Annotated in this window: 156 protein-coding genes, 2 tRNA genes, 2 rRNA genes, 1 other RNA gene, 2 pseudogenes, 1 riboswitch and 1 other annotated feature (1 of these 165 cut by a window edge); of the genes and pseudogenes, 50 read left to right on the top strand and 113 right to left on the bottom strand. The window is 51.6% G+C overall.

Translation table 11 applies throughout. From position 1 onward, the window contains the following. Nucleotides 1–334: 334 nt before the first annotated feature. The 16 genes from KXU80_RS19855 to rpoE form a co-directional block, all read right to left on the bottom strand. Nucleotides 335–598, bottom strand: a complete 264-nt coding sequence (locus tag KXU80_RS19855) for a pro-sigmaK processing inhibitor BofA family protein (protein ID WP_219834911.1) — start codon at nt 596–598, stop codon at nt 335–337. Further along, nucleotides 595–870, bottom strand: coding sequence for a YaaL family protein (locus KXU80_RS19850; RefSeq protein ID WP_219834910.1), 276 nt, complete (start codon nt 868–870; stop codon nt 595–597). Before KXU80_RS19850 ends, KXU80_RS19855 begins: the two co-directional genes overlap by 4 nt. 188 nt (nt 871–1,058) lie before the next feature. After that, the gene (gene recR / locus KXU80_RS19845; protein WP_219834909.1) at nt 1,059–1,658 is read right to left on the bottom strand and encodes a recombination mediator RecR; all 600 of its coding nucleotides are present in this window, start codon (nt 1,656–1,658) and stop codon (nt 1,059–1,061) included. Between the two features lie 28 nt (nt 1,659–1,686). Beyond that, nucleotides 1,687–1,998 (bottom strand): YbaB/EbfC family nucleoid-associated protein, encoded by a 312-nt coding sequence (locus KXU80_RS19840; protein WP_219834908.1) that lies wholly within the window; start codon nt 1,996–1,998, stop codon nt 1,687–1,689. Nucleotides 1,999–2,044: 46 nt separating this feature from the next. After that, nucleotides 2,045–3,832 (bottom strand): DNA polymerase III subunit gamma/tau, encoded by a 1,788-nt coding sequence (gene dnaX, locus KXU80_RS19835; RefSeq protein WP_219834907.1) that lies wholly within the window; start codon nt 3,830–3,832, stop codon nt 2,045–2,047. Nucleotides 3,833–3,938: 106 nt separating this feature from the next. Then, a complete protein-coding gene (locus KXU80_RS19830) occupies nt 3,939–5,276 on the bottom strand; it encodes an ATP-binding protein (protein ID WP_258171079.1) in 1,338 nt (445 codons plus the stop codon). 257 nt (nt 5,277–5,533) lie between these two features. Further along, nucleotides 5,534–5,798: signal recognition particle sRNA large type (gene ffs, locus KXU80_RS19825), an RNA gene on the bottom strand. A gap of 63 nt (nt 5,799–5,861) precedes the next feature. Next, complete coding sequence (locus KXU80_RS19820; protein ID WP_219834906.1) at nt 5,862–6,248, bottom strand: hypothetical protein; 387 nt, start codon at nt 6,246–6,248, stop codon at nt 5,862–5,864. A gap of 83 nt (nt 6,249–6,331) precedes the next feature. After that, entirely contained in the window at nt 6,332–6,529 is a 198-nt protein-coding gene (rpmE, locus tag KXU80_RS19815; RefSeq protein ID WP_091225099.1) for a 50S ribosomal protein L31, read from the bottom strand. Nucleotides 6,530–6,643: 114 nt separating this feature from the next. Next, nucleotides 6,644–7,903, bottom strand: coding sequence for a radical SAM family protein (locus KXU80_RS19810; protein WP_219834905.1), 1,260 nt, complete (start codon nt 7,901–7,903; stop codon nt 6,644–6,646). 39 nt (nt 7,904–7,942) lie between these two features. Beyond that, complete coding sequence (gene rho, locus KXU80_RS19805) at nt 7,943–9,310, bottom strand: transcription termination factor Rho (RefSeq protein ID WP_219834904.1); 1,368 nt, start codon at nt 9,308–9,310, stop codon at nt 7,943–7,945. A gap of 200 nt (nt 9,311–9,510) precedes the next feature. Next, the gene (locus KXU80_RS19800) at nt 9,511–10,758 is read right to left on the bottom strand and encodes a UDP-N-acetylglucosamine 1-carboxyvinyltransferase (protein ID WP_219834903.1); all 1,248 of its coding nucleotides are present in this window, start codon (nt 10,756–10,758) and stop codon (nt 9,511–9,513) included. Nucleotides 10,759–10,929: 171 nt separating this feature from the next. Beyond that, nucleotides 10,930–11,784: a class II fructose-1,6-bisphosphate aldolase gene (gene fba, locus KXU80_RS19795; protein ID WP_219834902.1), complete on the bottom strand. Its 855-nt coding sequence runs from the start codon at nt 11,782–11,784 to the stop codon at nt 10,930–10,932. A 245-nt stretch (nt 11,785–12,029) separates the two neighbouring features. Continuing rightward, the gene (locus KXU80_RS19790; protein WP_219834901.1) at nt 12,030–12,428 is read right to left on the bottom strand and encodes a response regulator; all 399 of its coding nucleotides are present in this window, start codon (nt 12,426–12,428) and stop codon (nt 12,030–12,032) included. A 132-nt stretch (nt 12,429–12,560) separates the two neighbouring features. Next, complete coding sequence (locus KXU80_RS19785) at nt 12,561–14,168, bottom strand: CTP synthase (RefSeq protein WP_219834900.1); 1,608 nt, start codon at nt 14,166–14,168, stop codon at nt 12,561–12,563. Between the two features lie 241 nt (nt 14,169–14,409). Continuing rightward, nucleotides 14,410–14,985 carry a DNA-directed RNA polymerase subunit delta gene (rpoE, locus tag KXU80_RS19780; protein WP_219834899.1) on the bottom strand — a complete coding sequence of 192 codons (576 nt, stop codon included), beginning with the start codon at nt 14,983–14,985 and terminating at the stop codon, nt 14,410–14,412. 350 nt (nt 14,986–15,335) lie between these two features. Here rpoE and KXU80_RS19775 point away from each other — a divergent pair, with 350 nt between their 5' ends. Next, nucleotides 15,336–16,472, top strand: a complete 1,137-nt coding sequence (locus KXU80_RS19775; protein WP_258171078.1) for a S8 family peptidase — start codon at nt 15,336–15,338, stop codon at nt 16,470–16,472. A gap of 65 nt (nt 16,473–16,537) precedes the next feature. On the opposite strand, the gene argS (KXU80_RS19770) is transcribed toward KXU80_RS19775, so the two are convergent. The 7 genes from argS (KXU80_RS19770) to speE form a co-directional block, all read right to left on the bottom strand. Next, nucleotides 16,538–18,217, bottom strand: a complete 1,680-nt coding sequence (gene argS, locus KXU80_RS19770; RefSeq protein ID WP_219834897.1) for an arginine--tRNA ligase — start codon at nt 18,215–18,217, stop codon at nt 16,538–16,540. A 55-nt stretch (nt 18,218–18,272) separates the two neighbouring features. Continuing rightward, nucleotides 18,273–18,725, bottom strand: a complete 453-nt coding sequence (locus tag KXU80_RS19765) for a YwiB family protein (RefSeq protein WP_219834896.1) — start codon at nt 18,723–18,725, stop codon at nt 18,273–18,275. Between the two features lie 77 nt (nt 18,726–18,802). After that, complete coding sequence (gene argS / locus KXU80_RS19760; protein WP_374987796.1) at nt 18,803–20,524, bottom strand: arginine--tRNA ligase; 1,722 nt, start codon at nt 20,522–20,524, stop codon at nt 18,803–18,805. A gap of 94 nt (nt 20,525–20,618) precedes the next feature. Beyond that, nucleotides 20,619–20,940, bottom strand: a binding site (T-box leader). Between the two features lie 52 nt (nt 20,941–20,992). Next, nucleotides 20,993–21,496 carry a DNA-deoxyinosine glycosylase gene (locus KXU80_RS19755; RefSeq protein ID WP_258171077.1) on the bottom strand — a complete coding sequence of 168 codons (504 nt, stop codon included), beginning with the start codon at nt 21,494–21,496 and terminating at the stop codon, nt 20,993–20,995. A gap of 121 nt (nt 21,497–21,617) precedes the next feature. Then, complete coding sequence (locus tag KXU80_RS19750) at nt 21,618–21,869, bottom strand: DUF7667 family protein (RefSeq protein WP_219834893.1); 252 nt, start codon at nt 21,867–21,869, stop codon at nt 21,618–21,620. Nucleotides 21,870–22,124: 255 nt separating this feature from the next. Beyond that, nucleotides 22,125–22,994, bottom strand: coding sequence for an agmatinase (gene speB / locus KXU80_RS19745; protein WP_219834892.1), 870 nt, complete (start codon nt 22,992–22,994; stop codon nt 22,125–22,127). A 20-nt stretch (nt 22,995–23,014) separates the two neighbouring features. After that, the gene (gene speE / locus KXU80_RS19740) at nt 23,015–23,842 is read right to left on the bottom strand and encodes a polyamine aminopropyltransferase (RefSeq protein WP_219834891.1); all 828 of its coding nucleotides are present in this window, start codon (nt 23,840–23,842) and stop codon (nt 23,015–23,017) included. A gap of 212 nt (nt 23,843–24,054) precedes the next feature. Here speE and KXU80_RS19735 point away from each other — a divergent pair, with 212 nt between their 5' ends. Beyond that, the gene (locus KXU80_RS19735) at nt 24,055–26,157 is read left to right on the top strand and encodes a transglycosylase domain-containing protein (RefSeq protein ID WP_219834890.1); all 2,103 of its coding nucleotides are present in this window, start codon (nt 24,055–24,057) and stop codon (nt 26,155–26,157) included. Between the two features lie 179 nt (nt 26,158–26,336). Here KXU80_RS19735 and KXU80_RS19730 read toward each other — a convergent pair whose 3' ends face one another. Next, complete coding sequence (locus KXU80_RS19730) at nt 26,337–26,861, bottom strand: YwhD family protein (RefSeq protein ID WP_258171076.1); 525 nt, start codon at nt 26,859–26,861, stop codon at nt 26,337–26,339. A 185-nt stretch (nt 26,862–27,046) separates the two neighbouring features. Here KXU80_RS19730 and KXU80_RS19725 point away from each other — a divergent pair, with 185 nt between their 5' ends. The 3 genes from KXU80_RS19725 (at nt 27,047) to KXU80_RS19715 (ending at nt 30,824) form a co-directional block, all read left to right on the top strand. Further along, a complete protein-coding gene (locus KXU80_RS19725; protein ID WP_219834888.1) occupies nt 27,047–29,050 on the top strand; it encodes a M1 family metallopeptidase in 2,004 nt (667 codons plus the stop codon). Nucleotides 29,051–29,077: 27 nt separating this feature from the next. After that, a complete protein-coding gene (locus tag KXU80_RS19720; protein ID WP_219834887.1) occupies nt 29,078–29,896 on the top strand; it encodes a hypothetical protein in 819 nt (272 codons plus the stop codon). Nucleotides 29,897–30,162: 266 nt separating this feature from the next. Next, nucleotides 30,163–30,323, top strand: a riboswitch (cyclic di-AMP (ydaO/yuaA leader). Nucleotides 30,324–30,326: 3 nt separating this feature from the next. Then, nucleotides 30,327–30,824, top strand: coding sequence for a C40 family peptidase (locus tag KXU80_RS19715; RefSeq protein WP_258171075.1), 498 nt, complete (start codon nt 30,327–30,329; stop codon nt 30,822–30,824). 136 nt (nt 30,825–30,960) lie between these two features. Here the strand turns inward: KXU80_RS19715 and KXU80_RS19710 are convergent, their stop codons facing one another. Continuing rightward, entirely contained in the window at nt 30,961–31,380 is a 420-nt protein-coding gene (locus KXU80_RS19710) for a hypothetical protein (RefSeq protein ID WP_219834886.1), read from the bottom strand. 206 nt (nt 31,381–31,586) lie between these two features. Here KXU80_RS19710 and KXU80_RS19705 point away from each other — a divergent pair, with 206 nt between their 5' ends. The 3 genes from KXU80_RS19705 to KXU80_RS19695 all read left to right on the top strand — a co-directional run bounded on the left by KXU80_RS19705 (nt 31,587) and on the right by KXU80_RS19695 (nt 38,811). After that, nucleotides 31,587–36,158 (top strand): DEAD/DEAH box helicase, encoded by a 4,572-nt coding sequence (locus KXU80_RS19705; protein ID WP_219834885.1) that lies wholly within the window; start codon nt 31,587–31,589, stop codon nt 36,156–36,158. A 410-nt stretch (nt 36,159–36,568) separates the two neighbouring features. After that, on the top strand, nt 36,569–37,798 hold the full coding sequence (locus KXU80_RS19700; protein ID WP_258171074.1) for an MFS transporter: 1,230 nt from the start codon (nt 36,569–36,571) through the stop codon (nt 37,796–37,798). Between the two features lie 14 nt (nt 37,799–37,812). After that, nucleotides 37,813–38,811 carry an acetylxylan esterase gene (locus KXU80_RS19695; protein WP_219834884.1) on the top strand — a complete coding sequence of 333 codons (999 nt, stop codon included), beginning with the start codon at nt 37,813–37,815 and terminating at the stop codon, nt 38,809–38,811. A 32-nt stretch (nt 38,812–38,843) separates the two neighbouring features. Here the strand turns inward: KXU80_RS19695 and KXU80_RS19690 are convergent, their stop codons facing one another. Continuing rightward, on the bottom strand, nt 38,844–39,782 hold the full coding sequence (locus KXU80_RS19690) for an alpha/beta fold hydrolase (RefSeq protein WP_219834883.1): 939 nt from the start codon (nt 39,780–39,782) through the stop codon (nt 38,844–38,846). Nucleotides 39,783–40,266: 484 nt separating this feature from the next. Between KXU80_RS19690 and KXU80_RS19685 the strand changes: the two genes are divergently transcribed. Continuing rightward, nucleotides 40,267–40,767, top strand: a complete 501-nt coding sequence (locus tag KXU80_RS19685) for a DUF5946 family protein (protein ID WP_219834882.1) — start codon at nt 40,267–40,269, stop codon at nt 40,765–40,767. Between the two features lie 181 nt (nt 40,768–40,948). Here the strand turns inward: KXU80_RS19685 and KXU80_RS19680 are convergent, their stop codons facing one another. Further along, nucleotides 40,949–42,235, bottom strand: coding sequence for an MFS transporter (locus KXU80_RS19680; protein WP_219834881.1), 1,287 nt, complete (start codon nt 42,233–42,235; stop codon nt 40,949–40,951). A gap of 169 nt (nt 42,236–42,404) precedes the next feature. Further along, nucleotides 42,405–43,385, bottom strand: a complete 981-nt coding sequence (locus tag KXU80_RS19675; RefSeq protein ID WP_374987713.1) for an MBL fold metallo-hydrolase — start codon at nt 43,383–43,385, stop codon at nt 42,405–42,407. Nucleotides 43,386–43,583: 198 nt separating this feature from the next. Between KXU80_RS19675 and KXU80_RS19670 the strand changes: the two genes are divergently transcribed. Beyond that, complete coding sequence (locus tag KXU80_RS19670) at nt 43,584–44,357, top strand: exodeoxyribonuclease III (protein WP_219834880.1); 774 nt, start codon at nt 43,584–43,586, stop codon at nt 44,355–44,357. Nucleotides 44,358–44,365: 8 nt separating this feature from the next. Here KXU80_RS19670 and KXU80_RS19665 read toward each other — a convergent pair whose 3' ends face one another. The 6 genes from KXU80_RS19665 to KXU80_RS19640 form a co-directional block, all read right to left on the bottom strand. Next, on the bottom strand, nt 44,366–45,058 hold the full coding sequence (locus tag KXU80_RS19665; protein ID WP_219834879.1) for a phosphatase PAP2 family protein: 693 nt from the start codon (nt 45,056–45,058) through the stop codon (nt 44,366–44,368). A 96-nt stretch (nt 45,059–45,154) separates the two neighbouring features. Further along, the gene (locus KXU80_RS19660; RefSeq protein ID WP_258171073.1) at nt 45,155–47,191 is read right to left on the bottom strand and encodes a YveK family protein; all 2,037 of its coding nucleotides are present in this window, start codon (nt 47,189–47,191) and stop codon (nt 45,155–45,157) included. Between the two features lie 112 nt (nt 47,192–47,303). Beyond that, nucleotides 47,304–48,299 (bottom strand): endo-1,4-beta-xylanase, encoded by a 996-nt coding sequence (locus KXU80_RS19655; protein WP_258171072.1) that lies wholly within the window; start codon nt 48,297–48,299, stop codon nt 47,304–47,306. 144 nt (nt 48,300–48,443) lie between these two features. Continuing rightward, on the bottom strand, nt 48,444–49,544 hold the full coding sequence (locus tag KXU80_RS19650; protein WP_219834877.1) for an endo-1,4-beta-xylanase: 1,101 nt from the start codon (nt 49,542–49,544) through the stop codon (nt 48,444–48,446). Between the two features lie 178 nt (nt 49,545–49,722). Beyond that, nucleotides 49,723–50,613, bottom strand: a complete 891-nt coding sequence (gene galU, locus KXU80_RS19645; protein ID WP_308858107.1) for a UTP--glucose-1-phosphate uridylyltransferase GalU — start codon at nt 50,611–50,613, stop codon at nt 49,723–49,725. A 22-nt stretch (nt 50,614–50,635) separates the two neighbouring features. Next, on the bottom strand, nt 50,636–52,027 hold the full coding sequence (locus tag KXU80_RS19640) for a sugar transferase (protein ID WP_219834876.1): 1,392 nt from the start codon (nt 52,025–52,027) through the stop codon (nt 50,636–50,638). Between the two features lie 292 nt (nt 52,028–52,319). Here KXU80_RS19640 and KXU80_RS19635 point away from each other — a divergent pair, with 292 nt between their 5' ends. The 9 genes from KXU80_RS19635 (at nt 52,320) to KXU80_RS19595 (ending at nt 61,939) form a co-directional block, all read left to right on the top strand. After that, nucleotides 52,320–53,363, top strand: a complete 1,044-nt coding sequence (locus KXU80_RS19635; protein ID WP_219834875.1) for a polysaccharide deacetylase family protein — start codon at nt 52,320–52,322, stop codon at nt 53,361–53,363. Nucleotides 53,364–53,365: 2 nt separating this feature from the next. Then, the gene (locus KXU80_RS19630; RefSeq protein WP_219834874.1) at nt 53,366–54,634 is read left to right on the top strand and encodes an oligosaccharide flippase family protein; all 1,269 of its coding nucleotides are present in this window, start codon (nt 53,366–53,368) and stop codon (nt 54,632–54,634) included. 22 nt (nt 54,635–54,656) lie between these two features. Next, the gene (locus KXU80_RS19625; RefSeq protein ID WP_219834873.1) at nt 54,657–55,769 is read left to right on the top strand and encodes a glycosyltransferase; all 1,113 of its coding nucleotides are present in this window, start codon (nt 54,657–54,659) and stop codon (nt 55,767–55,769) included. A 228-nt stretch (nt 55,770–55,997) separates the two neighbouring features. Continuing rightward, nucleotides 55,998–57,074, top strand: a complete 1,077-nt coding sequence (locus KXU80_RS19620) for a glycosyltransferase family 4 protein (RefSeq protein WP_219834872.1) — start codon at nt 55,998–56,000, stop codon at nt 57,072–57,074. Nucleotides 57,075–57,110: 36 nt separating this feature from the next. Next, entirely contained in the window at nt 57,111–58,997 is a 1,887-nt protein-coding gene (gene asnB / locus KXU80_RS19615) for an asparagine synthase (glutamine-hydrolyzing) (protein ID WP_219834871.1), read from the top strand. Beyond that, a complete protein-coding gene (gene pssD, locus KXU80_RS19610; protein ID WP_219834870.1) occupies nt 58,994–59,452 on the top strand; it encodes a PssD/Cps14F family polysaccharide biosynthesis glycosyltransferase in 459 nt (152 codons plus the stop codon). Before asnB ends, pssD begins: the two co-directional genes overlap by 4 nt. Beyond that, nucleotides 59,449–59,934 carry a PssE/Cps14G family polysaccharide biosynthesis glycosyltransferase gene (gene pssE, locus KXU80_RS19605; RefSeq protein WP_219834869.1) on the top strand — a complete coding sequence of 162 codons (486 nt, stop codon included), beginning with the start codon at nt 59,449–59,451 and terminating at the stop codon, nt 59,932–59,934. The genes pssD and pssE overlap by 4 nt, the downstream gene beginning before the upstream one ends. A 21-nt stretch (nt 59,935–59,955) precedes the next feature. Continuing rightward, nucleotides 59,956–61,275 carry a UDP-glucose dehydrogenase family protein gene (locus KXU80_RS19600; protein ID WP_219834868.1) on the top strand — a complete coding sequence of 440 codons (1,320 nt, stop codon included), beginning with the start codon at nt 59,956–59,958 and terminating at the stop codon, nt 61,273–61,275. Nucleotides 61,276–61,315: 40 nt separating this feature from the next. After that, the gene (locus KXU80_RS19595) at nt 61,316–61,939 is read left to right on the top strand and encodes a YveK family protein (protein ID WP_219834867.1); all 624 of its coding nucleotides are present in this window, start codon (nt 61,316–61,318) and stop codon (nt 61,937–61,939) included. 90 nt (nt 61,940–62,029) lie between these two features. Here the strand turns inward: KXU80_RS19595 and KXU80_RS19590 are convergent, their stop codons facing one another. The 13 genes and pseudogenes from KXU80_RS19590 to aroC all read right to left on the bottom strand — a co-directional run bounded on the left by KXU80_RS19590 (nt 62,030) and on the right by aroC (nt 72,463). After that, entirely contained in the window at nt 62,030–63,778 is a 1,749-nt protein-coding gene (locus KXU80_RS19590) for a cyclic nucleotide-binding domain-containing protein (protein ID WP_219834866.1), read from the bottom strand. Between the two features lie 99 nt (nt 63,779–63,877). Then, nucleotides 63,878–64,597 carry an HD domain-containing protein gene (locus KXU80_RS19585; RefSeq protein ID WP_219834865.1) on the bottom strand — a complete coding sequence of 240 codons (720 nt, stop codon included), beginning with the start codon at nt 64,595–64,597 and terminating at the stop codon, nt 63,878–63,880. Then, nucleotides 64,594–65,106 carry a CYTH domain-containing protein gene (locus tag KXU80_RS19580; RefSeq protein WP_219834864.1) on the bottom strand — a complete coding sequence of 171 codons (513 nt, stop codon included), beginning with the start codon at nt 65,104–65,106 and terminating at the stop codon, nt 64,594–64,596. Before KXU80_RS19580 ends, KXU80_RS19585 begins: the two co-directional genes overlap by 4 nt. A gap of 109 nt (nt 65,107–65,215) precedes the next feature. Next, nucleotides 65,216–66,292: an acyltransferase family protein gene (locus tag KXU80_RS19575; protein ID WP_219834863.1), complete on the bottom strand. Its 1,077-nt coding sequence runs from the start codon at nt 66,290–66,292 to the stop codon at nt 65,216–65,218. A 282-nt stretch (nt 66,293–66,574) separates the two neighbouring features. Beyond that, on the bottom strand, nt 66,575–67,237 hold the full coding sequence (locus tag KXU80_RS19570; RefSeq protein ID WP_219834862.1) for a hypothetical protein: 663 nt from the start codon (nt 67,235–67,237) through the stop codon (nt 66,575–66,577). A 95-nt stretch (nt 67,238–67,332) separates the two neighbouring features. Beyond that, nucleotides 67,333–67,728, bottom strand: coding sequence for an ankyrin repeat domain-containing protein (locus KXU80_RS19565; RefSeq protein ID WP_258171071.1), 396 nt, complete (start codon nt 67,726–67,728; stop codon nt 67,333–67,335). Nucleotides 67,729–67,764: 36 nt separating this feature from the next. Continuing rightward, nucleotides 67,765–68,622: an ankyrin repeat domain-containing protein gene (locus KXU80_RS19560; protein WP_219834861.1), complete on the bottom strand. Its 858-nt coding sequence runs from the start codon at nt 68,620–68,622 to the stop codon at nt 67,765–67,767. A gap of 211 nt (nt 68,623–68,833) precedes the next feature. After that, nucleotides 68,834–69,265, bottom strand: coding sequence for a universal stress protein (locus tag KXU80_RS19555; RefSeq protein ID WP_219834860.1), 432 nt, complete (start codon nt 69,263–69,265; stop codon nt 68,834–68,836). Between the two features lie 245 nt (nt 69,266–69,510). Further along, the gene (locus tag KXU80_RS19550; RefSeq protein WP_219834859.1) at nt 69,511–70,149 is read right to left on the bottom strand and encodes a DUF2306 domain-containing protein; all 639 of its coding nucleotides are present in this window, start codon (nt 70,147–70,149) and stop codon (nt 69,511–69,513) included. A 100-nt stretch (nt 70,150–70,249) separates the two neighbouring features. Beyond that, nucleotides 70,250–70,528 (bottom strand): DUF2277 domain-containing protein, encoded by a 279-nt coding sequence (locus KXU80_RS19545; protein ID WP_219834858.1) that lies wholly within the window; start codon nt 70,526–70,528, stop codon nt 70,250–70,252. A gap of 223 nt (nt 70,529–70,751) precedes the next feature. Beyond that, nucleotides 70,752–70,922: an LPXTG cell wall anchor domain-containing protein gene (locus tag KXU80_RS28140; protein ID WP_258171070.1), complete on the bottom strand. Its 171-nt coding sequence runs from the start codon at nt 70,920–70,922 to the stop codon at nt 70,752–70,754. 80 nt (nt 70,923–71,002) lie between these two features. Then, nucleotides 71,003–71,230, bottom strand: a pseudogene (locus KXU80_RS28495) (collagen binding domain-containing protein); the annotation flags it as partial. A 174-nt stretch (nt 71,231–71,404) separates the two neighbouring features. Continuing rightward, the gene (gene aroC / locus KXU80_RS19535) at nt 71,405–72,463 is read right to left on the bottom strand and encodes a chorismate synthase (RefSeq protein ID WP_219834857.1); all 1,059 of its coding nucleotides are present in this window, start codon (nt 72,461–72,463) and stop codon (nt 71,405–71,407) included. Nucleotides 72,464–72,581: 118 nt separating this feature from the next. On the opposite strand from aroC, the gene KXU80_RS19530 reads away from it, so the two are divergent. Beyond that, nucleotides 72,582–73,496 (top strand): LysR family transcriptional regulator, encoded by a 915-nt coding sequence (locus KXU80_RS19530; RefSeq protein WP_258171069.1) that lies wholly within the window; start codon nt 72,582–72,584, stop codon nt 73,494–73,496. A gap of 170 nt (nt 73,497–73,666) precedes the next feature. Here the strand turns inward: KXU80_RS19530 and KXU80_RS19525 are convergent, their stop codons facing one another. Together KXU80_RS19525 and KXU80_RS19520 are read right to left on the bottom strand one after the other, a co-directional pair. Then, the gene (locus tag KXU80_RS19525) at nt 73,667–74,290 is read right to left on the bottom strand and encodes an acyl-CoA-like ligand-binding transcription factor (RefSeq protein WP_219834856.1); all 624 of its coding nucleotides are present in this window, start codon (nt 74,288–74,290) and stop codon (nt 73,667–73,669) included. A gap of 37 nt (nt 74,291–74,327) precedes the next feature. Next, nucleotides 74,328–75,878 (bottom strand): MDR family MFS transporter, encoded by a 1,551-nt coding sequence (locus KXU80_RS19520; RefSeq protein ID WP_258171068.1) that lies wholly within the window; start codon nt 75,876–75,878, stop codon nt 74,328–74,330. A 299-nt stretch (nt 75,879–76,177) separates the two neighbouring features. Between KXU80_RS19520 and KXU80_RS19515 the strand changes: the two genes are divergently transcribed. Beyond that, nucleotides 76,178–77,020, top strand: a complete 843-nt coding sequence (locus KXU80_RS19515) for a pentapeptide repeat-containing protein (protein ID WP_219834855.1) — start codon at nt 76,178–76,180, stop codon at nt 77,018–77,020. A gap of 89 nt (nt 77,021–77,109) precedes the next feature. Here KXU80_RS19515 and KXU80_RS19510 read toward each other — a convergent pair whose 3' ends face one another. The 3 genes from KXU80_RS19510 to KXU80_RS19500 all read right to left on the bottom strand — a co-directional run bounded on the left by KXU80_RS19510 (nt 77,110) and on the right by KXU80_RS19500 (nt 78,860). Continuing rightward, the gene (locus KXU80_RS19510; RefSeq protein ID WP_219834854.1) at nt 77,110–77,568 is read right to left on the bottom strand and encodes a VOC family protein; all 459 of its coding nucleotides are present in this window, start codon (nt 77,566–77,568) and stop codon (nt 77,110–77,112) included. Between the two features lie 81 nt (nt 77,569–77,649). Further along, nucleotides 77,650–78,309, bottom strand: coding sequence for an RNA polymerase sigma factor (locus tag KXU80_RS19505; protein WP_258171067.1), 660 nt, complete (start codon nt 78,307–78,309; stop codon nt 77,650–77,652). A gap of 155 nt (nt 78,310–78,464) precedes the next feature. After that, nucleotides 78,465–78,860, bottom strand: a complete 396-nt coding sequence (locus KXU80_RS19500) for a VOC family protein (RefSeq protein WP_219834853.1) — start codon at nt 78,858–78,860, stop codon at nt 78,465–78,467. 209 nt (nt 78,861–79,069) lie between these two features. Here KXU80_RS19500 and KXU80_RS19495 point away from each other — a divergent pair, with 209 nt between their 5' ends. The 3 genes from KXU80_RS19495 (at nt 79,070) to KXU80_RS19485 (ending at nt 81,951) form a co-directional block, all read left to right on the top strand. Next, nucleotides 79,070–80,017: an aldo/keto reductase family protein gene (locus tag KXU80_RS19495; protein ID WP_219834852.1), complete on the top strand. Its 948-nt coding sequence runs from the start codon at nt 79,070–79,072 to the stop codon at nt 80,015–80,017. Between the two features lie 42 nt (nt 80,018–80,059). After that, entirely contained in the window at nt 80,060–80,905 is an 846-nt protein-coding gene (locus KXU80_RS19490) for an NAD-dependent epimerase/dehydratase family protein (protein ID WP_219834851.1), read from the top strand. Between the two features lie 74 nt (nt 80,906–80,979). After that, a complete protein-coding gene (locus KXU80_RS19485) occupies nt 80,980–81,951 on the top strand; it encodes an aldo/keto reductase (RefSeq protein ID WP_219834850.1) in 972 nt (323 codons plus the stop codon). A gap of 171 nt (nt 81,952–82,122) precedes the next feature. Here the strand turns inward: KXU80_RS19485 and KXU80_RS19480 are convergent, their stop codons facing one another. The 9 genes from KXU80_RS19480 to KXU80_RS19440 all read right to left on the bottom strand — a co-directional run bounded on the left by KXU80_RS19480 (nt 82,123) and on the right by KXU80_RS19440 (nt 90,555). Beyond that, the gene (locus tag KXU80_RS19480; protein WP_219834849.1) at nt 82,123–82,743 is read right to left on the bottom strand and encodes a hypothetical protein; all 621 of its coding nucleotides are present in this window, start codon (nt 82,741–82,743) and stop codon (nt 82,123–82,125) included. A 16-nt stretch (nt 82,744–82,759) separates the two neighbouring features. Further along, the gene (locus KXU80_RS19475; protein WP_219834848.1) at nt 82,760–83,425 is read right to left on the bottom strand and encodes a M50 family metallopeptidase; all 666 of its coding nucleotides are present in this window, start codon (nt 83,423–83,425) and stop codon (nt 82,760–82,762) included. Nucleotides 83,426–83,606: 181 nt separating this feature from the next. Beyond that, nucleotides 83,607–84,530 (bottom strand): helix-turn-helix domain-containing protein, encoded by a 924-nt coding sequence (locus KXU80_RS19470; protein WP_258171476.1) that lies wholly within the window; start codon nt 84,528–84,530, stop codon nt 83,607–83,609. Nucleotides 84,531–84,930: 400 nt separating this feature from the next. Further along, nucleotides 84,931–85,320 carry a hypothetical protein gene (locus KXU80_RS19465; protein WP_258171475.1) on the bottom strand — a complete coding sequence of 130 codons (390 nt, stop codon included), beginning with the start codon at nt 85,318–85,320 and terminating at the stop codon, nt 84,931–84,933. Nucleotides 85,321–85,378: 58 nt separating this feature from the next. After that, entirely contained in the window at nt 85,379–85,726 is a 348-nt protein-coding gene (locus KXU80_RS19460) for an ASCH domain-containing protein (protein WP_219834845.1), read from the bottom strand. Nucleotides 85,727–85,806: 80 nt separating this feature from the next. Next, on the bottom strand, nt 85,807–87,378 hold the full coding sequence (locus KXU80_RS19455; RefSeq protein WP_219834844.1) for an ABC-F family ATP-binding cassette domain-containing protein: 1,572 nt from the start codon (nt 87,376–87,378) through the stop codon (nt 85,807–85,809). A gap of 325 nt (nt 87,379–87,703) precedes the next feature. Next, a complete protein-coding gene (locus KXU80_RS19450; protein ID WP_219834843.1) occupies nt 87,704–88,498 on the bottom strand; it encodes an ABC transporter ATP-binding protein in 795 nt (264 codons plus the stop codon). Between the two features lie 13 nt (nt 88,499–88,511). Then, a complete protein-coding gene (locus KXU80_RS19445; protein WP_219834842.1) occupies nt 88,512–89,558 on the bottom strand; it encodes a FecCD family ABC transporter permease in 1,047 nt (348 codons plus the stop codon). A gap of 1 nt (nt 89,559) precedes the next feature. Continuing rightward, the gene (locus KXU80_RS19440; RefSeq protein ID WP_219834841.1) at nt 89,560–90,555 is read right to left on the bottom strand and encodes a FecCD family ABC transporter permease; all 996 of its coding nucleotides are present in this window, start codon (nt 90,553–90,555) and stop codon (nt 89,560–89,562) included. Nucleotides 90,556–90,755: 200 nt separating this feature from the next. Between KXU80_RS19440 and KXU80_RS19435 the strand changes: the two genes are divergently transcribed. Beyond that, nucleotides 90,756–91,754, top strand: a complete 999-nt coding sequence (locus KXU80_RS19435; protein WP_219834840.1) for an ABC transporter substrate-binding protein — start codon at nt 90,756–90,758, stop codon at nt 91,752–91,754. A 49-nt stretch (nt 91,755–91,803) separates the two neighbouring features. Next, nucleotides 91,804–91,926 (top strand): hypothetical protein, encoded by a 123-nt coding sequence (locus tag KXU80_RS28135; protein ID WP_258171066.1) that lies wholly within the window; start codon nt 91,804–91,806, stop codon nt 91,924–91,926. A gap of 28 nt (nt 91,927–91,954) precedes the next feature. Here KXU80_RS28135 and KXU80_RS19430 read toward each other — a convergent pair whose 3' ends face one another. After that, nucleotides 91,955–93,115, bottom strand: coding sequence for a stalk domain-containing protein (locus tag KXU80_RS19430; RefSeq protein WP_219834839.1), 1,161 nt, complete (start codon nt 93,113–93,115; stop codon nt 91,955–91,957). Nucleotides 93,116–93,294: 179 nt separating this feature from the next. Here KXU80_RS19430 and KXU80_RS19425 point away from each other — a divergent pair, with 179 nt between their 5' ends. Next, nucleotides 93,295–94,230 (top strand): phosphotransferase family protein, encoded by a 936-nt coding sequence (locus tag KXU80_RS19425; protein WP_219834838.1) that lies wholly within the window; start codon nt 93,295–93,297, stop codon nt 94,228–94,230. 92 nt (nt 94,231–94,322) lie between these two features. Then, on the top strand, nt 94,323–95,753 hold the full coding sequence (locus KXU80_RS19420) for a cytochrome P450 (RefSeq protein WP_219834837.1): 1,431 nt from the start codon (nt 94,323–94,325) through the stop codon (nt 95,751–95,753). A 10-nt stretch (nt 95,754–95,763) separates the two neighbouring features. Here the strand turns inward: KXU80_RS19420 and KXU80_RS19415 are convergent, their stop codons facing one another. Further along, nucleotides 95,764–96,093: an antibiotic biosynthesis monooxygenase gene (locus tag KXU80_RS19415; protein WP_219834836.1), complete on the bottom strand. Its 330-nt coding sequence runs from the start codon at nt 96,091–96,093 to the stop codon at nt 95,764–95,766. 21 nt (nt 96,094–96,114) lie between these two features. Then, on the bottom strand, nt 96,115–97,074 hold the full coding sequence (locus KXU80_RS19410) for a D-2-hydroxyacid dehydrogenase (protein ID WP_219834835.1): 960 nt from the start codon (nt 97,072–97,074) through the stop codon (nt 96,115–96,117). 147 nt (nt 97,075–97,221) lie between these two features. On the opposite strand from KXU80_RS19410, the gene KXU80_RS19405 reads away from it, so the two are divergent. From KXU80_RS19405 to KXU80_RS19385, 5 genes are all read left to right on the top strand, one after another. Continuing rightward, on the top strand, nt 97,222–98,586 hold the full coding sequence (locus tag KXU80_RS19405; protein ID WP_219834834.1) for a hypothetical protein: 1,365 nt from the start codon (nt 97,222–97,224) through the stop codon (nt 98,584–98,586). 163 nt (nt 98,587–98,749) lie between these two features. Continuing rightward, entirely contained in the window at nt 98,750–99,073 is a 324-nt protein-coding gene (locus KXU80_RS19400) for a 2Fe-2S iron-sulfur cluster-binding protein (RefSeq protein ID WP_219834833.1), read from the top strand. A gap of 158 nt (nt 99,074–99,231) precedes the next feature. Then, nucleotides 99,232–99,558 carry a hypothetical protein gene (locus KXU80_RS19395; RefSeq protein WP_219834832.1) on the top strand — a complete coding sequence of 109 codons (327 nt, stop codon included), beginning with the start codon at nt 99,232–99,234 and terminating at the stop codon, nt 99,556–99,558. A 48-nt stretch (nt 99,559–99,606) separates the two neighbouring features. Then, nucleotides 99,607–99,888, top strand: coding sequence for a transporter (locus tag KXU80_RS19390; RefSeq protein WP_258171474.1), 282 nt, complete (start codon nt 99,607–99,609; stop codon nt 99,886–99,888). Between the two features lie 336 nt (nt 99,889–100,224). Next, on the top strand, nt 100,225–102,876 hold the full coding sequence (locus KXU80_RS19385; protein ID WP_219834830.1) for an NPCBM/NEW2 domain-containing protein: 2,652 nt from the start codon (nt 100,225–100,227) through the stop codon (nt 102,874–102,876). Nucleotides 102,877–102,955: 79 nt separating this feature from the next. On the opposite strand, the gene KXU80_RS19380 is transcribed toward KXU80_RS19385, so the two are convergent. The 5 genes from KXU80_RS19380 to KXU80_RS19360 all read right to left on the bottom strand — a co-directional run bounded on the left by KXU80_RS19380 (nt 102,956) and on the right by KXU80_RS19360 (nt 106,445). Continuing rightward, the gene (locus KXU80_RS19380; RefSeq protein WP_219834829.1) at nt 102,956–103,399 is read right to left on the bottom strand and encodes an SRPBCC family protein; all 444 of its coding nucleotides are present in this window, start codon (nt 103,397–103,399) and stop codon (nt 102,956–102,958) included. A 21-nt stretch (nt 103,400–103,420) separates the two neighbouring features. Then, nucleotides 103,421–103,903 carry a MerR family transcriptional regulator gene (locus KXU80_RS19375; protein WP_219834828.1) on the bottom strand — a complete coding sequence of 161 codons (483 nt, stop codon included), beginning with the start codon at nt 103,901–103,903 and terminating at the stop codon, nt 103,421–103,423. 161 nt (nt 103,904–104,064) lie between these two features. After that, complete coding sequence (locus KXU80_RS19370) at nt 104,065–104,346, bottom strand: YbjQ family protein (protein ID WP_219834827.1); 282 nt, start codon at nt 104,344–104,346, stop codon at nt 104,065–104,067. A gap of 95 nt (nt 104,347–104,441) precedes the next feature. Beyond that, nucleotides 104,442–105,209 carry a YheC/YheD family protein gene (locus tag KXU80_RS19365; protein WP_219834826.1) on the bottom strand — a complete coding sequence of 256 codons (768 nt, stop codon included), beginning with the start codon at nt 105,207–105,209 and terminating at the stop codon, nt 104,442–104,444. Nucleotides 105,210–105,515: 306 nt separating this feature from the next. Continuing rightward, nucleotides 105,516–106,445, bottom strand: a complete 930-nt coding sequence (locus KXU80_RS19360; protein WP_219834825.1) for a DMT family transporter — start codon at nt 106,443–106,445, stop codon at nt 105,516–105,518. 169 nt (nt 106,446–106,614) lie between these two features. Between KXU80_RS19360 and KXU80_RS19355 the strand changes: the two genes are divergently transcribed. Beyond that, the gene (locus KXU80_RS19355) at nt 106,615–107,001 is read left to right on the top strand and encodes a DUF6864 domain-containing function (protein ID WP_219834824.1); all 387 of its coding nucleotides are present in this window, start codon (nt 106,615–106,617) and stop codon (nt 106,999–107,001) included. 1 nt (nt 107,002) lies between these two features. Continuing rightward, nucleotides 107,003–107,323, top strand: coding sequence for a hypothetical protein (locus KXU80_RS19350; protein ID WP_219834823.1), 321 nt, complete (start codon nt 107,003–107,005; stop codon nt 107,321–107,323). 29 nt (nt 107,324–107,352) lie between these two features. On the opposite strand, the gene KXU80_RS19345 is transcribed toward KXU80_RS19350, so the two are convergent. Both KXU80_RS19345 and KXU80_RS19340 read right to left on the bottom strand, forming a co-directional pair. Then, on the bottom strand, nt 107,353–107,937 hold the full coding sequence (locus KXU80_RS19345) for a hypothetical protein (protein WP_219834822.1): 585 nt from the start codon (nt 107,935–107,937) through the stop codon (nt 107,353–107,355). A 61-nt stretch (nt 107,938–107,998) separates the two neighbouring features. Further along, nucleotides 107,999–108,151 carry a hypothetical protein gene (locus tag KXU80_RS19340; RefSeq protein ID WP_219834821.1) on the bottom strand — a complete coding sequence of 51 codons (153 nt, stop codon included), beginning with the start codon at nt 108,149–108,151 and terminating at the stop codon, nt 107,999–108,001. A 183-nt stretch (nt 108,152–108,334) separates the two neighbouring features. On the opposite strand from KXU80_RS19340, the gene KXU80_RS19335 reads away from it, so the two are divergent. Next, nucleotides 108,335–109,222 carry a collagen-like protein gene (locus KXU80_RS19335; RefSeq protein ID WP_219834820.1) on the top strand — a complete coding sequence of 296 codons (888 nt, stop codon included), beginning with the start codon at nt 108,335–108,337 and terminating at the stop codon, nt 109,220–109,222. A 6-nt stretch (nt 109,223–109,228) separates the two neighbouring features. Here KXU80_RS19335 and KXU80_RS19330 read toward each other — a convergent pair whose 3' ends face one another. The 7 genes from KXU80_RS19330 to KXU80_RS19300 all read right to left on the bottom strand — a co-directional run bounded on the left by KXU80_RS19330 (nt 109,229) and on the right by KXU80_RS19300 (nt 118,434). Next, entirely contained in the window at nt 109,229–109,864 is a 636-nt protein-coding gene (locus KXU80_RS19330; RefSeq protein ID WP_258171065.1) for a 2OG-Fe(II) oxygenase, read from the bottom strand. A gap of 321 nt (nt 109,865–110,185) precedes the next feature. Then, nucleotides 110,186–110,422: a hypothetical protein gene (locus KXU80_RS19325; RefSeq protein ID WP_219834818.1), complete on the bottom strand. Its 237-nt coding sequence runs from the start codon at nt 110,420–110,422 to the stop codon at nt 110,186–110,188. Beyond that, nucleotides 110,419–110,601, bottom strand: coding sequence for a hypothetical protein (locus tag KXU80_RS19320; RefSeq protein ID WP_219834817.1), 183 nt, complete (start codon nt 110,599–110,601; stop codon nt 110,419–110,421). Before KXU80_RS19320 ends, KXU80_RS19325 begins: the two co-directional genes overlap by 4 nt. A gap of 140 nt (nt 110,602–110,741) precedes the next feature. Then, on the bottom strand, nt 110,742–111,446 hold the full coding sequence (locus tag KXU80_RS19315; protein WP_219834816.1) for a DKNYY domain-containing protein: 705 nt from the start codon (nt 111,444–111,446) through the stop codon (nt 110,742–110,744). A gap of 63 nt (nt 111,447–111,509) precedes the next feature. Further along, nucleotides 111,510–112,229 carry a hypothetical protein gene (locus KXU80_RS19310; protein WP_219834815.1) on the bottom strand — a complete coding sequence of 240 codons (720 nt, stop codon included), beginning with the start codon at nt 112,227–112,229 and terminating at the stop codon, nt 111,510–111,512. A gap of 260 nt (nt 112,230–112,489) precedes the next feature. Further along, complete coding sequence (locus tag KXU80_RS19305) at nt 112,490–114,229, bottom strand: ABC-F family ATP-binding cassette domain-containing protein (protein WP_219834814.1); 1,740 nt, start codon at nt 114,227–114,229, stop codon at nt 112,490–112,492. Nucleotides 114,230–114,672: 443 nt separating this feature from the next. Then, nucleotides 114,673–118,434: a hypothetical protein gene (locus KXU80_RS19300; protein ID WP_219834813.1), complete on the bottom strand. Its 3,762-nt coding sequence runs from the start codon at nt 118,432–118,434 to the stop codon at nt 114,673–114,675. 511 nt (nt 118,435–118,945) lie between these two features. On the opposite strand from KXU80_RS19300, the gene KXU80_RS19295 reads away from it, so the two are divergent. Both KXU80_RS19295 and KXU80_RS19290 read left to right on the top strand, forming a co-directional pair. Next, entirely contained in the window at nt 118,946–119,623 is a 678-nt protein-coding gene (locus KXU80_RS19295; protein ID WP_219834812.1) for a helix-turn-helix domain-containing protein, read from the top strand. A 20-nt stretch (nt 119,624–119,643) separates the two neighbouring features. Further along, a pseudogene (locus tag KXU80_RS19290) lies at nt 119,644–120,501 on the top strand (IS3 family transposase); the annotation flags it as partial. Nucleotides 120,502–120,582: 81 nt separating this feature from the next. On the opposite strand, the gene KXU80_RS19285 reads toward KXU80_RS19290, so the two are convergent. Then, nucleotides 120,583–121,437, bottom strand: coding sequence for a sulfurtransferase (locus tag KXU80_RS19285; protein ID WP_219834811.1), 855 nt, complete (start codon nt 121,435–121,437; stop codon nt 120,583–120,585). Nucleotides 121,438–121,628: 191 nt separating this feature from the next. Between KXU80_RS19285 and KXU80_RS19280 the strand changes: the two genes are divergently transcribed. The 3 genes from KXU80_RS19280 to KXU80_RS19270 all read left to right on the top strand — a co-directional run bounded on the left by KXU80_RS19280 (nt 121,629) and on the right by KXU80_RS19270 (nt 123,522). Then, entirely contained in the window at nt 121,629–122,495 is an 867-nt protein-coding gene (locus KXU80_RS19280) for a hypothetical protein (protein ID WP_219834810.1), read from the top strand. Nucleotides 122,496–122,712: 217 nt separating this feature from the next. Continuing rightward, entirely contained in the window at nt 122,713–123,228 is a 516-nt protein-coding gene (locus tag KXU80_RS19275; protein WP_219834809.1) for a GNAT family N-acetyltransferase, read from the top strand. A 90-nt stretch (nt 123,229–123,318) separates the two neighbouring features. Next, nucleotides 123,319–123,522: a DUF378 domain-containing protein gene (locus tag KXU80_RS19270; protein ID WP_219834808.1), complete on the top strand. Its 204-nt coding sequence runs from the start codon at nt 123,319–123,321 to the stop codon at nt 123,520–123,522. Nucleotides 123,523–123,596: 74 nt separating this feature from the next. Here the strand turns inward: KXU80_RS19270 and KXU80_RS19265 are convergent, their stop codons facing one another. The 3 genes from KXU80_RS19265 to KXU80_RS19255 form a co-directional block, all read right to left on the bottom strand. Beyond that, complete coding sequence (locus KXU80_RS19265; RefSeq protein ID WP_258171064.1) at nt 123,597–124,814, bottom strand: EAL domain-containing protein; 1,218 nt, start codon at nt 124,812–124,814, stop codon at nt 123,597–123,599. A 128-nt stretch (nt 124,815–124,942) separates the two neighbouring features. After that, on the bottom strand, nt 124,943–125,257 hold the full coding sequence (locus KXU80_RS19260; RefSeq protein WP_258171063.1) for a 4a-hydroxytetrahydrobiopterin dehydratase: 315 nt from the start codon (nt 125,255–125,257) through the stop codon (nt 124,943–124,945). A 21-nt stretch (nt 125,258–125,278) separates the two neighbouring features. Then, complete coding sequence (locus tag KXU80_RS19255; RefSeq protein ID WP_219834806.1) at nt 125,279–125,572, bottom strand: hypothetical protein; 294 nt, start codon at nt 125,570–125,572, stop codon at nt 125,279–125,281. A gap of 273 nt (nt 125,573–125,845) precedes the next feature. Here KXU80_RS19255 and motA point away from each other — a divergent pair, with 273 nt between their 5' ends. Together motA and motB are read left to right on the top strand one after the other, a co-directional pair. After that, nucleotides 125,846–126,646 carry a flagellar motor stator protein MotA gene (gene motA, locus KXU80_RS19250; protein ID WP_219834805.1) on the top strand — a complete coding sequence of 267 codons (801 nt, stop codon included), beginning with the start codon at nt 125,846–125,848 and terminating at the stop codon, nt 126,644–126,646. Continuing rightward, a complete protein-coding gene (gene motB, locus KXU80_RS19245; protein ID WP_219834804.1) occupies nt 126,630–127,442 on the top strand; it encodes a flagellar motor protein MotB in 813 nt (270 codons plus the stop codon). Before motA ends, motB begins: the two co-directional genes overlap by 17 nt. A gap of 114 nt (nt 127,443–127,556) precedes the next feature. Here the strand turns inward: motB and KXU80_RS19240 are convergent, their stop codons facing one another. The 6 genes from KXU80_RS19240 to KXU80_RS19215 form a co-directional block, all read right to left on the bottom strand. After that, nucleotides 127,557–128,219 (bottom strand): aspartate/glutamate racemase family protein, encoded by a 663-nt coding sequence (locus tag KXU80_RS19240; protein ID WP_258171062.1) that lies wholly within the window; start codon nt 128,217–128,219, stop codon nt 127,557–127,559. 83 nt (nt 128,220–128,302) lie between these two features. Beyond that, complete coding sequence (locus KXU80_RS19235; RefSeq protein WP_219834802.1) at nt 128,303–129,802, bottom strand: Mur ligase family protein; 1,500 nt, start codon at nt 129,800–129,802, stop codon at nt 128,303–128,305. 58 nt (nt 129,803–129,860) lie between these two features. Next, nucleotides 129,861–131,045: a carboxylate--amine ligase gene (locus tag KXU80_RS19230; protein ID WP_219834801.1), complete on the bottom strand. Its 1,185-nt coding sequence runs from the start codon at nt 131,043–131,045 to the stop codon at nt 129,861–129,863. A 251-nt stretch (nt 131,046–131,296) separates the two neighbouring features. Further along, a complete protein-coding gene (gene rluF / locus KXU80_RS19225) occupies nt 131,297–131,992 on the bottom strand; it encodes a 23S rRNA pseudouridine(2604) synthase RluF (protein ID WP_219834800.1) in 696 nt (231 codons plus the stop codon). Between the two features lie 41 nt (nt 131,993–132,033). Next, nucleotides 132,034–132,732, bottom strand: coding sequence for an NAD(P)H-binding protein (locus KXU80_RS19220; RefSeq protein ID WP_219834799.1), 699 nt, complete (start codon nt 132,730–132,732; stop codon nt 132,034–132,036). A 54-nt stretch (nt 132,733–132,786) separates the two neighbouring features. Further along, nucleotides 132,787–135,042 carry a sensor histidine kinase gene (locus tag KXU80_RS19215; protein WP_258171061.1) on the bottom strand — a complete coding sequence of 752 codons (2,256 nt, stop codon included), beginning with the start codon at nt 135,040–135,042 and terminating at the stop codon, nt 132,787–132,789. Between the two features lie 368 nt (nt 135,043–135,410). Between KXU80_RS19215 and tadA the strand changes: the two genes are divergently transcribed. Further along, nucleotides 135,411–135,890: a tRNA adenosine(34) deaminase TadA gene (tadA, locus tag KXU80_RS19210; protein ID WP_219834798.1), complete on the top strand. Its 480-nt coding sequence runs from the start codon at nt 135,411–135,413 to the stop codon at nt 135,888–135,890. Here tadA and KXU80_RS19205 read toward each other — a convergent pair. Further along, nucleotides 135,873–136,070: an aspartyl-phosphate phosphatase Spo0E family protein gene (locus KXU80_RS19205; protein WP_219834797.1), complete on the bottom strand. Its 198-nt coding sequence runs from the start codon at nt 136,068–136,070 to the stop codon at nt 135,873–135,875. The two genes, tadA and KXU80_RS19205, sit on opposite strands and share 18 nt — an antisense overlap. Nucleotides 136,071–136,382: 312 nt before the next feature. Between KXU80_RS19205 and KXU80_RS19200 the strand changes: the two genes are divergently transcribed. Continuing rightward, nucleotides 136,383–136,459: transfer RNA gene (locus tag KXU80_RS19200), tRNA-Arg, on the top strand. Between the two features lie 233 nt (nt 136,460–136,692). Then, a complete protein-coding gene (locus tag KXU80_RS19195) occupies nt 136,693–137,442 on the top strand; it encodes an SDR family oxidoreductase (protein WP_219834796.1) in 750 nt (249 codons plus the stop codon). Nucleotides 137,443–137,501: 59 nt separating this feature from the next. Here the strand turns inward: KXU80_RS19195 and KXU80_RS19190 are convergent, their stop codons facing one another. Further along, a complete protein-coding gene (locus tag KXU80_RS19190; protein WP_219834795.1) occupies nt 137,502–139,682 on the bottom strand; it encodes a right-handed parallel beta-helix repeat-containing protein in 2,181 nt (726 codons plus the stop codon). Nucleotides 139,683–139,969: 287 nt separating this feature from the next. Continuing rightward, nucleotides 139,970–140,464 (bottom strand): Rrf2 family transcriptional regulator, encoded by a 495-nt coding sequence (locus KXU80_RS19185; protein WP_219834794.1) that lies wholly within the window; start codon nt 140,462–140,464, stop codon nt 139,970–139,972. A gap of 191 nt (nt 140,465–140,655) precedes the next feature. Here KXU80_RS19185 and KXU80_RS19180 point away from each other — a divergent pair, with 191 nt between their 5' ends. Next, the gene (locus KXU80_RS19180; RefSeq protein ID WP_219834793.1) at nt 140,656–141,303 is read left to right on the top strand and encodes an FMN-dependent NADH-azoreductase; all 648 of its coding nucleotides are present in this window, start codon (nt 140,656–140,658) and stop codon (nt 141,301–141,303) included. Between the two features lie 90 nt (nt 141,304–141,393). Here KXU80_RS19180 and KXU80_RS19175 read toward each other — a convergent pair whose 3' ends face one another. The 8 genes from KXU80_RS19175 to KXU80_RS19140 form a co-directional block, all read right to left on the bottom strand. Next, entirely contained in the window at nt 141,394–142,422 is a 1,029-nt protein-coding gene (locus tag KXU80_RS19175) for a hypothetical protein (RefSeq protein WP_219834792.1), read from the bottom strand. 152 nt (nt 142,423–142,574) lie between these two features. Beyond that, nucleotides 142,575–142,730 carry a small acid-soluble spore protein P gene (locus tag KXU80_RS19170; RefSeq protein WP_219834791.1) on the bottom strand — a complete coding sequence of 52 codons (156 nt, stop codon included), beginning with the start codon at nt 142,728–142,730 and terminating at the stop codon, nt 142,575–142,577. 29 nt (nt 142,731–142,759) lie between these two features. Then, nucleotides 142,760–142,936 (bottom strand): hypothetical protein, encoded by a 177-nt coding sequence (locus KXU80_RS19165; RefSeq protein ID WP_219834790.1) that lies wholly within the window; start codon nt 142,934–142,936, stop codon nt 142,760–142,762. 50 nt (nt 142,937–142,986) lie between these two features. Next, the gene (locus KXU80_RS19160) at nt 142,987–143,334 is read right to left on the bottom strand and encodes a hypothetical protein (RefSeq protein ID WP_219834789.1); all 348 of its coding nucleotides are present in this window, start codon (nt 143,332–143,334) and stop codon (nt 142,987–142,989) included. A gap of 329 nt (nt 143,335–143,663) precedes the next feature. After that, nucleotides 143,664–144,074, bottom strand: a complete 411-nt coding sequence (locus KXU80_RS19155) for a hypothetical protein (RefSeq protein ID WP_219834788.1) — start codon at nt 144,072–144,074, stop codon at nt 143,664–143,666. Further along, nucleotides 144,067–144,750 (bottom strand): DUF8453 domain-containing protein, encoded by a 684-nt coding sequence (locus KXU80_RS19150; RefSeq protein ID WP_219834787.1) that lies wholly within the window; start codon nt 144,748–144,750, stop codon nt 144,067–144,069. Before KXU80_RS19150 ends, KXU80_RS19155 begins: the two co-directional genes overlap by 8 nt. Nucleotides 144,751–145,014: 264 nt before the next feature. Further along, nucleotides 145,015–146,247 carry a HEPN domain-containing protein gene (locus KXU80_RS19145; protein ID WP_219834786.1) on the bottom strand — a complete coding sequence of 411 codons (1,233 nt, stop codon included), beginning with the start codon at nt 146,245–146,247 and terminating at the stop codon, nt 145,015–145,017. 142 nt (nt 146,248–146,389) lie between these two features. Next, entirely contained in the window at nt 146,390–147,004 is a 615-nt protein-coding gene (locus KXU80_RS19140) for a recombinase family protein (protein ID WP_219834785.1), read from the bottom strand. A gap of 220 nt (nt 147,005–147,224) precedes the next feature. Here KXU80_RS19140 and KXU80_RS19135 point away from each other — a divergent pair, with 220 nt between their 5' ends. After that, on the top strand, nt 147,225–147,482 hold the full coding sequence (locus KXU80_RS19135; protein WP_219834784.1) for a hypothetical protein: 258 nt from the start codon (nt 147,225–147,227) through the stop codon (nt 147,480–147,482). A gap of 160 nt (nt 147,483–147,642) precedes the next feature. Here the strand turns inward: KXU80_RS19135 and KXU80_RS19130 are convergent, their stop codons facing one another. From KXU80_RS19130 to KXU80_RS19120, 3 genes are all read right to left on the bottom strand, one after another. Then, nucleotides 147,643–150,672 (bottom strand): hypothetical protein, encoded by a 3,030-nt coding sequence (locus KXU80_RS19130; protein ID WP_219834783.1) that lies wholly within the window; start codon nt 150,670–150,672, stop codon nt 147,643–147,645. Nucleotides 150,673–150,750: 78 nt separating this feature from the next. Beyond that, nucleotides 150,751–150,894 carry a helix-turn-helix domain-containing protein gene (locus tag KXU80_RS28490; protein ID WP_374987795.1) on the bottom strand — a complete coding sequence of 48 codons (144 nt, stop codon included), beginning with the start codon at nt 150,892–150,894 and terminating at the stop codon, nt 150,751–150,753. 215 nt (nt 150,895–151,109) lie between these two features. Next, on the bottom strand, nt 151,110–152,207 hold the full coding sequence (locus KXU80_RS19120) for a hypothetical protein (protein ID WP_219834781.1): 1,098 nt from the start codon (nt 152,205–152,207) through the stop codon (nt 151,110–151,112). Nucleotides 152,208–153,014: 807 nt separating this feature from the next. Here KXU80_RS19120 and KXU80_RS19115 point away from each other — a divergent pair. Both KXU80_RS19115 and KXU80_RS19110 read left to right on the top strand, forming a co-directional pair. Beyond that, a complete protein-coding gene (locus KXU80_RS19115) occupies nt 153,015–153,647 on the top strand; it encodes a hypothetical protein (RefSeq protein ID WP_219834780.1) in 633 nt (210 codons plus the stop codon). Nucleotides 153,648–154,044: 397 nt separating this feature from the next. Then, nucleotides 154,045–154,656, top strand: a complete 612-nt coding sequence (locus KXU80_RS19110) for a DnaA N-terminal domain-containing protein (protein WP_219834779.1) — start codon at nt 154,045–154,047, stop codon at nt 154,654–154,656. A 143-nt stretch (nt 154,657–154,799) separates the two neighbouring features. Here KXU80_RS19110 and KXU80_RS19105 read toward each other — a convergent pair whose 3' ends face one another. The 11 genes from KXU80_RS19105 to KXU80_RS19055 form a co-directional block, all read right to left on the bottom strand. Continuing rightward, nucleotides 154,800–155,480: a hypothetical protein gene (locus tag KXU80_RS19105; RefSeq protein ID WP_219834778.1), complete on the bottom strand. Its 681-nt coding sequence runs from the start codon at nt 155,478–155,480 to the stop codon at nt 154,800–154,802. 670 nt (nt 155,481–156,150) lie between these two features. Then, on the bottom strand, nt 156,151–157,212 hold the full coding sequence (locus KXU80_RS19100; RefSeq protein WP_219834777.1) for a tyrosine-type recombinase/integrase: 1,062 nt from the start codon (nt 157,210–157,212) through the stop codon (nt 156,151–156,153). Nucleotides 157,213–157,348: 136 nt separating this feature from the next. Continuing rightward, a tRNA-Ser gene (locus KXU80_RS19095) sits at nt 157,349–157,437 on the bottom strand. 107 nt (nt 157,438–157,544) lie between these two features. After that, nucleotides 157,545–158,825, bottom strand: a complete 1,281-nt coding sequence (gene serS / locus KXU80_RS19090) for a serine--tRNA ligase (protein ID WP_219834776.1) — start codon at nt 158,823–158,825, stop codon at nt 157,545–157,547. Between the two features lie 155 nt (nt 158,826–158,980). After that, nucleotides 158,981–159,565, bottom strand: coding sequence for a pyridoxal 5'-phosphate synthase glutaminase subunit PdxT (pdxT, locus tag KXU80_RS19085; RefSeq protein ID WP_219834775.1), 585 nt, complete (start codon nt 159,563–159,565; stop codon nt 158,981–158,983). Nucleotides 159,566–159,587: 22 nt separating this feature from the next. Continuing rightward, on the bottom strand, nt 159,588–160,472 hold the full coding sequence (pdxS, locus tag KXU80_RS19080) for a pyridoxal 5'-phosphate synthase lyase subunit PdxS (RefSeq protein WP_219839118.1): 885 nt from the start codon (nt 160,470–160,472) through the stop codon (nt 159,588–159,590). Between the two features lie 199 nt (nt 160,473–160,671). Next, a complete protein-coding gene (locus tag KXU80_RS19075; RefSeq protein WP_258171060.1) occupies nt 160,672–161,961 on the bottom strand; it encodes a D-alanyl-D-alanine carboxypeptidase family protein in 1,290 nt (429 codons plus the stop codon). Between the two features lie 159 nt (nt 161,962–162,120). Then, a complete protein-coding gene (gene guaB, locus KXU80_RS19070; protein ID WP_219834774.1) occupies nt 162,121–163,578 on the bottom strand; it encodes an IMP dehydrogenase in 1,458 nt (485 codons plus the stop codon). A 145-nt stretch (nt 163,579–163,723) separates the two neighbouring features. Then, entirely contained in the window at nt 163,724–164,803 is a 1,080-nt protein-coding gene (locus tag KXU80_RS19065) for a putative glycoside hydrolase (RefSeq protein WP_219834773.1), read from the bottom strand. A gap of 388 nt (nt 164,804–165,191) precedes the next feature. Beyond that, nucleotides 165,192–165,308, bottom strand: a 5S ribosomal RNA gene (gene rrf / locus KXU80_RS19060). A 123-nt stretch (nt 165,309–165,431) separates the two neighbouring features. After that, a 23S ribosomal RNA gene (locus KXU80_RS19055) occupies nt 165,432–167,500 on the bottom strand (it continues 859 nt past the right edge of the window).

Raw genomic sequence — 167,500 nt, 5'->3', positions numbered from 1 at the left:
CCCAGTTTCAGAATGGCTTGTTAGCTCATCGCTGACTTACCCGATGAAACTTGCGTCACCACCAAAGTGGTTTCGGTCGCTTCACCGTATTTAAATCTGTATGACAGATCGCTCATTGTTCAGTTTTCAAGGAACAAATTTTTTTAATCTCATTCGCCCATGTCTCAGCGGCGACTTGATTAATATATCACATTCGTCTACTTAAATGCAAGCACTTTTTTATTTGTCTTCACAAAATCAAAAGCACTCGTGTGACGCGAAAATTAATTTACCACATCTTCACTATACAGGTCAAGCATTAAAAAACAATTTGATTGCGTGATATATTTTACAGCTAGAACAATGTGGTTTGGAGTCCTAACACGAGCGCGATTCCGGGTACGCCAAGCAGCACGACCGTCCCAATGGTTGTTGGGTTCATGGGCACTTCATAGCCCGATATAAGCCCAGAGTAATTAAGCAGGTACAATACTGCCGCTGCCGCAATCAAATGCAGCGTGAATCTCTTCACCCACTGAAAGGTAAGCCGATTACGGAACGCAACTACAATTAATAACAGGGATGATACAATAAGCGAAATCATCCAAATGCTTTTCAATACACTTCTCCTCCTTTCAGGAGCGTCCATTTCAAGGGCATTCGCTTCGCCTTTCGAATCAGCATTTCATAACGTTTCTCGGCTGCGGCCATCGCAAAGATCGCATAATCAATTTGATCGTCCCCCATTGCGTATTCAAAGAATCGCTGCGCATTCTCCCATTCCTGCTTAGCCGTCTTGATTTCCGCTAGCAGCTCGAGCTGCTCCTGCTGCTCGCTTCTTTGCTTTTTTAGATCAGCCGTCCGTTTTCTCGTATTCAACCACTTCCACATGTCACTCCAACCTCCCGCTTGTCCGTCATTTCTTATGCTGCCTACAAGCTGCATGTACAAATGCACATAGTTGAATGTATGACGAAGCAGTGGAAATAGAACAAGCCAGTCCCCGAGCGCTTTCCTTGCAAGCAACAAAAAGCCCTGTAAGAGTCATCTCTCACAGGGCTTGGAAAGCCGCTATACGATTAATTTAACTCTCTGCGGCCTTCAAGTGCTTTGGACAAGGTTACCTCATCCGCATATTCCAGGTCTCCGCCAACCGGTAGTCCATGGGCAATACGGGTGACTTTGATGCCGAACGGTTTAACGAGCCGTGATAAGTACATCGCCGTCGCTTCACCTTCAATGTTCGGATTCGTCGCCAGAATCATCTCTTGAACGGTCTCGTCACTCAGGCGGCGAAGCAGCTCGGCAATTCTGATTTCATCCGGACCAATGCCTTCAATGGGTGAAATAGCGCCTTGAAGGACGTGGTATTGTCCTTGAAATTCTTTGGTACGCTCCATCGCTACAAGGTCCTTGGATTCTTGAACAACGCAGATGACGGATTGGTCCCTGCTTTTGTCCTGACAGATCCGGCATGGATCCGTGTCGGTAATATTGCAGCAGACGGAGCAGTAATGAAGATTGCGTTTGACGCTGACAAGCGCCTTAGCAAAATCGATGACATCGTCTTCCTTCATTTTGAGCGTATGAAAGGCCAGCCTGGCCGCTGTCTTCGGACCGATGCCAGGCAGTCGGCTAAAGGCGTCTATAAGTTTGGCTATCGGTTCGGGATAATACAAAGCGCAGCTCCTCTACTCTTTAAACAATCTAGAACAGGCCTGGGATTTTCATGCCGCCCGTAAATTTGCCCATATCTTTGTTTGCCAGCTCGTCGGCTTTGTTCAGCGCATCGTTAATCGCCGTCATGACGAGATCCTGCAGCATTTCGATATCTTCCGGGTCTACCGCTTCCGGTTTGATGATGATGCTTTGAACATTCTTGTGACCATTCACCTGAACAGTTACAACACCGCCGCCAGCAGATCCTTCAATTGTCTTCGTGCCGAGCTCTTCTTGGGCTTTAAGCATTTGCTCCTGCATCTTCTTTACTTGCTTCATCATTTGGTTCATGTTATTCATTGATATCGTCACTCCTTAAGTGTAGTTGAGTTACATGTATTCGCCGTTACTTGTCTTCCACGACAACCAGATCTTCCCCGAAGAGCTTCACGGCCTCTTCCACCCATTCCGGTTCCGGAGGGGCACCGCCTGACTCATCCTGCTGCAGCATGAGCAGTTCTCCCGCCGGAGCAGGTCCGTTCTCGGTTGCCGTCTGCCATTCCTTCAGCATAACCGTCGCAAGCCGGATCGGCCGACCGAACGCCTCGTTCAATACATGCTCAATTACATCGCGGTTCGCGGGCTTCTCTGTCGTCTCGCGATGGATAGAATTCTTGAACGCCACGAGGATCGTGTTGTCCGCGGCTGCAACGGGGTCTCCATTCACAAACCATGCATGCGTGGAAATATTATGACCTTTCACGCGCTGCAGGATGTCGGCCCACTTCATGCGAACTTGGCCTGTGGCCTGACTGTCCGCGGCTGCAAGGAATGGATCCAGTTTAACGCGTGCAATTGAACCGCCCCCGCTGGCCGATCCGCTCTTCGCGCCAAAGCTGGAGCTTTTGGCTCCACGGGAAGAGCTTCCTTGTTCGCTGCTTGCGGAAGCGCTGCCGCCGTCCGGCCTTACACCGGTCTGGAGCAGCTGTTCAATCTTGCGTTCCAGTGCATCGATTCGCTGCTGCAGACGCTGCACCTCACCGCTTGCGGCTTCGTTCCCCGGCGCCTGCGCTGTGCTTTTTGACTCCGTTGCCGGCAAGCTGCCGTTCTCCTGCAGGGTGCATACTTTCATAAGGGCGACTTCTAATATCGTTTGCGGCAGTGCCGAGTGCCTGATCTCCAGCTGGTATTGATTCAGCACGTCAATCATCCGAAATAACAGCTCCGAGCTGAACGCGGCTGCCATCTGCCGGTATTTGTCCTGATCGACGATACGCTCCGTTGACGCCTTCCCCTGCGGCGCCAGCTTCAGCACCAGCAAATCGCGGAAATAATAGACCAGGTTCTCCAGGCATTTATCCGCGCTTTTGCCTGCTTGCATCAAGCCTTCGACGAGCGGCATAATCGCGCCTGCATCCCTGTCTCGAACCGCTTCCGCCAGCTGCTCGAACTGTTCGGCGGCTAGCCCGCCGGTAACGTCCACGGCTGCGTTAAGCGTGATATGCGCACCGCCGTAAGCAGAGACCTGCTCCAGCAGACTGATTGCATCCCGCATGCCGCCGTCCGACAGCCTTGCAATGTAGGCAAGCGCATCCTCTTCGGCTGAAATGCCTTCTTCCGTACAAATCTGACGAAGACGATTCGTCTGTTCCGGAAGAGACACTTGCCGGAAATCAAAACGCTGACAGCGGGAGATAATTGTCGCAGGCAGCTTATGCGGTTCCGTTGTAGCCAGAATGAAAATCACATGTGCAGGGGGCTCTTCCAGTGTCTTGAGCAGCGCATTAAATGCCTCTGATGTCAGCATGTGGACTTCATCTATAATATACACTTTAAAGCGAACTTCTGACGGGGCATACCGCACTTTATCCCGGATATCCCGAATCTCATCGATCCCTCGGTTGGATGCGGCATCGATCTCAACCACATCCATGATAGTGCCGGCCGTAATGCCGCGGCAAGCGTCACAAACGTTGCAAGGCTCAGGTGATGGGCCGCTTTCGCAGTTGATTGCTTTCGCCAACACTTTCGCCGTTGTTGTTTTCCCCGTGCCTCTGGGCCCGTTGAATAAATACGCATGCGACACCCGCTGCTCGCGGATCGCATTTTGAAGCGTTTGAATAATATGCTGCTGGCCGACCATGTCCTGGAACGTCTGCGGACGCCAAGCACGGTATAAGGCGATATGTGACATCGTGTCCGTTCCTCTCCGACTGCTGCCCGTGCATCCCGGTATGTACCGGTTGTCCTTCCATTATACACGATGCCGCCGGTCAAAAAAACCGTTCTTCATGCGTTTATCAGCACGGCAGCACGACAGTGAACAGAGCGCCCTTTTCTCTAGCTGCTGCTTTAATTGTACCGCCAAAATCATGCAGAATCCGCTGGCAGACCGACAAGCCTAAACCTGTACCGTTCTGCTTCGTCGTCACGAAAGGGTCGAAGATTTTATCGACCAAATGAGGCGGGATCCCCGGACCCGTATCCTCGATTTCAATGAAGAGCTGCGGCGGTTTGGTACTCTGATCTGCATATCCCCGAACGCTTAACGTCCCACCTTCCGTCATCGCCTCGATCCCGTTCTTGCACAAATTCAGAAAAACCTGCTTCAGCAGCTCTCCATCAGCCATCACCCGCGGCAGCTCCAGCCCTTCATCCCATTGTATCGATACGTTGTGCAGCAGCGCCTCCGACGAAACGACCGGCATAATGCCGCGAAGCACGTCGCCGACCTGAATCCAGCTGGTCACGGCTTCCTTGGGTTTGCTGAGCAGCAGAAACTCACCTACTAGATGGTTAATTCGGTCGAGCTCATTCAGCATGATTTCGGTATATCCTTTTTCTTTGCGCATACCGTTCTCGTCCATCGTCTTGCGGAACATTTGGAGAAATCCCCTTATTGCCGTGAGCGGATTGCGAATCTCATGCGCGGCTCCAGCTGCAATTTGCCCGATCATGGCGAGCCTGTCGCTTCGCTGTACCTGCGTTTCGAGCGATCTTAAGTTCGTGACGTCCTTGAATATGATATACGCGCCTTCCTTGACAAATCTGTCGCTGTGCAGCAGGCCCACATCCATCAGCAGTTCAGTCTGCTTCTCCCCATGACGCCAAGTCATCGGATAATTGCGAACGTGCTCGCCGCTCAAAAGCGCATTGCAGATTAGCTTGTATTCGTTCATGGAATCCGCGAAAAACGCAGACAGCGGCTCGTTGACGACCGATGACTTAGTTACACCAAGAAGCTGGCAGGCGAGCGGACTTATTTCCAAGATGTGCAGTGACTCCGCATGCAGCAAAATAACACCGATATGCTGGTCCCTAAGCATGGTTTCGCCAAAACGTTCGATGAGATTGCCATCTTGCGCTTGATCTTGGTTGTATAAAAAAAGCACGCATCGGAGGCCTTGTTCCGTTTGGGCAATCATCGGCTTTGCCGCTGTGCACATGCTGCTGCCGTCAGCCTTGCGGATTCGGAACGAGGTCGTATCCTGATTCGCTTGCAGCAAGCTGCCCGCCAGCGCCGGAATAAATGGCTCAGGCCCGCCCTTAAACAGCTCACTGTCTGTCAGCATTGTCATTCTGTTGTGCAATACGTTCGACTCCGTGTATCCCGTATGCTTGAGAAACTGTGCATTCATATGTACGATTCTCGCTGCTTCATCCAACACAACTATCATTTTGCTTGAAAAACGGCTGCAATAGCTTTCAAGCGTTCGGAGGCTAAGGTGAACGACTGAGTCAAAAGGCAATTCGTACATGCATGATCCCCTTTTCGTGAGTCCAGTTCTATTTCTTTCGTCCAGAAAAGTTGATAATCCTGCCAGAAACACAAAAAAACATCCTGCATGACTCGATAAGAGTCAATTCGGATGTCATCTCTGTAAATAAAGTAGGACCGTGCACCTAACCTCGATTTAAGCGACATGAGCGGAACGCGCACTCCCAGCTCGGGTCAAGCACTCCTCCGGCACATGAACTAACTTGCTTATGGCTGCTTCCTTCCGGACCTGACCCGTTCACAAGCGTCCATTGCGGAGGACCCAACCGTCAACACTGTTTATGCACACCAGCCTCACACTGCAAAAACCTACGATAGGAATTCAACCTCGCTACAGCGGATTGCGAGTTACAGGGCACCGCTACCTCCCCATCTAGCACGGCAGAGATAAGTATAGCTTGTTCTCCCCCAAAGTGCAACTGCCGATTACCGGAAGCTGATCCACTTAGGGGGTTGTCTTCACATGAACCGTGTAACGCGGCATGTTGTAGCGCAGCACAGCGATCGCCTTCTGCCTAATCTGAACCGCGTCGAAGCCCGGCCTAGCCTTAATGGTTACGTACATATTAGGACCTTGGAACATCATCGACACTTTATCGATGCCCTGTACTTGCTTCAACTGGCGCTGCGCAAATTTGCCGTCGCTAACGTAATTGAGGAAAGACCCGTTGCGATTCGGAAGATGCGGATTGCTGTTGGATAGTCCCATATAACCGTCATGACCATAGGAATCGGCGTTATAATTATTCGTTGCATCCTTATGGCCGCAGCCTGCAAGCGAGATGGCGGCGGCGAGCGCCAATGTTCCGATCATTACGCGTTTCTTGGACATAAAAAAACCTCCCTTTAACCATTAGGATGGCTGGGGGAGGTTCTTGTATTCTGCTAATTTCCGGAAAAAACGGACTAATGAAATTAGATTCCGTATTTTTTCTTGAATTTGTCGACGCGGCCGCCGGCATCCAGGAACTTCTGCTTACCCGTGAAGAATGGGTGACATGCGGAGCAAATCTCTACGCGCAGGTTCTGTTTAATCGAACCAGACTCAAAGCTGTTGCCGCAAGCGCAAGTTACTGTCGTGACGTGGTATGTCGGATGAATACCTTGTTTCATCTCGTTCACCTCTTTCTGCCCTGGATCAACATGCGGACCCAGAGTTTAATAATACAATGACGATTATAACAGGTGATTTCCGATTAAGCAATGGAATTGTAGGCCAAGCCATTCTTACAGCTGCTGCCTCACCGGTGCCGGGGGCACATGCGTGTACGAACCGATGACAACATCCGGGAGCTCGTCCGCGAAAATCTCCAGCATTTGCTTCATGCCGTAAATCTCACCCTTCGCCTTCGGAATCAGCTCCAAATAGCTCTCGGGATCGATATTAAGGTTGCGCATTTGGATCAGCTTTAATCCCGTCCGTTTCACAAAGCCGAGCATCGCTTCGATCTCCTCTTCCCGATCCGTGACGCCAGGGAAAATTAAATAGTTGATCGACGTATAAACGCCCTTGTCCGAAGCGTACCGAATCGACTTCTCGACATTCGCAAGCGAATAGCCCCTTGGCTTGTAGTACGCATTGTAGTGCTCATCGAGCGCGCTGATGGTGCTGACGCGCATTAAGTTTAGGCCTGCATCGACGATGCCGCGAATATGGTCGGTCAGACCGGCATTGGTATTGATATTGATATATCCGAGCGACGTACGGCTTCGCACTTCGCGCATGGCATCGATAATAATTCTTGCCTGCGTGGAGGGCTCGCCTTCGCAGCCTTGTCCGAAGCTGATGATGGAATCCGGCGCGTTCAAATGCTCCATCATCACATCAACGATTTCTTGGACTTGCGGCTTAAAGTTCATGCGCGTTTGCGGCGCCACAAAGCCGCTGTCGTCCGGCTGTTCAGAAATGCAGCCGTAACAGCCCGCATTGCAGGAGAAAGATACCGGAACGGCGCCTTCCCAGCGCTGCAGGAACGTATTGGAGGCCGTCAGGCATTCGTAGCCGAGCGCACAGTTCGACAGGTGCTGGTAAAGACGGTTCTCCGGGTATTTGGCAAGCAGGCGTTCAACGCCGACGTTAAGCTCCTGCGGATCGCAATTGAGTGGATTCCACCGCTCCGGATCATCGGTCTTCTGCGCAGCAACGTAGAAGCCGCCATCCTTCCAAACGACAGCGGAGTAGCCAAACAGCGGAAGCTTGTGCGACTTGTCCGTCTTCATATAGCCCGGAATGCACAAGCGGGTATAGCCTTGCGGCAATAATGCACCGACAGCCTGGACATTGCCCGGCAGCGGACGCATTTCACCTGATGCGGTATGAATACCGATCGGCCGCGTATGCGGCAAGCCGACCATGGTTGCGCCGTCCGGAAGAGGAATCAGTTCATCCTCCATCAGTTCAACAACCATATCGCCGCTGCGGCCAAGCGCCGTCCAATCGGGATGATCAAACAAGTTGCCTTGTTCATCTGCATAAACAAGATTCATGGTGTACCTCCTTAAAGCAAACCTGACTGCTATTTCCTATTACGTGGTTGACGTGGAACGTGCTGCAGGACGTCTGGAGGCACTGCCCCCTGAGCCCGTGCTTCCGCTCGTGCTGCTTCCTGTATTCGGTCTGCCTCTAGGCGCCGGCGGCGGTGTAACCCCGGACGTATCCAAGGAGGCAAGGAACTCTTCGTTGTTCTTCGTATCCGCAAGCTTCTTCAAGAAGCCGTCAATGAATTCGATGGAATCATTCATATTCTTCCGAATCGCCCATACTTTATCAAGCTCTTCTTTGGTCAGCAGCATCTCTTCGCGGCGCGTCCCGGAACGGCGGATATCCAATGCCGGGAAAATACGGCGGTCCGCAAGTTTCCGGTCCAAGTGCAGCTCCATATTGCCCGTTCCTTTAAATTCTTCATAAATGATGTCGTCCATGCGCGAGCCTGTGTCGATCAAGGCTGTCGCCAAAATCGTCAGGCTTCCACCCTCTTCCACGTTCCGAGCCGAACCAAAGAAGCGTTTCGGACGGTGGAATGCCGCAGGATCGATACCGCCGCTCAGCGTGCGGCCGGATGCCGGCACGACAAGGTTGTATGCGCGCGCAAGGCGAGTAATGCTGTCCAGCAGAATGACGACATCCTTCTTGTGCTCTACAAGCCGAAGCGCCCGTTCCAATACAAGCTCCGCCACTTTGATATGGTTCTCCGGCAATTCGTCGAACGTCGAAGCCACTACCTCGCCTTTCACGGAACGCGACATATCCGTCACTTCCTCCGGACGCTCGTCGATCAGCAGCACAAAGAGCTCAATCTCGGGATTATTCGTAGAAATGCTGTTGGCGATTTCCTTGATCAGCAGCGTCTTCCCTGCCTTGGGAGGCGCAACGATCAGTCCGCGCTGGCCTAAGCCGACGGGTGCGAGCAAATCCATAATACGCGTTGAAAGTTTAGGCTGGGCGGTTTCGAGAACGAGTTTCTTCTCGGGATAGAGAGGAGTCAGGGCTGGAAAATGAAGTCGTTCCGCAGCGTGTTCGGGGCTTTCTCCGTTGACGGCATTCACTTGAAGCAGTCCGAAAAATCTTTCGTTTTCTTTAGGAGCCCGGCACTTGCCGGATACTAAATCACCAGTGCGAAGATCAAACTTGCGGATTTGTGAGGCTGAAATGTAGATATCTTCGGGGCTTGGCAAATAGTTGATGGGACGCAGAAACCCAAAGCCTTCCGGTAAAATTTCAAGTACGCCCTGCATAAACATTAGACCGCTTTGTTCAGCTTGTGCTCGTAAAATCGCGAAAATCAATTCTCTCTTCTTCAATTGGCCATAGCCCTGAATCTGGTGCTGTTTGGCCAGCTTATAAAGCTCTGTGAGCTTCATGACTTCAAGATCTGTGATCTGAAGTTCAGACATAATATCACCACTTCTTATCAAGGTTCAAGAAGAACCGGCTGTCGCCGTCCTTATGGCGGTGCAAGTTGCTTCCCCTGGAAATATAATCAAACATTCGAAGGAGACCGTCCCCCTAGTCTTGCATAAAAGGACAAGCTTCTTCCATCATTGCCGGAATCGGCCTACTCTATTCCGGGCCGATTCTATGATTATAAAATCTACTATTCGCGCCAAACATCGGCGCCGAGCATGCGCAAATTCTCAACCAGGTTGTCATACCCCCGGTCGATATATTCAACGCCGGTAATTTCCGTTACGCCTTCTTCCACCGTCAGCGCCGCTACGACGAGTGCGGCACCTGCGCGAAGATCGGCCGCACGGACCTTCGCTGCGTTAAGCGGCCCGCCTTCAATAATCGCCGAGCGCCCTTCTACGCGAATATTCGCGCCCATTCGCGTCAATTCCGGCACATGCTTAAACCGGCTGCTGTAGACGTAATCGCTCAGAATGCTGACGCCGGTCGTTTGCGTAAGCAGGCTTGTCATCGGAGACTGCAGGTCCGTGGCGAATCCGGGGTAAACGAGAGCTTTTACGTCAATCGCTTCATATTGGGGCTGTCCGACGATGCGAATCGACTCATCCATTTCGTAAACATGAACGCCCATCTCCTGAAGCTTCGCCGTCATCGCTTCCAAGTGCTTCGGTATGACATTGTCAATTAGTACGTCGCCGCGCGTTGCCGCTGCAGCAATCATATACGTACCCGCTTGAATCCGGTCGGGAATGATGGAATGCCGGCAGCCGTGCATCCGCTCTACGCCTTCAATTCGGATCGTTTCCGTTCCGGCTCCTTTAATCTTCGCGCCCATGGCGTTAAGGAGCGTAGCTACATCTATAATTTCAGGCTCTTTTGCCGCGTTTTCGATGATTGTGGAGCCTTTGGCTCTTGAAGCCGCCAGCATGATATTAATCGTTGCCCCTACACTGACAACGTCCAGATAAATTTTGGCGCCGCGCAGCTCCTCCGCCACGATGCGAATGGAACCATGATCATTGGAAACCGTCGCACCAAGCGCTTCAAATCCTTTTATATGCTGATCAATCGGGCGAGGCTCGAAGTTGCAGCCCCCAGGCATTCCAATAGTCGCTTCACCGAAGCGTCCAAGCATAGCGCCCATCAAATAATAGGACGCACGAAGCAGTTTCACCTTACCATTAGGCATCGGAATGGACTTCATAGCGGAAGGGTCAATAACAATCGACTCGCCGCTCCACTCGACTACCCCGCCAAGCTCTTCTAGAATTTCACTGTATACGGCAACATCGCTCAGATGCGGCAAATTGTCCAGCGTTACCGTAGATTCGGCCAAAATAGCTGCGGGCAGCAGCGCAACCGCACTATTCTTCGCACCGCTGATTTGCACAGTGCCGCGCAGCGGACGTCCGCCGCGAATCATCAACTTTTCCATACCTATTCGTTATCCTCCCATCCGGTGTGAGCAAAGGAGCAAACAGCCCGAAGGCCCATAATGCCACAAAGCAAGCGCTCCATCTTTCAAACGATCTTGAAGGACGGGGCGCCTGCTTCTCATCTGCGCTTTACGCGGCTGTTTAATTCCTTTGACTATCGGAAGTTAAGCTTAAGCTTGGTTGCTGCTGCCGAACAAACGGATTTTCTCTTGTACTACGGCTTGCATAGCTGCGCGTGCAGGAACCAGGTATTTACGCGGATCGTAAACGGAGTCGCTGGCCGCAAGCACTTCACGAATCGTTTTCGTCATAGCAACTTGGTTCTCTGTGTTCACGTTGATTTTACCCACGCCTGCTGCAACGGACAAACGGATTGCTTCGTCCGGTACGCCGGAACCGCCGTGCAATACGACAGGAACTGGAATAGCGTCGGTTACTTTTTGAATAATATCATAATGGATTTTAGGCTCGCCTTTATACATACCGTGAGCCGTACCTACTGCGATTGCCAGGCAGTCTACGCCTGTTTCTTCGTAGAAACGGATCGCCTCTTCAGGTTTTGCAAGAGAAGCATTCTCTTCGTCAACGCTGATGTCATCCTCAACGCCGCCGATTGTGCCAAGCTCGCCTTCAACGGATACGCCCATCGCATGAGCTGCTTTTACGACTTCTTTCGTAATCGCGATGTTCTCTTCGAGCGAGTAGTGGGAACCGTCAAACATAACGGACGAGAAACCCGCACGGATACATTTCATTGCAACTTCAAAGCTGCTGCCGTGGTCCAGGTGAAGCGCGATCGGCAGACCGGATTTCTTCGCAGCCGCTTGAGCGATTGCAACAGTATACTCGATCCCCATATATTTCAGGGCGCCTTCAGATACGCCGAAAATAAACGGCGATTTCTCTGCGATTGCAGCGTCTGTGATCGCTTGCGCGAACTCCAGGTTGTTCATGTTGAATTGGCCTACCGCAAATTTGCCTGCTTTGGCTTTCGGCAGGAATTCATTCATTGAAACGAGTGGCATAGTTCTCTACTCCTCCTAAAGTGGTATGGGGTCGCTGTGGGCTCCATACGTTGTCTTTGATCTATGCGACGCTTCGAACACCACTTCTGCAGGCTGCAGACAACTGGTTTGGAAGACATGCGCCTGACTTATCTTGCATCACGCCTCTGATATCGCACCAAATGATTATACCACAATCAGGTTTCGATTTGTACAAGTCTTGCCAGAGTCACGGCGCTGGACACAAAAAAAAGCGGGACCCTTTACTAGGATCCCACCGCATACCATCCGCCTGATTCTCCGCCGCGCAGCTGTTGATTCACGGCCATCCGCATCTCGTCGATGTCGAATGGTTTCGTGAAATGCATGAGCGCGCCGTGATCAGTCGCTTCTTTTATCATGTCAAGTTCACCGTAAGCGGTCATCATGATGACTTTAATCTCTTTGTTGATCGCCTTGACATGCTTCAAAATTTCAAGACCGTCCATGCCTGGAATCTTCATATCAAGCAGAACCAGGTCAGGCGATTCATTCTTCACGATTTCCAGTGCAAGCTTGCCGTTCGGCGCCTGAAACGTGATGTACCCTTCGCTGCTGAACACTTCCATCAGCAAAATACGGATACCATTCTGATCATCGACTATCAAGACTTTCTTGTTTTCCAACTGAAACCCTCCCAGGAATGCACGACAGTCAAATCGTCTCGATTGGATTAGAATTCCATAATCGTTAATGATTTCGTGCTAAGGCACTCATTTTCCTGCTCCGTTGGAAAAAAACTTTGACTAATTGAAGTCTTACTTACCTTCTGCTGCCTGCAGCGCCGCGCGGACAAATCCGCGGAACAGCGGCTGCGGACGATTCGGACGCGATGTGAACTCCGGATGGAATTGAACGGCAAGGAACCACGGATGCTCCGGATGCTCCACCATTTCAACAAGACGGCCGTCCGGCGACGTGCCCGTAATACGCAGACCCGCGGATTCGATCGTCTCGCGGTATTCGTTATTGAATTCGTACCGGTGACGGTGACGCTCGTACACAAGCTCATCGCCATATTCACGCGCAGCCAGCGATCCCGGCGTTAATTTGCAAGGGTACAAGCCGAGGCGCATCGTGCCGCCCATATCTTCGATATCCTTCTGCTCAGGCAGCAGGTCGATGACTGGGTAAGGCGTGAGCGGGTTGATCTCGGAGCTGTTCGCATCCTTCAGCCCCGTTACGTGACGGGCGTATTCGATCACGGCCACTTGCATGCCGAGACAGATGCCGAAGAACGGAACGTTGTGCTCGCGCGCATGGCGGATCGCAGTGATCTTGCCTTCGATTCCGCGGTCTCCGAAACCGCCCGGAACCAGAATGCCGTTAACGCCCTGCAATTTATCAGCCACGTTCTGCTCGGTCAACTCTTCCGCGTTTACCCAGCGGATCTTCACGTCTGCATCCGCATCGAAACCGGCATGGCTTAAGGATTCGACGATACTGAGGTATGCATCATGAAGCGCGACGTACTTTCCTACGATCGCTATTTCAGTCGTGCGGCTAAGCTGCTTCACGCGGCGCACAAGGTCTTCCCAAGCCGTCATATCCGGCGGCGTCGTGGTCAGCTTCAAATGGTTGACGACGATCTCGTCAAGCCCTTCCGCCTGCAGGTTCAGCGGTACTTCGTACAGCGTGGAAGCATCGCGGCACTCGATAACTGCGTTCGCATCGATGTCGCAGAACAGCGCGATCTTGCGCTTCATGTCTTCGGCAAGCGGATATTCCGTACGGCAAACGATGACGTTCGGCTGAATGCCGATGCTGCGAAGCTCCTTCACACTGTGCTGCGTCGGCTTGGTCTTCACCTCGCCGGCTGCTTTAATATATGGAATGAGGGTAACGTGGATGTACATGACATTCTCGCGCCCGATATCGCTCTTAATCTGACGAATCGCTTCCAGGAAAGGAAGACTCTCGATATCGCCCACGGTTCCGCCGATCTCGGTGATGACGACATCGGAGCCGGTTTCTTTGCCGGCGCGGAATACGCGGTCCTTGATTTCGTTCGTAATATGCGGGATAACTTGCACGGTACCGCCTAAGTATTCGCCGCGGCGCTCTTTGGTAATAACCGTCGAATAGATTTTCCCTGTCGTAACATTGCTATTCTTCGAGAGATTGATGTCGATGAAACGCTCATAGTGGCCCAAATCCAAATCCGTTTCCGCGCCGTCGTCGGTGACGAACACTTCGCCGTGCTGATAAGGACTCATCGTTCCCGGGTCAACGTTAATGTAAGGATCGAATTTCTGAATGGTCACTTTAAGACCGCGGTTCTTGAGCAAACGCCCGAGCGAAGCTGCCGTGATGCCTTTGCCAAGCGACGAAACAACACCGCCTGTTACGAAAATGTATTTAGTCACTGATGATACCCTCCACGCCTGTATGGTTATTATATAGGTTCTCCCAATTTCCGAAGAAAAACGGCCCATAAAAAAGAAAAAAGTGACACCCGTATACAAACGGGGCACTTTCTAATTTGGCTTATACTTATGTCCGAACTTGAAGCCCAAACAATAGTTTACTCCGCGGCTAGGCTGCCTGTCAAGGCATGATGAAGCGGCATTTGCCGTACTTCGGCGATGCGTGCCGCGGCGTTCTTATTTACTTGTCAGCCTCAGCGTCGTCATCCTCGAAATCTTCTTCTTCGTCCTCGGCGTCGTCGGCTTCTTCTCCGTCAACTTCGCCTTCTATGCCGTCTTCTTCGATTTCTTCGTCGTCGATAACGACCTCTTCGTCAACTTCCTCTTCCGCTTCCGCTTCGTCGAAAATCTCTTGGTCTTCATCATAGGAATCGAAATCGTCATCTTCCGACGCGTAGGTTTCTTCTTCTTCGTCCGTATAGACGTCGTCGTCGTCTTCTTCGTCGTTAATAATCCGCGAACGCTTCGCGTTGCCGACTGGATCCTCGTTGCGCTCAACCGGATACCAGCGCTTCAATCCCCACATATTGCTTCCGACGCACGCGAAACGTCCGTCGATGTTGATTTCTGTATATACTTGCGCAATCACTTGGTTGATTTGTTCTTGGGACAAGCCCCGAATTTTTGCAATTTCCATCATGATGTCACGATAGTAAAACGGCGTATTCGCCGCCTTAAGCAATTCAAATGCCAGGTCGACCATCGGCATTTCCTTCAAGCGCTCTGGATCGATCTTCAAGACGATCTCGCTGCTCATTTCGGACACTTCCTCTCATGTCAAACTGCCAGCCGGATGCAGGCAATCCATTATCAAATTATAGTAAAACCTATTTCTTCTCAAAAAGCAAGCGCTCCCTCATCCGGGCAGACAAAAAGAAAAAGCGGAGGACGACCCTCCGCTCTGACTGTATCCTTCCGGCCGTGGCGATTACCGCCGCTTCCGGGTATAAGAGCCGGGGAACGGCTCTTGGTTTATATTATGTGCACCCGCGGCGAATGACACGGTTTGGCGCCTAATTATGTTAAAAAAGGCAAGTTGCTTATACAGCTTGTTGCGCGAATTCATACAATACTTCAGCATGATTCGCCATGGAGGGGAAGCCAAATTTGGACAGATCTGCAATTCTCCGCCTCTTGCACAACGCGCTGTCACTCGCCGCACCGGTCGAAAAGCGGCGAATTGTCCGATTTCAGCAGCAGAGCGATTACGAACGCTTCCTTCTCGAGTGGTCGAACTTCGAAAAACCGGACGAAGGCAGATTCGATGCCATTCGCCATTTACCCTCCATAAAAGCTTTCTCCCTGCCTGTATCCAATCAACTGCTGGCAGCCGCCCCCTGCGAGGGACTATGGATCGAAAACGATCCTCACGTCTCCGTCCACGCTTCCGTGCATAAGCCGGCAGCGCGGGAGAGGGGCATCCCCTGGGGCGTGCAGGAAATCAAAGCCCCGCTGGCCTGGAGCACCACGACAGGGCACCGGGTCAAGATCGGCGTCATCGATACCGGCGTCGATTTCAGCCATCCCGATCTGAAACAATCGCTCGGGCGGGGCATCAACCTGCTCAGCCGCGGCACGCTGCCGCATGACGACAACGGCCACGGCACGCATATCGCCGGCACGATCGCCGCCGCCAACCAGGTGCACGGCATGATTGGCGTTGCGCCGCGTGCGACCGTGTATCCCGTCAAAGCCTTCGATCAGAACGGCAGCGCCTTCGTATCCGATATTGTACTCGGCATCGACTGGTGCGTGCGGAACAACATGGATATCGTCAACATGAGCTTCGGCATGAAAACGCGCAGCAAATCGCTGCTTACCGCCGTGACGAACGCATTCAATGCCGGCGTTATTATCGTGGCATCCTCCGGCAACGACGGGAAACGCAAATCCATCGATTACCCTGCCCGGTATCCGCAGACGATAGCGGTTGGCGCGACGAACCGTGTTCGCCGCATTGCACCGTTCAGCAACCGCGGGCTTCATATCGACGTGTATGCACCTGGCGATAAGATCCTATCCTCTTGGCTGCGCGGCAAATATAACGAAATGAGCGGCACGTCCATGGCCACCTCGCATGTCAGCGGCGCCATTGCACTGCTGCTCGCATACCGGCCCGGGCTGACTCCGACGGAAATCAAGGCCGTCGTCAAACGGTCCATGCTGCCCCTAAGGGGCACGAAAGCCCCCCGGCTGACCGGGGAGCTTGATGTGATGCGTATGCTGCAAGCCGGGGAACGGTAGCTCCCGGCTTGTTTAATGTTTGGGTTAAGCAGCCGCCCGTATGTTGGAGGCGATTGGCGTAAGTGCTACATGCGCTCCGGCGCGGAGACGCCGACGAGCCGCAGCACGTTGGCGATCGCAATCCTTGCGGCGCCGAGCAGCGCGAAGCGCGCCTGGGTTTGCGCCGCATCCTCGGTGATGACACGGTCGGCGCGGTAGTAGCTGTGGAACAACGATGCCAGCTCATATACATAGCGAATCAAGCGGTGCGGCGCATACTGCGCCGCGGCTTCCGCGATTTCCTGCGGCAGCTCGCCGATTTTGCGGAGCAAATCGAACTCATGCTCCGAGGTCAGCTTGCTGAGATCGATTTCCGCAAGCGGCAGCACTGTTATTCCCTGCTCCTCCGCCTGGCGGAAGATGCTGCAGATCCGTGCATGTGCGTACTGGACGTAGAACACCGGATTCTCGTTAGAAGTCGAGATCGCGAGATCCATATCGAAATCCAGATGGGAATCCATACTGCGCATGCTGAAGAAGTAACGGATGGCGTCGATGCCGACCTCTTCCATGAGATCCTCCATCGTGACCGCTTTACCGGTCCGTTTGGACATTTTGACCTTCTCGCCGTTCTGGAACAAGCTGACCATTTGCGCAATAAGCACGACCAGCTTCTGCGGATCGTTGCCAAGCGCCTCCATCGCCGCTTTCACGCGGGGAATGTAGCCGTGATGGTCGGCGCCCCAGATGTTGATCATTTTGTCGAAGCCCCGGCCAAATTTGTCGCGGTGGTAGGCGATGTCCGGCGTCAAATACGTGTACGAGCCGTCATTCTTCACGAGAACGCGGTTCTTGTCGTCGCCGTAAGCCATCGTGTTCAGCCATGTTGCGCCTTCTTCCTCATAGACTTGGCCGCGCTCGCGAAGCGCGGCAAGCGCCTGCTCCACTTGGCCGGTCTGATAGAGCGAAGTTTCGCTGTACCAAACGTCGAACGCTACGCGGAACTCGCCGAGATCGCGCTTGATCTTGTTCAGCTCCCGCTCCAGGCCGTAATCGCGGAAGAAAGTGAAACGCTCCTCCTCGGGCAGCGAGAGCAGGCGGTCGCCTTCGGAAGCCGCCAGCGCCTTGGCGAAGCCAACGATATCCTCGCCGTGGTAGCCGTCCTCCGGCATCTCGGCTTCTAGTCCCAGCGCCTGCTTGTAGCGCGCTTCGATCGACAACGCCAAATTCGCTACCTGCTTGCCGGCGTCATTAATATAGTATTCGCGGGTAACCTTGTAGCCCGCGAAATCGAGCACGTTGCAGAGCACGTCGCCTACAGCCGCGCCGCGCGCGTGACCAAGGTGCAGGCTGCCCGTCGGGTTCGCGCTGACGAATTCGACTTGAACGGTCTGTCCCTCACCGACGCCGATACGTCCATAATCGGCGCCCTGCTCAGCCGCTTGGCCGATGACCGGGTACAGATAGCCGCGGTCAATGCGGAAGTTGATAAAGCCGGGACCGGCGATTTCCGCACTTTGGATGGAGGCCTTGGCCGTATCCAGATGCGCGATAATCGCTTCCGCGATCTGACGCGGATTCTTCTTCGCCAGCTTGGTCAGCTGCATCGCCGCATTCGTCGCGAGATCGCCGTGCGCCTTCTCCTTCGGCACTTCCAGCACGAATACCGGAAGCTCCTCGCGCGCAGCAAGACCTGCCGCCACGACCGCATCAGCGAGCGCGTCTTTCACTTGCTGGTGAAGCTGTTCAATCACATTGAGTTTCATAACCAATCATTTCCTCCTGATTCTAGTAAGCCTATTCGTAGGCATGGTCTTTCATTTACGCTTCTTCCGCCCGAAGCCGGATCACGAATTCCCCTGTCGGCTCGTCGTCGACGAGCAGCCGGTAATGCCACTCCAGCAGCATCGGCAAATGCGGGAGCAGCGGCTCTTCAATCGGCTCTGCCTTCGCCATATCGCCGAACTGCGCCCAGAGCAGGCTCGTCTCGGTCTCCAAATAAAAGGAAGCATGCTGGGATGCATACTGCCCGCCCCGCCGGACGCCTGCCGCGAAAATTTGCTGGGATTCCACGTCGCCGCGCCGCGTGACGCTCAGCTCGCCGTCACGCCAGCGAACCAGCGTCCGCACCTCGCTGCCGCCCTCTTCGAGCTCCTCATACTTGAGGTAGACTGTACTGCCCTTGCGGTACCACTCACCGCTGAATACGTTCTTCTCCACTTCGCCGTCAATATTGCTCTCGAGCGTAATCTTTACTTTAGCTTTATCATTCATGAATTACGGTCTCCCGTCACCTTCATACTCCTGTCCTCACTATATACAGGTGCCGTATCAATTTCAATGCACGACCGTCAAATTTGGGTCGGCGTCCGCAGGCCAAGCAGCGAAAGCCCTGAACGGAGCACGCCCGCCACGGCTGCGGCAAGCAGCAGCTTCGCATCCGTCTCTTCCTTATTGTCCGTAATGATCCGTTCCTGATGATAGAAACGGTTGAAGCGCTTGGACGCATCCAGGAGGAACCGCGCAACGACGGCTGGCTCGTTCTGACGCAGCGCCTCCAGCACCGCTTCGGGGTACGAGGCAAGCTGCTTGAGAGACTCCCATGCCGCCGCGCCGGCCAGATAGTGCTGCAGCGAAGCCGTGTCCACCGCGCCGGAGAGGCTGCGCGACTCCGCTTCGGCCAAGGAAAGTCCGCCGCGTTCCAGGAGCTTGAACGCCCTGGCCGCCGTATATTGCACGTACGGACCGGTCTCCCCTTCGAAACGAAGCGCCTCATCCAGCGAGAAGTCCACCTCCAGCATCCGGTTATGCTTCAAATCACCGAATACGATCGCCCCGATACCGACAGCCTCCGCCGTGTCCTGCGCGCTTTCCAGATCGGGATTCTTCTCCGCGATAATGGCCGCTGCCTTGGAGACGGCTTCATCGAGCACCTCGTCGAGGAAAATAACCTGCCCTCTGCGGGTCGACATTTTGCGTCCTTCGAATTTCATAAGCCCGAAGGCGACATGCCGGCACTGCGCGGCGCTCTCCTCGTCCATACGCGACAGCACGGCGAATACTTGCTGAAAATGCAGCCTCTGTTCGCCGCCGACCACGTACAACAGCAGGTCTCCGCCCATTTCGTTCCTGCGGTAGAGTGCAGTGGCCAAATCGCGTGTCGGATAGATCGTCGTGCCATCTGATTTGAGAATTAGACATGGCGGCAGCCCTTCCTCCTCCAACCGAACCACCTGCGCGCCGTCGCTCTCCACTAGCAGCCGGTCCGCCTTCAGCAGGTCGACAACAGCACCCATCTTATCATTATAGAAGCTTTCACCCAGCGTGTAGTCGAACTCCACGCCGAGACGGGCGTAGACGCGGTCAAACTCTTCCATGCTGAACGAAACGAAATACTGCCACAAGCGCTTCGCTTCCGCGTCCCCGTTCTCGAGCTTCCAGAACCAGCGGCGCGCGTTCTCTTCCAGGGAGGGATCCTGCTCCGCTTCCTCATGGAAACGAACGTAAAGCTGGAGGCTTTCCCGGATTGGCGCTGCTTTCAGTTTCTCCTCGTCGCCCCAGCGCGCGTATGCCTCCATCAGCTTGCCGAACTGTGTCCCCCAGTCGCCGATATGGTTCACCGTCACGACGTCATAACCCTGCGAGCGATAAATATTGGCTAGCGCATTGCCGATCATCGTGGAACGCAGATGCCCCACGCCGAACGGCTTCGCGATATTGGGGGAGGACATATCCATGATGACGCGCGTACCCGCACCTTGCTGCGAATAGCCAAAATCGGGGAGCAGCACGGGCGATAGCAGCTTAGGCGCCCAAGTCTCGCGCTGGAAGAACAGATTCAGATACGCCCCCTTGGCTTCCGCGCGGATGGCGCCGCCGCCGGCGGTTACGGCTGCGGCGAGCTCCTCGGCTATCGCTGCCGGTGCGCGTTTGAGCGTGCGCGCGAGCGTAAAGCAAGGAAACGCGGCATCGCCGAGCTCAGGATTCGGCGGGATCTCCAGCAGCGAAGCAATTTCCTCATGCGGCATGGCCAAATGGTCTGTTAGCTGTACCGCCGCCCATTGCAATAACAGGTTCATCCCTTTCACCTCCGTATAAATTCAAAGAAACGGCAGATACAACCGAGACAATTTCTTCGAAATAAACAAGAAAACCCCCGTCTCTAATGAAAGAGACGGAGGTTGATTTCCGCGGTACCACTCTTCTGGCTCATTCACCGCATCGTTCTGCCCGGGTATCCGCTGCCGCTAAAATGCGGACAACGGCGACGGTTAGACGCGCGTGATAAGCCTCTCGAACACGATAACGGCGTGACCGGATCGACCTAAAGCGGATCATCGGAGGAAGGCTGCATAACCATTCACCGTATGGCCGTGTTCGGGCGATCAACTCCCGGGTCCGCTTCCCTTGCACCGCTGCGCCGGCTTTCACCAACCCGGCTCGCTGCTGGCAGCTCAATGCAAGCTACTGTCCCGTTCATCGTATGTGGCTGTTATTTCCCCTATTATATGCGACCTCACCCAAATTGCAAAGGGCAAATCTCACTTCAAATACGGAAGCAGCACCCGCCAAGCTTCGATCCGGTCAGCCGTCGTCCGCATGAATTTGGTCGGTATGGGGCTCGTGGAAGGAAGCTTCAGCTTCGCAAGCGCCGCGAACTCCGGACGGCCGCCAAAATATTTCTTGAACGTGTCGTGCGACTTCGTTCCGTTGAACGCCAGGCAGCGCAGCCCCGGGTAAGCCGCAAGCAAGCCCGGAAAATCATTGGGCGATTCCGCGCGGATATTGGCATCCAAGCTGCCCTCCCGCTCGCAGGATGCAATAACATCCCATAAGGCAAATCCCTGCTCTGCCGCAAATGCCAGCCTCGCCTCGTAAGCCTCGTCCGGTTCCCGGCCGAATAGACCGTACAGCACGCGCCAAAGATGATTGCGCGGATTCCCGTAATATTGGTTCAAGGCCAGAGATGCTTCGCCCGGCATGCTGCCGAGAACCAGCACCTTGGCCCGCTCGTCGATGATCGGTGGAAATGAGTGAACACGCATGGCTTCCTCCTCCTTCATGCTTCGAGCTTAAACGGAAGCAGGCGCTCGCGCAATCTGCAATGGGCAAAGCACGCCGGCAGCAAGCTTGTCCGCCCGAGAAATGGACAGCGCAATGCTGCAGCTACAGCTGGGGCGAGCCCGGTGGAAGTCCGCTCAGCTTCTCCAGTCTGCGGCAAATTTCATGCTGCCACTCCACGTCTCCAATCATGGATGCGGCCAGCGAAAGGTTGTGCAAATTGGCGATTTGTCTAATATGCATCGCATTCACCGCCAGGCAATGCTCGAAATCCGCTTGCTCTTCTCCCGTCAGACGGCGGCCTCCGCGAATCGTCCACAGCTCTGCCAGCCGTTCATGTATCGGCAAAATCGTCATGCCTCGTGCCTCCCTCAATCGTCTCACACTAGTAGCCAGTATGACCAAAAAAGAAAGCTTCCAAGCGCCGAGACCTCGACTTTCCGCAGGGCCGGGACAACTTTTTCGGAAAATCGCCGCTCTACTCCTAGTTTACAGCGAGAGGCTTCACTTGGTATCTTGACCGTGAAAATAGAGTAAATCCGGCTGCCGGCAAAAAAACGACAAAAAAACGCCGCCATCGTGCATCATGCACAATGACGGCGTTATCGCTCATTACTTAATAAAACCGAGCAGCATTTCGCGGATGACCTTCGCCGCGACGATCTGCGTTTGTTCCGTCGGGTCGTAGGCAGGCGCGACTTCAACAAGATCGCAGCCGATAACATTGACGCCGGAACGCGCGATCGCGTGAACCGCATCGATCAATTCCTTCGACGTGATGCCGCCGGCTTCCGCCGTGCCCGTGCCCGGCGCAGCGGACGGATCCAGGACGTCGATATCGATCGTCAGGTAAACCGGACGGCCAGCCAGCTCAGGCAGCACCTTCTTCAGCGGCTCCAGCACCTCGAACGGGTGGAAATTGATGTTCTCGCGGGCAAACTGCCACTCTTCGCGGGAACCTGAGCGGATGCCGAACTGGTACACGTTCTTGCCGCCGATCAGGTTAGCTGCTTTGCGCAGAGGCGTCGAGTGCGAGAGCGGCTCGCCTTCGTACGATTCACGCAGGTCCGCATGAGCGTCAAAATGGATGATCGCCATGTCCGGATATTTCTTGTATACCTCTTGGAAAATCGGCCACGAGCAGAGATGCTCGCCGCCAAGGCCGACAGGCATCTTGCCGTCCGCCAGCACACCGCCTACGAATTCGCCGATAATGTCGAGCGAGCGCGCCGCGTTGCCGAATGGCAGCAGCAGATCGCCTGCGTCGAAATAATCGATGTCTTCTAGGCTGCGGTCAAGATAAGGGCTGTATTCTTCCAGGCCGATCGACACCTCGCGGATGCGCGGCGGGCCGAAGCGCGAGCCCGGACGGAACGATACGGTAAAGTCCATCGGCATGCCGTAGATGACCGCTTTAGACTTGTTGTAGTCTTCCGAGCTCAGGATAAACACGTTGCCGGAATATTTTTGGTCGAGTTTCATGATGATTTACGCTCCCTCTCTTACTTCACGAGATCTTCAACAAATTTCGGCAGAACAAATGCCGCTTTGTGCAGACGCGGGGAGTAATATTTGGTGTCGATTTCAGGAATGCTGGACTCTTCTACAAGAAGCGGATCGTACTTCTTGCTGCCCATCGTGAAGGTCCAGAGGCCGCTTGGGTACGTCGGAACGTTCGCCCAGAATACGCGCACGATCGGGAATACTTCCTTCACGTCACGGTTGACGCTCGAGATCAGATCCGGCGTGAACCATGGATTGTCCGTTTGCGCGACGAAGATGCCGTCTTCCTTCAGCGCATCATAGATGCCTTGGTAGAAGCCGCGTGTAAACAGGTTGACTGCCGGGCCGACAGGCTCCGTGGAATCTACCATAACGACGTCGTATTCGTTCTTGTGATCATGGATATGCATGAAGCCGTCGTTCACGATGACTTCGACGCGCGGGTCGTCGAGGCCGCACGCGATGTTCGGCAAATATTTCTTCGAATATTCGATAACCTTGCCGTCGATATCGACAAGCACGGCTTTCTCCACGTTCGGGTGCTTCAGGATTTCGCGGATTACGCCGCCGTCGCCGCCGCCGACCACAAGCACTTTGCGCGGGTTTGGATGCGTGTAGAGCACGGGATGCGCCACCATTTCATGGTAAACGAACTCATCCTTGTCAGTCGTCATGACCATGCCGTCCAAGACAAGCATCGTACCAAATTCCTCGGTTTCGATCATATCGAGCTTCTGGAACTCCGTTTGCTCGCTTACGTAGGTTTCCTTCACTTTCGCCGTAATGCCGTAAGACGGCGTTTGTTTCTCCGTGTACCACAATTCCATGGGTTAATCCCTGCTTTCTTCTATGTATGGTGCTGCTATTGATCATAGGGCCAAATGTGTCAATCTGTATTATAAGTTAACGAGGGGAAAAAGCAACCTTTTGCCATTCCTACACAAAAATTTCATACCTGCCATCGGCCGTCTTGAATAGGTGTCTCCAATGTTTTCCATACTAAGAGGATACTCTAGGTTTCAGTAAGGAGACATCTGAGATGAGACGATTTCGTATCACGCCGGGCGGCGGCAAGCTCCGGCTGCCAATTACGCTGCGAGCCGAGCGGTGGACGCCGCTGCTGCGCCGCTTGCGCAAGGGGTTATTCTATGCGGGCTGCGCGCTGCTTGTGCTGTTTATGGCAGCCTTCGGCTTCCTCTATTATTTGCGAGTGCAGGCGCTCCCTGCTTCCTCCATCAGCCAGACGTCGCAGATGCTCGACTTGCAGGGCCATGTCATCGATACGTTTCACGCCGGGGAGAACCGGCAGTCCGTGCCACTTAAGGACATCTCGCCTTACCTCGTGGAGGCGACGCTTGCGATAGAGGATCAGCGGTTCTACGATCATCTGGGTTTCGATATGAAAGGGATGGCCCGCGCCGCGGTCGTCAACTTCACGCATTTCTCCCGCGAGCAGGGTGCAAGCACGCTGACCCAGCAGCTGGCGCGAAACCTGTATTTGACGCATGAGCGGACGTGGTCAAGGAAGTTCAAGGAAGCGATGTATACGATCCAGCTGGAGATGCATTACTCCAAGGACGAGATTCTCTCCCTGTATCTCAATCAAATCTACTACGGCCACGGCGCATACGGCGCGGAAGCGGCGTCGGAGCTCTATTACGGTAAGCACGCCTCCGAGCTGACGCTCGCGGAAAGCGCGATGCTAGCAGGCATTCCGAAGGGGCCCAAATATTACTCTCCGTATATGGATATGAAAAACGCCAAAGACCGGCAGCGGACCATTCTGCAGACGATGGCGGATCAAGGCATTATCCAGCAGAACGATGCCGAAGCCGCCGGCGCCGAAATGCTGAGCTTCGTCCCGCTCGGAACAAGCAAGCAAACCGGGATCGCACCGTATTTCCGGGACTACGTCCGGTATATGGCTGTCGATAAGCTCGGCATCGACGAAGGGATGCTGAGCGAAGGCGGCATCCGCATCTACACGACGCTGGACCCCGAAGCGCAGCGGGCCGCGGAGGCGGCCGTCGCCGCAGGGATTCCCGAGCAATCGGAGCAGCAGGCCGCGCTCGTCTCGCTCGATCCGCGCACGGGCTACATTAAAGCCATGGTCGGCGGCCGCGACTACAAGACCAATCAATTCAACCGCGTGTTCGCTGATACGCGGCAGCCCGGCTCGTCCTTCAAGCCGTTTCTCTACTTGACGGCACTGCAGGAGGGTGTCATGACGCCGGTCTCGCAGTTCAAGAGCGCGCCGACCGTCTTCACCTACGATGACGGCCGCAAGACGTACGCGCCAAGTAACTACAACGACAAATACACGAATGGGCTTATCGATATGCGGCAGGCCATTGCGACGTCCGACAATATCTATGCGGTCAATTCCATTATGAAGGTCGGCCCCGAGAAGGTCATCGACATGGCGAGAAAGCTCGGCATCGACAGTCCGATGAAGCCGGTCCCGTCGCTCGCGCTCGGGACGTTCCCGGTCAGCCCGTTCGAGATGGCTTCCGCGTTCGGGACGTTCGCGAACGGCGGCGTGCGCGTGGAGCCGACGGCAATCCTGCGCATCGAGGACAGCAAGGGCGAAGTGCTCTATGAAGCGAAGCCGGCCGCAATTCCGGTCGTCGACGCCGCACATGCCTATGTGCTGACGAGCCTTATGGAGAGCGTGTTCGAGACGGGCGGCACGGGCAGCCGCGTGTCCGCCATGATCAAGCGGCCTGTCGCGGGCAAGACCGGCACGACCGCGACAGACGCCTGGCTCGTCGGCTATACGCCGGAGCTGGCAACGGCCGTGTGGGTCGGCTACGACAAAGGGCGGAAGCTCACGCCCGCGGAAGCCCACCGCGCAGCGCCGATCTTCGCCGACTATACGGAGAAGGCGCTCTCGGCGGTCCCGCCGAAGATCTTCCCGCTGCCGGACGGCGTCGTCTCCGTCTATATCGATCCCGAGAGCGGCAAGCTCGCAGGGAAGACCTGCCCTGCCCGCCGGCTGGAAACCTTCGTCAGCGGCACGCAGCCGGTAGAGGTCTGCGGCGTGCACGGCGATACGGCCGCGTCCGCAAGCGGCGACAGCGACGCGAAGGCCGCGCAGTCGAAGAGCTGGTGGAAGCAGCTCAAGCGCTGGTGGTCGAACTAGCGAAATCGGCGCGGACCGGGATCGGCTCGCTTCCGATTGCGAATGAGCGCGTTCCGCCCATCATGATGCTAGAGCCGATTGGTATTACTATATGAAGCGTCACCCGCGTGCAAAGCAAAGAAGCTGCCTCGCCGTCTCCAGCAGGAGATCGGCAAGGCAGCTTCTTTGCTTACCCACGCTTATACGTTCAGCGCATCCTTCAATTTATCCGACGAACGGTCCCACCACTCCGCGTTGTGCTTCACCAGCAGCGCCTTGAGCGCCGCCTTCTCTTCCGCACCCAGCTCATCCAGCACGAACCGGCGTTTGATCGCGTAGTCGAGATTGTTCACGTGCTGCGCGAGAATTTTCCAGCCTCTGCGTGCTTCCGTGTCGATCAGCATCGGGCAGGCTGTCGCCCCCGCATAGAACGAGCCTTCCTCATTGCGGTCAACCGCTACCCATACGATCCAGCATGAACGGCCATTCGGCACGTCTTCCTTGTTCACGCTAAACTTGATACCCTTCTCGATCTTGCTCTTGGCATGCATCGCGCCTACATCGATATAAGCTTCGCCCTGGTCGATGATGACGCAGGCGACGTCGCTCAAATCAATCGTCCCCGCACCAAAGCCCTTATGTTCCTTATTGCTCACCACGTTCAGAGAGAGAGACTTCCGTTCTTTCTTCTCCGGCGGCTGCTGTTCATTATTTTGTTCGCTCACGTGACCGATCAACTCCCTGTCCCAAGCCTTCGAAAATAGAGGGAAGAAACTTGCCAAAACCGCCAATATACGGTTTTTGCCGGCTCTTCCTACCTGTCCATACTTTAATTCCATTTTAGCTAATAATCTCGGAAAAGCAAACATATACATGCTTTAGATGCTTGTCAACGGGAGGGAATCTTTCTATGAATCCACGTCACGCCAAACGTTTTCTGCTCTTCGCCCTCGTCGCCGTGCTGCTCGGCGTAACGGCGCGGCAAGGGTTCGGGAATGCCTGGGTCTCGCAATATACGTATGCTTCCGCGCCAGCGACGCCGGACACCGCGCCTAAGCCGCCGGCCGTTCAACCGGCCGCTCCCGAGCCCGACAGCGTCATGCAGCCCAAGCCGGTAGCGCTCAGCAAGCGCGTCACCGAGTATCACATCGACGTGCAGCTGCAGGAAAGCACGCATATGCTGACCGGCGAGCAAACCGTCACTTGGATAAACCCGGGGAAGCAGCAGGTGTCCGAAATGTATTTTCACCTGTACCCGAACGCTTTCCGCTCCAAAAGCACGACGTTCATGCGTGAATCCGGCGGTCAATTGCGGGAAGACAGGGCGACCTCGGACAGCACCGGCTACATGAACCTGCTGACGCTGGAGACGACGGAGGGCTACAGCCTGCTGCCGCGCCTTCATTTTGTACAACCCGACGACGGCAACCCGAACGATCTCACGCTGGCCAAGCTCAGGCTGCCAAGCCCCGTCGCACCGGGCAAAAGCGTCACGCTGCGCATGAAGTTCGAGGTCAAGCTGCCCGAGGTATTCGCACGCATGGGGTATTCCGGGAACTTCGTCATGGCGGGCCAGTGGTTTCCGAAGCTGTGCGTCTATGAGACGGCCGGCACCCGCGGCCGGGCGACGGAAGGCTGGAACGTGCATCAATATCACGGCAACTCCGAGTTTTACAGCGATTTCGGCATCTACAGCGTGAACATCAACGTGCCCGCGGCGTATAAAGTGGCGGCGACCGGCTTCCAGACGAAAGCCTCCATCGTATCGGAAGGCCGCAAAACGTATCCATTCTATGCCGACGACGTGCATGATTTCGGTTGGTCGGCCTCGCCGGATTTCGTCTACTCGGAGGAGCCCTTCTCGACCGAGAGCATTCCGGGCGTCCGCATCAAGCTGTACCTGGACCCGCTCCATGCCAAATACAAGGATCGCTACATGCACGCTGCCAAATCGGCGCTTGCGAAATACGCGCAGTGGTACGGCGCTTATCCGTATTCCACGCTCTCCGTGGTCGTACCGCCCAAGGGCGGCAACGGCGCGGGCGGCATGGAGTATCCGACGCTCATCACCGCCTTCTCCGCCGAGAACGACAATCCCGGCTACGACCTGGAGCGCACCGTCGTGCACGAGATCGGCCATCAATACTGGTACGGCATGATCGCCTCCAACGAGTTCGAGGAAGCTTGGCTGGACGAAGGCTTCACCTCTTATGCAGAGGATAAGGTCATGGAGAGCGAATACGGCGTATCGCCGAACCTGCCCGTGGAAGCCAGCTACATGACCGACCCCGCACCTCTGAAGCAGCTGTCCTGGTCCTATCACAGCAACAATCACTACGCGGAAAATGTGTACATGCGCGCCAAGCTGGTACTGGTCGGCATCGAGAAGCAGGTCGGCGATGCGACAATGCGCAAAATCATGCGGACCTACTTCCAGAAGTATAAATTCAAGCATCCCTCCACCGCGGACTTCCAGCGTGTTGTCGAATTGGTCACGAAGACGAAATGGAACGACTACTTCAGCCACTTCGTGTACGGCGACGCCATGTCGGACTATTCGGTCGCCTCCATCCATGTGACGCCTGTCAAGCAGGATGGCCAAACCCAGTACGAATCCGTCGTGCTGATCAAGAAAACCGGCGGCAGCTTCGGACCTGTCTCTATTCTGTTCCACTTCGCCGACGGGACGGTCATGCCGAAGGTGTGGGACGGACAGGAAGCCCATATCCAGTACAAAATCGTGCACAGCGCCAAGCTGCTCTGGGCGGCAGTGGATCCGCAGAACGACAACGTGCTCGACAATAAGCATATCAATAATTTCATGAAAGCCGAGATCGAGGAGAAAACCCGCACGCGCTGGAGCGTCGGCGCCGCGAAGCTGATCGAGAGCATCCTCTCCTCGCTCGCCTGGTAACGCACATGCCCAAAGGAGGTGATTAGGTTGCGCAAGCATATGAAGCAAGGCTGGCGGCTGACGATGAAGCACTTCTATATCATTATCATGCTGTTTCTGTACGAGCTCATTTGGGGCTTCTTCCTCTACCGTACAGTCGAAGGCATTGCCGTTCCGCTGCTGAAGCGGTTCCCGGACGCCTATGAAGGAAGCAGCAGCGCCGTTTCGCTGTTCATGACGGAATCACAATTTCAGCTGCTGAAGACGGATCTGGTCCAGCCTTATGCGTGGCTCTTCTGCGGCCTGCTTGCGGGAAGGATGCTCCTGACGCCGTTTCTGAACGCGGGATTGTTCCATTCCCTGCATCATGCGACGGATGAGCAAGGCACCAAGTTTCTGAGCGGTATTCGAAAATCATGGAAGCCGGTCGCCCTGCTCTACCTGCTGGAAACCACGCTCGCGCTTCTACCGGCTGTGTGGCTCCTGCCGCAGGCGCTGAAGCTGTTCCTTGCCAGCGGAACACTCGTGGAATTCGCGAAGGCAGCCGCGCCCTGGGCGGGTGCTTGGCTGTTGTGGGCGGTGCTTCTACATCTGTTATTCCTCGCGATGCAGTTCGGCGTCGTCTCGCAAAGCGGCCCGCTCCGCGCCTTGTGGAGCAGCGTCGTCAACTTCCTTCCTTTCGCCGGCGTGTCGCTCTTCATGTGGGGGATCGGCGCGCTGCTCAGCATGACGATCGCCTCCGTATCCATGATCTGGGCGGGTCTGCTCGCACTCATTCTGCATCAAGGCTACCAGCTGCTGCGAACAATCATGAAGGTGTGGACGGCGGCCGCCCAGTACGACGTCTGGCAGTCCAAGCAAACCTAGCCTATGAACGGCCGCCCGGCCATTCCATTTCGGAATGACCGGGCGGCCGTTCATTTTGTCGCAAATTCCGCATCCAAGATGAGACAATCTTTGCGCCTGTCGCCCGCTGCCTTTAAGCATGGAAAACGGCGCCAATTTCTCTCGGAAACGGCGCCCCTATACGAATCTGAGAACAAAAAGGTTTCACTCTAATAATTTTAATTTGTGAACAAATCGTGAAGTCGGAAGGAGAACCGACAAAATGGACGAATAAGTAGCCGTAAGAAATGAAAATTTTGCCGAATTCCCTAACGGGAAACGGGGGAACCATTCTGGGTGAATTGATCCCGACAGCCGCACGAAAGCGTTTCGCGGCTGCCAGAGGGTATCATAGGGAGCCTTCAACCGAACCCCACAGCTAACCTCGTAGGCACCGGAAGGAGTTTCTCTCTTGAAGAAGCTTTCTGCACTAGTGATCGGACTTGCCATGCTGTTCATTTTCCAAGCCGGCAGCGTTTACGCCGACTCCAAAATGGACGGGGTTATCCAAGATCTGATCGGAACACCTTATGTGTACACCGGCACGACGACGAAAGGGTTTGATTGCTCCGGATTCACGATGTACGTGTTCAAGAAACTCGGCATCGACATTCCGCACGCATCCCGTTCGCAGGCGCAGCTGGGCAAGAAAATCGCCAAGGGTGATCTACTCCCTGGAGACCTCGTATTCTTCAATACGACAGGCAACGGCATCTCGCATGTTGGCATTTATGTTGGAGACGGCAAGTTTGCACATTCCTCCTCCAGCAAAGGTGTCACGATCAGCGGCTTGAACGATTCCTACTTCGGAAAACGTTATGTCACTGCCCGCCGCGTGATGAGCCCGGAAACGTATGAGAAATACGCTAACGATCCATCCGACGAACCAGGCGATAACGATTCAGATTAAAGCATTGCTGCAACAGGCATGAATTTCACGAATATCAGAGCGCTTCTGATATTGCAGGCAAAGCCGCCGTTGTTTGTCCTTAGGACAAGCAGCCGCGGCTTTATTTGTCTATTCCGCAGACGGGCGGCCGCACCACTCAGACCCGTTCATAGCGTACCCACCAGAAGGTCGGGCCGAGCTGGACATCCAAGCCCTTGGCGTGCGGCCCGAACAAATTATGCAGCTCGACCGGTGTGTCACAGCCTTCGCCGCGGCGGTCGACCATGACAACAGTCGCTCCGGCGTCCAGCCGGTCATGCCAGGAGGCAAGAAAGGCTGTGCGTTCCTCCCGAGAAAGCTCGCCCAGGCAGAAGCAAGCAAGTCCTGCTTCGAATTTCTCCGCTACAGCATGAAGCTCCTTCTGCTTGACTGCCACCGAGACGGGCGTCGCCAGCCTTGGCGTCCGCGGCCCCGTTACTCTGAGCACACGTCTGCCCGCCAGCGTATCTTCCAGCGCGTACTCCAGCTTTCTCCACTCTGTGAAGCGTTTCTCCAGACTGTCCCGCCATTTTGCCATTTTACCGATACCTCCCGATGTTCCTTACGCTGACCGACGTAAGGTTAACATTATGTTTATGCTTCGCAGCCTGCCAACTGACCACAAATCTGCTCCTTAGGCTTGTCCCGTGTCTAAAGAGGAATGAAAAGACAAATGATGAATACTAGGTTAATAGGTTAGATGACGGTATGATTTTGCATGCCGGATAAAGGAGCTGCCGCCTCATGTCCTCATCCTCTCCCGCGCTTGCGGGATTCCATACCACGCTTGCCGCCTGGTTCGGTCATTCGTTCGGTGAACCGACGCCCGTTCAGGAGGAAGCATGGGCTGCCATTGCGGACGGCCGGCATACGCTGATCGCTGCGCCAACCGGCTCCGGCAAGACGCTTGCCGCCCTGCTGCCTTGTCTCAGCCGCCTCGCTATCGCCAAAAACAATGCTCATGGCCGCGGGACGAGCTGGCTGCCCGGCGTGCGTATTCTGTATATTACCCCCTTGAAGGCGCTGAATAACGATATTCAGCATCATTTACTCGGATTTATGGAGCAAATCGAGCCGTTCGGACTTCGGGAAGGGGCGGAAGCCTGGCCGATAATCCGCTCCGCCGTCCGTACGGGCGACACGCCTTCAAGCGAGCGGGCACGCATGGCTAACCGGCCGCCGGATGTACTAGTCACGACGCCGGAGTCGCTCTACCTGCTGCTTACTTCGGATAAGGGCCGCCAGATGCTGCGGAACGTGGAGTCGGTCATCGTCGACGAAATTCACAGCCTGGCCGGCGATAAGCGCGGGGCACATCTGTCACTCTCACTCGAGCGGCTGTCCGCGCTGACGGTCTTTCCCGTGCAGCGCATCGGCGTCTCGGCGACGCAGAAGCCCCTGGAGCGGGTCGCTAGGTTCCTGGGCGGCTGGGAGCCGGACGATGCCCGAAACAAGCTGAAGCCGGGCGAGCAGGCTGCAGGCGAGATCCACCCGCTCGGCTACGCGCCGCGGGCGGTCGTCATCGTCGAGAGCGCGATGACCAAAGCTGTTCAAGTCCGCGTAACGATGCCGGACCTAAACCAGCCCGTCCGCACGCGCGACGGCGTGTGGCAGCCGATCATCGAGCGGATCATGGCGCTGATGGAGGGCGCCCGCTCCGTGCTGCTGTTCGTCAACAGCCGCCGGCTGTGCGAGCGGCTCGTGCTTCGGCTTAATGAGCACGCCGGCCAGGAGTTTGCGCGGGCGCATCACGGCAGCCTGGCGCGGGAGCGGCGTCTTGAGGTCGAGCGCATGCTGAAGGCAGGCGAGCTCCGCTGCCTCGTTGCGACCTCATCGCTGGAGCTTGGCATTGACGTGGGCCACGTCGACCTCGTCATTCAGGTCGACTCGCCCAAAGCCGCCGCCGCGGGCATTCAGCGGATCGGCCGCGCCGGGCATGCCGTCGGCGATGTCAGCCGCGGCTATATCGTGGCGCGTCAGCGCAGCGAGCTGCCGGAGGCAGCCGTGCTGTGCCGCAATATTTCGCGGCGGGACATCGAAGCCATTACGCTGCCCCACGAGCCGCTCGACGTGCTGTCGCAGCATGTGGTTTCTATAACGGCGGCTGCGGACATTGGCGTGGACGCACTGCACAGCCTTATTTTGCAAAGCGAGTGTTACCGGTCCTTTCCGCGCGAGCGACTGGAGGCGGCGCTTAAGGTGCTGTCCGGCTTCTACCCTTTCGCCCGCCCGCTCATCGATTGGGACAGGACCGCGGACATGATTCGCAAGCGCGCCAACACGGCCATGGCCTCTGTCACGGGCGCCGGCACCATTCCCCAGAGCTCCGCATACCCCATCCACCATGCCGACAGCCGCACCCATCTCGGCGAGCTGGATGAGGAGTATATCGCGGAAAGCAGAGTTGGTGATGTTTTCCAGCTAGGGACGAGCTCCTGGATGATCAGCAGCATCGAGAACGACCGCGTGCACGTGAAGGAAGCGCCAAACCGGTTCAGCGAGATCCCGTTCTGGCGCGCGGAGACGAACAGCCGAAGCGTGGAAGTGGGGGTTCAGCTCGGCGCCTTCCTCGAGCAGCTGTCCGTCCGGCTGAACCTCGGGGGCGGGGGCGATTCCGATTCGGAAGCCGACCGGGCGCGCGAGGACGCGGCGGCGGTCTGGCTGGATGCGGAGTATGGACTGGACCATCATGCGGCTTCCGAGCTGATCGATCTCATCCGGGCGCAGCACCGGGCGACCTTGCTGCCAACCGAGCGGCGAATTGTCATCGAGCATTACCGCGACTTGATGAATCAAACGCGCATTATTATTCACAATCCCTTCGGGCGGCGCATCAACCGCACCTGGCTGCTGGCGATCCAGCGGCAGTTTCAGCGCCTGCTCCCCTATTCGATATACGGCAACGCAAAGGACAACGGGATCGAGCTGGTCGTGACGGACTGGGACGCCTCTTGGCTGCAAACGCTCTGGCAAATCAACGCCTCAAGCGTGGAACCGCTGCTGACGGAAGCCATTACAGGTTCTCCGCTGCTTGCTATCGCCTTCCGGCGGATCGCGGAGACGTCCCTGCTGCTGTCTCGCAGCTTCACGCGCACCCCGATGTGGCAGAAGCGGCTGCGCAGCGAAGAGCTGCTCAAGCAGGCGCTGCCGTATGCGGCACATTTCCCTTACCTTCAAGAGGCTATGCGGGAATGCCTGCACGGCTACCTGGACACGAACGGATTGAAAAAGCTGCTCTCGGCGGTCACGGCCGGGGAGATCGAGGTATCGGTCGCTGCATCCAAGGCGCCCTCGCCCTTCGCGGTGCAGTTCATCGCGGACTACGCGAACACGATGCTGTACGAGGGCGACGGGCTGAGCGAGGCCACGCAGCTGCAGCTGCTCAGCGTCAGCAAGACGCTTGCGGGCCAGCTGTTCGGGGAAGACGCCGTACAGCGGGCGGTGAATCCCGCCGTCGCAAGGGAAGAGCAAGCGCGGCTCGCAGCCGGGCAGCTCATTCCGGCGAATGCCGAGGAGCTGTATACGCTGCTGAAGCGGCGCGGCGATATGACGGCGGAGGAGCTGGCCGGCATTGCCGGTCCGGACGCGCCGTCGTGGTTGTCCGCGCTGCACGCCGGCGGCCGAGCCGCGGAGCTGCGCTTCGGGGACGCGGCGCGATGGATCTGCGCGGAAGAAACTGAGCTGTATGCGGAATTTCCGCGCAGCGAGCGCGCGATCGCCTTCATCGCCGGACGGTTCGCGGATAACCGGCTGTCCTTCACGGAGGATGAGCTGCGGGAGCGGTATCCGCAGCTCTCCGCCGATGATGCCGCGCATGCCGCGGACGTCCTGCTGGCCTTGGACCGAACGGAGCATGCGCCATTCGCGGACGAACGGGAGCGGATCTGGACAAGCCGCGGCGTCGCCAGGCGGCTCGTCCGGCTCACGATGGAGCAGGCGCGCAAAGGAGCCGAAGCTATCGATCCGGTACGCTGGCTCGCGCAGATGTCCTTGCTGCAGCATGCCTTATCCGGCTCGCAGCTGAGCGGCATCGACGGGCTCCGCCTCGTCATCGAGCGGCTGCAGGGCTTCTTCCTGCCCGCCTCGTACTGGGAGTCGCTGATCTTCCCTGCACGGGTAACAGGCTATCGCAAGGAGGACTTGGACCTGCTCTGCGCCTCCGGCGAGGTGATCTGGATCGGCCGCAAGGTCGACGCCGAGAAGGAGGGCCGCATTGCCTTCTTCCTCTCGGAGGTGAAGGCGCTCTATGCGCCTGTTATGAAAGCCGCTGCAGATACGGCGGCATCGGCTCCGAGCAGGCACCCGCAGCTGCTGGCCCTGCTGCGCGAAGGCGGCGCGAGCTTCCTTACGAAGCTGAGCCGCGGTTACGGCAAGGTGCCGTCCGAGCTGCTGGGCGAACTGCTCGACTTGGTCTGGGAGGGCGCCGTCTCGAACGACCAGTTCGCCCCGCTGCGTCTGCAGCTGGCGACCAAGGGCAAACAGCTCGCCCGCACAGGCTCCGGTCTCGGGCGATGGTATTGGACGGGCTCACTCGCGGATGCAGGCGATGAGCCTGCCCGTTCAGAAGAGCGCGCTGCGGCTTCGCAGGCGGGCGCCCAGGGCGAAAGCCTGCCGGGCGGGCGTCAGCTGGACGCCCAAGCGCTGCGCGCCGTCAGTTCCGACCTATCGGCATCGGCGCTGCACTGGACGCAGCATCTGCTGGACAGCTGCGGCATCGTTTCGAAGGAGCTGGTGCAGCAGCTGTCGCCCTTCAGCTGGGACGAGCTGCTGCCCGTGCTCAAGCAGCTGGAACAGTGGGGCGTCGTCACGAGAGGCCTCCTCGTGGAGGGCGCGGGGTCATTGCAGTTTGCAAGGCGCGAAGATATAGAGGCCGTCCGTCAGCCGCTGCCCGGACAGGATAACGATGCCATCACGGTTCTGTCCGCGACGGACCCGGCCAACCCGTTCGGTCTTGCAGCCGATTGGCCATCGACGGGCAGCGGCCTAGGCTTCGCGCGCAAAAGCGGCAACTACCTGGTGCTGCAGCATGGCAAGTGGCGCTACTGGCTGGAGAACAACGGCCGCCATATCGTTGATTTGACACCGTCTCTTAAGCAGCCGGATATGTTGGAAAACGTGAAGCCTAGCGATGAAGCGATTCCCGCGTTGCGGAACATCTTCCGCACGCTGCTTCGCCAGCAGAAGCTGAGTAAGATCAAAATCGACCGCTGGAATGGCGCGCCCGTCGCGGAATCGCCTGCAGCCGATATGCTGCGGGCGCTCGGCGCAGAGCGCGACAACCGCTCGCTCGTGATTTGGCCGAGCGATTTGCGGTAATGCCGACCGGCGGGCAGCGTTGAAATGACGTATTAGCCTTGCCTTGCCTGAATAGCAAATCTCTTACCCTGCCGTCCAGCCCTGCTGGACGGCTCTATCGCATTCGCAGCAGCTGTTTCCCGATTGATTCCCTCGATGATTTCTGAGTAGATTTCCAATCAATTCGCCCCACCGCCCGTGCCCCGCCTACTGCTCAGCCTTGCTGCCTGCATGTTCGGTTCAAAGGGCGGTCCAAGTTGAATTCAACCGTCTCGAAGGGCATGCCTTTCATATCGCCTATGCCGCGCTTTCCCTTCTTTCCCGCATCCTTTTCGGATGATTTCACCCTTGCCGGATGCATGATTTCCACCTACTTCCCGCTTTCCTTTTGTGTTATGGTGGGAGGAGTCTATCATGTGAGGAGTCATCGAATGTCCAGACTTATTGTTTTGGGCTGCATCGCCTACTTGGTTACGGGATTCGGCCAATTGGTCATCGGCTCTGTCATGGAGCCCATGGTCCACGCTTACGGCATTCATTACGGGGACGGTGGGCAGCTGGTCATGCACCAATTCCTCGGCGGCATGTTCGGCATTCTGTGCGCTCCGTGGCTGATGAACAAACACGGTAAAAAATTCGTGCTCTTGCTGGCGATCGGCCTTATCGTCGCTGCCGAATTTCTGTACACGCTGCTGCCGCCTTGGCGCGTTATGCTTACCATCGCCCCGTTCGCCGGCGTCGGGCTCGGCATGACGGAAGCGGTGGTCGGCTCGTTCATCATCAGCGCTTCCGGCGAAAAAGCCAATACCGCCATGAGCCGCGTGGAAACGTTCTTCGGCGTTGGCGCGCTGCTCATTCCGTTCGCGGGCGCCGCGCTGATCGAGGCGGGCGTATGGAAGCTGTCGTTCGGCATCGTGAGCCTGCTCGCTGCCGCTACCTTCCTGCTGTGGCTGATTAAATGGCCGGACGTGCTGAATCAGGCAGAGCAGCCTGTCCAGCCCGCTCATTCGCACGGCGCTCGAAGCGGCACTATGCCAGCGCAGCGCGATTATCGCCGGCGCAACAGGTTGATTCTGACTGCATGTGCTTTATTCTTCGTTATTTACGTCGGTCTTGAAATGAGCTACGTGCATTACCTCCCTTCCCTGCTCGTCATCAGCAACGGCATGACGGAGTCTTCCGCTACGCTCACGCTCAGCATATTCTGGGGCGCCATGGTTCTCGGGCGTCTGATATCCGGTCAGCTGGCCGACCGGATCGGCGGAGCTATGTACCTGCTCATCACCTGCTTGACAGCATCGGTGCTCTTTACGCTGATGACGTTCATGACAGGCACCGTGCCTGCCCTCATTCTCATCTTCCTCGTCGGCGTGATGATGTCCGGCATGTTCGCCATCGCGCTCGTCTTCGCCAACCGCGCCGTGCCTGGCGTGACCGAGTTAACGACAAGCCTGCTCATGGCCTGCGGCGGCATCGGCGGCGCGCTCCTGCCTAAAGCAGCGGGGTGGTTCCTCGATGCGTACGGGCCGGGTCCGACCCGCTGGCTGTTTGCCGGTATCACGTTTGCCCTGCTCCTTGTCATGCTGTGGGCCTCGATTGCCGCGCGCCAAGCCGGCCGCGGCGCTGTCCTAGCAGCCGAGGAGCATGCCCATTCGCTCTAAATGAAGGAGGTTTCATGTTGGAGCATGCTATCACACGCCGTAAAGGCGAACTGGAGCACTATAACGCTCCTCTGACGATGGATCCCGCTGAGCTCGATGCTTTCTGGTCTGATGTGCTGCAGGCTTATGCGGCAAAGCCGCTGGATGTTCGGCGCGAGCGGGCGGAGTCGCCTTTTGCAAGCGTCACGGTCGAGCGGCTTACGTACCTAGGCTATGACGAGACACCGATTCACGGCTGGTTCATGGTGCCCGAGCTCCAAGGTCACGCAGAGTCAGCCGCAGGCGCTGCCCATCCCCTTCCCTGCATCGTCACATTTCCAGGCTACACCGACGACCGCGGCTATCCGGAGCGGTACGCTAGCTGGCTGCTCCAGGGCTATGCTGTGCTGGCCGTCGATGTTCGCGGCCAAGGCGGAGAAACGGGCAATTACATGCCGCTGCGGGCCGACGCCGTCAAAGGCTGGGTATCCGGCAATGTGCTGGAGCCCGAAGGCTCGTATTACCACGCGCTAACGCTGGACGCAATTCGTGCGGTTGACGCTGCCGCGGCGCAGCCAGAGACGGACGCGGCCAGACTTGCTGTCGTAGGCGCGAGCCAAGGCGGCGGTCTGGCACTGATCTGCGGGGCTCTGAATCCAAGTGTAACCGCCGTTATCGCCGACATTCCGAATATGTGCCACATGGATTACGGCGTGCTGCATTCCGCCAGCTCGCTGACAGAGCTCGCTCAGCATCTGAAGCGCTACCCAGACCGGCTGGAAGCCGTGCTGCGTACGCTCGCCCATTACGACATGCTGAATCTCGCCACGCGGATTCAATCGCCCGTCCTCCTGTCCGCCTGCTGGAAGGATTCCGTCTGCCTGCCGGAAACGATCTATGCGGTTTATAACCGGATTACCGCGGACAAAATGCTCCTGGATTACCCGTTCAACGGCCATGAAGTGAGCGAGTCGCAGCAGCGAGAACGAATTCTTTTTCTAAATCAGCACTTTCGCCAATATCCGTCAAAATAAGCGATAGACGGCTTTTCCCGATCCGCTATAATTTAAGTAAGTCTGTCATAGCGGGAAGAAAAGCCGTCCGAAGCTTCCCCTTCAAGACCTCCGTCCAACACCTGCCTGCCGCTATTCATACATCCTAGGAATGCTTCATCTGCTTGAAAAAAAGACTTCAGCTGTGCTGCGATCTCCGCCTGGTTGAACAAATCCGGTGCATTATGACCGAGACCCTCCAGCGTGATCAGCCTGCCCTGCGGAATAGCCTCTGCCGCTGCACGGGCGCCTTGCAGCATGAAGGGCGGACTCTTGCTCCCGACCATCACCAATGTCTCCGCCGTAATCGCGGCATAGTTTGCAGCCGTGGAATCGAGGCGAAACACCTGCTCCATCTCCTTGATCAAGGTCGGCAGCTTATCCCGCAGCTTGCGCCCTTCCTTGAACAGCATGGATGGCAGCAGCAGCAGTTTCAACAGCCAGCCGGGCATATGCGTCAAGCGCCGCGAACCGTCGACGCCTTTCAGGAAAATAACGAACGCGCTCAAGCCCTTGCCGCGTGCCATCGCCTGCGTATACGCAGGCAGCCATTCCGACGGAAAAGCGCCGGCGACGGATACCGTAGGCTCGAAGACAGCGATGCGGGCAACCGCATCGGGTTTTGCGCGCGCAAGCTCAAGCGCGATCAGCCCGCCGTAGCTGTGACCGAATACATAGGCCGCACCCGTCGCTTGAAGCACCGCCCAAGCATCCTCGCACTCCTTGTTCATGCTGTACCGTTTGCCCTGCGGGCCGCTCATCAGCCGTCCGCGGCGGTCGACGTTATATAGGGTAAATGTGTCCGATAGCACTTCGGCCAGCATCTCGTATTCGTGCCCTGAGACGAAAGCGCCATGGATCAAGACCAGCCCCGGTCCACTGCCGCACTTGCGGTATCCGATCGAAGTGCCGTCCGCCGAAATTACATGTTGGATACTGTAAGCCGATGTCATCTGCGTCCTCTTTTCCAGCTGCTGCACCTGCAGCCATTGTTTCTCTGTTCGTAGGGTGTCCCGATTTACAGGAATAGATGATGACACTAGGCCGTCTTCGCGCGGCAAGATCAGCTGACCAGAAAGGGAGTGAGCCGCTGCATGAATCGAACGACCGGACCCTCTCCCCCAAAACGCTGAGCGCCTTCGGCTTCCGGAGCCGGCAATTTTCGAACGCAACGCGCTGATCCGTGAATGTTCCAAAGTAAGCGCTATGCAAAAACCAAGCTTATGCTTTCGAAGCGAGTTTTCTGCTCACTAGAGGAAATTCCACGAAGTATGACGCAGAAAACGAAGTCTACGCTTCCGAAGCAAGTTTTTGCTCCCAAGGAAGCCAAGCCATGTAGTTATGCAAAAACCAAGCTTATGCTTTCGAAGCGAGTTTTCTGCTCACTAGAGGAAATTCCACGAAGCATGACGCAGAAAACTTTCAGGAGGCGATACCATGAAACAATCCATCGTTAAATGTCCCGGCTGCGGTCTGCTGCTTGCCAATCAATCCATTGCGGAGCCTCCGCGTTATCATGCATCAGGCGAATGCATGGAATTGTATAATCAGCTCTCCTACTACACCATGTCGCACGGGCAAGAGGCCTTCATTCATCAATTATCCCTTGACGCTTACGGCGCGCAGCATGCCGGTGAAGGCTCGCGCCCGATTACGACGGCGTTCTCGCTAATTGGACTCTATCTGGTCGTCGAACATGGCTTTACCGGCCGTCAGGTGCAGCAGGCGCATATGGAGCTCGGACGCAAAAAGACGGAATGGCCGGACTTAACGCCGCCGCGGGCAATGGGCGCGATCACGGTGCAGGACGTGCTTCAGGCGGAAGCCGGACCGGTGCGCGATGCCCTGATTGAAGAATGGGTTCGGTACGTGTGGTCCACCTGGTCGTACGCCCATGATTGGGTTAGAGAAGCGGCGAAGCCGATTTTAACGGCTTAACCGTTCTCGGCGCACGCAAGAGGCTCAAGGAAGCAGCCGCTGCTCCCTTGAGCCTTTTTTTGAGTCGATCAGCAGCATCCGCAGACACATTTCAACTTTTCCCATACTTCCTGTACGGATTCCAGCACATGCTTGCAGCTTAGATCTATCTGCTGTCTATAGGAGTTGTTGTTCTACTCGGCTATGCTTCGCTCCGTTTTCCCCCGCCTATTCGCACGAACCACGAGAGCAGGAACGATATCATGAGCAGCCCGAGCGGCACGACGCTGATCAAGTAACGAAAGGTTGCCTCCGGATTCGGTCCGGGCTCATTGCCGCTCTTATAACCGAAAGCCAGCCCGACAAGCAGAAAAGCAAGCGAAGAGATGAGCCCGCTGGACCTTGTGATAAACCCGCTGACCGCCGTATACACCCCTTCCCGGCGAAGCCCGCTCTCCGCATAGTCGCGGTCGATGATCATGCCGCTCACGATCGGCGGCGATACGAGGAAACCCGCTAAACCGAAGCCGACCATGACGCCTGCCATAATGCCGCTCAGCAGGCTGTTCCCAAACCACAGCGGAATGACCGACAGCCCGTACGCGAGCAGCGAGAGGCGCCACCCCTTTACGGGATCGATGCGGCGCAGGATGACATACCAGACCCCTACGAGCGGAATGACCGAAACGAAGATCGAAGCCAGCAGAATCGACACCTGCGATTCCGGAATATGGAGCACGTATTTGGCGTAGAACGGAATGATCGAACTCAGCAGGCCATTGACCGTCTGCGCGAAGGAATTTGCCAGGTTGAATATCCAGAACGCATGGTTTCGAAGCGTTGTACGGAACGCATCGGCAAGCCCCGTCGGCATCTCCCGGCTTGCATCCGGGTCCTCGCGCACGTACTTGACGCAAATCAGCATGAATAAGGCGAACGCCGCCGCAAATACGATGGACATGCCGCTGAAGCCAAGCCATGCGTAGAGGATCGGCGTAAGCGCCGTACCGATGAGCAGCGCTATGATTTGAAACCCTTGCTGCACAGCCGATGCTCTCGCGCGGATGACATCGCCCTTGAACAGCTCCGGGAAGAGCGCGCCGTAATTGACCCAAAGCACGGTCGCTGCCGCTTCGTAGAGAATGAGCGCAGCCATGAACCAAGCGAACAGCCCGTAACCTTCCAAACCATGCGGCACCGTGTAGATGAGTATGAACATGAGCATAAACAAGGGCATCGTGCCAACAATCCACGGCCTTCGCCGGCCAAACCGCGATTTCGTGCGATCAGACAAATAGCCTACCAGGGGCTGGTTAACCGCATCCCAGATCAGGAAGATCGTCCGCGCCAGCGTAGCTAAGCCTAAACCGAGCCCGAGCTTCTCCACATAGAAGTAGCTGTAGAACGATCCGAATGCCGTGCTTGGTATCATCATGGCCAGCATACCGAATGCATACATGACCGGGGAATTGATAAGCTTGGTTCTCATACGGGGACCTGCCTCCGCTCTCACCCTATTTTGCATGTACTAGAGTGTATTAACGAAAGCTTAGCGCCATGCACAAAAAAACCGGACATCCTCTAGGGAAGCCCGGCTTGGTAACAGACTGGCACTGTCTGGAGCTTACTCTTGAACGGGGCGACTAATAGGCCGCAAGCTATTCCCGCCACCAGGCCGACTGCGGATAATCCTGCTCCGAAGCATGAACGGTCTCGCCGATTCGCGGCGTCGCAATGCGCACGCCGCGCTCGCGGGCGGCCTTTACGGCACGCTCGACCGGATCATGCCAGGCATGGTAGGCCAGTGTAAATGCACCCCAATGCACGGGAATGAGCAGACCGCCGCGCACGTCGAGATGCGCCTGCACCGTTTGCTCCGGCATCATGTGGATGGCCGCCCACCGCTCGTCGTATTGGCCGCATTCCATCAGTGTAAGATCGAATGGACCGTACTTCTCGCCGATTTCTTTAAAGTGGGGCGCATAGCCGCTGTCTCCGCTGAAGAAGACCGCGTTATGCCCGCTTTTGATGACCCAGGAGCACCACAGCGTGCGGTTTCGATCGAATAATCCTCTGCCGGAGAAATGCCGGGCAGGCGTACAGACCAGCCGCAAGCCGTCGTGCTCCAGCTCATCCCACCAGCCATGCTCCGTCACCAGCTCCGGATCAACCCCCCACTTGATAAGACGGCTGCGTACGCCTAGCGGAACGATGAAGCGCGATGTTTTGTGCATCAGCTTGCGAATGGAGCTCTTGTTCAAATGATCGTAGTGGTCATGCGACAGAATGATGGCATCAAGCGCTGGAAACTCCACCGGCGCAAGCGGCAGCACCCCGCTGTACCTTTTACCCCCGAAGATCGGTACTGGCGAGAGCGTGTCCGCGAACATGGGATCGAACAGCAGCCTTCTCCCTTCAATCTCTAATAGAAACGCCGAATGGCCAAACCAGGTTGCATGAATGCCTTCCTTGGGTGCCTGCGCGCCCAGCGACAGCGGCTGGATCGGAATCGGCTTAGCCGGCTTGCGCTCGGGGTCGCGCCTGACCGCTTCCCGCAGCATGCTCATCGTAGACTTGAAGCTCATGTCCATTGCCGTCGGAACGGCATTCTCGTACTTCTGTTTCCGATTCGTCGTCATCCCTGCTCATTCCCCTATTCTGCGCGGCTGTGCCTGCTGAAAGCTAGTATAGTGGAGCCGCTTCCGCCAAGTCAACGCAGGCGCTAACACATTACAATCCGTGCAGGACCGCACTATACGCGGACATGTTGACACCTTTTCCGTTTATCGATAGAGTAGACCCGACATCATCTTTACTTATGAGGAGAACATTCGGATATGAAGCTGGTTTCTTGGAACGTGAACGGTTTGCGCGCCTGCGTGAACAAAGGGTTTATGGACTATTTCTCGTCGGTGGACGCCGATATTTTCTGTGTGCAGGAGACGAAGCTGCAGGCAGGGCAGATCGAGCTGGAGCTCGGCGAAGCGTACCACTCGTATTGGAATTACGCGGAGAAGAAAGGCTATTCCGGCACCGCCGTGTTTACGAAGGAAGAACCGCTATCCGTCCGCTACGGCATGGAGGAGGATTATGAGCCTGAAGGCCGGCTGCTGACGCTGGAGTTCCCCGGCTTCTACCTCGTTAACGTCTACACGCCGAATGCGAAACGCGATCTGGCCCGACTGGATTACCGGTTGGAATGGGAGGACCGGTTCCGCAGCTACCTGTTAGCATTGGACGCGAAGAAGCCGGTTATTATCTGCGGGGATCTGAATGTGGCTCACGAGGAGATCGACCTGAAGCATCCTAAGCCGAACATGGGCAATTCCGGCTTCACGCTGGAAGAGCGGGGCAAGATGACTGATCTGCTAGGGGCTGGCTTCACGGATTCATTCCGTCATTTCTATCCCGACCGGGGCGATGTCTACTCCTGGTGGTCTTACATGCCGAAGGTGAGAGAACGGAACGTAGGATGGCGGATCGACTATTTTCTAGTATCCGCACGAATCGCGCCGAATCTAATCGGCGCCGACATTCATTGCGAGGTTATGGGCAGCGACCATTGCCCGGTTGTGCTGGAGCTCGATTCGGATAAGCTTCTCCCTCTGTAGACGCGCTTCTACATGCTATGGCCAAGCAAGCCTGATGCAAAGTGACGGATGTTATCAAACATCGTCGCAAACTCAAATGTGAGTAAGAAAAGAAAAGGGTACATTAGCATCGGTCTTGCTTGTCCAAATTCAATAAGCTGTTCAATCATGTAGCGAATGATAGGCTGCTTAGTGAACAGAAATACAACAACGAGACCGATCAGCATACCCGCTGCGATATCCGTCGGATAATGATAGCCCATATATACACGAGGAAACGCAATAAATAAAGCGGTGTAACTAAATGCAAACACGCCAACTCGCCGTGAAACAAATAGGAAGCCAAGCGCCATTCCGAAAAACATGACAGCATGATCACTTGGAAAAGAACTCATCTTTGGAAGCAAATCCAACGTCAAACCGGATGGTATACGAAAGTTTAAGGTAGATTCTATCATCGGCCTTGGTCGATTTACAATAACCTCGGTTATCGTACGCGATATTAGTAAAGCAAAGAAACTGCCGGTTAGCATGCCTAGCAGCGTTATCCGGTTCGAAGACTGCTTCGAATTGTGAAACCAAAGCGACCAGAAAATTGTCATAAACAATAGCCCCTTGAATTCGTCGTTATCTGCAATCATGTGAATGATTTTATTCATAAATATGGAGAACACAACGTGATGATTAATCCATTCAATAGTCCATTGATCCACGAATTGCACGGTAACGACCTTCTCCCCTTATGGTGATTGCAATGCTGAACAACATAAAAAACCGGCTTTGTTCCTATTCAAACGAAGCCGGTCACAATGCTTTTTCTAATTATGGATAAATTCAGGCTGCTTTTCCCTCTGGTAGCCATGGTTCGATGTTCGAAGTGCGTACGAGAAGGATAGGATATAAAACAAGGGATAGATATCGATCGACTTAACGCCGAACGAATTCATTGCAGATAGTGCAATCAGCATGACAACTGCAAAGTATTTATGATCGATCTTACGTATGGCACTGTACAAATAATAGACAAACAAGAGCATGAAGTAACCCACATCAAAGAATAGAATGATCCATGGATTCTCCAGATAGACCGTTTCATGACTGCTGTTATAGAGCAATATCTCTTCCGAAGCCCCGCCTAATCCAAGCATCCTGAACGAGAACAAATGATGGAAAAAATAATCCAGAATGAGATACCGCGCTTCCGTGGACGAATCAGCGCCATTGATCCGGTTGATAAATGTCTGCCCGAGCGGTGAGAAAATCAATGCGGCTATCAGTACAATGATCGGTGTCAGGAACATGAGATACTTTCGGATAAACGCCCAACCGCTCCCTTTGATGGAATTGTTGTATACCAGTACAAGAAACGAAAGGATAAAGATACTTCTCGAACCCGTAACGAGTATATCCAGCATAAATAGAATAAGCAGCGGGTATTTGATATACAGTTTCCTCACATTAATCTGAGTCAAAATCATGCTGAATAAGAAAACCAGCCCATTATCAAGCGGATGCCCGATAGACGTTTTAATCCGATAGCCCTCATGGTATGTTCCTTCAATCCATGTCGGCGTCTCATTATCATAGATGGTTTGGAGCGGGTTCACCTGCAGCATGTATTCAAACAATCCGACGATACCGATTAACGCAAGCACAACCAACATTACATTTGCGGCAAGCCGCAATTTCGCTTCATTATACTGCTTCTGACTGTAGATGAAGTAAAAAAACGAAATAGGAGCCAGGTAATTATGGTTAAACATACTGATACCACTGAAGCCGCGGTGCCAGACCGTAATGGCCAAAAAGATAAATAGCACCAAGAGCGAGATTACGGTTATCCGATTCCAAGCAAATTTGCCTTTTAGTATATCTTCCAAAAATGATAAATAGATCATCACCAAGAGCGCCAAAATCATCGGATGAATCTTAAGCGGATTAAGCCCGTTATGATCATAGAAATCAAGAATAAAGATTTGCCCGACAAGCACGAGCGCAATCGTTACCGTTGGAATCATAAATATAAACGTGATCTCTTTGCCGTACTTCTTCATTAGCAGGTAATACACAATACCAAGCAATACATACGGCAAATAAACGTAAAAATGTGTTCTCAGAAGGAACGCAAAAAACATCCCTACTGCCAGCGGTTCAATAAGCATACATACAACTTTCCAAGATCGTCTGCTGAATTTCCAAAGAATTAGAATAATTCCCGCCAATAGACCGGTTAAACCTGCAAGTCCGATAAACTGTTTTGGCATAGGAAAAGAAGGCTTGTCTGGAACTGAAGCATCTTTGATATCAATAATTAGATGCTGCATAAACTTTTGTTTGGCGAAGGTTTGAAAAACATCCTTCACTTTATTAGCAACCACCGCAGCATGCTCCGGATCGGAACTTAGTGCGCTGATATTGAGTACACGAGTATCGTTCTTAATGTTAACGTCTGTCATTTTATGCAGCTGTTCTAGTGTCAAGGATTTCGCCCAATCATGCTGCGCCTTTAACTGGTTTAGAACATCCGACATAATGACATCTGACTGTAGAATAGTCTGGAAGTCGTTAACGATAGCAAGACCAGCAAGAAGCTCAAGGATCAATTCCGTATTCTCAAAAGCATCTTTGCCCGGCGTTGAAACATCAGAAGGTTGATTCAATACCATAATGCTTGACACGGCTTCATACTCTGTCGTCGTTTTGTTGAACGTATAATAAGCCGCCAACCCAGAACTGATCGCAACACACCAGAGAATAATGATAAGATTCTTGCCAATTCGGGCTAAGTTCGGTTCCTTTTTCAACTCAATCTTCCTTTGTGTTTTACTGGAAATAATAGAAACCAATCTATTCATTCTATAAAGATGTCCAAATAAATAAGGACCCCTTACGGGGCATACCGAATCTACTATGAAGTAAACGCGATAGCGCCATAAGGGGCTGTCTTCCATTCAGCAATAGCTTTTCTTACAACTTCAATTGATTCAACGTCGCTTCGTAGGCTGGTTTTTTATCGTAGTTATTATCGAACAGAAGCGGGTACTCGCTAAAGCCCGTATATTTATTAAGCCAGCTGTTCCCATCCTTCAAGCCCCAAAATACGACAGATTTGCAACTTGGCAAGCTCATAGCCACTTGTATGACACCGCTGTACACTTTAGCTTGGGCCTGCAGCCTTTCTTCTTGCGTACCAGCGAACGTGTGCGTAACGATGTCCATCTCCGTAATATCCGTATCTAGACCCAGATCGCCGAATCGTTTCAGGTTTTTCTTCATTTCACTGTAGTCCACACCTTCGATTTTCAGGTGCGTTTGAAACCCAATCCCATCGATTGGAACTCCTCTAGCTTTCATGCCCGTAACCATTTTATAGATGGCGTTGCTCCGCGGATTGGTTACCTCCGTGTCAAAGTCATTATAGAACAACTTGGCGTTCGGGTCTGCCTCATGCGCGAATTGAAAGGCTAAGTCGATGTATTCCGGTCCTATGTTGTCATACCAAACCGTAGGCCTGAAAGCTCCGTTTTGATAAAAAGCTTCATTCACGACATCCCAAGCGTAAATCTCTCCTTTAAAATGAGAGACGGTCTTCGTGATATGATCCTTCATAATCTGAATCCATTGCTCCTTGGTAAAATGACCGTTAACGACCCAGTCCGGAAGCGATTGATGCCAAATGAGTGCATGACCGCGAATAAGCATATTATTCTTGCGTGCAAATGAAACGAGCTTATCAGCCTCTCCGAAGTCAAAAACGCCTTGCTGCGGTTGAACCTGTCCCATTTTCATCTGATATTCCGGCGTCAAAATATCAAACTCGCGGGTCAAGACGCTGGCATACTGCGCATCGTTAACATAATAAGACTGCGTTGCGATTCCGATATGCTTGTTCTTAATCTCCGCGAACTTCTTGAGAGTGGGCTCTGAAGAATTGTTGACTTCGTTCTTGAGTTGACCTGACATAGAGGATAGTAAATCAAATAACGAAGTATGTAAGCAAAGATTCGTAATTAATAACAGAGCAAGTCCTGTTTTGAGCCCGTATTTTTCCCAAAAAATCTTTCTGCGCAGAAACTTCATCCTACTCGCCTCTTCTCGTAAACAAGATTAGCCTTTTAATAATTTCAGAATTGCGTCATAAGCTGGTTTCTTGTTATACGAGTTGTCGAGAAGCAGCGGATATTCCTGATAGCCGGTATCCTGATTCAGCCAACTATGATCATCCTTCAATCCCCACGTTACAAACGATTTGACGCTTGGAAGGCTAAGTGCAATTTTGTAGACATTGGCATACACGTCGGCTTCCGCTTTCATTTTTGCTTGGAAGGTGCCCTTAAAGGTATGGCTGATGAGATCCATCTCCGTGATGTCGGTATCCACGCCAAGCGCCGCAAAACGTTGGAAGTTTTGTTTCATATCCGCATAGTTTACGCCGTCTATCGTCAGGTGAGTTTGGAAGCCAACACCGTTGATTGGAACCCCTTTGGCTTTAAGCTGCTTAACCATCTGATATTCTGCAGTAGATTTGCTGTTCGTAACCTCGGTATCGAAATCATTATAGAAAAGCTTCGCATTCGGATCTGCTTCGTGTGCATAACGGAAAGCCAATTCGATATATTCCGGTCCAATATTGGTATACCAGATTGAAGGCCGGTACTGTCCGTTTGTCCAGAATGCTTCGTTTACGACATCCCAGGCATAAATTTTACCCTTGAAGTGCTTCACGGTCGTCGTGATGTGGTCTCTTAAAATTTGAATCCATTCGTCACGGGTAAACTTTCCGTCTAGTACCCAAGAAGGCAAAGCGTCATGCCAGATGAGCGCATGGCCCCGAACCAGCATATTATTGTCTCTTGCGAACTTCACAAGCTTGTCCGCTTCAGTAAAATCAAACACGCCTCGCTGAGCCTGCACTTCGCTCATTTTCATTTGATACTCAGGCGTCAGCATATCATATTCGTTACTAATAATCTTGGCATAATTCTTATCCGTCAGATACCAAGATTGCGTGGCCACACCGATATGCTTGCCTTTAGCTACGGCAGCATCACGAAGCCCCGGGGTCGAAGACTTGTACACCTGATTGCTCAACTCATCCGTGAGATTGGACAATACGTCAAAAACTGGTGTCTTGAGGACTAGGTTCAATGCTAACAGCGTAATAATTGTTACTTTCCATCCATGCTTCCTTGCAAACTGGAATAACACGCTCCATCACCCATCCCTCTATAGATTATTCCCTTAAAGGCTTGTCCCGGCATGCGGATTAGCCTTTTGTCGCATTTGCGACAATCAGGAGAACTACCACAAACCAGTTAATTCCGGTGTACGCTGTGGAGACATACCATAGGTTCCATAAGAACTACTGGCTATGTCAACTATTGTACTATTTTGCTGGAGTTTGTACATACTTTTCCAGTAAAATTTGCATTTGCACCAGCAGATCGTCCCGAAGTTCCGGGCGCAGCAGCGCAAATTCAAGCATTGTTTGAATAAATCCCAGCTTCTCGCCGACATCGTAACGTTTGCCATCAAACTCGTATGCGTAGACGGCCTCGACGAGGTTCAATGTTGCGATGGCGTCTGTCAACTGAATCTCTCCGCCAGCCCCCGGCTTCTGGGAGTCTAAAATCTCGAAAATCCGCGGTGTTAATATGTATCGGCCCATGATCGCAAGATTAGAAGGTGCTTCTTCGCGTCTTGGCTTCTCCACAAGTCGCGTTACCCGCGTAATTTGTTCCTCAAGCGCCATACCGTCCACGATCCCGTAACGGGACACTGCTTCATCCGCAACCGGCTGAACGCCTAGCACGGATACACGGTATTTTTCGTACACGTCAATCAATTGCTTCAAGCATGGTTTCTTCTCGGATACGACAATGTCATCGCCTAGCAGCACCGCGAACGGTTCGTTCCCAATAAATTTACGAGCACACCAAATGGCATGACCCAATCCTTTTGGTTCCTTCTGGCGGATATAATGGATATTCGCAAGCGATGTTGGGTGCTGTACCTGCTCCAGCAGCTCAGTTTTCCGCTGATCGATCAGCGTCTTCTCAAGCTCAACCGAATTATCGAAATGATCCTCAATCGCCCGTTTTCCTTTACCTGTAACGATAATAATATCTTCAATGCCGGCCGCAACCGCTTCTTCGACAATATACTGAATCGTCGGTTTATCTACAATTGGCAGCATTTCCTTCGGCATCGCTTTTGTCGCTGGAAGAAACCGTGTCCCTAAGCCGGCTGCCGGAATAATCGCTTTTTTAACAGTCATAATCAGAACCCCTCTAAGGTTGTTAGTACGCCCCTCTGCGGGCAAATACAACCATAATCGTTTTTAATATAATTTTGATGTCAAGCCAGATCGACCATTGATCAATGTATTCCGTATCGAGTTTCACGACTTGATCGAAATTCGTAATTTCGCTGCGCCCAGTAATCTGCCACATGCCGGTCAATCCCGGCTTGATGCTGATCCGACGGTAGTGGTGCGTTTCGTATTTGTTTACCTCATCCAAAGTCGGCGGGCGCGTACCCACGAGACTCATATCGCCAAGGAAGATATTGACGAATTGCGGGAGCTCATCCAGGCTGGTCTTTCGAAGGAAGTGGCCGATTCTCGTGACACGAGGGTCATTGTTCATCTTGAACATGAAGCCGCCGTCGATCTTGTTTTGCTTCATCAGCTTCTTCTTCTGTTCCTCGGCATCGACGATCATCGTTCGAAATTTGTATATTTTAAATACGCGGCCGTTTATACCGACGCGGTCCTGGGCGAACAACACAGGACCTTTGGAATCCAGCTTGATGAGGGGATACAAAACCAAGAACAAACATGCTGTAAGGATGATTCCGACAATTGACCCGATTAGATCAAGAATTCGTTTGAAATAGAGCTGTACGGCATTGAGACTAACCGTATGCAGCGTCAGCATCGGAAGCGTCCCGATGCCCGTAAAGTGCGATTTGGATACGTTCAAGCTGTATAAATCCAACACTAAACGGCAGGTGATGCCCATATTCTCGCACAGTGCTACGTGATCTTCGATGCGACCGACATGCTTGTCTCCAATGGCAAAAATAACCTCGTCTACTACATTCTGACGCAAGATAAGCTCAAGATCGGCAATATTGCCGAGTACTCGCTTATTTGAAATCCGGTCTTCTTCGCTAAGCTCCACGTAGCCGATGATATCGAGGTTAATATTCGTTTTATTCATGTAGTATTCGAATTTCTCAATAACAGGTTGCACACCGATAACCAGTACGCTTTTGCTTAGTCCGTTCGCGCGTTTCTTCGAGTAGGTAAAATATGTGCGCAATGAAATGATCGTAACAACCGAGAGAAAAATGAAGGTGATGAAAAAATTCCTTTCGAAGCTCAGGCCCTCTTGGAATATCAGTATAAGCACAATCGCAATCGTAGAAACAGCAGTTGACCGAAGTACGTTACGGATAATGCGGTCATAGTAGGTAAAGGTAAGCTTGTTGTACATGTTGTAGAAGTTCATCGTTGAAGTATATAACGCGAAGAAAATAATAAAGATCCAGAAGTAGTTTTGCATGGATAACAAATCGATCAAGGAGCTGCACAGTGCGTAGGAGGCTACAAACGAAATCATAATGGCAGCTAAATCACTGAAAAGCATAGAAAAGTGGAAAAACGAATTATTGTTGAACTTGTGCATGTACTCCATCCTTTTTTTGATAGTTGACGCGGTTGACGAACGTTAGCGCTGGGAAACGACCAGATTCTCGCAATTCCTACAAAATATTGTTATTGTCTTTGGGCATATTGTATCATACTTCTAGCTGCTTTCAGACCAAATTCCTAAATTTAATGAGAATTTTACGACTTTATATTGTCGAAAACGCTTCCCTGTCGTTGCTCTTTGGCACTATAGCATATAAGATATGTCCATGCCTAGTCATAGGCTTCAAGTCGAAACAGGAACATTACTAGAAACGATTGGAGAATGCATGAAAACTAACCCTTCCAAAGCGCTTCGGTCTGCACTATTATCCTTTCTCTACTATTCCGGACTCTATTACATCACCGATAAGCTTTTCTCGCCAAAAGGGCTTTATATTGTCGGCTATCATCGCATCGAGAGAAACCTCCCGCCCTCAGACGTACATGTTCTTGCTGTCACGCAGCAAAACCTTGAAGCGCATTTCCGCTATTATAAGAGAAGCTATGAAGTTATCTCTATGGATGAAGCCAAGCGGCTCCTGGAGGGCAAATCCAAATGGACAAAGCGCTACATGGTCATCACCTTCGATGATGGCTACCGGGATAATTACACCCTCGGTGCTGCCTTGTTCGAGCAATACCAGATCCCAGCAACCATTTATCTGACAGTTGGCCCCATCGAGAATCGGGAGCCGCTGTGGACGGATATGGTAGACGAAATGATCGCAAGCAGCAGAAAAACGTCCATAACGCTCTTATGGGATGGCCTTCAAGGTACATTCTCAATTGCGGAGACCGGCAGCCGCATCGAAATCGCTGAAAGAATCAAAAACGAGATCAAACGCTACAACGAAGAAGTTAAACAATGGCTCCTCGAACAGCTTAGGCTGGAATGCGGCGTTGAGCGGCCGACAAACGGAAATCTTATGCTGGACTGGCAGGAAGCTAGAAGCCTAGTCGACTTGCAGGTGAATTTGGGAGGGCATACAATGTCCCATCCAACGCTTAGTACCATCAGCCCGCTTGATGCTTCACTTGAGCTTGTTCAATCCAAGAAGCTGATTGAAACGAAGACATCCAGCAGCGTTCGTCATTTCGCGTATCCTTACGGTTTATATACGGACTTTAATGAAAGCGTCAGGGATGAAGCGGCACGCCATTACGATACAGCCGTCACCGCCGTGAACGGTATTAACGGCATAGATTCCAATCATTGGGAACTTAATCGCGTTATCGTGGAGAATATCAGCGTCCGCAAACTGCAATATCGATTTTTGAAGTTAAAGATACAGTATCAGGTAAGGCATTGGCTTCGTTTAAATAGGAGGTAAGTATGGCGGGCAACAAGCTCCAAACTATTTTTCAGAATCGTTTATTTCAAAATCTCAGTGTCGTTTTCTCTGAAAACATTATTACCCGGGCTCTTAATTTTGTCATCATCTTGCTGTTATCCCTCCATCTAGGACCTCAGGAATATGGGAAGTACTCCTATTTGTTCGTAAATATCGCCTTTTGCAGCGCTTTATTCGACTTTGGCATGGAAAATACGGCCGTGCGCTTTACCGCCAAAGATAAAACAAAGACAACCGTTTATTTCGGCCTCTATTTAACCGTCAAACTTTCCATTTTGCTGCTCATCTGTGCTGCCTTGATTCTATTCGGCAAGGATGTTCTCCACCTGCTTGGGAGGTCCGACATGGCCCCCTATCTCCCTTATTTCATTGTCGGATTTCTGGGCGAATCGCTGCTCTTTGTGAATGATACTTATCTGCAGGCGATTCAGCGATTTAAACTGCGGGCAATAATTAATATCACACGTTTCATTACGTCTTTGCTGTTTATTGCTGCGTTGTACGTCAATCACGCCATTATGCTCAAGTATGTCTGCTTTCTCTTCTTTCTCCCGTTATTGATTTCTATTTTCTTTATCGTTAAGTACGTGTTGTTTTTGAAAGCTTATTTGGTCCAGCGAATTGACCGCCAGGTACTAAAAGAGATTTTTCATTATGAGAAATGGATGTTCATGATCTCTATTCCCAACAATACGCTCGGAAGAATTGACTTTTTGATGATATCCATTTGGGTAGCCTACGATCAGCTCGGTATCTATAATGTTGCTTTTCAACTTTCAGCCATCGTCGCTTTTCTTCCGTTCGTTCTCAGCAAAGTCATGCTGCCGAGCATGGCCGAGCTTAAACCGGCGGACGTTGTTGCTTTTACCAGGAAAATGATCAAGCCGACATTGATTATCTGCGCCGGCATGCTGCTCCTGATTCCACTCGCAAGACCAGTTATTACTATCGTTCTAGGCCCAAGCTACGAGCCCTCGATTTCAATTCTGCAGTTCATGCTCGTATCTGCCATCATTGCTTTCGGACTTATTCCGATCGAACAAGCTATCTATTCACTTGGGATGCCGAAGTTTATAACCGTTGGGAAGTGCGTGCAAATCCTCGTCATTGTACTGCTCATTACCGCAACCGTGCCTTTTCTTGGTGCGATTTGGGCGGCCATCTCGGTTGCAATCGCAAGGCTGCTGTATGGTGTGCTGATCTCGCTGTTCTATAGAAATTACACTAAAAAAACGTTCTCGGCCCAATAATGATGTCGAGCTAGGAGGTCTCATGACGATTGATCCGAATGTACGCGTACTGCACCTAATTTCGTCTTTCCAGATGGGGGGAGCCGAGAAGCTGCTTCTGGAATTGATATCCGAAAACAAGTCTCAGCTTAAAGTGAACTTTGTCGTCGTTATTATGAATGACCTCATTAACGATGCGCTCTTGGATGAGCTTCAAGCAGAAGGCGTTACAGTACACCTTTTAAAGAGACCGCCGTCGCATCGCCACCCCAAATATCTGTTCAAGCTGCTCTCTATTATCCGCAGGGATCGGATACAAATTATTCACACGCATGATTTCGGCAGCAAGTTATGGGCTGTTTTATGCAAATTAGCCGTTCCGCGGCTCAAGCTTGTATTCACAATCCATACGACCAATATCATTTCTAAGTTGAATGCGCTCCAGTTTTTTATCCATCTAAAGGTTTTTAGCGCCAACATCGCCATATCCAACACCGTCGAACAGGAATGCATCGTAAGAGGCTTAAACAATGCGGTAAAAATATACAACGGCATCCGCATTGATAAATTCAAGTCTGCTTCCAAGTCAAACTCCAGCTTCGGCGAACCGATTCGCCTTGTCAATGTAGCGCGGCTAACGCATAAAACGAAAGGTCAGGATATTCTTATTCGTGCCGTGAAATTATGCCGCGACCGAGGTCTCGACGTCTCATGTACACTAATCGGCGGCACCTATGCGTACGATACAGAATCAATGCCCTTCCTGAAAGCCCTGACGGCAGAGCTTGGCATAAGTGAGCATATTCATTTCGCAGGCAATCTTCTGGACGTTCACCTTCATCTAGCCAATTACGACATCTTCATTCTACCGTCACGTTACGAGGGACTTGGACTCGTAGTACTAGAAGCTATGGCTGCAGGCCTACCTGTCATTGCGGCGAATATCGACGGACCCGCGGAGCTTATCGAGCATGGCGTCAACGGCTTGCTGTTCCAAAACGAACAGCCAGAAGACTTGGCTGAGCAGATCGTGCGTCTCTCTCTTCATAGTGAAGAACGTCTTCTTCTGACAGAAGAGGCGGCACGACGCGTAAGTGACTATGACATGTCCGTCATGCTGGGACATTACACCCATTTATACAGCAGTCTGGTTTGAATACGGCCAATGTCTGCTATGTGCTTCTAGCCTTTTCACTGATCTAAATTGGGAAAAAGTTGGATTTATTTGAAAAACTTTTGCAAGTTTCTGAGAGTAACTATGCTATAATCAAAAACAGGAATGAGACGCAAGAACTAGAAGAAATCGACAATTCCCGGATTATCGCGAGTATATCGGACTATATTGTCGACTTTTGAATTCTGCGGCTTCATATGAGGTGTCAAAATGAAAATAATAACGGTAGCAAACTCTGAACATGTAAAGGGCGGAATCGATGCCGTAATTAAGTCGCTTCTCGAAGGTTTGAGGCATAGCGATGAGCACATTATCTCGACGAGATTTCCCTCTTACATCGACAGCGTCGGCCCCCTCATGCGTATCGCTTATTCCCTTATGTCCATGTTTAAATTTGTATTTATCTCGACTCCTTACGAAATCGTTCACTTGCATTCTGCTGCGAAAGGCAGTTTCTACCGCAAGTCCATTTATACCGTTCTATCCAAGCTTCTTCGCAAAAAACTGGTCTTCCACATACATGCTTCCGGATTTGAAACCTTCCAACAGAGCAATTCGTTTAACGCATGGATCGTTCGTCGGACCCTGAATTGTGCCGATCATATTATTGTTCTATCCGACCAGATGAAAGCACTCGTGCATCACTTCTGCGAAAATGATCGGATTACCGTGCTGCCGAATCCGGTCACCATCCCTGCGGCGAAAGAGGTTGCTTCCCTCCGTACCGCTCACGCAAAAGTGCAGCTGCTGTTCTTGGGTGAGATCGGCCCGCGGAAGGGTATTTACGATTTGGTTGATGCCATCGAAATGCTCCCAGAAGCTTGCAAATCGCGCATTCAGCTCCATGTGTGCGGCAACAACGAAATCGAGAGGCTCAAGACCATTGTCTCCGCAAAGAAGCTGAACGATATTATTACTGTCCATGGCTGGACAAGCGGTGAACAGAAAAAGAAACAGCTGTCCAATGCCGACGTTTTTATTTTGCCTTCGTATGCGGAGGGACTTCCGATATCGATTCTAGAAGCAATGGCATACGGCCTTCCCGTGATAAGCACGAACGTGGGCGGAATTCCGGAAATCGTGCGTTCTGGCCAAAACGGCATGCTGCTCGAGCCCGGACAGCCGGCGGCACTCGCTCAAGCCATCGAAGCCCTCGTCATGGATGAGGATTCACGCAACGCCTATGGAAAGAAAAGCAAGGAAATCGTTCATCCTCACGACATTAACCTGGTTATAGACCAGTTATTAACCATTTACCGTCATTTATCTGCTGCTTCTCGCAGCTAAGCGGCGTTGACTGAACAGGCTGAAAGGAGGCTCTATATGTGTGGAATAGCCGGCTTTTATACATCTATGCGCCATGACGCTTACACCAATGTTCTTGAATCCATGATCGATGCCATCCATCATCGCGGACCTGATGCAGACAGCACGCAGGTTATCACAAGCGGCGAGGAAGGAATCATCGGACTTGGTCACAAACGGCTGAGCATCATTGACCTCTCAGAAAACGGCAAGCAGCCAATGACATCCACGAGTGGCAAATCTACCATCGTATTTAACGGTGAAATTTATAACTACCAGCCTCTTCGAGAGCAATTGATCCAAGAGGGTTGGAGCTTCCGAACCCAGACCGATACTGAGGTTATTCTGAACCTCTACGAGAAGCACGGCGAAGATTGCCTGCATTACTTTAACGGTATGTTCGCCTTCGCCATTTACGACCATGTGCGCGACCAGCTGTTTATGGCTCGCGACCGACTGGGCATTCGCCCCCTATTCTACAAGCATGAGCCGGGGACAGCCTTTATTTTCGCTTCGGAGATCAAATCCATCTTTCAATTTCCCGGCGCAAGGAAAGCCGTCAATCGTCCGGCCCTTGCCGAATATACAAGCAACCGGTATGTCAGTAATCCGGAGACTGTCTACGACGGCGTCATGAAGCTTGAACCCGGTATGTCTCTTACGCTCAGGGGTGAACAAATCACGAAGCGCAAGTATTGGGACATTACCCATTTTGAAAAGTGGAATATTCCCTTCGATGAAGCATTAAGCAGACTCGATGAATTAATGCAGGATTCCGTACGCCTTCGGATGATTAGCGACGTACCTGTCGGTGCATACCTTAGCGGCGGGCTTGACTCCAGCCTGATCGTTGCACTAATGGCGCAGAACAGCAGCATGCCGATCAATACCTTCTCCGTTGGGTTGGAAAACTCGCAGTACAACGAACTTGGCTATGCCAAAGCCGTTGCTGATTTATACAAGACCAACCATCATGAATTCGTCATCAATCCCCAGGACTTTCGGGACAGCCTGTATCAGGTCGTTCACTTTCGGGATGCACCGTCCTCGGAGACGGCCGATATTCCCATGCTGCTCATGTCTATGCAGGCAAAGAAGAAAGTCAGCGTCGTGCTGACCGGCGAAGGATGCGACGAGTTGTTCGGCGGCTATCCGAAATATGCGTATGACCGGCTGACAAGCTCCGCGCTGGGAAAAATGGCATTTAATAACCCGCTGATAGCCAGGATCGTCAATACGCTTCCGTACTCATTCCGTAAAGCGAAGCTTGCTTATAACAGCCTCAGCATACCAGACGACGTGAAGCGCTATAAGAACTGGTTTGCCTCCTTCTCCGAGGCACAAACGAACAGCTTGCTGTCCGAAGAGTACAAACTGACCTACTTGAATCAACCGGCCGGCGAAGGGCCTATCATTCATGGATTGACTAACTTGGACCGCATGCAGTATTTTGATATGCGGTACTGGCTGACAGACAACCTGCTTGAACGCGGGGACCGTACAATGATGGCCGCTTCTATTGAAGGTCGACTGCCGTTCCTAGACTACCGAGTTGCCGAACTCGCGTTTCGTCTGAAAGAAAGCTATAAGATCAAAGGGTTCAACCGCAAATACATCGTGAAGCAGCTCGCGAGCAAATATTTGCCTGCCCAAATCATTAACCGCAAGAAAATAGGCTTCTATATGCCGATCGCCGATTGGTTCAGAAACGAGATGAAGGACTTCGTTACCGACCATCTCCTATCGTCAACGTTTTTCAACCGCGGTATATTCAACAAGGACAAAATAAAAGAATTGGTTAAAGCCCATATGGATGGCGTGACCAACCACGAAAAAGAGATTTGGATGCTGCTTAATCTCGAAATTTGGTTCCGTTCTTCGATCGATAGGGGGTTACACACATGAAAATCGCATTAGCATGCTCTGTTGGCGGACATCTGACGCAGATGAGACAGCTGGAAAAATTTTATAAACAGCATAAGTACTTTTTTATTACCGAAGATACGCTGATGACAAGAGAACTCGCTAAGCACGAGCCCGTATACCTGCTTCGCCTCATTAATCGGAAGAAGTGGAACTTTCCTGTATTGTTCTTTATGAACTTCTTTAAAACATGGCATTTTTTGCACAAGGAGAAACCTGATCTCGTCATTTGCACAGGCGCGCTCAGCTCCTTCCCGACTTGTTTGCTAGCGAAGCTCATGCGTAAAAAGGTCGTGTACATCGAGAGCTTTGCAAAGATGAATTCACCTACACTGACAGGACGTCTCGTCTATAAATTCGCCGATATGTTTATCGTACAATGGGAATCCATGATGCGCTTCTATCCTAATGCCGTCTATGGGGGGAGTATCTATTGATCCTGCTATCGCTCGGGACGCAAGACTTCCCGTTTGAACGTCTCCTGAAAGAAGTAGACCACTTAATCGAGCAGGGGATTATTCAAGAGGAAGTGTTCGCCCAAATTGGCTACAACGACTATAAGCCTAAACATTTCAAGTATAAGGATTTTACCGATTTTCAAGAATTCGATGCACTGCTGGAGAAATGTAATCTGCTGATTACGCACGGGGGCACGGGAACGATCATCGGGGGATTGAAGAGAAGCAAGAAATTAATTGCCGTACCGCGTCTGAAGAAGCACGGAGAACACGTTGACGATCACCAAAAAGAAATCATCGGTTATTTCTCAGAAATGGACCTGATTATCGGCATTGACGAGGTTGATCAGCTGGAAGCCGCGCTTAAGCAAGTAGATGCCTTTCAAGTTAAGCCTTTCGTCAGCGGCAACAAACGAATTATCGGATTGATCGATGACCTGGCCAAGCAAGTCATGGCATAAAGAATGTAGGTGGGGTGCTTTATGTATAAAATCGCAGTTGTAGGCACGGGCTACGTGGGGCTAGTAACCGGAACGTGCTTAGCTGATTTCGGTATGGAAACCATTTGTGTCGATATCAACGAGGAAAAAATCAACAACCTAAAAAACGGCATTATTCCGATTTATGAGCCGGGGCTAACGGAAATGGTCGTACGCAACGTGCAGTATCGCCGGCTGCAGTTTACGACGGACATGGAGACGACGATTCAAGAAGCGGATGTTATCTTCATTGCGGTCGGAACTCCTCCTCAGCCAGACGGAAGCGCGGATTTGACTTTCGTCATGAAGGTAGCAGAACAAATCGCAACGCATATGAACGGCTTCAAGATTATCGTCAACAAAAGCACCGTACCGGTCGGTACTGGCCGGAAGGTCAAACAGGCTATAGCGGAGAAACTCTCCGAGCTTGGCAAAGACTTCGAATTCGATGTCGTATCGAACCCGGAATTTTTACGCGAAGGCACAGCAATTTATGACTTTACGCATCCTGATAAGGTCGTAATCGGAGCCGAAACAGAGAAAGCCAAAGAAATCATGAAGAATGTATACCGTGTGCTGTATTTGAATGAAACGCCGTTTATTAATACGAATATCGAAACGGCGGAAATGATTAAATATGCCAACAACGCTTTCCTTGCCTTGAAAATTTCGTTCATAAACGAAGTCGCCAATCTGTGCGAGAGCGTTGGAGCAAGCGTGCAGCATGTTGCGACAGCGATTGGTAAGGATGGCAGGATTGGATCCAAATTCCTTCACTCCGGTCCGGGTTACGGCGGCAGCTGCTTCCCTAAAGATACACAGGCGCTGGCACATATCGGACGCGAGCATGGTTCGCCATTACATCTGGTAGAGGCGACGATTAGAGTGAATGACAGTCAGAAGCTCCGAATGGTCAGCAAAATCGAGAATGCGCTTGGCCAAGTAGCCGGCAAGCAAATTGCTGTGCTAGGACTTACGTTTAAGCCGAAAACTGATGACATGCGGGATGCACCGTCGCTGACGATCATCAATGAGCTTGCAAGCAAAGGAGCCTCGTTCCGCGTATACGATCCCGTCGGGATGGAAGAAGCAAGGCATGCACTCAAGGAAGTGGAAGACATCCGCTTCTGCTCGGATGAATACGAAGCGATTCAAGGCAGCGATGCCGTCGTTATTGTGACGGAATGGCACCAATTCCGCAACCTTGACCTCGACCGCCTGAAACGGGAATTGAAATCCCCTAACTTCTTCGACCTCAGGAATATTTACGACAAACAACGTATGCTGCAGTATGGTTTTAACTACTTCGGTGTCGGCGTTTAGCAATGCCTGCGCACGATAATAAAGGATGAGAACATTGAGAATGAGCACACTGCTTGTTTATCTGTTGAAACGGATTTGGATCATTATTCTAGCCGTCGCAGTTTGCGTAGGGCCGGTTATATACTGGTCGAATAGTAAGCCAGTCGAATATAAAGCCAGCGCTTCCGCGTATATCCTGCGGCAAACGACGAGCACATCCACCAATCTCTACCAAGAGCTGCTCGCGGCGCTGAGTTTGATTAAAGATTATAAAGTCCTTATTCCTTCAACGGCGGTCACCGCATCCGTACAAGAGGCACTTGCCGCTCAGTACGAGTGGGGCAAAGCATTGACAGCGGAGAAGCTGGCTTCACAAGTGCGGATTGAAAACGGAAACGAGAGCCACATCATTGCCATCAACGTGACCGACAAGGATCCAGAGAAAGCGGCAATTATCGCGAACGCCGTTTTAGATGCCTTCAAACAGTTCTCCAAAAAAATCACGATTGATGACAGCGTTATTGAAATCGAGGCAGCGCAGCCACCCAAAGCTCCAACATCCTCCAACAAGCTTTATATCGGAGCAGCAGGCTTAGCCGGTCTTGTCCTTGGTTTCTTGATTGCCCTGCTTCCAGTGATGCTTGGCATTGATTCATCCAGAAGAAGGAGAAGAACGGCTGCCTAGTCAGCATCGGTTCGTCCTCCCGGATCTCTATGAAAGCAAATACGACAAATAACAAAACGAGCATATGCCAGCGGGCTTATGCTCGTTTTGTTATTCTTCAGCGGCCCGCATCGCCTGTGCGCAGCGGGGGCAATAATGAGCACCGTACGGCAGCTCACTTAAACAATTACCGCATTTCATGTATTTCAAATTGCCTTCCATGGCAAGCAGCTCGGGGTTCAAGGAAATGATGGAACGACGCTCATCGGAGATCCCCCGTCGAACAAACATGCGAAGCAGCAGCAGACCTAAACTGCCCACCGTCAGCATTTGCAGCAAATGGACCTCATTCGAACTGATTTGTAAATTCCACAATACATGCATGCCCAGCGTAACCGCGATTAGAAGCCCGAACCGAAGCCATTTTTGATGCAGCAGCAAGTACCATATGCCGGTCGCGGCAATCGCTGTCCACGTTCCGTGCCCGAACGGAGATAACAGCGCCCGATAGAGAATGACCGTTAACGCCTGCTGCGGGTTATGTAACGTATTCAGTCCATAAATAATGCTCTCAATCGCAGCAAATCCCATACCCGCTGCTGCTCCATAAACAACGCTATCCATTAAGAAACGTGAACGCTTGCGACGGATGAGTATGATAACGAGCAGGATCTTGCTTGTTTCTTCGATGCATGCCGTGGACATGCTGATCAGATAGGGGTTCGCGTTCGCAAATAGATCAAGCCCTTCAAGCTTGTATGCAAGCGGTATGCCGATGAGCGCGGTCAAGAAGAACAACAACACCAGAAGGTAAGGCTGATTGCCTAGGATGCTGCGCGTGTGCAAATAATTGACGAAGGCAAGCGGCCCGATAAAACTGCCGATCGCGATGGCAAGTATCAACAGCCAATCGTTTTCCAACCTAATACATGAGATCGAGAGCACGATGAAGCAAAAAAGGCCAGCGCCCATAATCGTCCAATGCTCTCGCTTCTTCCCGCTTTCAATTAACGGCGCATGTACGGCCGCCTGATTGAACGATTCGATAAACGCCTCTTTATTGCGGATTCGAATGACTTCCTCAAACTGCGTCCGTAAGCTTTCATGATCTTCGAGTACGTGCTGAAAGCTATCACGCGGCAAAATAAGCAGCTCGCAATCGCCGCGGCTGACGACCGAAAAAGGCTCAGATTGGTTGCGAATCAAACCGTATTCGCCAAAAAAATCCCCAGTCCGCAATGTCTCCATCACGGCTGTACCTGCTTTCACATCCAGCTCGCCTGAAATCACCATGTAAAATTGATGGCCGAACTCTCCTTCGCGAACCACGACTTGGCCAGTCGTAACCTGTCGATAGGAAGATTGTTGTCCCAAGCGGTCAATGATGGCTTCCGGCAGACGTGCAAAGATAGATGCAAGCCGCATGAACGTTGTCTTTTGCCGCTGAAGCGAGAAGTTTTCGAGCTGCTTGAAGAAGTTTGGCGCCCCGTAACCGATCTGCTCCAGGGATTGGTGAGACATCTTTAACAAGAAAACATCGCTTTTTGCTCGGACCGACGTTTTCCGCACATTCTCTCGATAAAGTGTCACTTCGCCGAATATCCGACCGATGCCAAGCGTGGCAAGTACGGTATCAAGACCGATTAAATCCCGCCCGACAACCTCGACTTCACCGTCATATACAAAGTAGCAGGCATCGCCTTTTTCACCTTTTTTGACGATTGGCGTTCTGTCTTTAAAAGCGACAAATTCAATGTGCTTATAGACAAAGCGTACCTCCTCCTCCGGAAGCTCTGAGAGAAAGGGCAGCGAATTTAAATAATGTTGGACATCCGTCAGGGTTGGTTTCGTCGTAATCATCCCTTGTTAAATGGCTTATTCGGGCAATGTTCTTCTCATTGTAATTCCGCTTTGTTCACGGGGCAAGATGCTCCCTCTAGCTTTTCCCATCGGCATCCACTATATAATCAAATCAGCCGAATTGTCCGAATCGGTAGATAGCTGCTGCGCGTCAAGCCCGTCCCATTCCTGCAAAAACCGCTCCACATACGCTTCCATATACCGGTGTCGCTCCTCGGCGATGGCCTTCCCGGATGTCGTGTTGATGCGATCCTTCAGCTTCAGCAATTTCTCGTAGAAATGGTTGATCGCCGTCGTCTTGCCGCCGCGGTATTCCTCGGGCGTCATCGCTTCGCGGGGCTTCAGCTCCGGATCATAGATCGCATGACCCTTCCAGCCGGCGTACAGAAACGCCCTTGCAATTGCAATCGCGCCGATTGCATCGAGGCGGTCCGCATCCTGCACGACCTGGCCTTCCAGCGTCCGCATAGGCGGATTGGCGCCGCCGTTGAAGGACATATTGGCGATAATCTCCATCACGTGCTCGGCGTCCGGCCCGTTCACCGCTTGGCCTTCCAGCCAGTCCTTCACCTTGCGCAGACCGCTTTCCTTCGAGTCATTCAGCTTCTCGTCCGCGACATCGTGCAGCAGCGCCGCGAGGCAGCAGATAAAGGTGTCCGCGCCTTCCTGTCCGGCCAACTGCTGTGCCATGCGCACGACCCTGTGAATATGCCACCATTCATGGCCGGTGACATCGCCGCCAAGCTCGGCGCGGGCGAACAGCTCCGCCGCATCCAGAATACGCTGCTTCACGGGGCTATGGCTGCTAGGTGTGCTCATAACGGCTGCCCTGCCCCGCGGCTCTGCAGATCCCGCCAGACTTTCTTATTGCTGTACTGCCGTTCCGCGCTAATATCCCTGCCGAACCATGCTGGCGGCTCGAACGCATGCGCTGCGGACTCGGAATCGAATTCCACCTCCAGCACCGTAAGCTGGATTTGGTCATAGCAGTCGATCTCGACGGTAAGTCCTTCCCATTGTGCCGTTATGCGATTCTTCGTCAAGGGTACGAGCTTGCGGGCATTCGTCAGCTGTTCATAAATACTGGCCGTAATGCCGTATTCGATCTCCTCTCGCGCCAGGCCGTTACCGGCTTTGAACGTGTGGGTAAACTGCACGTCTTCCGAGTTTATATCCACGATCCGCCGAACGCGGACCTCCTGCTGCTCATCGATCGCCAAGTATGTCTGCTCGATGCGCTGCTCGGACAGAATGACCAGCACGCCATCCTGAATCAGTTGCTCCGGGTATTCCGGCAGCAGAAATTTCCGTTCAATTTCAAGTGCCAATGCTGCACAACTCCTTTTTATAACCAGACTGTCCCTATTATACCATTGCGGCTGAGACGTCAAAAAGCCAGGGCCAGCAATCAACGCGGCCCTGGCTGTTCATTATCATCTACACAGACTGGTTCTCCGAAGGAACAGCTATTCTGCGTTTGCTCTGCGATTGCAGTGTCCGGTCCACTACATGCTTGCGAAGCCAATGAAGTACCGGTTTCTCGACCACTTTATAAAAAGCGCAGCCTACACAAACCGCAATTATGCAAACAAAGACTGCCAGGAAGATGGGATGTCCTGTTTTTACATACAGATGGAGCTTATCGCTAACATTCCTAAAACACAGAATGACAATGATATGCGTGAGAAAAATCGAATAGGACGCATCACCTATAGCCACCAGCCATTTATTAACCTTGATAGTCTTGCGAAGCTCGTAGCTGGCAAAACCAAGAATAATAAGAAAGAACGGTCCACCCCACAAAATAATATGATTCAACGGTATCGTCCACAGCTGCTGCATAATCAGCGACACCAACAGGAGACCCAGGCCAACATAGCCAACAACCGTCAAATTCATCATATAGCGCAATATAATATGGGCTGCAACACACCCTGCAATGAATTCTAAATTAAGCGGATTGAACAGCAAGTCAAAGTAAGGCTGCTCTGCGAACGTAATGCCAGCAGCCAAAAAATATAGCATCGCAGCTGTCCAAACGCCGAGCAAAGGCATAAACCACCGCTTATTAAGGATAAGCAGGCCGAATACGAGATATAGAAACACTTCATACCGAAGCGTCCAAGCTACACCTAGTATGGGCTGCTTAACATCAGGAAGCAGAAGGAACGATTTCACAAACTCTAAGGCCGTAAAATGCTCATGTGCAACGATGGAAAGCAAGATGTAAATCAGCGTAGCAAGCCAATACACTGGTATAACACGTACAAAACGTTTGATTAGGAAAGGAGAAAGCTTCGACTGTGTACTGAAATCTTGATTGTGAATGTAATAGATAATAAAACCGCTTAACACAAAGAATAAATCCACACGCGCAAATGGATAATCAAAAGGCTGAAAAATAAGAGCGCTAATTTGATACTTTTGCAGCAAGATTCGGTCAGCATGATGCATAACCACCATAACGGCCGCTAAACATCGAGCAATTTGCAAAAAGTTGAGCCTCTTTCTCAAGTGTAAATCCTCCCTAAATATTAACAATGGTGATTCTATAGTGTACCATAAATGGTTGATTAACTGTTCATATTTTGGGAGGAAAACCCTGTTTTATCGTTTGCACGACGAAAAAACCTCTGTCTCTTGGATCGCTATGCTACTCGTACAACTCCATGCCAAAAACCGGAGCGTCTCTGTCATGACGGAGACGCCCCGGTTCAAATTCATACGCTGACTTGATCCTGCTCATCCCGAATCCATCGCTTCATTCATCGCCTAATCGGAGTCAAACCCTTCTATCTACTCCGAGGAAGCCGCCTTCTGCCGCGCCTCCTCCAGCACGCTCCGGTACATCGGCACCTCCGGCTCCTCGGCAACCAATTGCTCGTAATACTGCGTCACCTTGCCAAAATAATACGGGTACACGTCAACTGCCGGCACCAAATTGTAGCTTTCCCAGCGGTAAGCGTTGATTTCGTAGGCCTTATCTTGATCCTCCAGCCAGAGCGCCAGCTCGCACCGGCCGTCCTGCCCAGCCGTTCCCGGCATATCCTCGATCTCCAGCCAGCTGTACTGAATGCCTTCCGGGACGATTCGCACCAAGCCATCGCCCGACCACTGCAAAATATCCAATTCTACCCTGCCGTCGTCATCCTGCCAGCCGATAATGATACTGCTTTGTCCAGCCCTCGTAACCGGAGCCGCTGCTAAATCGGCCACATACACGCCTTTGCCGCCGGCATGCGCGAACATATGCCATTGCCCGCTGCTATTCTTCAATACGATGAGGTTCTGCTCGCCTTGATAGCGATAGAGCGCGATAAGCTCAACGTTGTAATCGTAATCGATATCCGCGAACAGGACCGCCGGCATGTTGGCATGCCTTGACAGCACAGCCAGTTCCGCACCATACGGAATGAAATGCTGTACGATCGAAATGGCATAGTTAACGTTATTGTTCATCCCCATCCCCCATTCCCCTGGCATTCAAGTCAATATATGCGGCCGGGGCGCCAAGCATGTCAAGGATTGAGGAGAGCTGCCGCCGCCTATCGGCTTCAGCCAAGCTGCTGCAAAAAATTAACGACCTCCGAAGCCTCTTCTCCGCCTGCCTGCGCATGCACGAGCAGCGGGATGCCATGCGGCCCTAACGCATCCTTCCTCGCAGGGTTGTCCGCCAACAGCGCCCTAACGATCTCAAGCTTGCCAAGCATGGCCGCCGCGAACAAATCGATCCTTGCTCCCCTCTCCAGCAGAAACAGCGCAATATCCCGTCTGCCCATATGCGCCGCGGCGCCAAGCGCCGTTTCCCAGTCGCCGCCGCCCCAATCCCAGGCCGCGTTCAGCAGCCCCGGTTCTTGATCCAGAAGCTCCCTTACCCGATTGAGATCCCCATGCGCATTGCCGACAAATTCCTTCACTTGCTCTGCTGCGATCACTGGTTTCGTCTCCAACCGCTTCATCTCCCTTTGGGTAGTCAAATATTCTCGTTACCGCAGCAGTGCCGCAGCTTCCGGATGGTCCCGCAGCGCGGCCACTTCCGCCGCAGTCTGGCCTTCCTTCGTCAGCAGCGTGCGATCCGCACCTGCGCTCAGGAGGAGGGGAATCATTGCACTCCGCCCAAAATAGCCAGCCACATGAAGCGTGCTGAACCCAAGCCGCCACTTTCCCTCGCACACCGCGTTGACATCGGCGCCCCGCGCAATGAGCAGCCGAACAATAGGCTCGTAATTGCCCGCGATCGCCGCATGGATCGCCATGTTGTTCAGATTACCGTCGCGGCTCCTCGCATTCACTTCCGCACCTTGATCCAGCAGATACTCAACAGTCTCCTCATTGCCGAAATGCGCGGCAAGCCCTAACAGCGTATAGCCGTCACTGTTGCAGCTGCCGAGCAGACCAGGCGACTGCGCCAGCCATTCCGAGACCCGTTGCGTATTGCCGACCGCCGCAGCCTCGTAGACGCTTAGCTCCGCGCCGTGGTCAAGCAGCAGCTGCTTGATTTCCATTGACCGGTAGTAGGCGGCCATCAGTACCGCCGTCTCTCCGCTGTCGCTGCTTGCATTCGCAAGCGAGGGGTCCGCGTTCAACAGCTCGGACACCTTGTCGACGCTTCCGGACCTAACCGCTTCAATCATCTCGCTGCGAAGCTGTGCCACATCATCCGCAAGCGCCTTCGCTTTAAGCAGAAGCACCTCCGATGCTTGGATCCCAACCGTTAGGAGGTGAGAAACCGCTCGGGAGCGGTTTGATTCCAGCCCCGCCTCCACTAGCAGGTCAACTGCCTGCAAGGCAGTCTCATCCAGACGGATGGACAGCACCATGCTTTTCTTGTTTTTCGCCTGCATTTGGTTTATCTTCTCCACTCGTTGTTGCAACATTTGTAATATAAATTACAAAGTTACAATATCATATTGTCCCTATTTTTACCAGTATTGTTTTAAGATGAGCCCAGCGAATTTATAAGCCTCATGCGCAAATAACCCGCAGGCGGAGCGCCGCTACGGCGCGTTCCTCCTACAGGTTGACGAAGCGCATGATAATGGGTAGAACCGAGGCTTACTTCACGATAAGCAGCGGCATCGCAGCATGCTGAAGCATATAGTGGCTGATGCTTCCCATGACGAACTCGCGAATCCCCCCGAGTCCTCGACTGCCCATCACGATCAAGTCAATGCCTTGCTCATTCGCATAACGAATGATAGACTCGCCGGAACTGCCTTCGAGCAGCACGGCGCGCGCCGCAGGCAGCTGTGCTATTTTGGCCTCGGCATCCTTCAGCATTTCCTGGGCCTCGTGCATCTGCTGCCGCTGCACAGACGAAGGCACGGTCACGATAGAGTCCGCAACCGCAACGGCTGCGGTGCTGTAGACGTGGACAACTGTTAATTGAGCGGAAGGGAAATGCTGCGCCATCTCTACAGCCCGATCAAGCGCTCTGACAGACGGCAATCCGCCATCGTACGCAACAAGAATATGGGAGAAACTCATCGAAAACGCCTCCTTACATGTATTCGGCACACAATCGCTGTTCATTCTTTCTTTACCCTGCACCAATATCGCCCAAACCATCTGCAGGGGCAGCTATACTTGCCGCTCCTCTACCTATAATCTGATTTGCTGGAGGTAATTGAAGCACATTTCGTCAGCTTCACAGCACAAAGAGCCGCAACATGCCGCTCCTGTGCAGCTGATGCAGCTCCAAGTTCTACTTTTTCACTATGCTTACGCGGTCTTTATCTAATGACCGGCCCTTTAAAGAACACGCGTACGACGATTTCCGCCGCTGCGAGCAGCACAATAATCGCGCTGTATACGGCGGCCGTATAGCTTAATGGATAGGAAATATCCACGGCTTGATTCAGCACATATGTCAGCAGATGGACCAGCATGTTCGTAAAGCAGAGCGCGTAGCTCCGCGCCATCCACTGTCGATGCTGCACGATGCGCTGCTTGCGAATGCGCATGACCGCAAGCAGCGTAAAGGCGGGCCAGATGATATTGAGTATATTGAACGCGATGCTAACCGCCTTGCCTCCTGTGGCATACGGTGCCATATAACCGGAGGTAAGAGAGACAATAAGAACGGAGATGACGTACAGGTATCCGTTCCTCTTATGAAATTTCCGGCGCTTCCGCCGCAGTCGCTCCGGGAAGTTCACTGCCCCGGACAGCAGCGCAAGGCAGGCAAACGCCAGATGCACCCGCATGACCGGCAGCCAAACCGGCATGTTGACGGGATGCGCGGGATTATCCTTATGACCGAGGAATCCCGATGCTTCGGGGTCATGCAGGATGTTGGCATACAGGACATACAGGATGAACAGAACCGCTGCTGCAAGCAGGAGCAGATACGGCAGCTTATGTTTGGTCATGATTCCTTAAACCTCGCTTGAAATAATAAAGTCGGCGCACAGCGCCGGCAAGGACTGAACGAACCGCCGCCGATCAGAGACGCCTGATCGTAAACGCCTGCTAGTTCTCGCGTGGACCGAACCGTTTAACGGAGCGGATTCTGGCGCGTTCGATCTCCACTTGTCGATTCCGCTGCGGGCTATTCGTGACGAGATTACGGAGCAGCTTCTCCGCAGCTGCGGTCACCTCTTGAATCGCGAGGTCGAAGGCCTCTTCATTGGCCTTAGAGGGCTGCGTGAACCCGGAGAGCTTCCGTACGAATTGCAGCGAAGCGGCCTGGATTTCATCCTCCGTGGCAGGGGGATCGAAATTAAACAGCGTTTTGATGTTTCTGCACATGCGGCAGCACCTTCTTTTTATCGTTTCGTCCATCATATCATCGCGAATAAGGTTATGGAAATGCGATGCGGTTCGGCTATCTCCATTGTAAAAGTAAATGTCGTCATCGATGTCGCTGATTGTTGTACATATAAAAAATGCTCCCCACACGGAAACCAGGCTTTCGTATTTCACCTGTCTACCGTATGGGGAGCCTATCACTGGACAGCCCTTTTACTGCTATTTATTTGCTGCTGCGGAACAGTCTTTTTCTAAGCAAGAACACGCCAAGCAAAATGACGAACAATCCTGCCAGTCTAACATTCAGGTGACTCTCTTCCCCGGTTTTTGGCAGCGTCGACCCCGTATCGATCGTTCCGAGCGGAACGTCTCCAACCGTGATATCGATGAACACCTCAAATCTTTCGATTCCGGCGTTGTTCCATCCAACAAGTGAGCGGTGTTGCTGACAGTGGCATCAATCAGGTCATCGTCCAAGCTTGTCGTGAAAACAAGAATGTAGCCCGTGCTGATCGAAGCATTGAAACTTACTTTCAACGTGTCGCCCGTATAATCCGTTGCCGGCACTTCCGTGCCTTGATCAGGCGTTCCATTCGGTTGAACCGTCATGTCATAGACATGCACGGAGCCTGAATCGAGCTGCTGGCCGTTAAGCAATTTGTCTTCAATTACGGCATGCGCCAGCGTTTCACGATTGTAGTTCGCGCCGACCGTCCATGTTACTTTCTTCGTTGTCGCATTGTAAGCGCCAGACTTATAGTAACGTGGAACCGCGGCCTTCTTTCAAAAACGGCCTCGCCCGCTAGTCAAGCGGACAGAGGCCGTTCGTTCGGGAATAAGGACGCAGCCGGCGCTTTCCCTGCTATCTATGCAGTGCTACTGGTCATGCATGGCCGCCTGCCGCTTATAATGATCCTCCAGCACCAAACAAGCCATCGCCTCGATTACGGGGACGATTCTCGGACAAATGCAGGGGTCATGCCGGCCTTCCGTACGAATCGTCCGCTCCTCTCCCTGCGTATCCACAGTCTGTTGGGGTACCGAAATCGAGGAAGTCGGCTTGACCGCCACCCGGAATACAATATCCGCTCCCGTACTGATGCCGCCCAGTATCCCGCCCGCGTGATTGCTGAGGAAGCCCTCCGCGTTCATCGGATCATTATGCTCGCTGCCCAGCATGTCGGCCGCCGCGAAGCCCGCGCCGAACTCGATGCCTTTGACAGCCCCGATCGACAGCATCGCCTTGGCCAAGTCCGCGTCCAGCTTATCAAACACCGGCTCACCGAGGCCCGCCTGTGCACCCGAAATTCGGCATTCCACGATGCCGCCCACGCTGTCGCCCTGCGCAGCCAACGCTTGAATGCGTGCTGCCATCCGAACGGCCGCATCGGGGTCGCATGCCCGCACGCTGTTGTTCTCGATCTCCTCCGGCAGATAAGCTTCGCATGTAATCCCGCCGATTGAACGCGTGTAGGCCGTTACACGGACACCTCTGCCCTCCAGCAGCTTGCGCGCGACCGCGCCCGCGGCCACGCGGGCGGCCGTCTCCCTGCCGGAAGCCCGTCCGCTCCCCCGGTGGTCGCGGCTGCCGTATTTCTTCAAATACGTATAATCGGCATGACCCGGACGGAACGTGCGTTCCATCCCGTCATATGCGCTTGGGCGCATATCCTGGTTGTAGAGCAGGATGCATAGCGGCGTACCCGTCGTCCGCCCTTCATACATGCCCGAGACAATATGAATGCGGTCGTACTCCTTCCTGGGCGAAGTCACCGCGGATTGACCGGGCTTGCGGCGGTCCATTTGAACTTGAATATAAGCTTCGTCGAGCTCAAGCCCCGGCGTAACGCCGTCCACGATAACGCCAACCGCCTCGCCGTGCGATTCCCCGAACGTGGTGAGCTTGAACACGTCTCCGAACGAGCTTCCAGCCATCTGAAGGCACCTCCAATTCGATTTTCGATTTCCTTTAGAATTGATTATAATAAGCACAGTGCAATAAATGAAATCATAAAATCCGAATCGTGACATAGAGGTGTTCAATATCAAGCCGATGATGAATCTCGAATGGTACCGCATTTTCCTTCATACGGCCAAGGCCGGCAATTTAACCAAGGCCGCGCAGGAGTTGCACATTACGCAGCCGTCCGTCAGCTATGCGATCAAGCAAATGGAGGGGACGCTGGGCGTCAAGCTGTTCGACCGGTTGTCCAAAGGAGTTGCTTTAACCCCGGAGGGCGCTTCCTTGCTTGCATTCGTGGAGAAATCGCTCTCCCTGCTGGACGCAGGCGAAAGGAAAATCGAATCACTGATCAAGCAAACCGCCGGTGAGCTGCGAATCGGCTCCAGCGGACCGATGATCAAGCATTTGCTGCTCCCGCAGCTGGATAAGCTCCGCGCCGGGTTCCCGGACATCGAGATCCGGCTCTTTCAGGGGAAAACCGCTCAAATCCAAGCTTGGCTCAAGGACAACCGCATCGATATCGGCATCGTGCATCTGCCTGCCGACGACCCCGCGCTATCCGTTCGCCCGCTTGCCGCGATCCAAGACTGCTTCGTCGTCGGACCGCGTTACCGGCATATGGCGGCACAGCCGCTGACGGCCGCGGACTTGGCCGGGATTCCGTTGCTGCTGCTGTCGAAAGGAAGCAGCACGCGGCAGTTCGCCGAGCAGTGGTTCGCCGCCCAAGGGGTCGAGATCGATGCCGCCATCGAGCTGAACAGCTCCGATATGCTTATCGCATTTGCCCGGCAAGGCTACGGCGCGGCCATCGTGACGCGCGCCTCCGTCCTGCAGCTGCTCCAGGAAGGCGCGCTGTTTGAGCTGCGCACCGCAGAAGCCATCCCAAAGCGCCGCGTCGGGGTAGCTACCCGGCGGGGCGCTTCGCTCTCCATCATCGGGTCTTATTTCATGGAGCTGCTGACCGCTCAGGCCGCGGAAGAGAATTCGAGCTTAGCATCGCCATGAAATCCGACATGCAGCGCGAAACCCAGCTGCGATACTCACCCCTGCTCGAGATCCGTTGACCCGAAGACGCAGGAAAGCCGGGCTGCCTCCCATGAGGTCCCGGCTTTCCTGCGTTTCGGATGTCCCTGCTGCCTGCTGCGTTAACCGTCTGCCGATTTCCCAATGGCGTCCTATTCCCGTTCGCCTCGCGCAAGCGGCAGTCCGGCTTCCAGATGAGACAGTGCCTCGTCGATTACCCGGACAAAATCATCCTCCGGATGGTTAAAGCAGTGCAGCTGAACGGCCATCATCGCGCCAAGCACGGCACCTGCGAAGGTCAGCACTTCGATGTCCTCCCGCGAGCGGTCCAGCCGTTCGGCCGCCAACTCCGCGATCAGCAGCAGCGTCTCATTCATCTGAATGAGCGAAGCGGCGCGCAGCTCCGGGACGCCGAACATCAGATTCCTGCGCTCGCGAAGTCCGTCCTTCTCCGCCTGCGTCATCTCGGCGAACTTCTCCCGCACGGCCGCGCCGAGCGCCTGGATCGGACTCATGCCCGGCGGCTGCGCTTGATACGCGCGAATAAGAATGGGGTCATACTCATCCTCGAGTACAAGTGCTTCCTTCGTTGCGAAATAACGAAAGAACGTGCTCGGCGAAATCTCGCTCGCCTCCGCGATCTGCTCGATCGTCGTCGCGTTGTAGCCCTGCTCGCGAAACAGCCGGAGCGCCTGCTGCTGCAGCGTCTGGCGTGTCTTCTGTTTCTTGCGCTCGCGAAGTCCCAGCTTCGCCGGTTCCGAATGCTCCGGGGTCATAGTCGCGGCACTCCTTCCTCATGCTGTTCCATGCAGCCTACGCTTGACTGCTAAGCTCTGAATTCATTTCCTGACCATGCTGCGCTTGCCCTTCAGCCGCTTCCTTAGTCGTCACCGACAATACTTCCCGCTTCAAGAACAAGCAGATGACGATGACAAGCAGCGCGAAGGTGAAGGAAACCCAGTACAGATGCTGGAACGCATTCGAGAAGACATCCTTGATCGAGGCAACCAGTTCGGCTCCAAGCCCCGTTGGAATGCCCCCTTGAGCAGCGTGACCAAGGGTCTCGGCGCTGTCCGCGGGCAGATCGCCAGCCAGTTTGCCGAGGCCGGACGTAATGTTAGCTGCGAGCAAGCTGCCGAAGATGCTGACGCCAATCGTCATTCCGAACGATTGGAACAACGTAACCGATGTCAGCGCGATGCCGCTGTTCTCCTTGTCGACCGATTCCTGTACGATCAAATTGTTGTTGAACAGCACCCCAAACCCAAGACCCAGAATAACGAAATAGCCGATAATCTCAAGAATACTCGTGTTCCGGTCAAGGCCGGTCATCAGGAAGAATGCAAGCGCCGCGAAAGCCATCGATACGATAAAGATCGTCCGATAAGGAAGTTTAGTAATTAAGCGGCCGGAAACAATACTGGAGAGAATGGCCCCGACCATGAGCGGCAGCGTCAAATATCCGGATGCGATCGGCGACAGACCGAGCACGTTCTGAGCGAAGAACGGGAAGGATGCGAATGAGCCCATAACGCCGATGACGAGCGTGAATACGATTAGAGACAGCACCACGAAGGTCCGGTTCTTGAAGAGATGCAGCGGCAGAATCGGTTCCTTCACCTTGGACTCTACCCATACGAACGCACCAATCAGCAGCGCGCCGGTTACCCAGAGGCCGATCAGCGTCGGCGACGACCAAGCGTAGCCTTCCGTTTCGTGCAGTACCGGCGTCAGCAGCAGCGCTACGATAGCACCGACCAGAAGAAACGCGCCGCCCCAGTCAATGCTCGCATCTTTATCGCCTTTGGATTCCGTTAATCCGGCGGACAGCACGATTGCGGCCAGAATGCCGACTGGAATGTTCACCCAGAAGATCCAGTGCCACGATATGTGCTGCGTAAAATAGCCCCCGATCAGCGGACCAAGCAGCTGCGGAATAAACATAATGGCGCCGAAAATTCCCTGCATTTTAGCGCGCTGCTCCACGGTGAATGTATCGCCGAAAATAACCATGGCAAGCGGCATCAGCCCGCCCGCTCCGATGCCCTGTATGCCCCGTCCCAGCAGCAATATCGGCATAGAATCGGCGAATCCGCTCACGACGGAACCGGCAATGAACAAGCTCATGCTGAGAATATAAATCCGTTTGCGGCCGTACAGGTCCGCTAATTTGCCCAGAATCGGCATGAAGGACGTCATGGTCAGCATATAAATGCCGGCCACCCAGCCGTACAACGACAATCCGTTCAGATCGCGGATAATCGTCGGCATGGCGGTGCTGACGACTGTCTCGTCAAGCTCCGAGAAAATAATCCCGATAATAAGACCTGTAATAATAAGTGCTTTGTTGTTCGTTCGTGCCAAAATAGAACCTCCTCAGCATGTAGCTTATATAATGACAGTTTATGCAATTTGATAGTAACTGTCAAATTACATTCTCTCCTAGTTTGTTTCAGAGCGCTGATACCCTTACATCTTCATCGCCTTCGCGAACACCTCATTCTCTGACGCCTCGTTCACTAAGATAACCTTGCATTATGAACGGATAATGAACAATTGCAGCGCGAGATTACACGTCCATATTCTATTAGCATTACCCTTTGACGCCGAACGCGTTCGGATTTACCATAAAAGCATGGATACATGGAAGGAGAACGCACCACATGTTGGAACCTATAGACCGGCTCAGCCTGCAGGCTGATTGCGAGAATTGCTTCGGCTTATGCTGCGTCGCCCTGCCTTTCGCGGCTTCGGTGGACTTCGCGATCGATAAGGCCGCCGGACAACCCTGTCCGAACTTGAAAAGCGACTTTCGCTGCGGTGTGCATACCGACTTGAGAACACTCGGCTTCCGCGGCTGTACCGTCTATGACTGCTTCGGCGCAGGCCAGAAGCTATCCCGATTCACATTCGAAGGGCGGGACTGGCGGCAATCCCCTGATTTGGCCAAGCAAATGGTCGACGTATTTCCGACGATGCGGCTGCTTCAGGAGCTGCTCTGGTATATTAGCGACGCGCTGACACTGCAAGCCGCCTTGCCCATTCACGACGAGCTTCTCGCGGCACTGGAGGAAACGAACCGCCTTACGCTGCTTGCACCTGGCGCACTTATGTATGTGGACACTGCAGCACACCGCGCCGCGGTCAATGCGCTGCTGCTTCAGGCCAGCGAATTCGCACGCGACGAAGCGAAGCGGCTGCAGCAGGCACCGCCGAAGCACCGCAAGAACATTGGCCGCGGCGCGGATCTCATCGGTGCTAATCTTCGAGGCGCCGACCTCAGGGGCGCCAACCTTCGCGGCGCTTATCTGATCGCCGCCGACCTCCGCGATGCCGATCTGCGGAGCGCCGACCTAATCGGAGCGGATTTACGGGATGCTGACATTAGAGGGGCCAACCTTACCGGCAGTCTGTTCCTTACGCAAGTCCAATTGCATGCGGCCAAGGGCAATAGCAGCACCAAGCTGCCGGCACTGCTCTCCCGTCCTTCCCATTGGACGGCTTAAGCCCTTCGCCTATGCCGCATACCTTGGCCGTTGTTGTAAACAAAAGGTCTGACCGCCGCTAACAACCGGTAGTCAGACCTTCGTTCCTCTTACCCCACAGGGTGAAATAACCGTGCAATAAGCGCCTCCGCTTCCTCTGGCGTCCGGTGAGCCCTGACGGCTTCGTTGACGTCGAATTTGTTGCCATCCGGATCGTAGAAGACGAAGTTGATGCCGCACCAATCGCGATCCTTCAGCTCCTCGGTTCTTACGCCGTTGCTTTGCAGCCGCTCGTACACGTGCTCGATGCCTCGGACCTCGAACGTAAACCTGAACATGGCATACCCCGACTTATCCGGAAATTGATTATCGATCTCTCCGCCCGTCTCTATTAAATGCAGCCATTGCCCCTCGGCCAGCTTCAGAATCGTCGGATTTTGCGGCACCGCCAGCTCCAAGCCGAAGTTCCGCTGCCACCACGCGACCGACCGCGCGGCGTTCCTTACCGGCACGTACACCGAGCAAATACTTCTGAGTACATTCCCCAGCATTTCACGAGAACCTTCCATTCCAATCATCCCCTCGGTTCGTATTGGTTACCCGACTTAATAAACGTAGAAATTCGAAGAAACCAAACAGCCTGCGCCATATTAATTCGATACCGCTTGGAACAGGTTCCCGTCCGGATCCCTGAACGTAAAATGCAGCCTGCCGCCGAGCGCTTGAAGCCCGGCAAGCTGAATGCCTTCTCTAGTCAGCCCCATGAACGCCCTGTGGATCAAGGCCGGGTCTTGTCTCCGAAAGGCCTCCACCAATGCCTCGAAATGCACGGGAATCGGCTGCGCGGCAGGCACGGCCTGATCTCTAACCGCATAGGGAGCCAGTTCTTGCATCCGCCTCCGAGCCCGGCCAAGCGATACTTGTACCGCCGCTTCCTTCATCCCGACATACGCCGCTGTTTCCTTCGCCGTAAAATCGAACACGTCCATCAACAGCAAAATAACAGCCATCTTGGGCGGCAGCCGTTCCGCCAGCAGCTCTAGAAGCTCTCTGCTGGACAACGAAGCATCAGCTCCGACTTCCTCATATAGCGGATGAAGAGGCACTGCCTGCAGCCGGTTTTTCCGGCCCATATCGATCCATGCATGTTTGACAATACGATACAAATACGCCTTCGTAATCTCCCTCTCCGGATTTTTGCGCTTGGCCTCGTTCAGCTTGAGCCATGCCTCTTGCGTAACGTCTTCCGCGTCCCAGTGATGCTTCGTAATATGCAAGCTGTAGCGATGAAGAATCGATTTCATGTCCATTCTTGTTCATTCTGCGCAGACGTTCGTTTTCCTTTTAAACACCGTCACGGATAACGAAGGACATGCGTGGATCTTCGCCAAGTTGACCCGAAAACGCAAGAAAGCCGGGCTGCCTTCCATGAGGTCCCGGCTTTCTTGCGCGTCGAATGATCGTGCTACGTCAACCGTCTGCCGATCTCCCAATGATGCCCCGACGGATCGACAATGCGCCCGATCCGCCAGCCGTGGCCTTCGCCTACGGGGTAGATTTCGGCTGCCCCGGCACTGATCGCCTGCCGGAACACCGTATCCGGATCCGCCACGGTCAAAATCATGCGGACCGAGCCAAGGCCCGAGGCGTCCGGGCTTGTTTCCGGATCTTGCTGAACCCAGAAATCCGCGCCGGCAACGGAGAATTGCGCGATCATCAAGTTGCCTTCATCGTCATCGAGCGCGTAAGTTTGAACCGCTTGGAAAGCCGATTTGTAGAACTCGGCTGCCTCCGCCGCGCAGCGCACGGAAAGCCAAGGGGAAATGCGTGTCTCACCCGAAACCGGCTTGTCGTTGTTCATGGTACGTCCTCCCGCCTTAGCGCTATACTCTTATTTCGCCCTTCGATATGCTGCTCATCTGCTCTCACTTGCTGGTAATTAAAGTATAGCAGATATACCTCGTCTCATTAATTGCACATATATTCACTACTTTCGGCCGCGCGGCAGAACTCTTATACTTAATAGGGGCTTTGAATGGGCTTACAATCGAATGAAATGAGGCATGTGCGATGAATTATCGGAGATTGGGCGGAAGCGGTCTGAAGGTTAGCGAAATCAGCCTCGGCAGCTGGCTGACGTACGGCGGTTACGTCGAGAAGGAAAACGCGGTGAAGTCGATTGAAACCGCTTATGATCTGGGTATTAATTTCTTCGATACAGCCAATGTATACGAACGCGGCGAAGCTGAGATCGTCGTCGGCAATACGCTGCGCGCCTATCCGCGCGACTCCTACGTGCTGGCAACGAAAGTGTTCGGGCAGATGGGAGACGGTCCGAACGACCGCGGCCTCTCGCGCAAACATATCATGGAGCAGGCCGATGCCAGCCTCAAACGACTTGGTTTGGACTATGTGGACATCCTATATTGTCACCGTTATGACCCCGAAACACCCGTACAAGAGACGCTGCGCGCCATCGACGATCTCATTCGGCAAGGCAAGGCGCTTTATGTCGGCATCAGCGAATGGACGGCAACGAATATCGTAGAAGCCTTGGCAACGGCCGACCGCTATTTGCTCGATCGCATCGTCGTCAACCAGCCGATTTACAATTTATTTGAACGTTATATCGAGAAAGAAATCATTCCGCTCAGCGAACGCAGCGGCATTGGACAAGTCGTATTCTCTCCGCTTGCCCAAGGATTGCTGACTGGCAAATATAACGCTGCGGACGAGATCCCGGAGAACAGCCGCGCGGCCAAACTCGAGTGGATGCGCAAAGGCATCAGCGAAGAGAAAATCGCGAAGGTGAAGAAGCTTGGCGCCATTGCCTCCGAACTTCAAATTACGGTCGGCCAGCTGGCACTAGCTTGGATCTTGCGTCAGCCGAACGTGGCAAGCGCGCTCGTCGGCGCGAGCCGTCCGGAGCAAGTAACGGAGAACGCCGCGGCATCCGGCATCACGCTGTCTGCTGACGTTCTAGAGCAGATCGAAGGCATTCTAGCTGACGCGAACTAATAGGGCAGGTCAATAAACGCAATATACGAGGAGGAAGACAATGTGGCAAAAGTCGTCGTAACCGGCGGGAGCGGCATGCTTGGGCAATGGGTCGTTAAGCATTTCGTTGAACAGAACTATGAGGTCGTGAACGTGGACACTGTACGCCCGCAGGAGCATCTCTGTCCGACGCTGCTGGCGGATTTAACGAATTTGGGCGAGGTCTATAACGCACTAGCCGACGCGGATGCCGTTGTACATCTAGCGGCGATTCCAGCCGCGCATATCCGGACAAGCGAGGTCACGTTCGAGAACAACGTCATGTCCACCTATAACATTCTGGAAGCAGCCGCGGGACTCGGCATTCGCAAGGCGGTCATCGCCTCCAGCGAGTCGTCTTACGGCATCGTGTTTGCGGTGAACCGGTTCGGACCGTCCTATGTGCCGGTCGATGAGGATCACCCGCAGCTCCCGCAGGACAGCTACGGCCTGTCCAAGGTCGTCAACGAGCAGACGGCAGATATGTTTCACCGCCGCACCGGCATGCAGGTCGTCTCGCTGCGGATCGGCAACGTCATTCCGCCGGACCGTTACGCGTCATTCCCATCATTCATCCATGATCCGGCTGCACGCGACCGCATCCTGTGGAGCTATGTCGATACCCGGGATATCGCCGAAGCGTGCCGCCTCGCGATCGAGACCGACGGACTTGGCTCGGTCGCGATTAATCTCGCGGCGGACGATACGAGCAGCGCCATCCCGAGCAGAGCGCTGCTCACCGAGCGCTTCCCGGAGGTGAGCGATTTCCGCGAGCCGCTGAACGGCCACGAATCGCTGCTGAGCAACGCGAGAGCGAAAGAACTGCTCGGCTGGAAGCCGAAGCATGCATGGCGGGATTACGTCAAGTAAGCAGACGGGGTGCAGCAAGCGAATGGACAAACAGAATCGAAAATCCAATGCAGGACTATAAAGGAGGCAGCCTTATGAATCACAGAAAACTGGGCAAAACCGGCCTGAACATTTCGGAAATCGGGTACGGCGCATGGGGCATCGGCAAATCCGGCTGGATCGGAGCATCCGACGACGAATCGCTAAGGGCGCTGAACAGAGCCATCGAGCTGGGACTTAATTTCATCGATACAGCGCTTGCCTACGGCGATGGACACAGTGAAAGACTCGTCGGCGAAGTCGTCCGTGCGCATACGCAGCCCATTTACGTCGCGACCAAAATCCCGCCGAAGAACCGCAAATGGCCAGCTCCGTCCGGCATTGCCGCAGACGATGCGTTTCCGGGCGATTACGTCATCGCAAGCACCGAGCAAAGCCTGCGCAACCTTGGCCTCGAGACGATCGACGTGCAGCAGTTCCACGTTTGGTCCGATGAGTGGGTCGGTCAAGGCGATTGGCTGGAAGCCGTGCAGAAGCTGAAGGAGCAGGGCAAGATCCGCTATTTCGGCGTGTCGATTAATGATCATCAAGCCAGCAACGCGATCCGCCTGATCGAGACCGGTGTCGTGGATTCCGTCCAGGTCATCTACAACATTTTCGACCAAAGCCCCGAGGATGCACTGCTGCAAGCCTGCGAGAAGCATAACGTAGGCGTCATCGTCCGCGTTGCGCTCGACGAAGGCGGACTGACGGGACGCATTACGCCGGACACGACGTTCGACGACAGCGATTTCCGCAATAATTACTTCCGCGGCAGCAGAAAGCAAGAGGTTTACGACCGCGTGCAGACCATCGCTTCCGATCTCGGCATCTCCGCCAACGACATGGCGGAAACCGCACTGCGCTACGTGCTCAGTCATCCTGCCGTCTCCACCGTTATTCCCGGCATGCGTACCGTCAGCAACGTAGAACGCAACATGAAGGTCGGCGATGGCCGCGGCTTGCCGGCCGAGCAGCTGGCCAAGCTGAAGGCTCACCGCTGGGACCGGAATTTCTATCAAGGCTAAGCCATACGCGATTACTAAGCCGCTCCCAAGGAGCGGTTTTTTTATAACTGCTCAAGAACTATAATGTTGACTTCAATAGCATTGGCTGGCAAGTAAAGGGCGCCCCGTTCGCGGGACGCCCTTGTCGCATTATTTGCCGGATCAGATCTTCTCCAGAACATTTCCGGCCCTTTATTGACCCCTGGCGTGAACCGCCTGCAAAATCGCAATTGCGGCCCGTTCTCTGCGTTCTGCATCCTCGCTTCTCATCGCCGCCCTCAGGATGCCAAGCGCTTCCTGTATCGTCGCTTCATCAATAAATCCCGCTCTCCCCGGCTCGGCAGCCGGCTTCGACAGCAGGTGCTCCAGCCCCCCATCAGTAAGGGGATGCCCGAATATCCCGATCTCACCTGCCTGACCGAGAAAAGCAGCCAGCTCCGGATGTACCTCTTCCCGCTGCAAGCTTCGGAGCCACGTGACGCCGCGCCGGTGACCGCTTCGATCCTCATCGTTGTCGAACGAGTCCAAATAGTAATAGTCGCCGACATCGCCGACATGAACGTACGCCCCATCATCCACCACGACATAATCGCCGTCCTGCATCTCGTAGGCAAAGGTGCAGTAATCCTTCAACTGCTGCCGGCGCTCTTGATCATCGAGAGGGGCTTCAGCCAATTGAGCGGTAAGCTCTGACCTGCTCCGCTGCTCCAAATTTCCGATCCCCGGCTTTCCGAAGCAGATATAGTTGTGCGCAAGAAATTCCGGCATGCGGCTCTCGCCGTCCAGCGTTGCTTTCATACGAAATAGATGCATCCCCTGTCCCCTCCAATCAGCGGTTATTCGCGCGCTTGCGAAGCACGATTCTTGCGCTCATGAAGCCCAATATGCATGCCTGCAGCATGAAGATGATTCCCCAAAAGCCTGCTGGAAGCGGCGTCTCCCGCGCCAAATTCGCCGCATCGCCAGCCCCCGCGGGCGTATTCAGGCTCAGCCATAGAATCGCAAAGCTGCTCGACACTGACTCGGCCAGCACGAAGGCAAACAAGCCGATGGAAAGGGCGGATGTCCACTTCCCCTTCCGCCGCAGGGCGTAGAGCAGCACAACGATGAAGACAGCCAGCCAAACCATGCCGAACGGATTGCGCACCCATAGAATCAGATTCACGGCACCAAGGATGACAAACAGCCACAGTGACACCGCATGTCTGCCTTTGGCGCATAATACCGCCAGCCCTAATGCTGCGATAGACGATCCGACGTAACCGGCCGCACTCGTGAGCAAGGCGGCAGCGTAAGTGGCGGAAGCGGTGTACGTCACGCCTTCCGTATTCGCGAACAGCTCGATCCTCAGCACTTGCCCGCGCATCAGCAAAGCTACGATAGCATGCGAGGATTCATGGATCAGCGTGTTGGCGATTCGGAAGAACGGTCCGACAAACGGAATATGAATGATGAGCAGCGCCAGCGCAAAATAACCGAGGTATCTCCAGTTCATCCTTCAGCCCCCGTTTCTCCTATTATGTTTCCATTGTAGCACGAGCCGCTCGTTCTGACTGCTGGCCTGAGGTCCGGCTGCGCCGCCCCCGAGCAGCGCAAAAAGGCCGTCCACCTGCCGTAATGGCAGCGGGACAGCCTTGCGTTTGTTGTACAGAGGGGCTGCATGCTGGGGGCGACAGCTATTCTTCCGTGAATGCCGTGGTCTGGCTGAGCAGGCGTTTAACCAGCTTATCCAGCGCCTCCTTGTGAAGGAAAGGCGCAAGTCTTGCAAGCATACCGGATTCCAGATGGCCTGAGACAACGTGGTCCATGAGCTTCTCCATGCTCTCCCGGTTAAGAAACGGGGCTAAGCTCATGACCTGATCGAGATCGACTCCACTGTTAACAGTACGATCGACGAGCAGGTTCAGCGTATTCCCGCTGATGAACGGTGCTAAAGCTTGAATGAAACTCCAGTCCGTATCACGATTTACGTCCTGCTGCACAAGGCGGTCAATTTGCTCTGCTTTTAGAAATGGAGCAAGACTGACAATCTGCTTCATTTCGATCTTGCCATGAATGGCCTTATCGATCAATCGATCCAGCGAGCCGCTGCTGATAAAGGGGGCTAAGCCGGTCAAAGCCTCCATGCTTAATTGGCCGACTTCGACGTGCGCAATCATCTCATCGATCGTCTCGCTGCTTAGGAATGGCGCCAGCTGCATGATCGATTGCAAGCTCGGATGCAAGCGTGCACCATTTTCATCTTCTTCTTCGGCATCCTCATCAAGCGCCGGATCTTCCGTCTCGTCTGCGGCAGGTTCAGCCTCCTCGGAAGCTGCTTCCCGTTCCGTATAGAAGGGCGCCTCCGCATCCGCGGCAAGCGGCTCCTCGGCCGCTGCAGCCACCTGCTGCACGGCACGTTTCTCGCCCATCAGCAGATCATCAATCGACGTTGCGAGCAGGCGGCCGATGGCCGGGAGCATTCCGATATCCGGCAGCGACTCCCCGCGCTCCCACTTGGAGACAGCTTGATGGCTCAAGCTGAGCCGCTCCGCGAATTCCACCTGCGTCATTCCTTTTTCTTTTCGAAGACTAGAGATGTAAGCACCGATCTTTCGCATATCCACGGTAGAACGCCTCCAACTGAATAAGTGTACAGTGCGCACTGTCTATGTTCAGCATAGCATGTCCGCAGGCTGCGCTCTATCAATAGTCAGTTGAACAAGCCCATTCAACCGTTGGTAGAATTTCATTACGCCGCATCTTCAGCCAATAAAGGTCAACATCTCCTCCGGCGAGGGATATTGGCCTTCCTAATTGGCTGCCATTAGTTCAGCTTCTCTGCGGATGCTCGGACGAGATGGTTATCGGGGAACAATTCTGCCATAATTCTGAAGAAGCATCAGCGTTCGCCTTTGTGAGCGGTCTCCAGCTTGCCTATGTATTCAAGGAGTCCGGAAACAACAGCGATCGGAAAAACATTCGACTGCACAGTGAATTCGGTGACCTGCTATATTTTCACTACCATAGCACCGGCTTCACAACCATAAAGGCCAGCATGCAGAGCAGCAGCCCCAGATAAATCCATACTGATCGATAAAGTAAACGAATAATGGCTGTTTTTTCTTGCCCCGGATCGTTGAATTTTCGGATTTTCGGCGAGAATGCGCGTGCCAGGAAGAAGAGTGACCCTACGAGCAGCACGATCGTCATCGCAATCCATGAGGTTGTCCACGGCCACGAGCCGACGAGCACGAGCAGCACGCCCGAGCCGACCAAAACATGACCGGCATGCTTAGCCAAACGAATCGCGGAGCGAAACACGGCCAAATAGGCATTCTGCTCCGAGGCTTCCGCGCCTCGAAGCTTCCTAAGGATTGGAAAGAGAACAAAGAAAGGCCCTATAGACATAATGGCGCTAAGAATATGGATATAGAGCAGCAAGGCGTACCAGGGATTCAAAAGCCGGCTACTCCTGAACGGGACGGAATTCGTGCACCCAAACACGCATATGCGGAAGCCATGGCATGCCGGGATGATAGGATAGGATGGACTGCTTATACGCTTCTACGGTCTCATAGCCCTCTTGCTTAGCATGCTCGTCGGTCAATTCGCCCAGCGACTGTGCATACACCTTTTCCACAACGAAGCGTTGATTTTGAAGCACCATGATTTCGCCGACATCCGCATAGCGTCCGTTCCGGCGGGTAGCGGTTTTGATGCCGGCAAGCACTTTCTCAACATCCGGCTTGACCGTTACCAAACGATCGATCGAGCATGTTTTCGGCGGTAATTCATTCGAATTTGCAGTAGACATATGTTCATATTCCTCCTAGATAATCTTTGATTTTAACATGAATAGGATGCCTGATCTAACTATACCGTACGCTGCCACACTTACAAACTCTGCTCGCTAACGCCGGTTTCCGGGTCGAAGGTCAGCATTTTCGTCCCGATTTTATCGATGAAGAACCGATCATGGCTGACAGTTATGACTGCCCCTGGAAAATGAATCAGCGCCTGCTCCATGACCTGAATGCTCGTTAGATCAAGATGGTTGGTCGGCTCGTCAAGTATAATCACGGCCGCGCCCGAGAGCAGACACTTCGCCAGCGCGACACGAGCCTTCTGTCCGCCGGACAGATTGCCGATGAACTTGCTTAAATCCAGTTCGGAGAACTGCAGCATGGCAAGGAATTTGTTCACTTTCTTACGCGGCGCATCAAGCCCCAGCCCATATGTATTCACCGCGTGGCTGACGGTATCCTTGGGATCGAGCTCCTCCCACATCCGATTGAAATAGGCATAGCTGACGCCCTTCTCCCAAATCACCTCGCCCGCTTCGGGCTTCTCCTGTCCGGTCAGCGCCTTAATGAGCGTCGATTTACCGCTTCCGTTCGGGCCGGCAATGACGAGACGGTCTTCCTTCTGAATATCGAAGCTGACGTTCTGGAAGATCTGACGGCCCTCGTAGACTTGCCCGATGCCCTTCACCTCGCACAGCTTGTCCGGGAACCGCAGCCGCTCGTAAATATCCGTAATCAGCACATTGACGGGATGCGGCTCGATCCGCTTCTTGTTGTCGGCCAGCTTGCGGGACAGCCGGTCCTTGGCAGACTTGCGGCTTGCGCGGCTGTCGATCGCCTCTGCTTCCATCAGGAGCAGCTCTTCCTCCCACTCGAACTGACGGTCCAGCTCCTTCTTGCGCATCTTCTTCTTGCGGATGTAATCCGTATAATTGCCATCGTATTCTTGAAAATGGTAGTTCTCGATCTCGATCGTCCGCGTGACGACCTTATCGATAAACTGCCGGTCATGCGAGACGAGAATCATGGCGCCGTTAAACCGGTACAGCCACTGCTCCAGCCATGCGATGCCTTCCATGTCCAAATAGTTCGTCGGCTCGTCGAGCAGCACGACGTCCGGCAGCTCGATCAGCATCTTCGCCAGCGCGGCACGGTTTCTCCAGCCCCCTGACAGCTCGTCGACCGGCTGATTGCGCGAACGATCGTTAAAGCCGAGCTTCGTCAGCACGGTGTTGATCTCGACGGATACATTCCAGCCGTCCAGATGATCCATTTGCTCGAACAGCTCCGCCTGCCTGTCCAGCAGACGCTCCATCTCGCCGTCATCGGTGACCGTGCCCAGCTTCTCCCCGACCTCCTGCAGCTCACGCTCAATAAGCGCAACCTGCTCGAAGCAGGCCTCCAGCTCCTGCTGTACGGACAGGCTTCCGGTCATCTCCGAGAACTGCGAGAAGTAGCCGATCTTTACCTGCGGATCGATCTCCACACGGCCGGCAGTCGGGTCCTCCTTGCCCATAATCAGCCTGAATACCGTTGACTTGCCGGCGCCGTTGCGCCCGATCAGGCCGATGCGCTCCCCCTGGTTCACGCGAAAATAAATATCGCGGAAAATCAGCGCATCCTCGTATTTCTTCGTCACGTTCTCCAATCGAATTACGCTCATGCTTCCATCCTTCCGATTCGTTCGTCCTCGTCCCATTATACACTAGACGGCCAGAGCAATCAGGCGAATACCTTGCCGCTGCCGCCGGCGTTACAGAAGGAACCGACAAGGACCCGTATCTATGGGCGGTTCCGATCTCCCTCGAGCTGCTGCCGAATTATCCGGCTGGACGTGCAGCGGCTCCACACCCGTTCATCGGGCCGCCTACGCACAAACAAACTGCATGCATACAATCGCCGACAACACCAAGAAGCCGCCTCCCGTCAACGGAAAGCGGCCTCTTGGCATTCGCAAAAGCATATCGGCCAATCCATGGAACATTCGCTCAAATCAGCTTGCGGCCTTTGCCGTACGGAATGCAAAGCGGCGTGCCGAACAGCGGATCGGTCGTCATTTGGCATTCCATGTGAAACACGTCGCGGATAAACGGTTCGCTGACGATCCGCTCCGGCTCGCCCTGGGCGTAGATTTGTCCGTCCTTGACCGCTACGAGATGGTGTGCGTACCGGCAGGCTAGATTAATATCGTGCAGAACCATGACGATCGTGCGATTCTCTTGTTCGTTCAGGTCATAGAGCAGGTCGAGAATCTCGATTTGATGCGTCATGTCCAAATAGGTCGTCGGCTCGTCCAGCAGGATAGTCGGCGTATTCTGCGCCAGCGTCATGGCGATCCACGCCCGCTGACGCTGCCCGCCCGAGAGGGAATCGACGGTACGCACGGCAAACGGGTCCATATGCGTCGCTTCAAGCGCACGCTTCACGAGCCGCTCGTCTTCGGCGGACCACTGCTGGAGGAAGCTCTGGTAAGGATAGCGGCCTTGCTTCACGAGCTGCTGCACGGTCAAACCCTCGGGCGCAACCGGTCCTTGCGGCAGAATAGCTAAGCGTCTCGCAACTTCCTTGCTTGACAGCTTGGCAATATCGCTGCCATCCAAGATAATTGAGCCCTCCTGCGGCTTAAGCAGGCGCGCAAGCGAACGAAGCAGCGTAGATTTGCCGCAGCCGTTGCTGCCAATGAAGACGGTTATCTTGGCCTCGGGGATCGACAAATCGAGATTCGATAGAACCGGCCTACTGCCGTAAGACAACGTCAGGTTCTTCGTATTAATGACGGACACGAGATTCACTCCCTTATGTGTTGCGGTGACGGTACAGCAGATAGATGAAGAACGGAGCGCCGACGGCGGCGGTGAATACGCCTGCCGGAATGTCGAGCGGCAAGAAAGCGACTCTGGCGATCAGATCCGACAGCAGCAGGACAAGCGAGCCGATCAGCGCGGATACCGGAATGACGCCGCCGTAGGCCGGTCCGACCAGCTTACGCGCAATATGCGGGGACATCAGGCCGATGAAATTAATCGTGCCGCCGATCGCGACCGCCGAGCCAGCGAGCGCCACGCTGATCAGCAGCAGCATCGTCCGCTTAGCGTTCACAGAACTGCCGACGCCGGTCGCAATATCATCGCCCAGCTCCTGAACGTTGAGGTGCCGGGCATAGAAGATGGCGGCAGGCATCAGCACCGCGAACCACGGCAGAAGCGTAAGCACATCGCGTTTCCAAGAGACGCCGTAGATGCTGCCGGTCATGAATGTAAAAGCTTTGACGGCTACGGCCGTCGGCGTAAAGGATGCCGTAAGAATGAGCATATACGTGACCGCGGACAGCGCCGTGGCGATGCCGATGCCGATGAGAACGAGCCGAAGCGGCGTTACGCCGCCGCGGCGATAAGCAAATGCGTAGATCAAGCATGCCGCCGCGAAAGCGCCCGCGATGGAGCTCAGCGGCATGTAGCGGATGCTCAGCTGCGAGCAGAACAGGATGAAGAACACCGTGCCGAGCGCAGCTCCGCCCGATATCCCGATGACATCAGGCGAGGTGAGCGGATTGCGCACGATGCCCTGCAGCAGGGCGCCCGAGACGGCCAGCGCCGAGCCGACCATGATCGCGATGACGACGCGCGGCAGCCGCAGCGTGAGTATAATCATGCTGTCGGAAGGATCGCCGATGCCCAGAAACGTGCGAATAACGGCGAGCGGCCGAATAAACGTGCTGCCCATTCCCGTACATAGAATAACTGCAGCCGCATTGGCGGCGAGAAGCAGCAGAATCACCGTTACCATTCTGCGGTCCAGCTGGAACGAAAGCTTGCGGCCCCGTACCGTCCATAAGCGGTTCATCTTATCGGTCCCCTCTTCTGGCAATATAGACGAAGAAAGGAACGCCGATTATCGCAGTCATGACGCCGACGGGAACTTCCTTGGGAAAAGCAATATATCGAGAGCCGATATCGGCGGCCAGCAATAGCACGCCGCCAAGTACGGCGCAGTAAGGCAGCGACCACCGGTAATCCAAGCCCACTAAATAACGCGTCAGATGAGGAATGATAATGCCCACGAAAGCGATCGGGCCGGCAATCGAGACGGAGCCTCCAGCCAGCAGTACGATGGCCATCGCAGCGGCCAGCTTAATATAGACCGTCTTCTGGCCGAGACCAACAGCTACGTCATCGCCTAACGCCAGCAGGTTCATATGTCTTGCCAGGAAGAAGGCGAGGAGAAGCGCAGCACCCATATAAGGGGCCGCCGACCAGAAGATCGACATATCGCGCCCTGCTACAGAACCCACGAACCAATAGAGCACTTGGTCGAAGGTTTGACCGCCTGTCAGCAAGATGCCAAGTGAAAGCGATGAGAAGAAAGCGGTCATCGCCGCGCCTGCTAATGTCACCTTGAGCGGAGTCAGTCCGTCGCTGCCGATCGAGCCCAGTACGTAAACAATCGCCGAGGCGCTTGCAGCGCCGGCGAAAGCAAGCGCAGCGTACGTCGACAGGCTGCCCGCGCCGAAGAAGGCGGTGCCGGCGACGACGAAGAAGGCCGCGCCGGCATTAATGCCGAACAAGCTCGGCGATGCTATGCGGTTGCGCGTAATGCCCTGCATCAACGACCCCGCCACGGCGAGGCTTGCGCCAGCCGCTGCAGCTATGAAAGCACGCGGCACGCGGGCCGTTCGAATAATAAGCTGCTCCTGCGAGCCGGTGTAGGACGTGAAGGAGCCTGCAATAGAATGCCAGCTAATATCCGTGACGCCGAAAGCTATGCTGGCGATAATACCAGCAATGAGGGCGGCCAGGCTCACCAGCAGCCCGGTCGTTTTCTGTATTCGCGTAGTTAACATCGGGTCCTCGTTCCTAGTCGTTGTTGATCTCCAATTAAGAGGCATACGGGCATACCCGTAACATTTTGTTATTTTAGAGCAAGCGGCAATCGGAGTCAATGAGAATGATTTTCAAATGTGCTTGCAATCCGATTACGAGCTTGGTATAGTTATCCCAGTTAGTAATGAGAATCATTTTCATCGAAGGGGAGTTTATTCAAATGTTTACGCAAGGAAAGAAGAAACAACCATTTGCGCTTGCAGCCGTACTGCTTGCGTTCGTCATCATTTTGTCCGCATGCGGCCAAAACGGATCTAATGCGAATACAAACAGCGGCAATGCCGCTTCAACCGAGCCTGACGCTGCGGCATCGACAACGATCAAGCATGCCATGGGAGAAACGGTTATTAAAGGAACACCTGCACGCGTCGTTGTCTTGACGAACGAAGGAACCGAAGCGCTTCTTGCGCTCGGCATCAAACCGGTAGGCGCCGCTAAATCTTGGACAGGCGATCCGTGGTACAAGCATATTGCAGCCGACATGGAAGGCGTAACGGTCGTCGGCGAAGAGAGCCAGCCGAACCTTGAGCTGATTGCAAGCTTGAAGCCGGATCTCATTATCGGCAACAAATTGCGTCAGGAGAAAGTATACGATCAACTTTCCGCCATCGCGCCTACAGTATTCTCCGAGACGCTTCGCGGTGCATGGCAGGACAACTTCAGCTTATATGCCAAGGCGCTCGGCAAAACAACGGAAGGCGATAAAATTATCGCCGACTACAACAAGCGCATTGAGGATTTCAAAGCGAAAGCCGGTGACAAGCTGAAGCAAAAAGTATCCGTCGTTCGCTTCATGGCAGGCAAAACCCGCGTTTACCTGAGCGATACATTCACAGGCATTACGTTCGCCAAGCTGGGAATTACCCGTCCGGACAGCCAAAGCAACTACAAAGATACGTTTGTAGAGGAAATTACGAAGGAACGTCTTCCCGAAGTCGATGCCGACATGCTGTTCTACTTCACGTATGAGACAGGCGACGGCAAAGGCACTGCGATGGAGAAAGAAATGATGAACGATCCACTCTGGAACAGCCTCTCCGTCGTGAAGAATAAGAAAGCCTTCCGCGTCGACGATGCGATCTGGAATACGGCCGGCGGCGTTCGGGCCGCTAACCTGATGCTCGACGAGCTTTACAAAATCTACGGTATTCAAGCATAAATAAACGGAAGACGAAAGACACCCTCCAGCATGACGCTGGAGGGTGTCTTTGTTCGCCGCGGGTGTTTGTAGGCTGCACCCCGCCCAGGCGCATACGGGCGCTGCCGCAGCTGGCGCTTGGCCGCCCGGCTGCATGGTTTGTTCGATGCCGCTTGGCCGCATGGGCGCCTAGCCCCTGGGCGGCTACCAGTCCGCAGCGCTTATTTCTCGATTTTACCCGTGTCCACCACTTCGAAATCGCTGCCTTTTATTTTGCCGAGGTTGTGCAGGTCGTCATCGTTCCAGCGGGAATCCGGCGCGCCGCTCAGGTACAGGCTGCTCCCGTTATCGGCGACGATCATGCCGTATTTCTTCAAGGCGCGAAGAATGGCTTGGTTCGTAGACGAGTAGCCGGAGATATTGAAGTCCTGGCGCAGGCGCAGGCGAAGCCCCATCGGCGGAAGATTAGCGTCCGTGCTGCTCGAGGCGTAATGGCTTGCTGGGAAAATAAAGCCCTTCTGCGTCTTGCTTACCGTGAATCGAAGCGCGTGGTTGATCTCGCCGGAGGAAGCCTCGTCGTAACGGACAAGCCCCGGGAAGATCGGCAGGCCCGCGGCATCCGCCGAGGTCCAATATTTCGGCCGCTGTGCGCCCGTCTTCAGGTCCCACTTGGCTCCGCCGGAGGCAGTCCAGCCTTGGCCCGACTGATGCGCGTTATACAGCTCGTACAGCATCTGGTTGTCCTTGTCGACAACGATGACATGGCGGTCGCCGGAGCTGTCAGGCCCTCCTTCCACGGGCGCATTCAGCGGAATCGGGTACGGTCCCGGATCGCTCTCATCGCCGTAATCCGTGAACGTCACCTTCACCTTCGGTTGATTGCCGCTCACAATCGTATAAGGGATTCCGATCGGAGCGCCGTCCCACACCGTTCCGAAATCCGCATGCATCCCGAGGCCAGCGCCGATGGAGGCAATAAAGTTCTTCGAATTCGCATGCACGGGATAAGCAGATATATCCGTATTCCATGCATGATCCTTCGGGAATACCTGCAGGCCGGACGGACTTGCAGGCGGTGCCCCCGGCGGCCTAGCCGGCTGCGTCGGTTTCTTGCCGATGTACACGGAGCTTGAGGCGTTGACCCATTCGACTGATTTACCCAGCGACTCCGATACGAAACGCAGTGGAACGTATATCGTGTTCTTGTACATAAACCCCTGCGCATCCTTGGAAGGCTGCTTGCTCACGCCGTCAAAGAAATAATGAATCTGGCGAAAATCGACAGTGATCGTCCCTGTCGCCGCGTATGTCACGCCGGAGAAAAAGACGGCTCCGCATAAAAATCCGATCGTTCCCGCCTTCCAGCTACCCCATTTTCCCATTATGTTCACTCCTCATGTAGGCTATGCACCTCATTGTAGCGAGCCTGAACCCGGGCAGCCATAGGGCGGGGACCTCATTTTAGATTAGAAATTTATTTCTTTCTTCTGCCATGCTGCACCGGCTTGTAACAAACTTTGCTAAACTATTCGAAGCACGACACATGAGGGGATGAATAACGATGGACGACGCTGTAGTTACACAAGCAGAGCGAATTGCAGGCGATATTCTTCTGGAACAAGTAAAAGCTTCCTACCAGATCATAGGAAAAGGCTTCGTCAATCAGGTTTGCGTCGTCGAAACCGAGCGTCGTAAAGTCGTTGTTCGCATGAACGATACAGGTACATATCCAAGCTATGTGAAAGAAAAATGGTGTATGGAACAAGCTGCCGCAGCCGGCATTCCCGGACCTGAGGTTTTGTCCATTGGTATCGTCGATGAGACCGCCTATATGATTCAAACTTTCGTTGAGGGAGACAACGGGTTAGACAGTACGCTTCCCAAGGCCGATATTTGGAGGCAGCTTGGCGAATATGCCAAACGTATTCATTCCATTCAAGTGAAAGGATATGGGGAAAATCTAATCGATCCCGTCCATGGCGAGTTTCATTCCCCTTCACATGCAGGATCGGACGGCAGTTGGCTCGGGTATGTACAGTATAATATCAATAGTTTGACGGAGCATGACCGGTTGATTGAGCTTGGCGTACTCACTCCGATGCAATCGCAGCGCGCGCGGCGGCTGTTCGAGGATGTGAAGAAAGAAACGTTCCGCTTCGGTCTCATCCATGGCGATCTGTCACTGAAGAATACGATTGTCGATCAGACCGGACAAGTCATCGTATTGGATTGGGGCAATGCAGAAGTAAGAACGGTGCCGCATGGAGATATGATTGGGCTCATGCAGAGCCAAATCCAAGACGGAGCTCCGAATACAGAAGAATTCCAAGCCTTTCTAGACGGGTACGGCATGCGCGTGGAAGACCTTGCTTATGGAAGACATATGCTGCTATTAAAAGCGTTCGATACCCTCAGGTGGGCGATTGATCGCAGTCCGGACCGGATCGAATCCTATGCCGCGTTCGCGAAACAAGTTGTTGACATGGTGATTGATTAGCGCCTGCGTTTGAATGCACTTCGGGAAACATGCTAGACTCAGGGGAGAAGCCGCGAGCTGCAGCAGCCGCTTATGAAGGAGGCATTCCGTCCATGACAGGCATCGTCGACATTCAATCTTCACGCGTTTCCAACTTTTTTCGTTTTCAGCGCGATCCGCTGGGCTTCCTTGTCGATGCGCGTCCGCTCGGCGATGTCGTGTCGCTCCGGACAAGCTCATTTCGCCCGACGTTTATTATAAATGCGCCCGCCTACGTGCAGGAAATTCTCGTGCATCAGGAGGACCGTATGCGCAAAGGCCGCAGCGCGGGCGTGCTCAGGCGCACGATCGGGGACGGTCTGCTTACTTCCGAACGGGAGCAGCATCGGCAGCAGAAGCGCTATATGACGCCGGCCTTCTACAAGGAACGCATTCAGACCTATGCGGAGATCGTGGTCGAAGAGACGCGCAAGCTTGGCGCGGCGCTGCAGGACGGCGTTCCCATTGCCATGCATGACGCCATGATGCAGCTGACGCTCGGCATTATAGCCCGAACCATGTTCGGCACCGAGCTTGAGCATGATAAAGCAAGGCTCGCGCATGCCGTCGATGTGACGATCCGCCACACGGCACGCACGATTTTCTCTCCGATTATCCTTCCCTTCAACTGGCCGACGCCCGGCAATAAGGCGCATAGACAGGCCATTGGTACACTGGAGCAGATGATATACGGTGCGATTGCCGCTGCCCGGAAGCATCCGGACGCTTACGCGGACAATCTGCTCGGCCTGCTGCTTGATACGACGGATGAAGACGGCAAGCCTCTCGCAGATACCGAAATTCGGGATCAAATGATGACGATGCTGCTGGCGGGCCACGAGACGACGGCCAATGCGCTCGTCTGGGCGTGGCATGGCTTGGAGCGTGCGGAGGGCGCCGCCGATCAGCTGCATCGGGAATTAGATGCCGCCCGGATACGGGAGAGGGAAAGCGGCGAACGGATGTCGGCAGCCGCCCGCTACCGGGAAGTGCCGTACACCAAGCAGGTCATTCAAGAAACCCTGCGTCTCTATCCGCCGGCATGGGCGATCTTGCGGGAAGCGGAGCACGGGCTTGAGATGCTGGGCGATCAATTCCCCGCCCGGAGCAGCTTCTTGATCAGTCCTTATGCCATTCACCGCAATGACGAGGTTTTCGGAGATGCGAAAGCCTTCCGTCCGGATCGGTTCAAGGAGGGCACCTCCGCATGGGCGCGGTTTGCTTATTTCCCGTTCGGGGGCGGCTCGAGGGGCTGCATTGGCTCCCAATTCGCAATGATGGAAGCTGCGCTCATCCTTGGCACGCTAGCAGAGCAGTTCACGTTCAAGTCGGCGGCCGGTCAGGACGATCCTGTGCCCGAGCCGCTCGTATCGCTTCGGATCAAGGGCGGGCGCATCATGATTCCGCATCGCCGAACGGCTCTATCTCCGCATGGCCGCGGCGAACCAAACTCCCGGCCCAACGCGCAGACCATGCTCTCGACCGAGGGCGGGCACCGCGCATGAAATGGCGCGTTTACAGCTCCATTCGCTTAAAAACCGGAAACGGCCGCTTCGCTTCCTCCAGCGAAGCGAGGCTCGTCATCTCCGCTACCGCCATCATTCGTTCCCAAATCGGCCAAATAACGGGCGATTTATGGGCCCGATCCTTCGCCTCCTCGGATTTCCATTCGAATAATTCAATCAGCGTGCCGTCTCCCGCTTCCAATCGAAGCAGCGGATAAGCCGTAATCAGCCCTTCGGCGCGAAGCGCGGGTTCATGCGTCCGCAAAATATCCCGAAGCGCCGCATCCTGACCAGGATGCGGTCTATATAAGGCGATGGCAAATAACGTTTGGTCAGACATCTTCTTGTTCCTCCTTCATTGTTAGTATTTCTTCCGGTAATCAACGAGGTTTCTCAGCTTGTCCGGCCCCTCCGTGAGGTAGGCAGTCAAGTTCGAGACGAAGAGCTTAACGAGCCGCTCCGTATTGCGCACGGTCATGCCGCCGGCGTTATGCGGGGTTATGATTACGTTCGGCATCCCCCAGAGCGGATGATCGGCGGGCAGCGGCTCCTGCTCGAACACATCGAGACCGGCTCCCGCAATGACGCCGGTGTTCAGCGCTGCGACGAGATCCTCCGTCCGCACCGTACCGCCGCGGCCCACGTTGATGAAATACGCACCGCTCTTCATGACGGCGAAGCGTTCGGCATGGAATAGATGCCACGTCTCGCTCGTGAGCGGCAAACTATTAACGACGTAGTCCGCTTCGCGCAGCGCGTCATCCAGCTCTGCAAGGCCGTAGACAACGTCAGCCTCCGGCATCGCGCCGCCCGAGCGGCGAACGGCCGCAACGCGCATATCGAACGCGCGCGCAAGCCGGGCGACCTCGCGGCCGATCTCGCCGGCTCCGACGATTGCGACTGTGCCGCCGTTCATCTCGGCGAGCGTCCGCGGACTTTCCCATACGCTGCGCTGCTGATTGCGTACGGCGGAGGCAATGCCGCGCGCAAGCCCCAGCATCATGGCGATAACAGTCTCGGATACGGATCTAGCGTGAACGCCGCTGGCGTCGGTCAGCAGAATGCCGCGCTCCGCAAGCAGATCGAGCGGCAGGCTGTCAATTCCCGACGACCAGCTCTGCACCCAGCGCAGGCCGGAGCCCTGCTGCAGCGCGATCGCCTTCACATTGGCGTCCCAGCCGAATATGATCTCCGCTTCCCGGTAATGCTGCTCCTCCACGGCTCCCATATGGCCGAAAATTACAGCCGCATCCGGTGCGGCACGCTTGATCGCCTCCTGCTGCTCTGGATTAAACGCTTGCAGACATAGTATCGTTCGCACCTTGTCATCTTCCCCTTTCTCGCAACGCTAATTCATATATGCTCATTTTACTACGATAGGATTGACACCGTAAATTACCAATGTTACTATAATCCTACTAATTCACTGTGATTAATGTAGTTTAATAAATAGGAGGCGTACATAACGATGATTGTTCCATTGGCAAAAGGAAACAAGTTCCTTCTTATCGCCGCTTTATCCGTATCCTTGCTGGCCGGAAGCCAATCCGCCGCCTATGCCGCCGCTGCGCCGCCTGCCGCGGGCAGCGAAATCTCAGCCGCCGAGTATGCCGCCTTTCTGAAAGACAAGTTTAACCTGACGCTCCCTGCCAAAGTGACCCGAGGCGAATTCTTCGTCGACTTGGTCCGCTCCGCGCAGCTGACGGCTACGGACAAGTCGGTGACGTTCAAAGATCTGAGCGCATCGAGCCCTTATTACAGCGCAGCCAAAGCGCTGTACGAGCAAGGCGTGCTAGCCTCGGATACCGCGAATGCTGCGGCTCCGCTCAGCGCCGTCCATGCCGTTCAAATTGCCGTTCGCGCTGCCGGCCTTCAAGAATTGGCGTACACGTATCCACGAGCGAAGGCGGACAAAGCGATCTCCTCGCTGCCGATTCAATCGTCCTCGCTCAGCCTGCAAACCGCTCAAGAGCTTGCCGCAGCGGTGGACACCGGCCTGCTGCCATCCGCTTATTACCGTCAACTGCAAGCGGGCGCACCCGTTACGACGGATCTGGCGAACCTGTTGATCGGCAAGACCTTGGTCTTCAAAGGCCAGTACAAGCATTATATCGGCTACGTCGGCGACGCCGATATCTACGCGAAGCTGACGGATGCGTACAACGATTCCGTTATTATCAAATCCGAGAAGCTGCAGAAGATCGTCGATACTGCGCTAGAGCAAGGACTCGTAACCGGCTACAACCTGAAGGACAGCCATTATGACCCTAATTTTATCGAATCGTTATCGCTCGTCTACGGCCACTCCGATCTGAAGCATGCCTTGCAGCTGGTCGGCCTGCTCCGAAGTGAAGGCATCCAAGCCAAGGTGCAATTCGAGCCGAAGACCTCCGCCTTCGTCTATTTGAAGGAATGGGGAGAGCCCGGCGTATCGGATCAATATGAAGTTCGGCAGATTGTGAACGGCAATTACATCGAATACGCGAAGGAATACGATATCGCCTTCGAATTTGGCCAAGCTGCCGACAAGCAGCGTTTCAATACCATCGTGAGCACCTATGCGAAGAAAAATAAAGAAGACCAGACCGGCCTGCTGGCAAGTTCATGGTGGCAGCCGCTGTACTACTCGCTCACGCCGCTTACCGATTATAAGGAAATCACGAACAACAAGATTCAAATCGACCGCTACTACGCGCAGTCCTTCTCGCTGAAAGAGCAATCGCAGTCCGTCATCGACGGCTTCAAGAAGGTTGACCCGTCCGTAAACGTCGAACATTACGACTTCTGGACCGACGTGCCGTTCTTCAATTATTTGAACGGAGAGCCGCTGTAGGACCCCATTACGCAGCAGCAATCACCCGCCAGGCAGACCTTGTCCATCAAGCGTCCGCTTGGCGGGTAATTTGAATTGGACGAAATCGCGCGGATAATGGTTTAATAGATACGAGTTAAACCTAATAATTAGCAAGATCATCCCATTGAAGGAGGAACGTCCCATGCTGACGGTTCACGTAGAAGGAAGAGACGCCATTCAGGCGGCCGAAGGCGCGAAGCTCGTGCTTGCGCTTGAGGATAGCGGGATCGATGTCCTGCACCGCTGCGGAGGCAATGCCAAATGCACCACATGCGCGGTTGAGGTACTCGCAGGAGATGCCGGCGCGATGGAAGAATTGGAAGCGGCAGCCCTCCGCAACAAAGGAATCGAGGATTCCTCCGTGCGGCTGTCCTGCCAAATTCGGCTGCACGGCGATGTATCGGTGCGGCTGATCAAGACAGCGGCCTCCACAGGCTTAGAGCCGGGAACACGCCCGCAGCCGTAAAGCCGCTCATTATGTTCGTCCATTGAAGCCCGCCCGGGGCTGCTTGTCTCGGGCGGGCTTCTTCGCGCGCGCGCGCGATCATTCATGCCGCGGCCCAGTAACGCCGGACTAGGCTCCTGCATAGGATGAACCATGTTCACAACGGAGGTCTATTAACCATGAGCTTGCAAAATCCAGTACAGCAACAGCAAGGATTAACGCCGATCTACCAGTGCGATTCCAACGCGCGGCAATCGCTGCGTTCGCTTCAAGACCATCTTCATCGGATTTGCTGCGGCCACGCCTATCGGCTGGTGAAGGTAGAGACGATGGACGGCGACGTCTTCGAAGGGCATATCGTCTACTGCGACAGAGGCATTCTCTACATCAAGTTGTCTAACGAAGGCAGCAGCCGCGCGTTCTTCCCCGGAGTTCCCGGACCGAATTACAACAACGTTATTCTGCCCCTGGTCTTGTTTAATCTTCTGGCCATCTCGCTGCTCTAAGCAAGCAGCGGATGATTAACCATCAAAGGAGTGATCAGCTTGGCCTTTATGCCTCCCCTCGGACCGCAGGGCTCGCAGCAGCCGCCTTCGTCGCCGCCGCCGCAGACGGTTCCCCAAAAACCCCTCACTTCCACGTTTGCCGTCGACCCCGGTGCGATCGCCGGCTGCAGGTACCGCTATACGTACATTTGGCCGCGAAGCGGACCGGGCTTCTGGTTCTACCCCGTATTCGTTGGACGGACGTCGATATCGGGATTTCGCTGGAACGGGTTCTCCTGGATGTTCTCCGGCTTCGACCTGCAGCGCATTGATGCCTTTACGTGCATCTAATCAGGTAAGCATCATAGGATCCGGCAAGCCCCTGCCATCGGCTGGGCTGCCGGATTTCCCGGTTTGGGCGGCGCCTCGAAAGGCTGCGGCGCGAAGACAGGCGGGCGCAGCCGGCAGTCGCTGCAGCCGTGCCGCCGGCGGGGTCGACCTATGTCATATCCTGTAATCGCTTACATAAATCATAGCGATTGGTTAATTTGACAGTCGCCGAATCAGCGATTCGGCCATCGGACAGTAACGTTTTCCCGGCATTTCCTCCACAGTAGATAAAGCAGGAGGCTTGCGGCTTCATCGGTGCAGGCCTTCCAATTTGGACGCAGGGGAGTGTTTCTAATCATGAAGGTCAAGCTCTTCACACGGAGCGCGGTCGGCTCGTTCTTATCGCTGGCGCTCGTTCTGACCGCAAGCCCGTGGACAGGCGCCAAGGCTTCCGCGGCCGGCACGACGTTATCCGTCACTGCCTATGGGGCGAACGGCTCCGACAACGCTAGCGATCAAGCCGGCATTCAAGCCGCCATCGACGCGGCATCGGCGGGGGACACCGTCCTGCTGCCGAAAGGAACCTATTACCTCGGCGGCACCGTCAAGGGCAAAACAGGCGTAACGATCAAGGGGGAGAATCGCGACAGCACGATCGTGAAATACACGGACAGCTCGGACACGTATATGTTTTACTTCTATAACATCTCGAACGCAGCGATTAAAAACATGACGCTGGACGGCAGCAACAGCCTCGTCGCCATGTCGGCCGTCGTCTCCGAGGGCGGCAGCGGCAATACGATGAGCGGCCTCCGCGTCAAGGATTTCGCCGCCGTCCAAGGCTTCGGTCCGCATGCGCTGTACGGCATCGGAACGAACAACCTGACCGTGTCGGACAACAATATCTCGAACATCGGCGTCGGTTCCATCTGGGGCGCAGGCATGCGGATCGGCTACGACTCGCATAACGCGCTCATTGAGCGCAACGTCATCGCGAACACAGGCCGCGGCGGTATTTTCCTCAACGACGGCAGCTCTGGCGCGATCGTGCGCGGCAACAAGGTTACAGGCTCGGGCAAGAAGGAGAACGGCCTGTCCATCGAGCTGCATACGAATACGGACAATGCCATCATTGAAGACAACGACGTCGATCACTGGATCAGCGCCGTTCGGTCCAAGACAATCGCCGTGCGGCGCAATGTCGTCCATACGACGGACGGCACTGTCGGCGCGATCGGTCTCGAGATCATGGCGGAGAACGCCGTGACATCGGATAATGTGGTCGACGGCGGGCAGCAGGTCGGCATCCAGCAATCGCCGGGTCCGGGCCACCAGCTGTGGAGCTACAACGCCATCCAGAATCTCGTCATGTGGGGGATGCAGCTGCAGGGCGCTGGTGCCGCAGAAACCGAGCAGTACCAATATTTCTTCAAGAACAGCTTCATCAACACGCAGCTGGGCAATCCGAAAGCCGCTTATCCCGGCTATGAAGGCAACGGCGTGCGCATTCACGGCAATGCAGCGAACCTGACGTTCGACAGCAACCTAATTGCTGGGAACGGGCGCAAAGCGATTGAAATTACCGGCGCGCCCGGTGTCGACAAGCTGAGCTTTACGAACAATATCATCTACGGCAACAAAGACGCGGCAATAGATCCGTACCCGGCAGCTGCGCTGGACTTGGAATGGAAGGGCAACCTGGTGTACAAGAACGGCAGCAACGCGGTGCCTGCATCCCGAGGCTTTGCCAATCCGAAGCCCAAGGCGAATTTCAACATCCCCGCCCTCGTTCGCGTAGGCGAGCCGGTTACGTTCAACAGCACATCGACGGACAACGGCGTCATCGCAACGTACCTATGGGACTTCGGCGCAGGACTGCCGAGCGCATCCGCCAAACCGACCTTCGTCTATGACAAAGCGGGCATCTACCGCGTGACGCTTGTCGTGTGGGACAACGAAGGACGCGCGGATTTGAAGGAATCCGTCGTTATCGTCAGACCGGGCATGCCCGATACGAAGAACCCGACGGTTCCGGCGGCGGTAACATCGCCTTCGCAAACCGACGAAACGATTAGCTTAACGTGGAGCCCTGCTTCCGATAACGTCGGCGTCGTGGGCTACGATGTTTACAGGGACGGCACCTTGGCAGGAGCTGCTGCGCCAGGCGAAACCTCCATAACGTTAACGGGTTTAACCGCGCTCACGACTTACGGCATTACGATCCGCGCAAGAGATGCGGCGGGCAACGTATCCGATCCGAGCGCGGTGCTCCTCGTAACGACGGAAGCGCCTGATGCCACGCCTCCGTCGGCGCCCACGCTGACGGTCGCATCCGTGACCGGCACCAGCGCGAACTTGACGTGGACGGTCGCTGCAGACAATAAAGCGGTGACGGGGTACAACATCTACAGAGGCAGCAGCCAGATCGGCACGACCACGGGCGCCTCGGCCACGTCGTTCACGGCTGCCGGCCTCATTCCGGGAACGTCCAGCACGTTCACGGTCAAAGCCAAGGATGCCGCAGGCAACGTATCCGCGGCGAGTAATGCCGCTGCTGCCACGCTCGCTCCGCCGGCGGCGCCGACGATCTATCTGAGCGATTACGCGTGGGACTATGCGGTTGCCGGCTGGGCCAACGTCAATAAAGACAAATCCTCCGACGGCAAGCCGATCACGCTGAACGAGGTCGTGTTTCCGAAGGGGCTTGGCACGCATGCGGCCTCGACCATTATTTACACGCTGGGCGGGCAGTACAGCCGCTTCCAAGCAACGGTCGGCGTCGATGACGAAACGTTCGGCAATGGCGACGTCGAATTCCAAGTGTGGCTGGACGGCGTCCAAGCGGCCGCGAGCGGCGTCATGGTCGCGACGACGCCAAACTTCACGTTCGATGTTGACATCAGCGGCGCAAACGAGCTTAAGCTCGTCGTCACGAACGGCGTTGCGGGCGGCGACTGGGACCACGCGGACTGGGGCGACGCCAAAATCATTTATCCAAGCGGCACGTAAGCTTTGCGGATATGCGCATCAATAATAGAGCCGGGCGGATGATCGACCTCCGCCCGGCTCTTCGCACGTTCAGCTTGGGCTAGCTCGCCCGCTCCAGCTCGGCGCCCAGCTTGTCCAAGAAATCGTTCGCGCCTTCTCTATGAATGTCGGCCGAATCCATGCCGTCGAGGAATACGCACTGCTCGGTATAGACGAGCTGCGTACCTGTGCCCTCGGGCTTGAATTCGATCGTTATAAGCCCAACCGAGATCCGCCTCTCCCCCATGTCAATCGTCATGGTGTAGATGATTCGGTTGCTCGGCACAATCTCATGAAAGGTTGCAGTGGACTTAAAGACAGTGCCGTCCGGCGCGGCCATTTGAATGATTTCGAGACCTCCGATGCGGAAATCGAATACATCTGCCTTCGGGAACCAGTTGGCCTTCAGAGCAGGGTCTGCCCATGCGGCAAATACCCGCTCAGGAGCGGCTTTATACGTGCGTGCAATGAAGAACGTATCGTTATTCACGGAATAATCATTCATCGTATATTTCCTCCATTCAAATTAGGGATCTCTCTGCTTGTCCAGAAAATCGCCTAGACGGTCGAGATGGGCTTGCCAGCTCGCCTGCTTCTCGGCAAAAAATTTCTCATGGCTCATGCGCATCGTGCCGAGCAGCTTCGTGAAATCATCGACTGTCAACGGCTGATTGTTCGCCATGAGGCGCGCTACATGCTCCAGCTGCCTGAGCAGCTTCTGCTGCACGATAACTTGCTGTTGAATCCGGGTGATCTGAAGCGACACGATGTCGGATAAGCTGTACTGACCGCCGGTCAACACCGACTTCATCTCGTCCAGCGACAAGCCAAGCTCTTTCAACGACAGAATCTGCTGCAGCCGCGTTAGATCCGCTTCGGTATAGAGCCGATGGCCAGATTCGGAATGGCCGGATGGCGAGAATAAGCCGATCCCATCGTAGTAACGCAGTGTTCGAACCGTTAAGCCCGCGATTCGCGCAAGCTCGCCAACCTTCCATCTCTGTGTCATGATCATCCCCTTCTGCCGCGCCAGCCATTTACCGGTATCCCTAGTATAAAAGATGACGTAACGTCATGTTCAAGTGTAAGTTTATCTGGTTCCGTTCATACGGGGGCAGCCCAAATAGAACCGTGCAGCAGCAGCTCGGTTCTATTTGGGCTATTGTCCCCTTACAGATAGCGGATTGCCGTACCATAAGCATTCACGGCCCCAGCCGTTGCCGCGGGCGTAATGAGCATGCCAATAACCGCATCGCATTCCGGCACCGCCCCGCCCGCGCGCGCGAGCTGCTTCAGCACATGGAGGGACGAGCTGTTGTTCACTTTCCCGGAATAGACAACGCACAGTACCTCGTAAGGGCGAGGCAGCGAATGAACGGTATATACCGGCACTTCCCTTGCGGGCTCGGCTGCCGGCGGAGAAGGCGACTGCGGTTTTTTGCTGCCGAACATGGACGAATCACCCCGAATGTCGTTTTGCCACTATCATAGCAGAGATGAACGAGCATCGGTAGATCAGAACATTCGGAAGCCGCCGCCTATCCGCCCTATCGCGTTCTCCCGTACAATTTGCCGTACCGCACGACGGTTCGATAGAAGCTCTTATCGGCAAGCGATTTCAGCGCTTGAAAGCTCGGCCGGGTATTGACCTCCAGAATCCATAATCGTCCGCTGCGGTCGATCGCCACGTCGAGACCAAGCTCCTTGAACCGCATGCTGCGGCGGTCGAAGCAGCGGGCTGTCTGCCTGCCGAGCGTCTCAAGCCGCTGTCTATAGCGGTCGATTTGCGCCGGACTGCAGCCCGAACGGCGCAGCGTCGTCTCCAGAAGCGTCAGCTTACCGCCTTGGTGATAGTTCGTGACGACCTTGTTAGGCTTACCGAGCTTAACGAATAGAACGGTAGGAATCCATTTGCCGCTGCCCGCTCTCTGCATCGTCACACGGACATCGAACGGCCGGCCGCGGGCGGTTTTCAATTGGATCCCCTTCTGCAGCAGATAGCTCCTCCCGCGGGCGATGCGTGTCAATCGGGTGAATAACGAACGGGCGGAGGTCACCTCGAATGATCGCACGTCTTTCTTTACTTGAAAAGTCTGAGCGGACTTCCGCACGATGCGCGCGATCCCGTTGCCGCCCGTGCCGTCCGTCGGCTTGAAGTACACCGTCTTGTAGCGGCCGGTCATCGTCTTAAGCGCCGAACGGGTAAAATGCTTCGTTTCGGGTACGAATCGTTTCAAATCGCGGTCTGACAGCAGCCACTTCGTCTTCGTCCATTTGCTCTTGACCGACATGCTGCCTCTGCCTGTTCTACGCATGCTGTTCATCTCCTTCGCGCCTCTCGGGATAGATTACTTATTCCCGGCGGGAAACGTCACGGCACCTATCAGGGCCTCGGGCAAGGGGTTGAATTAATTTAGGGGCAACTTGTATCGCATGCATCGCTTGCAGGCTTCTTCTGCTCCCTGCGCACTGCAGGCGCAGCCGTGTTTACCGCGGGCAGCTCGCCGAGGAAGGCGCCAGCTGAAGCCTGGTTCCGTCAACAAACAAAGGACCGAAAACGCCCGATGGGGTGTTCCGGTCCTTTGTTTGTTCCATGCAGCCTGACGGCTTAACGGATCGGATTAATTACGCGCTCCGTCGATCGTGCTCCCCGCTCCCGCTCGCTTCCTAATCTGCGGCAGCTGCGGTACGATCATGCCCACAAGCATGAGCAAGCAGCCAAAGATACCCCGGGTCGTCAGCAGCTCGCCTAGAATAAAATAGCCGCCAATGACCGCAAAGACCGTTTCCATGCTCATAATAATGGCCGCCTGCGTTGGCTGCGCGTTCTTCTGCCCAACGATCTGCAGTGTGTAGGCAATTCCGACCGAGCAGACTCCGCCATACAATAGAGGGACAATCGCCTGCGTCAAGCCCGATACGTCGATCTTCTCCGTCGCCGCGGCTACGATGAAGCTGAGCACGGAGCTGGTCACGATCTGAAAAAACGACAGCTTGAGCACATCCGTTCGACGCGACAGCTTATCGATAATGAGAATGTGCGCCGACCAGAAAAAGGCGCCGATGAGTTCATACAAATCACCCTCGCCCAGCGTCAGATTACTCTTCACGCAAAGCATGTACAAGCCGATTACCGCTGCAATCGCGCCTGCCACGCTGTTCACGTTCAGCCGCTGCTTCAGGAACAAGCCGAGGAAAGGCACAATGACGATATAGAGCCCCGTAATGAAGGCAGCCTTACCCGCCGTCGTATGGACAAGTCCGATTTGCTGCAAGGACGCCCCGCAGAAGAGGATCAGCCCAACCCAGAACCCCGACACAGCCGCCTTCTTCGCCGATACTCCGATTTCCTTCGCCGATTGTCCTGATCGCTTGTCCAGTAAAAGAATCAGCGGAATCAAGGAGACCGCGCCAAGCGCGAATCGAACCGCGTTGAAGGTAAACGGCCCTGTATGCAACATCCCCTCGCGCTGCGCCACGAAAGCAAAGCCCCAGATGCAGGCGGTAAGCAGCAGCAGCAAGCTGGATTTCATTTGGTGTTGTTTGTTCATTTGATGTTTTCTCTCCCAGGCTGATTTTATGCATAATCCATTAACCATACCAAAAAAACCAGCATCTTCATACTGGGAGTTCCGGCTAATGGCTGCTTCCGCTCCCGATTCGCGTCTGTAGACATGAACCCCGCCCCGCACTCGTACACTAGATCTAGGAGCTCGTTCGATGACAGATCGCCTTGGAGGGATGAAGATGAAAATTACGTCCGGCGGGTTCGAAGTCGTGTATCACGGCAGAATTTTTGCCTACGGGATGAACCCCATCGAAATCGTATTATCGGAAGAAAACGATCCGTTAACCTTCGTATTCTGCATCGAGCACGAGTCGGAACGGAATGAATTCACAACGGATATCCGGCTTGTCCGTTACAACGAGGTACGGATTGCATGCGTCAATTTCCCGCGCGGCAGGCCGACCGGCAACCAAGACATGATTCATCTCGGCGTCCTGAACAACCGCAAGCTCTCGCTGCGTTATGAGGTGACCATTAATTTCGATGCGACGTCTTGGGCGCTGACGTTCACCTTCTTCTCGGGCGAGGGGGTCACCTAGCATGAATAAGCTCGAGATTCAGGACCCCAAGGTAGCGAGCAAGATCATCGCGGCGAATGCCGAGAGCGACAAGCGCAAGGCGGAGCTCGGCTTCCTCGGCAAGTTTTTCGGATCGGGCGAGAACGTCAGCCTGTATATCGTTGGCACGATCGCACTCGGCGTGCTGCTCATCGCCCTTGTCTACACGCTGACGCCCGATCAATACCGCTCGGCCGACTTCGGCCTGAAGGAAATGTGGACGCTCTTCGTACTCCCCGTCGAATCGACCATTATCGGCTACCTGATCGGGTCGAAATCCAAGGATACGGGGAATAGAAGCTAGCGCCGAAGCTGCGAGGTGCGGCGGATTAATCATGTGCGCGCCTTCTTCAGCGTGCTGGAGAATTGAATGGTTGTTCCGTTAATCTGCTTGCGAAGGACGTCTTGGAAGACAAAGGCAGTGACGTTGTTGTAATTGCCGTAGTAGTCGGACAGATCGTCGTTCGGGAATTGAATGACACCAACCTTGAACACGGGATACACATAAGTTAAGGCGAATATTTGCCTCGTGGCCGCGAATGCGAACAGCCGATTCGTTCGGAAGGCTGAACGGTACAGCGCGGCGATTCTCTTCGGCGTGAGTCCGGTTGTGATCGGCATGGCCCTGCGGCCGGTGCTCGTCTTCACCCGCACGAATATCCGTACAGCGCCGGGTGTGGCACTTGGCAGCAGCAATGTCGCCAGCGCTCGTGCTTTGCTGATCCCCTGCACATGCAGGGTAATAAGGTAATTGCCGCCCGGCAATTGGACCAATGGGTCGATACGAACCCGCGGATCATTGCCTACGGTAGATTGAATTTCGTTGAAATACGTTGTTTCCGGCGGCGTTAAGCCGATCCGGGTGAATGGTCTTAGTGCTGCCACTATAGATGACTTCCCGCGAATTTTAACATTCATCCTTTCATGCTCCTTTGAAAATCCCCCGCTTCTATTCCTGGGGCCTCTCGGGATAGCGTACTTATTCCCTGCCAGGAACGGCACGGCTGGTGTCCGGATCATCGCTGTCGAATATCCGAAGTGTTGCAACCAACCAGTCTCGGTCGTACTCAAGGACGACGGCACCGTATGGAAAACGCAGCCGCATAACAAAGCGCTCAACCAGTTTTTTCATCGCTATCCCCCCTTTTCCAGATTCTAACCATCCCTTATATCTGAATCCATTATATGGATGATTATCCTAATAATGAACTTTACGCACGGGCTTACGGAACCGGCCCTCGAGTAGTAATTGACGTGATAATTGGCATATAATATGATACAAAATGTATCCTAATATAGCTAAGGTGGTGTCATTATGTATATTAGCAAGAAGGTTTTCGTTATTATCGCAGCTCTCATCATGATCAGTTTATCAGGCATTGGCGTCTATGCCGCAGCAAATCAAAGCAGTTCGACGAAGACGACTTTACAGGCATGCGTAAAGAAGAACGGCACGATGAGACTGCTGCTGCCCGCAGCTTCGGGAACAAACAAGGGTCAAAAACCGACCGCTCCTTCTTGCGACAAGACGGAGCAGCTTATTTCCTGGAATGTAGTTGGCCCTAAGGGCGATAAAGGCGACACCGGGGCAGTTGGACCTGCGGGTCAACCAGGGGAGAGAGGAGCAGTCGGAGCCGTCGGTCCTGCTGGTGCAGCCGGACCTAAGGGCGATAAAGGCAGCACCGGGAATACCGGGTCAGCCGGCCCCGTTGGCGCAGCTGGACCCAAGGGTGACAAAGGCGACACTGGAGGCATTGGACCTGCCGGCCCCGTTGGTGCAACCGGACCCAAGGGTGACAAAGGCGACACTGGGGACATTGGACCTGCCGGCCCCGTTGGTGCAACCGGACTCAAGGGCGACAAAGGCGACACTGGAGCCATTGGACCTGTTGGACCTGTCGGGCCCGTTGGTCCCGTCGGAGCGACCGGACTTAAGGGTGACAAAGGCGACGGAAACCGCACGCTGACGGCTCTTGTTCTTCCAGACGGCTCGGTCTTCGCCGGGACTGGGTTTACGACAACGAAGAGCGGCGGTACCATTGTCATTACGTTCGATACAAACGGCACTCTCTTCATGCCACTCGTTTCCTTCGGCGGCCAAGAGACTGGATGGAACTACAATGCTGAGGGAGACTTGGTCGTCTATGTTGTACCCACCCCGGGAGCCAATGGCTTCGGCGTGGCGGCAATCGAAGTGAAATAAAACCCCTTACAAGTAACGGTGACGTTGTCTTCTCATCCACTGCGTCGCTACCCATTTTTCACCGGCCACGACCGGATTTCCGCCATGCAAGGTTAGTTCATTGATGCTGGGATCATTATAAAAATATTCGAAGTAAACGGCACTGCCTTTTTTGGGCGTTACGCTAAACCGAAGGGAAGGGAAATACGTTTCGCCGCCTTCTTCTACGTCATTTAAATAGATAACCAGTGTACTAATGCGATTGTTGGCAGCATTACCGGAGATGAAATAGTCAAAATGAGGCTGATACTGCTCACCCGGCATATAGTGCAAGAGCTGCAGCGGCTCCGCATGTGAAACAGGTATATTCATCAGTTCGGAAACTCTTGTTTCAATGGCCTGAATCCACTCATTCTCGCTTTCCTCAAAAAACATGCTGCTGCTCGTTCTGCTATCGCTTTCGACGTGAGACCTGCCGATCTTAGATCGCTGCAATCGGGTTCGGGCTAACCCAATAAGCGCATCGCACTCCGCGTGGCTCAACACGTTCTCCAGGATTAAAATAAGCGGCTCCTCTATTTTGCCGATAATCTGTATCTCTCTATCCGTTGTGCTGATCCTGCTGCCTGTCCAATTCATGATTGACTGCTCTTTAATCGTCATCGACGCATCCTCATCCTCCATTTTGAATACTGAGGACGTATTCGAATCTGCATAAAGTCAGCTGTGTATTACATTCTTCGCGGGGAAGCAAAGTCCTTCCATCGCGATAACGACCCTGTTTCCCATAATATTTATGGGGTGGAGCCTGCCAATATAAAAATCCCCCTCGACAAATCGCGCCAATTCAAATGAATTCGCCGATCTTGCCAAGGGGGATTTCGCATCTCGATCCAGCTCTTTGACCGGTTTACCGTTTGGACCGAGGACAGTTTCGGTTAAAATCACCGTGACATTATGAGCATCGGCCGATACCCGTATTCCTTAATCCGGTTTGCCAGAAGTAATGCTCTTGGTAAACGTAACGAGCACAAGCCCAATCACCACGACAACCATCCATGCGATAAAGGAAGGCCACCCTTCAGGCAGCAGTCCGAGGCACCGATAAATTAATGGTTTACCTAACATGGCTCGAATTAACGGTTGTACGACCGTAGCAAGACCAACGAGACTCAGAATAATTCCGATTACGTGCAGAGCGTCATTTTGAATCTTCTTCATGTTTCCTCTCTCCTTGTCGCAAGCATAAATGAGTCGATCGTCTCTTGGATGACGACTTCATAATTATCGAGTTGGTTCATAGCCATTCTGCCGCTTACTGTGTCGATCACACTCCTGACGAACATGGCCATCAGCTCGGGAGCGAAGGAATGCGCGGATAAGACAAAAGTACACTTCATTGACGGCACAACCTTTAATGTCCGTATCGACCGGTCACTTATCCGCGAATTCCTTGTCAATCGCATTGAGGTCGATCATTACGTGTGTTCGCTCCCTTGGCTTCTATTCCGAATTATCATATCACATGGGTTTCGATCGTTTAGCCCCCATCTAATCTATATCCGCTATAAGTAAGTTGATCCGTTTTTGCTTTTCCATCTTCAGAGTAAAATACCGGGTCAGTAATAAACCCATATTTCTTACGATTATACGCGTGTCTATTACGTTCATACTCTGAAGACGAATCTGCCGGATCAGATGCAGTACCCAGGAAGCCGTAAACCGAAGACATGATTGCAAAACCAGTGCTCTCAGTGACTTTAAATTTAGAAACATCATCTACATAAAGCGGTAGGTTTCCACAATAGGCGTCGTTCTTATCCTTTGAATATGGAAACGCCATTATTTCAAAACTGATAGGGTCTGCATGTAATAATTTATATAGTGACCAATCATCTCTCGCATAAATATATACATTATTTTTATCTTTCGCATAACGATATCTACCTTTGCCGCTAATAATCTGGAACGTTTCCGGGTCTGAACCTTCTACCTTATTGCTTTTAAAATATACACTCTTGTTATCTCTTGCAAAATCCTTGTACTTCAAGACTTTGAGTTCATCCTTCCTTACATGGATTGGATTTACTCTTCTGCCGACTCCTGTATCATAGGACACATAATTCCATATTCCATTTTCATAAACGTATCCCGGTTTGTATGTTTTATATAAGTGAACCGCTAAAACTAAACATATGGTAAGGCTGAAGATAACACTTCCGGTGATTACTGCCTTCCTTCTCATTACTAACTCTCCATTCCACTGCTAATTAACTTAAGAACCGCATCTTAACAGCCATTTCAACCACTATGGCTTACCTTGGTTAGCGAATAGCTCCCTTATCCATACACAAGGATGATTTTCATAATCGTCTGAATCACAATACGGCGAAGCAGTTGGTTTTTTTGGAATTGTAAAATCAATAGAAAACTGGCCATTTAGAGATTCTTTATTACTCCCATAATTAATAGAAACTCTCACATCATACTTAGCCGGAGGTAAAGCGTCGATTACTTTTATTATATCTTCTACCGACAACTGTGCCTCGTCTTTCTTTGTTATCTTAATCCAAATATATTCTCCATTACTATTCCAGTAACGTAGAGTTTCGGACTTGCTTTCTATATAATCATAATTCAGTGAAGTACTTTTATCCGCAAAGGTTGCTTTTAATTCCTCCATATAACTTTCCACGTAAGGCTTCGCGCGGTATTTTTGAAAAGCATCTACCACATGAGAACCTGCTTCAAAGGCAGGGAGAGTAAAAATGGCCACAACGATGATGACTCCTATTGTTGGGCCTATATAGGTAGTGGACTTGTAAATGAGCCTGCCAAGAAATAAGAAGCCTATCGTTCCTACAATTGCTAAGGCAGCTACCCCGTAAGCGGCTGGCTTATTATCCTCGCTTAGAAGGCCATCATCAAGATTAAAAATAAAGAAAATAAACGCATAAAAGCATCCTACGCCGACTGCGGCCGCAAATATCTGATAGAGTGTCATCCAAACTGCTCGTGGAAATCTCATATTTTTATTCTCCTCATGAATTTTACCTTCATCATAAGGAACTAAATAGTGTCGTCATAGTACTAATTTAGTATAGTACCTGCTTAATTTTCTCTCAATTGTTGATTCATCCTATTTCTAGCTCAAGGAATCCATGCAGCAAAAAGACACTGAGATTCTATCCATCAGTGTCTTTTTCATTGAACCTTTTCCACCAACATCATGTTTCATCGTTGTACTCGGACTAATTCACTTAATCATTTCAATCAGAGAGTTGTCATTTAAAGCAACTTAATCAGCTCTTCCAGCTCATCAACCAAACCTTTTGCACGTTCAAAATCAGTATCTTTTAAAGCCAATTCTATTTTCATTTCAACTGATCTTTTATTTTGTTCTATTTCTAGATAGTCTCTATCAAAATGACTCGCATAAATCATCTGTCTAAATTTTCGCATGCTCATTTTTCGAATTGTTTTATTGTCAATGATTAGAACATAATCCATACCGTTTACAACCGAATAGAAATCATGAGAAATCATGAGAATAGCACCTTTATAGTCTTCAATGGCTTTCTCCAGTGCTAGTTGCGAGTAGGTGTCTAAATGGCTTGTCGGTTCATCAAGCAGCAACACGTTTGCTTTACTGGCAGCAACTTTAGCCAATTGAAGCATGTTTTTTTCTCCACCAGATAGAGATCCTATCTTCTGATTAACGATTTCGCCCTCAAAGCCATAGTTGGAGAGATACGATCGAATCTCATCATACGTCTTAAACCCGGCATCGATGAATTCTTCTAGTATGGTATTAGAATCCTTCAGCACTTCGCCCTGCATCTGAGATAAATAAGCCACTTTAACATCAGCGTTTATTTCAATTGAATTATGATTATTTTTGAAAATTTCTCGGAGTAAGGTCGTTTTCCCGGTACCGTTTGAACCGATAATGGCTACTTTATCCGTAGATTTTATCTCAAAGTTAACATTGTCCAAAAGCAGCTCATCAAAGGCGACGCTATAATTACTGACATTTATAACAGTGCTGTCTTCAATTTCATGGTCAATGCCAAAACTGATATTCGGTTGCTTAATCGCAACAAACGGCGCTTTAATTCTGCGCGCTTCCAATCTCTCTTGAAACCTAACTCGAGCTTTCAAGGCTTTCCCTCGAGAAGCTTCAGAATTATAAGTCGCAATCACCCTGAGGTTATTGATGATGGTCTCGTTTCTCTCCATCTCTTCATGTTCAGCGACTGCGATTTCTTGCAGCTCGATTTTTGTCTGAAGCAATGAGAAGTTATACTCGATATAGCGCCCGTCAAACTCTTGGATCTCCGTGTTTTCAAGGTGAATAATTTTGTTGAAACAATGATTCAATAGATAGCGGTTGTGCGTAATAACGAGCAGGATTCCCTTGTGAGCATTAATAAGATTTTTAAGCGCATTTAAGTTTTCAAAGTCCAGAAATACATCGGGTTCGTCCATAATCATGACGTCCGGACGACTCAGCATTTCCTTCATCACTTGAATAAGTTTGAATTCCCCGCCACTCAGATCGGATACCCTATGATCTTTTAGCCTCATGAGGTTTGCTACGTTTAGTTTCTTATTAACGTCGCTTTCAAAATCAGCCCCGCCGATGGCATCAAATGCGTCCAAAGCGAATTGATACTTTTCTAATAACGCATCGATATCCGCTGATGTTTCCATTTCCGTACAAATAGATGTGATTTCATTTTGTATCTTAATGAATGCTTCCCCTAGATATTCAAAAACGGTTGTTTCTTTCGTTTTGTCGAGTTGTGAGAATTGACTTACAAGCCCAATCCTGCAAGTGGGGTCTATGTCTAACTTGCCCTCGAACAGATATCGTTCTGGATCCACCAGTATATCGATCAATGTACTTTTCCCGCTGCCGCTTGTTCCTATAAAAGCGCAATGCTGCGCCTCTTCTAACGTAAATGAAATGTTGTTATATAGTTCTTTTTGCGGAAATGAGAAGGATAGTTTATCAACTTTTATCATCGTATGACCTTTCTTTATAACTAAAATAGTGACCATTATTAGCTGTATGCAACACATAGATGTTGAGTTTACCGTTGTTAGAGTAACACTGTTTACAACCAACTTCAATCGGATTTGTAACCCACCCCTTAGGGGTCAAAGTTCCATGCTATCTCCTCAACTGTCCTCATATAAAGCGCCTGAATGGATTTTATATAGAAAAATGCGGAACTACAGCATTAAACATGCCACGCTCCGCATTGATCTTGATTTACTACTATGCACATTTGCGCCCTTACTCTTCCCCAATAGTGATGGGATTCTCACTGTAACTAATCCAATCACTCCAGCTGGAATATAGCTTCCGTTTTTAGTATCAGTTATTCCCAGCTTTCCGGATAGTTTCGCTTTTGGAGGCAGCTGTTTGGCCTAAGAAAGACTACTAACTAATGGTTATATCTTGTTTAATATACGCCAATACCATGTTCGTCTTCTCTTCGCTTCTCAGTTTGTATCGATTTTGTAAAGTATTCAATTAATTCTCTCGCCCAAATTGCTACTTCAGCTAAACGATGATCGTGCAACTGCCTTAAAATTTCAATTGCTTGCTCATAGTATGGAATTATTGACCCGCTCCATCCGCTTGGGGTCAATTTTCGATAAATATTCATCAAAATTTTCCTGTTTGTCCCATAATTATTAAACAAGAACTCAGCAATAGACGTAAAATGTTTATCAGAGCTATATACAGGTATGATATTTGAAAGAATTAGTGCTTTATCGAGAGAATCACACCATCTAATTAAATAATCATCAGGTATTAATGAGATATACCCACTACTGGCAATATCGAAATCTACACTTGACTCTAAGAGGTGAAAAATCTCGTAACTAATTCTGTAATCTCGATCCTCAAGTAAGGTATTGCTAAGAAACGGCCATAAAATAATGAAGTGCTGCTCGAATAATATTACTAATACTTCTTTAATAGATATATTTAGATCTAGACTTCGTTTGGTATCTGAGACAGCCTCAATAATTTCAGAAATAAGAAATATTATGAAGTCTTCATCATGCTGTTCACTTTTAAGAATTAGAACACAAACGCTCTCCCAAATATGAAGATCAAGATAATTATTAGTTAATAGACATGGTAGTGTAATTATTTGTTTAAACATATTAGTCCAAGATTTTTGGAGCTCATGCTCTTGGAACGTATGCATGTATAGAAGATTAATAGCTACTGCGTGGCCATCCAAATTGTAATTCAAAAGTTGATCTAAAAACCATTTCATATCATCATAATCAAGGTGGTCCAATGCACCTCCATATTTTAAAGTTAGCAGGTCATGTACTGGAATTTTATCATCCTCAACATATTTCAGTAAACGTTCTAAATCAGGCTTTGTGGGCGTTAACACTCGAATAATGTTTAATATCTCTTTGTGTAAAGATAAATCCTGTAGCCTCACTAGAGTTTGATCTACCATCTTTGGATCTCGCAATTTTAACGTTTGCAGGAACCCACCTAGCACTATAGAGTTTGCAGTACTTGTTAATCTGGCGATACTGTTACAAGCGGCCTCTATGAAAATTTGTGGTGAATTAATTGTTTCTCCGAGAGTTCGTCCAAATACAAATCCCTGTCGCTGCTCACCATGGAATAATACATCAATATGCGTGACAAGACTTTCGATGTCAGATGATATTTTTTTTGCAAAATTAATAGCAGCAATAGCAGCCACATCTTCATAGTTTCCTTGATCATTCTTTTCGTGATGCCATGGCGGGACACTAACAAGAAGCATTAATTGATCGCTAATTTTATCGGGTTGGAGGAGATCAATCCAACTTCTTATTCGATCTAAAATCGCTGGCGGCATTTTATTACCTTCAAAACGTAAACTATCCTGAACTGCACTTAAAGCTTCAGGCCAAAGTGGACCTCGACGTGAACAGATAGTTATAATACAACTTTCAACTTCCTCAACCCTACCCACACTCAGGAGTCCCCTAATACGGCTTGCAATGAGATCTTTTGTATAATCAGCTAATTCATCATCTGAACCCACTATTTGTACTAATCTCTGTAAACATTCTCTCCAATATTCGAATATTTCTTCCCATGTGCTAGGTCTATATTCCTCTTGTGCAGGTCTGCTCCCTTGAAGTTCTGGACCTGACATTCTGGAAAAATGTCCATGTTGTAATGCGCTGCTTAATGCTTGAATGCACATCTTTTTTTTCTCAACACATCCCGTGTCAATATTATAGTCTATGAGTAATACTCTTGATTTTAAGTTTGCTTGTGTGCCCGATAAGGTAAAATGGAATAGTTGCTTGAATAGTCCTGTTGCATTATTTCCCCATGTCTCGTTTTCAGCCGCAGCTAATGAACACAGAATGGAAGCTGCAACTAAAAATGTCTCTTCCCAAAAACATAACATTTCTAATGATCGAACGAGATCTCGACGCACTTTATATTTAATTTCTAACAATTCTTCTCTAGACATTGTACCGAACACTCTATTTAATGCTTCAACTGCCGCTTTAGGGTTCACTTCAACAAATGAGCGAAAGAGTCGTAAACCCTTTTCAGTAGTTAAAACTTCCGCTTGGCCAAAAGGGGCATGGGCACCACACAAATCTTCTGTCAATTTTTGCGCCTCAGGTAAGAAGTCTAATTTTGATAACTGTTTACACAGAGCATCATCTTGACCGTTAGGGAAATCTTCTAATATCACCGCTCTAGCCCTTTCTGGGGAACAGTTCGTCCACCAGTCAGCTGCAAGTCTAATTGCAAGAGGTCTTGGAGTAACACGAACAAATCTTCCACGAACATCTAGGATTCCACGCTGTATAAAGTACCTTGTCTTTTCATAAAATACATCTTTATCAATACAACATATTTTTTCTGCTGCAAATATTCTCTGCTCAGCTTTATCCTCACTATAGCCCAATATCTCAAATAACGAACAAGTAGTAATGGCCTTGTAAGCTACAGGATCTTCATGGTTTCTGCCCCACAGTAATTTCTTTAATATTTCGTCATTTTGAAGACTACCGAGTTGTGATGAAAAGTTAATACGTGCTTCAGCAAGTAATACAGCCATTTGTGGAAAGCCTTGTGCAAAGTCAGCTATTCTATCAATATCAGGCTTAGGTAGGCCCTGATAGGCCTGTTCAAGTATTCCCTTTATGACCGAATCAGAAACAGGATCTATTTCTATATAAGGGCATGTATCGTGCTTGTCTGGATTGAAATCTAAAGTTAACAACGATAATTTACTGTTGGTATGTTCTACTTCGTCTCGCAAACGTTTATGCAAAGAAGGTTCACAGTTATCAACAATAAGAATACCTTTGATATTATTATCTACCCATGAAGAAACCATACCTGGTAGCGTAGAAGGCGAGCTTGCAGCATCCACATAGATCATCTGGTCACTAATACTTTGTTGTAAGATATTTTCTTTATCAGTTGGTGAGCGGAATGCTTCAAAGGCTAAACGTGTTTTCCCTAGTCCTGATAAACCAACAATACGTGCTACCTCTCTTGGAGCACGGAAATGGTTCTGTATTTGTTCAATGTATTGAGCTAGTTTCTCATCCAATACATATTCATAACGGTTATCTTGATAACCTTGCCATTTACTCCAGGTCCTAAAGCCAAGTGGTGTTGCTTTTCCAAGTATGTTCGCAACAAATACAATGGCAGAAATATGCTGATTCACCCATAAGGCAATGTTGTTAGCATCATACAGTTCTATTGATGCACTCTCTGCGTAAGTTTCACCTGTTGTTCTGATTGCTTCACGGAAAGCATTAATTCTCCTGGATTTCATTGCAGGTCCACAATTTCTACCATAAAAAAGCACGTACGTACCGTTAGCATCAAACGCTTCCTTCACTTTAGACTTTAATCTGGTGCTGTTTTGTAAAATTTCGCTTTTACAGTCAGAAGGAGACATGTCTGTTGCTTTGCATTGGAATAACGTAATTCGGTTAGGAATCCAATCTGTTCTGTCCACACCTTCTTGCCATTCAACTCTTCCGTCCTCTCCTTCATCACTCACTGTAATTTTCAGAGATACATTAATAGCTGAAAGTGGAATTCCAGTAGAGTTTACCTCTAGTACCAACAGTACCTGAAGAAGGTTCGTTAATTGGAGGTCGCTTAATTGCTCAATATCTTGATATGTTATCTTAAAAAATTGCGTACTCATGACTTTCTCCTTTAAAATATTAGTATTAAGTACCGACCTTGAGCTATTAATTGATAAATAGCGTCTATCGATAGGTAATTCTGCAATTACACTGGAAAATCCTCTCACAAATCGACATATTACTCGATGTCTTTCAAAATCTAGAATTAAAAACCAATCTCTTATTGTAATCTTTCTTAGCTAGGGAAACTGTTGACTCCATGTTGATTCAAATTCTACGCGCTCAGCGTGTTGACCAAAATACGAAAGTACTAAAATTGTTAGAGGATGACATCCAATTTGAAACAATTCAAAAAATTATATTAGCAGCGATAGGAAGCTGCTGACTATAAAGTGTCTGTTCAAAGTTCACTCGATTCTTCTCCGTACTGAAATTACATACAGCAACTGATTGTTGATTCTGTGTTGATTTCACAATAAAAAATACAGAGCACAGGAGGTAATTCTGATATGCTCCCCATACGGTGGACAGGTGAAATAATAAAACCTGTTACTGTAAGGGGAGCTTTTTATGTCGAGAGGAAAATATAGCGCACTTGAGAAACTCGCGATTCTCGAGGAAGTTTCGAAAGGGGAACTGGGTTTCTTAGCCGCAACAAAAAAATATAGTATCAATAAAACGTCGTTAATGAAATGGCAGCGTCGCTACAAGCTCTATGGCTTTGAAGGGCTCGAGCGCCGTACACATAATCGAAGTTATAGCGCTGAACTGAAGCTTCAAGCGGTGGCGGAATTCCTTGAGGGGAAGCTTTCTAAGTACCAGATTATCGATAAATACAAGATTGCGAGCACAACTCAGCTTTCCGACTGGATTCATAAGTATAATGGTCATAGCAGCTTAAAAGCCTACAAAGGAGAAGCGAATGCTATGACAAAGGGTCGCGCGACAACGTGGCAGGAACGAATCGACATCGTCCAGTATTGCTTGACCAATCAGCATGACTATCATAAGACCGCAGGAGAATTTCAAGTCTCTTATCAGCAGGTATACCAGTGGGTAAAGAAATTCGAGGATGGCAGTCATGATGCATTACAGGATGGCCGTGGGAGAAAGAAAGCGGCTGAAGAATTAACGGAGGCGGAACTCCACAAACTCGAATTGAAGAAGATGGAATATGAAATGGAACGGCTTCGGGCGGAGAATGCGTTCTTAAAAAAGTTACGGGAACTCCAAAGGAGGCGAAATTAAGCCAGCACCGTCAAGAGAATAACTATTCGGCTATTCAAGCGCTTCGTGAAGAAGCGTCGTTTAGCGTTCAGCTTCTGTGCGAGATCGCAGGAATTGCACGTTCTAGTTACTACGGGTGGTTAAATCACACACCCGGTCCTCGTGAGCAAGAGAATGAGCAGCTGACGACGGTCATGATGAGTATCTATGAGCGAGTAGAGCGTGTCTTTGGATACCGTCAACTCACTTTGCACATGCGCAGACAAACGGGGAAAACCATTAACCATAAGCGTGTGGAGCGACTAATGAGGGTTAAGGGAATCCAGTCCGTTATCCGGAGAAAGAGAAAGATCTATGCCAACGTCACTCCCCAACAGGTGGCCGAGAATGTACTAAATCGCAAATTCGATGCTGATGCTCCGAATGAAAAGTGGCTCACCGATGTAACGGAATTCAAGTACGGTAACGGTCAGAAAGCGTATTTGAGCGCAATTCTCGACCTTCATGATAAATCCATCGTCTCCTATGTCCTGGGGCGTTCTAATAACAATCCACTGGTGTTCGATACGCTAAAACGAGCCATGCAAGCTGCTCCCGGAAGCAGCCCTCTGCTCCACAGCGACCGAGGTTTCCAGTACACCTCTTTGAGTTTCAAAGCGCTCTTAGACGACCACAACATGGTCCAAAGTATGTCCAGAGTGGGACGGTGCATCGATAACGGTCCAATGGAATCGTTCTGGGGGACGCTCAAATGTGAGAAGTATTATTTGCATACATACCTTACATTCGAGGAGCTTGAACGAGATATTGAACGGTACATCCACTTTTACAATAACGACCGATTACAAGCAAAACTAAACGGCCTTAGTCCGATGGAGTACCGGGCAAAGGCCGCCTAATAACTTTATATTATTTCCACTGTCTACTTGACGGGGGGCAGTTCATTCTCCTCATGCTCTGTATCTAGTATCAATATACTGCTATACGTGGCTAGGCTTCTCTTCATCCCCGGTTCCAATCGGATTCCCCTCATACGAAATCCAGTCACTCCAACTCCCCGCATACAGCCTTACCTTACTAAACCCCGCTTCCTCCAGCGCCAGCACATTCGGACATGCCGTCACGCCGGACCCGCAGTACACGATCGTCTCCCGCTCCTTGTCCAGCCCCTCGAACCGTGCCTCCTGCTCTTCGGCACCCTTCCACTTGCCGTCCGCGCCGCGGCCTTCCGCCCAGAAGCGGTTCAGCGCGCCCGGGATATGCCCCGCCACGCGGTCGATCGGCTCCAACTCGCCGCGGTAGCGTGCGCCTTCGCGCGAATCGATCAGCGTCACGCGATCCTTGCCGATGTTTTCGCGCACTTCGTCCATCTCCACGAGCATGTTATGCTGCACCGTCGCGAAGAACGGCGCCGGGATCAGCACCCGCTGCTCCGCGTTGACCGGGAATCCGGCCTTCTCCCAGGCCGTGAAGCCTTCATCGAGCACATAGACCGCTTCATGGCCGAGGTACTTCAGGAGCCACCACAGGCGCGAAGCCATCGCACCGCCTTGGTCGTCATAAGCAACCACGCGCGTCTCGTTGCCGATACCGACGCGACTCAGTACACCCGTCAGCTGCGCGATGTCCGGCAGCGGGTGGCGTCCGCCGTGCTCCTCGATCGGCGCGGACAGATCCTTTTCCAAGTCCAAGTACACCGCTCCGGGAATATGGGAAGTTTCGTATGCCTCGCGGCCGGCAGTCGGTTTACCTAATTGGAACCGGCAGTCGACAATCACGATGTCGGACTCGTACATGCGGGCCAGCAGCCATTTTAGCGATACAATATTGTTCATCTATTTTCATCCGCCTCTCGAATTCGTAATCCTATAGCTGAATTATACACCATTCCGGGGACAAGGTTGAACCCGCTTCTCCCCCGCGCCCTTTACAAACCCTCTATGCCGCGCTAATCGCACGCTAACACAGATTCTCTACCATACAGAATGGACAACCTATTCCACATTATCCCAGAGGAGATGAATTCATGTTATTCAAACGTTTAATCGGCACAGCCACACTCGCCGTCACGCTCGGCGCGACTCTGCTTACGGGAACGAGCGTCCATCCGACGCCCGCTCACGCCGCAGGCAACATGGTACCGGATTACGAAGTGAAGCTGCTGATGAATCCAAGCACGGTACTCGGCTCAGATTTCAAGCTGACCAGCACGGTGCTGAGCACGTTCGCCATGCCGACGACGGTGACGAAGATGAACGTTGCTTTCCTCGACACGAATGCCAAGGACATCTACAACAACGGCTGGAGCCCACGCATCCGCAAGACCGAAGGCGAATCCGACTTCGAGCTCAGCTACAAGAAACGCTATGCGATCACGAACAACGATATTAACGCCGCGCTGACGCAAGCGAACAACGAAGGCTTCGACTCCGGCGATACGAGCTATGAAGCACAGGTCGAGTGGGGCTACCAGAAGAAGACGCTCAGCATCACGCGCACGAAGAGCGGCAGCAAATCCGGCTACAGCGGCATGGATCTCCCGTCGATCAGCGACGCCCGCAGCCTGATGATCAACAACGCGCCGGACAAGTTCAATAACTGGCTCGGCAGCAACTGGGGCACGACCACGCTCGCAAGCTCCCGCTACTATGGACCTGTACTGGCCAAACGTTCTGTCGGCACCTGGAGCGGCATGCAGCTCTATATCGAAGTATGGCCGATCAAGAACGCGGCAGGCACCGGCACGGAATACGTCGTCGAAGCCTCGTTCAAGACGACCAGCCAAGCGACCGCTTCGGCCAAGCATGACGAGCTGATCACGTTCCTCCAGAGCAAAGGCTGGTTCCTGGCGCAGGATTCCCTCAAGACGCAGCTCATCATGGACCGCTACTAATTCGGACGCATCCTCCGCATCAACTCCAAAAAAACGGGCTTCGGCGCTCACCGCCAAGCCCGTTTTTTCGTCTGATCGCACACCGTTCCGCATCGCTTTCGCCGCGCCGACGGATTTGATAGTATAAAGGGACTACCTATTCGCCGAAAGCCTGCACGTCTGCATGCCTGTATGCGCGTCGGTCCAAATCATCGCACACCAAGGAGCAACGGCATCCATGACCAATCCCGCCTCAACGACAAAGCTTAATCCCTTTACCGTCGGTCCGCTGTCGGAGCAGCTTGCCGAGGAGCTGACCGGCTGGCGCTACGAGCCGCCGTTTGATTTCTACAACTGGACCACGTGGCAGGTCATGCTGCAGCTCGGCATCGAATTCGGCGATGCCGATGTCCGCGAGCGGCAGTACGTCGCACTCACGGGCGACAACGGGGCGCTTGCCGGCTTCGCGCAGTTCTTCCCGCTCCTCGGCGTGACGCGAATCGGCCTTGGCCTTCGTCCGGACCTATGCGGTCAAGGGCTTGGACTCCCGCTCGTGCAGGCCATCGTCGCGGAGGCGATCCGAAGAGCCCCAGGCGACGAGATCGACCTGGAGGTTCATACGTGGAACGGCCGCGCCATCCGCACCTATGAGCGGGCAGGCTTCGTCATCACGGACACCTATGCGAAGCAGACGCCGTCTGGCAGCGTTAATGTGCACTGCATGAGCTACCAGGGCAACAACCCAAGCCAGTAGCCGCTCACAAACAATCTCGTGCTAAAATCCATCCACCCCGCATATCCGTAATAGTGTCATGCGTCACTATCGACAAGGAGGCGGGTCCAAATGAAAGCTTTGAATATCGTCAGCTTATTGATTCTCATTCTGGGCGGGTTGAATTGGCTTGTTGTGGGGCTGTTTGAGTATGATGTCGTATCGGAGGTTTTTGACGGTTCGGATTCCGTAGGCGCCAAAATCGTGTACATTATCGTCGGTCTCTCGGCACTTTACAGCCTCTCCTTCTTCTCCAAAGTAGCAGCCGACGAGTAAGACATTCACCTATTGGGTTGCAAGAGCTCACCGGACGGCGCGAGACACGCGCACCGGCGGGCTCTTTTTTACGTTCAGCGCTCCCCGCTCAGCTCCGCCACGTCGAGGAATAAGATATATCGCTCCCCCACCGACACCGACACCGTGCGGATGCGGTCGAAGGAATCCAGATCCGTATACGTCTGCGACACGATTGCGCGCGTCCGATCCACAAGCTGCGTGGAGATCGGGATAAAATAAGGCCGCCAACTCCAGTTATGTCCTCTGAATTCCGGCTGCCTGAGCCACTCGCCTTGGCTTCGCTGCTGGTAGTTGGAGCTGAGCTGAATCCCGTCGGCGCTGCACATATAAACCCGAATGCACGAAGACTCCATAAGGTCAGGCAGCAGACGCTCGATGAAGTGATCGCCGCAGACGCCTCCGTCCGCTTCCTCCCAGGCCGCCTCCACGGCCTCTGTAAACTTAGCCGCTTCCGCGCTCCAATGCCGCTCCACCTGCTGCATCCGCATCCGCCGCTGGTCAAGTCCGCTCTCGATCAGCGAAGCGAAGCTGCCGGGCGGCCTGAACTCCGCCTCCGCCGGCGCGAACAGATAGCCCTGCACGTAACGCGCGCCGATCTCGATGGCCCGCTGCAGGTCTTGCTCCGTCTCAACGCCCTCCACGAGCAGCGATGCGCCGATCTGATCGGCCAGCATGGAGAAGGAGCGCATTACGCCGTAATAGCCGCTGTGCCGCTCGCTTCGCTGCAGCATGTGAATATCGATCTTCAGAATGTGCGGCTGGATCTGCGCGATCCGGTCCATGTTGCTGAACCCGCTCCCCACATCGTCTATGGCAATGAGACACCCTTGGTTCCGATACAAATCAACAACCGCGCGCAGCTGTTCCATCGGCTCCAGGAACGACTCCTCGGTAATCTCGATGACAATCCGCCGGGGATCGATATTATACTTATCCATCAGCTGCAGCGTTGGCAGCTCTCCGGTCATCGCGTACGTCTGGAAGATCCATGACGGCTTCAGGTTGATGAACAGCATGCCGGATGCCGGATCGCTTCCCGAGAACTTAGCGAAAGCCATCTCCCGCAGATGCCGATCGACTCGGATCTGCTCGTGCATCGGCACCGTCTTGTCCGCGAAGAAGGGGCCGACGCTTCGCACGCCCTGGCTCGTCCGCATGCGCCCAAGCGCTTCGTACCCCATGATGCGCCTGGTATCCAGAGCGAGGATCGGCTGATAATAGGGCACGAGCGTGCTCATCCTATCCTCCTGCATGTTGGTTGCTTCACTCATCGGTGTGTCTCCTCGACTTGGCATTATGTTATATTTTCTGACATGAGCTGATTCTACCTATTGTAAAATAGCCGTAAAGCCTTGTAAAGCCCTCCCTCCCGCAGATCTGTTCATCAAAAAAACGCCGATCACCCGTTTCCGGTAATCGACGCTTTGTACGTATCGTTATAGCGCTGCGCAGACTGCATATCCAGCTCCGTCAAGCCGCCTGAGTGCCAAGTCGTCAAGCGCAGCGTCACTTTCTTGTAATCGATCGCGATGAAGGGATGATGGTTCAGCTCCTCTGCGATTTCGGCGATTTGGCCGACGAATGCGATGGCGTCAGGAAAGGTAACAAACCGGTAGCTGCCCTGCATCCATTTCTCATCCTGCCGTGTCCAGCCTTCCAGCATCGCGATGGCATCATCCACGGCTTCAAGCGTCATTTTCACCAGCTTCGCCACTCCGGTTCCCTCCCTCTTCCATTAGATCAAGCGGATAATCCGGCTTTCCTTCTCGTCGACCGACACCTCGATACAGTGATGCTTCGGCCTATACGTCACGACACCCTGGCCCACATGAATGACGGGGTCCTCCCCAAGGGCGTAGAACACATCGTCTGCCAGTGCTTCCATCAGCTCCAGCTGCTGCTGCCGCTCCAGCTCCTCCCAATCCGCCGTCTCCATTTCGAAGAACAGATAGCCGTCGCCGATCGAGAACATTGCCTCTTTCAGCTCTCCTAGAATCTCCTCATACTCTCTTGCATGCTTCACGCCCATGGCCCGATGCCTTCCTTTCCGCTTCTAATTCAGCTCTATGCTCACTATTCTACACGAAAACAGATTAAAACTCCTAAAACATCCATTTTGCTCTAATCTACAGCCCCTTTCTGACGATAATAAATAGAGGTAGAGTTGTCGAATTCATGTGCATTTTGTCATTTCGTCATTGCAGCACATCGGAATAGTCAGTCGCAATCTCACGCTCCTTGGGCTTGAACGGCGAATCCCGGTTCCCTATAGTCCTTATCAATCATTTAGACGAGGTGTATCATGGAAAAATCTACTGTTATTGGAATTGCGCTCGGACTTGTGGCCGTTCTGCTCGGAATGACGCTGAAGCATGCACCGATCGAGAGTTTGCTTAACCCGGCAGCTTTTACCATCATTATGGTCGGCACGGCGGCATCCTTATTCATCGGTTTCCCGCTTCATGAACTCAAGAAATTCCCAAAATTGATCAAAATGATTTTCGTCGTACAGAAAATGCTGCCCCGCGAAGAAGTCATTGCCCTCTTCATGGAATGGGCGTCCATTACGCGCCGCGAAGGCTTGCTCGCCCTGGAATCCAAGGTAGACGATGTACAAGATACGTTCCTCCGCAACGGCTTGCGCATGATTATAGACGGCAACGACCAAGATCTTGTTCGCGACGTTCTGCTTGAGGATATCGCCGCCACCGAGGAGCGCCACCGCGCCGGCGCGCTGATCTTCTCCCAAGCGGGCATGTATGCGCCGACGCTCGGGGTGCTTGGAGCCGTTATCGGTCTGATCGCCGCGCTTGCCGACATGAGCGATATGGGCAAGCTGGCCCACGCCATCGGTGCCGCATTCGTTGCTACACTTCTAGGTATATTCACCGGCTACGTGTTGTGGCACCCGATCGCCAATAAGCTGAAGCGTCTCTCCAAGAACGAAGTCGAACTGCGCCTCATGATGGTCGAAGGCTTGCTGTCCATTCAATCCGGGGTGTCGACGATTGCCATCAACCAGAAGCTTTCCGTATTCCTGACGCCGACGGAGCGCGTCAAGATGAACCAGAAGGGAGCGGAAGCGGTTGAGCAAAAAGCATAAGAGTGAGCACCACGAGGAGCACGCCGACGAAACCTGGCTTATCCCGTATGCCGATCTGCTGACCCTGCTACTCGCTTTGTTTATCGTGCTGTATGCCATGAGCTCCACGGACTCCAAGAAATTCCAAGACATGAGCGCCGCGTTCAATATCGCGTTCAGCAGCGGCATTGGCGTGCTGGATAATTCATCGGTCGTTCAGGACGGCCAGCAATTCGAGGATACGAACAAGCCGAAGCGCCATGAAGACGAAGAAGATATGCAGAAGAAAGAGCGCCAAGCGCTGATGCAGAAGGAACAGGAAGACCTGGAGAAGCTGAAGAAGCAGGTGGACAAGTACATCCAAACGAATGGCTTGACCACGCAGCTAGACACGAAGCTGAACCAGTCGCAGCTGACCATCACGATCAGCGACAGCTCCCTCTTCGCACCGGGCAGCGCCAAGGTTAAGCCGGAATCGCGCAAGCTGGCCATCGAGATTTCCAACATGCTGACCAAGTACGCGGATTATGAGGTTATCGTCTCCGGTCACACCGATAATGTGCCGATCAACAATACCGAATTCGAATCGAACTGGGAGCTCAGCTCTATGCGGGCGATCCGGTTCATGAATATCCTGCTCGACAACAAGAAGCTCGATCCGAAGCTGTTCAGCAACATCGGCTACGGCGAGTACCACCCAATTGCCGAGAACACCTCGGCCGCTGGACGCTCCAAGAACCGCCGCGTCGAAGTGTCGATCATTCGGAAATACGCGGATGCCTCCAAGGCAGCCAGTATCTCCACGACAACGAAGTAACAATCGGTTGTGGTTGCAAGAAAGCCGTCAGGTCGCCCTGACGGCTTTCTTGTTTTTATTCGCAGCTGTGCAGTGCCAGCCGCCGCTATCTGCGACGGTAAGCGCCTGCTGCAATTATTGGGACAGCTCGATCGACTTCCGCACAAGCACGTCCATCGCGTCAATGCTGACCTGCTTCGTTTCTTCGCTCAGCTTGATGATCGACAGCTCGGTGCAAGCGATAATCGCGCAGTCGCAGCCTTCCTTCGTGACCATATCATGAATGATGCCTTCGAGCTCCGCCGGGTTACTAGGGATGCCGCGCTTAATGTCACGATAGATGATGTTCATCACCTGCTGCTGCACATCCTGATCCGGCTCATGCGGGACCATGCCGAGGCGGCGGGCAGACTCGCTGTATATCCCGCTGCGAAGCGTGCCGTTCGTCGCCAGAATGCCGATCTTGCAGCCGCTGCCGAACGTCTCGCGAATCGCCTTCATCGATTCCTCGACCATATCGATGATCGGAATCGACGTCATGGCCTGCATGTCTTGAATATAATAATGTGCCGTATTGCAAGGCATCGCGATATTCGCTACCTCCGCGTATTCCAGCAGCCGAATATCCTTCTCGATTTCCTTCAGGAACAACTCGCCGCTGTTTTCCAAAATGACATGGGTCCGATCCGGTAAAGAGGCATGATTCAGGATAACCATGTCGATATGGTCTTGATCCCTGTCAGCCGCCGTGCTCTCGATAATCTGATCGATAAATACGGACGTTGCTTTCGGGCCCATTCCGCCCAGAACACCTAACCGTTTACGCTCCATTATCCAACCTACTTTATATGAAATAATCGTTCGTCTTTAACCAGCGTCTCTTAGTTGTCCTTGTTTGCAGTCTGTTGATCCAGCAGTCCAAGCGCGACCTCTGCGCCGGGGTCCATGCCTTGGCAGCCTGCGAGCAGCACCAGGTCGCCTTGATCCGCCTTCGTCAGCGCATCCTGAATGGCGTCCGGCAGCTCTGCATACAGCCTCACTTCGATGCCCGCTTCGTTCATAACCTCCATGAACACGTCGACTTCTTCATCGGTAACGATGTTATGCCTGTTCACATGTGACTGGCTGCGAGTGGCGATAATCTCGTGCAGCTCCAGCTTGGTCATCCACTTCACGATCGCTTCCGCGTTCTCCCGGTTAATGATCGGGCCGCGGGAGCCGCGAATCGCATACACCAGGTGGAACTTCTCGTAATCCATATAGCGCAGCGTCTCCAGCGTCACGTCAATGTTACCCGGATTCGCAAAATGATCGTCGATCATGATGAATCCATCCTCATGGATGAACTGGAATCGGCGTTCCACGCCGCCGAACGTGCGCAGCGTCTCTTGAATCGTCGCGATCGGTACCCCGCACAGCAGCGCAATCGCAATGGCCGCCATCGAATTATAGACGGAATGCAGCCCCGGAATGCGCAGCTCCACGTTGAACTCGCTCGGCGAGTATTGAATGCCGCCCGCTTCGAAGGGCTTCATGATTTCAACCGTGAATTTGGCCCGGCCTGTGGACAGGTCCAAGTTCTTGCAGTAAAGCGTACCTTCCGCGCTCTTCAAGCCGAACGTAATCACCTTCGCCCGCGTCTGCGTGGTAAGTGAAGCCGCATAGTCATCGTCCAGATTCAAGACGGCATAGCTCTTCTCGCTTGCCCCTCTGATCAGGCTGGCTTTGGCTTCAAAATACTGCTCGAACGTCCCGTGCGAATCGATATGCTCGCGGCTCAGGTTGTTGAAGCAGACGATGTCGTACCCAACCGTCTCCACGCGGTGAGATTCCAGCGCAGCCGAGGATACCTCCATGCTGACATGGGATACGCCCCGGTCCAGCATCTGCTTCAGATACGACTGCAGGTCCAGCGACTCCGGCGTCGTCAGCTCAGACGGAATACGCTCGTCGTCGATTTTGATGATGACCGTGCCGATCATGCCTGTTTTGAGACCATGCTGCTCTAGAATGGCATTGGTCATGTACGTGGTACTCGTCTTGCCATTGGTCGCGGTAATGCCGATCATCTTCATCTGCTCGGATGGATGCCCGTAGAAGGCGCTGGCCAGCTGCGCAAGCGCAATCCGGCTGTTCGGCACGACGAACTGCGGCACCGCGATATTCGGCTGGACCCGCTCCACAATGGCAGCGATGGCGCCCCGGGATACCGCATCGCCAAGATACTTGTGGCCATCCGTGCTGTAGCCTGTGATGCATACGAACAGATCGCCCTGCGTGACTTTCTGCGAATGATAAGAAATGCCGGCTATCGTTAGATCCTCGGCATGAATAGGTTCAATAATCGTTGTCGCTTGTAGAAGCTCCTGCAATTTCGTCATAGCTCTGGTCCTTTCTGCGAGCATGCAGCGTTCTTGAACGCCTGCATCGTCCTTGTGCCTAACGTCTCGTGAATCTGCCCAGCGCTTTGCCTGCAATCATACCGAAGAAGGCGAACGCCGGCTTCGGGTCTTTCCAATCCCAGATGGCGGGCGCTTTGGGCTTGAAGTACGACGCGATGACTTGTCCCACGGTCAGCTGACCGGTGCGAATATACCCTCTAACCGCCATTAGATCCTCGTACGCGTACCAGAATACGAGACCTGTATCCTTCTTCACCGCATGCGGCGGCAGGGGCGAGCCCGTCAGCTCCCGGTATGTGATGTACGGGATATTGACGCCTGAACGGTAGAGCAAATTGTTGAGGTTCGTAATCCGAACGTTAATCTCGATCAGATAGTACTGCCCCGTCTCTGCATCCTTCTTGAACTCGATCTCGGCGAAGCCTTTGAACCCCACTGCCTCGAAGAACTTCGCGCCAAGCTCGTACAGCTCCGGTACATAGCGCTGTCCCGTGTAGACGGATGCGCCGAAATTAATAGGGTACTGGCGGAACTTCTGGCAGGTCACCCAATGCGTAACCTTACTCTCTTGATTCATATAAGCGTCGAACGTATACATATGGTCGTCAAAACCCGGAATGATCCGCTGCACGATGACTTCCAGTCCCGCTTCATGCGAAGCCGCGATCGCCGTCTCCAGCTCCTGCTGGTTGTTCGCCTTGAACAGCTTCTTTCGGAATTTAGCGACAAAAGCAGGCGAATCTACCGGCTTGATAATACAAGGATATTTGATAATCGTATCAATCTTGTTGAAGAAGTCTTCTTCGCCGACGCGCACGGTTTCCGGTACGGCAACGCCGAGCTCTAGCGCAATACGCTGCAGTGTTTCTTTGTTCATAAGCTTCGTGTAGAGGCCCTTCTCCGTTTGCGGAATAAGGTAGCTCTCTCTCAGCTCATCGAGATATTCATCCACGACTTCCACATAATTATCATGACAAGGAATAAGAACCGGCTTCTCGCTCTGCTTGGCCGCATAGTCTTTCAGAAATTGGATGAATCCCTTCGGATCTTCCTTATAATGCGGGGCAACTAGCTGCTCCGAGCAGTATTTGGACTTCACTGCGTAGGTGTTCTTATCGGTATAATCGACTGCAACCGTATGTACCCCATGAACGCCCAAGCAACGGATCGTACTCAAACCTATATAATAATTGCATCCCAATATGACGGCCTTGCTGCTCATGAACAATCGCACATCCCGCTAGACAATATTTTTTGTGAAACCCTCTATGCAAAGTGAGGACAATCCTTTATAATTTTACTTCATGTTTTCTCCCATGGCAAGATGAAACGGCAGTGGCGGCCCTTGGCACCACTGGAAATTTCACCCTATACATGGCGCTGGAACGTGCAAAAAAACCAACATCGCCGTCGACTGCGTCGAACGATGTTGGTTTAGCTGTTATTTCCCGGGAAAAGCAGGGTGGCATCTGATCACTGGTAGTCTAATAGAGCAAACAGCTCGCTCAGCTCTCCCTTAGTCAAGTCGCGCCACTTGCCGTTCGCCAGCTGCCCCAGATGGATGTTCATAATCCGGACGCGCCTTAGCTTCTTGACATTGTAGCCGAACGTTTGGCACATCCGCCGGATTTGGCGGTTCTTGCCTTCCGTCAGTGTTATCCGGAATACCCGGTCGGACTCCTTCTCGACTTTGCAGGGCAGTGTCATCGCGCCGAGAATACGGACGCCTTCGCTCATGGCTTTGAGAAACCGCGGCGTGACGGGACGGTCCACCGTGACTATGTATTCCTTCTCATGCTTGCCCTCCGCGCGGAGAATACGGTTGACGATATCTCCGTCATTCGTGAGCAGAATGAGCCCCTCGGAGTCTTTGTCCAGTCTGCCGATCGGGAAGATACGCTCCTCATGCCCGATGTAGTCGACAATGTTGCCTGCGACTTGAGCCTCGGTCGTGCTTGTGATGCCTACAGGCTTGTTCAACGCGATATACACATGACTCTTCTGCTCGCCGATGGGACGACCGTCTACCCGCACGTCGTCGCCAAGCTCCGCTTGACTGCCGAGCTCCGCCACTGCGCCATTAATCGACACGCGGCCGCTCTCTACGAGTTTATCGGCCTCTCGCCGAGAACAGAAGCCCGTCTCGCTAATAAACTTGTTAATCCTCAACTGACTTGTTCACCCCGCACGGTTACCCTATCTAATATCGGCTAATTTACCGTTATCGCATGGTTCTCATAAATTTTGATGACGGGATCAGGCCCGTCTGTTACAGGTGCTTCAGCCGTTCGTCTCATGAAGGAAGCCACATCCTCCGCCCGAACCGGCCGATACGATCGAAGCGGTCCTTGCATCACGGCCTTCAACACCGGACTCAGCAGTATAGCCAGCTTCTCGCCAAGCCGGAATTCCTCCCGCTTCCCCAGGAGCAGCGATGGACGGACAATATGCAGCTCTCGCAAGCCCAGCTCGCCGAGCAGCGCTTCCATTTCACCCTTCACGCGGTTGTAGAAGATTGAAGACTTTACGCTGGCGCCCATGGCCGAGACGATGATGTACTTCCCTGCTTCGCGTGACTTCGCCCATTCCCCCAGCGCGACCGGATACGCCAGATCGACCTGGCGGAACGCTTCCTGCGTCTTTGCTTTCTTGATGGTCGTACCGAGCGTGCAGAAGACGATGTCTGCTTCCACGTCGGCCAGCGCTTCCTCCAGCCGGTCAAAATCAGCCGTGAGCACGGTCATCTTCGCGCGAGCTGCGGCAGGGACAGAAAGCGTACGAAGCGGTCTTCGAACGAGCACGGTCAGCGTCTTGCAATTATCGTCACCGAGCAATTGCTGGAGCAGCTCGAAACCGACAAGGCCGGTTGCCCCGACAAGCAGCGCGCTGTAGCCATTCGTATCCACCATGCGCTTCACCTCTCATGTATGTATATTGTACATGAAACCGCGAATCCCTGCTTGCTAGGCATCGGAACCGGCTTCTTTCAGCAGCGGGAGAGTAATGATGACGGTCGTACCCACGTCCACCTTGCTCTTGATTTCGAGCGTGCCCTGATGGCTCTGGATGATGCGTTGACTGACCATAATGCCAAGCCCTGTCCCCTTGTCCTTATCGGTATAGAAAGGATCGCCCAGCTTGGCGATCTTCTCCTCGGATATGCCGATACCTTCGTCCATGATGGATATTCGCAGCTGCTGTGCTTCCTGCAGGGACACATCGATCGTAATCATCCCGCCGCTCGGCATCGCTTCCATCGCGTTCTTGAGTACATTGATGAATACCTGCTTCAGTTGATTTTCCTCGCAGGATATTCGGCATTCCTCGTCGCAGAAGTACGCATCAAACACAATATTGCATAAATGCGCTTGGCTGTCCAGAAGCGAAATCACATCTCCTAGTATAAACCGGATATCCTTCTCGACAAACCGTGTCGCCTGCGGCTTCGCTAGAATTAGAAACTCGCCGACGATCAGGTTAATGCGGTCGAGCTCCGACAGCATAATTTCGACATGCCGCGTATTGAGCTTCGACGTTTGCAGCTGCAGCTGCAGAAACCCCCGAAGCGTCGTCAGCGGATTGCGGATCTCGTGCGCGACGCCGGCGGCAAGCTGTCCGACTGTCGTCAGCTTCTCGGATCTGCGAAGCAGCTCCTCCATCTTATTGCGGCTCGTCATGTCGCGCGTAATGCTCGCGATCGCCCGAATCTCACCGTGCTTATCGCGAATCGGAGAGGTCGTAACGCTCACGGATATCCATTCTCCGCTCTTCGTAACACGCAGCGTCTCGCGCGCAGTCAGCAGCTTCCCGGACTTCAAGCATTCCATCTTCTGCTCTTCTTCTTTATCCAGATGCTCCGGAACAAGCGGCAGCGAGCGGCCGAGCGCCTCCTCCGTCTCATAGCCGAACAACTGCTCGAAGGCGCGGTTTACCTGCGTAATTCGGCCATCGAGATCCACGACATGGATGGCATCCGTCGTATGATTAATGAAGGATTCCAAGTATTCTTTCATCGACCGGTTCTCTTCGAATGCCATCTTCAGCTTCGTCATATAGATGCCGAGATTCTTCGACATCGCATTGACCCGCTGCGCCAGCTGTCCCAGCTCATCCTTGCGTTTTACCTCGATGGAACTCTCGAAACGTCCCAATGACACCTCGTTCACCTTCCATAGAATCGAACGAACCGGGCGAAGCAATATATCCGACAGCCAGTAGCTGCAGATCACCACAATAATGAGAAGCACCGTCGATATGAAAACCTGATTCGACCGCTGTTCATCCATCAGCCGCATAAGCGGTTTTTTGTCCATTACCAGCCTGACAACGTAAGGGGTCGGCTCCTTCATCAGGATGAAGCTCTTAATGACGGCGCGACCATTAATCGAGGTATAGCGAATCACGGCCTTACCTCGGAGCGCCTCCGTCACGCTTTGCGCATCATCGTTCAAGTCTTTGAATGAATACGTGCCGAAGGGAACAGGACGCTCCTGCAGCTGCTTGCTGTTAATAATCGAAGGGATACTGATAATCGAATCCTTGTTGAACAGCGCAGGATTGAACCCGGTGATCTCCAGAATCGTCGGATTACCGCTCTTCATTTCGTTCGAGAATTCATTCGTTTGCGCGATTTTGCGATAGTCGCTTAATTGATCGCTTTCCATATAGCATCGAATGATATAATTGCGATTAGCATCGGCGTAGAAGGTTTCTTGTGCAAGGTGGGCGTTCGCCCCCAGCATGGAGACTTCTTCAGGTCCCGCCCAAAATTGGTAGGACGGCTCCTTCTGCGCAGAATTGATCACTTTACGCTCTTGCCAGGTTGAACTTAAGTTGCCTAATTCGGCAGGGTTCGTGGAATAAACGATGTGTAAATCGTTACCGTTTTTCGTTAAGAGGGACATGGTGGGAACGCCTGACAGAGCAGCGGCCTGCGCAAGCTGGGTACTTGTGATATCCTTGATATCAAGGGGGAGCTGACTGGCTGCGGAGAAAGAGGCCATCTTCAATTTGTCGACCAAGACGGACTGAACGAATTCATTCTCCTTCGCATTCTGCATGACATTAGCAGCAATTTGCTGGCTGATCGACATCATGCTCATCTCGACTTCGGATTTCAAATTGATTCGTGTCGAATATTCGTTCAGGATCATATTGAGAATTAACAATATGAATACGATGGTTGAGATCATAAAGGATAGCTTTGTCTTAACCGACAATATGCGACACACCCTTTTTGCACACGAATAGACATCTTATTTGGATCATAACACAACTGTAAAAAAATGAAAGCAATTCCCAACCGCTTGCTTTATCTAATTATTTCGCGTAATGCGTATATCCGCTCACAAATGTTGAATACGTCATTGTTTAAGATAAAGTTGTGCACAGATTTCTCCCCATATTCACAAGCAAAGTGAATAGATTGTGAATAGAGTTGTGAATAAATTATAGTTATCCACAATTTTATACACAAGCTGTTAACAACGAATGCGTGTTCGTGGCACAATTCGAGCAATATCGACAGTCGTTCTTCGTCGAATAAGGCTTTTGATCGCAATAACAGCGTTAATGGAGGCATTCAAGTATGAATCAAACAGACTATTTTCAAGAAGACGATTACCTTTATATGCAGGCGGCTATAGAAGAAGCAAAGCGTGCAGAAGCCATTGGTGAAGTTCCGATTGGCGCGGTCATCGTGAAGAATGGGGAAATCATAGGCAGGGGGTTCAATCTGAGGGAGACGAATTTGGATCCGACCGCACATGCCGAGATGATTGCCATTCGGGAAGCCAGCCGCAATCTGGGTGCTTGGCGATTACTGGACTGCACGTTGTATGTCACGCTGGAACCTTGTCCGATGTGCGCGGGAGCGCTTGTTCAGAGCCGGATTCGAAAAGTAGTGTACGGCACAATCGACCCCAAGGCCGGTTGTGCCGGTACGCTCATGAACTTGCTTCAAGAGCCCCGGTTCAATCATGAGACCGAACTCGTCGGCGGGCTGCTGCAGCAAGAATGCGGAGAGTTGCTTACCCAATTTTTCCGTCGTCTACGAAAACGTATTTAGCTGGACACTCTTGACCAGTTCGTTCTTCTGAAGCTGTTGTAACGTCACAATAAGCTCATCAGCTGCTTCACTTATAGCAAGTACCTCAGGGTCAGTTAAACTTCCGCGTGCTTCGGCAGCTTCGAACAGCTTTATGCGGAGCACCTGCAATTCATGGAGTAATTTCATTTTGTCGTTCATGACGCCCTCGGGACAGCTCCTATCGCATCATCATCAGTTACAAAAAGTAACAACCTAATTATATACGTTGGAGGCTGTAATTTTTGTAAAATCTTGTCGACTAAATTTCGTATAAAGCGATAAATTTTCGACAATTTTCTACAAAATAACTTTAATTAGGGACCTATTTCTCACTTTTTTCTCCCATTTAGGACTATTTAACTTCCTTGTTCGACCACGCTGTGTCGGTTTATTACAGGCGATTACGCCATTTGGCACTGCCGATGGCAGTTGATTCCTCTGAGTCCTTCATGCTATTATTAACCTTACCGCGCGCCCGTAGCTCAGCAGGATAGAGCGACAGTTTCCTAAACTGCAGGTCGTACGTTCGAATCGTATCGGGCGCGCCATATATAATAACTCAAACCCTTGAGAATCAAGGGTTTTTTCTTTTTCACTAAACATCCCGTTCGCACACAATACAATATTGATAATTGTTGGTAAAGACATTATTTATAGAGGATATTTTTCAATACGTTTTTCTTAGTCTATTGTCACAGAGCAGTTCCCTTAGTCGTTTTATGTATGTACATTAAAATCAATGAAGAAAATCAAAAACATAGAATATCTAGGAAGAATAAATATGAAAATCGTAGTTATCGGTGGTACTGGAATGATTGGAACAAAACTTGGTAAAAAACTAATCGATCTTGGTCATGAGGTAGTCGCTGCATCACCTTCAAAGGGTGTTAATACGATTACGGGTGAAGGACTGGCCGAAGCACTTAAAGGTGCTCAAGTCGTGGTTGACGTTTCGAACTCACCATCTTGGGAAGATGCAGCTGTATTGGAATTCTTCGAAACGTCTACTCGTAATCTGCTTGCTGCTGAAGCAGCTGCTGGAGTCGGGCACCATGTGGCGCTATCCGTCGTCGGTACGGATGGTCTTCTATTTAGCGGTTATTTCCGTGCGAAGATGGCCCAAGAGAACTTGATTACTTCTTCTAACGTTCCTTATACAATCGTTCGCGCGACACAATTCTTCGAGTTCGCCAGCGGTCTCACCGCTATTTTCGCGGAGGACGATATCGTACGTACGCCGAACGCTTCGATACAAGCGATCGCTGGTGACGACGTAGCTGCCGCTTTGGTTGATTTCGCAGTCGGTGCACCATTAAATGGCCTTATAGATATTGCTGGTCCTGAACGGATTAGCCTCAAAGAATTCGTTACACAATCCATGCGTTCAACTCAAGATAATCGTCAAGTGGTCGCCGACGATAAAGTGACTTACTACTGTGCTCCAGTGACCGAACTATCCCTTGTTCCACAGAGCAGCAACCCACGTATCACTTCCACCCGTTTCGAAGATTGGCTTAAACGTCAAGCGTAATGTTAAAAAGCCCCTGTCTGGGGCTTTTTTTGATTTCACTTCTCAGCACGCATTGACTATCAAAGCTCTGCCCGCCAATTAAGTGTCACATTATTCGTACCCGTTACCGGTGCAATGCCGAAAGTTACTGTCAAGTTGGCGGCATCCGCCGCTACGCGCTTAACGACGGCGTTTCCAGCATCAATACTGACCGCTTGAACAAAATAAGCGGAAGGCACCGCACCCAATCCGTGCGGGATGACTTTCGTCATTGCTGCACCGTTGCCGTTGTACACAATTTGGCCGGATCTTTGAGATTTAATGAACCCGAACTCGGCCCACGTTCCCGGCTTACCAGATGCCACGCATACCCAACCTATCGCTGTCCCATCTGCAGGCGCTGTATGATACATGACGTCTCCAACGTAATATTGTTTAACTGCTCCCGAAGGAACTGCACTTCCGTAGAGAAGGCGTTTGCCGAATATGTTGTTGCCAGGCATCGTCAGAAACTGTACCTTATCGGTGTTATTCACAGAAACGAACTGACCGCCATATGCCACTTCATTGCCAACTAACGTGCAGTTAACGATATTGTCTTGTGTTGAGGGCAGGTTAATGGCATTCTGCCCTGGCACCTTGTTCAACGGCTGTCCCGTTGAAGTTATAATTGTCTGGTCCATCTCATTCATCACTGTGTTGCCGCAAGTGGTGAGACTCTTGATCCGGGTGCTCGATCCGAATTCAATGCCGCTGTAAAGCGTATAGCTTTGGCCGCCAGAATAATCGTATCCTGCCTGATAGTTGTATATATTATTGTTGTTGATAGCCGCCTGATGCATATGCGTCGAGAGGTTGGCGTTAATGTAGATGCCCTGGCGATGAACATGACTGATCGTGTTCCCTTCAACTTTCAGGGTACGCATGATTTCGCCGAGGTCACTCATCCGCCAAATATCCACAATGATGCCTAGCTTCCCGCCGCCGAATACCGTATTGTCCTGAATGGTACAATCATAGGCGCGGCTTACCACGATTCCGCTGCCTGTCGAGGTTCCGCCAGCCACACCTGCTGCGGGGTCAAAGACCGGGGCATAGATATAGTTGTCCTGAATTTTAACGTGATGCGACTCCACATAGATCGCATGATAATTCGTCCCATTTTGCGCGATTTCAGTGCCGTAATTATGAATGTTATTATCCGTGACAATGACGGTCGAGTTCGATTCCTGACCGATAAATATAGCCCATTCTCCACAGTTTCGAATGACGTTGCCTGATACCTTAATTTTTTGCATGTTCGATGAACCGATCGAAATCGCTTTGTGCGGGTGGTCATAGATGAAATTATTAACAATTATCACATCGCCTGGAATAACAGTTCCCGGCACATCCGGCATGGTATCTGTCGTCTTATAGCCGCCATCCCCCTCGATTCCCATGTCTCCGTTGTTATGAACGAAGTTCCCCGAAATCAAGAGCCGCTTCTGATAAGCAAACATAATGCCTTCGTCCATGTTGTCATGAACGATGTTGTTGGTCACTTCATAGTCGTATGAATAGGGACTCTCTTGCACCGATTGTCCAGGCAAGTACCCTCCAGATAATGAAATGCCGTTGCGGCTTACGCCATTGGAATAGGAGTAACCGTTTTGAGCCGTATACGCGAATTGTCCATTATGATGCACTTGATTCCTGCTAATAGCAACAAACGTGCAGCCATACGTATAAATGCCGGAATTCAGAAAGTTTCTGACCTCGCAATTCGTTATCGTAAGGTTCTTCACATACAGGCATTTGAATCCTGCACTATTCGCCTCTTTCAGATACCCCGTCTGGTCGATACTCGATGCGTTCCCGTCAAGCACCAAGCCGTCAAATTGAATATGGCTTCCGAAAGCGTCCTTCGTAAATGCCCGCCTGTCTGCCAGCGTCCCTGGAACGAACAGCGAGTTAATACCCCCGAAGAAATGATCGTTATCGTTATGAACGGTGGAAGCGATGACCTTGACTACGCTTTGTCCCTTGTTCCCGAAAAGAATCATATTGGACGGTACAATAATTGGCTTCCTGACATCCACCATATAGGCCGCGTCAGGCGCCGGGAAATAGACAGCTCCAATCCCTTTCCGACTTGCGTCAGCAATAGCAGCTTGGATAGCAGCCGTATCGTCATTGACGCCGTTTCCCTTTGTACCATATAAACGAACATCAACATAATTTTTCTTTAGGGCTAACGCTGTTGTGATTGCATCAACCATCTAATTGCCCCCCTTAAATCAATACTGCTTTTCCTACGCCCGTGACACCCTCCGGTCACTCGTCCTAATCTGAATCGGAAATAACCTGCAGCTTGATTCATCACAGGGAACATGAACACCGCTAGGATCTGCTATTTCAAAATATGCAGCTCGGATCCTACTTGTCCCTCGAATTGCAAACGTGTCCTATTCCTTGGCGCAGGACTGAAATTACCGCTTAATCAAAAGGGCTGCTTCCCGGTTGCCACCGCAGAAACAGCCCAATTCTTCGTCCCTTGCTCCACTCTCTATTGCTTCTTGCCAAAAAACGCCCGGGTATCCAATCGAGCCTGCGTCGGCAATACGCGGTCTAGTTCCTCATCCAACCACGATAATTTCTTGCTGCGCAAGTAATTTTGCATAGTCTCCTCGGCTTCGAGCATAACTAAATTAATCGAACACGCGCCTGTGGACACCGAACAGTCAGAGCAGTCGTTGTTACGATACAAGTACCCCTTATCTTTAATATTCTGGCATTGAAAAGCCGGTTTCTTGCCTTCGACGGCCTCCACGACATCCCAGAAGGAAATCTCGTCAGGCGTTCGCGCAAGCTTGAACCCTCCTTTAACGCCAGGAACGGACGTAACAATTCCGGCCCTCGAAAGCTTCGTAAACACTTTGGACAAGTACGTCTCAGGAATGCCTTGAAAAAAAGCAAGTTCCTTGATTCCGATTGTTGCCTCACTCGGGATTAAGTAAACCAGACAGTGAAGCGCATATTCCACTCCGATACTATATTGCATTGCCAACCCCCATTTCAGCATGGGTAAATTACTTCTAATCTATAGAATAATGGAGCCATTTGTCAATTGCAGTACTTTCCAAAAAAATTGATTTGACTTCAAATGGCGGCAGTCGTATATTAGAGTCAAATCAAATCGGCGATTAATTCTGTCGCCAATTGGACTATACTATACTTAGGAGTGATTCCACCATGGAAAAAATGCTTGTCATCAACGCGCATGCTACTGTCGACTCCCCGGCATCCGTAAGTCTTGAAGTCGGTAAACACTTTATTGAAGCTTACCGCAAATTGAACCCTAACGAAACGATCGAACAAATCGATCTGTACGCTGATGAGATTCCAGCCGTTGACGGCACGGTTCTTAGCGCTTGGGGTAAACTCGCTTCCGGTGGAGAGCTCACAGACGAAGAGAAACGCGTTACTGACCGTATGAACGAAGTGCTGCAACAATTCAAAGGCGCCAAAAAATACGTAATCATCATGCCGCTTCACAACTTCAACATTTCTTCCAAGCTGAAGGATTACATGGATAACATCTTGATTGCCCGCGAAACGTTCAAATACACGGAAAATGGCAGTGTAGGCCTTCTCAAAGACGGCCGCAGCCTGCTCGTTATCCAAGGCAGCGGCGGTATTTACACGAACAATGACTGGTACACGCAGAATGAGTTCTCCCATTTATATTTGAAATCGATGTTCGCTTTCCTCGGCGTTGAAGATTACCAAATCATCCGTGCACAAGGCACTTCCGTGCTCGACAAAGCTGTCGTGCTGGAGAAAGCAAACAAAGAAGCCGAAGAAGCAGCGGCACGTCTTGCCAAAAAAGTAACAGTCTAACCCCCTAAACAACTTGCACTAAACGGCTTCAACATCAAAAAAGGCGTTCATTTCCAGGTAGGAGATGAACGCTTTTTGTGATCCTTTTACTTATGAGCCGGCAGGCAGCAATGATTCTACAGGCACGGCATCTTTCGGCAGATCATATTCGAATTTTATCTCTTTATTAAGATCATCCATCGCCATATTGAAATGAATGGCCATCTTCAAAGCTTGCCCCGCATCGGTCTTCTCTACATTCATTTGGACGTCCTCGTAGGTCAAATAATCGTCCTTGATTCCGCCGGTAACCTCAAAGGTATGAATGCGAACAGCCTTCTTCAAGGTCTCGGCTGTTACTTCCTTCTTGGACGCCTCCAGTTGTTCCTTTGAGAGCGGAAGTACTTTCATGTAAGCTTCGTTCTTCAGCAGTAGATCAATGATGGCAGGCATCGCCTTCTCCGCGATTGCACTTAATGCCGCATCGGCATTCTGTTCGTTAACGGACATCCTTATGAAGCGGTCGCCTTTATAGTCGGCGGGAAGTCCTTTCACGTCGGCAGCTTCCGGCTCACTGAAATACGCTTTCTCATCTAAACTGTCAAACAGTGTCTTCAGCACATCTTGGCCAAGCTTCTGCACATCAGACTCAGCGGAAATATCCGGCGTTCCCTGCTCGGCTGCCAGCTTCTTGGCATCAATTTCTACGAATTTGCCGGCGATCGTATCCGGAAGCGGAACACCCGGAATTTGCGGCACCTTGATCCACACTTTCTCCTTCGTAATAATGACCGGGACGACGGCCGTTATCTTCACATCGCCGCTGCCAAGTGTAACGTCAAAGGTCATCTCTGCACGCTGCGGGTCTTTCTGCACCGCGCCATGGATTTGAATCACTGCTCCCTTAAGCAGAATCGGCAGGGCTGCCATAACAGGCGAAGCAGCCTCCGCGCCGGCAATTGGCGGGAGCGTAATATCATCAATCGTAAGCGTTCCTTTATAGGTCATGCTTGTGGCCGCACTCGTCTTCGTCATCGCATCCAAGATAGCGTCTTTGGGCGAACCGGAGGAGCTGCAGCCTGTCAGCACAGCGATCCCCGCAGCAAGCAGCAATATTGTACCTTTCTTCCAACCTTTCATTTCCAAACCCCTCCCTTTATATGAGCAACTTTCATTTTAACCCATCGCCTGGAAATCTGGAAGACCAGACATACATCCCCTCCACGTGAAAAAGCCCCTTAATTCCGGAATGGATTCCGGGATCAAGGGGCAATCATACAGGTAAGAGTGCACTAGCCTTCAGTGTTATGGTGACTTACATGGTTAGCCTGCTTCGTTTTCTTCGAGCCTGACAACGGCTCTTGCGGCTGTGATTGCGATTGACGCGATTTGGGCCGCTGCCCAGCGTACGGATCTGGCACCGGGACGCTCTTTGATTTACCGCCCATCAGATGGCACCTCCTTCATGATAGATGAATTAGCTGCGGGAGTGGTACAAATCCGTAGGCTCGTCATGGTTCAACTGCGATTGATGCCTCCTGTCATTCGTATCTTGCTGCAGCTGCTGCGCTTGGTGGCTGTTGACCGGATTTTGATCCAGGTCCTCTACGACATTGCTTAAATTCTTATCTGCCGTTCCTTTAACCTTTGTCATCGCTGCTAACCCGCCTTTACTTGTGAGTACCTAGCTCGCTCATACCTGCCTTATGCGTGAGTCAATTCGTGCAGAGCTTGGGCACACTCATGAATGTGCCGTCTGTAGTCCTCCACCAGCTGCTGGATAATGTCGGTCCGCTCATCTACCGAACGGCCGTCCTTCTCCACGTCAATCAGCGTCGTCTGAATTTCGCGGTTGTCCACATAGGTCACTTTGAAGTCAAAGGTGTACATCTGATGCCCCGCTGTTTGAATCGTCAGACGCAGTGCCCTAGGGTCCGCTTCGTCGGCCATTACCTCTGCACGATCAGCCTCATTAAGCGTATCTGGGAGCACACGCTGCCAAGCTGCCGTCAGCTCCTGCTGATCAATGGACAATTCGTCACGTTTACTCATTTGGCTTACCACCTCCAAGCCTTAATATGCGGCTCAGAGTCCCTTTTTATGCGGGAGCCGGATAGGCGGTACTTGACTGCGGATGATGGAAATGCAAAAAACGCCCAAGCGATTGCCCGCTTGAGCGCTGTTATTTATGATATGGCGGAGAGGGTGGGATTCGAACCCACGTGGGCTTGCACCCTAACGGTTTTCAAGACCGCCCCTCGTTATAAAAACCCGCCGTCCTTTTTACTGACTGAGTTTAAGGCACTTTATGGTTGAACCGCTACAGCGGTCTAAGTATTAACGTATATTTTGATCACTGACCGATAGACAACTTCATTTTATTATCTTCCGATGCCTAAGTCAATTATTTCATGTTCCAGTGCTGAAAACTTTGAGGCAAAAAATCCAGGATTTCCAAATTGTAATTTTGAATCAGCTAACGAAACAAATGTAAGCAAGTGTCTTTGTTTTTTACAATAACCAACAATCGCTATATCGTCTCTGCCTTCAAAGGCATATGGATTTAAAAATAATAAATATGGTACTGAGCAAAAATATCCCTTGTATGAAACATCAATAGTTTTATGGTCTTGAATCCAATGGTCTCCAAACTCAGATACTCCAACACGCTTTTGATTAATAAATAAATATACCCTTTCAATAGAAAAGTGTTCCACGCCTACATAAAGAGAACTATTTTCTAAAATAACGGGATTAACTTCTTTATCCTTTCTAAAAAGGGCTTCAATCATTTCTTTCACCACGTTCAAAGGTTGAAATTAATAACGCATGCTTTAGCTCCTCAATTTCTTTTACCAAATCCGTCATATCCTTATTTATTATCTGTCTTTGCCCTTTTCTTTCTTCAAAATTAATTTCAAACTTACGTTTGATTTGTTTGTTTGATCGCGATTCTCTTAGAAATCTAAAGTAGGTAATAGTTGCCTCAACAAGTTTTGGTTTTGCCGAATTGAAGTAATCTGGAGCAGTATCAAAAAAGAAAAGAACTTCCTCTCCTTTTTCTAGAATAGGCATTCTTTTGAACATTCCTAAAGTGTTAAGTGTCCCCTCTCCATAAGGTAAATCAGGTGTGAACATCACATTTATATCATATGCAGGACCGCCACCCGTATTTTTTAATACAAAATAAAGGAAATTAGAGTTTTTTCTATCTGGCAACAATCTAATAGTCACTGCTGGCTCTTCGATACTCTCTCGCTGTTTCCGTGCCTCTCTTAATGTTAGATAAGTTATTATTAAAAGAACTAACCCTCCAACAGCGGCAACAGCAGTAGATACTGCTGATAATTTTGAGTAGAAATTAAGATCAGCTTTATGATCATCAAAGACATGAACTAGGTGGAAGACTAATTCAAATAGTATTGCAATTAATAATAGTATGATTACTACACGAATAATTTTCAACATCTAGATACCACCTATAGTTTTCTTTGGACGATATGGAACGAATGATAACTCTTAAAATAAACCTTTGTAATACTTATTACATTGAAATGAAAACCAACGACACTACCTCGGCAAAGAAAATCTTTTGATTAGCTTATCACTATCAAACTTTCACTACTCCTGTCTATAGATCAAACAATGTCTCGGTCATCGCTAAGTAATCATCCACATTGAATCGACTTGAACTGCCTTGAAAAATCCATGTGGTAATAGTGATCTACTATATTAAGAGTAAATTACATTATAAAAATATCTACCATTGTCATCCATGCTAAGCCAGTGTTGGAAGCTACTTATATTCTGTAACGAGTCAGATTTACTTATGAAATATGAAGCTGGAATTGTAATTTGATTTTCGTCTTCAAATGTAAATGTTATCACTAACTCAGTATAATCGTCATCGGGGTCATCTTTAGAAAGATGCGCCTTGTAGGACTTATAATGAGAAATTTCATCTGTTTTACAGATTAGTTCCACGATCTCTTCTTCTGTAATTATTGTTTGTGTCTTCTCTTTGATGTATCGAGGTGCGCCGAGTAAAGACATAAATTCAAGTTCCGACAGCACTTCATCTTGAATTTTTTTTCCGCAAGACTTCACTAAAGCCCTACTTATTGCAATACCAATCCTCGTTATCATATGTATTTGTTCATCTGTAACTGACAAAGTGTTCCCGTGAACAAGTCTGCTCCTAAGTCCATAAAAATCTTTAACATCTTTATATATAGATTGACGTTCACTGAACGAATCCCCAACATATAAAGCAAGATATAACCTCAGTTTGAAACTGATTTGTTCTTTGTCTGTAGCTAAAAGGCTTTCAAGTGCTACTGCAAAATCTAGAATTGCATCCTCTGCGTATGTTTGATTTATTCCGGAGGTAAACTTCTTTGCAGAAAGCAACCACTTCTTCTCTCTGTTATTAATATGTGCATCTGCAACCGATACGAAAAAACCAACCAAATCTTGATTAAATCTATTTTGGGATGAACGCGTAAAGCTAAATGGATGGAACATATAATCTCGCTTGAATAGCTCGTCGCTAAATTCGATGTTCCTACCTGTTACACTGGGATTGGAAATTCCATAACTCGCACCACTGTCTTTTCGAAATCCGTGTATTTGCCCTAACGCATACGGACAACTATGAAAGATACATAGTGCCTGATGGGCAAGTGTTATTGAACCAAGTACATCATCTGCATCTTCAATTTTCTTGGAACCCATTGAATAGTACCGATTGTCCGTAGAAACAGCAACAAAATAATAATCAGGTTTCCTTGAATACTTATCCATTCTTGGATGATACAGATCGTCAAACTCATCTCTTCTTGGCATAATGTATATATATTTGCTTAACTGATATTGATTCTCATTGAGCTTTACTCCATATACTGACGCAATTGCGATACTTATTGCATCGGGAAATAGAGCGAATAAACTATCCAGCGTCCTCAATCCAAATACCTCCCATTGGTCAATTCTTATGTCTCGATAGATTGTTCAACATGAATACATTCCATATTTATACCAAATGTCCTGCAAAACGCAATGCATTGCCTTCGAGTCATGTAATGGTATAAAAAAAACACCCAACGGCTTAGTTGGATGCCTGTCTTTTCGCAAATTCATTTGCTCTTCGATAAAAAGTATTTGGTTTCATCTCAGCTCGTTTCATCGCATCTACAGCGGTAATGTTTCCACTTTTCCATTCCTCATATATACGAAGGAAATCTGTAGTAATCTCCTTCTTAGGTCTACCAAACTTTACTCCATTCTTTTGTGCGACTTCAATTCCCTCAGACTGTCTCTGCTTGTTCTTCTTACGTTCTTGTTCTGCGACATAAGACAACATACTTAAAAATTGATCTTCGAGTACCTTACCCAAGTCACCCATTGTCTTGAACTTACGACTATCAAACAGCGACTCATTTTCAAGTACAATAATATCTGCATTGACTTCTCTGGTCAGGTACTTCCATTCAGCGATAATCCCATCATAATCTCGTCCTAAACGGTCTAGGGCATCAAGGTACAGTAAATCTCCATTACGAATAACAAGTCGCATCGCTTGGTACTGAGGACGGTTGAAGTCTCTTCCTGACTGCTTATCAGTAAAAATATATCTATCTTCAATGCCTATCTCACGCATTTTTATTATTTGTCGTTCTGTGTTCTGGTCTTTCGTTGAGACACGCACATACCCAAGGTTCATATCGAGCATCCCCTTTGACATATTCTTAATATGTCAATAAGTATATCATGTTATTGAAATGTTTCATATATAATATTTATACATTTTGAAACATCTATATTGATGTGTTTCTCTATGTTGCAAAACGTATGCTTTTTGCAAGGCTATTAGAGGTTATTGACCGTATAGCCCAATCGACTGGATATGATTGTAAGGTGGAGTGATCTAGGGAGGGTGTACATTGCAAATACGAGAAATGCTTGTTGAGATGGAAGAAAGATTAGACAATATTAATGACCACACAGAATCAGTAAACGCTGTTGTAGATGCGCAGAGAGCCTTCTACACAATATTCGGCAAAGTAACTAGTACAGTGTCCAAGAAACAGTTCATGTTGCTTCTACAACTAGTAGATGCTACAAATTGGCTACGGGTATGTGAAGCGCACGCCGGCTATAAGATTGGCTTTCTTGATGCGGTAGATTTGTATAGAAAATGATTCTCCTCAACAGAGGGGGCTAGGTTTACAGACTGTTAACTCATAGCCCCCATAACAACGGGTTTAACACTTCCACTCCGCAATCCGATCTTAATTTATACCCCGATACGAAAGACCCTTACATTAGTATAATCACTGTCAATATAAGATAATCTATCACCTAGTTAATGTCGATTCTCGAAGCCGACAACTTGATTCCAGTTGGAGTTATCTCCAAATAGCTACTTCCGACTTCAAGGCGAATCATTGTACTGGAATTGAGTCGAACTGCATTTCCGATGGATTCAATGAGAATACCTTCAGTTCCATATCCTGTACGTTGCATCCAGATTCGTTTCAGACCGCCACCAGTGAGGTAGTTCAACTTAAAGGCATCTCCATCTTTGACGATGTAACCTACCTCACTTGCACCAACACCACTACCGACACCCATCTTGATCGTAGGAATCCCATTGAGGTCGCCCGCAGGAGAATCCAAGTAGATTGCCATCTTCTCTTGGTCTTCAATGGCACCATTACCAGACATGAGTTTAACTGACTGATCTCTAATCCATACATAATCTTGCGGATTATCATCTTGCAAAGTTCGTACCTCATGGACTGTCAGACGAGAGATGTATGAACCATCTGGCAATTCAAGAGGGTCTATATCATCGTTTGAGATATATAACTTTCTCGCTCTCAACGTTCCATCTGTGTGAATCCAGAAACGCTGTTCGTCGTTAACGTTAATAGCAATACCTTCGTTCGCGTTCAAGCGAATAACCTCTCCATGACGACCATTGATCGTGATGCCTGTGAGGGCATTGAGAATGATCGCTTCTCCAAGATCACCATCAAGAATATGGAGACGCTTCGTACTCATATCCTCTGCGAAAAGGTTTCCGTTAATGTCAGCATAGAATACTTTGTACCACGCAGGAGATTCCGCTGTGCCATCATTGCGCTCGATCTTGATGCCGAACGTGGCATTGAGCGTTGTCTTGTTCATGAAGTTTCCTCTCGTAACAACGATGCCATTGAGTCCATCAATGACAGTGTTGTTATAGTTGCGCCCCAATTGAAGAGAACTCTTTTCGAGGAAGTCAGCAAGTGTGCTACGCCCTACCTCATACGCCTTATAGAAGTCCTCCCACACTTGATGGAAGATTATCCTTGTCGAATTAAGATCATTGATAATGTCTGTCTTCGCATTCATATCAGCGAACACAGGAATCATGTAGGCGTTAAGCGTGTTGTACTTTTCATCTAAATCTGTTCCTGCCGCAACCAAAGCTGTCTTCGCAGTATCCAGACCATAATAGCTAGAATCTCTATCCCTGTACACAGTCGTTGCATACTTTGTAATTTCAGCTTTCAGTTCTGTATACTGCTTCGTGATATTATTGAATTGTGTAGCCAATGCGATCTTCTCTGGCGACATGATTACATTATCAAGCACGATAGAATCAAGAACAGTGAAGTCTAAAGACAACGATTCTGCATCCAGCAGCACTTTCCCCGTACTCGTCTCGATTCGCAAGCGTTTTGCCACCAAATCCTCTGCGATCAGTGTACCATCGTCATATACAGAACTCCCGATGGATGCGTAAACCTTATTCATCCATTTATTGTTCTCCCACTTCTGCAACGTCAATCCATTGGTAGCATTCAAAACAGACCTGTACTTACCATCGTTTCTCAGAGCGATGAAGCCGTACTCGCCAATGACGACATTGTTGTAGAACTGCCCCATATTTAGTCCAGAATAAAACTGCGCGTCCTCGATCTTGTTTCGCAAATCCTTCTCAGCATCGTAGTAGTTCTTAAACTTCAAGATGAACTCTGCTCGATCTGAAATTTTGCTAGTCGATTCAGTCAATGGGTCGTCAATGTCGATTGATAATGGAAGTGTGCTGTTGACCTTCAAGTATTGACTCATATAAGTGATTAGCGCAAAGTAAGCGTTAGTCAAAGGTTGGGTCGAGTACAGGTCTTTATTGCCAGAAGTCTTCGCGAAGAATTGAGCATCAACGTCAAAGATCGCATCTCGGTCAGATTGCATATACTTATCTGCCTGTTCGAGCATCCTCTTGTACTGTGCTTCGATCTTGTACAGTTCAGTGATGATCTGCATCTTCTCTAGCGTGGTCAACTTGTTATCCATGACGATACTCTCTAAGCCACCGATGTTCAGATAGTTGTTTTCCGCATCCAAAATCGAATCACCAACATTGTTAACGATTTTAATGTTTTGCGCCACAATATCATAGCCATACAGAGTTCCATCGCTCTGGTCAGCCCACAGAATCTTCTCCCATCCATTCGGATGATTTGTGGTGTCTGTGCTTGCGCGTTCGATAGCAAAGCCTGTCTTGTCGTCCATGCGAACTCTGGTAACAACGTTGAACGACCACAAGCCGAACGTGTCGGGATTTTCATCGACCAGTCCCATCTTCATTACAAGCGTTCCATCACGATCAAAGATTTCACCTTTCGAACCTTGGAACTTTAGTACGCCACTCTCGTCTTCGATTGCAAGACTAGCACCCATCATTACTTTTCCGTAGATACGCTCACCGACGATGAGCTGCTTATTATGATTCGTAAATATAGCAGGACTAACTCTTTTGAGTGATTGCTTCTCTTTGATCTGATGATTAAGGAAAACTTGGATTCCGTTTTCACTTACTCGATAAACAGATAACTGTCCACCTATACCTTCATAAGAAACAGTGTCGAACACTTCTTTGAATATGTTCGAGACTGATATACCCTTATAAAGCAATTCACAAGCTTTATCGTAAGATTCCTTAGTTTTAATTCCTGCTGCTATAACATTTACTCCACCCACAGGAATATCGGTATAAATTACCAGTTCAAAATTGTTATACGGAGACAATTGCGTGACTACTGATTTGTTCCCTTTGTACTCACAGACTACAATATCGACTGTTTCGTCATGATGACATGCAAGCAGGATATTCCTAAGAACGTTAGCACTCCTGACTTCTTCCTTTAAGAACAACTCAATCAAGTTATAACAGAAGACTAAGTCTCCAGAACAGAAGAGAACCAGTTCATCAATGTGATATAACTTTGTTGCCTTTGTATCTACACGATATATTTGGTTTCCAACTGAGATTGATGTTGCCGTATCTGAGCCAATAAAAATATCCGTATTTGTCTGTATTATTGTTGCGTTGCTCATAATTAACACTCCCTTGGCTTTGAATGGAAAGAGCCTACAAGATGTGACTCTTGTAGGCTAATTAGATGTGCGTGATTGTTACTCCCGATGACTCAGGATAATATCTCGATACAAGGATTCCTTATCCTTACGCAAATTAACAACATCATTCTCATACATCGACAACATAGGAACAGATACTCCTAACTGATGGGCAATCTGCCTTAACTTCAACTTCTTCATTTTTCGTAGAACCTGATAACTTTGCCTTAAACTCAACTGTAACTCCATTTTTGATTCCCCCTTTTACCTCTTATTCCTACAAGTCATTGTGACTTAATTAGTTAACCTGTTTTGGCAAAGGCGGCGTTGAAAGCGGAGTGTCGACTCTTTGGGCAAGACAAAGGAATCTTATATTTTTGCTACTTTCTCAGCGACCAAATGGATTGCTCATAGAATCAATCAAAAGGTAAATCGTCTAGCTCAGACATATCATTATCATCAATAGAAATTTTCGACTTTGCAGGTCTTATAATCTCGCCTGTGTTGGTGTCCACGATATTGCCACCAACCTCACGTTCGTTCGCCCACCCAATCTCATGCTCATATCTCTCTTTGGAGACTTTCAATTGCTTTGGTATCACTCGCATCTGAATCAAGTTCTGCGCGAACTGGTTATATTTAAGAACACCATAGGTGTTAGCCTTACATGTTTTGTCCTTGGGCTTATTCAAGCAATATGGCTTGTGGTCATTCGTAATCATATTGTATCGTTCTAAGTTGTTGATCTGACTCTTAATCTCATCAATTGATAGACCTGTCATTGTAGCCATATTTTCAATGGAACAGTCAAAAGCATTGTTGAACTTGTCGGTCTTATATTTCAGAAAGGAGTATAGATAGAACCCTTCAACACCCAACTCTGGATGTGTGATGCAATAGATGAATGTTTCCATGTCCACCATATGTGTATTTCCGTATTCATAGATTGTACCATTCGGATATTGGATTTTTGGATTCGCTTCATCGTCTGCTGTCCTCCAAATACCCTTAATTGGCATCGCTACTTTCCAACCTTTGCGATTGATCTTATACGATGTTGGCGTACTAGACTTGCTCTCCATTTCAAATGCAAGGTCAATATGATCTTCATCTTCCCAATAATGAGCCACTGGTTTATCTGTGACCTTACGGATATAACCAATCTGTTCCATAAAACCGACTCTATTTTTGGTGAGATAAGTATACGCTTCCGCTTTCGCATCGAAGCCCAACAACTGCTTAATGATCGCTTCATTTATTGGTATATTCCCTTTCGCATCATCCCACCAATAGTAATTCGCATATCTCCACATATAGTGAGCCAAGAAGGTATAGCCAAACGCATAAGCAATATGTGATGATCTTACATTCGCTTCTTTTTTCAAGTCTGAAAATGCTTTGCTAAAATCCGCATAAATCTCATTCGGCATAAATACATAATTTTGCTTATCGCTAACATTCATCAATTTCTTCATTTCTGCCGCAGTGAAGTGTGCCTTTCTTTTTCTCGCCATTTCTCCATCTCTCCTGTCTATTTTCCCATATGATTAAATATCCACTCACGAAAAATCACCTATCAAATCTATTGATTTGTGCCTGTAACTCTGTACTTCTAGGGAACAACCAGAACTTATTTCCGCTCTTTTCATGTAGGGCAGAGCAAATATAGCTAAATCCATTTCGCTTCAAAAACCCCATCAATCTTGCGTTATAACAGAAGAAAAAATCTCGCTCAGCTTTCATTCCAAATCACCTCAATCGGAAGTTTTACACAAAAAAAGACCAACTCATTTTGAGCCAGTCAATGTTTTGCTCTTATAATGGATAAAGTCATCGTGATTCGTACTCATTCTATATCTATGGCAACACACCGAAATATCACGCGATCAATTTCATAAAATCCGTTCTACTCCACTCTCATATAATAATAATTAATATACTGCCTAATATTATCATTATAGGAAAGGTCGTTATACTCATTGTTAAATGAGAGGGATATAGAACGGATTTTAGGCTTTTTAACGTCAATCAACCATGTGTCCAATGTATGCTTGCGACAATACGAATGTTCATCTTATCTATCAATTGACTCTCGGTTTTATTGAGTCGATCCTGCTCCTCGTTTGTTGATAAGCTTATTACAGAATTTTTGACGCGGCAGTCTATGCTATACGAAAACGTTGGTATGTTTGGCTTACTTAGAGAGAATGAACTCTCTCTAAGTAAGCCTTATTTGTATTGGCACAGTACTTTCTTTGGTAATATTTTACATTTATCGCTTCATCGTATATTATTAATTACACATACGAGGAGGTTCATATATGTTGTCATATTCGGGTCGAAAAACATTACTCAGTCAGGTACCCAATCGTTTGCGGAAAGCCGATCGCGATAGTGTATTTTGTCATTTCAGAGGTAAGTGTATTTTATCTGGTGAGGAAAAACACTTAACTTATGACCATTTTGTTCCTCTATTTTGGGGAACTGTAGTATTCAAATACGGCATAGGGGGTCATACATATGCCAACATGATACTCCTTTCACAACGGCTAAACTATTCAAAGAAGTCTCAGAATCCATTTGAATGGTATAAGCGTGAAGGTGACCGATTCAAAATTCCAGCGAAAGAGTGGAAGTGGCTTGTTAAACATGTGGCGGCAAAACATCAAATGACCCCCGATGAATATGAACGTCGGGTCTATGCTTGTCATGTGGAAGTTAAGGCAATTCAATGGATGGATGATGTGAACAAAAAGGTAAGATGGTACTTGAAGTCAGGGAAATACACCAGCAATCCACGTTCATTCATTGATTCTGCCCTATATCAAAATTTCAATATTGCTGTTGTTATCGAAGTCCATGGAAGTGATGACACTAAGAAACTGTTCAACAGCGAAGCCTTCAAACAGATGATTAATGAATGTAAAGCACAACGTCAATTTTCCATAGAGTGAGAACGAAGCAAGGCATATCTGGTTCGGAAATGACTTCCTATTCTGTAGTCTTATGAGCCAATGAACCCTCATCTTATTCAGTATCATTGAGGAGGTAGCAATCTGTTCAAACAATGGAGAATGATGATTCTGTGTGCAAACATTGCAGTAATCATAGGTGTAATTTTCTCATGGGTGCTTGAAGGTGTACGACCAATTTCAATGGTCATCACAGCTTTCAACATTGCTAACATACTTACTTTCTACAAAGAAGAGTTAAAGGAACTAATTGAAAAGATCAAAGGCAATGATGATGATGATTTTCATGGTGGGAGCTTCGGATGAATCTAGGTTATTGAGCAATTGAATAACACCAAGATACTATAGAGGACTTGAAAGCAAAAAGGAGCGGGATTCGATGACGGAAAACAGCGAAGAGAGAAAGAAGCGCGTTCTTGAAAATTTCGAGAAACATCTCCCACAAATCTGGGAGAAGGCTCGACAAAACGAAGAACGACTCAAAACGGAATATCAACAGAACTTGCTCGCCAAACTCTTAGAAGAAATAAGAACCAAAATTTCACGACCATCCTTCGATGCTTGGTTTAGTAAACTAAGCATTGAAGAATTGGACGATAATAGTATCACCCTTGGAACAAATTTAACTATCGTTATGGAATGGCTTGAAACTAGGTATAAATCGTTAATTGAAAAGAGCCTAGAGAATATTACAAATTCCAACTCTAACTTCAAAGTTTCTTTTATTCTAAGAGAATACAGCGGTAATAAGAACGTGGAATCGTTTGTTGTGAAAGAATGTACAGCTTGTGGTTGTCAGGATTTTTCACAAAAGCTTATTGAAGTCCCAGTTAACGTTGGCGGTATTCTGAGCATGAATGTCGATGGCTTGGTGTGTACAAATTGCGGTTTGGAATATTACGATGATTCACTCAAAAGAGTAGTAAGACTATTTCAACAACGGCAACATGAGCAACAACTTATTGAACTTACGGAGGATGAAGAAGGGTAAGTGAAAATGAGAGCGTACCATTCAGGTAAGGCTCTCCTGCTTCCCAATATTACTAGCCTGTATCTAAATTGAATCTCAGTTTTATTGAGACTTAATAAAGATACGAAAGCACCTCTAGTTGAGTAAACTAGAGGTGCTTTATCTCATTCTTGAATTGATGTTACAATACCATCTTCAAAGTATATATACTTGTCTCTATAATAGACCCACTGCTCATGTACTCCATACTTCGTTATTGTAGTGTTAACATCTTCTGGTTTACCCCAACGCGACTTCTCCACTTGATCTTTAGTCATTCCAATCTCAGGGTCATAGTATTTTTCATTGTATTCCTGTCTTCCCTTTGCAACTGCCTCACTGACTTTTGTATTTAGTAAATCTGCACTCAGATAAAGCAATGTTGTTGCAATTGACGAATTGGTTTCTTCTTTTTGTAATTCCGAGATTCGATCTATGATTTTGAGCCATTCATCGGCAGTAGTTGAACTATCAGTATATGCGGAGGCGCAATCAATTAACACTTTAAAAAATTTTTCGTTTTGTTTGTTAGCCGATATAACAAAATCTTTCTCCTTACTCTGCCAATCATTTTGAAAGTAACATAAAGCTTGTGTTTTAAGTTCATCCTCAGTTTTCTGCTCTAGAGTCTTCTCACCCAAACTACACGGATCATAATGTTCTTCAACTACGATTGAACTTTGAGTCTCAGGTATAACTTTGACTTGCGTTTCGTCTGCTGTCTTTGTTCCACAGGCTGTTAAAAGCAGTATCCAAGATAGACATATTAAGCAAAAAATACAGGTCTTTTGCTTTTTTCCGAACACACTTCATCAATCCTCCACGTAATTTCGTGATGAACGTCCATTATAGAAATAACTGGAATATAGGGAGATTATATCACCGATACTAGCTTTATGACCACTATTTAACAACTCGATCTCATGATTAAGTTCAAGAATTGAAGCGGGAGCCGCGAATACATGCTCCCTTTGTGCTTCTATTAGGTTGTTTGAGCAAACGATTTTATCCTATTGCATCTCGCTCCTGCTTCATCAGAAAAACTTGTAGCCCCCTGAATACGAGTCAAGGACAATTCCACCAAGACTTCCTTTTGAACGCTCTACATAGCGTTCAGCAAGGCTTCCACCGTCAGAAGATGATAGTCATCCCGTTAATAAGCAAATTCCGAATTGTTAACTCAATTAGATTTCAGGATGAGTTCGTCATCTCTACTCACTAGACGTTCGTAAGCGGCGATTGTATTAGCTGTATTGTACTGTTTGTTCTGCATGAACTTCGCCACTTTCTCCGCATACTGTCCAATAATCTCGTCTCTCATCATTCTCAGACGCTCAATTTCTGCTCTTATATCTTGCCTGCGTTAAGGAGTTGAGTCTTTGCTACTATTAAGCTTGCAATGCGTTCTAGCGATCTTTACAAGCCGCCTTTGGGCTACATTTCCACCGTCCATAGCCAACCACACAGTCCGCGCCGTCACCATCGCTCAATTCCTCCGCTCATGAACTTCTCGTATTGCTCACGAACATCGGTTACATCTTGATTAACGTAACGGTTTACCATCTCCATAGATGAATGTCCAAGCAATCTACGTAATGAGAACGGGTCGCCTGTCGCCTTTATATATCGAGTTGCGAACGTATGGCGGAATGTGTGCGGGCTAATTCTAACTCCTGTAATCTTCGCCCTCTTGCCTATAAAGCTTATGCACCTTGTCGCCCAATTCTTATCCAACGGTTGACCATACTCGTTGAGAAACAGGTTTGGGGCTTGTCCGTTCGTCTCATGCCAAGCAAGATAGATAACCAGTAACTCTTGGGTTCTTGCTCCGAAGTATACTGTCCGTGCCTTCCTCGTTTTAGCTGATTCAGCACGAATAGATGCTGAACGGTTCTGCAAATCGACTTCATTTGCAAGTATCCTCATACACTCGCCTATCCGAACACCAGTGTCTAATAAGAATGACATTAGTAGTGCATCACGCAGTCCAGTGAACGTTGTGAGTTCACAGCAATTGAATAGCTTCCGTTCCTGTGCTTTCGAAATCACTTGAAAATCATCTTCTGGCACTTTCAACAGTTCTACATTTTCAAACGGGGATTCTTTAATGATTCCCTCACTCATAGCCCAATTGAACATTGCCTTGACTGTTCTCAGTCTGATGTTGATTGTGGAGGGCTTCAACCTCTGAATCGTCAACATAGATGAAGTCCATGTACGAATGACATCCCGATTAGGTACAAAGTTATCAAGACCGCTGTACTCTAATGCTAGGAAACGGCGAAACCAGTTCATGTGCTTCCTGTAGTCCTCTAAGGTGCGTTCTGCCGCCCCTGCCGCTTGTCTTGCGGCGTAGTAGCGATTAAATAACTTATCCAGTGTCAGCGTCTCAGGATGCGGTTCCTTGGCTTCTTGAAGGGTGGAGCGGGGCGTTTCCAAGACCGAAGGAGTAAGGCGGTCTAACAACCGCTGTGGAATGTCCAAATGATTCTTTCTCTGCCCACGCTTATGCGGCGTTTTCCCTGTACTTGCGCTCATATTCAAGTCCTCCCGTTAGGTTTTTGTCTAACGGTCACGAAAACAAAAAAACGCACCCGACCGCTATTCAACGGTTAAGTGCGTTTCAGTCATAATCGCCGCAAAGCCTTGTGCGGCGCTGGGTTTTTAAATGATATGGCGGAGAGGGTGGGATTCGAACCCACGTGGACTTGCGCCCTAACGGTTTTCAAGACCGCCCCGTTATGACCGCTTCGGTACCTCTCCATCGTATAACCCTAACTTTACGAAAAGGTCACAAGATGTATTGTACCACAGGAGAAATTAAAATAGCAACTCCAAATTCCGCCGCAGTCCCACCGCCATTACGTCAATTATCGAGGTGCAATAACTTCAAGTCCGCCCATATACGGACGAAGCGCCTCCGGAATGATGACCGTTCCGTCCGCCTGCTGGTAGTTCTCCAGAATCGCAGCTACTGTACGCCCTACGGCTAGACCCGATCCGTTCAGCGTATGCACGAATTCCGGCTTGCTCTTTGCTTCAGGGCGGAAACGGATATTCGCCCGGCGTGCTTGGAAATCCTCGAAGTTCGAGCAGGACGAGATTTCGCGGTATGTACCGCCGCTTGGAATCCATACCTCCAAGTCGTAGGTCTTCGCCGATGTGAAGCCCATATCGCCCGTACAGAGTGTCAGCACGCGGTAAGGCAGTCCTAACAGCTGCAGCACCTTCTCCGCGTTCGCCGTGAGCTTCTCAAGCTCTGCATAGGAATCCTCGGGCTTAACTAGCTTCACCAGCTCAACCTTGTTGAACTGATGCTGACGAATCAGCCCGCGCGTGTCACGTCCAGCAGAACCTGCTTCAGAACGGAAGCATGCGCTGTATGCAACGAAATTCTTCGGCAGCTCTTCCGCTGACAAGATTTCTTCGCGGTGCACGTTTGTCACCGGTACTTCCGCCGTCGGAATGAGATAATATTCGGTGTCCGCGATCTTGAACAGATCTTCTTCGAACTTCGGCAGCTGGCCTGTACCAATAAGGCTGTCGCGGTTCACGATATACGGAGGCAGAAACTCCTCATACCCGTGTTGGTCGCTATGTAGATCCATCATGAAGTTGATCAACGCACGTTCCAGACGCGCGCCAAGTCCGCGGTAGAAGACGAAACGCGAGCCGGTTACTTTCGCCGCGCGCTCGAAATCAAGAATACCCAGATCTTGTGCAAGTTCAAAATGAGCCTTCGGCTCGAATGTAAACGCCGGCACTTCGCCGTGGCGGCGAATCTCTACGTTGTCGTCTTCCGAAGCGCCCACAGGCACGCTCTCGTTCGGCACGTTCGGAATAGACAGCATCAACTCGGCGATTTCGGCTTCCGCCGCTCGGATTTCCTCATCCAGCACCTTAATGCGGTCGCCGACCTCGCGCATTTCCACAATCAGCGCCTCTGCATCGCCGCCGCTTTTTTTCAACTTCGCGACTTCTTGCGATACCGTGTTGCGGCGGTTCTTGAGCTGCTCCGTTTCCTGCAGCATATCGCGCCAATTGCCGTCCAGCGCAGGGAAGCCTGCAATGAGATCAAGCGATTTACCACGGTTCATGAGTGCTTGTTCTACTTTAGCAAAATCATTCCGTAACAATTTTACATCCAACACGGTAAATAATCCCCTCTCTATGAATCAGGTCAATTAATACGAAATTTCCCTCTTAGTTGTTGCCAACATGACAGGTCATTCAAACCAAATGGCCTGCATTCCTGCATAAAATCGCCAATACGGCAAAAAGACTGCGCTTGCGCAGTCTTTCAACGTTATTCTTTCGCAGCAGCTGCTTCCTTCGCCATCTCCAGGAAATACGCATGGAGACGATAATCGTCCGTCAGCTCCGGATGAAAGGAGGATACCAGCAGATGACCCTGTCGTGCCGTTACGATTTCCCCGTTGTACGTGGACAGTACATCCACCTCAGGCGAAACCTCTTTAATGAGCGGCGCGCGTATGAATACCGCACGTACCGGCTCCGTAATACCCTTGATCGTCAGATCCGTCTCGAAGCTTTCGCGTTGACGCCCAAAAGCGTTGCGCGCAACCGTCATGTCCATCAGCTGCAAATGCACGTCTTCTTGGCCTTCGATACGTTCAGCAAGCACTATTAAGCCTGCGCAAGTCCCGAAAATCGGCTTGCCCTGCTCAGAGAAAAGCCGAACTGCATCAATAAACCCATATTTGCGCATCAGCTTGCCGATCGTCGTGCTTTCGCCGCCGGGAATAATGAGTCCGTCAAGCTCATGAAGCTCTTCCGTACGCTTCACGGCAACGCCTTCCCCGCCGGCAGCTTCGATACTACGTATATGTTCCGCAACGGCGCCCTGCAGCGCCAGTACGCCAATCTTCATCTGTTTACGCCTTCTTTCCGGCTTACCAGCCGCGATCCTGCATACGCTCGGAAGCGGACAGCTTCGAAATTTCAATGCCTTTCATTGGAGCGCCCAGGTTTTTCGACACTTCAGCAATCAGCTTGTAATCCGTGTAATGCGTGGTTGCTTCAACGATCGCGCGTGCGAATTTCTCTGGGCTGTCGGATTTGAAGATACCGGAGCCTACGAATACGCCGTCGGCGCCGAGGTGCATCATCAGCGCAGCATCGGATGGTGTTGCTATGCCGCCTGCTGCGAAATTAACGACAGGCAGTTTGCCTGTTTCATGCACGTCCAGAAGCAAGTCGTAAGGTACACCCAGGTTTTTGGCTTCCGCATACAGTTCGTCCTTCGACAGGTTCTGCACTTTGCGGATTTGGCCCGTAATCAGACGCATGTGGCGAACAGCTTCAACGATGTTGCCTGTTCCCGGCTCACCCTTCGTACGCATCATCGCTGCGCCTTCTTGAATACGACGAAGCGCTTCACCAAGATCCTTGGCGCCGCACACGAAAGGAACCGTGAATTCGCGCTTGTCGATGTGGAATACTTCGTCAGCCGGCGTGAGCACTTCGCTCTCGTCGATGTAATCCGCGCCCAGCGCTTCCAGTACACGCGCTTCTACATAGTGCCCGATACGCGCTTTCGCCATTACCGGGATCGAAACGACTTTCATAACTTCCTCGAGAATTGTCGGGTCAGCCATACGGGCAACGCCGCCTGCTGCACGAATATCGGAAGGTACGCGCTCAAGTGCCATAACTGCCGTTGCGCCAGCCGCTTCAGCGATTTTTGCTTGCTCGGCGTTCATAACGTCCATGATGACGCCGCCTTTTTGCATTTCAGCCATACCGCGTTTTACACGCGAAGTTCCTGTTTCCATGATGAGTCCTCCTAAAAGTTTTTAGCGATTAGCTCTTCGGCTGCTCCGTTGCAAGCAATGCTCGCATCAGAAGCAATAACTCCGTTTGCTTTTTCTGCCTAATTTCCGTCTCCGGACCAGCTCTAACCAATAATTCTACAGCATAGTAGAACAATCGACAACCATTAAATCACACTAAAATAGTCGCCTATCGCGATTTTGTTTAGAACAAATCCATAATGCCTTTAAACAAGCCCGAGATAAAGCCGCCGAGCGCGCGGAACATCAGACGCCACCAGCTCGCCTTTTCCACTTCTTCCGACGTAATCAGGTTAACCGTTTTTTGCAGCGATTGCCCGGTTTCTGCATCCTTGTACGTGTACGTTGCCGTACCGACGACAGTACCGCTCTTTATCGGAGCAACCAATTCGGCTTCCGACTTCAACTTAACGCCGGTCAGCGTCACGTTCGGCTTCGCTTCTTTCTTCACCATGAAGGTAACGTCCGATGCCGTCATAATCGGCACTTCCTTAGAAACACCCTTCTTTATTTTGACCGTCTTCGCCGTTTCTACAACTGACTTCGGTGCAATAATCGTCTTTTTCTCAAAATTATCAAAGCCGTAGTCGAACAGCTTCGCCGTCTGCACGAAACGCGCCGATTTCGAAGCGGTATCCATAACAACCGAGATCAAGCGCAGATCCCCACGTTTGGCTGTTCCCGTAAAGCAGTAGCCCGCTGCCCCAATATAGCCTGTTTTCATGCCATCCACGCCCGGATAAGCAAACTGCTTGAAGGTCGTTATGCTTTTGTTCGTTTCGAGCATCCAATTCAAATTAACCATCGGCGTTTTGTCACGCTCACGGAATTTGTAGCTTGGCGTAGAGGAGAACTCCAGGAATTCAGGATGCTTCTTCAACAGGATGCTTGCGAACTTCGCCAAATCGTTAGCCGAGATAACTGTCGTATCGGCAAGCCCCGTTGCGCTTGTAAAATGCGCTGTCTTCAGACCGAGCGCCTTCGCCGTTTCATTCATTTTCTTCACGAAGCCTTGCTCCGTGCCGCCGATTCGATCGGCAAGAGCAATCGTAGCATCATTGGCGGACTGCACGGCCATCGCCATATACAAGTCCTTCACCGTGTGCTGATCGCCTTCGGCCAAGTAGATTTGAGAGCCGTCAGGAGGAATAGATGCTGCTTCTTTCGTTGCCGTTACCATGTCCGTCATACTCAGGCGTCCGCCCGATATTTCTTCAAGCACCAAATATTCAGTCATCAGCTTCGTCATGCTAGCAGGCGGATGCGGCGTATCTGCATCAACGGAGTAGAGCACCTGTCCTGTATCCGCATCTATGAGAATGGCTGAACGAACTTCAAGCCCCAGCGGGTTCGGCGTCACATCCACTTTCGCAGCATATGCGGCGTGGGATCCGAGATTAGTTGTAAGCATCATGGCAATGACAGTCGCGCAAATGGTCGGTACAAACAGTACCCGTCCCTTCTTCCGTTTCAACGTATTCTCTCCTCATCTATCATAAATTTCACTCTAGTATTGTAACATAAAGAGAGCCGTTTCCATAAAAAGATAGACAGGGAAACGGTGATTTCCACCATCTACCTGCCCTACTCGTCCTCCTAAAGATTCTTCTGCTAGCTGCTTCCGACGAAGATGTTACAGAGAGTAGTTGGGTGCTTCTTTGGTAATCTGAACATCATGCGGATGGCTTTCGCGCAAGCCTGCATTTGTAATTCGAACGAACTGCGTATCGTTTTTCAAAGCATCGATATTAGAAGCGCCGCAATAGCCCATACCGGAGCGAAGTCCGCCGATTAATTGGTGGACCGTATCCGAAAGCGGCCCCTTATACGCAACGCGGCCCTCTATGCCCTCCGGAACAAGCTTGCTCTCATTCTCTTGGAAGTAACGGTCTTTACTTCCTTCTTTCATGGCACCGATGGAGCCCATGCCGCGGTATACCTTAAAGCGGCGGCCTTGATAAATTTCCGAGTCGCCAGGACTTTCTTCCGTGCCAGCAAACAAGCTGCCGATCATAATTGCACTAGCGCCGGAAGCGATTGCCTTCGTGACATCGCCGGAATACTTGATACCGCCGTCCGCAATAATCGGTATGTTATATTCACGGGCAACCGATGCACAGTCATAAATAGCCGTAATTTGCGGAACCCCGATACCTGCGATGATACGCGTCGTACAGATCGAGCCTGGGCCCATACCGACTTTAATGACGGATGCCCCTGCTTCAATGAGTTCGCGCGTACCTTCGCCTGTCGCGACATTACCAGCCACGATGGTCAGATCCGCATATTTATCGCGAAGCAACCGCACCATCTCGATCACGTTCTTCTGATGTCCGTGAGCCGTATCAACGACAAGCACATCAACGCCTGCATTTACGAGCGCTTCCGCGCGTTCCGGCGTGTCTTTCGCAATACCGACGGCAGCTCCGCACAATAGGCGTCCTTGGCTGTCTTTGGCCGCGTTCGGGAACTGGATTGCTTTCTCAATATCTTTAATCGTAATTAGACCCTTAAGCGTATTCGTTTCATCGACTAACGGCAGCTTTTCGATTTTGTGCTTCTGAAGCACGACCTCGGCCTGGCGCAGCGTCGTTCCGACTGGAGCTGTAACCAAATTCTCTTTCGTCATCACTTCACTGATTTTAATAGAGTAGTCATGTATAAATCGAAGATCCCGGTTGGTAATAATCCCGACCAGCTTCTTGTCTTGATCAACGACCGGCACGCCGGAAATCCGGTATTTGCCCATTAATTCTTCAGCATCGTACACATGATGATCCGCAGTCAACGAGAAAGGGTTCGTAATAACGCCGCTTTCCGAGCGTTTAACCCGATCCACCTCTTCCGCTTGCTGCGAGATGGACATGTTTTTATGAATGATGCCGATACCGCCTTCACGCGCCATGGCAATTGCCAGCTTGGCTTCTGTTACCGTATCCATGCCCGCGCTCATGAGCGGAATATTCAGCTTAACGTTAGGGCTGAGCGAGACAGACACATCCACTTCCCTTGGCAATACGTCCGACTTGCGCGGCACGAGCAGTACGTCATCGAAGGTTAGGCCTTCTTTGGCGAATTTATTTTCCCACACAGACATGTTCCTCCTCATGCTTTTTGCTTATCTGTTTGAAGCTCCAAAAACCCGCACAATTGAACGGTCCTGCGTATATTATTGCAATATTAGCAGAGGGGTAATTGGCTGTCAAGATTGAGCCAGGAGGGGCTCTTTAACCATTTTATGAACGATATTCATATTTGCAATTCGAACTCCAAAGCATAAATTCCTGAACCCCTGCATCCTTTGCAGCCTGAATCTGCTTCCTTATCTGCTCATAGCCGTAATGCTGATGAGGGTGCACCCATCCAGCCGTGAAGCTTTGCAGCCAAGGTCGAATTCCAGCAACTGCGGTCCTGCTGTTCTCCTTCATCACATGATTCCTCCGATTCGCATCCGTCATCGCATGATGAATAATCGCATAGGGACTGAGGTCCGGATTCTTCACCCCGTACATGCCTGTCGAATAGTGGGAGGGATACGTCATCGGTGAAATCACATCCACCACGCTCGATACGGATCGCCATGACTGACCAATGCCCATATCATCCGCCGAGGACGTCACGAGGCCAAACACGTCAGCGGATACTCGTGCTCCATTCTCGTGAATCCCCTTCCGAGCATCCCGGAGGAACGTCGAAATAATCTCCGACTTCGATCTTCCTTGCCGGCTGCTGAATGTAACTTCACGGTCGACCTTCTCCCCATTATCGGGAAAGCGCACATAATCAAACTGTACCTCATCGAATCCGACTGCGGCCGCTTCCTCCCCAATCGCTCTATTATAAGACCTCACCTGTTGTTGAAAAGGATCCAGCCAAGCCTTGCCCTGCCCGTCTCTCCAAACGCCTCCACTCTGATTCTGCAGCGCCATTGCAGGGTGATGCTTGGCATAGAGGGGATCCTTGAAAGTCACGATTCTGCCGATCACGTAGATGTTCTTTGCCTTCAACTTTTGGATTAGAGCACCAATATTCGAAATCGCGTAGTTTCTGTCTGCTCCTATCGCTTTTACAGCTGGGATGGATGACCGATAGGTGATTTGGCCATAGTCATTCTTCACATCGATGACCATGGCGTTCAAATCGGTGGTGTCCAATAAGCGGATCAGCCGCTCTAACCGACTTTTGCTGCCCGCCACCCAACCGGATACGTAGATACCTCTTACAGGCAGCTTGGACGTCTTCCAGGTACGGGAAGTCAGAATGCGCCTCTCCGCACGAAAATCCATCGGATTTTCGGTGTTTCCGGCTCTATGCATAATTGCCTGATCGCTTGATAAATGAAATTTCGTCACTGGCGACGTTACTTTCTTTACATTATTTAGGTTTTTTAGAGATTTGGTTTCAAAACTAATGGGAGCTCTCGTTGTCTCCGGCACAGAAGGCAAATTAACCGCATCTCCATCGCTCTCAGCATTACATCCTGTGCTTAAAGAGATACTTATCATAAGGATCAGCATCATTTTGGAGCGGATTAGCTTTCTCGTCATCTTTCCCATGTTAAGCACTCCCATCACACACTGTTAACCGTAGTATGTTCTACCCGGTGTTTACAGTTGTAATGGAAATCAAACCAACAATGGGTGAAAAATACAATAGAAGAAAACAACAAAAAACCGATCGCAGAAACTGCGATCGGTTGTTCGTGCTTGGCAACGTCCTACTCTCCCAGGACCCTGCGGTCCAAGTACCATCGGCGCTGGAGGGCTTAACGGTCGTGTTCGGGATGGGTACGCGTGGTTCCCCTCCGCCATCGCCACCAAACGATGTACATACAGAGCTGTCTTTCACCCTGAAAACTGGATACGAACCTTTGCGAAGGTCATTACTTAGCTGAGCGAAGATGTTAACGTTGGTTTCCGAAGTGAACCCTTTAACAGGGTTCAATAGGATAAGCCCTCGACCGATTAGTATTCGTCAGCTGCATGCATTGCTGCACTTCCACCTCGAACCTATCAACCTGGTCGTCTACCAGGGGTCTTACGAATTGGGAAATCTCATCTTGAGGGGGGCTTCACGCTTAGATGCTTTCAGCGCTTATCCCGTCCGCACTTGGCTACCCAGCGGTGCTCCTGGCGGAACAACTGGTACACCAGCGGTGCGTCCATCCCGGTCCTCTCGTACTAAGGACAGCTCCTCTCAAATTTCCTACGCCCACGACAGATAGGGACCGAACTGTCTCACGACGTTCTGAACCCAGCTCGCGTACCGCTTTAATGGGCGAACAGCCCAACCCTTGGGACCTACTTCAGCCCCAGGATGCGATGAGCCGACATCGAGGTGCCAAACCTCCCCGTCGATGTGGACTCTTGGGGGAGATAAGCCTGTTATCCCCAGGGTAGCTTTTATCCGTTGAGCGATGGCCCTTCCATTCGGTACCACCGGATCACTAAGCCCGACTTTCGTCCCTGCTCGACTTGTAGGTCTCGCAGTCAAGCTCCCTTATGCCTTTGCACGCTGCGAATGATTTCCAACCATTCTGAGGGAACCTTTGGGCGCCTCCGTTACATTTTAGGAGGCGACCGCCCCAGTCAAACTGCCCACCTGACACGGTCCCTGTACCGGATTACGGTACCAGGTTAGAACTCCGATACGATCAGGGTGGTATCCCAACGTTGCCTCCACCGAAGCTGGCGCTCCGGCTTCTTAGGCTCCCACCTATCCTGTACAGATCGTACCAAAGTCCAATATCAAGCTGCAGTAAAGCTCCATGGGGTCTTTCCGTCTTGTCGCGGGTAACCTGCATCTTCACAGGTATTAAAATTTCACCGGATCTCTCGTTGAGACAGCGCCCAAGTCGTTACGCCATTCGTGCGGGTCAGAATTTACCTGACAAGGAATTTCGCTACCTTAGGACCGTTATAGTTACGGCCGCCGTTTACTGGGGCTTCGGTTCATAGCTTCGCCTTGCGGCTAACCACTCCCCTTAACCTTCCAGCACCGGGCAGGCGTCAGCCCGTATACTTCGCCTTACGGCTTCGCACAGACCTGTGTTTTTGCTAAACAGTCGCTTGGGCCTTTTCACTGCGGCCCCCTCGGGCTATTCACCCTACCGAGGCACCCCTTCTCCCGAAGTTACGGGGTCATTTTGCCGAGTTCCTTAACGAGAGTTCTTCCGAGCGCCTTAGCATACTCTGCTCGACTACCTGTGTCGGTTTGCGGTACGGGCACCTTCACCTGGCTAGAGGCTTTTCTTGGCAGCCTGAACTCATGACCTTCGCTACTGCAATTTTCGCTCCCCATCACAGCCCAGCCTTATCGATGTGCGGATTTGCCTACACATCAGCCTCACTGCTTGGACGGGCATCCATCAGCCCGCGTCACTATCCTTCTGCGTCACCCCATTGCTCGTAACGGCTTACGGTGGTACAGGAATATCAACCTGTTGTCCTTCGACTACGCCTTTCGGCCTCGCCTTAGGTCCCGACTTACCCTGAGCGGACGAGCCTTCCTCAGGAAACCTTAGTCTTACGGCGGACAAGATTCTCACTTGTCTTTTCGTTACTCATACCGGCATTCTCACTTGAATGCGCTCCACCAGTCCTTACGGTCTGACTTCAACGTACATTCAACGCTCCCCTACCCCTGCAACATAAGTTGCAAGCCATAGCTTCGGTGGTGTGTTTAGCCCCGTTACATTTTCGGCGCAGAGTCACTCGACCAGTGAGCTATTACGCACTCTTTAAATGGTGGCTGCTTCTAAGCCAACATCCTGGTTGTCTTTGCAACTCCACATCCTTTCCCACTTAACACACACTTGGGGACCTTAGCTGATGGTCTGGGCTGTTTCCCTCTTGACAATGGATCTTAGCACTCACTGTCTGACTCCCGGATATAAGTACATGGCATTCGGAGTTTGACTGGACTTGGTAACCCTTGGCGGGCCCCGCACCCAATCAGTGCTCTACCTCCACGACTCTAAATTCCGAGGCTAGCCCTAAAGCTATTTCGGGGAG

Origin of the sequence: Paenibacillus sp. R14(2021) (assembly GCF_019431355.1) — a bacterium.
GTDB lineage: Bacteria > Bacillota > Bacilli > Paenibacillales > Paenibacillaceae > Paenibacillus_Z.
This window is presented reverse-complemented; position numbering and strand designations above follow the sequence as displayed.

Excerpts from the sequence above, each read along its gene's own strand:
- KXU80_RS19315 (WP_219834816.1), bottom strand. The coding sequence starts at position 111,446 with ATGAGAAGGAAGGCAGTAATCACCGGAAGTGTTATCTTCAGCCTTACC.
- KXU80_RS19620 (WP_219834872.1), top strand. The coding sequence starts at position 55,998 with ATGAAAATAATAACGGTAGCAAACTCTGAACATGTAAAGGGCGGAATC.
- KXU80_RS19390 (WP_258171474.1), top strand. The coding sequence starts at position 99,607 with ATGCCTCCCCTCGGACCGCAGGGCTCGCAGCAGCCGCCTTCGTCGCCG.
- KXU80_RS19555 (WP_219834860.1), bottom strand. The coding sequence starts at position 69,265 with ATGAGTTTCTCCCATATTCTTGTTGCGTACGATGGCGGATTGCCGTCT.
- KXU80_RS19440 (WP_219834841.1), bottom strand. The coding sequence starts at position 90,555 with ATGTTAACTACGCGAATACAGAAAACGACCGGGCTGCTGGTGAGCCTG.
- KXU80_RS19235 (WP_219834802.1), bottom strand. The coding sequence starts at position 129,802 with ATGACGAAATTGCAGGAGCTTCTACAAGCGACAACGATTATTGAACCT.
- KXU80_RS19190 (WP_219834795.1), bottom strand. The coding sequence starts at position 139,682 with ATGGTTGATGCAATCACAACAGCGTTAGCCCTAAAGAAAAATTATGTT.
- KXU80_RS19725 (WP_219834888.1), top strand. The coding sequence starts at position 27,047 with ATGAATCCACGTCACGCCAAACGTTTTCTGCTCTTCGCCCTCGTCGCC.
- KXU80_RS19140 (WP_219834785.1), bottom strand. The coding sequence starts at position 147,004 with ATGAACCTTGGGTATGTGCGTGTCTCAACGAAAGACCAGAACACAGAA.
- asnB (WP_219834871.1), top strand. The coding sequence starts at position 57,111 with ATGTGTGGAATAGCCGGCTTTTATACATCTATGCGCCATGACGCTTAC.
- KXU80_RS19415 (WP_219834836.1), bottom strand. The coding sequence starts at position 96,093 with ATGTCTGACCAAACGTTATTTGCCATCGCCTTATATAGACCGCATCCT.
- KXU80_RS19185 (WP_219834794.1), bottom strand. The coding sequence starts at position 140,464 with ATGCAATATAGTATCGGAGTGGAATATGCGCTTCACTGTCTGGTTTAC.
- motA (WP_219834805.1), top strand. The coding sequence starts at position 125,846 with ATGGAAAAATCTACTGTTATTGGAATTGCGCTCGGACTTGTGGCCGTT.
- KXU80_RS19155 (WP_219834788.1), bottom strand. The coding sequence starts at position 144,074 with ATGATTGAAGCCCTTTTTAGAAAGGATAAAGAAGTTAATCCCGTTATT.
- KXU80_RS19820 (WP_219834906.1), bottom strand. The coding sequence starts at position 6,248 with ATGTCCAAGAAACGCGTAATGATCGGAACATTGGCGCTCGCCGCCGCC.
- KXU80_RS19400 (WP_219834833.1), top strand. The coding sequence starts at position 98,750 with ATGCTGACGGTTCACGTAGAAGGAAGAGACGCCATTCAGGCGGCCGAA.
- KXU80_RS19455 (WP_219834844.1), bottom strand. The coding sequence starts at position 87,378 with ATGAGCGTAATTCGATTGGAGAACGTGACGAAGAAATACGAGGATGCG.
- KXU80_RS19120 (WP_219834781.1), bottom strand. The coding sequence starts at position 152,207 with ATGGCGAGAAAAAGAAAGGCACACTTCACTGCGGCAGAAATGAAGAAA.
- KXU80_RS19750 (WP_219834893.1), bottom strand. The coding sequence starts at position 21,869 with ATGACGATTTTGCCGATACATGAACGGCTGGCAGAGCTGTGGACGATT.
- KXU80_RS19310 (WP_219834815.1), bottom strand. The coding sequence starts at position 112,229 with ATGAGATTTCCACGAGCAGTTTGGATGACACTCTATCAGATATTTGCG.
- KXU80_RS19630 (WP_219834874.1), top strand. The coding sequence starts at position 53,366 with ATGGCGGGCAACAAGCTCCAAACTATTTTTCAGAATCGTTTATTTCAA.
- KXU80_RS19545 (WP_219834858.1), bottom strand. The coding sequence starts at position 70,528 with ATGTGCAGAAACATCAAAACGCTGTTTAATTTCGATCCCCCTGCCACG.
- KXU80_RS19470 (WP_258171476.1), bottom strand. The coding sequence starts at position 84,530 with ATGCGAAAGATCGGTGCTTACATCTCTAGTCTTCGAAAAGAAAAAGGA.
- KXU80_RS19635 (WP_219834875.1), top strand. The coding sequence starts at position 52,320 with ATGAAAACTAACCCTTCCAAAGCGCTTCGGTCTGCACTATTATCCTTT.
- KXU80_RS28490 (WP_374987795.1), bottom strand. The coding sequence starts at position 150,894 with ATGAAGAAGTTGAAGTTAAGGCAGATTGCCCATCAGTTAGGAGTATCT.
- KXU80_RS19420 (WP_219834837.1), top strand. The coding sequence starts at position 94,323 with ATGACAGGCATCGTCGACATTCAATCTTCACGCGTTTCCAACTTTTTT.
- KXU80_RS19165 (WP_219834790.1), bottom strand. The coding sequence starts at position 142,936 with ATGACAAAGGTTAAAGGAACGGCAGATAAGAATTTAAGCAATGTCGTA.
- KXU80_RS19295 (WP_219834812.1), top strand. The coding sequence starts at position 118,946 with ATGTCGAGAGGAAAATATAGCGCACTTGAGAAACTCGCGATTCTCGAG.
- KXU80_RS19590 (WP_219834866.1), bottom strand. The coding sequence starts at position 63,778 with ATGATTACGACGAAACCAACCCTGACGGATGTCCAACATTATTTAAAT.
- KXU80_RS19275 (WP_219834809.1), top strand. The coding sequence starts at position 122,713 with ATGACCAATCCCGCCTCAACGACAAAGCTTAATCCCTTTACCGTCGGT.
- KXU80_RS19495 (WP_219834852.1), top strand. The coding sequence starts at position 79,070 with ATGAATTATCGGAGATTGGGCGGAAGCGGTCTGAAGGTTAGCGAAATC.
- KXU80_RS19475 (WP_219834848.1), bottom strand. The coding sequence starts at position 83,425 with ATGAACTGGAGATACCTCGGTTATTTTGCGCTGGCGCTGCTCATCATT.
- KXU80_RS19115 (WP_219834780.1), top strand. The coding sequence starts at position 153,015 with ATGTTGTCATATTCGGGTCGAAAAACATTACTCAGTCAGGTACCCAAT.
- KXU80_RS19340 (WP_219834821.1), bottom strand. The coding sequence starts at position 108,151 with ATGAAAAAACTGGTTGAGCGCTTTGTTATGCGGCTGCGTTTTCCATAC.
- KXU80_RS19600 (WP_219834868.1), top strand. The coding sequence starts at position 59,956 with ATGTATAAAATCGCAGTTGTAGGCACGGGCTACGTGGGGCTAGTAACC.
- KXU80_RS19700 (WP_258171074.1), top strand. The coding sequence starts at position 36,569 with ATGTCCAGACTTATTGTTTTGGGCTGCATCGCCTACTTGGTTACGGGA.
- speB (WP_219834892.1), bottom strand. The coding sequence starts at position 22,994 with ATGAAACTCGACCAAAAATATTCCGGCAACGTGTTTATCCTGAGCTCG.
- KXU80_RS19370 (WP_219834827.1), bottom strand. The coding sequence starts at position 104,346 with ATGTTCGGCAGCAAAAAACCGCAGTCGCCTTCTCCGCCGGCAGCCGAG.
- KXU80_RS19800 (WP_219834903.1), bottom strand. The coding sequence starts at position 10,758 with ATGGAAAAGTTGATGATTCGCGGCGGACGTCCGCTGCGCGGCACTGTG.
- KXU80_RS19515 (WP_219834855.1), top strand. The coding sequence starts at position 76,178 with ATGTTGGAACCTATAGACCGGCTCAGCCTGCAGGCTGATTGCGAGAAT.
- KXU80_RS19280 (WP_219834810.1), top strand. The coding sequence starts at position 121,629 with ATGTTATTCAAACGTTTAATCGGCACAGCCACACTCGCCGTCACGCTC.
- KXU80_RS19395 (WP_219834832.1), top strand. The coding sequence starts at position 99,232 with ATGAGCTTGCAAAATCCAGTACAGCAACAGCAAGGATTAACGCCGATC.
- dnaX (WP_219834907.1), bottom strand. The coding sequence starts at position 3,832 with ATGTCACATATCGCCTTATACCGTGCTTGGCGTCCGCAGACGTTCCAG.
- KXU80_RS19550 (WP_219834859.1), bottom strand. The coding sequence starts at position 70,149 with ATGACCAAACATAAGCTGCCGTATCTGCTCCTGCTTGCAGCAGCGGTT.
- speE (WP_219834891.1), bottom strand. The coding sequence starts at position 23,842 with ATGGAATTGTGGTACACGGAGAAACAAACGCCGTCTTACGGCATTACG.
- KXU80_RS19425 (WP_219834838.1), top strand. The coding sequence starts at position 93,295 with ATGGACGACGCTGTAGTTACACAAGCAGAGCGAATTGCAGGCGATATT.
- KXU80_RS19325 (WP_219834818.1), bottom strand. The coding sequence starts at position 110,422 with ATGAAGAAGATTCAAAATGACGCTCTGCACGTAATCGGAATTATTCTG.
- KXU80_RS19595 (WP_219834867.1), top strand. The coding sequence starts at position 61,316 with ATGAGCACACTGCTTGTTTATCTGTTGAAACGGATTTGGATCATTATT.
- KXU80_RS19625 (WP_219834873.1), top strand. The coding sequence starts at position 54,657 with ATGACGATTGATCCGAATGTACGCGTACTGCACCTAATTTCGTCTTTC.
- KXU80_RS19755 (WP_258171077.1), bottom strand. The coding sequence starts at position 21,496 with ATGCGTGTTCACTCATTTCCACCGATCATCGACGAGCGGGCCAAGGTG.
- galU (WP_308858107.1), bottom strand. The coding sequence starts at position 50,613 with ATGACTGTTAAAAAAGCGATTATTCCGGCAGCCGGCTTAGGGACACGG.
- KXU80_RS19385 (WP_219834830.1), top strand. The coding sequence starts at position 100,225 with ATGAAGGTCAAGCTCTTCACACGGAGCGCGGTCGGCTCGTTCTTATCG.
- KXU80_RS19570 (WP_219834862.1), bottom strand. The coding sequence starts at position 67,237 with ATGAACAATAACGTTAACTATGCCATTTCGATCGTACAGCATTTCATT.
- KXU80_RS19265 (WP_258171064.1), bottom strand. The coding sequence starts at position 124,814 with ATGAGTGAAGCAACCAACATGCAGGAGGATAGGATGAGCACGCTCGTG.
- tadA (WP_219834798.1), top strand. The coding sequence starts at position 135,411 with ATGAATCAAACAGACTATTTTCAAGAAGACGATTACCTTTATATGCAG.
- KXU80_RS19680 (WP_219834881.1), bottom strand. The coding sequence starts at position 42,235 with ATGAGAACCAAGCTTATCAATTCCCCGGTCATGTATGCATTCGGTATG.
- fba (WP_219834902.1), bottom strand. The coding sequence starts at position 11,784 with ATGCCACTCGTTTCAATGAATGAATTCCTGCCGAAAGCCAAAGCAGGC.
- KXU80_RS19710 (WP_219834886.1), bottom strand. The coding sequence starts at position 31,380 with ATGGCAAAATGGCGGGACAGTCTGGAGAAACGCTTCACAGAGTGGAGA.
- KXU80_RS19355 (WP_219834824.1), top strand. The coding sequence starts at position 106,615 with ATGACAGATCGCCTTGGAGGGATGAAGATGAAAATTACGTCCGGCGGG.
- KXU80_RS19170 (WP_219834791.1), bottom strand. The coding sequence starts at position 142,730 with ATGGGCGGTAAATCAAAGAGCGTCCCGGTGCCAGATCCGTACGCTGGG.
- KXU80_RS19375 (WP_219834828.1), bottom strand. The coding sequence starts at position 103,903 with ATGACACAGAGATGGAAGGTTGGCGAGCTTGCGCGAATCGCGGGCTTA.
- rpoE (WP_219834899.1), bottom strand. The coding sequence starts at position 14,985 with ATGAGCAGCGAGATCGTCTTGAAGATCGATCCAGAGCGCTTGAAGGAA.
- KXU80_RS19230 (WP_219834801.1), bottom strand. The coding sequence starts at position 131,045 with ATGAGCAGCAAGGCCGTCATATTGGGATGCAATTATTATATAGGTTTG.
- KXU80_RS19195 (WP_219834796.1), top strand. The coding sequence starts at position 136,693 with ATGAAAATCGTAGTTATCGGTGGTACTGGAATGATTGGAACAAAACTT.
- aroC (WP_219834857.1), bottom strand. The coding sequence starts at position 72,463 with ATGGCTGGAAGCTCGTTCGGAGACGTGTTCAAGCTCACCACGTTCGGG.
- KXU80_RS19735 (WP_219834890.1), top strand. The coding sequence starts at position 24,055 with ATGAGACGATTTCGTATCACGCCGGGCGGCGGCAAGCTCCGGCTGCCA.
- KXU80_RS19810 (WP_219834905.1), bottom strand. The coding sequence starts at position 7,903 with ATGAATCTTGTTTATGCAGATGAACAAGGCAACTTGTTTGATCATCCC.
- KXU80_RS19685 (WP_219834882.1), top strand. The coding sequence starts at position 40,267 with ATGAAACAATCCATCGTTAAATGTCCCGGCTGCGGTCTGCTGCTTGCC.
- KXU80_RS19380 (WP_219834829.1), bottom strand. The coding sequence starts at position 103,399 with ATGAATGATTATTCCGTGAATAACGATACGTTCTTCATTGCACGCACG.
- KXU80_RS19320 (WP_219834817.1), bottom strand. The coding sequence starts at position 110,601 with ATGAAGTGTACTTTTGTCTTATCCGCGCATTCCTTCGCTCCCGAGCTG.
- KXU80_RS19485 (WP_219834850.1), top strand. The coding sequence starts at position 80,980 with ATGAATCACAGAAAACTGGGCAAAACCGGCCTGAACATTTCGGAAATC.
- KXU80_RS19405 (WP_219834834.1), top strand. The coding sequence starts at position 97,222 with ATGATTGTTCCATTGGCAAAAGGAAACAAGTTCCTTCTTATCGCCGCT.
- KXU80_RS19695 (WP_219834884.1), top strand. The coding sequence starts at position 37,813 with ATGTTGGAGCATGCTATCACACGCCGTAAAGGCGAACTGGAGCACTAT.
- KXU80_RS19670 (WP_219834880.1), top strand. The coding sequence starts at position 43,584 with ATGAAGCTGGTTTCTTGGAACGTGAACGGTTTGCGCGCCTGCGTGAAC.
- KXU80_RS19830 (WP_258171079.1), bottom strand. The coding sequence starts at position 5,276 with ATGAATGCACAGTTTCTCAAGCATACGGGATACACGGAGTCGAACGTA.
- KXU80_RS19175 (WP_219834792.1), bottom strand. The coding sequence starts at position 142,422 with ATGAAAGGTTGGAAGAAAGGTACAATATTGCTGCTTGCTGCGGGGATC.
- KXU80_RS19305 (WP_219834814.1), bottom strand. The coding sequence starts at position 114,229 with ATGATAAAAGTTGATAAACTATCCTTCTCATTTCCGCAAAAAGAACTA.
- KXU80_RS19270 (WP_219834808.1), top strand. The coding sequence starts at position 123,319 with ATGAAAGCTTTGAATATCGTCAGCTTATTGATTCTCATTCTGGGCGGG.
- KXU80_RS19365 (WP_219834826.1), bottom strand. The coding sequence starts at position 105,209 with ATGCGTAGAACAGGCAGAGGCAGCATGTCGGTCAAGAGCAAATGGACG.
- KXU80_RS19430 (WP_219834839.1), bottom strand. The coding sequence starts at position 93,115 with ATGGGAAAATGGGGTAGCTGGAAGGCGGGAACGATCGGATTTTTATGC.
- KXU80_RS19840 (WP_219834908.1), bottom strand. The coding sequence starts at position 1,998 with ATGAATAACATGAACCAAATGATGAAGCAAGTAAAGAAGATGCAGGAG.
- KXU80_RS19100 (WP_219834777.1), bottom strand. The coding sequence starts at position 157,212 with ATGAGCGCAAGTACAGGGAAAACGCCGCATAAGCGTGGGCAGAGAAAG.
- KXU80_RS19300 (WP_219834813.1), bottom strand. The coding sequence starts at position 118,434 with ATGAGTACGCAATTTTTTAAGATAACATATCAAGATATTGAGCAATTA.
- KXU80_RS19525 (WP_219834856.1), bottom strand. The coding sequence starts at position 74,290 with ATGACCCCGGAGCATTCGGAACCGGCGAAGCTGGGACTTCGCGAGCGC.
- KXU80_RS19705 (WP_219834885.1), top strand. The coding sequence starts at position 31,587 with ATGTCCTCATCCTCTCCCGCGCTTGCGGGATTCCATACCACGCTTGCC.
- KXU80_RS19640 (WP_219834876.1), bottom strand. The coding sequence starts at position 52,027 with ATGCACAAGTTCAACAATAATTCGTTTTTCCACTTTTCTATGCTTTTC.
- KXU80_RS19660 (WP_258171073.1), bottom strand. The coding sequence starts at position 47,191 with ATGAATAGATTGGTTTCTATTATTTCCAGTAAAACACAAAGGAAGATT.
- KXU80_RS19560 (WP_219834861.1), bottom strand. The coding sequence starts at position 68,622 with ATGCAGGCGAAAAACAAGAAAAGCATGGTGCTGTCCATCCGTCTGGAT.
- KXU80_RS19205 (WP_219834797.1), bottom strand. The coding sequence starts at position 136,070 with ATGAACGACAAAATGAAATTACTCCATGAATTGCAGGTGCTCCGCATA.
- rho (WP_219834904.1), bottom strand. The coding sequence starts at position 9,310 with ATGTCTGAACTTCAGATCACAGATCTTGAAGTCATGAAGCTCACAGAG.
- KXU80_RS19765 (WP_219834896.1), bottom strand. The coding sequence starts at position 18,725 with ATGAATGATAAAGCTAAAGTAAAGATTACGCTCGAGAGCAATATTGAC.
- KXU80_RS19505 (WP_258171067.1), bottom strand. The coding sequence starts at position 78,309 with ATGGACATGAAATCGATTCTTCATCGCTACAGCTTGCATATTACGAAG.
- KXU80_RS19655 (WP_258171072.1), bottom strand. The coding sequence starts at position 48,299 with ATGTCAGGTCAACTCAAGAACGAAGTCAACAATTCTTCAGAGCCCACT.
- KXU80_RS19330 (WP_258171065.1), bottom strand. The coding sequence starts at position 109,864 with ATGACGATTAAAGAGCAGTCAATCATGAATTGGACAGGCAGCAGGATC.
- KXU80_RS19530 (WP_258171069.1), top strand. The coding sequence starts at position 72,582 with ATGATGAATCTCGAATGGTACCGCATTTTCCTTCATACGGCCAAGGCC.
- KXU80_RS19690 (WP_219834883.1), bottom strand. The coding sequence starts at position 39,782 with ATGACATCGGCTTACAGTATCCAACATGTAATTTCGGCGGACGGCACT.
- KXU80_RS19160 (WP_219834789.1), bottom strand. The coding sequence starts at position 143,334 with ATGAGTAAACGTGACGAATTGTCCATTGATCAGCAGGAGCTGACGGCA.
- KXU80_RS19220 (WP_219834799.1), bottom strand. The coding sequence starts at position 132,732 with ATGGTGGATACGAATGGCTACAGCGCGCTGCTTGTCGGGGCAACCGGC.
- KXU80_RS19585 (WP_219834865.1), bottom strand. The coding sequence starts at position 64,597 with ATGAGCACACCTAGCAGCCATAGCCCCGTGAAGCAGCGTATTCTGGAT.
- rpmE (WP_091225099.1), bottom strand. The coding sequence starts at position 6,529 with ATGAAACAAGGTATTCATCCGACATACCACGTCACGACAGTAACTTGC.
- argS (WP_219834897.1), bottom strand. The coding sequence starts at position 18,217 with ATGAAACTCAATGTGATTGAACAGCTTCACCAGCAAGTGAAAGACGCG.
- KXU80_RS19345 (WP_219834822.1), bottom strand. The coding sequence starts at position 107,937 with ATGAATGTTAAAATTCGCGGGAAGTCATCTATAGTGGCAGCACTAAGA.
- KXU80_RS19510 (WP_219834854.1), bottom strand. The coding sequence starts at position 77,568 with ATGGAAGGTTCTCGTGAAATGCTGGGGAATGTACTCAGAAGTATTTGC.
- KXU80_RS19335 (WP_219834820.1), top strand. The coding sequence starts at position 108,335 with ATGTATATTAGCAAGAAGGTTTTCGTTATTATCGCAGCTCTCATCATG.
- KXU80_RS19435 (WP_219834840.1), top strand. The coding sequence starts at position 90,756 with ATGTTTACGCAAGGAAAGAAGAAACAACCATTTGCGCTTGCAGCCGTA.
- KXU80_RS19240 (WP_258171062.1), bottom strand. The coding sequence starts at position 128,219 with ATGGGCCCGAAAGCAACGTCCGTATTTATCGATCAGATTATCGAGAGC.
- KXU80_RS19465 (WP_258171475.1), bottom strand. The coding sequence starts at position 85,320 with ATGTCTATAGGGCCTTTCTTTGTTCTCTTTCCAATCCTTAGGAAGCTT.
- pssD (WP_219834870.1), top strand. The coding sequence starts at position 58,994 with ATGAAAATCGCATTAGCATGCTCTGTTGGCGGACATCTGACGCAGATG.
- KXU80_RS19150 (WP_219834787.1), bottom strand. The coding sequence starts at position 144,750 with ATGTTGAAAATTATTCGTGTAGTAATCATACTATTATTAATTGCAATA.
- KXU80_RS19675 (WP_374987713.1), bottom strand. The coding sequence starts at position 43,385 with ATGACGACGAATCGGAAACAGAAGTACGAGAATGCCGTTCCGACGGCA.
- KXU80_RS19480 (WP_219834849.1), bottom strand. The coding sequence starts at position 82,743 with ATGCATCTATTTCGTATGAAAGCAACGCTGGACGGCGAGAGCCGCATG.
- KXU80_RS19110 (WP_219834779.1), top strand. The coding sequence starts at position 154,045 with ATGACGGAAAACAGCGAAGAGAGAAAGAAGCGCGTTCTTGAAAATTTC.
- KXU80_RS19360 (WP_219834825.1), bottom strand. The coding sequence starts at position 106,445 with ATGAACAAACAACACCAAATGAAATCCAGCTTGCTGCTGCTGCTTACC.
- KXU80_RS19255 (WP_219834806.1), bottom strand. The coding sequence starts at position 125,572 with ATGGGCGTGAAGCATGCAAGAGAGTATGAGGAGATTCTAGGAGAGCTG.
- KXU80_RS19850 (WP_219834910.1), bottom strand. The coding sequence starts at position 870 with ATGTGGAAGTGGTTGAATACGAGAAAACGGACGGCTGATCTAAAAAAG.
- KXU80_RS19180 (WP_219834793.1), top strand. The coding sequence starts at position 140,656 with ATGGAAAAAATGCTTGTCATCAACGCGCATGCTACTGTCGACTCCCCG.
- KXU80_RS19445 (WP_219834842.1), bottom strand. The coding sequence starts at position 89,558 with ATGAACCGCTTATGGACGGTACGGGGCCGCAAGCTTTCGTTCCAGCTG.
- pdxT (WP_219834775.1), bottom strand. The coding sequence starts at position 159,565 with ATGAAGATTGGCGTACTGGCGCTGCAGGGCGCCGTTGCGGAACATATA.
- KXU80_RS19130 (WP_219834783.1), bottom strand. The coding sequence starts at position 150,672 with ATGAGCAACGCAACAATAATACAGACAAATACGGATATTTTTATTGGC.
- KXU80_RS19500 (WP_219834853.1), bottom strand. The coding sequence starts at position 78,860 with ATGAACAACGACAAGCCGGTTTCGGGTGAGACACGCATTTCCCCTTGG.
- KXU80_RS19350 (WP_219834823.1), top strand. The coding sequence starts at position 107,003 with ATGAATAAGCTCGAGATTCAGGACCCCAAGGTAGCGAGCAAGATCATC.
- KXU80_RS19285 (WP_219834811.1), bottom strand. The coding sequence starts at position 121,437 with ATGAACAATATTGTATCGCTAAAATGGCTGCTGGCCCGCATGTACGAG.
- KXU80_RS19460 (WP_219834845.1), bottom strand. The coding sequence starts at position 85,726 with ATGTCTACTGCAAATTCGAATGAATTACCGCCGAAAACATGCTCGATC.
- KXU80_RS19065 (WP_219834773.1), bottom strand. The coding sequence starts at position 164,803 with ATGCATAGAGCCGGAAACACCGAAAATCCGATGGATTTTCGTGCGGAG.